The organism is Legionella lansingensis, from assembly GCF_900187355.1.
Classification (GTDB): Bacteria; Pseudomonadota; Gammaproteobacteria; order Legionellales; family Legionellaceae; genus Tatlockia; species Tatlockia lansingensis.
This window is the reverse complement of the sequence record NZ_LT906451.1, coordinates 2,635,344-2,866,029: the sequence shown is the minus strand read 5'-3', so window position 1 is coordinate 2,866,029 and position 230,686 is coordinate 2,635,344. Positions and strand designations below refer to the sequence as shown.

Here is a 230,686-nt window from a genome sequence, read left to right as displayed (position 1 = left end):
TGCGAACCGCATTTTTTTAATCCATATTGTGATTTTATGGGTTATAGTTTGATAAGGAGAGTCAAATCTAACTTCAAAGGGATAATCAACGTGAAGGGAGCAGAGCTTATCGTTCGATGTCTTGAAGCGCAGGGGGTCGAGTACATTTTTGGTCTTCCAGGAGCAAAAGTTGATGGTATTTTCGACGCACTTCTTGATTCTAAAATCAAACTCATTCTTTGTCGGCATGAACAGAATGCTGCCTTTATGGCCGCGGCTTATGGACGACTCACTCAGAAACCAGGAGTGGTATTGGTTACTTCTGGCCCTGGTGTCGCCAATCTTGCCACTGGCTTATTAACTGCCACAACAGAAGGAGATCCTGTGGTAGCCATCGGTGGTAATGTGTCACGTGCCATGCGTTTCAAAATGTCTCATCAGTCAGCAGATAATGCCAAATTGATGGAAGCAGTAACGAAATACAGTGTGGAAGTGATGAGCGTCAGTAATATCTCAGAAATTATCGCTATGGCATTTAAACAAGCGCTTATGCCGCGTGCTGGCGCTTGCTTTATTAGTTTTCCGCAGGATGTCTTGGCTGAGCAAGCTGAAGAAATGATTATTTCACCCCGCAAGGAAGTGGAGGTGGTGCTTGCTTGTGAGACAACGATTCAGAAAGCAGTTGATCTCATTGCCGAGGCAAAACGTCCCGTTTTGTTTTTAGGGGAAGAGGCAAGCCAGCCGCAAAATGCTCAAGCCATTCGGTCTTTACTCACGCAAACTAAAATAGCGACAATAAGTACTTATCAAGGTGCAGGAGTGGTTTCTCGCGAACTCTTCTCCTGTTTTGCAGGCCGTGTTGGTCTTTTTCGCAATCAACCAGGAGACGAGCTGCTCGAAAAGGCAGATGTCGTTCTCACGGTTGGCTACAATCCTGTAGAGTATGATCCGGAGGTGTGGAACCCCAAAGGGGACAAGATTATTCTTCATCTTGATGCGGTATCGCCCGAAATCCATTACACCTATCAACCGCGATTTGAGATTTTAGGGTGTATCGCAGAAAATATCTCATTGCTTAAAAAAGCACTTGCTGAACGGAAGGTTGTAGGGAATCTTCAGCACGCCGAAATCTACCATGAGGCCTTAAATGCCAAAATCGCCCAAGGGAAAACAAAAAAAGGGTTTCCAATTCATCCGCTTCGCTTTATTTATGAGTTGCGGCAGTATATTGATGATGACACGCATATCGCTTGTGACATTGGCACAGTTTATATCTGGATGGCTCGTTATTTCTTGTCATATCAACCACATCAACTTATGTTCAGTAATGGACAGCAAACGTTAGGTGTGGGTTTGCCTTGGGCCATCGCAGCAAAATTGGCTTTTCCTCACAAACAAGTGATTTCGATCTCTGGGGATGGTGGATTCCTATTTTCAGCGCAAGAGCTTGAAACGGCAGTACGGGAAAAACTCCATTTTGTACATTTTGTATGGCGCGATGGTTCTTACAACATGGTTCTTGAGCAGGAAATGATGAAGTATAAAAGAACCAGTGGTGTTTATTTTGGTAAGGTTGATTTAATCCATTATGCTCAGGCCTTTGGCGCCAAGGGTTATGAGTTAAAAAGCCCGGAAGAAATCATTCCTGTTCTTAAAGAGGCGCAAAAAGAATCTTGTCCTGTTTTAATCGATGTGCCGATTGACTACCGTGATAATCCAGAGCTCTTTGCGGTCATGAATCGCGATGTTATTCACTAGGAGAGAAAAAGATGACGGAGATAATAGCCTGGTTGGTTCTGCGGGTTGTATTTGCCGGGTTTTTCTTATATCCCATTTATGGATTTCTGCAAGATTGGCCTTCCGCAAAACAAACAGCCACTTTGATTTATCCTGCTTACCCGGCCATACAGGCGGTGCTGATGATTGTTGCTATGGTCGTTATTAGCATCTCCATATTATTTGGCATCTATGGACATATTGGTGGTTTGATCGCCTTGTTCTATTCATTACTTGGGGTGGCCGCACATTATGCCTGTGTTCATAATCTTGCTGCCTTGAAGATATCTGATGAGGCATCCAGCAAGGATCAAGCGCTTTTCTCAGAAGCAAAGGTACTTGGTGTGGTTGGACATAGCACTTCTGCACAAAAAAACTATGTCATTGCGGCTGTCTCCTTTTTCTTTATGCTTCTAGGTACAGGACCATTCAGCATTACTTCTTAAATAGGAGAACGAAATGAATCGTTATGAGAAAGGTCTGAAAGTTATGCGAGAGCATTTGGGGGCTGCTGCAGAGGAATATATCAAACAAATAGAACAAGTGGCTCCTTTATTTGCCAAGGTGAATGTTGAGTTTCCATTTGGGGATCTGTATGGCCATGAAAGTGCACTGGATCAAAAAACGCGGGAGCTTGCTACGATTGCTGCTCTGACTGTACAAGGATTTGCGATTCCCCAATTGAAGGTGCATGTGCGTGCGGGCTTAAATTGTGGGGCAACACAAGAGGAGATTGTGGAAATCATTACTCAAATGATTGCCTACTGTGGATTTCCTGCAGCTACAAATGCAATTTTGGCGGCTAAGGATGTATTTCTTGAACTGAAGAAGTGAGGGAATCTTAAAACAAGGATTGTTGAATATAGGAGCCAGTTTTTTCTTCTGATAAAAAATGAACACCTAGACCGAGTAAGCGAATGGACTTTTGGCTGTTGCTTTTAAGTTTATGAAAGAGTTCATGAAATTTACTTAATTCAGGTTGTGAGCTCTTCGTCTCAGCGGTGACAAGTTGGAAGTCATGAAATTTGAGCTTAACATATTGATTTTTGATTAATAGATTAGGTGCTGAGCTTTGGAGCCGTTGTACAAGCCTTTCATAGAGCGTATTGATGATTGGTGTTGCCTGCGCTATATCACTAATGTTCTTAGACAATGTTGTCTCAACACTTAAAGATTTGCGCTCCCGATTGGGTTCTACAGGTCGATTATCAATTCCCAGCGATTGGTAATAGAGATGCTCGCCTAATTTACCAAAATGATTTATTAATTCTTGTAAGGCCATTTTTTGAATGTCGGCTCCGGTATGCAACTGCAATTGGTGCAGTTTTTTGGCAGTAACTTTCCCTACCCCATGCAATTTAGTCACCGGCAATTGGCTGATGAAAGCAAGGGCTTGTTCGGGGCGTATCACAAATAAGCCATTTGGTTTTTTCCAGCCGGAGGCGATCTTCGCCAAAAATTTATTGGGGGCTACACCTGCCGAAGCAGTTAACCGTTCAGTCTGCCAAATCTTATTACGAATGGCCTCCGCTATCCAGGTAGCACTGCCTCGATGCATCGTGCAATCGGTGACGTCTAGAAAGGCTTCATCTAGAGATAATGGCTCAACCAATTCAGTAAATTCCTTGAAAATGGCATGAATAGCTTGCGAACTTTGACGGTATTTGGGCATATCGACTGGAAGTACAATAAGATTGGGGCAATGACGGTGAGCAAGTGCTGTTGGCATGGCAGAATGAACCCCATATTCCCTTGCAATATAGTTGCAAGTACAAAGCACGCCTCGCTTGCCACCTACGGCAACGGGTTTATCCGCCAAGGATGGATTATCGCGAATCTCAATCGCCGCATAAAAACAATCCATATCGATATGAATAATTTTTCGGGTTTGAGTCTTGGGTGGAAGTGGTTTCATATTAGTCAATGTAATTTTAATAAAATCAAATGGTTACATTCGATCTTCAAGTTTTTATTGTTTGACTTTTAGAGCATCGAATTACCGTGGCTTGACCACGGTATCCATGGTTTCTTGAAGATCGCTGGATACCATGGTCAAGCCACGGTAATTCGGTTTTTTATTTGTCAAATTAAAAACTTGAGGATCGAGTTATAATGTTTGCTTGGCAATTTCCTTGCATTTATTCATGGCATCAATTTGGCATTGTTCTTGACAATTTGTAGGTGCTCCTTGAATACATGCTGCTTCAATGCAATCCGCTATGCTCTCTTTAATACACTCTCTCATGTTGAATTCTTCAGGACCATTGGCAACATCGTCAGCATAAACAATCAGGGGAAGAAAAATAAAAAACAGCAATGCTCTTAATTTATTCCGTCGAATTTTGACCATAAACTGTCCTCGAATACACCGAGAAAAATGACCATGGATTTTGTAAAGTATAGATAAAATTTATGCTGGGTATGCATGCCAACTTAAACTGACGTAAGGACCACGAAAACCAAAACTGGTTGTTTCAAGTCCTGCAATCTTCTGCCTAACCCCTATGTCGCCTCTGATCATATCCATCGCATTAATATATTCGCTTACCTGATAGCCCGCCTCGAGTGTTAATGTAGATAGATTAGTGAAGATGTAGTGGTAATTGATACCCAGTTTACCAGTTAAGTTATTAACAATACGATCTCTCTTTGGTGATGTGAAACTAAAATCAGTGCCAAGAACTGTCACATGAGAATGAGCGTTTATTTGGCCCACAATAAGTGCGTAATCGAAATAACCAACCAAACCAAACCCTTTGCTAAGACCATATCGTCCCTCCAAGCTAAACAAAGGACCAACCCCATCATATTCACTGATAACATTTCCAGAGGTAATAAAGGTCTGATGATGATCTAAGCTGATGTAGCGTGCTCCAAGTGAGGGTCGGATATTAAAATTACCAGCAGTATCTCGGTATAAGCGGCCTACTTTTAAGTCTACTTGGTTAAGTTCATAGTGAAGTTGCGTATCACTAACCAAGATCGCGCCAGGGGTGAGTGGAATCAAAATATTTGGAAAAAAGATACTACTAAAAGAAATTGGTGCATCCTCAGTGTCATTCACTACATGGGTATTGTTATCTAAACGAAGATAGCTCATTTCGATATGATTAGCCGTCATGGGGAAATCATAACCAAGTGTTACACTTCCTTCCCATTCATGCTCCGGGTCAAAAGGTTTACTAACAGAACGCACATTGCCCCCCGGGAGAGCATATTGCCAACTATCGGTTGCTAAGCCTATGCCTGTTTCACTAGGACGCACATATAATGCCGCACCACTAATATAGAACCCTCCAGGGTTATCAAAGGCGCAAAGAGAAGAGGTACAAATCGATTCTTCTCCCGTGGTGCCGGCTGACGCGACACTCGCAATACAAAGGCTAGTGAACATCGCTGAAAGACATTTTTTCATTATCACTCCATGATAGTAAGGCAGATTTTAAGGCCTTAGAAAGTAAAGAATTTTGGAGTGCTTAGCAAGGGAATTTTAATGCGTTAACAATTCTTCTGGGTAGGTTTTATTGCTCATCATTTGTTTCATTTTTAAAAATGACAATAGCGTAAAATAACGTTTATAAATTTTTAAATAAGTACCATCTGCTTCCATGTCCATGAGCGCTTTGTTAATTTGATCAATCAGTGCTTGTGATTTTTTATTGGCCATGATGCCATAACCTACGCCAACAGGGATCTTATCCCCGACCAGTTTAAAGTCTGGAGTAGCAGTAGCTGCCCAATACTTGGCTGCTCCCGCATCCATGATTAAGATATCAACTTCATTATTGGTTAACCCTTTGAAAGCCTCATCAATGCTGGGGTACTCAATAATTTGTGCCTCATTACTAAATTGTTCTAGTACAACCATTTTAAAAAGGGTTCCTTTCTCTATACCAACTTTTTTGTTGCGAATGTCTTCAATGCTATTGAGCTCAGAACCACTATTGGTGAGAAATTGAGCGTTGCTCGTGAGATAGGGGAGGCTAAACAAAAAATCGTCTTGCCTTGATTCGGTAATGCTAATCGCAGCCATCGCTAAATCGATCTTCCCTTCCAGGAGTTCGCTAAATAGCTCTGGAACTTTTAAGGGTTTAAATTTGCACGTTATTTTAATACGAGTACAAATTTCATTCATCAACTCAATATCAAAGCCAAAAAAATCTTCTTTACTATCAGCAGCCATTGCAAAAGGAGGAGCATAAGGGAGCGTTCCTATCAGGATAGACTTTGCATGTAATGCTGGAAAAAAAAGTACAGCCATGAATAAAATAATCCATCTCATAGTTAAATCCTTTACTCTTTATATTAAAGAGTACTTTACTGAGTAGGCTTTGCCAAGTTAGAGCCTATGCGGATTTTTAAGTGATCGGAGGTGATGATGAAATTTGGTTTTTTTATTGTGCTCATGTTAGGCGCAGCTATAGTGAACGCTGACACTCCCGCACCTGCTTCCTGTAAACCGGTCGCGGTAAAAGAAGAGTCTGTTATGTTATCCGCCAAAAAACCGCTTTTAATTTTAATTCATAACTTATCAAAAAGTGATCTATGGATTACTCATCCCGTCTCAGAACCAAGTGCAAGTGCTGGATGGAGTAGTCGTCTGCAGGCAGGTCATTGGTCGGCATTGGCATTAGACAAAGAATCATTTGAAATCAGTTGCATTGAATCAAAGCCTGGTCATGAGCAGCAAGTGCCTTGTGCCGGAGTTATTTCTGTATGCCGCTGGTCTGTGACGATGCCTGCGCAAACGTCTGGAACTTTTTGGGCCGGTGAGGATATGAGTCTGCAAGCGTTGACAGAATATTTAGGTGGACGTGGATTTGAATTACCCGACTCATCGCAATAAGTGGTAGACTGACAATAATAGTAGATAATTATGTGGTGAATGTGAGTAAGAAATCAAAGGATCCTTTTTATCAAAGGGAAAAAGAAAAATATGACATGCCTATACCTAGTCGTGAGTTAATCATCCAGGTACTTAACGAATATGGTCGACCAATGTCACGTAATCAATTGATAACGAAATTGGATGTTAGTCCTGGCGCTGAGCAAGAAGCTTTGGGTTTTCGTTTGAAAGCCATGGTACGTGATGGTCAGATTATGCAGGATCGGCGCGGGCGTTTTTGTTTATTAGGGCGTATCAACTTACAACGAGGTACTGTACAAGGACATCCTGAGGGCTTCGGTTTTTTTATTCCCGAGGATGGCACAGAAGATATGGTTTTGTCTGCCAAGGAAATGCAAACGGTCATGCACGGTGATTTAGTACTTGCATACCAAACAGGATTTGATAGACGAGGAAGACCGGAAGGAAAAATTCACGAAGTTCTTGAACATGCCAATCAGACAGTTGTAGGTCGTTTCTTCACTGAGCACGGTGTAGGCTTTGTTATCCCGGATAATAAGCGCTTAACCCAAGATATTTCAGTCCCGCTTGAGTTTTCTGTTAATGCAAAAAATGGGCAGATGGTTTTAGTTGAAATCTTGGCATTCCCCACGAAACGAAATCAGGCTATCGGCAAGGTTATCCATATCTTAGGCGATCACATGGCTCCTGGGATGGAGATAGAGGTAGCTATCTTCGCCCATGCTATCCCTGCTGAATGGCCAGAAGACGTCTTGGCTGAGGTCGCTAAAATTCCACAGCGTGTTCTGGAAGAAGATTTAGTGGGTCGCACCGACCTGCGAAGCCTACCCTTTGTAACCATTGATGGTGAAGATGCCAAGGACTTTGACGATGCCGTTTATTGTTATAAAAAACCCAAGGGAGGATATCAACTGTATGTGGCAATAGCTGATGTTAGTCACTATGTAAAAGCGGATTCCGCTCTTGATAAGGAGGCAGCTAAACGAGGTAACTCCGTGTACTTTCCTGGCCAGGTTGTGCCAATGTTACCTGAGGCACTTTCCAATGGTATCTGTTCTTTAAACCCTCATGTAGACAGGCTATGCATCGTGGCAGAAATGACTATCTCTGAGGAGGGTAAAATCACCCGTTCACGATTTTATCGTGCCGTGTTCCATTCCCATGCACGTCTTACATATACTCAGGTTGCGAAATGGTTATCGCAAAGTCATATCGAAGGTGAGCATGAAGCATTGTGGCCTGCACTTGACGCACTGTATTCTCTATATAATACGCTTCTAAAAGCCCGAAAAGATCGTGGCGCTATTGATTTTGATACGACAGAAACCTGCATTGAGTTTGATGAAAATAGAAAGATAAAGCGCGTTGTACCGGTGATACGCAATGACGCCCATCGTCTCATTGAAGAATGTATGTTGGCTGCAAACGTGGCGACTGCGAGATTTTTAGAGCGTTCTAAAATTCCAACACTCTACCGCGTTCATGCGCTGCCTGATGAAGATAAGATTAATGCACTTCGGCTATTTCTTGGCGAACTGGGTTTAAGACTGGGAGGAGGTAAGAAGCCTCACCCCAAAGATTTTCAAAAAACCATGGCTGAGATAAAAGATAGAGCAGAAAGACATTTAATTGAAACAGTGATGTTGCGTTCACTAAAACAGGCACAATATATAGAAAAAAACGATGGACATTTTGGTTTAGCCTATTCAGCTTACACGCATTTTACCTCCCCTATTCGTCGTTACCCAGATCTTCTCATTCATCGTGCTGTTTGCCATTTAATTGACAATCAGGATGTGGACAATTTCTCCTATAGCGATGAAGAAATGAGTCGTCTGGGTAAACATTGCTCAGCTACTGAAAGACGAGCGGATGAAGCAACACGGGAGGTGATCTCCTGGCTTAAATGTGAATACATGCAAGATAAATTGGGCCAGATATTCCAGGGTACCATTTCGGCTGTAACTGGTTTTGGTATTTTTGTGGAGTTGGACGACATTTATGTCGAAGGTTTGGTGCATATCACCTCGCTTAGAAATGACTATTATGCTTTCGATGCAGTTAAGCATCGTTTGGTTGGTGAGCGAGGCGGACAGGTTTATCGACTGGGAGACAAGATGTCTGTTATGGTTGCTCGTGTTGATTTAGATGAACGTAAAATTGATTTTGAGCCTGCGGAAAATGGAACCCATCAATGAGTGAACAATATGTATACGGTCTCCACGCAGTCCATGCCCTGCTAAATAGTCCACATAGACCTACCAAAAAAATCTACGTTAGCCAGGATCGTTTAGATCAAAAGCTCCAAAGACTTATCGATTTAGCTCTGCAAAAAAATATTCCAATAGAGAAATTAACTCATCAAAAAATGAATCAGCGTTTCTCTGATTTCACGCATCAAGGAGTGGTGGCTTGTGCGGGTAACTTGCCTAGTTACGGTGAGGCTGATTTATTAACGTTACTCGCAGTAACAAAAAAACCAGCTCTAATTTTAATTCTTGATGGGGTAACCGACCCGCACAATTTGGGGGCTTGTTTACGTACGGCGGATGCCACTGGGGTTGACTTTGTGATTATCCCAAAAGACAGAAGTGCGAACATTACACCAGTAGTGAGTAAAGTGGCTTGCGGGGCTGCGGAATCCATTCCTCTTGTGAGAGTAACCAATCTTGTTAGGGCAATGGAAATGATTAAGCAAGAGGGTGTATGGATTTATGGTGCTGCAGGAGAAGTTAGTGACAGTCTTTATAATATGGATGCCACAATGTCACTTGCTTTGGCAATGGGAGCAGAGGGTGAAGGCTTGCGCCGCTTGACGCGCGAACATTGTGATGGCTTATTTGCTCTGCCCATGTTGGGTAGTGTGGAAAGCTTAAATGTTTCTGTCGCCACCGGGGTATGTTTGTACGAGGTGATTAGGCAGCGATCCGTGGTCAAATCTATCCCAACCCTTAATAATCTTTTAGGCTAATGAAATTAGCGGCTTGATTGATACGACGGGTTGCGCGATTAATAAAAAATTTTGTCAGGCGACCAGGTACAATTTGCATTAACTGCTTGAGTAACCAAGCAAGTAAATTACTCTTTTCTTGCGATCGCATTAATTTTGCAGCTCTAATCCCTAATTCCTGATTGACTTTAACAAGTGAGCGCATTTGTTTCTCATATTGGTCAAACGCAGTTTGATAGGCTCCTTTTGCCGCAGCTAATTCTCCTGCTAATACATAAGCCCCAATGAGCGCTAAACTGGTACCCTGTCCAGACATGGGAGAGGCGCAATAGGCAGCATCTCCCACTAAGGATACCCGTCCTTGTGACCAATGATCCATGTAAATTTGAGCTGCGGTATCAAAATAAAAATCAGGCGAATCTGGCATCATCTGGAGAAATTGAGGGACTTCCCAACCAATCCCCTGGTAAATGGTTCTGAGTACTTGTTGCTGCTGCGCTTTATTGTGTAGATCAATCAGGGTGGACGGAGCAGCAAACCCAAAACAAGCTTTCATATTAGGTTCTCCACGAGCACTCCAGACAGCAGCTACTTTGCCCAATTCAGTGTATTGCATTTCTATTCTGTCTAAGTTCAAATAATTTGGAACAGTAAAAACACATAGATAAAGACCGAGATTGTGAAGAAAGGACGTTTCGTCACCAAACGCGAGTCGCCGTACATTTGAGTGAAGCCCATCGGCACCAATGACTAAATCAAACTCACGAGATTTATTGTTTTGAAAGTCGATTTGTACTCCCTTAGAGGATGGGGATATATTTTTTACGGAATCGCCAAAAATAAATTCTACATCAGGAACTTGCTCCATCAAAATTTGACACAAGACACCGCGAATAATCTCCACGTCGTCACCTACTCGATGTCCAAATTCATCACCACTCATTTCATGAATGATTTTTCCTTCTTTATTGACGAGTAGAGCTCCTTGCATGTTAGTGCCTGATGCAACAATAGCATCATAAATACCCATACGCCGCAAAACCTGCAGAGCGGTTCCGCGCACATCAATCTTATAGCCACCTGTCAGTAGTGCAGGCGCTCGTTCTACTATTGTTGGTGTAAATCCATAGCGTTTCAGCCAATAGGCAACAGTCAGCCCCGCTATCCCTGCTCCTGAAATAAGTACCTTCATATCTGCCCCTAATTATTCCCTAAGCATGGAAATAATCACTACCTCGCTATCTGGTAAATTAAACTCTGAGACTTTTACATAGCCGTTCTTTTCATATAATGTTTGGTTTTTGCGGACTGCTGTTTCCAAATAGCAGGGAAAACCTGTCTCTGCGGCTAAATTAAATGTATGCTGTATTAACGCTGTGCCAAAACCTTTGCCTTGTTTTTCAGGGCGGGTTGCAAGACACCAACAATACCAATAAGAATTGTTGCCCATTTGTTTTTTGCGCTCTTTTTGCGTTAGATCATCGAAGAGCATTAATCGTTTAAAGGCTTCATTTCCCATCCGTTTAGGCAACGCTAAATAACCAGCGCGAAAGGCTTTCCACCAGGAAAATTTTGTATCAAAGGGTAATTTTCGTAAGGCAACAGACTCCATTTTGGAGGTACAAAAGGCTTTACCATAAAGCATGCAGTAGCGAGTAATAGCCTCAAACAAGGCCGGTGCGACCTGTGGGTAACGATCACCACAAATCCATTGCATCACAGGATCTTGCGCAAAAGCTTGTGTTAAGATTGTAGTCGCAATTACAATGTCTTCTTTGTCCAAATCACGAATCACAATCGTTTGGGTTTGTGTGCTCATTGTTTGTTGACAAATTCCATGATTGTTTTTGTAAGCCTTAAAACCAACTCATTAATTTCTTCCTCATTAATGATCAATGGAGGCAGAAGTCTAACTACGGTATCGGCAGTTACGTTAAATAAAATGCCGTTTTTAAGACCTATCATCCTGGCATCGGTAGCAGGTCTATCCAGTTCAATACCCATCATGTAACCTTTACCCCTAATAGCGCGGACGCTCGGGTGTTCTCCTAGTTCGAGCATGAGTTTTTCTTTGAGGATAACACTATTGTGGGTGACCAAGTCACATAATTTGTCACGTTCAATCACATCCATGACGGTGAGTGCTGTAGCGCAAGCGAAGGGGTTTCCTCCGAACGTAGAGCCATGATTTCCAGGTTTAAATAAATCACAGGCTTTTTCACTCATCAAGCAAACACTAATGGGAATGCCATTGCCTAAACCTTTGGCAGTTGTAATGATGTCAGGTTGGATCCCAGTGTGCATAAATGAAAAGTATTTCCCAGTGCGACCATTACCCGTTTGAATTTCATCTAAAATGAGTAGCCAATCGTGTTTTTTGCATAAATCTGCGACCGCACGCAGATAAGAATCTTCGGCAGGATAAATGCCGCCCTCCCCCTGAATGGGTTCAAGCATGACAGCTACTACGTCATCACGGTTAGCAGCAATGGTATGAATGGCATCAATATCATTAAATGGGGCACGAATAAAACCGGGTACAAAAGGTTCAAACCCAGCTTGGACTTTTCGGCTACCCGATGCTGTGAGCGTGGCCATGGTGCGACCATGAAAGGCTCGCTCCATAACGATAATGGAAGGCGTTTCAATGTCTTTTTTGTGACCAAAAAGGCGAGTGAGCTTGATGGCAGCTTCATTAGCCTCTGCACCTGAATTGGCGAAAAAAGCCTGTTTTGTGCCAGTCAGGGATGTTAGCCTTTCAGCAAGCATCTCTTGTTCGTTGATATGGTAGGCATTAGACGTATGCAGCAATTTGGCAGCTTGTTCCTGGATGGTACGAGTTACGTCTGGATGCACATGACCCAATCCGCAAACGGCAATGCCGCTCAACGCATCCAGATAAGCGTTACCTTGAGCATCGTATAACCAAACGCCTTTACCATGCGTAAAGTTAATCGGTAAAGGGTTGTAACTCGTGATTAGTGCCATAAGAACTCCTTGGTCTGTTGACATTTCTACCATCTTGGCCAAAATGGCTTGATTTTCTGTGCTCCGCTACTCACATACTGTTATGTATGCTGCGTTGCGGTGCTCGACAATCAAGCCATTTTGGCTCAAGCTGGCGAAATGTCAACAGCCCCTCTAACGCATATTACTGCTTACAAAATCCCAATTGACTAGATGCCAAAAGGCTTTAATGTAGTCGGGACGAGCGTTGCGGTAGTCAATGTAATAAGCATGCTCCCAGACATCGCAGGTTAATAATGCTTGCAAGTCCTCAGTCATAGGGGTGCCGGCATTGCCAGTGTTCGTAATTTTGAGTGCGCCTTGTTTGTCCTGAACTAGCCAAGCCCATCCGGATCCAAAGGTCGTGGCTGCTACTTGAGAAAATTCTTCTTTAAATTTATCAAATGAGCCGAAGTGTTTAGTAATCGCATCAGCAAGCTTACCTGTGGGTTCATCACCACCATTAGGACTTAAGCAATGCCAATAAAAGGTGTGGTTCCATGTTTGCGCAGCGTTATTAAACAGACCGCCAGATGACTTTTTAATGATGTCTTCCAGCCCAAGATTTTCATATTCTGTGCCTACAATGAGCTTGTTAAGATTAGTAACGTAGGCGTTATGGTGTTTCCCATAATGATATTCTAAGGTTTCTTCGGAAATATGAGGCGCCAAAGCATTCTTTGCATAAGGTAGCGGTGGTAGTGTAAATGCCATTTTATATCCTCTCAATTTGTGTGAATGCTAAGTTTAGCAGGACGGCAAACATATTCAATGTTGTTTTATTGTGTCGCGGCCAATTTTTGTACTATTTTTTATAGGAGTGGTTTTTCTTTTAATTCCATTCTTGGAATTGATCGATGCACTCGTTACAAAGCCTAACGCTAGTTGCGAATTGATCTTATTTTCGCCATAATTAAAAACTGGTTTTTATTATATTTTTTTTGACTTTTTTATAGGTGACCCAGTGGATACAATTGATAAAATCAAACAACAAATTGCTGAAAATGCAATCTTATTATACATGAAGGGTACTCCTAAAATGCCTCAATGTGGTTTTTCAGCACGAGCTGTGCAATGTATTGATGCTTGCGGTGTCAATTTTGCATATGTGGATGTTCTGGCTAATCCCGATATTCGTCAGACATTGCCCCAATATGCTGATTGGCCTACTTTCCCACAGTTGTATGTAAAAGGGGAATTAATCGGTGGTTCTGATATCATTGCTGAGCTCTATGAACAGGGTGAGTTAGAATCCTTACTGCGCGAGGCAGTTGCCCTGTAACGTTAATCATTCTGCGCATTTTACTGCGCTATCAAGGAGAAATAGATGAGTGTTTTAGTCGGACGCAAAGCCCCTGATTTTACTGTTCCTGCGGTCTTGGGCAATGGTGAAATTACTGACAAATACAATTTGCATGATTCTTTAAAGGGGAAGTATGGCGTAGTGTTTTTCTATCCTTTGGATTTTACCTTTGTATGCCCTTCAGAACTGATTGCTCTTCATCATCGCATGGGAGAGTTTAGGGATCGTGGCGTTGAAGTCGTTGCGGTGTCTATCGATTCGCAATTTACACATAATGCTTACCGCAATACGCCAGTCAAGGAAGGTGGTATTGGTCATGTTGACTTTACCATGGCCGCTGATATCAGCCATACCATTTGCCAATCTTATGGTGTGGAGCACCCTGTGGCAGGTGTTGCATTTCGTGGGGCCTTTATTATTGATAAAAACGGTATTGTTCGTTCTCAGATCGTTAATGATTTACCGATTGGTCGTAATGTTGATGAGATACTGCGTATTGTTGATGCTGTACAATTCTTCGAAGAAAAGGGTGAGGTTTGTCCTGCTGGTTGGCAAAAAGGAAAAGCTGGCATGAAAGCGTCTCCTAAAGGAGTGGCAGAATATCTTGCTACTCATTCCGAAGATTTATAAAGACCCCTCTTGAGTTTTGCGCCAAGCATTAAGCATGGCGCAAAATAGTTCTGCTGTTTTCTTTGCATCGTAGATCGCTGAATGTGCTTCGCTGCTATCGAAATCAATACCCGCAGCTTTTACTGCCTTGGAGAGCACAGTTTGACCATACATAACTCCCGCAAGCGTTGCTGTGTCAAAGCAAGTAAACGAATGAAATGGGGAGCGCAACCCAGTTCGTTTGACCGCTTCTTTAATAAAAAGTAAATCAAACCAGGCATTATGGCCAACGAGAACCGCCTTTTGACATCTTAGCTCTTTTAAGGCCTTATTTATGGGCGCAAATAGGTTTTTGAGAGCCTGTTTTTCATCAAGGGCAAACCTTAGTGGTTGATAGGGGTCGACTTGAATGAATTCTAGTGACTTAGCATCAAGCTCTGCACCTTCAAAGGGTAAGACATGTTCAAAGTATGTTGCTTGTGGTGTAAATTGACCTTGTGCATCTACCTCAAGCAGGACAATACAAATTTCCAGTAACGCGTTCTTTAGAGGATCTATGCCAGCCGTTTCTATATCAACCACAACGGGTAAAAATCCACGGAATCTATCTTTTAGTTCCTTACAAAAAATACTATCACGTGGATTCATGAATACTCCATTGTAAAGTCTCACCAGCTCCAATGGGGACAACTTGCTCATTCCCGAAGGGTAATATCGCTGGAATGCATTGCGGTTTTTTTTCTAACGTCAATTCATTTTTATTCATTGGTAATTGATAAAATTGCGCACCAAAATGACTTAAAAAAGCCTCCAATTTGCTCAACTGATTTAATTGCTCAAAGACTTGTGCATAACAAGCAACTGCATAGGGCGCTGAGAAGATACCGGCACATCCACAGGCTGATTCTTTGGTGTTTATTGCATGGGGGGCGCTATCTGTACCGGCAAAAAATTTGGGATTACCGCTGGTTGCTGCTTGCTGTAGTGCTTTTTGATCACTCTCACGCTTTAAGATGGGTAGACAATAATAATGTGGTTTAATCCCTCCAGCTAAAAGTTGGTTACGGTTATATATTAAATGATGTGGAGTGATTGTAGCTGCCACGGTATCCGGTGCTTCATTAATGAAATCAACAGCAGCTTCTGTAGAGATATGCTCCAGGACGATACGAAGTTTAGGAAAGTCATGGATTAGACGAGTTAACTCATTACGAATGAACTCCGTCTCACGATAAAAAATATCTCCATGTGTGACTTCTCCGTGAATTTGCAGGACTAAATTGTCAGTCTGCATGATTTCGAAGAAGGGGTAGAGCGCTCGTAAAGAGACAACACCTTCTTCAGAATTCGTCGTTGCACCTGCGGGATATAGCTTGGCGCCTAATATATAAGGATAGAGCTTTATTTTTTGCAAATCGGCAGTACTTACCGTGTCATTAAGATAAAATGTCATGAAGGGAGAAAATTGAGTAGCATCAGGCAAATGTGCCAATATCCGACGACGATAGTCTACAATTGCTTCTATTGTAGTTAAGGCAGGCTTGAGATTCGGCATGACAAGAGCTCGCGCAAAATGTTTAGCAGTTGCAGGCGCGGTATCTTTAAGAAATGGTTCATCGCGAAGATGCACATGCCAGTCATCTGGACGTGTAATCGTTATAGACTTCAAGATAAAAATCCAATGTAATTGCCAATATTTGAAGCATAACATGAAATGCTCAATCAAATCGTTGAAAATAAAATTAAAAAGGATTGCATCGCTTGCCCTTTATCTGTTACATTGCAAGGAAAATTTAGCCAACCTATTGATTCGAAAGATTTAATGCTATAGAAGAGCAATTTTTATAGAACTAAAAATCTTTGGTCTGAGATGCATAAGAATCTTTAAAATAAGAAGAACAATGTCTAATTAACTTTGTCGGTAAAGCAAATGGCGACAAATTAATTGAGGTGATTATAAAAGAGACATTATTGTTCATTAGACCAACTAAATTATCGAATTTATAGAGAATTTTTGTGGAAATAGTGTTGACTTTGGTAAAGTAGCGCCTGATAATCTGACCATGTACGTTCTCGGATTAGAGCGATGATTGCGTACTATAGTCAATACCATGTTGTGGTTTGACGGCTAAACGGGAAATTAATAATAAAAAAGTGGAGATTAAGCATGTTAAATCTGAAAAAAACAGCGGTAGCTGTTCTTGCTTTAGGTAGCAGTGCAGTATTTGCTGGAACCATGGGCCCTGTTTGTACTCCTGGTCCTGTTACCGTTCCTTGCGAAAGAACGGCTTGGGACTTTGGTGTCTATGCATTGTACCTTCAACCATCTTATGATGTAGATTATGGTTACCTTTTCCACACCACAGATGCTTTTGGTTTCTCACAATACCATCACGACCTTGATCCTGATTGGGAGTGGGGCTTTAAGTTAGAAGGTTCTTACCACTTCAGCACTGGTAACGATATCAACATCAACTGGTATCATTGGGAAGGTGATGACGATCATCATAATTTGAATGGTCATTTCTTTGATCCAGTTGCCTTCTTTGGACCGCTTTTTGGTGCTTTCCAATTCGAACCTGAGTGGGATGCTGTAAACTTTGAATTTGGTCAGCATGTTGACTTCGGTGAATTCAAAGATATTCGTTTCCATGCCGGTCTTCAGTATGCTCGTATCAAGCATGATATCCTGGCCTCTGGATTCGTCAGCAGTCCATTCTTCCCCTTCTCTACTCAAGTTGATAGCGAGTGGGATGGTGTTGGTCCTCGTATTGGTTTAGACATGACCTACAACTTCGGTAATGGTTTTGCCATCTACGGAAACGGTGCGACCGCTATCCTGGTTGGTGATGCTGATTTCACTACTACAACTTATGTACCTGTGGCATTCGGAAATACAATTGTTACTACCAGTGGTTCAAAAACCACTATCGTTCCCGAGTTGGAAGTTAAGTTAGGTGCTAAGTACACTTATGCTATGGCACAAGGTGACTTGAGCTTGGATGCAGGTTGGATGTTTGTTAACTACTTCAATGCTAACCATCTTATCCATGTTGCCGGTGGTGCTCGCGAATCTAACTTCGCTCTCCAAGGTCCATATGCTGGTTTGAAGTGGGTTGGTAACGTTTAATCGTCAAACCTGACATGTCTTACTAAAGCCCATCCTTGTTGATGGGCTTTTTTTTGATAGATGGAGTGATCAAATGTTGAAAAAAGCAACCTTTGCTATTCTCAGCTTGATGGCAAGTAGTTTAGTGTCAGCAGGTACTATGGGGCCTACTTGTGTTCCTGGAGATGTGACTGTGCCTTGTGAAGTGAAAAAATGGGACATCGGGGTGCAGGCGCTCTACTTAGAGCCAGTGTACGGCCTTCATCACGGCTATACATTCCACCCAATTGGAACCATAAGAGACATAGAGAATGATTGGGATTGGGGATATCGTCTAGAAGGCTCTTATCATTTTAATACAGGTAATGATATTACAATAACCTGGCTACATTACGATAATGAATTTGACAGTTCTGGTTATGCTGGATTTACACCGTTTACGGGTACGTTGCTTATACCCTTTAATATCTCTCACGATGAACGATTTGATCAAGTCAATTTAGTTATGGGGCAACATGTGGATATGGGCTTGCTGAAAAATGCTCGTTTCTATGCGGGATTACAGTATGCAAGAGTTCGTATCGATAGAGATCATGTATTTTCAATCCCAGTGCCATTCCTGGCGCCTGATGGTTTTACGATAAGCCGTGATACAGATTTTAATGGCGTAGGACCTGTAGTGGGGATTGATTACGCTTATGATCTCGCTCATGGTTTTAGCATCACTGCTAATACCGCTGGTTCTATTTTGTATGGTTCTAGTCGTCTTAATAATAATCTCATCTTCGCACCCAGCGGGTTAGTACCAATAAATATCTATGCTAGCAAAAAATCAATTGTTCCTAGTCTAGAAGCTAAATTAGGGCTCAATTATGCTCACGAATTTGCTCAAGGGGTTTTCAATATTGAAGGTGGTTATCAAGTTCTTAATTATTTTAATGTCTTGCAGGTTACGGGTTTCCCTATTAATACTCTAGAAAACGTTGACTTCGGACTCTATGGTCCTTATTTAGGTGTTAAGTGGGTTGGTTATGCTTAATAATTCTTAATCTCTATAAAGAAAAATAAAATTAGAAAGCCCTCTTATGGGCTTTTTTCATTTTAGACCCCTATTCTTCTCCAAAAACTAAACTATGTAGGAATTGTCTTGCTCCTGTATTAAAAAAGATGAGCAAACACTGGCCACTTCGTCTTTTGCAGGATATAATCCTCCCCGATAAATAACCAGGAAGCAAAAAAAACAGTCAGGAGTTCCTCTTGTGAGACAGAAAGCACTAATTATAGCCATTGCGGCAATTTCAGGACCTCTATTTGCGGCTAACACTGCAGAATTACAAAAAGAAATTAAGCAGTTACAGGAACAAACGCAAGCATTACAAGCCCAATTAAATCATCTACAAAAACAATTGGTAACTCAGTCCACTGAAAACTCGCATAAGAAATCAGTGGCTGTTGCTAAGAACATTAGCAGTAAAAAACCTGCAAAATCAAAAAGTAAGACAAAATCTACGGGAGCAAAAGAACGAGCTTTGAGGTCGCGACCGGTGACAGGACAATTTCGCAGCGCGCCAGTCCAAGTGCACACAGTCGATGGAGACCCTCATTCAACTAGCTTTTTCCCCACCGCCCTAATTGCTGATAATAAAGTAGTCACCTATATCGCAGGAACGCCAGTAGTTACTGCGCCTTATACCGGAGACAGGCCTGCATTCGATGGCTCTGATTATATTGTTAACATTTCCAGTATTAACCGCGACATTCGCTTGATGGAGCAACGACGACGCGTTTATCAAGCCTATGAACGTATCGGTTATCCAACACCTAACGTACCCATCATTGCCTTAAGCGGAAAAACAGAACCAGTCGCGGATATTAGTCGCAGCTATTTCGGCAATTCAACAGCTGATTTGACTTTAGGATCAAGTGAGCTAGATGTCGCTGCACTCATGAATGATAATGTCGAAGCTTTCATGTCTCTTGCTTATGATGAGAGTCCTCCGCCAATAGGAGGACCGCGTTTATCCAATTCCACGTTTTTCCTTAATCAGGGTTTTGTTAACGTCGGCAATTTGGACGTTACGCCTTTTTACTTTACTGCCGGACAACTTTTTGTGCCCTATGGCAGATATTCCAGTGCCATGGTTAGCTCACCTATAACTTTAGCATTAGCGAGAACTAAATCTAGGCCTGTGATTTTTGGTTATAAATCGCAGACGGAGCCTGGGCCTTTTGCCGCTGTGTATGGATATCGATCTGATACCACGCTTGGTCGTTCAGGAGTCGGCGGTGTGAATTTGGGGTACACCATAAAATCAGGTGATCTTCGCGGCGAAGTGGGTGCAAGTTACATCGGGAACATAGCAGACTCAGCGGGCATGCAAGATAACGGCTCTCCTCCAGGAACCACTTTTGGAGGCTTCGGTTCACCGACGAATGGTAATGAAGCTATACGTAAGGTGTCAGGTGCTGGTGTTCATGGCACCATCAATTTTGATCGTTATAACTTAACCGCTGAATGGGTGGGGGCTACAAGTGCGTTTCGTCCGCAAGACTTAAGTTTTAATGGACGAGGCGCTAAACCGCGAGCGGCTCAATTAGAGGCAGGTGTCACCTTTATGGCTTTCTCTAAACCGGCTTCTTTAGCTTTAGGTTATCAATGGTCGAAAGAAACGCTGGCTTTAAATTTGCCTAAGAGGCGCATTAGTGGAGTTTTCAATATCTCCTTATGGAAAGACACTGTAGAGAGTCTAGAATACCGTCATGACATTGATTTTAGCGCCAATAATTTTGCGAATGGTGCTGCTCCAGTTGGTGTTCTTAACCAAAATACGGTAGGAACCGGTAGATCGTCTGATTCATTGATTGCTCAAATAGGGGTTTATTTCTAATCTAGTACAGTGGTCACCTAATTCTGACAGGTGAAAAAGCTTCTTTTTAATCGTTCTTTAAGGAGGATTCCTCTCCTCGGGGTCTTGTCGCTGCAGGTATCCCCACCGTGCTCGAAGGCTGCGCGCGGTAGGAGCCCTCCTTCCGCGCCACCCCTCGTTTAAGATCGTCACCTGTCAGAATTAGACAGCCACTGTACTAGCTTTTGTGGCAGGAGATTCCTTACTATGGTTTCGAAATAACTCTTCTTTGGGAGAAGATAAGCGTCATTCAATTTTTACTACATAACTTCTAAAGAAATGCTGCTATGCTTATCCTAATAAGGACAATAATCAGGATGTTTTATGGGAACCTTACATGCCATAGCAGGTGTGAACGATTTTAAAAAAACTCTGGCTACTATCTGTTTTGCTCCTTTCTCTAGTGACTCTCTTAACCATTATCCGCCCATTATCGTGTGGCAAAGAATAGTATTATTCATCATTTTAAACCTCATTATGCTGCCTGCAGTGTTTGCGAGCAAAATAGTTGAATTACAAATCAAAGGAGCAATTGGACCTGCAACAGCTGATCATATTTCCAGAAGTATTGCTAATGCTCAGAATGCTAGTCTCATTCTCATTGTTATTGATACACCTGGTGGGCTTGATAAATCCACACGCTTGATTGTACAAGCAATATTATCTTCCAAAGTTCCAATAGTGACTTATGTTGCTCCGAATGGTGCTCGTGCTGCAAGTGCAGGCACTTTTTTAGTTTATGCCAGCACAGTTGCAGCAATGGCCCCAGGGACTCATCTGGGGGCTGCTAGTCCTGTAAGTTTAATGGAGGGCATGGAAAAAGAGAGTAAGAAAGAAGATAAATCCTCTATGGAAAAAAAGGTAACAAGTGATGCGGTTGCCTATATTCGCGCACTGGCACAATTGCGTGGTCGGGATGTGAAATTTGCAGAGAAAGCAATTACTGATGCAGCAACCTTAACTGCGACAGAGGCACTAAAAGCAGGAGTTATCAACATCATCGCCAAAAATCGCGAGGATCTTTTACAGCAACTTCATGGAATGATGGTTATGCAGGATGGACAAAAAATTCAACTAGATACCAAAAAATCTGCAATAGAGGAAGTGACCCCAGGTTGGCGGATGAGATTTTTACAAGTGATTACTGATCCAACGGTTGCTTATTTGCTGTTGCTCTTGGGTATATATGGTATTTTCTTTGAGTTAGTAAATCCTGGTTTTGTGCTTCCAGGTGTTATTGGTGCGATTTCTATTCTAATAGCCCTTTATGCTTTGCAATTGCTGCCTATTAGTTATGCTGGTCTTGGTTTGATTATTTTAGGTTTTATTTTCATCATTGCCGAAGCGTTTGCGCCAAGTTTTGGTGCTCTAGGTTTTGGTGGCACTGTTGCATTTATTGTTGGTTCAATTTTGCTTATCGATGCCGAACATGCCAGTTTTCAAATTGCTTGGTCAGCCATTTTGGCTATGGCAGCTGCCAATCTTCTTATTTTATTAGCTCTTGTCATAATGACCGTTAAATCCAGAAAACGAAAGCTGCAACATGGAGTAGGTACGTTACTTGGTGCGGAAGGTAGGACCTTAGGGCCCATTAATCTTCAGGGACAAGCAGTAATCAAAGGAGAAATCTGGGCGGTGCACGCCCGGCAACCTATTGCGACGAATAAGCGAATCAAGGTAGTAGCCACCAATGGTTTACAACTGGAAGTAGAAGAAACAAATAATGAAAAAAACGGAGTGGGCACTTCACAAGTTAAATAGCCGAAAGGCATATAAGGAGATAACTATGTTTTCGTTTATGGGTTTCTTTATCATTGTCCTTATCATCTTCCTAATGTCTGCGCTGCGTGTTTTAAGGGAATATGAGCGTGGGGTAATTTTTTTCCTTGGGCGATTTTGGCGGGTCAAAGGACCAGGGTTGATTGTTGTTATCCCTGTGCTCCAACAAATGGTAAGGGTTGATTTGCGGACCGTTGTTATGGATGTACCAAGCCAAGATGTTATTTCGAGAGACAACGTATCGGTTCGCGTGAATGCCGTATTATACTTCCGTGTCGTGGAACCTCAAAGTGCTATTATCCAAGTTGAGAATTATTTTGAAGCAACCAGTCAACTTGCACAAACGACCCTACGCTCTGTGCTGGGCCAGCACGAATTGGATGAAATGTTGGCTGAAAGAGAGCAATTAAATAGTGATATCCAAAAAATATTGGATGCACAAACGGATGGCTGGGGTATTAAAGTTTCAAATGTAGAAATCAAGCATGTGGATTTGGATGAGAGCATGATTCGTGCTATTGCTAAACAGGCTGAGGCAGAGCGAGATAGACGAGCTAAGGTGATTCATGCAGAGGGTGAGTTACAGGCCTCCGAAAAACTGCTACAAGCTGCTCAGGTTCTTGCGCAACAGCCGCAATCCATGCAATTGCGCTATTTGCAAACCTTGTCAACCTTAGCAACCAATAATGCTTCGACCATTATATTTCCTATGCCAATGGAACTCGGGGAATTGCTTTGCAAGTTAAAAAGCAAGTAATGGATGACGTGTTCCGATCATTTATTTCCCAAGAAACACACCAATGATAACGTCTTGCTTCGGCAAGAAGCAAGACGTATTCTCTTGATTTTTATGGAAATAAATGGAGAAGTAAATGGGACAATTTAAAGTGAGTACTTTTGGTAAATGGGAATCACAGCGTAAACAACTTGTGCAAGATCTTTTGGCCGACAAACAATTAGGCGAGCTGAATGAGAAGCAGGTCGATGATGTTTTATTAAATGATGTGAACTCGGCTATGGTGACAGCCGCCTTTGCCTATATAAAAGAAGAAAAACAAAAATCCACGTCAATACCTATGCGCGAATTGACAATAAGTAGTTATCGAGTTTCGTTGAACGTAATGCTCAATAGTTTGGCACACTCACTGAAGCTTTCTCCGACCTTATTAGCTCCTCATGTAGAAAAGTTTCGTCATGATGCAGAACAATCCCTTCCGGAAATAATTGATGACATGATGCAAATTGGTGCTATTTCGGTAAACACTAAAGCAAAAGCGATGGATGAATTGTATGGAAATGATTTTAAGACGAAATTTCCTCAATTAGCCCAACAGTTACCCTTTGAGGATAGTGAGTTAATTAAATTAGCTAGAGAAAAGATAGAAGCATTCTTCTTAACGCATGATTTTGGCAAGAATGAGACACTTATGAGAAGTCATTTAGTCTACATTACTGAGATAGCCGCACAGATGATGCCTGCCTCTGACTTTGTTAAACAATTCCAGGAGCAAACAGGACAAAGCATGGAGGAATACAAGGCTGCACATAAGATGCAAGTCAAGAATGAAGAAAAGATACTCAGTGCGGTAACCCCTTTCTGGAAAACTCCGCAACCTGAGACGAAGACGGAATCAAGCAGTAACATTTATCAACCGTAGTAGTCAGTAGTCTGGTTGCTTGCACAACCAGGCTACGAAAGAATCATGGCTCTTCGAAGTCGATTGTTAGGGGAATGGGACCATTCGTTACGAAGCCGATGTTTTCAACGCTTGGTGTAACGCTGCTTCAAAGCGTTTGGAGTTTTCACCAAATATGGGAATAGTAATATCGACTTCATTATTTGGATCGGCGTCTCTTATTGTTTCAGCAAACAGCGTTGCTGCTAATTCAGGATCCCAGCCATACACGCCAATACCCAAAGGTTGGATATAGAGTGGGCGCTGTAATTCTTTGGCATCCGCTATGGCGTCCCGAACGGCTTTTTTATATTGTCCAATGAAAGCTTGTTCTCTTTCCTTGTCGTTACTAAATTCTTTGAAAGTTAAGCCCTTTGCTCCTCTTACAGGAACAGTCCCCACCCCTCCAATGTAACCATCTTGCTCAGCTAGACGTACATAGGAAGGCATTTCTTGTTCTATTCTGTGAAATTTTGCTAATAAACCATTCAATGCATCTTCCCAGGTTCCCTTCCCATTAACGTGTTTATGTTGATTAAAATAAGTCTTAAAGACAGTGAAACCTGAGCCCATCTCACTCACATTTCGGCAAGTTACAGTGCCTGCACAAACGATGAGCGAGCGAGACTTGGCGGGGATAGTATAGCTTTGGGTTTGAACGGGCATAGTTATCCTCACTCATTTTGCGATTATCAAGAGTATAGCGAATTAAGATAAGATTAACTTTCACTATTCTTCGGTTTATGGTAGAACAATTCTTTTTGCAGAAAGGGTTAACCTATGTCGATAAGATCAGATCGTTGGATAGAAAAAATGGCTTTGGAACATGGCATGATCTCTCCTTTTCAGCGCGAGCAGGTGCGGGAGACTGGCAATGGGCGCATTATTTCTTATGGTGTCTCCAGTTATGGCTATGATGTGCGCTGCGCTAATGAGTTTAAAATTTTTACCAATATCAATTCTGCAATTGTCGATCCGAAGGCATTTGATGCAAGCAGTTTTGTTGATGTTCAATCTGATGTTTGCATTATTCCTCCAAACTCGTTTGCTTTGGCGCGCACGGTAGAATATTTTCGTATCCCTCGAAATGTCTTAACGATCTGCTTGGGTAAATCCACTTATGCACGTTGTGGCATCATTGTTAATGTGACCCCTCTTGAACCAGAGTGGGAAGGGCACGTGACTTTGGAGTTTTCTAATACGACGCCACTTCCTGCTAAGATTTATGCTAATGAAGGTGTTGCTCAAATGATATTTCTTCAATCTGAAGAAGTGTGTGCTGTTTCCTATCGCGATAGGGGTGGCAAATATCAAGGACAAAAAGGAGTAACGTTGCCGCGCACATAAAGAACTATTACTTACAATTTTGATAAGAGCAAAAAATGAAATGATGATTCATGCTAGCCCTATATGAATCTGCTCCGAAGCTTTAATCCCTGTCTTTCGCGTCTTGTTTTTGTAGCTTTACTTTGGCGCGTGAGGCATCCACCCGCTCTCTCAACTCCTTCCCCGGTTTGAAGTGAGGGCTGTATTTTGCATGGGTGACGACCTTTTCACCGGTTTTAGGGTTATGAGCATTGCGAGGCGGTCGATAATGAAGAGAAAAACTTCCAAAGCCTCTTATTTCAATGCGCTGACCATCAATGAGCGCTTGGCTCATTAAGTCTAAAATGCGATTTATGCTGTCTGTGACTTGCTTCTCAGGCAGATGTGTCATTTTGGCAGCAAGGTTTGCAATGAGTTGCGATTTAATCATACCCACCTCGGTTAGCCGCGTTTTTAGGGGCGTCATCACCAGGACACATCAGGTGCTGACCTTCTTGCTTTTAGTATAGACTCGAAAAGAAATTATTCAATGTTATCAATTAACTGTAACAACATTTTTGTCTCTAATGCAATATCATTTTGAGGTTATTGGGTATAAATATCCTCCTGATTCTTGCTTGGGGATTGACGCTCCTGAATAAAAGCCCGAACAATACCCCAGCTCATTGCAACCTCAGTGACCTTAGATATCTTAAATAAATTTGATCGCAGGGCTTTACTCGTAGAAATGACCAACGCGCCGGGATTTATTTGCTCCATATGTTGGCTTATACTTAGCCAGCTTTCGCCAAAAAAGGCTGTCGCATTGATGAAAATCAGAGATGCATCGCGAAATTGCGCTTTTAAAAGATCGCCCAGTTTAAATTCAATATGAGAGGCTTTCTCCTCATACGCTGGTAGTTTTCCTAAGCGTTGCTGTTGCATGAGTGCACACTCATGGAGAGCGGGTAAAATTTCAATGCCGCAACTTTTTTTCACATCAAACACGAGAGCGCAAGCAATAACTGCTTTACCTACACCACTACCTAGATCATAAAAAATAGTGGAGGGATTAGGATGGCATAATGCTAGTAAAGCAATAAATGATTCAAATTCGATTTCGCCATAAACATATTCCATGGAGTCATGGTTCATTCTTGCAGCACGAGATAATGTAAAACCATCAACATCTGCGTAAAGGCTTCGATATATTGCAAAGTGCTGCTCTAAATTTAGGTCTTTTTTCCAGCGCTTAATTGATCGTTGTTGCATCCATTGAATGCCAGTAAAAATGGTTAAAATGAAGAGCATTAAGTAGAGAACTAACATATCTATCAGACTTTATGTCCTCTTTGGTTATTTAAAATTTTAGCTTTTTCTTCCTGAGTTAACATGGGCCATGCTTTTAGCAGTACTTTTCCAGCTTCGCGCTCACTAATAGCATGTTGGTGGATCTCCCATGGGAGCTCATCGCTCACATAAAAACCAACTGCAAATGCAGTGATTAAGGTGGTGATCACCGTCAGGATGGCTACACGCCACTGAAATCTGCCCAGAAAGCCTTGGCTTTTTGTGACAGCATTATTGGCTGCTCTCTCCACGTGCTCACAGCTTTCGCTAGCAATGCGACGAAAATGATGCACATCATACTGAGCGAAATGCTCATCTAAGCGCTCTATAGCACGAGTAGCATACTGCTCAATCTGAATTAAGCCTTTTTCTAACAGTTTGGTTAATTCTTGTTGTTTACTATTCGCATCGTCTAACAACTGAGAACTTATTTTTTGCAAATTGTTAACGTGCTCTTCCTCTTGTTTTAGAATTTTTTCAGCTGCCAAACGAAAACGGGCCAAGCCAGCTTGTGTTAGCACCTCCTGTAAGGCATCCAGTTCATTGTGTAACGTTTGTAACTGCTGCTGTGCTTTGTTTTGTTGAATTTGGGTTTGCTGCTCGATATCTTGACGCCATTCGAGCATTTTGGTTTCGGCTAACTCAAAGTAGGCAATGAATTCACCCGTGTGACGGAGTAATTCTTTTAACTTAGCAATATCTTGATCTTGAATATGTTCCATGCCAGCCTCCTTGCTTCTTTAAGAAGATTACCTTAACCACATTGAGATGCGCAAATATTTGGCAAATAAACTGTATAATTTAACAATGGAGTCTCATTAATTCATCATGATTAAACAACTGCTGCTTATCTTTAGTATCATTTTTATCATCTGGATGGTGATACTTTATTTTTTTCAAAGAAATTTGCTGTATTTCCCAGCAAAAGAAATGCCAAGTCGTGAAGCTTTTCAAGCAGAGGATATGCAGCTTGTGCACATTAAGACCCAGGATGGTTTAACGCTATATTCTTGGTATAAAGCAGCACTACCTCATAAACCAACGTTGCTTTATTTCCATGGTAACGCCGGACATATTGGTTATCGTATGTCTCTGGTTCGCCAATTTCTTTTGGCAGGTTTTGGCGTTTTCCTATTAGAGTATCGTGGTTATGGTGGCAATGAAGGTCAACCTAGCGAATTAGGTCTTTATCAGGATGGGGAGGCGGCTTTGCGTTTTTTACAACAGCAAGGGATTCCGCCATCACGTTTGGTTCTTTACGGTGAATCTTTAGGCACAGGTGTTGTCACCCATTTGGCGACTCAATTTCGAGTTTGTGCTGTAGTCTTGCAATCCCCCTACACTTCGATGTCGAAGCTAGCACGTTATCATTATCCTTGGGTTTTTATCCCACCTTGGGATAAGTTTGATTCATTAGCACGGATATCAAAGATAAAATCACCTTTGCTGATTCTCCATGGTACTCATGATGCTATTGTGCCCCATCAACAGGCGCTTCTTTTATTTCAACGGGCCAATGACCCCAAAGAATTGATTAGTCTTCCGGGCAGAGGACACAATGATTTATGGGATGATGGGTTTTCGCAGAAGGTTGTGAAATTCATTGAAACACATTGCACTTAGCAAGATCTTACGAGTTGAAAATTAAGCATAATAGTGTAAAGTTTTAGTTAATATTTCCTTAATCTAAATTGATTAGAATGGAGATATAAATGAAATGGATAGATAACTATGCCACGTACAAGCTTTTTTAGTAAGCCTCCTACCTACGAAACGCTTAAACCGTTTCCAGGTTTTCTCTCTAAGCAAGGGACGAAGCCTACTTTTGTTGATGTAGGTGGTCATGGGGATTGTGGTTTTAGAGCGATCGCAGCAGGTATTATTAATAAGATTTTGTTTGAAAATGAAGACAGCCCGGAATTGCGGGCGGTACTAGAAAGACATTTTGAATATTTTCCAAAGCATAAGCAAGAATTGCGCAGAAACCCTCAGGGCCGATATTCTATTCCTCTTCACTTAATGCCTGAACTTGTACAAACGATGTCTTACACCATACGTCAGATGGCTGTTGATAAAATTGTTGAAGAACCAGAGCATTATCGTGGTGCGTATTTGGGTAGCAATGAGGCTATGCCTGTATCCCCAGCGCAGATGCGACTTGAATCCACCTGGATTGATGAAACAGCGATAGCAGCCGCAGCTAAGGCTATTAAGCTTCCAATTGAGGTCAAGGTTGTCACCCCTGAGAAGCCTTTGCCATTGCGTCTGCAATATGCTGGCTCAGACAGTAAGTCCACAACGCCCATCAAGCCTATTGTGATGCAACTAAAAAATAAGCATTATACTCCTAAAGTTAAAGATCCTGTTTATTTTCAAACGGCGAAATCAATGCCAGTTGCAAAAATTATGCCTCAAGAGGTCGAGAAAAAGAAAGAGCCGGAAATGGCAGAAATTCTTGCGAGAATTGAGGCAGAAGATGCCCGCATAGAGGCTAAATTCAAGGAAACCAAGAAACGCTTGGCAGCGGCTGCTGCGGCTGGTGAAGCTGGAAAAGATCTGCTTCTAGATATCTGGGTTGATCAACGAGACTATAGTGATTATATGCGGGGCTTTAGCGGTTATGTAGGTACACAGCATGGTGCTCAGAACTTCTTTAATGCCTTAGACAGACATGATTTACAGGCAGTACATGCTGAGGTTAAGAGCCACAAGCAGCAGATTACAGATGAGTTGGTGCATGCGATTGCGCGAGCAATAACCATAGGTGATCTGGATGAAAATGCGGTCTTCGATAAGATCGAGCAACAGCAAAGCAAAACCTTTGGTCCTAAGTAAAATTACTTTCAGTTAGTAAGTTCCCGATTTCTTTTATAGAAACCCTTGCTCTTTCATCCACTCATCATTGGCATACTTAGACATATAATTGCGAATGGAGTCAGGAAAAATAACCAAGCATTTTTGTCCAGCTTTAAGGGATTTGGCTGCTTGTAAAGCTGCCCACATTGCACCACCAGACGAACCTCCCACCAGTAATCCTTCCTCACGAATCAATCGTCTGGCCATCAGGAAAGAGTCTTTATCATTAATTTTGATATAATTATCGACAAGTCTATTATCAAGCACGTCAGGGAAAAAATCATAACCTATTCCCTCAACTTGGTAAGGCTTTATTTCATTCCCACCACCTAAAATGGAGCCAATTGGATCAACACCGATAATTTTTATCTGCGGATTGTGTTCTTTCAAGCGCTTGGCTATTCCTGTTATTGTGCCACCGGTTCCCACTCCAGCAACGATCATGTGCAAATCCTCGCCAAAGTCATCAATGATTTCTTGAGCAGTACCATAATAATGTGCATTGGGATTATCAGGATTGGCATACTGATCCAAAATATGGGCATTGGGAATCTCACGTTGTAATTCTTTCGCCAACGAAATGTGACTATCCGGATCGTTCCATGCAGCTTCGGTACGCGTGCGATAAATGGTTGCACCTAAGCGTTCAAGAACAGCCTGTTTTTCCTGGCTCATTTTGGCAGGCATGGTGATAATAACCTTATAACCAAGGACAGCGCCTGCTAAGGCAATACCAATACCTGTATTTCCCGACGTCGGTTCAATGAGCGTATCTCCTGGCTTAATTTTTCCCGCACGTTCGGCATTCTTAACCATAGCAAAACCAATGCGGTCCTTGACTGATCCTCCAGGATTGAGAAATTCACATTTGGCATACAGTTCACAGTCAAGTTCTTTTCCTATGCGATTTATTTTAACAACGGGTGTATGTCCTATAGCAGCAAGAATGTTTGCATAAATCATGAATAGATCCTTGTAAACAATGATGCTGCTCAGTATACGCTAAAATTAGGGATTCTCGTCAATTAAATGATTGATTTTACAAGTGAGAAGACACCAGCTAGAATGCAATTTGATGTTAAAACAATATTTTTTTCAAGGATGACGACATGAAAAAAAATTCATTGCGAGCCCGTTTAACGTATACCTTACTCCTTAGTTCACCCTTGTTGCTTTCAGCCTGTCAAGGAGTAGAGCAACTTTTTACTGACTCTCCCACTAATCGTTATAATGGCCAAGAAAGCCGTGGGAATACACAACACTCCACCATCGTTTATCAGAGTGGTTCCCAAGCAAACGCTAGATCCACATCTACACCTACAAGTAGTACCACGAGTGCGGTAACCTCAAGCCCCACTTCATCCGCTACGACTTCAACAGCTCAAGGTGCTACAACGCAAGCCACCAAGAAAGCGGCTGGTAGTGGAGTACCACTGGAAGCACCCATGGTAGGTCAATAAAAAGAGACTGCCGAATTTAGGTTTATCTCTCTTACCGCGCTTTATGCGCGGTATCTTATCTATTGATGCACCTGTTTTGTCTGTGTCTGCCCAGGACTTTTTCATGGGAGAGCACAGATCTGGTTAAAACCATTTGATGGCGTTAGAATGCAGCAGACTTCCTAAAATGGACAAAAAATGACAGCATTAAAAGAAGCGGTGGCCAAAGCAGCGTTGGCATATCTCAAAGATGAAATGATTATTGGTGTTGGTACCGGTTCTACGGTTAATTGTTTTATTGATCAATTAGCAACAATTAAGCACCGTATTGACGCATGCATAGCGAGTTCTGATGCTACGGAAACTCGGTTACGTGCGTTAGGGATCCCAGTAATAGACTTAAATGTGGCACCAGAAGTACCTATTTATATTGATGGCGCTGATGAAGTCACTGAGTATCGGCAGACGATAAAAGGGGGCGGAGGTGCTTTAACCAGGGAAAAAATTATTGCCTCAGTTGCGCGTCGCTTCCTATGTATTGTTGATGAATCAAAGGTCGTTAAGCGATTGGGCGCCTTTCCAATTGCCGTTGAAGTGATCCCCATGGCGCGTAGCTATGTTGCGCGAGAGTTAGTAAAACTTGGAGGAGATCCTGAATATCGTGAAGGATTTGTTACAGATAATGGAAATATTATCCTTGATGTCCATAATTTTGAGATGGTTAATCCCGTTGAATTAGAAGAAGCTATTAAATTAATTCCAGGTGTGGTGGAAAATGGCTTATTTGCTAAACGGTTAGCAGATACGGTTTTAGTTGCCACTGAAAATGAAATTAAAACAATGTAACGAATCCTTAAGTTTTTCTTAAGGTTTGCCCGGTATACTCCTTCTGAGAAAAGAAGGGAGTTCCCAATGCGTGTATTAATTGTTGAGGATAATGCATTTAATGCATTCTGTTTATCTCGTTTGCTTACAACCGTTGATAAGCAGCTACAGGTAGCCGTCGTAAATGACAGTCTCAGTGCCATAAATTATTTAGCAGAAAACGATGTTTCTCTGGTCATTCTCGATGGAGATTTAGGTGCTGCTGATGGTTTGCACTGTAATGGACCTGCTTTAGCTGAGCATATCTGGCAAAATGATTCCCATTTCCCTCTCATTGCTTGGTCAGATTCTGAATGCATGCGCAATGCTTTTGTCGACATCTTCAGAAAATATAATAAACCCCTAAATGATTACACTTGCTGGACTAAAGTCGTGAGCCAAGAACGTATTCGTCAATCTCTAATTTATTTTATGGCTCAAAGCTCTGAGAGATATTTTCATTATAAGCAAAACAGCAGACAGGAACACTGTTTACCCGCCGCTTAGATATCAGCAACTTGGCACCAGGCTTGTTTCGCGTTAGGATCATGATTTTTTACAGGGTATCAGAATGGATCAATTAGGTCTTGATTCGTCAACGAGCTTACAGGAGCAACTATCGCGAGTAAGCGCTTATCTCAATACGCGCATTTTAGGCCAAAAAGATTTAGTGTCGAGATTATTAATTGCTTTGCTTGCTGATGGACATTTATTAGTGGAAGGGGCTCCGGGCCTGGCAAAAACACGGGCGGTTAAAGAATTATCATCCGTAGTTGAGGGTGATTTCCATCGTATTCAATTTACTCCTGATTTATTGCCTGGTGATTTAACCGGTACAGATGTTTATCGTCCAGAAAATGGTTCTTTTGTATTCCAACCAGGCCCCATTTTTCATCATCTGATTCTTGCAGATGAGATCAATCGTGCTCCTGCGAAGGTGCAATCTGCATTGTTAGAAGCGATGGCTGAGCGCCAAGTGACGATTGGTGGGACAACTTATCCTTTGCCTGAATTATTTTTAGTGATGGCAACACAAAATCCAATTGAGCAAGAAGGAACCTATCCTCTGCCTGAGGCTCAACTTGATCGTTTTTTAATGTATGTCAAGATAAGTTATCCCAGTGCAGCAGTCGAGCATGACATTCTTGCTCTCGCCAGATCAGAAGCAGCAGGAGATTTAAATTTAGCTACAGATGCAGCGCCATTGACGAAGTTTTTATCTCAGCGGGCTCTTTTTGAGGCCAGACGACAGGTTTTGAGTGTTCATAGCAGTGAGGCTCTGGATAGTTATCTTGTAGAATTGGTAGTGGCTACTCGCAATCCTGCTGTTTATAGCGATGAACTGGCCCGTTGGCTACGGTTTGGTGCAAGTCCGCGAGCAACCATTGCGTTGGATCGTTGTGCTAAGGCCCACGCTTGGCTTGCAGGACGCAACTATGTGACACCAGAGGATATTCATGTCATTGCTCATGACGTTCTTCGTCATCGTATTTTACTGAGTTTCGAAGCAGAGGCAGAGGGCGTTACCAGTGATGATTTTATCGACACGTTATTGCGTTTAATTGCTATTCCTTAAGAGTGAGAGGTAATTATGACGGAAGGGTTAGTGGCTGAACTTGAGGAATTGATTGCTTTCAAACGCTATGCTCAGAGAGGAAATTACAAGTCTGCTGCTAAAACGATACAACAGGGAAATCATTACTCCAAGTTGCGTGGACGAGGTATGGATTTTGCTGAAGCCCGTAACTATCAAGCTGGGGATGAAATTCGTCATATGGAGTGGCGTGTGACCGCCCGCACGGGTCGGCCGCATGTAAAGCTTTATCAAGAAGAACGAGAGCGGCCAGTGGTCATGCTTTGCGACTTCAACCCCTCAATGTATTTTGGGACTCGTTTAGCATTTAAGTCAGTAACGGCAGCACGGTTGTCTGCCATGCTAGCCTGGACCGCGATTAAACAGGGAGACAGAGTGGGTGGATTGCTTTACTCTGCAACCATGCATAATGAATTTACCCCTCATAGTCGTAACCCAGGGGTGTTACCCTTTTTAGCTGCTTTAAGCCAATACACACAAGCAGTCCCCGATCATTCTCGTCAGGCGAGACGTCTAAGTGATGCCTTAATACGTTTAAGACGAGTCACCCGACCGGGCAGCACTGTGGTCATTATTAGTGATTTTTATTCCTTTGATACTGAAAGTGAACGTCATCTAGGTCGCATACGCGCTCATAATGATATACTTGTTTATCATATTTGCGATCCGATAGAACTTACACCACCGAAACCTCAGCAATATCCCATTACCAATGGTAAAGAAGAGATGGTTATTGATACGACAAGGCATGATGTAGTGAGCAACTACCGCAATTATTGTGAGTTGCGTATTGAAAAGCTGAAAGCATTGTGCAAGCGCTTGCAAATTCCTTATACCCAGGTAACGGCAGAGGCTAATATCCCACAGTTGATACGGCAGACGTTCCCCAGGAGGCTAAGTGGCTGACTCGCAATTATTAAAACAGTTGCATGATATCCACTTGCCTCATGTTGTGGGATGGTGGCCTTTGGCTCCTGGCTGGTATGTATTGCTCGTTGTAGTTGTCTTTGTAGCAGCAATGTTGACCTATTTAGGTTATCGACGTCATGCAAATTTACGCCCAAAAAAGGAAGCCTTACGCTTGCTTGCAAGCTATGAAAAAGAATACATGCAAGAAAAAAATAGTCAGTTAAGTAGTATAAAAATATCGGAATTATTGCGTAGGGTAGCTTTGGTGTATTTTCCTAGGTCTCAAGTTGCCGGGGTACAAGGGAGGCGATGGCTGGATTTCTTGAATGCAACTGCAAAAGGTGTCAATTTTGATGAGGTGAGCGACTTACTTCTAGAGTTACCTTATCAATCAGCAAGCAGGGTCGATCTAAAGCCTCTTTTTGATTTGGCTAGAGCATGGATAAAGCAACGAGGTATCCCATGTTCGAACTAGCCTTACCTTGGGCGTTAATCTTTCTGCCCTTGCCACTTTTAATTTGGTATTTCCTGCCCCGCGCACACGTCTATTTGCCCGCTGCCTTGAGGGTACCTTTTTTTGATGATCTATTAGCGACGGTTGGTGATAGAAAGGGTCGTCTATCTGCTGAAACACCAAAAAGCGTTCTATTGTTAATATGGTGCTTGCTTCTGTTTGCGGTTGCGGGACCACGATGGGTTGGTGACCCGCTGCCTTTAACAAGAGAAGGTCGTAATATCATGCTTGTTTTGGATTTATCAGGTAGCATGGAGCTTCCTGATATGACGCTTCACAATCGACCGGTTAGCCGTTTAACCGTGGTAAAAGATACAGCTGAACAATTTGTCCGAGAGCGTGTTGGTGATCGTATTGGTCTGATTTTATTTGGCACACGTGCTTATTTGCAAACGCCTCTAACCTATGATCGACAATCTGTGCTGCTGCGTCTTGAGGATGCAACCGTAGGGCTTGCAGGACAAACCACTTCCATTGGCGATGCCTTAGGTTTGGCTGTAAAGCGTCTGCAAAATGTTCCTGCTAAGGGACGGGTAATTATTTTGCTTACGGATGGTGCTAATAATTCGGGTGTCCTACCGCCATTAAAAGCAGCAGAATTAGCAAAAGAAGACAATATTAAAGTGTATACTATTGGTCTGGGTTCGGAAGGTGATCCACGCGCTTTGAACAATATGTTTTTTAATATGAATGTTTCTTCGGATTTGGATGAAGAAACGTTGCAAGAAATTGCCAAGATAACAGGAGGACGGTATTTTCGGGCCACAGACACTCAGTCTTTAAGTGCTATTTATCAAACAATCAATCAGCTAGAGACGATTACCCAGGAGCAAGCAACGATTCGCCCTCAACATGATTACTATCTTTGGCCATTGGGGTTGGCTTTTTTATTGTTTTGCTTTTGGATGGTTTATGGGGCAGGCTTGTTTTCCTGGATACAAAAAGCTAGTCGACGCGAGGTTTCTGTTCATGACTGACCTGCATTTTATCCGTCCTTGGTGGCTACTTTGTCTTTTGCCATTGCTGTTCTTAGCCTGGTATTTATGGCGACAAAAGCCGCAAGCTAACGCATGGACTGCCGTTTGCGATAAACATTTATTGGAACGATTGCTACAATTTAAAGGTCAAAATAAGCGCCATAGCGCTTTATTGATTTTATTAAGCAGTGCTTTATTCATGGTCATTGCCTTAAGTGGTCCTAGCTGGACGCGTTTGCCAGTCCCGACTTATAAACAAATCCAGCCGCGAGTGCTCATTTTAGACATGTCAGATGCGATGCTGGCTAAAGATCTATTGCCGAATAGATTGAGCCGTGCCAAATTTAAATTGCATGATCTCTTTAAACGTCGTGATGCAGGGCAATTTGCTTTAGTCGTTTACAGTGGAGAACCATTTGTCGTCTCTCCGTTAACAGATGATGCCCAAACCATTGATGCCCTTCTCCCTGCTCTTACTCCAGATATCATGCCCGTGGAAGGACAACGACTGGATGCGGCACTTGAAGAGGCTGGCCTTCTCCTCAAACAAGGTGGCTTCAATCATGGGAAAATCCTTGTCTTGACTGCTGAAACACCAAGTAATGCTGCTATTAATACAGCTGGACAACTCGCAAAGAAACAAATTTTTACCTCCGTTATGCCTGTAAAAGACAATAAAGATATGCATCCCTTGTTTCAAAAATTAGCCAAAGCAGGCCAAGGCCGACTTTTATTCATGAATGACGATAAGGATTTAGATCAATGGCTAAGGTCAGACATAAATGCGAATCAATTTCTTCGTAATCAACAAGATGATTTTCCTGCTTGGCGCGATGAAGGTCGTTGGTTTTTAATACCCGCACTCATTCTTTTGTTGCCGGCATTTAGGCGTGGGTGGTTACAGAGGTTTAAGCCATGAAGCTCGGATGGCTGCTATTATTGATGAGTCTCTCCTTGAAGGCTTTTTCCTTCAGTTGGCAAGATCTTTGGTCTACTAAAGATCAGCAAGCACAAACGCTAATGACTCAAGGAAAATTTAAAGAGGCAGAAGAAACCTTTCAACATCATGAATGGCGTGCTGCCGCGGCCTATCGTGCAGGAAATTATGAACAGGCAGCGAATGATTACCGCTCCATGCAAAATGAGCGAGGCTATTACAACGAGGGAAATGCTCTTGCTCAATTAGGACAATATCAACAAGCAATGCAAGCCTATGACAAAGCATTAGCCTTGAATCCAAATAATAAAGACGCTCAGCACAATCGCAAGATAGTCGCGGAGCTCTTAAAAAAGGAACAACAAAAGCAGAAGCCTAATAACCAGCAAAACAAAGAGGAAGAGAACAAACAAGATCAAGAGGCTAAAGACCAGCAGAACAACGATCAAAAAAATAACTCGCAACAAAGTAAAAGCCAGGAAGCCCAGGGTCAAAAGAAAAATCAACAAACGCAAGATGAACAGCAAAACCAGTCTGGCAAACAACAGCAAGATAAAGCTCAAGCGCGCCAGGATGAACAACAGGACAAAAAGCAGCAAGATGAACGTAATGTTAACAAAGAGTCAGATAAGCAAAAGCAAGAAAAAGCCGGACAAACAGGTAAACATGAAGACGCTCAGAAAGGTGAAAAAACAAACCCTGCAGGTGCAGAATCTGCTGCGGAACGTGAAAAACAGCAAGCAAAGGAACAATGGTTAAAATTAATCCCTGACGATCCGGGGGGATTATTGCGAGAGAAGTTTTTGCGAGATCATATACGAAGACAACGCGGGTGGTATCAATGAGAAAAATACTACTAAGTTTATTTTTACTGGGATGCTATGGTTTAGCAATCGCGGCTGTAACCATGCAACTTGAGACCACACAAATTTCCCTAGGTGAACCCTTTAAGCTCGTTTTAAGCTTGGATGGTGATGAGACGGATAGTATTCCCGATTTAACTCCTTTACAGGATGACTTTGAGATTATTGGCACTGAACGTAGTGTGAACTACACGGTCATTAATGGGCGAGCACACTCTGTAAGTCAGTGGATAGTGTTGTTGATGCCTAAGAAGACAGGGACATTAACCATCCCTCCTATTCAGGTAGGGCAAGAGAAGACCAATGCTAGTCAGGTTGAAGTAAAAGAAGGGATTCAGGATGTTGACAAGGTAAAACATTCCTCACAACAAGATGTCATGTTGTTGGCGGAAGTTGACCAACAAAACCCTTATATTAATCAGCAAGTGATTCTTACAGTGAAATTATACAGTAGTAGTCGTTTGCTTGATGCCGCTTATCAACCGCCAAAGGTGGAAGACGCACTTATCGTTTCATTGGGGCCAGGTCGTCGCTATCAAACGAGTGAGAATGGGCGAATATATGTGGTCGAAGAGCAGCAATATGCGATTTTCCCACAAAAAAGTGGTCGTTTGAACATTCATTCTGCTTCTTTTCACGCTTTAATTTATGATGATATTGTGCCCAAAAAAATTAATGAAGAGACTAAACCGATTGTTGTTGACGTAAAACCAATTGCTTCACAATACACTGGCAAGCACTGGTTACCAGCTAAAGAAGTTAGTCTAACGGAGAGCTATGATAATAATGCCACGACCCTGGAACAGGGTAGTACGTTGGTGCGTACTGTTACTCTACGAGCAACGGCTCTCCCTGCACAATTATTGCCTGCACTTGATTTCGCTAATAGCGATGAATTTAGTGTCTACCCGGAAAAACCCTCTGAGCGCAGTACGTTTAGCCAAGGGAATTTGATTGGGACCAGCATTACAAAAGTCACCTACCTGCTTAATAAATCAGGCCAAATGACCATTCCTGCGTTGAAATTAACCTGGTTTAATACGCTTACTGGTAAAGAAGACGTTGCGACATTACCAGAGCATACCATTCAGGTTAAACCTCTCCCTACTACGTCTCAATCAACAACGCCTCTTCCTTCTCAAGAACCAAAACAGGTTGAAACCGCTTCCACAACTAAACGAGTGCAGAATGCGGTAAAGGAATCAACTCTGCTGCCAAGTGCATTCACAAGTTTAGCTTGGTGGCTTGCTGGTGGTTTTGCCTGCGCTTGGTTATTGACATTAGGGCTTTGGTTTTGGCAAAAACGACATCGCGGCGCAAATAAAACCTCTAAAGAAATATTAAAACATCTGCAAAGAGCTTGTCTTGATAATAATCCCCATGCAGCTCGAGATGCATTGATTCAATGGGCGCAATGGCAGTGGCCACAATCCAATGTTCTCAATCTTGCCCAAATTGAGAACATGGTAAGTGATAAGACTTTGCAGCAAGCAATTAGCGGGTTATCTCACGCTTTGTATCATAGTAATCGCCAACAACAATGGGCTGGTGCTTCTTTATGGATGGCGCTGCTTTCTTTTAAACACAGCCATACTAAGACAACAATAGAAGATAGGTCGCCCTTACCACCAATGCATAAGTTATCGTAGTATCTCTCCAATCCTCGCTATTTAATTTACTCTGGGTTATAATCATATTACTTGTGGTTTTTAATTCCCTGGCTGGAAACAGTGTTCTTCGTGAAAATCCCTCCTTTTGTAGTGCAAAGTAACGAATCAGCGCAAATGGTATTATCTATTCCATGTTTCCATGTTGGTGATTTAACCCAAGTGTGTGTTTAATTTTATTTGGAAAAGCGAAATGTCTGATAAAGAAACAGGCCACGTCAAGTGGTTTAATGATGATAAAGGTTACGGCTTCATCAGTCGTGATAATGGTGAGGACGATGTGTTTGTACATTTTCGTTCGATTAACAGCGCAGCTAACCGTAAAACTTTGAAAGAAGGTCAACGCGTAGAGTTTTTAGTAACTAAAGGACCTAAAGGTTTACAAGCGGAAGATGTAACTGCCGTGTAATCTCTGCTGTTTCTCTGTATCCTCCCTCTTTGTCGATCGCTATGATGATAAAGAGGGATGATCTTAGCTAGTTCATTTAGCTCTCTGAATAATGCGGCCAGTCAACCGCTTCAAATGAGGGTTCCCTGGTTGCTTGTCTGCAATATTTCCAAAGAAGTCTACTATTTGCCGCTAAAAATATTCTTTTTGTCATCAACTTAATCGTATAATCCCTGCATCTACATTTGCTGGGACGCATAATGGTAACATGGTTTACTATTTTCCTGTCTTTTCTTCCTCTGTTCTCGTTCTCTTCAATCGTGGTGACAGGCAAGTTTGAGGCTAATAAATCTTGTCCGGTGTATGTTTCTAAGAATAAAAAAACAAACCCTGATAATCTCTTCGTCAAACCTTCAGAACGTTATGAAATTAGAGAAATTAACTGCCCAGAAAACCCAGATTGGTTGCGCATTGAGATTCCCAATATAAAACAGCCATTGCGGTGGGTAAGTGCTGAGTGTGGTGAATATAGCTATCAGGCTAAAGGGAAAACAACTTGCGAACAATTACCCGATCTTGCTGATTCTTATATTCTGGCACTCAGTTGGCAACCTGGTTTTTGCCAGACTTATGGCTCTGAGGCAGGTAAACCAGAATGTAAGACATTGTCAGCAGATTCTTATCAAGCCAACCATCTGGTGTTACATGGTTTATGGCCGAACCAGGACATTTGTGGCCAAAATTATGGCTTTTGCGGCACGGAACAAAAAAAGAATCATTGTGATTATTCACCTGTAAATTTAACTACGACGGTAGCACAGGAATTACGCCAATTTATGCCTAGTTACGCAGCTGGTAGCTGCCTTGAGCGACATGAATGGAACAAACATGGCAGTTGCCAAGCACGCTCTAGCGACGCGTATTTTTCCCTGGCAATACGCTTAAATCGCGAGGTAAATCAGACAGTCTTTGGTCAGTTTTTAAGTGAGCACGTGGGAGAGACAGTGGTGCGTGAACAATTACGAGAGATGATGGCAAAATCCTTTGGACCAGATGCTAAATATAAGGTTTATCTGGGATGTAAAAATGGCATGTTAGTTGACATTTATATTCAATTGCCTGCTTTGATTCCTCAAGATGAGCCTTTACTTTCTCTAGTGAAGAAAGCACCTGAGTTCATGCATTATGATAGTTGCCCAACGGCCATTATCATCTCGGATTTTACTCGCGAGTCTTGGTTTTAGAGCCTGTAAACCCTAATAATGCTCTTGCGCATTACCTTAACTTCCACTAATGTAGGGAAATTAAGGCAAATGGAACGTTGGTTATGTTCATGCGGTTTTTTCTATTCATTTTCATCGTCTTATCCACTGCAAGTTGCCACAAGCGTGTCGCTGCGATTCACCCTACGACATTGAAAGCCTTACAAAACCGCCAATTGACTGCTTTTAACCGAGTTACCGTCGACGGGAATATTAATGTCAATTTACATACCGGCTACTCTCGTCCACAAGTGATCTTGCGTGGTCCTACTACGGATTTATTACAAGTAAAAGTAGGAGTGCATGGCAATCATTTACTGATTTATCTGGCAAAAGGCTATCCTCGCAACGGGGTTGTTTCTGTTGACATCCGCGGGCAATATTTAAATGCTTTTACTTATCGTGGTTCAGGCTTTGTGACAGGAAATAGACTGCGTTCAGGCCTTATGGATATCTCTATCACTAACCCCGGGCCAACAACGCTTGGCGGACAAATTTCCCTGCGCAAGTTAACTGTGGCTGGTGGGGGTCAGACTCAGATTACTGGTATTTCCAGTCAGCATTTGCAACTTTCTATCGTCGATAATAGTAGGGTTCAGTTGGCTGGTGTCATGAATATTACTCACCTTGATCTTGATGAGAAGGCTTGGTTGGCAATGTATTGGGTTAAGAGTCATGCATTAACAATACGTGGCCGCGGGCAAGCGTTTGTGCAGCTGGCTGGCATTGTGGATAAACTTGATGTGGAATTATGTGATCGTGCGCATTTTAATGGTAGATATTTGCGAGCAAAAAGAGCTTTTGTAAAGACGCATGATAAAGCCGTAGCGGACATTGCAGCGGTCAACCGTCAACATACGTTAGCGACCGATGCTAGCGATATTTATTTTTATAATATTCCCACCATGAAAACGGACTTTATGGCTTATCAAGGTTCGGTTCTTGACATGCGTGACTGGGATCCCTGGGATCCTCGTGATTATGATCGCTACAATAAATAAGATTCCTTTTCATACGACCGATGATACTTTCTGTGTCTCCGTCTAAAGGGATGACATGCGCCGAATTGCTGAGCCAATGAATAGTGACGCTGGGTTGATCAGCAAAACGTTCTGCCACTCGCAAGCTTGCTACAACCTTATCATGACAGCCAAGGAAAACATCTGTTGGGCACTTGGGTAGGGCAAAGGGAAATTGCTGAATTAAGGTCAACAATTCCATAATAGAACTTAAAGGTAATTTTCGATAGGCGATTTCACAGTGCAGGTTGGTATATAAATCACCAGCAAGACCACGTATTTCTCTAAAGCCCAGCCAATTTAAAAATTTTACTAATTTCAGTAAATTCGATAATTCAGGAAGTGGTAGATTTAAGTCAAAAGCTGGCGCTAGCAAGTAAAGATAATTTAAATCAAAGCGATTGCCTAAATGACAGGCTAGTATACCTCCCAGCGACAACCCTAGAACATCAACATGCTTATATTCGCGCAGCAAACGTTCACAAGACTGCTCAGCGACCGCAAACCAGGCGGATGCTTTTGTTTTAGCAAAGGTCTCAATGCTCTCTCCATGACCAGGAAGCATCGGACAGATAATCGCATCGTAAAAAGAAAAAGAAGGTAACATGGCGCGAAAAACAGCAGGTGTCGAAGTGAAACCGTGCAATAAAAGCAGGGCATGTTCCCTCTGCCTACCTCTACGGTCGATGGGAGCTAGAATAGAAGTATCCTCTTTGTTCAGCGTAAAGACTGGGATGCCACGACGCATACCACGAAAATCGTCAATTTGCATGAAATTTTCCCTATGGTTAAAATTTTGCAAAATAAGTGTAAATAAATATTAAAAAGCCAACACCGTCAATTGTGATCTGTTATTATTCAATACAAGTCAACCATAATAATAATTATCTTAGCTTAAGATAGCTAAGCAGAATATCGTTAATTGTGCTATCTTTTAGTAATTAAATAGTGTTTTTTTAGAGGATTGTGATATGGCTGCGGAAGGTGTAGATACCTCTATGGTGCAAAAAGATTCGCCTGCGCCTCAAGGTGAGGATAAGAAAGAAAATAAACCACAGGCACCGAAACCTCAACCCAAAGAAGATAAAGCAAAACAAGACGATCCGCAAATGCAAATGCTTGAGGATCTAAAAAAGCTTGTTGAGGATACAAATCAGGCAGTAAATAAAGCACTTGGAGTTAAAAGTATTGGTGATTACGCAGAGGCTGGGCTTAACAAAATTGGGCAGGGCTTTAAAGGTCTCGGGGGCGGCAAAAAAGACGATGATGAAAAGGATGAAAAGAGCTCCAAGCAAACTGATGATAAAGATCAAAAAAGCGAGTCCAAAAGCGAGTCTAAGGGCAAGACTGGGGACTGGATGGAGGATGAAGATGATTATGGCCTTAGAGATCTTTTCAAGGAAGACGACTCTCCTATGGATACAGTTACCAGTCCTACTAGCATGGGGAATAATCAGGCTCTAAATATGGGACAAGGAGCCGGTTCTTCTGCTGACGCTAGCCAGGTTGCTAAAGTCGCTGCGGATAATCCCGAAGTAGCCGAAGTAGCAATAGCTGCAGGCTGATAGTCACTAAGCACGTACATATAAAAACCAGGTGGGCTCACCTGGTTTTTAATTACCTAACAGCTTATGTGGCAAGCTTTCAACTCTACCCGCTTGCGTTACCATCACATAATTTAATTTGCGCTGCAACTCACTAATGGTATCGGCGCCAGCATACGTCAAACCTGAGCGTAAACCGCCAACAATATCAGCGATAATATTATCCTGATCATCACGATAAGGCACTTCTGTGGTAATGCCTTCTGCGGTCTTCCATTCATGCATCTGGCCTAAGAAGTCTTCTTGCGCTTCGCGTGAAGCCATACCACGGTAGCGCTTTACTTGTTTCCCATCCTCTTTGGTAATGATTTCACCAGGTGTTGGCTCAGTACCTGCCAACATACCACCGATCATCACAAAATCAGCACCAAAAGCAAGTGCCTTGACGATATCTCCTGAGGTGCGGATACCTCCGTCGGCAACAATTGAACGATCCGCGCGTGCACAATCATGAATACAGGTAAGCATGGGGATCCCAAAACCTGTTTTAATGCGTGTGCTACAAACAGAGCCACCGCCAATACCTGCTTTAATAATATCTGCACCACAAGAAGCCAGATAATCGGCACCAGCGTAGGTGGCAACATTCCCTGCCATAATACAGCGACTACCCAGTAATTGTCTTAAGCTTTTTAATGTCTTGCCCACATATTTTGCATGAGCATGGGCAACGTCCACACAGAAGAAATCTGCTCCTGCATCCCGTAGGGCTTCTGCGCGCTCAAGTTCAGCCGCTGTACATCCTACAGACACGAAAACAGGCCCTTGACATTGTTTGAATTGATGAAGGTTATCCTCAATACTCAAAAAACGATGGAGGGCACCAATCCCCCCTTTGCTATTCATGAAATTCGCCATTTTGCTTTCGGTGATTGTATCCATATTAGAGCTAATCACCGGTAATTGAAGGTTTAGCTTTCCTAACCTATCGGTCACACTAATGTTAACCACACGTCTTGACTCATGGTGGTTGTAAGCCGGAACCAGCAAAACATCATCAAAGGTGATGGCTTGGTCATTCATGATTAATCCTCTTGGGTAGGCAAAAAATATGTACTATAGATGTTCAGCAGCATAATATGCAAGTCTTGAACGTTCACCCCTCGTTAGCGTCATGTGAGCGCTGTGTTGCCAATGTTTAAAGCGATCAACCGCAAACGTTAAGCCGGATGTTGTTTCGGTCAGGTAAGGTGTATCAATTTGCTTGATATCACCTAAGCAAATAATTTTACTACCGGGTCCGGCTCGAGTAACCAGGGTTTTGATTTGCTTTGAGGTCAGATTCTGTGCTTCATCAATAATGATAAAGCGATTTAAAAAAGTGCGCCCACGCATGAAGTTAAGTGAACGAATTTTAATCTTATTTTGCAACAGATCCTGAGTAGCTCCGCGACCAAAACTGCCACCCTCTTGTGAGCTGTGCAGTACTTCAAGGTTATCCATTAAGGCTCCCATCCACGGAGTCATTTTTTCTTCTTCTGTTCCTGGTAGAAAGCCGATGTCTTCACCTACGGGTATGGTGACCCGCGTCATTAAAATTTCACTGTAACGGCTTTGATCTAAAACTTGTGTTAAGCCTGCAGCAATCGTTAATAAGGTCTTTCCCGTACCTGCTGAACCTTGTAAGGTCACAAAATCGATTTCTGGATCCAGGAGCAGATTGAGTGCAAAATTTTGCTCACGATTACGAGCCGTAATGCCCCAAACAGCATGTTTGGCTTGAGTATAATCACGGGCAAGTTGCACGATGGTGCCAATCTCAGTAATCTCCTTCACAATGGCCTGAAATTGATTATCCTGAGTGCTGATGCAATCATTATAATTCCATTGGGCGGTAAGTGGGCCGCTGATGCGATAAAACGTTTTACCGTTGTCTTGCCAGGCTTCCATGTTTTTGGCATGACTGTTCCAGAAGTCATTCTCAAGGATATGTAAACCACTGTGAAGCAAATTCACATCATCCAGTACCTTATCGTTATAATAATCTTCAGCAGGGATACCGAGGATCCCGGCCTTGATGCGTAAATTAATGTCTTTGGAGATAATGATCACTTGCCTGTTGGGATATTTCTTCTGCAAACCCAAGGCGGTTGATAAAAGAGTATTATCTGCTTTGTGGCCGGGTAACGACGTGGGCCGTAGTTGTTCGAATTCATCCGTCTGAAAAAATAACCGGCCGTTACTTTTGACTTTTTCAGATGTTGGGAATCTGCCAAGGGGTAATCCCGCGACAATTTCTTGATGACTGGCATTGCTCATTAATTCAACCAACATGCGATTTGTTTGACGAACGTTGCGGGCAACTTCCGACAACCCTGTTTTGTGACTATCCAATTCTTCCAAGACCACCATAGGCAGATAGATATCATGTTCTTCAAAGCGATAAATGGCGGTAGGATCATGCATCATGATATTCGTATCAAGCACAAACAATTTTATCTCTTTACTATCGTTTTCCATGAGTTCACCTATCACCTTATGCCAGGAGTAATAGCGTTAAGTTAAGACTAAACACCGTCACTGTCTTTCTCCGGCTTGACCGAAGAATCCAGGAACTCCTATCTAAATATATTCATTGTGCTGAGGGGCAATAGCGCCGTCAAGGTTTATCTTTCTCAAACAATCAATTACTTAGCTTGCTTTTTACCGTTTTGTACAGCACCCAAATAATTTGCATAGAAAGAAGACGTTCCCTACTGTAGAGACTTTAGTTTCTCTATGACTTCTGCTACATGACTCCTAACATCTACTTTGCGCCATTCATGTCTTAGCACCCCTTGAGGATCAATGAGAAATGTGCTGCGCTCAATGCCACGTACTTGTTTGCCATACATGGATTTCATTTTTATCACATCGAATTGTTGGCATAAGGTTTCATCTTTATCGCTGATCAATTCAAATGGAAATTGCTCTTTGCATTTAAAGTTATCATGAGACTTCAGGCTGTCACGAGAGATGCCGAACACTTCTGCGTTTAACGCTTTCAATTGCGGATAGGCATCGCGAAAATCCTGACCTTCTGTTGTACAACCGGGAGTGGAATCTTTGGGATAAAAATAAAGAATTAACCACTTACCTCTATAGTCTTCAACACTTGCTTCCAAGTTATTTGTAGCTGCGAATTGCAACGAGCTTACTTTATCACCAATTTTCATCATTACCTCTTTATAATTTTATAATAAAAAAGAATCATTATCTTCGTGGATTATTTCACCAATACCTGTTCTTGCGTGTATAATCAAGCATTTTTAGCGTTTTAATTATTTACTTTTTCATTTTAATTCAGGTGTTTCATGGGTACCCATAAACAGCAAAGTGCTACTATCGTTGTTAATCGCAAAGCGCACTTTGAGTATTTCATAGAAGATGAATACGAGGCTGGTCTAGTTCTTGAAGGTTGGGAAGTTAAAAGCCTGCGTGCTGGGAAAATTAATCTGGTTGATGCTCATATTATTATTAAGCACGGAGAAGCTTTTTTATTAGGAGCACAAATTCAACCATTACCCACGGCAGCAACCCATCTCTTCCCGGATGCGACCCGAACGCGTAAGTTATTGCTTAATCGCAAAGAGCTTAATCAGCTTATAGGGAGTGTTGAGCGTCAAGGTTATACGTTGATTCCCTTATCTCTTTATTGGAAAAATAATCTTGTTAAAATGAAGCTGGCTCTGGCAAAAGGAAAGAAAACACACGATAAACGTGAAACCATCAAAGATCGAGATTGGGAACGTGATCGAGCGCGGTTGCTTAAAAAACATAAGTAACAAATCCCTCAGAATATTTATCTATGTGCCTGATTAGGGTCTGTTGACAATTGCTCTACAAAGCCTACGTGCCGCGGCTTGTCCGCGGCATCCATAAGTTTGAAGCTCATTACTCCTACCAAATGGATACCGCGGACAAGCCGCGGCACGTAGGCATTTTTAAAGTCAAGATGACAAACTACATCTTAAAATTATCTACTTTTCTGCTTGGCTTGTTGCCACAACTCCATCAGCAATTCAATGGGTTGGTGTTTCAGCGTTGAGAAGCCTTGAGTATTTGCTATTTCTTTCAAAGCCAGTATGCGCTTATTAAATTTCTTGGTGATTTTTGCTAATGTTTCCTCAGGTTCAAAACCGGCAAAAATGCATAAGGAGATGGCAGTATGTAGCAAATCACCAATCTCTTCTTGCAAACGCTCTCGTGACTCCTCGCCTTTAAGGGCTGCTCTGATTTCATCACACTCACTAATTGCCTGATCGATGATCATTTCCTCATTGGGCCATTCGAAGCCGAAATGACGCGCATCTTCTTCTACGGCAATAAGTGTCTTCAAGGGGTTATTTGGAGAGTTTGTCAGATTGTTGGACATGGATAATTTTGAAATTCCTAGGTCTAGATCGAAGAAAGAAATGGTATAACATAAGTAATACGAAAGCCAATGCTAACGAAGAAGGTCTTTCTTTCTGCTCATATTGACAAAAATTTAATGCAGGCTCTAATCTATTAGTTGGATTCAAGTAATCTTCCTCTTGGGGAACTCAGCAAGCGAGTCTATAAAATAGTTTAAATCTAAGGAGAGATTTATGTCATCATATTGCACTAGGATGTGCTATTGGCTGTGTCTTGTGGTGTTTTGTTTCCCTATGACACTCTCAGCTAAACCAATAAAGTCAATGGTCGTTTTCGGCGACAGCTTGTCAGATAATGGCAATACAACTCACCTATTAAAAGCGCTTAGACAGGATGAAAGCCCTGCTTATTTGGTTCGTCCTTTAAAGGTTTTTGTAATCAATAAGATGGAAGAATTTGCTAATGAATACTATGTGCCGCAAGTGGTATTGGATGCCGGTATTGAAATCGTCACTGAATTTTTTGATACTGAATTTGGCCCATTTTTAGCTAATTTAGTAGGGAAAGTGCGAAAAGTACCTGTTCTACCAGGTGACCCTTACTGGCAATCTCATTTTTCCAATGGCCGGGTTTGGAATGAATATCTTGCGCCTATGCTTGATATAGACAGAGAAGATGCCAAATTTTATAGCAATCAAGCTTTTGGCGGAAGCTGGGCAGTAACTTATGATTATCAGGTAACGACCTGGAACTTGATTCGTCATCCGTTAGCGACCTTAAAGACGTTGATTGTAGGGAAATTAATACCGCCCAGTTTGGGATTAACTGTTCAAGCCTATTTGCTGGTAAATGAAACGTTAGATGAGAATGCTATTTATTTTGTCTTTACTGGTGCCAATGACTACTTAAATGTTTTATTTTTTGAAGACAATTACAATCCTTCGGTGATGAGCTCATATATCGATAATGTGCTTGATGGATTGACATCTGGAGTGCACAAATTAATCAAGGCAGGAGCACGCCATGTCGTTATCTTTGGTTTGCCCAATATTGGCGAAACCCCTAAATACGTACATACAACAGATAAACCTGTTCTCACTGCTGCGTTACAGCAACATAACGAACGCCTACAAAAACGTGTTGAGGAATGGCGCCAGGCTTCACCTGAGGTGGATTTTCTCTATATTGATATGCAACAATACTTACAAAAAGCACTACTCGATCCGCAAAAATATGGGTTCTCAAACATTACTGATGCCTGTATTGATGTGAAATTCCCAATGTTTCATGCTTTTGCCAATTCCCCCTTTGCTCGTAACTATGTGTTGCAATATGCTCAAGTCTTGCAATATCGGGATGGACAATTTGGTCCGAATGAAAAAAATTATCACGTCTGTGATACACCAGAAAATTATTTGTTTTGGGATGAAATACATCCTTCCACGCGTGCTCACCAATATTTAGCATATGAAATTTGTGAAGCCATGAAAGCGCATGGCTATAAAGCTTCATGTCAACAACCAGCAAATATTTAGATTTTGTAGCTGAATGTGGCATACTTCGACAATTTGCAGTGATACCACCTCTGTTCTGAAACAGGGGTGGGTATCACATGATATTAAGGAGTCTCTATGTGTGGGATCATGGGTGCTACGTCACAACGTGATATCAGTAACGTTTTATTAGAAGGGCTACGTCGTCTCGAATACCGTGGTTATGATTCGGCTGGGATTGCATTAATAGATGACGCGGGAAATTTAAAACGTATAAGAATTCAAGGTAAAGTACAAAGTTTAGCGGATGCGATGCAAGGTTCAGCAATCACAGGGAACGCAGGCATTGCTCACACACGTTGGGCTACTCATGGTAAACCTTGTGAAGAAAATGCTCACCCTCATATGTCTCATGATGAGATTGCTATTGTGCACAATGGCATCATCGAAAATCATGACGTACTGCGAGAGAAATTGGTTGCTGCTGGATACCAGTTTACCTCGGAAACGGATACTGAAGTGGCGGCACATCTTATTCATTTTTATTATCAGCGTCATGAGGATTTACTGCGTTCAGTTCAGGAAGCGGCGCGCGATATGCATGGTGCTTTCGCCATAGGTGTAATTCATCAACAACGCCCAGATGAGATCGTGGCGCTACGCAAAGGTAGTCCTTTGGTTGTTGGTTTGGGAATCAAAGAGCAGTTTATCGCTTCAGATGCCTTAGCTTTACGTTCTTTTGCACAATCGGTTATCTATCTCGAGGAAGGGGATAGTGCTCGGTTAAGTGTTGATAAGGTGGTTTTGTTTAATACAAAAGGTGAAGCGGTTGAGCGAGAAGTACATGCACTTAATGCTGATAGTCAGGCTGTAAGCAAAGGTCCTTATCGCCACTTCATGTTAAAGGAAATTTTTGAACAAGCGAGGGTGCTTAACGATACTTTGGAAGGCCGTATAGCAAGCAAAGATGTTTTAAAAGCGAGTTTCGGAGAAAAGGCTTCTTCTATTTTTGACCAAGTAAAGCAAATACATATTGTTGCTTGTGGAACCAGTTATCATGCTGGATTAGTTGCTCGCTATTGGTTGGAGTCTCTGACAGGTTTACCGACCCAAGTTGAGATCGCAAGTGAGTATCGTTATCGTGATGTGGTGGTGAATGACAATACATTATTTATTACCGTATCACAATCAGGAGAAACGGCCGATACGCTGGCTGCACTGTATAAAGCTAAGAGCATGAATTATTTGGGAAGTTTAGCTATTTGTAATGTGGCGACCAGCACCCTGGTGCGAGAAGCGGATTGTGTCTTTTTAACACGAGCCGGGGTTGAAATAGGCGTAGCATCGACCAAAGCCTTTACCACGCAACTTGCTGCTTTTTTAATGCTTGCAGCAGCGCTTTGTAGAGATGAGCGTGCAGAGAACGTGTTGGCAGAATTAAGAGGGTTGCCAAGTTGTTGTGACCGTGCCTTACAGATGAACAGTGAGATCATGAGCTTGGCTACGTTATTCGTAAACAAGGCGCATACTCTGTTTTTGGGTCGAGGTGTGCAATACCCTGTTGCTTTAGAAGGTGCCTTAAAATTAAAGGAAATATCCTATATCCACGCTGAAGCGTACCCTGCAGGGGAACTTAAGCACGGTCCTCTGGCTCTGGTTGATGAAGATATGCCTGTCATTGCTGTCGCTCCCAATGATGAATTGCTCGACAAATTAAAATCCAATCTACATGAAGTGAGTGCCCGTGGTGGTCAGTTGATCGTTTTTGTCGATGACTCTCAAACCTGGGAACCAAATGGTGCGCATTTAATTCCTGTTCCTGCATGTGGTCAATGGATCGCACCGATTATTTATACCATTCCTTTGCAATTATTATCCTATCATGTCGCTGTTGCTAAAGGGACAGATGTCGATCAACCGCGAAATTTAGCCAAATCGGTGACCGTTGAGTGAAAGATTTTTGGCTTAAAATTTGGCAGGCAGATAACATTCCCTTTCATCAAGATAAAATCAATCCTGATCTCATACAGTACTGGCCTTCTTTAAACCTTTCTCCGGGGGCCAAAGTACTTGTTCCCTTGTGTGGGAAGAGCTTGGATCTTCTTTGGCTGATGCAGCAAGGTTTTCATATTATAGGCATTGAGTTAAGCGAGTTAGCCGTTCAGTGTTTCGCCTCAGAAAACAACTTACCTATGACAAAGAGACTGGATCAAGGTTTTATCTGTTATTCAGCGCCATCGATTTCTATTTGGGTAGAGGACATCTTTAATTTAAATAGGGACTTTATTGGTCAGGTCGATGCTATTTACGATCGAGCGGCATTGATTGCAATACCTGCAAAATTGCGTCCGCGCTACATAAAAACTTGCCTTCAGTGGCTGGCACCGCAAGGAAAAATCCTCTTAAAAACGTTGACTTATGAAGAGAAACAGATGGAGGGTCCTCCTTTCAGCGTTGACGATGCAGAAGTAAAAGCACTATACAGTAGTTGCCAGGAGCTACAATGTATTAAGGAAACTAGTCGTGAAGTTGACAAGAGTGATCCTCTATACGCTCGCGGGTTAAAGCAAAGCACGGACAAGGTGTGGTTGATTAGATATTGAATTATAAAATGATTGGTGTTAGCACCATAAAATTACCCTAAAGTTCGCAAAACGAAAGGCAATCAGTATATAATGTTTTGGTTTTTTCTACATGTTTTACGGGGATGTGAATGACTCAAGAGATATTGGCGGCAGCGACCATCATTGCTCAGGAGCTTAGGGTTAAGGTTTCGCAAGTAGAAACAGCTATTCGTTTGCTGGATGAAGGAGCAACCGTTCCCTTTATCGCACGTTACCGCAAAGAAGCAACTGAAGGGCTGGACGATACTCAATTGCGACAATTGGCTGAGCGATTACTCTATATTCGTGAACTGAATGAGCGCCGGGTCGTTGTTTTAGAATCAATTCGTGAACAAGGAAAATTAACCCCGGAACTGGAACAGCTTATTCTTGCTGCAGATACAAAAACCCGTCTCGAGGATTTATACCTTCCTTATAAACCTAAGCGTCGTACGAAAGCACAACTCGCCAAAGAAGCGGGTTTGGAGCCTTTAGCTTTAGCCTTGTGGCAGGATCATTCTTTAGTCCCTGAATCCTATGCAACCCAGTTTTTAAATCCCGAAGCGGGTGTTGCGGATGTCAAATCGGCTCTTGAAGGTGCTCGTCAAATCCTCATGGAAAAATTTGCTGAGGATGCTGAATTAATTAATGAGTTGCGTGAATATTTATGGCAAAACGCCGTGTTGAAATCTGTTGTGGGCAATGATAAGAAAGCAGCGGGTAGCAAATTTGCTGATTATTTCGACTACGCAGAACCCATTAAAAAAATTCCATCCCATCGTGCCTTAGCATTATTTCGTGGACGTCGCGAAAATATTTTACAACTTAGCTTGGTTCCTCCCGATGCTGAATATGGAGAGAAACGAATCGCGTCTTATTTTAATATCACGGATGCAAAAGCTCCTGCCGATGAATGGCTGTTGGATACAGTTCGGATGACCTGGAAAGTTAAATTATTTACTAAACTTGAACTAGAATTATTTACCCGTTTGCGCGAAATAGCGGATGAAGAAGCGATCAATGTTTTCGCGCGTAATCTGCGTGATTTATTGCTTGCGGCACCAGCTGGACATCAGGTGACTATTGGTCTTGATCCAGGCATTCGTACCGGAGTAAAAGTCGTTGTTGTTGATGCTACTGGTAAGCTACTTGATTATACAACTATTTTTCCTTTTGCGCCGCAAAATGAATGGCATCAGGCCATTGGTGAACTCGCCAAGCTTGTGGCAAGGTATAACGTTAGTTTAATTAGTATTGGCAATGGGACTGGTTCACGAGAAACAGAGCGTTTGGTTTCTGATATGATAAAGATGTATCCCGATCTGAAACTGATTAAAATCGTTGTGAATGAAGCTGGGGCTTCGGTTTATTCTGCTTCTGAATTGGCAGCACATGAATTCCCGGATCTTGATGTTTCATTACGTGGTGCAGTTTCCATTGCGAGACGGTTACAGGATCCTTTGGCTGAGTTAGTAAAAATTGAACCAAAATCAATTGGTGTCGGCCAATATCAGCATGATGTCAATCAAGCACGTTTGGCTCGCTCCTTGGAGGGTGTGGTTGAAGATTGTGTGAATGCTGTTGGTGTGGATGTTAATACGGCTTCAGTCCCCCTATTGACCCGCGTCTCTGGTTTAAATGAGACGCTTGCTCGTAACTTAGTGCAGTACCGTGATGAGCAAGGACCTTTCCGAAATCGTGAACAGCTGAAAAATGTTGCCCGTATGGGAGAAAAATCCTTTCAACAAGCCGCTGGCTTTTTACGTATCATGAATGGTGATAATCCCTTAGATGCTTCTTGTGTTCATCCTGAGGCTTATCCACTCGTGGAAAAAATGTTAGCGGATCAAAATGTGGATATTCGTCAAGCCATTGGCAATCACGAGTTATTACAAAGTGTCAACGCTGAACGTTATTTGGACGCAACATATGGGTTGCCCACTATCCGTGATGTTTTGCGAGAGTTGGAGAAACCAGGGCGTGATCCTCGTCCAGAATTTAAAACAGCCAATTTTAAAGAAGGTGTTGAAGATATCAGCCATTTAGAGGAAGGCATGATTCTGGAAGGGGTAGTTTCTAATGTGACCAATTTTGGTGCCTTTGTTGATATTGGTGTGCATCAAGACGGTTTAGTACATATTTCGGCCATGACCAATCGTTTTATTAGCGATCCTCATGCTATTGTTAAAGCAGGAGATATTGTTCGTGTAAAAGTAATCGAAGTGGATAAAGAGCGACGTCGTATTGGTCTTAGTATGAAATTGACTGAAGAGAAAGCGCCAGCAATACAAAAGAAAACCGCTAAACCGCAGATGGCAAAGAAGGCACAACAGCAATTGAAAAAGCAAGAATCCGTCAAAGCTAACCTGAAGAAAACGCCTGAACCGAAGAGAACTGTTTTCAATACGGCCATGGCTGATGCCCTAGCAAAATTAAAGCGTGGCTCTTAATGATGACTAAACCACGTGGGGAAATAACCATCCAAACACTAGCCATGCCTGCAGACACCAATGCAAACGGTGATATTTTTGGTGGATGGCTTGTTTCGCAAATGGATTTAGCAGCCGGGGTTTTAGCAAAAAAGATAGCCTTGGGTAGAGTGGCTACCGTTGCAATCCATAGCATGACTTTTCTAAAACCCGTTCACGTAGGGGATATTGTTAGTTGTCATGTGGAGCTGATTAAACGAGGTACAACGTCAATGACCATAGCTGTCGAAGTGTGGGCAGAACCTGCTACCACTGGTGGCCGTTTTAAAGTTACAGAGGGTACCTTCATTTTTGTTGCCCTCGATAAAGAAGGCAGACCAAGAAAGGTACCCGAATAAGCATGACCGCTGATCTTGAAAACTTAAAACAGTGGCTAGAGGATATGGCTATTTTAATCACGCAGAGCGCAGAGCCAGATCCACAGCACTACACCCCTTTTCTGCAAGAGCCAGATCTTGCATTGCGTCTTGTTGATCTGATTGATGCGCTTGATGACAGTGAAGTAGATACTGAGCGTGCTTATTATTCCGCATGTGTGCTTGCTTTAGATATTTGCGTAGCACAGTTACAAGCGGCTGTAGAGAGTGGTAATAAGTTAGCTGGAAAAACACTTAACCAGTTGATGCTCAGCATGGCTCAAGCTATCAATAAAGGTCAGCATTCCTTGAGCTTTTGGTTGCCTGTTTTGAATGCATTTTATGAAGTACATGTTGATCTGGCTCCCGAACTTAAAGACGCCTACCTCAATTTAACAGAGCAAGAAGGCGAGTTAACATCCGAGGAAGAAATCGATCATTTAAATGCTATTCGCGAGATGATTAAAGATTTATCCGATCTTACCGTCTTTGATATTGCCGAGAATTTCTTTGCTCAAAGTTATGCCATGCCTTCCGATTTCTTTGTTGACTTAATTATTGACTTATACAGTATAGAGGAAGGCCAAGATATCGCCTTATTGACTCTGTTACACCCGAAGAAAGAAGTCCGTGATGTGGTGGTTGCAACGTTTGAACGGCTAATCAAGACCATCATGCTAAGTCCGATTTCGCTTTCTCGTTTGCAAGTCATCAAAAATTGGTATCCTGAGGCTTATCATGAGCAATTTGAACATTGGATTAAAATCCAACGTATGAAAGGGGTGATTTTTAGTACAGAAGAGTTGGTCCCTAAAATAAAAATTAAGGCCAGCGAAGTAGATGGGAGCGGAGTGCAAGGCATCTTTATTCATGTAAAAAAGGACAGAAAAAATTATTTATGTGGCTTGTTATTCAAGTATGAATTTGGAATAAAGGATGCTTGGATTACGCCAGCAATCCCGGCGAATGATGTGCCAAAATACTACAATGAGGCCTTTGATGACAGCGTGAGTTTACGCGACGTGGAGCCTTCTTATTTGCTTATGATGACCGGGCATTTTTTAGCATTGATGATAGAACGAGGGGAAATGCCGGATTTACACCTACTACAAATTCAAGAATTACTAGGTTGGCACTTTTTACCGCATCTTATTGATATTCCTTATCTGCTTGAACAATTAAGTGTACAAATTACGCCCTTCACTCCGGAAGCAATGCAATCGTCGTTTAAACGCTCCAAATCATGGCCGAAAAGCAAACACTTTACCGAGTCTTGGTATGTTGAGAATCCTCGTATCGATAAATTGGTGAATCGTTGTTGTACTATTGTTGAAGGGATAAAGGTTTGCGCAATGGAGGAAGCCACTAAGCTTGTTTTTGCGCAGGAATTAGAAACTCAACGAGATAAATGGTTGTTTCATTTTTTATGGGTCGCTTTATGGGTAAAATCCAAAGCCCGTAAAAATGAAAAAATCTGGCAAGATAGTCTTTTCATCGCTTATGCCATCCATACTGGACTCCCTCTGGTGGATATTCCCATCATGCACGAAATCTGTCATCAAACCGTGGTCAATAGTATTGAAACAATGAATGAGCGACGAACATATTTGCATAAAGAATAAAAATTTTTACTTGTGGATAACTTTGCTCTCAAAATTTATATCTGCAAAAAAAGGGCGCAAAATTTCGTGTAATTTATTGATAAATAATAAAAATTCATAAAAAGTGGATGGCTGATTTAATCCACAAAATCTGTGGATAAGATTGTGGGTTCTAGCATGAATTCCTGAAAAAACTGAGGCTTATATGGCTGTACTTATTTATGCCAAAAAATAGGAGCTTAAAATACAGCCGAGAGGATTGCATTCCACTTGGTTGCTATTTATGATGACAACCTTCTTTTGATATTGCTCGAAGCTAGACTCTGAATAACCATGTTAGATAATATTGCTACCTTTTTTCTTCTTTTTAGTAAGCCTTTCATTGTTGTCCCTTTGCTGACTATAGGTTTGCTTTGGATCGATCGTGAGTTTTTTTATCAAGCTGCAACATTAGTTTTAATCAGTATTATTATTAATGTGGCTTTGAAAGTGACGTTTAAAATCCCTTTATCTCCCTCTATTGGAAAGGATTGGTATGCTTTTCCAAGTGGTCATATGCAAACGACTACCGTTTTGTATGGTTGGTTTGCTTATAAAATTCCTATTTCTGTACTAAGAGGTCTAATCGTAATTCTTCTAATTGGAGTTGGCTTCGGCTTGATCCATTTTGGCTACCATAATATTTATGATGTGTTGGGGGCACTTTTTTTTGCGGCTTTAATCATTGGCTTATACCAATATCTATATTCGCGGTTGCCCAAAGCGCTGCCTTACATTCTTGCCAGTCTGGCTATTATCCTCATGATTTACATCCAACTTACTTATCATAAGATTCCTACTCATGCCTGGGGAGCTTTTTATTCTTTGCTGGGGTTAATATTGGCAGATAAACTATTTAATAGAGGGAATATGCCGCTTTCTTTCTATCAAAAACTAGCAGGTTCAATCCTATGTTTTATCATATTCTTACTTGTTTATTTTCTTTTTCAAATAAAAACCTTAAGCAATTTACCCCCTTATCTATATCAATCACAATGGATAATACTGGCTTTTAGCATCGCAAAACTCAGCCTTGGTAAAAAGTGGAAGTGAGGGCGTTACTTATCAGGTAACGGTTCGGGCTTCTTAATGGGCTCTACATCTGGTGGTTGCTCAGGTTGTATTTCAGGTTCTTCTATGGGCTCAGTCTCTGGAAGGTCGGATGGCATAGGCTCATCAGGCGAAGGGAGCGGGGGTTCTTCAAAAGGTGGGGTTGGAATCTCTTGCGCATTGTAATGCGTTTGCTGGTTTAACATACCTATCAATTGCAATAGAGCGATTTTAATTTCTACCAACTCTTGGGCGATGCGATTTAATTCAAAACTTGCTTGTACCGTTTCCTTTGAGACTTCCATTTCTAACTCCAGTTTTGTACCGTTTAAATTTGAGAGTGGGAAAGTAGGGAATAGCCTCCATCAATTCATAGTACTTTCCAACAGAGCTTACATTTGAAAAAAATTACACACTTAATTTAAACTTAACACAGAAGGGGTAGTTGTCAATTTTGCTTTGATTAAATCATTTTGAGAAACATTAATCACATTTTTAGGTCAATAGATTAAATTTTGGAGCATATCAACTTCAGAAATACCCCACAGGACGATTCAGGGTACTTTTCTATATTTGAAATAATTTTACGCATTTAAAATATTATAAAGTCCCTATGCTCTTTAATATGACAATATAAGTATACTATCCAATTTGGAGATATTAATATGTCTTGGTCTAAGTCTAGCGGCGGATTTAAATTGCCGACACAGATGATTAAGGAAAAAGAAGAGAAAGCAAAAAAAGAAAGTCAATCTCTCTCTGACTTAAGGTTTATGCAACAACAGGTAAACGAGGACTTCCGTACTTGTATAGATGTTGTAAAGAAACTGCATGGAGCAATATCCGGAGAGCTTTGGGTATATCATTCTACTTCATCATCTCGAATTTATGAAGCTGAGCTTGATTCTACCTCAGATTACGGTATCCATGACCTGCGAGAGCCGTCTGAAAATGGCGGGATAGCTATCGTTGTTGATACGAGTAATAAAGAACTCTGTAACAAATTAGAGAAAGCAGGCTTCAAGCTGTATAAAAAAGATTGGGCTGCTGGGGAGGCAGGTAGGGCTGTATATCTTATATCTCCATGGACAAAAGATGTTAGCATGAAAAAAATTGAAGCTTTACCGGAACTTCTTCTAGGATCAGCAAAATCTATGGAACATCGATGATATGAGATTCTATGAGCGAGCCCTACTCCCTGTGGTAAGTTTGTTCATTTTTAATAAAGGGATCTCAGTTTATTTAGCAATAAAAGAGATTGTTCCTGTCGCTTCCAAATAAGCGGCTGCAATTTTTTTAGGATCATCTGTATTCATCTTGGTACGCATTTCTGTGAGGATATCTGCCTTAGTGAGGTGATATTTTTTTAATTGCGAGGTCAATATCTCCCCATCTTTAATAATTAAACGGGCCTTCCCCTTTAAAAGATAATCCAACGATCTAAAATGAAAGGTGATAATAGCAATCCACCGATGAAAAATAACTAAACTTGCTGCTGCCACCACTGTGGAGATAAAGCTGGCATTGCCATTAATACCTCGACTCAATAATCCCCCTAAGATCACCAACAATAAATAATCAAAAGCTGTGTGTAAATGATAACGACGGTTCCCAAAACGAATGAGAATAATGCTAAGAGAGAAAAGTAAAAAAGAACGAATGATTACATATATAATGTCTTGATTATTATTAATATTTGCAAAAAAATCCATTGCTTACCCAAATCAAATTAATTCCTATCTTTTCTCATCCTACAGTTGAATTATAACCAGGCCAAGCTGGTGAGTCGAGGGCAATCGCCATTATAGTTAATTATATCTATCTGCCGTCATTGCTTCACTTCGTTCGCAATGACGGCGAATTGTTTTAATTTTATTGTTATGCGTTTGCCCTGGGTGGTCAAGTTTAAGCTTGGAATTCTTAGGATTTTTTCTTTTTGGCGGTTTTATTGTCTTTTGTAGTCGCATAGGCTTTAACAGCTTTGTTCTTGATGCTTTCTTTGAGTAAGCTCATAAAATCAATAACATCATCAGATTTTTTGGTAATGATCTTGCTTTTCTTGCTGGTTGTATGTTCTTTTGCGCTGGTTTTACTTTTTATCCATTTCATTAAAGCCTCACGATATTCATCGTGATATTTTTCAGGGTTCCATTTACCTGTCATGTCATTCACAAGGGTAATGGCCAAGTCCAGCTCGCGTTCAGTAATTCGATATGATTTTAGATTACCTGTAGGCAATTGAAATTCATCAGGTTTGCGTATTTCTTGTTGAAAACGAATTAAGTTTAACACCAAAGTGTCTTCATAAGGCATGATAATGGCTAGATATTGCTTGGTGCGAATGACTACTTTTGCCACGCCTACTTTCTTTGTTTTTTTCAGGGCTTCACGTAATAGAACATAGGCTTTTTGGTTTGCGCTGTTGGGGATGGCATAATAGGGCCGTTCGAAATAGAGATGACTAATTTCCTCGATATTGACGAATTCTTCGATATCAATTGTCTTGTATGCTTCCGGGGCTGCGCGTTCAAAATCTTCATCTTTTAGGATAACGTAATTATCTTTTTTGAACTCATAGGCTTTTACCACGTCTTCCCAGGGAACTTCTTTTCCTGTTTCGGTATTAATTCGCTCATAGTGAATACGGGATTTATCACGTGAATCAAGTAAGTGAAAACGAAGTTCATTTTTCTTTTCCACGGTGTGTAAATTGATGGGAATGGCTACGAGGCCAAACGAAATATATCCTTTCCACACTGGTCTTGCCATAAGATTTCCTTATTACTCCAACGTCATATTTAATTATAGAAAATGAATGGACCTGCCGGACTTTTTTTGGTGGGGTTGTCATTTATCATCTATACTTAAAAATAGGCCATAGGCCATATGTTAAAGGACTTAATATGTGAGCCTGGTAAATATTGCTTTTATTATTATCGCAGCAGTGGCCGTTTCGGTTTGAGGTTTAAATATTTACCACTAGAAAAATTGACTCCTGTTAATCCTTCCTATAACGCTGCTGTTTTGGTAAACATTTAGTGTTTACCAGTCTAAAAGACCATTTAGAAAATGAGCCTTAATAGCTGTTCTAAATGGAGCCTCAAATGGGTTTCATTGTTTGTTACACTCGATGGAGTGAGGAATATAAGTTATGGACAGATTCATGCGATTAAAAGCCACAATAATTCTTGTGTGCAGCGGCCTCGCCTTTAGTGCATTTGCCCAAACGAATGGGTATACAAGTACAACAAGTACCCAATCAACGGCAACTGTTCCTGCGGATCAGGCCCCAGCAGACACAACCCAATTGCCTGCAAACCAAAGCGCAACTCAACCGGGTTCGACCGACGAGATGAATACAACCACAGGTCAAACCACTCAATCAAGTGACGCTACGCTTCTTTCGGCAGTGCAATCTGCTTTAGGGTCTTATGCGGATAAGATTAATGTGACTGTGAATAATGGCGTTGTTTATCTTTCAGGACAATTAGACTCTGATACTGATTATGAAAAAGTAGTTACTTTGGCACAATCAATTCAGGGAGTCGGAGATATTAATGTTGATAAACTAACTGTAAAAGATAGTCAAAGTCCTTTGAATGACACCTTTCTAACAGCAAAAATTAAAGGTGCTCTTATCCAAGCCGATCTGATGGGTAAAGATCTTCCTTCTTGGTCCTTAGGTGTTGAGACGAAAGATGGACAAGTATACTTGTCTGGTCAAGTCGCTTCTGCAGAAGAAAAACAAGCGATCTTGAATGTGGTCAAATCAGTTAAAGGCATTGGCAAAATAAACGATAAAATGGAAGTTGCTGGAGCAAATGCTGCAACAGCTGGAGATAGTAGTACTATAGCAGACTAGCTAGGCAATTTTTTTAGAGATATACTCCTTGCCTCATATACTTTATATGGCCAATTTCCGGGTGCATGAGGCAACGGGAGGGGGTATATTTTTAAGGTAAACTATGTGGCAAAAGGAACAACGTCGTTTATTAATTCTCTCAAGCTTAGGTGGCGTTTTAGAGTTCTATGATTTTATTATTTTTGCCATCTTTGCAGGTTATATCTCTAACGCTTTTTTCCCAGCAGCAAGTGAACTTTCTGGCTTATTTATTACTTTTGCAACGTTTGCAATTGGTTATTTGGTCAGACCTTTAGGTGGTGTGATTTTTGGCCATTTTGGTGATCGTGTGGGTCGTAAGGCTACCTTTACCATCTCAATTCTCATGATGGCCGTTGCTACTCTAGGTATAGGGATTATGCCAACCTATGCAGTAATTGGCATCACAGCCCCTATTTTGGTTATTATTTTGCGCATCATTCAAGGCCTATCCGTTGGTGGAGAAATTCCAGGTGCAATCACCTATGTAAGTGAAATGTTTCCTCAGCATAAGGGCTTTGCTTGTGGCATCATCTTTTGTGCTCTCACCTGCGGTATTGTGTTAGGCTCCGTCGCGAATGCTGCTATCTCAAGCCTGCTCTCGCATAGTGCAATGCAATCGTTTGGTTGGAGAATACCTTTTCTTCTTGGTGGTATTTTTGGTTTACTCAGTTATTTATTGCGTAGAGGATTGCATGAGTCCTCTCAATTCCTTGCTATTGAAAATTCCACTGAGAAATTTCCAATTATCCAGGTATTTAAGCAAGAATTTTGGGGGGTTATAGGGAGCGCTTTGATGGTGGCTCTTTGTGCGGTGATTATTACGGCCCTCTTTTTATTTACTCCAGCCTATTTCACGGAGGTCTTGCATTTACCTGCCAACAGTTATATTTGGGAATGTGCATTGGCGATTACTGCAGGTTCAGTGATGTGCATTTTTTTTGGTTATATAACGGACGTTATTAACCATAAGACATTAGTCCTCACTTTGATAGTAACGACTGCTGTACTTGCCTATCCTATTTTTATCATTTATGTCTATTATCCAAAGCTCCATATGATTTCATTTTTTGCAAGTTCACTATTAATGGGTCTGTCGGCAGGCACAATTCCCGGCTTGTTGAGTGAGGTATTCCCAACAAAAATTCGCTATTCAGGTGTTGCTGTTAGCTATAACATCGGTTTTGCTATTTTCGGTGGTTTGACGCCATTTACATCGCTATCTCTGATTTACTACAGCGGGTGGCTAACAAGCCCAGCATTGTATTTGATAATGGTTTCCTGCTTGGCAACGCTGTCATTAGGGCTGATTAGGCATAAACAAGATGCTGCCGTTACCAAGGCGATAACCACAGATATACACACGAATCTTTAATATTGATTCTTGATCACAATCGACATCCAAATCTGACTTTTCCTCCAGTCATTGCTATTTGTGCTTAAGAGATAAATCGTTAATGGAGGGTATGTGCTTACTCAACCAATTCAGCATCCAGTGTTGGGTTGATTCAGAACCAACATCGATGCTTTGCATGCATACAAATGCAATATTTCTCTTTTTAGTCACTTGCGAGAGCCTGCTTTGAATTTTATTCAAAGAATGACAAGCAGGATTTACTGTAATAGCCTGCAGATTATTGTCAAGAAGAACGTTGTTGCTGTGGATTTCTAAATGCATTGCTAGAGATATGGTCCAAAATTGCTCTAGATCCCGTAGTCGGTAAGTTACATTCTTTGACAGTAAGTTAGGATACTTAGCGAAGAAATTTTCTAACGTTTTTTTCCTAAGGAAGAATGGACAATGGGGTAAATGAAAGAAACGTTTATTATAACCAACTAATTTAGCACTTTTTTCCTGTATATGCCGGTGTTCATTCACTATGGGGCTGTGCCCATGTTGAGAAAATAAATTCTTTAATCTGTTTCGCCATTTTCTTTCAGTATGAATCTTCCATTCCCCTCGTAGAACGATTTTATTATTATGAATAAAGTCTTCTTTTCTAACAGGTGAGACAAGAAAACAATCATCATTTAAATAAATAAAATGATCGGAAAGATTTGGAATTCGCCAGATAAGTGACTCAATAGTTAAACTGTTAAATGTGGGCAAAGCCTCTTCAAAGTGCAAAAATATTGTCTTATGATCAATCACTTGGATTTTTTCAGCATAGGGAGACCCCCCTAAGTCATTGACTATGAGAGGAATTTGGTTATCAGTAACAATGTATATTGTTCTAATCCATGGCGCAAAATAAAGCAGAGAGCGCACGCAGTAATGTATTTCTCCATGTTGATTAAAACGGGTGGAGGCGATGTTTGTGTTATCTATTCCCCCTAAGTAACTTTCAAGTTTATGTCGATGAACAGGATCATAGCCATCAACCCATGTAATAACAGCATCCACCGGCTCATGCATATTAATGACCTTTCCTCTTGCTCTCAAAAAAAAGAGGATATTGCCAGAGTTTTTAGTCGTTAACTACCTGAACTTGAGGCTCAGAGGGGAAGAAGACTTTTTTAAAACGTTGGTGGGCATGGATGCCCACCATCGAGGCGCATGGATGGTTTGGCCGCTTTTAAAAAAGTCTTCTTCCCCTCTGAGCCTGGTCTCGATCTCGAAAAACATCATCTAGCCAGTAGTATATGATACTTGCCAGCCTCTGTAGTAGCTTAATACGAGGAAGATTTTCCTGCTATAGTTTAAAAAAATAACAGGAGCTTCTTCTATGTGTCGCTTTGTTGCTTATCTTGGTCATGAGGCCATATTGGCTGATGTTTTGGTGAAACCAGCAAATTCAATTGTTATGCAAAGCTTGCATGCACGTGAATCTTCCATGCCAACGAATGGTGATGGTTTTGGTTTAGGGTGGTACACGCCATCCATTAGTCCTGAGCCAGCACTCTTCACTTCTATTTCACCGGCGTGGAATGACAGAAATTTGTTGCATCTAACGGCTAAAATCAAGTCTCCTTGTTTTTTTGCGCATGTAAGAGCTGCAGGCGCTGGGGGTGTCACCAGTTATAACTGCCATCCTTTCATCCATGGTTCTTGGATGTTAATGCATAATGGTGATATAGCCGATTTTGTTCTCGTCAAACGTCATTTAAGGCATTTACTAGATGATGATATTTACTATTGGATTAAGGGGGAAACGGATTCTGAGCATTTGTTCGCCTTGTTTTTACAATTAGCTAAAGGTAAAGATTTAAGCCAATTAACGGTTGTTGCTGATATCCTAGAAGAGACTTTTGCGCAAATTCTAGAATTAGTGAAATATTTTGGTGCGCATGATGCCTCTTTCTTTAATGTTTGCTTAACGGATGGTGAGCGATTGGTTGCTAGCCGCTACACAAATCATAAAAAGGCTAAGCCTGAATCTCTGCATTACTATAGGGGGAGCTGTTTCATGACCCCTTGTCATGAGACCGCTACGCCAGAGGGTGTGCATGAATGTGTTTTAATCGCTTCTGAAAAACTGACTAATCCCAGCACCGATTGGGAAGATGTGCCTGCCAACCATCTATTGTTGGTTGATAGAGGATGGAATCTCCAATTGCGTCCGCTTGGATAATAGAGGCATGACAGAGAATAATCGCTGTGCTCTGGCCCTGGGATTATTCCGTTTCTTGGTGCATTTCATAAAATTCTTCCCACTCGAAATCAATGTAATCTTCAAGTAGTTTTTTGATTTCGTTTTGTGCCCCTTTTTTTGTCGGATATTCCGTATGAAATTTTTGTGGTGGACTGCCTCCTCTTGCTGTAGATCGTACTACGTAACCATCCGCTTTATATAATTTAGGATCCTCACTCGAGGATATAACGTTATAAGTAACTTTAAAGCCTTTATAGACATATTGAGTCATGTGACCGTCCTGTTTAAATTATAAATTTGTCCTTGGATCATAAATAAACAAAAGTCCTTTTTTAATTACTATAGCTCATATTGGCAGAATCGCTGGGCAGGAATGTCAACAGGCCCTTAATCATTTCTCCGATTTGAAAAAAAGCCCACTATTTCCTATTCTTTGTAAACTTGTCCGAAAAATAAAAGGAATAAGCGATTGGATGCGTAAAGAGAGAACCATGATTTCTATTTTCGGGGATGAAAAATGATAAAAATTAGTCGCAAGGAGTTTTTAGCATTTGCTTTGATACCGGATATATCCAATGCAAAAGAAGTAGGATGGTTTAAATCCAATGAAAAGGCTGACAAATTAGGCATTATTATCCAAATCAATTCTAATCATAAGTATGATTATCTTATTTATGAGAAGGATAATACGGCAGCCTACATTCTCTATCCTAATGAGCATGATTTTTCATCAATTGATTATGATAAAGTCTATCATGAGCTCGAACGTGAAATGGCCTAGTATTTTGTCTTTTTTAAAAAATTCTCAAACTCTTTAGAGATGAGGGGTTTGCAAAAATAAAACCCTTGAGCTTCAGTGCACTGATGATTTTCTAAAAAATCAATCTGTTCTTTCGATACCACACCCTCTGCTACGACTTCTAAATTGAGATTTTTAGCTAAAGCAATAATAGCCTGGACGAGGATCTCATCGGCTTGATTTAGACGAATATGATCAATATAAGATTGATCAATTTTAACCCTATCAATGGGGAAGGATTTAAGATGATTCAAGATAGTATAACCAGAACCAAAATCATCCAGGGCAAGATGAATTCCCATTTGTTTCAAATCGCAAAAAATTGCAGCAGCTTCTGTATTATGCAGAATAACTTTTTCGGTAACCTCTAATTCAAGATACTCAGGATCTAGATGGGTTTCTTTCAATATATTGCGAACAAATTTAGTAAAATTAGGCTGCTTCAATTGTTTTGATGCAATGTTAACTGCAACACGAATTTTAGGTAGACCGAGTTCCTGCCACTTCTTATTCTGTGAGCAAGCCTCTCTTAGTACCCATTCACCAATGGGGATGATGAGGCCTGTTTCTTCCACCAATGGCATAAAATTTATCGGAAGGATAATTCCTTTTGTGGGGTGACGCCATCGAATTAGGGCTTCAACTGAAATTAGCCTTTGTGTGGCGACATCCAGTTGAGGTTGGTAGCACAAGAAAAATTCTTGATTCTCAAAGGCTTTATACAATTCGGATTCCAACTCCATGCGCGCAGCACTCTTTTTACCAAGACTATAAGTATAAAATTGAAATTGGTTTCCTCCTTGTTCTTTGGCACGATACATTGCAATATCAGCATTACGTAATAACTCATTAATTGTTTGTCCATCATGAGGAAACGTGGCAATGCCCGCACTGGCGGTAATGAGTATCTGATGAGAGCTAACATTGAATGGCTCTGTAAACACTGCCAGCAATTTTTTTGCTATTTTCCCTGCGTGGGTTTCATCTTTTAATGACTTTAATACGGCCACAAATTCATCACCCCCGAGCCTTGCTAAGGTATCTTCTTCACGCATAACGTGACGAATGCGTTCTACAACATCTTTTAATAGTTTATCGCCAGCCGTATGGCTAAAACTGTCGTTAATTAATTTAAATCGATCGATATCTAAAAATAAAACACAAAAATTACTCTTATTACGTTTTGCATGGGAGATTAATTGAGCTAACCGGTCGGTTAACAGAACACGATTGGGTAATTCTGTAAGTGAATCATGGGTTGCTTGATATTGCAGCTGCTCCTCTAATAATGCTCGCTTGGTGATGTCACGGAAACACCAGATACGGCCACAAATTTTTTTGTTAAGCTTGTAAGGTTGTGTGTAAATATCAAGAATACGTGAGTCCTTGCACTTTAGTGTCGTCGTTTTTGTCGTATTTTTTAGATGAGTCATTTTTTCAGTTAATTTTAAAAAATGTTCTGATTTTTCTAACCTTTCCGCAATATATTCAAGAACAAGTCCGGCTTTTTGTGTATTCATAAGCCTATTTGGAACCTTAAACATATTCACAAGATTTGCATTAAAATCAATGATTTCCTCATTATTGTTCATAACTAAAATGCCATCTGCTGAGGATTCAAGTGTTCCACGGGTCACTGAAAGTGATTCTTGTAAAGATTGCGTTCGCTCTTTAACTTGTTGCTCTAGCAGCTGGGTATATTCTCGATTTTGTTGCAACAACTGCCATTTTTTGGTCAGAGCACAGGATAGTTGCCTTACAGCAATGCTATCGAAAGGTTTCTTGAGTATTAGCAAATTTTCTCTTTGCCCTAAATGTTGAATGGTTTCTTCCCAACTGTAATCAGAGTAAGCGGTGCAAATGACGATTTGAATATTAGGGTCGATTTCCCAAATTTTTTTGGCTGTCTCAATACCATCCCAACCAGGCGGCATTCTGATATCCACGAAAGCTAGAGCGTAAGGATCGTTTTCTTGTACGGCTTGTGAGATTTTCTCTACCCCTTCTTGCCCTTGTGTTGCTGTAACAAGCCTAAAAGCTGGTAGAGTAGGTTCTTGGTTTTTTTTTCCTAGCACTTTCTGTTCAAAATTGGCCAATTCTAGATCATCTGACGAGTTTTTGGTCGTCAATATTTTAATAAAATCCGAATGAATTGCAGGATTATCATCAATAATGAGGATTTTCACGTTTTTCGTAGCTGCTCTCATTAACATATCTCCGCTTAGCTTGCTTCAAAGGCAACGTCAAAATAAATTCTGCACCATAACCTCTACCTTGGCTCTTCATTTGCAAACTTCCGCCTAACTCTTTTGCTGCAAGGGCACTAGCGTGCAACCCAAAACCATGCCCAAAAGGTTTAGTAGTAAAACCAAAACTAAAAATTTGATCTCGATGTTCTTCTTTTATGCCGATGCCGTTGTCCTGAACGGTAATGGTTACGCCTTGGTTTAGAGGTTGTTCTTCAACAATGAAGCGAATCCATTTATCTTTGGAGGTTGCTTGTTGACCAGATAGAGCGTCATTTGCATTCTGAATCAAATTAATCAAGATTTGTAGTAATTTGGCTTTATCTGTAGTGATAAAGACAGGATCTTTAATCTCTAATCGAACGTTGATGTCTTTTTTATCTAAGGAGGCTTTGCACATGGTAATTGCGGTTTCAATTGCTTCGGAGAGAAGTATTTTTTCTACGACACCTGATATGCCACTCATCGTTTCCTGCATAGCGACCACATCTGCAATATGGTTAATTTGCTCTCGCAAGCAACGTACTTCCTTGGTGATGTTCTCATAGTGATGATTAATTTTTCTTATTAATGCCATAAGGTAGTCAGGTACCATTTTTCCTTTTATATCTTCAGTTAGGAAGTGAGCTAAGTTCGCTTGATGATCTTTGAGTATCGTGGAGACGGTGGTTAGATCATGGATGTAGGGTTGGTTTGTATTTTCTTTAATCATATCAAGAGAAACATTAACGCTGTTGAGTACATTACCAATATTATGAAGAATGGATGTGGCTAGATCGGCCATCCCCGCACGTCTTGCGATGCTCAGCAACTGGGAATTTAACTCACAGGTTTGTAAGTAATCTTGGTAGTGTTTGTAGGCTGCGGTAGTACGCGCGATGAGTTCCTCAGGTGTAAAAGGCTTGGCCAAGTAATCATCAGCCCCCACCTCCAAACTGCTCACAACAGCATCATCTCCTGCTTTAGCAGTGATTAAAATAATCGGAACATGAGCTGTTTCAGCCCGGTTTTTAAGGATTTTAGTTAACTCATAACCATCTATGAGTGGCATCATAATGTCAGATATGATGACATGAGGCTTATATTGTTCAATGGCCGCTAGAGCAAGTTTTCCATTCTCGGCTGTAATAACTTCAAATTTGTCTTTAAGTAGAGAAATGATATAGGCTTGCATGTCAATATTGTCATCAACAACAACAAGCCTGGGTAAACAGACTTCTTGGGTCGGCTGTTTTGGAGGTATTTTTTTTCTATGATTAAGACTCAATCCTTTCTTGAAGTATTCTCGGCTCGAACTTGGCGTGTTAGGCGTCTTGTTCTTTGCAAATGGCGTCGAAGCAAAACGTTTAGGCAAGCTGACAGTAAATGAGGTACCTTTATTGAGCTCACTTTTTACAGAAATCTCTCCTTGCATTAAATCCAGGAATTGTTTGACCACGGTCAATCCGATGCCTGTGCCCTCATAAGCCCTTGTAGTAGACGAGTCAACTTGATGAAAGCGTTGAAAGATGAGAGGGAGTTGCTCTTCGGGAATACCAGGACCTGTGTCTGAGACTCGTAATGAAATTGTATTAGGCAACTCGGTTAATTCCACTGTCACCGTCCCTTCGGCGGGGGTAAATTTTAGAGCGTTTGATAGTAAGTTAAAGATAATTTTCTCCAGCTTTTCCCCATCAAGGAGGATATTTTTTAATTTCTTAGCAGGTTTGAATTGCAGCTTGATTTTATGTTCACACGCCAAATCTTGAGTATCGTTGACTAATTGGGAAACAAGAGCATTTAAATCCAAGGGTTCTTCGTGGCGTGTAAATTTGCCTGCTTCAAGTTTAGAAAAATCAAGAATATTGTTAACCAGTATGTAAAGCCTCGCGGCATTTCTTTGCATGCGTTCTAAATTTTCTTCGACGTGCTGAGGAAGTTCATCAGCATTATTGGCTAAAATGGTTTTTAGTGGACCCAGTATAAGAGTTAAAGGCGTGCGTAGCTCATGACTGATCGTGGATATAAAATCAGACTTGAGTTGATCAAGTTCTAATAAACGAGCATTTTTCTGGCGTACTTCTAGCAAAGAGCGGCGGGCTGTATCAAGAACAAAGTTAACCAGCATGGTTAGCTTTTGCATGCTTTCATTTTGAGTATCGACCTTGATGGTAAAATCGAAATCACCCTTTACAGCTAAGCACAGTTCATCAGCCATCGCTTCAATGCTTTTTTGTATTTGAGATAGGGTTTTATAGGGCATGCCAGTTCCTCAATTTGGTCCACTGCACGTGGATTTCACACTCATCATCTCCTAATTTTAGACATTTTTTTTCTTCTATTTGGGCTTCATCGTGATAATAGTTGATTACCCAATTGGCTAATGCTTTGTATAAACTACATAATTTGTTGGGTGAGCGATAATGGGTGATTAGTTTTTTAGGCGATTTTTCCACTCTAAATTTGTCATTGATCGCTTGCCGTGTGCTGGCGTCGGCATTACTGGTTGCAAAGCAATTATGAATGACGGGTTGTATGGATAGAAACTCATAAGAATTATTGGACATCTGGAACCAGGTTGGGAACCTTTGGATTGCATCCTTGCCAAAATAATCAGCATAAGCTGTTACTACCTCTTCTTCGTTCAATTGTAATAATTCATGGGCTGCTGCATACAATCGCTGCCATTCTTCATCCGAATATACGAGATTCATCTGGAAGGATTTATCTAAAGGAATACGGGCTAACTGTTTTAATTTTTTTACACCTTCTTCTCCTTTTATGTCCTTGATCATGGCAAATAAAATTTTTTGTATAAGTCCTACCATTATTATTCCTTTTTAAATCGCTAGTCTTTTAAGTATAAGTCTATTTGCAATAATTAGTCGCTGTCGCGAAATGACTGAAATACACCTTCTTTGTAATTACGTCATCCTCCGCGAAAGCTGGGGAGCATTGGCAAGGCTCTTCTGGACCCTCCGCTTTCGCGGAGGGTGACGATAAGTGTGTCAAATTTAATTTTGCGACACGACTAATTAGATGAGCACATAATAGATGAAGTGGTAAAGTACAGGAGATATTCTTTACTTCTCTAGTAGAGAAACCTTTGATTAGGTATAGTTATATTCTTAACTTAATCAGTATCTGCTTCATATGGATTTTGCATTTAATCTGCTGATCATCATCGCTGATCAACTTATGCTTTTTTTCATTAATATGCTCGTGGCAAGGAATGCGGGTGAGACATTATTTGGTGATTTTACTGTTGCAACCAATGCTTTGTTCTTAATCGCCACAGTGATGACGTTTGGTATTGATTCGATTTTAGCTTATTACGTCCCCAAATTTTATGTTAAGAAACAATACGATGAAATTGTTGCTCTAACCGTATCCGTCAAAGATTTTCTGAAACCCATTTATCTTACTCTGCTTTTGAGTGGTATATTGTTGAGTCTGGCCATCATCGCCTTAAGTTTTGCTCTGGAAGATTTGCGGCTTTTTGAGATCAGTCACCCTTTAGCATTGTTTCTTTGGGGGGCTATAGCCATTTCTCTTTATTATATCTACCTACAGTTTTTGCGTGCTGTAGATTACATGCGAACCGCTGTCCTCTTAAGCTTAATGCAGACCATTTTTTATTTTCTATTGAGTTTGTTTGCTTATTTTTACCTCTATGCTGTGTTGTTTCATGACGATCCCGTCTATTTTCCTCATATTATGTTAATTGCCTTCATCTTAAGCTACATCATTTTGTTGCTCATAATGCTGGTTATCCAACAAAAAACAAAACTTCAGGTATATTTAAACCTAAGCGCCACTGCGATGCCAGGAAGCACTGTGGACCTGTGGAAGGAAAAAATCTATGGCTATACTTTGCAAAATTTAAATAAATATATCTTTACTGCTATCCCTCTAATGGTCATTGAATTGTTAGGGCATGGTGATCATGTGGTAGGCTTATTTTCAGCTGTGGTATCTATTATTTCTTTGGCCTTCATTGCGATTAGCCCCATTGGTATTTTAATCGGACCAGACATCTCTGCTGCTTTTGCTCAAGGTAGGGAAAAATTATTACAAACCATGAAAAAATACTTATTGATTTGCGTAGGTGTTGCTTGTTTCATTGTATTGATTATAGGTATTTTTGCTAAACAAATTCTATTATTGTACAAGTCAAATTTTATTGATGCTCTTCCGTATACCTATATCTGTCTAATCAATGTTCTAACGTTTGCTATGTCCATGCCTTTATCCAAGATGATCCAATATTCGCAACGGGGCAGTGAGGTAGGCGCCAAGTTAGCGATATCACTTTTGCTATTCCAAATTGTTGCCTGTCTTATCCTCATTCCCTGGCTAAACTTAGTGGGGGCAATCATTTGCTATGTTGGCATTAACATTGTTTATAATGCCGTGATGGTTGTCCTGGCTTTAAGAATTTATTATAGGGGCCCTTTTGAGAATAATGACGTTGTCTAGGGGCCCTAGTTGCTTTGTTCCAACAACTCTTTTGCATGTGAGCGCGTTTGTTCGGTGATTGTTAAACCCCCTAACATGCGCGCTATTTCAGTGATTTTTTCCTCAGCTCTCAAGCCAATGATACGCGAGTAAGTTTGGTAATTATCACTGTGTTTCTCGACAACAAAATGATGATGAGCGCAGGACGCAACCTGTGGTTGATGCGTAACGCAGAAAACCTGCAGGCGATTACCTAACTTACGAAGTAGCTGTCCAACAAGCGCAGCTGTCGCTCCTCCTATCCCTACATCCACTTCATCAAAAAGGAGTGTAGGAGTGGTGCCCTGCTGTGCGGTGATCATTTGAATAGCAAGACTTATTCTTGAGAGTTCACCGCCAGAGACAATTTTTATCAAACTGTCTGGTTCTAGTCCAGGGTTGGTGCAAACTTTGTATTCTATCTTGTCTAGACCATGGGGATGCATTTTTTCAAGAGCGGTGATCTCAATTTCTACACGCCCCTTCGGCATCCCGAGTTGTTGAATAATGGCTGTGATTTCCGCGGCTAATTTTGTAGCGTGTAATTGCCGAGAAGCTCGTAGTTTTTCAGCGAGTACTCCAAAGTGTTTGACCTGAATTTGATATTCTTTCTTAAGTTCCTCGATGCGATCTTCAGAATGTTTTAATTGTTCCAATTCTGCTTGCAGCTTTTCCAGGTAGGCTGGCAAAAGTTTGGCATCAACATGATATTTGCGCGCCAGTTGATGTAGCATGCTCATTCGTGCTTCAACTTCTTGCAAGCGCTCGGGGTCTAATTGCACTTGTTCTGAAAATTGTTTTACTTCATCCATGGCCTCTTCGCACTGGATAAGCGCATTGTTAATCAATTCCTTGCTATTTTTGATGCTTGCATGATCCTGGGGGAGTGCTTGTAAGCGTTGCAGAATCTGATTGAGACCGTAACAGATGTTAAATTCATCATCGTCATTTAACAGATGAGTAATTTGTTGCGCATGTTGCAAATAATCCTGGGCATGATGCAGTAATTGGTGCTCATCGTGTAGTGTTTCCACTTCACCATCTTGAAGATTCACTGCTAGTAATTCATCGATTTGGAATTGTAATAGATCAACCTTATCGGAGTGGTTCTCTTGAACATGGAACAGTTCAAGTTCCTGTTTTATCTGCTGGCATTTCCTATACTGTTGTTGAATCTCATGACGAAATTCAAAATGGCCTGCGTAGCGGTCGAGTTGCTCTCTATGTGTGGCATGTTGCATTAACGTTTGGTGTTGATGCTGACCATGAATATGGACGAGCATCTCACTTAATTCCTTAACCTTCTGCAGTGGAAAAGGGTGGCCGTTGATATAAGATTTAGAGCGTCCCTCAATGTAAAGGACACGGCGTAAGATGACATTGCCATCCTCGACGTGCAAGTCGTTGTCAAGAAGCCATTGTGCTGGTTCAGAATCTTTCTCAACTTGGAAGCCAGCACTAATATCGCATTTTTCTTCACCTGCGCGAATGACTGAAGCATCGGCTCGTTCACCTAGAGCTAGCATAAGGGCATCGATCATAATTGATTTGCCCGCCCCGGTTTCTCCTGTGAAAGCAGTCATTCCCCCGGAAAAATCAAGTTCTAAATGCTTGACGATGGCAAAATTTTCAATGCGCAAGGTAGTGAGCATGTTTATCCTTGATGTTTGGATTCCCAGCCAAGTTTAATCCGTAATGTATCATAATAATGGTAATCAATAGGATGTAATAGACGCAGTTGTTGCGTGTTTTTTTCAATAGAAACCAGTTGTCCTGGTTTAACTAGCCGTGACTCATGCCCATCACAACTGATATTTAGATCATTTTCATTACGTTCACTGATTTTCAGATCAATTTTTACCTCACCGTCAACCACGAAAGGGCGCGAACTCAAACTATGGGAGAACATAGGCACTAAAACAATGGCATTTAACTGCGGGTGCATGATTGGGCCCCCCGCAGACAATGCATAAGCTGTCGATCCGGTTGGTGTTGATAAGATCATGCCATCGGAGCGGTAACGACTGACGAAGCGCTGATTGATGAAAACATCAAATTCAATCAAATGGGTTTCATTGCCACGACTTAACACGACATCGTTAAGGGCATCGCCTTGAAAATAAATGGTTTCCCCATCATGGATGCAAGTGTGTAGTAAGAAGCGGTGCTCTTCTTCATATTTACCGGCTAAAACAGCACCGAGATGATGCTCAATATTATTCGGCGAAATATCCGTTAAAAAGCCAAGCCGGCCTCTATTGATACCAATGACAGGAACATTCACCTTGATAGCCATGCGTGCCGCCGAAAGCAAACTGCCATCGCCGCCTACCACGACAATCAAATCCTGCTTTTTACCCATGAGATTTCGTTCTAATATGGGTAGTTTTACGTCGAAATAGGTTGCTGTGTCTATGTCTAAATAGGTATCTACTTGTTCATGCTGCAGAAAATCAACCAAGCGGTGCAAGCTTTCGCTTACACCCTGATTAGCTCGATGTTGTCGTGCATACAAAATAACTCGTTTAAATTTTTGCTTCATGATGTGTGATTAGTGAGTTAACTTCGTGCTCTGCTCTCACCACCATTAAGTTAAGCGATTTCGAATCTCCGCGGTATCGACCGCGGGGGTCCATCATGTCAGTCTGGAATGGATACCGCGGTCAAGCCGCGGTAATTCGAAAAAATCCTTAACTTAGTGATAGTGTGCCCTACCCGAACCTATTCTATAACATTCTCATATGTCAATCATCGCTAATCTTCGAGGCGCGCTTCCGCTCATGCTCTTTTAACGCTTTCTTGCGTAAACGAATGGATTGTGGCGTGACCTCAACAAGCTCATCATCGTCAATGAACTCCAATGCTTGCTCCAAAGATAATTTAATCGGTGGTGTTAGCAAAATATTTTCGTCGCTGCCGGCTGCACGAATATTGGTTAATTGCTTTTCCTTGGTGACATTGACCACCAGGTCATTGTCACGAGCATGAATACCAACAATCATTCCTTCATAACAAACGGTTTGTGGTTCAATAAATAAACGACCACGTTCCTGTAAGTTAAATAAGGCAAAAGCTCGTGCTGCACCCTGACAATTGGCTATCAGAACCCCATTGTTTCTCTTGCCAATGCGACCACGAATTGCAGGACCATAATGGTCATAGACATGATACATCAAGCCAGTACCAGATGTGCTGGATAAAAATTCAGTGTGAAAACCTATCAAACCACGGGTAGGAATAACGTAGTCGAGGCGGACCCGGCCTTTACCATCAGGCAACATGTTTTGTAACTCACCACGCCGCTCACCTAATTTTTCCATAATCGTGCCCTGATGATTCTCCTCAACATCGACAGTTAACCGTTCATAGGGTTCCTGTTGTTCACCACTCTCTTCTTTTAAGATGACTTCTGGCTTGCAGATAGCAAGTTCATAGCCTTCTCGGCGCATATTTTCGATTAAAATGGATAAGTGTAATTCTCCGCGACCAGACACTCTAAACTTATCAGGATCCTCAGTGTCTTCTACGCGCAGCGCCACATTATGCAATAATTCAGTTTGTAAACGTTCGCGAACTTTTCGGCTAGTCACAAATTTTCCCTCTTGACCTGCAAAAGGGGAGTCATTGACTTGGAAAATCATGCTGATGGTCGGTTCATCCACCATTAATGGTGGTAAGCCTTCCACATGATTAGGGTCACATAAGGTATCGGAAATATTAAGTTGCTCAATGCCAGTGATGGCAATAATGTCACCGGCTCTGGCTTCTTCAACCTCTACCCGCTCTAAACCTCTAAAGCCAAGTAATTGCAATAAACGACCACTGCGAACATTGCCTTCTTTGTCAATAATCTTGACCGCAGATTTAGCTTTAATATGTCCTCTGGTGACACGACCAATGCCAATCGTCCCAACATAGGAAGAATAATCCAAAGAACTGATTTGCATTTGAAACGGACCTTCCTCATCGACAGGAGGTGGTGCCACTCTGTCAACAATGGTTTGTAATAAAGGAGCCATGTCATGTGCTTCATCGTCCAAATCAAGCTTGGCATAACCCTGTAAAGCAGATGTATACACAACAGGAAAATCAAGCTGCTCGTCTGTTGCTCCTAAATTATCAAATAAATCAAAGACTTGATCCATTACCCAATGCGCTCTAGCACCAGGTCTATCAATTTTATTGATAACAACGATAGGGTTTAGGCCGCGGGCAAAGGCTTTTTGTGTAACAAAACGGGTCTGCGGCATGGGGCCATCAACAGCATCTACCAAGAGTAGTACGCTATCGACCATGGATAAGATACGCTCAACTTCGCCACCAAAATCAGCATGCCCTGGGGTATCAACGATATTGATTTGATACCCATGCCAATGTACACAAGTGTTTTTGGCAAGAATGGTGATTCCTCGTTCTTTCTCTAGCGCGTTAGAATCCATCACGCGTTCTACTTTTGGCGCACGTTCACTTAACGTGCCAGTTTGCTGCAATAACTTATCAACTAAAGTGGTTTTACCATGATCGACATGAGCGATAATGGCAATATTACGAATTTTTTCAATCATAAAAGGACCTATCTTGGGCGTGAAGCAGGAGCTATATCGCTTCAGAGAGTGAAGTTAAATCTATGTTATGGATGCACCATTATACCTTGATTGGTGATGAATTCCTATTCAGAGCTAAGCAGAACGGGGGCCTCGGGGGTTACTGCCATTATGGTAAGGATTTTTTCTGCTCGAATTACCGCGGCTTGACCGCGGTATCCATGTCCAGACTGACATGATGGACCTCGCGGTCGATGCCGCGGGGATTCGGAATCGCGGCAGCGTGCTCTCAACTGATCACATCGTTGGTGCAATACCATAGGCCTCATGTACATGCCCCAATAAAGTTAATTCATTGTCGTTTATTTCTCTCGTATTGGTAAACGTATGATGAGGTTCGAATACTTGGCAAAGATTATCAATCATTTCAATAGAAGCGTACGTCACGAGACCTACACAAATTCCGGTAGCAACTACCCCCCCTATTGTATCTGCTGGAACTGTTGACAGTGAGAGAATCCCTGCTATAGAGCCTACCACGGCCACCCCCAGCCAAAATAAAGCAGTAAGAGCATTAAAAATACGAGTGGCAATTTCATCACAGGGCAAGTATTGGTTATCTAGGGTTATTCTTTCAATAAGATCAGAAGCATTATACTCTCGAGGATTGTCAGCGACATTTTGCAGACACTGGATAAGTTCTTCGTATTCTTTAAGCAGGCTTTCTTTGCGGAAGGAGCTACCACTATTAATTAAATACCTCCGATAATTACTAATAATGGTATCAATATCGTTTGCTGCATCACTGAAAGCCTTTGCTTGTTGCTCGTGCTCTTGTTCTCGTTGGGTTTGTGCTGCCACATTGAAGCGTTCCTTTAATGCGGCCAATTGAGGGGTCAGAGAGTCGAATTCTTTAGCAAAATCTCTTGCAAAAAACAAAGCCATAGCAATCTCCTTATTGTAATAAACCTAATGCATTGCGAGAGGTAGGCACATGAGTACTGTCATAACATAAAACACTGCCTTTTTAAATGGTTGTCGTCCCTTAATGACGATTGCCATTATCGTTAACGCAATGATCCCTGGATAGGTCAACTCAAGGATTGGGGCAATGAAAGCGGCGATGCCCTTAAAATCCAATAAAGAAATGATAAAAGATAAGCAAGTTGTAAACAATAAAACTAAATAAAATTTGTCATCTTTTATTTTTAAGGTCGAACAAAGATAGCGTGCATAAAGATTGTTCAAGGCAACAGCCGTGGTCAAGCAAGAGAGAAACATCGCGATACCTATAAAGAGTGTGGCTGAATGACCCATGGCCACTTTGGCAATGGCAGGTAGCATGAGCTCCGGTGCACGCACACTAATTAACGATGAATAATGAGAGCCAAGAAAAACAAATCCTAGATAGATGAGAGCTAACAAAGAAGCCCCAAGAACACTGGATTTTAGCGCAAAAACCAGAACTTCGCGCGGATTGGAATTGGGTAAAGACTGTTGTATTTGCGTAAAAATGAGAGCGGAAAAGAAGAAGGCGGCAAAGAGATCCATGGTTTGATAACCTGTGATAAAGCCATAGGTAAAAGCCTTATCAGTATGGGTATGTACAAGCGTATGTGGTGCTTTAATCGCTGCAATGACAATCAAAATGATAAGCGTTACAAGCAAAATAGGACTCATCCACTTACCTAAAAGCTTGATCATGACTCTATCATTCAGGCAAAAGAAAAACGTGATGGCGCAGAAAAGAGTGCTAAAGTGAATGAGCTTGATTTGGGGTAACAAATAAGCAAAGCTACCATAAGCTACAGTAATACAACGAGGAACAACACCAAAGGAGCCTAATAGAGAAAGCATAAAAAGGGGCAATAAAAACGATGCAACCTTGCCAGCCTCTCCAAAGAAAGCGCGATAATTGCCCTGATACAGTTTGATAACGAACAAACCGGTCAAAGGCAAGAATATACCTGTAAGTAAAAGACCGATAAATCCGATCAACCAGCTATCGCCAGCTGCTTTTCCAATCTGCAAAGGGAAAACTAAATTTCCTGAACCAAAAAACATCGCAAAAATAGCGAAGCCGTAAATAAAAATGGATTTGTATTGTTGCATGGTCTATTCCTGGGTCTGTAATGGTGGATTTGGAAAAATTGTGAGGTAAGAGTTAGATGGCCACGAAGGCCACATTGACCACGAAGACGCTGACAACAATAAGAATGAGACCTGAAGCTAGACGGTCAAAGCCTAGAAATAAGGAAGATGAATGTTTATTACTAGCGGCTGCTTTCATTAATCTTTTTGAGTTCTTATATTACAAACAAGATCCTTTATACACAGTCTGACTTCAATTTGCAACTGTTTAGTTGACAAGTGCCGTTATGAAAATTGGAGGTAAGTGAAAAATATTTGAAAAAAATGACACATTTATGTTAAATTTGACTTTAAAAAATCATATTGGGTTATATCATGTTTCGTCCTTTATTTGCTCCTTCAGAAAAACGAGTATCAGGTAACAGTGCCTTTTCCGAGTCCCCAGTAATTATGTTTAGAAATATTGTCACAACCCCTGAAAATATTACCGAGCTTTATCGTGGCTTTGATGAAGTTTCTGACATTCTATTTGATTTCCCAACCATTATTGTAGGGATTTTTGGAAGATGTTTCCCTGAAACGATTACAATGGAAGATGTAAGACTGCATAAAACAACGAATTATTCCAATGATTATCATCTGGTTGGTATGTCAGAAAATCAAAAAGTGGCGCAAGGAATGAGCAGCAAAGAAAGTTTCATCACCGTTGATGTTGCCTTATTTAGAGATTTCATTATTGATGTACATAAAACTTATGAGAGTAATCAGTTAACTTTTCCAGCACGAATGCAGCGTGAAGTAGAGCATGCTGCCTTGGCAATTTTACATTGTTGCATTAGAAGCATCACTGTAGCTGGTAAGGAAATAAATAATCCCTTCTATCTTCCTTTGAAGGCTGATAATCTGGAAGCAAAGGAAGAATTTAGAGAAATCTTTCTGCAATATATTTCTCTTTTACGAAGAAAATACAATAACGCAATAAATGAACAGGAAGAGAAGACTGCTTTACGCAATCATGTTAATGCCTATTTGCAATTTTATGATCGGCATGGAGGTGATAACAATCCGTTTAATAAAACCCCAGAGGAACTAGCGCAAACTCACCCTGAATTTATGACCTATTTTGTCGCGCAACAACGGGGATTGCGTGATATATCAACCATGAATCAATTTTTTGGAAAATCTAGTACTATGAGAGATCTGGCAATTTCCATAGCAGAAGATGTATTTAACATGCATTATTATACAAAAAACATGACCTTCATAAGTCCTAAACCTGAACCGATTACTTGCTATGATGATCCTTGGGCTAGGCCGATGTATGATTAAATGAGCTCCGGCGGCGATTGAAGGTGTAGGTTTTCCGGTGAAAGAGTTCTATCTTTATATGTTGATAATTTGAATGGCGTCATCGCGATCGGCTGCGAGGATCTCTGTTAAATAACGGTGCAATACTGCGGCTTCAGAGGCTAATCCAATTAAACGATCATTTGCATCCAGGACAGCTATTTCCCCGGCAGAACTTTCGCCAATTTTTTCAATATATTTCATTAATGGTTCAGTAACATAAACGCAAAATGCGGGCTTTTTAGCTAAGTTGCATAAGGCTAAGGGCATTGTGGGTGTTGCCAAGACGTCTAAAAGCTCATGATCCGTTACTAAACCAACAAAACGGCCGTTCTTCTCTTCCACTGCGATCATGTTTAAATCGGTTTCACTGGTTTTCTTTACAGCGCTAGAGATTGAGGTGTCGATCAGGACACGTGGTGGATTATTTAGAGGTAAATCATTGAAAGTGAGTTCCCTTAATCGGCCGATGTCTCTCGGGCCAAAGAGATCATTGCCGCGAATATGAAATCGCCAGGTTGAGAAAGAATAGCCAAACCAATAACGTGTCAAATGACTAGCAATAATGACAGTAATTGCTGTGGTAACCACTCCCGTTTGTAAGCCAGCGGTCTCAATGACAAGCAAAACAATCGCAATGGGCGTGCCAATGATGGATGTCGCAACACCTGCCATGCCTGCTACCACGGCGAGGTCAAATGGAATGCCTGGGCCTAAAAGTGGGACAATGAAAAGCCCATGAACAAGATAACCTAAAGCCGCTCCAAGGAGTAAGGAAGCAGAGAATAGACCTCCCCTAAATCCCGAACCAACGCAGGCGATTGAGGCGGCTATTTTAGCGAAGAGGATGATGGCGATAATTACAAATGAATTGTGGCCAGCTAGAATTTCATTAATACTATTATGCCCAGGCCCCATAACCTCTGGTACTTTCAAGGAAATTAAACCAAGAATAAGACCACCAACGATAGGCTTAGCCATGACGGAGACATGTGCATAGTTTAAAGATCGTTCAAATCGAGTGGTACCACGCATTACCATTATGCCAATTAAAGCAGCAGTTATGCCGGTGACAATGGCCAAAGGGAAATGCCAGAGGGCAGGAGGACCTATGTCAGAGGCAAGAAAAATAGGTTGATAACCGATGACCATATAAATGACATGGCTACTCATTGCACTTGCTAATAATGTTGGTAATAGTGCTCGCATAGCATACCCCCCAACCACCAACTCAAGGGCATAAAAGGTACCACCAAGAGGAGCACCAAAAATAGCGGTAAGACCAGCTCCTGTTCCACAGGCAACGAGGATCCTCAGTTCACGACGTTCAAGTTGCAAACGCTGTCCTATAAAGCTCAAGATACCTGCGCCAAGTTGGGTCATCGCTGCTTCAAAACCAACAGAACCTCCAATCGTAATAGAAACAATGGATAATCCTACCAAAATCAAACTATCCACGAGAGACATTTTACCGCCTTCTAAAGCGTTCGCCTCCACAGGGTCCACGATGGTCAGATGACCAAGTCTGCCAGCTAATTTTAAAAATAAACCGAGAATTAACCCGCCAATAAGTGTAACCAACATGATACGCCAAGTAGGGACACCTGCTGGGCTATACAAATTAACATCTCTGCCAAAAAGCAAGGTTTGCATAAAGCCTACACTTAGACGAATGCCAGCTACAGCGGCACCCATCCCCAATCCACCAATAGCGGCCAAAGCCAACATCTTCGTATTAGCAAAAGCGGGAGTAGCATCCTTAGTGAAGTCGTCCGTCGTGTGGAAACCCGTCATGCATTCATACCTTCTTGGTTTGCAATCCTTGAGATGGTCCTCAATGAATTTTGATTACTTCGTTAGACGTAATACAGGATATAACGATGAAACACTGAAGGAAAGTAGTCTGTGAGGATGTGAAGTCCCGTTATAAGCGTTGATAAAAATTTGTATCTGCTTGCGAAATTGGGAGATAATTACTCAAAAAGAGGATTAACATGAAACGATCAATTTTTAAAAAGGCTAAGCGTCGTATTTCTTTTGTGGATTACATGGAAGATGTTTTAGCAGATGCCAGGCGCATACGTGAGATTTCACCAGGACGTCAACGATATAGTGGGGCACAATTTGAGCTCGCGCTTATCTCCTTTACCGACATGGAACAATTAAAAAAAGAAATGGATCCCGATCTGGACGTTGATTTTACTGGGGTAACATTAAAGATGGATTGGTTTGCAGGTTTTGATTGGTTGGATTTGTCGGTTAGTTATAAGGACGAGGATGCAATTGCTTATTTTCATAAGCACTTAAATAACCCGGTTTTTTATCGGGCATACACGCTTTATAAAGAACACTGTCGACCAGATTGTGCGTTGCAACACCATGAAGCAAATAAGTATGGTCTTACCACATCGTAAAACAGGCGATCTATGTTTTAAGAGGATAATGAATAATGTTATGAAAGCAGGCACTATGGTCGCTTTTATTACGATAACCATGCATTTGATCAGCACCAAATCGTAGACCCTCCCCCTGACTTAGAGGTTGCCAACGCTGATTAGCGAGAACCTCCATTTTGCCCTCAGTGACAATCACATGTTCAACCACTCCTGTCTCATGCGGTGTAGATAATTGCTCGCAACCAGGGAGTAATTCAATCACAAATAGTTCACACTGTAACTCTTCATCAAAGGGAAATAAGGTCCTAATACGAATTTTTTCCTGAGTGAATAGTTCTTGGGGAGGGAGAGAACGATAAATAAGACCTTGAGAGATGACTTTGGATTCTTCCAAGAGCGAGGAAAATGAAACATGAAATCCAGTGGCAATTTTCCACAACGTAGCTACTGTAGGACTAGATTCCTGTCTTTCAATTTGACCAAGCATCGCTTTGCTGACCCCAGTTTCTTGGGCCGTTTTATCAAGACTCCAACCTCGCTGTTGGCGTAAACTTTTTAAAGTATTTGCAATATGTGTGGACATAGTATCCATTGGAACTCCAAAATAAGGTTGTGCGTTATAGCGCACGATGGTATAGTGTGCGTTATAACGCATATTAGTTGTATTAAGCTTAGCAAGATTCTTTTGATTGATAAAATAATGGCTATTTCTATGTTTAAAAACGTCTCTTTTTCGAATGTGACAGCAGGGTTTGTGGCTGTTATGGTAGGTTTTACCAGTACAGCAGTCATAGTCTTTCAAGCAGCAGCAGCTACAGGAGCTAATTCTGCCGAGGTTAGCTCCTGGTTATTGGCTCTCGGGATTGGTACGGCAGTGACTTGTATTGGGCTCTCTTGGTATTATCGCATGCCCATCTTAACCGCTTGGTCGACTCCTGGGGCTGCTCTATTGGCTACTACTAGTCACTCAGGTATTACATTAGCAGAAGCCATTGGCGCTTTTATTTTCTCTGCTTTGTTAATTCTTTTATCTGGCCTGACAGGTTGGTTTGAAAAAGTGATGAATCGAATTCCTCGCTCTCTCACTTCAGGGATCCTGGCGGGCATTCTGTTGCATTTTGGGATGAACGTGTTTGTCGCCATGCAAGATCAATTCTTTCTTGTTTGTCTGATGTTTGTTGCCTATTTATTTGGCAAGCGGTTTTTCCCTCGTTATGTTATTCTTGTTATATTGTTACTGGGAGGTTTGGTCGCGGAAGTTCAGGGTTTATTTCATTTTGAACATTTTCATTTCGCACTATCACAACCTGTTTTTACTATGCCGGTATTCTCTTGGTCTGTATTGGCAAGCATTGGCATTCCTCTATTTATTGTAACCATGACCTCGCAGAACATTCCTGGTGTGGCAGTACTCCATGCCGCAGGTTACAGACCACCTATTTCCTCGTTAATCAGTTGGACAGGTTTTGTTAACTTTATCCTTGCTCCCTGGGGTGCTTATACGCTTAATTTAGCGGCGATCTCTGCAGCAATTTGTACAGGACCTGAAGCTGATCCTGAGCCCGGTAATCGCTATCGTGCAGTGATTTTTGCTGGTATTTTTTATCTTTTTACAGGTCTTTGTGGTGCAACAGTGGTAGCCTTATTCGCTGCTTTTCCTAAAGAATTGATTTTGGCTCTGGCGGGCTTGGCATTGTTAAGCCCAATAGCGAGTAGCTTAAAGGCTGCGATCGATGACGAGAATCAACGAGAGGGGGCGTTAATTGCTTTTCTTGTCTCGGCTTCTGGCATTTCTCTTTTTGGCATTGGTGCGGCATTTTGGGGTTTAGTATCCGGTGTACTATCATTAACTTTATTGAACTATCGTAAATATCGTCTGGAAAATGCTGAAATCCCTACTAAAGCACCGCAGTAAATGTTATGCCCTAAAATCCGGAGAATCACCAACCCATTATAATTTGCATCGCTATTTACAAGAGCAGGGATGGCGTTCTTCTGCTTTTAACTGGCGAGCGGATTTTAGTGATAAAAACCTTCAATTCCATTTACCTGCAGCGCAATGTTTGGAGTTTAAGCACCTGTTGGCGCAATTGATTGAACAATATTGTCCCTCTGTCATGCCAGTTACTTATGGGATTAATGACTCGAATTGGCCGGAGGTATTAGGTCATATGGCTGATAGCTATTATCTGCAGACGGAGCAATATTTCGATAAAATCGATAATTTAGTTTGGATCCTAAAACCTGCTTTGCTTAACAATGGTCGAGAAATAAAGATTTTTGAACGTCTCAGTGATTTGGAGGCTCATTTTCTTAGCTCGCAGAGGCTGGGAGGGGAGCATGTATTGCAACAATATATTACCGAACCCCATTTGTTAAAGCCTCCGAATGGTCATAAATACAGCATTCGTATGTTTGTCATCCTGACCAACTATGGCGGTTGCTATCTTTATCCTCTCGGTTACTTCAATGTGGCTTTGCATTCTTATATGCCATGGGAATTTTCGGATCTTCGTCCTCATTTAACCAATGAGCATTTGCATGAAGAGGAAGCGAATGTGGTGCAAATACCAACAGATCGGTTTGATTTTTTTCATTTATTTTATCCACAAATCAAGACGATTCTTACATCAGTATTAAAGGCTTTACAACAACAATACTCACAGGCGTTTATCTGTGATGCACAACGCGCTATAGCCCTATTTGGTTTTGATTTTATTGTGGATAAAAATCAACGATTATGGCTGTTGGAAGCTAATCATGGCCCCTGTTTCCCTGTAGATGACGACCATCCCTTACAAAAGCATTTATATTATGACTTTTGGCAAGCCCTTATCAAAAGCTTTGTTTTACCGATTGCCAACCAAGATAGACAAGAAGAGATTGATTACGGATTGTTTGAGAAAATTTCAACAGCGTAACTGATGCAAACCCATTTTGGTATGTAGTTTGCTAAACTACAGTTACGAGGGGAAAAAAGGAAGTTGGGGGATAATATGAGGCAGTTGATTTTACATCCCACCGAAATCAGCCAATGGCACGCACTTGTTAATGAAGCTCAAGCATCTACTCGTTTACTACTCAATGAAAGCACTGAAAGTTACCTTGTCTTTTTATTGATGCGATTTTCGCAGGGACCAAGATTAATTGAATCGGTGATTGCCCTGGATTTCCTTGAATCCATGAGTAACTCAAGACGAAGGCTTGAATTGTTAAAAGATGTGGGTGATAAAAGTTTACTCTTTTGCGGTCTTTTTCCCGGAATTGCAAAAAAAAGGCATGTCAGCCTCGATTATTTTATTGATATAGGCCAGGCTGCCTATCTTACTGTCGGGGAGTTGCACGAAAATCAGACTGCGGATTTATATTTTCAGTTGAGCGAGCAATTTATCTCCTTGCAGCAAATTCTACAGGCTATGCGGGGTGAGTTCTTACAGACTTCATCTCTTGATAGTTTATTAATTTCCGATGGGAATTTATCTTTGCAATAAGGCAGAGACTGGCTTAAGGTTAGTCTCTTCCTCTGCCAAGAAGAGATAATCCTCACCGACGATTGTTTTTACCCATTGATAAGCTGGATGTTTTTTCGATGTTACGAGATGCAAATGCATTTTACTATTGCGATTTTCCATATAGGTGGGTTGATAGTTTACCTTATGAATCACCGTGACCCCATCTTGCTTTTGTAAATATAAGGACAGTAGACCACTAGCGCGATTCTTTAGGCTACCTTGGTTTGAAATAAAATTCCCCAAAGAATAGGCCACAAATACTTTTTTGCCTGTTTTGGTCGTTAGCCATGCAAAAGGCTGAATGCAATGTGGATGCGAGCCTAAGATAGCCAGAGCACCAGCTTCCGCAAATTCTTTAGCTAATTGTTGTTGACCTCGATTCGGCTTCCCTTGGTACTCAACACCCCAATGTGGTGTGACAATCACGGCATCGTATTTCTGCGAGAGTTCACTAATGAGATTAAGTACTTGCTGTTTATCACGATAGCATAGCAGAACTTGTCGATGGGTATCAGCGATACCATTGGTATCCTGAGTGCAGGCTAGCCAGGCAATTGACACATTGTTGACGGTTGTTTCGGCAAACCAGACATCCTGGCTGTTTTGGCGGCGAGTGCCTGTAAACGCAATCTGATTAGCATGAAGCGCCGCGATCGTTTTATCCACGCCCTTGCCATAGCGGTCAAGTGTGTGATTGTTTGCTGTAGAAAGTACATCAAAACCGGATAGTTTTAGCGCGCTAAGCAAAGAAGGTGGATAATTAAACATTGGATAGGAAGTGTAGGCCTGTTTGGGTTCACTGGTCTCATTACCGCGTCTGTTCAGCATTTCAGCAACAGGGCCTTCCAAATTACCATAAGTAATATCTGCCTTAGATAATTGTGGCATGACGGCTAGCCATACCGTACTGAAACCCTTTTCCAAGCCCTTCTGCTGTAGTTTGCCATGCAATAAGATATCTCCTACGGCAATAATGTGCACATTAGCGGCAAAAACTGTAGAAAAAAGCCAAAAACCAAATAAGACAATTAGTCTAGGCATAAGTATCCTGAAGACCCGTTCGGGAGTGTTTTTTAATCCAAATATTATGCCAGTTGCATAATGGATGATTGATGAAATCAATGTAGAGAACCTGGCTTTATATTCCCGTGTGATCGCTTCGCAAGATAACAGCACCATGCTCCATTTCGCATTCCTTCTGTAATGAATGAATCGCTTCTAGGTACCCTAACTTGCGCATCACGCGATAACCTAGATTCCCTATAGACACCCACTCCTTCTTTTTTTGCTTCTAACCCTTTGGTTATCCAGTTCCTGAGCTCATGAGACAGTATTTCAAATTGCTGACAGTCGAAATTTTGCGGGTTCTTATAATAGTCTACTTGCAAGCGTTGAAAGCGATCCTGATACATTTTAATGTTGCGGTGTAGTTCATCTTTTGTAAAAGGTATTGTTTCTTGAGTGGGTGTTAAAATAGATAATACCGAGCTTTTTTAGTTTTTCACGCAAAACAGGGTCAAGTTTTTGATTTTTAAAAAAATCGGGGTTTAGCTTTGGATGAGAAGTGATTACGGCGTTAATTTCCTCATCAAGCAAAACATTTTTAAGAACAGTTTCACTCACAGCAAAGGCTTGAGACGCTAGTATTTGTAAAATACCACTGAGTAAGAAGGAACTTCATAGCTCACTCCAAACGGTTATTTTAATAGACCTTTTTCGAAAGAGGCCCTAATGTGGTTTGTGAAAAAGCATAGTGACATCAATGGGATCGAAAGTATATTTCTTATTGCAAAAATCACAAGTTACTTCAATTTGTCCTCTTTCTTGCAACAATTTTTGCGCCTCTTCTTCGCCTAAAATGCCTATAACCTGTTTCATTTTTTCTTCACTACAGCGGCACTGAAAATGCGCGCTACGGCTATCGAAAAGACGGAGTTCAGCTTCATGATAAAGACGATACAGTAAGGTGTGGTTATCCAGATTCAGTAATTCTTGTTCACTAACGGTTTGTCCGAGTTGTACCGCATACTCCCAAAATTGCTCGCGCTGCAGCGTATCTTGACCAGGCATGAGTTGCAGGAGCATACCTGCAGCCCTGTCTTCGTTAACGGCTAACCAGACACGACTAGCAATTTGCTCTGACTGAGCAAAATAATTCATTAAATTTTCACTCATTGAAGTGGATTGGATAGGAACAATACTTTGGTAGGCATTGGTTTGACTATACTGATTAATGGTTAAAACCATCTGACCTTTTAAGAAGGCTTCAGCATACTCGATCACTTGCAAATCGTCCTCATATTTGGCAAATGCTCTTAAGCGCAACTGGTGATCACATTGTACAATTAATAATGGCAAGCGTTTATCACCTTGGAATTGTAAACTTAAATCCCCTTCAAATTTGATGCTCCCAGCCAAAAGCAAGCAAGAGATCAGTGCTTCACCTAATAAATTTTTTACCATGGCAGGATAGGGTCTCTGCTCCATGATTGTTTTATAAGTGTCTTGTAAATGCGCTATTTCTCCGCGAATATTGGCATGTTCAAATATAAAACGCTGTAGGGAATCGGGCTCGTTCATTTATAACCTTTACATCCATCTAAATGACTTCATTCTAGCATAAAGACAATTGCACGCCTTCCTTTCCCACGCGATAATGCGCCTTTTTTGTGCGAGAATGCGAACATGTTGAACCCACAGCAAATGGCAGCAGTAAAATATATTGATGGACCTTTGTTGGTGTTGGCAGGCGCTGGGAGTGGTAAGACACGGGTCATTACACAAAAGATAGCTTATCTTATTGAAACATGTGGCTACGCAGCATCCACAGTTTATGCGGTTACATTCACCAACAAAGCAGCAAATGAAATGCAAGGGCGTATTGCACAAGCTTTGCCCAGTTCTGCTCGACGCGGGCTGAAAGTTTCAACGTTTCATACCCTGGGTCTCAGTATTCTTAAACAGCATGCGACGTTTTGTGGATTGAAAGCGGGTTTTTCCATCTTTGATAATGAGGATTGTTTACAACTTTTGCGAAATTATTTTCCTGCCAACAAGGCGAATGATCGAGAATATCTAGCACAGGCTCAACAGCAAATTTCTTGCTGGAAAAATGAATTGCTAAGCCCTGGCGATGTGCCAGCTTTGCGTGGAAAAGCGCCTCTAAATGAAGAAATCATAAGAATTTATCCGCAATATCAGCAGGCTTTGCAAGCCTATAATGCCGTTGATTTTGATGATTTGATTCGTTTACCTGTTACTCTCTTGATGAACAATGAGGAAGTGCGGGATAGATGGCAGAATAACATTCGTCACTTGCTCGTTGATGAATATCAGGATTCCAATACGTGCCAATACTTATTGGTTAAATTGTTAACCGGGGTGCGGGCACAATTCACCGTGGTAGGAGATGATGATCAATCGATCTATGCCTGGCGTGGAGCGAGGCCGGAGAATCTGGCGCAGCTACAAAAGGATTACCCTCAGTTAAAAATCATCAAGTTGGAACAGAACTACCGTTCGACCAGGCGAATTTTACATGTTGCCAATCATCTGATTGCCAACAACTCGCATCTGTTTAACAAAAAATTATGGAGCGAATTAGGCCATGGAGAATTATTGCGCGTGTTGGTATGTAGAGATGAGAACGACGAGGCTGAACAAGTTATTGCTGATTTAATTAGCCATAAATTGCGATATGGCACACAGTATGGCGATTATGCCGTTTTATATCGAGGTAATCATCAATCACGTGTATTTGAAAAAATTCTACGGCATCACGGTATCACCTATCGGATTAGTGGGGGGCAATCCTGGTTCGCGCGAGCGGAAGTTAAAGATATTTTTGCCTATCTAAGACTGTTATGTAATCAAGCCGATGATGCTGCTTTCCTCAGAGTAATAAATACACCAAAGCGTGGGATTGGTGAGGTAAGTCTAGATGCGTTAGGTAACTATGCACAAACGAAGGAGCAAAGCCTCTATCATTGTGCCGATCATCTTGCATTGAGCGCTCACCTTGCCGATAAACCACAAGCTGCTTTGCAACATTTCAAGCATTGGTTTGAGGGTATTAGAGAACGGCTGCAACAAGAAGCGATTATTGACGTATTACGGGACATGATCGAAGAGAGTGGTTATGAAGCTTATATCTATGAGCAATGCGATTCTCCAGCAAAAGCGCAAAAACGTATGGATAATGTTTGGGAATTATTGGAGTGGATAGCTCGTCTGCTTAATAAAGATGCTAGTCAGCAGTTAGCGGATGTTGTTAATAAATTGATTCTCATTGATATTTTAGAACAAGTCGAGGAAAACGATAGCGAGACACTGCAATTAATGACATTACATGCATCCAAGGGGCTGGAATTCCCTTATGTTTATCTCATTGGTATGGAAGAAGAACTCCTCCCTCACCGTGTGAGCATCGATGCTGACCAAATTGAAGAAGAACGCCGGTTGGCCTATGTGGGCATTACCCGAGCGCAAAAAGGACTGTGTCTAACCTTAGCAAGGCAACGCCGTAAGGCTGGTGAACTGCAAGAAAGTCTGCCTAGCCGCTTCCTTGATGAATTACCACAGGATAGTCTGGAGTGGTTTGGTAAAGGTGGCGAACGTGATGAAGCGAAGTCAAAAGCGTTGGCTAAATCGCATTTGGCTGGGTTAAAAAGCTTATTGGAGTCGAATTCTTAGCCTCTCCTCAATCGTTGTCATCGTCATCCCCGCCGCTAAAGGATTATGAAGGATTTACATACGTTGTAAAGCCAGCAATGGCGGGGATGACGAAAGCCGGACAGCGGTGCGCTTGCGCAAGAATGACATTATTGCTTACATTGAGCATTACGCAGCTGGTGAAGCAATTTGTTCTGGCAATTTCTCTAGGAAATCCTCGGTGCAAGTGGGTGTTTCTTGATAACTAAAGAAACGGTGGCTGTGATAAACGGCTTTCTTTTTTTCCTCTATGAGACGACTTCCAATATCTACAACCCCTTTCCTTAAATCATTTTGTAGTGTAGTGAGTTCATAGGCTTTTTTCTGGGCGATGCCTTTATTCCAAATAACACCAGCCAAATGTTTTTCTTTGAAGCGCCCGATACGGCGGATAGCATCCTGAGTTTGCCAGTTTTGCGATGGGGTTTCTCTGCCTTTTAAACTCACAGGACGGTTTGTGGCCTGATAGCCCATTTGTTTTTCCCGAGCTTTATCATAATCAAGTACCTTACGAGAAGTACCCGCATTACTTTTACTTGCCCAAGCATCATAAGCGGCTGCAAGAACAAAAAGAGGTTTAAACAAACCCTTAAGTAAACGTGTGGGTATATCATCGGTGTTGGGGTTGTGGCCTGTGTCTTCTGAGCCTAATCGCTCCTTTAGCATGGCTTTGATAGCACGCTTATCTCTTTGATCCTTAGACTCCATTTCATAGCCTTCTTCATGATCATGGTGATGATCATGTTCTTTATGAGGAAAAAAGTAATGTGCATCCTCAAATCCTTCACTGATGAAACCAAGGAGGGCGGAGACGATCTGAGGAATACCAGGTACGCGATCAGCTGTCACGGCAATGCTAAGCAGGTGACCAAAGAATAAAATAATACGTAGTGGGGTGAACGTTAATTTTAATAAAATGCGCGCTGGGTTAACAATCTGCCACCAGTTTTCTTGCCCCCTTAGATTAGCCCAGCCGTCTGTTATGGCTTTGACCATACGTTTCAATAAACCGCTTTTTACTTTCGTGGCGTCATCAATCATCTCTAAGGATTCACTGGTGTTTTGTAAGTTAAAAACCAACGAAGACATTCCTGTAACCAAAGGATGAATAACACCCATAACAAAACGGGGCATTTTGTCCATCCATGTAAAAAGTGGACGAGTATTTTTAACGACCGTCCACCAAGTGCCAGCAGTGCAAATTGTAAGGGCAACAGTTAAAGCGAGTAACAGTACAGCAGTTGTTGCAATGAATAGAGAGCGAGCCGTTAAACCCTTAGACAAATCATTACGAATCTTTTTGTACCACTTGTTCAGAGTGTCATTGTTTATCATATCCGTGACCGCATTGTAGGTCAGAAAACCATAAGCAGCCCCTGCAACGATAGCCATTGGTACGATAAGAAAAGGTAATGTTGTAAGCGATAGTGATGCCAGGAAAGGTATGACTTCAAAAGCTTCAACTAATAAATAGCTTGTCCCCAATGCCATAAAGATGCTAGCAACGAGGCTAAAGAGCTTGACTTGATTAAATGTGCTGCGGCGTTTTGCCAACTTGGCTTGGCATTCGCTTTGACCATGCTCACGCAACCACTTCTGTAATTTTTCTTCATACGAAGTGAGGTTCTCAGAGTTAGGAGAAAAAAGCTGTATGGCAAACCATTTCTCCATACTGCGTAGCGTTTTTTCTATCTTTCTTTTTTTTGCCAGACTGACTTCGTCTAGTCGCTGGTGTTTGAATAAGTTTAGTAATTTAAGTTGTTTTTTATAATCTTGAAAAAATTGTGGACAATCTTCAGTGGGTGAATTGGATAAAAGCTCTTCGTTATTTAAATAACTTGTTAAAAGAAACTCATTAGCCAGGTAGTGTTTCAGGTATTCATGTTTAAAAAAAAGTTTATTGAGAGCTCCCTTGATATTTTGGAGATAAATTTCTCCTTCATAAGCAACAGACAGAACAAATGCGCCAAAGGCGAAAGTTAGCGTGGGCCATAGGGCAAACATTCCTCCGAAACTTAGGAAACCAAGGATGAGACTTGCTCCAATCGTTAGTAAGGTAAGGAGAAGATAATAAGGAATTTTTTTTGTTTTCATTGTTCACCAAGCAGCCATCTCAAAGGAATTGGAACTTTATAACAAATGAAAATGATTATCAATAACCTGGAGAGCAAAAAATCATCATCCGGACTCCTTAAGAAAGCGTTTGGTATAAGGACTTGATAATACTCGCAATATTTTTAATCATCATGTACTATGAATAGCGATTTCTAACGTTTTACAAGGAGTAATAATGCGTTTTTCTCAATGGATGATTGGCCTTTCAGGCTTTATTATAGCGATTAATCCTCTGTCTGCGGCAACAGCGCCAACGATGGAGCAAGTCCAGGTCCCACAATGTTTAGCAGCAAAACTATCAACAGCATATAACGTGCTTGCTGAGAATGCCGAGTTCAAGATTATTGAGGTTCCAGCCGTCGATATGGATAAGTTGGCCCTTTTTGCTGATGAGGTGCATTGTGGTCGTTTTATCAACGTGAGTCATCGTCTGAGTGTCGATGGTTTCGTTTCAAAGCAACAAGCAGCTCAACATTTGCTAAGCAAGCCTGAAATCAAATTTGCAGAAAAAACTGCGGCAAGTTATGACATTAAACATGAAGAAGAAGTCAATGCTGCTCTGACGCAGGTGGACACAAATCATATCATGGAGACTTTAACTCATTTGACGTCTTATCATAATCGTTCAGCGACGACGAAACGAGGAGCAGAGGTGGCTGAATGGTTAAAGGGCCAGTTTGAAAGCATGGCTAAGGACTATGGTCGCAATGATACAACATCCTACCTTGTAGACACGGGTTGGTATAAACAACCATCAGTGGTGACTGTCATTGGTAAAGATCTGCAAACCCCTGGTATTGTTATTGGTGCTCATATGGATACGCTTGATGGTCGCATGCCAGGTGCAGGTGATGATGGTAGTGGCTCTTCTAGTGTCATGGAAATAGCCCGGGTACTGTTAGCCTCAAAATTAACATTCAAACGTCCAATTTATATCATTTGGTACGCTGCTGAAGAGCGCGGTTTAGTGGGTTCGCAATACGTTGTTGAGCATTTCCAGGATGACTCGATTCCTGTAAAAGCGGCTATCCAATTTGATATGACAGGGTATCGCAATGATGGTAATGATCAAACCATGTGGGTTTTCCGTGACTATACGGATAAAGCACTTAGCAATTTTATTGCCGAGCTCATTCAAACCTATGTGAAAGTGCCTGTTAGCTATTCTAAATGCGGTTACGGCTGCAGTGATCACGCCTCTTGGACAGAAGTTGGGGTTCCAGCAGCATTTCCTTGTGAAACCAGCTTCGAAGATCATAATCCCTATATCCATTCATCGAGGGATACCATCGATCTGTTGTATCCAGAGCACATGACCAATTTCGCAAAATTAGGTTTGGCATTTGCTATTGAACTTGCTAGTGAGTAAATAGTCGCTGTCGCGAAATGACTGAAATACACCTTCTTTGTAGTTACGTCATCCTCCGCGAAAGCGGGGGATCCAGTATTGGCAAGGCCCTTGGACCCTCCGCTTTCGCGGAGGGTGACAATAAGTGTGTAAAATTTAATTAATTAACAAGCCCTTATGGTTTGCCATAACCACCCCCTCCAGGAGTTTCAATGACAAAAATGTCCTGCGCATTCATTTGGACACTAGCACAACTATCAAGCTCCTCAATAGTGCCATTCGCTCTTTCTACCCAATTACGTCCTACCTTACCAGGAGCTCCTCCTTGTAAACCATAAGGAGGGATTTTACGGTGACTAGAGATGATATTGGCTGTCATCGGTTGTAGAAAACGAATACGGCGAATAATGCCATCTCCTCCGCACCACTTGCCTTTACCCCCACTGTTGGAACGTACTGAGAATTCTTCTAGCAAAACCGGGAAACGCCACTCCAATACCTCAGGATCAGTGAGGTGAGTATTGGTCATATGCGTATGAACAGCGGAAGCGCCAGCAAAACCCGGTCCGGCTCCTGCACCACCACAGATGGTTTCATAATACTGGTATTCAGCATTGCCGAAAGTAAAATTATTGCACGTTCCTTGTGATGCAGAAACAGCACCTAATGCTCCTAACAACGTGTCGACAATGCACTGGGAGGTCTCAACATTTCCGGCAACAACGGCGGCAGGATAAACTGGGTTTAACAAACTGCTAGGAGGCACAATGATCTTGATAGGAACAAAGCAACCACCGTTTAAAGGAATATTTTCATAAATTAAACAACGTAGCACATATAGCGTAGCAGCTTTGGAGATAGCTAACGGTGCATTAAAATTTCCATCATGCTGTGGAGCACTGCCTGTAAAGTCGATACAAGCTTCTTTCTTTGCTTTATCAATAGTAATGCTAGCTTTAATTGCACTACCATCATCCAGATGGTAACAGAAATGTCCATCTTTAAGGCGGGTTAATAATTTTCTAACTGCCAAAGTGGCATTATCGCGCACATGCTTCATATAAGCTTGAACCACCTTCAAATCAAATTGCGCAATTAAATCCCATAGTGCATGCACTCCGCGGGCATTTGCCGCAATTTGTGCTTTTAAATCCTCTAAATTTTGTTTGGGATTGCGAGCCGGGTAACGGGCTTTGGTGAATAGCTTGAGCGTCTCTGCTTCTAAAAATCGCCCCTGGTCGACGACCTTAAAATGATTGATAAGCACACCTTCTTCCTCAATGACTTTGCTCTTTGCAGGTAAAGATCCTGGGGTGATTCCGCCAATGTCAGCATGATGGCCGCGAGAACCCAGGAAGAATAGCAATTGCTGTTTGTTCTCGGAAAAAACAGGGGTGATGACGGTGAGATCAGGCAAATGCGTTCCGCCATCATAAGGTGAATTCAAAAGATAGACATCTCCTGGACGTATTGTAGTAAAACACTGCTTGTCCCTATCTATATCGCCGACTTCCCGCGGCTTGACCGCGGGATCAATGGATCTGGCAAGTTCGCTGGATCCCGTGGTCAAGCCGCGGGAAGTCGGCAATAAGCGAGTAGTTGCGTTAAGGATACTTTTAACACTCTCACTCATGGAGCCAAGATGGACCGGAATATGAGGTGCGTTGGCCACCAGCTCTCCCTGGCTGTCAAAAATCGCACAGGAAAAATCCAGACGCTCCTTAATATTGACGGAACTTGCTGTATTCCGTAAGACTTCACCCATTTGCTCGGCAATATTCATAAAACGATTATTAAAAACCTCGAGCAAGACAGGATCAACGCTGGTTCTTGTTATCTTTTGTTTGGGTAGAGGTTGATAACGCGTTAATAGAAGGTGATTTTTTTCCGTGACATGAGCTTGCCATCCGGGTTCAATGATCGTTGTGGCATTGTTTTCACAGATGATAGCACAGCCCTGAATACAATCGCCTGGTTGTAAATCCTGACGATGGTAGATGGGTGCTTGATGGGTGCGACTATGGCTGAACAGTGATACTACCTTACTGACTGGTATTTCTTTTTGAGGGCGGTGAACCAGATCACAATCCTTTTCTACAATCATTTGCGTTGCAAGGACTGTCTCCACTGAAACAGCTTCAATGATTAAGCTTTTTTGTGCAGAAGCAAAACCAAATTGCCTGCGGTGCTCTAAAGCAAAGGCTTTGCGCATCGAAGCAATCGCACTAAATTCCACCGTTAGCATCGTATCAGAGCCATCATAGCGAAGATGAATGCGTCGGGTGTGGATCATTGTGTCGGTTTGCATCCCTTGTGCTTGCAATGCGTTTTGATTTTGCTCTTCTAGCTCTGTTAATTTAAGCTTTAGCACTGCTTCCATGGCTTGTTTGAGTGGTTGTTCAATAGGGCATTCTTTTAGGATTCTGAGCTCAGCTAAACCTACACCATAGGCGGATAGAACACCGGCTAGAGGATGAATCAAAATACGTTTTATCCCTAACCTGTCAGCAACCAGGCAAGCATGTTGACCTGCGGCAGCCCCAAAACAATTTAACAAATATTGGCTGACATCATAACCACGCTGCACGGAAATTCGTCTGATAGCGTTTGCCATGTTTTCAACAGCAATATGGAGGTAACCTTCAGCTACTTGCTCTGGTGTTTGCTGTCCTCCAGTTGCCTGGTTGATTTCGGCGGTTAATTGTGCAAATTTCTTACGAACGATGGCTACATCGATGGCTTTACCGCCTTGAGGGCCGAACACCTGGGGGAAAAAATCCGCTTGGATTTTACCGACTATTACATTACAGTCAGTAATGGTCAGTGGGCCGTCTCGACCATAGCAGCTGGGACCAGGATTTGCACCCGCTGAGTCTGGACCAACAATATAGCGACTACCATCAAAATGGAGGATGGAACCGCCACCTGCAGCAATAGTATGTATCAACATCATAGGGGTTTGTAGCCGAACGCCAGCAAATTCGCTAATGTAACTGCGCTCATACTCTCCAGCAAAATGAGAAACATCTGTCGATGTGCCTCCCATATCAAAGCCAATGACCTTCTTAAATCCGGCAAGTTGGCTTGTTTTAACCATGCCGATCACGCCAGCAGCTGGTCCTGAGAAAATACTTTCTTTCCCTCTAAAAAATCGGGCTTCAGCAAGACCCCCGTTTGATTGCATGAATAATAAGGGGAGATGTTTTAGCGTTTTTTGCAATGATTGGATATAACGTTGCAAGACCGGCGAGAGATAGGCATCAACAACAGTGGTATCACCACGGCCAACGAGTTTCATCACGGGAGCTACTTCATGACTGACAGAAATTTGCTGGAAACCGATTTGCTTAGCTATTTTTCTTAGCTGCTTTTCATGATGGTGATAGCGATATCCATGCATAAGAACAATGGCGATAGCTCGATAGCCCTTTTGATAAGCAACTTGCAATGCCTGTGTTGTTTTTTGCCCATCCAAGCGCTTTAAAATCTCGCCATGAGCTCCTACACGTTCTTCAATTTCTATGACTTTGTCATAAAGCAAAGGAGGTAACACAATATTCAAAGCAAAAAGATCAGGACGATTTTGGTAACCAATGCGCAGAGCATCACCAAATCCCTGGGTAATGGCCAATACCACTTTTTCTCCTTTCCGTTCTAATAAAGTGTTAGTCGCCAAGGTTGTTCCGATCTTGATCATCGCGATCTCTTTTCCTGAGATTGGCTCATTGGTGTTGAGATTCAGAACATCTCGAATACCTTGAATAATAGGATCGTCGTAGCGCTCTGGATGTTCGGATAATAATTTATGACTGATGATCTTTCCTTGGGGGGAGCGTGCGACAATATCGGTAAAAGTGCCTCCGCGGTCAATCCAAAATTCCCATTTTGATTTCGGCATTTTCAGACAATCCATGTTAGTTTATACAGTATATATGATTATTTGATGCAACGGATAATGTCAGGAGGATGATGGCATTGCTACCCGAATAAAGGAGGGAATGGTGACTCATGTACGCGTTATTTTACCAGGGTATAACACTAAAGCTTTAAACATGAAGATGTTAAAGCCCTACATTAGTCCTGAACTAGAGCTAAGTATTAGTTATGTGAACATTGCAGTGGATGCTGTGCGTCATGAATTGGATATGGCATTGCTTACTCCAGGGGTAATCAAACAAGCTATGATTGCAGAAGAAGAGGGAGTCGATGCGATAGTTATCGACCTCATGGCAGAGATTGGTATGCGTGCATTACGAGAAGCTGTTTCTGTTCCGGTGGTCAGCTTGCCTGAGGTGACAATGCATGTGGCAGCTATGATGGGGAATAAATTTGCTGTAATTAACACAACGGAAGAATTGACACCTATTCAAGAACATTTAATCAGGAAGTATGGCTTTTCTGATCGAGCGTGTGTACAAGGTGTACAGTTAGATCCACACGCAGATTACAGGTCTAAAAAAACCATTCATTCTCTCATGGAGCAATGTTATGAGGCGGTCACTAAAAAACATGCAGATACTCTAATTTTTGGATCAGGGCGTCTTATTGCTTATCGCGATGAGATTAGTGCAGGTTTACAGTGTAAAGGCATTCATGTTCCAATCATCGAGCCTTTACCTACGGGAATTTATTTTGCCAAATTTCTCGCGGATGCAAAAATCTCGCATAGCAAGCGTGTTTATTGTTCTCCTGATGAGAGAACGTTAAACATCTATGCTCAAATATTGTCCGCCTTTGATAAGCCGTAGCTCGGATTAGACAAAGTCTGAGAAATCCTCCATTACTCTGAACAACCGGATACCGCGATCCCTCGTTGCAGATCATAGAAATGGTCTAAACTAATTTTGTGTTGAGCTTCTCTTTCACTCATTTGGGTGCTAAGAGTTTAGTCAAGCCAAACCATCAAGAAGATTGATATGAAGAAAAATTTTGTTAATAAAACCGATTATGGGCTTGTTTTTACTGAATATTTTTTTCAATGTTGCCTACAAAAGCAGTTTGATGATCCTCACCTAATCGTGGATATTGCTGAGTATGCTCCCTCGGCCAGTGAAAGCATGGCCCATGAAATTAAAAATCCGAAGAGCGGTGATCATCCAATTGGTGTGCAGCGGTATAATCTTTCCTTTCTAAAAAATGGGGAAATTAAACATGTGGTGGTTATCGCAAAATCGAAGATTAGCGAGCAAAATTATTTGCAAATAATTACAGGGGCATTCGAAACATGTGGAATTAAAACCAGGCAACCTTTAATTAGCTATCTTTCTCAATTGGAATTTGAAAACGTCAATCGCAAAGAAATAATGATTTATGAGATGCAAAAAGACCATGCTGCATTTCAGCAATATTTGCCAAGCTCCTATGGTACTTATTTAAGCGAAGATGGGCGTGTTTGTGTTCTTATTCTGCAATATCTTAAAGAAGAGTATTTATCTTTAGATCTGTTTAATTTTGAGAAATGGGATCAAATTGCAATCGATGGATTCATTGATGCAATCAGCCAGTTACATGCCGTTTGGTATGGGAGAGAAAAAGAAGTAGCGAAGATACCTGGCTTTGAAAATGTATTGGATCTAAATAAGATGCAACAATTTATGCCTTATTGGCTCGCACTACTTGCGGCTGTAGAACAGGCAAAACCGCCATTTATGCAGGCCTCTGACTATGATTTACATCATGAGCTACTAATTGATCTAACGACATGGCGTGGTCAAATTGACGCCATGAAAAAAACATTAGTTCATAATGATTGTGTCCCTAAAAATGTTGGCATCAATTTAACTGATGGTGAGAAACAAATTTATGTTTACGATTGGGAACTTGCCACTGTTCACCTGCCACAACGAGATGTTGTGGAATTTTTGTCCTATGTTCTCCCTCGGGATTTTAGCCTGGAATTGCTTACTCATTATATTGAGCGACAGCGTATTAAATTAGCGGAAACAACAGGAGAGAATATTCATAAGCAAGAGTGGGTGCTTGGTTTTAAATACAGTATTTATGATTATTTGATTCAACGAATAATGCCACAAATTGTTTTTGAAAAATTAGAAGCACGTAATATCGAGAAGGTTTATGCTAATGCCAGGAGGATGATGGCATTGTTACCTGAATAAAGAAGAATGGTGAGCTGAAAGTCATTTGTCACCTAATAGACTATTTGCCGTAATCCGAGTTTGGTGTGCGCCATGCTGACGCACACCAAAACCTTGATTACTCTTGCTGACTATTTACCAGTGGTGTTAAGAGTGTTTTGATTTCCATCGAAATAGGATGGATATCGTTCTTTAATTTCCTCAGCGAATGCTACGTGCTTTACATTTTTAGATGCTAGCATTAACTCTATAACACTATGGATATTTTCTTTACCTTTAACTGTGAATTGAAATCGATTGTCGTTTTGAGTTGGTATTGATTGCATCATTAACTGTGGATTACGAGTTGCAAGATCCATCCACAAAGGATAAGTAAACTTATCACCGCCAACTAAATCAGTATCAAGAATAAGCATTTCATTTGCTTGAAAAACAATTGCTGCAATTGTTGAATCAGCTTGCATAAGGGATTTGTCAAAAAATTTCTTCATTTGAATCGGCCTCGTTTAAATGTTTGTAGGTTATAAACAAAGAAAACCTATTGTCTAAAAGGTTTTCTAAGGCAATCTATTCTTTAATTGAAGTACATTTTATGCTTTGCTTTGATGAATGTTGTCGTCTCTATCTCTAATAAACAGGTCATCATAACAAATTTAATGCTTTCCAATTTAAGACAAACTGCACAATCTGTTTATTTTCAGTGCGAAATGTTACTATAATAACCTTAAGATAATATTAAGCGAGTGAAGTTACCCTGGTTGGCGAATTGCCTCAAATTATCTGTTGCCGAAGGATGACGTAAATAAGTCCATAAATTGCTTCGTTGCCTCAATATGGCTGTTGCCGAGCGAGAGGAACAGAAATGGGGCAAGTGAATATGGATTTGTATCTAAAAATACAGCGTATCCGCTATCAACGAGGCAATAGAGCGTTAAAAAAACGCATTCTGGATGAATTTTGCGAGACGCATCATTATCATCGCAAAGCAGCAGCTCGTTTATTAAGACAGTTACCCATTTCTGATAAAAGTCCGAAGAAAGTTGGAAAAAAGAAGACCTATGACCCATCCATATTGCTGGAGCCTTTAAAAAAGATATGGCTTGGCACGGATCAGATGTGTGGTAAACGATTAAAGAGAGCTCTTCCCTTATGGTTACCTCATTATCAAAATCATTATGAGCCTTTAGCGGCGGAGATATCCTCTCAACTGCTAACCATGAGCGCTGCTACAATTGATCGCTTACTCAAGCCTGTTAAAACTCGCTATGGAAAAGGCTTAAGTGGAACAAAGCCTGGAAGTATTCTCAGGAATCAAATTCCAGTCAATACGAATCAGTGGAATACTAACGAAGTGGGTTTTATGGAGGCCGACAGCGGCGCATTGTGGAGCATCACTAGCCGGTGATTTTGTTTGGTCTATTACGCTGACGGATATTTTCAGTGGCTGGACAGAAATGCGGGCCACTTGGAATAAAGGAGCTCATGGTGTCTTGGGGGGTATTCAAGACATAGAAAAAAATTTACCTTTTGAAATCAAAGGGTTTGATTGTGATAACGGCTCAGAGTTTCTCAATTGGCATCTCATTCATTATTTTACTGAGCGGGACCCACAAAAAGCGGTTCAATTTACTCGCTCTCGTCCTTATAAAAAAGACGATAATGCACATGTTGAACAAAAGAACTGGACTCATGTGCGTCAACTGTTTGGTTATCATCGTTTTGGTAATCCAAAGCTCGTTGAGCTTATGAATGACTTATATTCTAACGAAGTCTCCTTGTTATTTAATTTTTTCTATCCTTGCATTAAGCTCATTGACAAAGTACGAATTCAATCCCGTGTAATCAAAAAATATGATCAACCCCAAACGCCCTATCAGCGACTGATGACGTCGAATGGTCTTACTCTCGCTCAGAAAACAAAATTACAAGAGACCTTTAATACACTCGACCCGTTTGACTTGCAAAAAAAGATTCAAAAAAAGCTAAAATTAATATTTAGATTAGTGAATATTCAACATGTAAAACAAAGAAAGGCTCTTTAATGAAAGTCTTATTCAATATTGTAAAAAGACAGGAACATAAAGCCTGTGGATATGATGGACGAGTCCTTCGGACCAGCCTGTGCCCTATGGGACGTGTGGACAAAACCATGAATAACAAAAAGACGTTATTCACAGTTATTGCCCACACTCACAGGCTTCTCGCTCACACACCCACCAGGCTCAATAGCAATTATTTTTTAATCGCAACAAAACCTCTCAAAAGCAACACCTATTCTGAGGCAACGACTCAGTATATTTTTTGTCCTTCGGCAACAGGTTCTATTGAGGCAACAGGTTGGTCAATTCGGTAACGCAAGCGTTCACGTATAAATCAACTTCTATGTTTTTATGCGTAGGCCGAGTAAATTATGCTACGGATAGGGTTCTTTGGGGTGATTTTTTGGGGGTAGAGGAGGGCAATGGTGCTCTGCTGTAATTTGTCCGGAGTTATCAATGGATTGGATAGCCACTGGAAATTTCCATAGCGTATATAAATGTTTTAACACTTCCATTGTACTGTCACCTAAAGGCACGCGGTTGTGCTGGGTGTAGCGCAGCGTGAGAGAACGATCGCCTTCCATATCGACTGAATAGACTTGGATGTCTGGTTCAAGATAGCCTAAATTGTACTGTCTCGCCAAAGCCTCTCGGATTGTTTGATATCCTTGTTCATCATGAATCGCACCAACAAGCAAGTCAGGTTGCCTATCATCATCAATCACATAAAATAACTTAAGTTCGCGGATTAACCTTGGTGATAAAAATTGGGCAATAAAACTCTCATCTTTAAAATTGCGCATAGCGGAATTAAGACTGGCAAGCCAATCGGTGTGTGCTAGATAGGGAAACCATTGCTCGTCCTCGGCAGTAGGATTTTCGCAGATGCTTTTAATATCTTGCATCATGTGATAACCCAAGGTGTAGGGATTAATGCCACTAAAATGCGGACTATCAAATGGAGGTTGCATGATGACATTGGTATGGCTTTGTAAAACTTCTATCATAAACTCATCAGTGACTAATCTCTCATCATAGAGAGCATTTAAAAGGGTATAATGCCAGAAGCAAGCCCACCCTTCGTTCATCACCTTTGTTTGGCCTTGCGGATAAAAATATTGGGCAATTTTTCTTACAATACGCACAATTTCCCGCTGCCAAGGTTTCAATAAAGGCGCATTCTTTTCGATAAAGTAGAGGATGTTCTCCTGTGGCTCCTCGGGGAAGCGTTTTTTTTGTCCGTTAGCATCAACGCGTTTAGCTTGCGGGATAGTTCGCCATAACTCATTCACTTGCGATTGCAGATACATTTCACGATTTTGCTGACGGATTTTTTCTTCTTGGATGGATAGTCCTGTTGGGTGTTTATAACGATCGACTCCATAATTCATTAGCGCATGGCACGCATCGAGAATGGCTTCCACCTCATCAATGCCGTAGCGTTCTTCACACTCACTGATATAGTTCTTGGCAAACACAAGATAGTCAATAATAGCGTCAGCTGATGTCCACATTTTGAATAAATAGTTATTCTTAAAGAAAGAATTATGACCGTAGCAGGCATGAGCAATCACCAAAGCTTGCATCGCTATGGTATTTTCTTCCATGAGGTAGGAAATACAAGGATTTGAATTGATGACCAACTCATAAGCTAATCCCATTTGTCCACGCTTATAGCTTTTTTCAACACCAACAAAATGTTTACCAAAAGACCAATGATGGTAACCAATAGGCATGCCCACGGAAGCATAGGCATCCATCATTTGTTCTGCTGAAATGACTTCGATCTGATTTGGATATGTATCCAGCTTGAAATCTTTGGCAATACGAGCAATTTCTTTATCATAGGCTTGAATAAGCTCAAAGGTCCATTCAGCCCCAGTAGATAAAGGCTTCTTCTTCATGTAGTCTTCCTTTTGAATAATTCACGGAATACAGGATAAATATCAGCAACATTGTCGATATTTTCCATAGCAAAATTAGGGTAATGTTGCCTTATTTGCTGGTATACTTCCCAAAGGCTCTGGTGATGTCGGGGCATGATTTCTATATAAGCAAAATACTGTAATAGAGGCATGATCTTTTCTTGTAATAACTCCTGACAATAAGGGGAATCCGCATTCCAGTTATCCCCATCGGACGCTTGAGCAACGTAAATATTCCAGGCTGAAGGAGGGTAACGTGCCTCAATGATTGTGAACAATAATTCCAGCGCACTGGATACTACTGTCCCGCCTGTTTCGCGGGAATAAAAGAATTCCTCTTCATTGACTTCTTTGGCTGAAGTGTGATGACGAATAAAAACCAACTCAATGCGTTCGTAATTTTTAGTGAGGAAAAGATAGAGAAGAATAAAAAAGCGTTTGGCTATGTCTTTTTTGGCCTCATCCATTGAACCTGAAACATCCATAACACAGAACATTACTGCTTGTGTCGATGGCACTGGTACGCGAATACGATTGTTATAGCGCAAATCAATGGTGTCAATAAAAGGCACTGCCTTTATTTTCTTTTTAAAAAACTCAATATCTCGTTTTAAGCGCAAGATATCTATTTTCTGCGTATTCGGATTTTGCTCTAAGTGTTCTAATTCTGCCTGCGCCAAGCGTAATTGGCGTTTGTACGGTGAAGCCAGTGCCATACGTCGACCTGCGGCTTGGCGCATTGAACGTATTACGTTAATGTTAGTGGGAGTCCCACTCGTTGTTACTCCAGCGCGGATGGTTTTGTATGTCGTCATCCTTGCTAATTCTTTTTTGACTAGGTCAGGCAGCTCCAGATCTTCAAAGTACAAATCGAGAAACTCTTCTCTCGATAATTGAAAAACAAACTCATCTTCCCCTTCACCAGAATCGCTCGCTTGGCCGCCGCCTCCACTCCCTGAACTTCCAGACGGGCGTTTGATGCGATCGCCAGTCATAAACTCGTCATTACCCGGGAGTATACGCTCCTCACGTCCCCCGTGGCCACGATAGAAGTGAGGTTCAGAAATATCTTTTGCCGGTATACTGATTTCTTCACCCTGATCAATCTCAGTGATGCTTCGTTTGCCCACAGCATCAGAAACGGCACGTTTAATTTGATTTTTATAGCGGCGAAGAAAACGCTGGCGGTTTACTGTGCTTTTTTTTCCAGCATTCAGCCGTCTATCAATTATTTGCGACATAACTACAATCCTTATCCATCGCTTATCTTAAAATTAAGCTCAAAGGTAAAGGCAATTTCAAGACAAGCTAAGTATTAGTTATTGTGACTTGCGTACTCGCAAATACCATTCACACAGTAACCTGACTTGCTTGCGCGTATAGCCTTTATCTACCATACGAGCGATAAATTCTTCATGTTTTTTCTTATCATCTTCCGAAGCTTTCGCGTTGAAGGAAATAACAGGTAATAAATCTTCCGTGTTGGTAAACATCTTTTTCTCGATCACTGTTTTTAGTTTTTCATAACTATTCCAAACTGGATTTTTACCGTGATTATTAGCCCGTGCTCGCAAAACAAAATTGACTACCTCGTTACGAAAATCTTTGGGATTAGAGATACCCGCAGGTTTTTCTATCTTCTCCAATTCCAGGTTCAATGAACTACGATCAAAAATTTCTCCTGTATCCGGATCACGATAATCTTGATCTTGGATCCAGAAGTCTGCATAGGTAATGTATCTATCGAAAATATTCTGACCATACTCAGAATAAGACTCCAGATAAGCTGTTTGAATTTCTTTGCCAATAAATTCAACATACTTGGGTGTCAAAAATTCTTTGATAAATGTTAAATATTTTTCATGTAATTCTTGTGAGAATTGCTCCTGTTCGATCTGACGTTCAACGACATATAAAAGATGGACAGGGTTTGCGGCAATTTCAGAGTGATCAAAATTAAACACTTTTGACAAAATCTTAAAGGCGAAACGCGTTGAAATCCCGCTCATTCCTTCATCCACGCCAGCGAAATCGCGATACTCTTGATAGGATTTGGCCTTAGGATCCGTATCTTTCAAGCTTTCGCCATTGTAAACGCGCATTTTGGAGTAAATACTTGAATTTTGTGGTTCTTTCAAACGTGTTAGGACTGAAAACTGGGCTAACATCTCTAAGGTGCCTGGGGCGCAAGGGGACTCTTTAAGAGAACTATGATTCACCAGTTTCTTGTATATCTTGACCTCCTCGGAGACCCGTAAACAATAAGGTACTTTTACAATATTGATACGATCAATAAAGGCTTCATTGTTTTTATTATTACGGAACGTTTGCCATTCAGCTTCATTAGAGTGAGCCAGGATAATCCCTTCAAAGGGAATAGCAGATAAACCCTCGGTAGCATTGTAATTGCCTTCTTGTGTTGCAGTAAGCAACGGGTGGAGTACTTTGATTGGTGCTTTAAACATCTCCACAAATTCCAATAATCCGCGGTTAGCACGACATAATCCCCCAGAGTAACTGTAGGCATCTGGATCGTCTTGTGAAAATTCTTCCAGCTTCCGAATATCTACTTTACCCACCAGAGACGAAATATCTTGGTTGTTTTCATCACCAGGTTCAGTTTTGGCAATGGCGATTTGCTTCATGCGGGAAGGCATGATTTTAACGATTTTAAACTGACTAATGTCACCATTGTACTCATGCAAGCGTTTAACGGCCCATGGAGACATGACATAGCGTAAATGCCGTGATGGGATACCAAAGCGCTCGTAAAGCAGCTCACCATCTTCAGCTGGATCAAATAGTGACAGAGGGGAATCAAAAACAGGGGAACCTTTAATGGCATAAAAAGGAACTTTCTGCATTAAATCTTTTAATTTTTCGGCGAGAGAGGATTTACCTCCTCCAACAGGGCCTAGAAGATAAAGAACCTGTTTGGTTTCTTCCAGGCCTTGAGCGGCATGGCGTAAAAAACCAACGATTTGTTCAATGGGCTCTTCCATCCCAAAAAACTCTTTAAAAACATCATATTGATGTATAACTTTATTTGAAAACAGACGTGACAAAACAGGGTCGTGACGAGTATCAATCTTTTCTGGTTCGCCGATGGCCATCAACAGGCGTTCAGCAGGATTGGCGTAGGCAGAGGGGTCAGTACGACACAACTCCAGGTATTCATTCAGGGTTAACTCTTCCTCTTTGCTGTCAACAAAGCGTTGGGTATAGCCCGCTAAAAAATCTTGTGTATTCATAAAGTCATCCCCTTTACTAAATTCCCTGCCCAATGGGAAAAAACAACGTCTTTTCCTTTAAATCAAACTTTGCATTTCGCCTGTAAAAGCGAGACACTATCTAAATTTTATTATAGTGTAAGAACAAAAATTTAATAAAAAATTCAATCTATTATTTTATTATTTTTTAACTGTTATCAAGAGCGGAGCAAACTCCATGCCAGACACTACTGTTTATCTGAAAAATTACCAACCTCCTGTTTTTGAGGTAAAAAATGTGGCGCTCAATTTTGACTTATATGATGATCACGCACGGATTACCAGTCAGCTTGCATTAGAACGCAAATATAAAGGCCCTCTTCGTCTGTATGGCGATGAGCTGGAATTGATCAGTATACATCTTAATGGGCAACAACTTAAAGAAGGCAGTTATCGACGCGAAGGGGATGATTTGATCATTGATAACTGCCCGGATGATTCGAAATTGACCATCGTTACTCGAGTACGCCCACAAGAGAATACTAAATTATCTGGGCTTTACCGTTCAAATCATCTTTTTTGTACTCAATGTGAGGCTGAGGGATTTAGACGAATGACTTTCTTTCCTGACAGACCTGATATATTGGCTCCTTTTACCACGAGGATTACTGCTGACAAACATACGTATCCGGTTTTGCTGTCTAACGGCAATTTAATTGATGCAGGTGATTTAGAAGAAGGGCGTCATTGGGTTCAATGGCAGGATCCATTCAAAAAACCCTCTTATCTGTTTGCTTTAGTTGCTGGTAATTTGGCTTGTGTGCGCGATAAATTTTTTACCCGCTCTGGAAAAGAGGTTGATTTACGCATTTATGTCGAGCATGGGAATGAAGATAAATGCTCGCATGCGATGGAGTCATTGAAAAAAGCAATGCGTTGGGATGAAGAGGTTTATGGACGAGAGTATGATCTTTCTATTTTTATGATCGTTGCTGTAAGTGATTTCAACATGGGAGCTATGGAAAACAAAGGTTTAAATATTTTTAATTCAAAATATATTCTTGCCCGTCCAGATACTGCAACTGATCAAGACTTTGCTGATGTCGAAGGTGTTGTAGGGCACGAATATTTCCATAATTGGACAGGGAATCGGGTGACTTGTCGAGACTGGTTCCAATTAAGTTTGAAAGAAGGCTTAACTGTTTTTCGCGATCAAGAGTTTTCTCGCGACATGAATTCTCGTGATGTCAACCGAATTCTTGATGTAAAGGTTTTGCGTAATACACAGTTTCCTGAGGATGCAGGGACGATGGCTCATCCGGTTAGACCTGATTCCTATCAGGAGATTAATAATTTTTATACTGCCACCGTTTACAACAAAGGTGCAGAAGTGATTCGTATGCAACATACGTTATTAGGAAAAGAAGGCTTCCGCCGAGGCATGGATTTATATTTTGAGCGTCATGATGGTCAAGCAGTAACTATTGATGATTTCGTTGCAGCTATGGAGGATGCTAATCAGGTTGATTTAACACAATTTAAGCGTTGGTACAGTCAAGCAGGAACACCTGAGGTGAGGGTCGTTAAGCATTTTAGTGGTGATACTCTCACTCTAACCATGACACAATCTTGTTCTTCTACCCCAGAGTGCAAGGATAAGAAGCCATTTCATATTCCCATTCGTGTGGCATTATTTGATAAAACAGGAAAGGCATTGCCTATCAAAAAAGAGGTTCTTGAATTGCGCAAAACCAAAGAAACCTTCGATTTTACGGGTTTAAAAGAAGAACCGATCGTTTCTTTGTTGCGTGATTTTTCTGCTCCGATCAAACTGCACGCGCAAACTAGCCAGGACGCCTTGCTTGCTCTTTTACGCTTTGAGAATGACGGTTTTGCCAAATGGGATGCCGCTCAAAGCTTAGCATTATCTTGTATCAAAGGTTATTTGAATGGTTCTTCTAAAGAATGGGATATTCCAACACCCTTAATTGCGGCCTATCAACATGTATTGCTAGATGACAGTTTGGATCCTGCTTTACGTGCTGAAATTTTAACGCCCCCTGCTTTTGAAGATGTGGCCGGAGAATTGACTACAGTAGATGTTGATGCTGTGGAGGCTGCGAGAGATTTTTTCCGTGCAACGCTGGGGAGACATTTGTTTGCAAAGGCTCATTCAATGTATCAGGCTCTCTGGCAAATTGAAGATCATGCCATGAACGCAAAGGCTTTTGGACGAAGGAAATTACGAAATGTCTGCTTATGGTTGATGATGAAAGCTGATGAAAATAAGAGTCTTGAGCTATGTGAACAGCAGTTTATGAAATCGCATACCATGACTGATCAACTGGCCAGTTTTGCCTTGCTAAACAACTCCTCTCAAAATATTGCAAGAGAGAAAGCCATTGATAGTTTTTATAGGCAGTGGTCTCAAGACGAACTTGTGTTGGATAAATGGTTTGCAATCCAGGCAAGCAGTGAGCAACCAGATACGTTGGCACGCGTTAAAATTTTGCTTCAGCACCCAGCGTTTAACATCAAAAATCCTAATAAAGTCAGGGCATTAGTAGGTGCTTTTTCGCAAGCAAATCCACGAAATTTCCATGCAAAAGATGGTAGTGGTTATGCCTTTTTAATGGATATGCTCGTCAAATTGGATAAGATAAATCCACAAATCACGGCAAGATTAGCTACTCCTTTTACACGATGGCACCGTTATGATACAAAAAGACAAGAACTGATGAAGAAAGAACTAAATAAGTTAGCGGCATTGGATCTGTCTCGTGATTTGCGTGAAATCGTTACCAAAAGTTTGGCTGTTTAAATCTAAGGCGGTCTCCACGCCTACGTGCCGCGGCACGTAGGCCAACTGTCAACGCGCTTTAGTATATAATGAGCCTTAGCTAAATTTATAAGTTTTAACAGCGATGACTCCTCTAATCAAAAGTATTGAAATTAATGATAATACGCAACAAAGTACCGTGCCTTACACGGTATTACCGGATTTGTATGTCGTGCTTGGTTTTCAATATTCAGGTTCACTGTTATTAATTAATAATAATCAAAACATTCAGTTAAGTCGTTGTGGATTCAGTGGGCTGCAAACTCGTCCCAAAAAATATCAGTGTACCAGTGCTGACACAAAAACTCTTTTGATAAAATTTTATCCTTGGGCAATACCTTGTTTAATGAGAGAGTCTTCACAAACCCTTACCAATAATGCAGTTAGCTTTGGTGATATTTTGAGTGTCTTTGAACAAGAAAGGTTTGAAGAACTTTTATTTACCGCGCCTACACCCTGTGAGCTCTCTACCCGTTTGGAAGAGTTCTTTAATCATTTGAGAATCGGAAATATTGATAAAAAGGTAGATAATCATTTCATAGGGCTGATTAAGCAGACAATGAATAATTCCTGTTATCAAGTTAAGCAATTAGAGGAAATTTCAGGATATACTACCAGAACAATAGAACGCCGTTTCAAAGAATTAGTTGGTTTTTCGCCTAAAAAATTTTTATTGCTCAAACGATTCCAACTTACACTTAAATACCTTCAAGCTGGTTTAAGTTGGGAAGATATCATGGAAAAATGTGCTTACTACGACCAGTCGCATTTAATAAATAGCTTTAAAGAATTTTCTGGTGCTCCCCCTTCTCTAGCGATATAAATTGCTGCCGTGTCGTATTTTTCCAATACGTCGTGATTAATCATTTTTAGAATTCAGTTTTCAGCAAAAACAGGAGAATGAAGTGATTGATGCAATTAATACGATAAAAGCGTCATTAAAAAAATGCTATGAAAATGACTCTGATTTTCTCGAGCATGTCAATAAAATAGCAGCTGTAGGTGTTAAGGCTTATAAGGTCAATCTAAGAAATAAAAGTATAACTTATTATTTTACTGATGACTCCATTCATCAGGAAGAACTTCTAATGCCCATGGCCTTCAGATTTGGAGAATTTGATCAACAAAAATTAGCCAATGCACTTGAAGAGGTGCAAAAGAAAATAATTACATATCCTGAATTTCTTGAACGGATAACTATCGCTGGCATTAATCGATACGGAGTTTTTATTGATGAGGCCAAAGTCATTTATTATGGTGAAAGGGGTTCAGTCACCGAATACTTCCCTCTTTCCAGAAAGCATGGGTAATTAATGCTGCCTTCCACGACATGTAACATTCGCTAATGAGACTTACTCTACTTAAAACAAATAAAAGTTTGCGAACCTATGCGCTTAGACCTAAATTTTTGATGAGAACAAATTAAAAGGAAGACACGGCTTTAGTTAACGTCCACATCGTTTAAATTCCTATTAGTTTTACTTTAATATTCTTTGTTTTTGCATTTAGTATAAAATTTTGAATGACCTCTTTGATATCATGATCAATCATTTTGGATTTAGAGCCGTCAATTATTACATCTGTATCCTCAGGTATATTCTTTAATTCATTAATAATACTTCCTTTATTCAGGAAGGAAACTTCTTCTGCGAGTTTTAGAAGATACTGATTTTTGGTTCTAGCTTTGATTTTAATAAGGTCATGTGAATTAAGAAAATGATGACGTAAAATGATGAAAATAGCGACTGAAAATCCTAGGGTAATTCCAAAAAGTAGGTGATTAAAAACAATGCCAACGATTGTGACAATAAATGGAACAAATTGCTCCCAACCCATTTTATACATTTGTTTAAATAAACCGGGTTTAGCAAGTTTATAGCCTATTATAATTAAAATACTAGCGAGCGAAGCCAGGGGAATTTTATTGAGTATTTCTGGTATGCTTACGACACAAATAAAAAGAAAAAACCCATGCAAAATGGTGGACAGTTTAGTTTTCGCACCAAAAGCGACATTGGCGCTGCTTCTCACGATAACTTGCGTAATAGGGAGACCACCAATAAAACAAGATATTATATTACCTAATCCTTGAGCTTTTAATTCGCGGTCTGTAGGCGTGATGCGTTTGTGGGGGTCAAGTTTGTCCACTGCTTCCACACAGAGTAACGTTTCTAAGCTTGCGATTAGAGCGATAACAATTGCTACTTTGTATATCGCGAAGTTAGTAATTAGTGAAAAGTCAGGTAAGGTTAGGTATTGAAATAATTCAGATATTTTGGAAAATTTGGGAAGCTGGACCAATGCTGATCGTTCCAGGGCGAATTCCATTAATCGGTGTTCGTAAAACCAGTTTAGAGTGATCCCCAGAATGACAACAACGAGGGGGGCTTGAATGATTTCGAAAAATTTATGCTTTTTTGTTAGTACTTTTTCCCAAAGAAAAAAAATTAAAAGAGAGAGAATACTGATAAGAACAATACCAGGATTAACGTAATCCAATGCTTCTCTGATGCCACTGATGCCTAGCTCTCCATTTGATGTAAGAAGAGGGGTAACGTCGTGTCCTAATAAATGCGGGATTTGCTCTAAAATAATTATGATTCCAATTCCTGTAAGCATGCCTTTGATGACTGCTGAAGGAAAGTAGTAAGCAATAATACCACCCCGTAGAAAACCTGCAATTAATTGCAATACGCCGGCAATTACTCCAGCTAGCAAAAAAGCTTCCCAGCTACCCAAGCTCTCAACTGAACTGATGACAATTGCTACAAGTCCTGCGGCTGGGCCACTGACTCCTAGCGCTGAACCGCTTGCTAACCCAACGACGATTCCACCGATGATCCCAGCAATAATTCCAGCAAATAAAGGAGTATTTGATGCTAATGCAATTCCTAAACATAAAGGTAAGGCAACAAAAAAAACCACAATAGAGGATGGTAGATCATTTTTAAGATGAATAAATAAGCGCTGTTTCATAATGCCCTCTATTCAATTATTCATTAAGATTTATTGCGAATCTATTATTTTTGCTTTCAGGGGACTTTGAACTACATAATCTCAATATTCTCTCTGCTTTTAGAATAAAAATTAAAACAAAACAACCCATTAAACAAGAAATTTCATAATGAATCTACTGAGGTTGAATATATTAACGTTCCATTTTTCATTTGATGTCATTCTCGATGTAGCTGAAAATGACGTACTTTAATAATTATGCGATGCTGTTGCTAATTCTGTAAAAATAAAAATACATGTTAAGTTGTAATCCAACACCCGTACAAGTTTGCGAACCTATGTGCTTAGACCTAAACTTTTAATGAGAACAAATTAAAAGGGATACACTGTCAGAAAGTTAAGGATGTTTATTGCTTAACTTAAGGCGTGTTGAGGGGAGGGTTTTATGAATCAGCGCTATTTAGAGCAATGGACGGAAATAGCAAAGCATATACAAAGACCTTTTCAAGCCATGCTGGAACTTAACGTAGACACGATGAGAAATTTCCAGTTCTTGAAGGCAGAAGATTTAGTTGATATAAGGAGTCCTGAAGAATTTTTGGAAAAACAAGTCAATTTGGCAATAGAAAACGGTCATCATGCCTTGAACTATTTTCAAAAGTCATTCTCTATTTTTGAGCAGGTACTGCAACCACTAACGGACACGGTTAAGAAATCGACCAAATCAACCATGGACACGGCAAAGTCTTTTAAAACGCTATGGGATCCAACAAAATTAGCCATGGGCCCTACAAAAGCAGCCATTGATATAACTAAACCTTTATTGGATCCAACGTTTTCTGCTATGGATCCTAGAACAGTGGTAATGGAGGTCGCAAGTTCCTTCCTGACACCTATGAAATCAGGGAAGACTAAATCATCTTCACAAAAACTGCCACTAGGAAAGGAAGGTCGTGGCAAACACAGGCATTGAGGTAAGAGTTAAAGTCGATTGCCTATATCACTGAGCTGGTGAAGTTCTATTCTAACGGAAAGGAGGCAACCTCCTTCACGATTTGTCCTTGTGTGTCCGCAAGTCCGACAGCAATGATCGTGGCTTTGGTGTTAACTTCGAGTGACTCTTGCTTGCTGAACTGTGCGATTAGCCCTTCTAGTACAGCTTGTAAATGATGGTTTTGTTCTTCTGAGGAGCCATCAGCCTTAAACAGTGAAAAGTGGGGTGAAAAATGTTCAAATACCGTTGGGCTGCCAAATCGTAGAAATGCTTTTTTTCTTTTGGGATCATTTCTAGCCCAAGCAGGAATCGCTGCATATCGGTCACGCAGGCCCATTAAACGTATAACGGCTCTGTTACTCAGTTTCTGGAGATGGGTGTTTTTTTTAATTAATAATAGCGTATACATACTCGGTGTGGCCTCGATTTTTTCTGTTTGTAGATTTAAGGCCTTGCTGTGTTTGGCAATGATGGCAACCCGCTGGATAATTTTTGGCAACTGGTTTTGATGATACCGTGCTAAATACAACGTAAGATGTAACGGATGATGATCAAGAAAGGGGGTTATGTGATATTGTTGCAAAATCTGATTTGTGTCTAGAAATGCATTAAATCGTTTAACCAACTCCATGATTGGGTTGCTGGGTTGTAGCTTGAGGTAGACATTTACAGAAATAGACTTCCTTCGAAACCCTACTGCAGTGGAGAGTTGCGTCTGCGATACGGTGCTCGAATCCTCATGTACTGACGTGTACACTGCGGTTCCGCGCTCCGTTTCTCCTCGCACTTCTCTCACTACAGCGAGTTTCGAAAGAAGTCTAATAGAGGCTGCTTTAGTAGCTAAGGTGCTATTGCTGACGCCAATTAAAATAATTAGGAAAGATGAGAAGAAAACATGCCGAATCGTTTTGCTGTAATGGGTAATCCCGTAGCGCATAGCCTGTCTCCTTATATTCACCACCGCTTTGCGGAGCAAACCGGTAAAAAACTTGATTATGAAAAGATATGTGTTGATGAGGCAAGCTTTGAGACAAAAGTAACCGATTTTTTTGCTGAGGGAGGTAAGGGATTAAATATAACGTTGCCTTTCAAACAAAGAGCCTTCGCCATGGCGACGGTGAATACTGCACGTTGTTTAGAGGCCAAAGCAGCGAATACGTTATGGATGCAGGGAGGGCAATTGCATGCCGATAATACAGATGGCATAGGCCTGTTAAGGGATTTAGCGCATTATCTGGATTTAAACAATAAACACGTCCTTTTGTTAGGTGCGGGAGGAGCTGCCAGAGGAGTCATTGGCCCGTTATTGAAGGCTGGAATTGCTGATTTGACCCTGGCTAATCGTACTCTGGCAAAAGCACAAGCTCTCCAGCAAGATTTTGAAGGAATACAATGCTGTAGTTTCACTGATCTAACACAGCGTTTTGATTTAGTCATTAACGCAACGTCTGCGAGTTTAGGTGAGGAAAAACTTGCTTTACCAGCTGCAATTCTAAAACCCGCAACATATTGCTATGACTTGGCGTACAGGTCTCATGGCTCGACATCCTTTGTTCGTTGGGCAAAAGAGCATGGTTGCAACGCAACTGATGGGCTTGGAATGTTAGTTGAACAAGCAGCAGAAGCCTTTTTTATTTGGCATGGGGTTAAACCAGAGACCAACATTGTATTAGCCGAGTTACAACAAAGGGGGCTGTAAAGGCACTTAAGCAAAGAATTTTTGTACATCATCGGCAACAGAAAGCGTATCTTGGTAGCCTAATTCAATGAGCTCACGTGTAAATTCTTTCTCAAATAACAAAAAGCTTAATAAATCTCCAGAACGATCTTTTGCTCCGAGCACATTTAATAAAAAGCGCAACAAAGCTGGCATGTTATTATACTGTGATTGTGCTATTTGGGAGACATCAACGCTAGGCCTTAAATGTAAAGTATCAATTGGGCGCCAGGGAGAGCGACGTTTTTTCCACATGGATAATAAACGCGCAATATCATTCATGCGGTTAACCATTTCAATGTCTCGATCGAGATTGTCTAGAAATAAGCCATTTAGCATGCCACCAAGTATGCGGGCAAAACCAATGTCACCATTTTTTAGATGTTGAGGATTGCTAAAGACGGGTAATTGCCTTGTTCCCAAAATTAATATCTTTTCCACCTGAAAACGTATGGACCCTCTAAGTGGTGAAACCAAGCCCATGCTACCATCACCATAATGAAACCCATCAAGGCGTACAGTCGGAAAGAAAAGAGGCAGTGCACTCGAGGCGAGAATATGCTCCATATGTAAGCTAGCTCGTTGGCTAATATGGCGTGGATAATGCCAGTCAGCAACCTCAGCTTCATTGTAGTGTTGGTAAAAAGAAATGGTTTGTTGGGTTTCATAGCACTGGCTTATAACTTCCATCCCTTCTATGTGCCTGCTTGCAATATTTACCCTTATCAATTCAAAGTCGATATTCTCAATAATGAACTCTTTTAGAGGGGTTGTGTCAAGTAAGTGACCAGATTGCCGCTGTTTTATAACTAAATGACTCAAATTACGCAATACAGATTTACCTAGCTCGTAATTACTGGCATTGAAAATTTGTTGGCAGGAGATTTCTCCCCAGATCGCCTCAAGCTTCTCAACAGCGGCAGGAAAATTATGAGCATTTTCTGCTAGCACAGCGGCATTGATACTCCCAACACTGACACCGCTAATGATCTCAAAGGGCAGTGTTTTAACCTGTAAAATATGATGAATGGCTTTTAATACACCTGCTTGATAGGCCCCACGTGCCCCGCCGCCAGCTAAATATACACCTTTTTTTGCCATAACTACTTATTTTTTTTGAAGATATAAAAATATAGTTGACGATAGCCTATTCTGGCAAGCATAGCATTTCCCCACAGCAAGTACTGAATTTTTTTCAGAGCGAGAATTGTTGCTGCCAAAGCGATGACAATGAGGTCAAATTTTGCAAAATTGATCAATGATTGACTAGATTAAATTTTTTGCTAATGATTAACTGATATCCATAAGGACGTTCCAAGCAGCAAGGATGAGCATGGGAGAGGACACTAAAAAATCGTTCCAATCGCAAGAGAGTGGGTTGGCTTCAGATGAGGAAGAAGATTTAAGTGCAAGAGAACTGTTTTTAACAAGACTGCAGTGCTTACAAGAAACAGTCAATTTCAGCTCTCCTGCTTTGTCTGAAAAAGCAGTGATTATTTTACTACTAAAAAGGCTCCCTCTTATAACCGGCTTTTTAAATAGTATTGATGGGATGGGAGGCGCATTAAGTAGGCTAGCTATTATCCAAGGGTATGCTGTTCGTACCGCTGAAATCGCTGGAAGAGGTTTCCAGTGGGGTGGTCTTGCCTTGGCATTCATTGATTTCTTTCGCATTCCACTTATTTATCTTGCTGCAGTCTTATTAGGTCAGGAACCACCGATCTCCTTAGCTAAAAATGCTAGATGGCTCTATGCAACGGTGTCACTAGCGCTAGCAATTATTCCCCTAATCGTACCAATAACATTACCGCCAATTGCCATGCTCACAGCAATCATTAGTTTAAGTGTGAGTATATTTTTACTTGCGCGACATCTAATTCGCTATCGTCAGATAAAAAGACGATCTGAAGATATTATTTTGGAAATTAAAGCAAAAAATGAAGAAATTCAGGACATCCAGCAATGGGCTGCGATGATGCAGTTTAAGTTAGAAGATAATAGTGAAGAACTTAATTTGTTTGACATTGAGGACAGGCTTGCACAGCTAGAACACTCTTTTTTCCTGGTAAAAGAAGAAACTCAAGATCTTTATGATGAGCAGTTTCGGTTACAACAAAAACTTAAAAAAATGGATGTAATGGCTGTCGTGGATAGGGCTATTGCGATTGCTTTATCTGCCCTTGTGGTTATCGGCTTAGCTCTAACTCTTCTTTCTCCTGTCATGGGCTTCTCTTTGGTTGCAGTCAGTGCCGCCTTTGCTGGTATGTATATTATTGCTCGTATTGGTTTCCCTTCGTTGCAATATTTAACCAAATGGCTTCTTGCTAAATTCTCTAACGATGGAGAGCTTTTCACAGAGATCTTAGCGATTGCTCCACAGTCCCAACATGCCACCCCAGAATTAACAGAGACTGCAATAACTGAAAAATCGGTAAGCTTGGAATTAGAGTCCACAAGCATGACGATGTTGAAGTTATTTGGCGAAGATGAAGCCGTTCATGTACTACATGAGCAGACTTTGTCTAGTCAAAAGATGGAACATGTTGATTCGAGATCGCAAGATCCGAACAATAATTTGACGCAATGTCGAATTAAAAAGACAGAGACATCTAGACATCTGGGTCTTTTTCATGAGGAGGATGATGAAAGCAGGGAAGGACAAGAGACTAAAAGACGGTTTATAGCGACTACCTCGACCTGCACAGGTGTCTGATAGTTTCTCATTGCATTTATCATTAAAGTATTATAGCGTTTTTCTTATGTCCCCCACCTGGAACTAAGCAAACATGCTCGCATTATTTCATGCACAACCGCGTGCCTTTTATATGATTTTTATGTTAGAAATTTGGGAGCGGTTTGGGTTCTATACAGTTCAGGGTGTCTTAACCTTATATTTCATTCGATTCTTGGGATTCAGTGATACAGCTGCTTATTATACATTTGGTGCTTTTTCTGCTCTTGTCTATGGCATGGTGTCTTTGGGGGGCTATCTCGGTGATAAAGTGCTGGGTACTAAACGCACGATTGTCTTGGGTCTTATCATTCTTGCACTTGGATATTTCTCTTTAGCAATAACCGATAAGGAGCACGTCTTCTGGGCCTTAGGCTTAGTGTGTGTCGGTAACGGATTGTTTAAAGCCAATCCTTCAAGCTTATTAGCTAAATGCTATGAAGAAAATGATCCTCGTCTTTATGCCGGGTTTACCTTGTATTATATGGCAATCAATTTAGGCTCAACTGTCGCTTTATTTGTTGGGCCATCGCTTTCGAGTAGCTACGGGTATTCCTATGCTTACTTCTTAAGCTTTATTGGCCTTGTCTTAGGCTTGACAAATTATTGGTTCCAACGGAAACATGTCGCGTACATCAATACCCCGGCTGATCGTAAAATCATCATGCTTTGGCAATGGGGTTTAGTGATTGTTGGTATTGCCATTGTGACAGGAATTTCGGCTTATCTATTACAAGATGTTATGCTTGCCAGGAATCTTGTTTGGGTGATTACTGTCGTAGTTGTCCTTATTTATTTCTTTTATATGAGGAATGAAAATAAAATTTCCTTCATGAGAATGCTGGTCGCTTTTATTTTGATGCTCGAAGCCGTTATTTTCTTTACCCTTTACCAACAAATGCCAACCTCCTTGAATTTATTTGCTGTCCATAATGTGACTCCAACATTATTTGGTATTCATATTGACCCCCAGAGTTTTCAAGCCTTAAATCCCATTTGGATTATTATAATGAGTCCTATATTGGCTACGCTTTATAGTAAATTACATCAAGGTGGTATCTCTTTCCCCATTCCTTATAAATTTGCCTTGGGTATGTTGGCTTGTGGACTTAGCTTCTCTTTACTTTATTTTGCTAGGTTTTTACATGATGGCTCAGGAATGGTTTCATCTTGGTGGTTGGTTGCTAGTTATTTTTTCCAAAGCACCGGTGAATTGTTAGTGTCGGCCTTAGGCGTGGCGATGATTGCTGAGTTAGTGCCGGATAGAATAGCTGGTTTTGTCATGGGGATGTGGTTTTTGACTTCCGCGATGGCAGGATTTATTGGTGCCTCCGTTGCTTCTTTTACAGCTTTGCCTGAAAATCTCCAGCCTGGTGTAGAATCTCTGAGGATTTATACACAAGTATTTGCTTACATAGGCTTGATTACTTTGGGTATCGGTCTACTCATGTGGCTTACCTCTGCTCGCCTAAGTCGCTACATCAGGCGTGAACCTGTGCTTGTTAACGATGAGGCGCGTGAGGGTAGAAGAGAGAAGGATTTATTTTGTATAATATTTCGACGTTTATTCACCATCCCTTTTCTGATGAGGTTGTGGAAAAATTAATCCTGTACAATATCTCAATGTTTGAATACCAAGATCCTAGAGCTCGCCCCTAAGCTTTATGTGTGGGGTCGCGGGACATTGGTGACTAAGCGATAAGTATAAGCCGGATTCTGAATATCCTTCCGTTATAATTCAACCTTAATCGTGAGGGCTAATATTTGGTTAATAAATCGGCAGTAATTATGTGCAACTACGCCCATAAAGGAAAGGGCTAATTATTTGTATTTATGGGGTGAACGAAATGGCCATCAGCCTTAAAGAAAGCCAAGAATTAATCTCCCAGTTGTGTAAAAAAAATCCGTCTATAGTGAAGTTATTGACGCAATCAACAGCAAATGGGCTCCAGAGCCTACAAGTGCTCGAGCCAGCTGACTTAATTAATTGGTTTGAAAGCCTCCCCAGAAATAGCGTAGATGTTGATACAGATTTTTTGATTGCGAGGTTAAATGTCTCACTTTTAAAAGATCTGGCTACTTCAAAAACCCAAGCAGCCCCCGAGGAAAAAAAAGTTCCCAAATGGACAGCGAAGGCAACACTCGTATTATTAGCCATTGCTGGAACCATTTATTCTGCTTGTGACGGCTTTGATGGCATTACTGCCCTCCTTGGAATTTTTCCTGTCTCTACCTATGTTTTGCTTGCCGTAGGGGTTCTCTTTTCAATTTTATCCATCATTTTCTTTTACAGTTTTGATCTCGTTGAGATTTCAAAAAACTTGGGCGTAGAATTTTCCTATACACCGAGAATGCTCGATGTATTGCTTGATGAATACAAGCAAATCAAGATCATTCGCCTTATTCTTGCCGATCCAGTTGGCAAGGATGTAGCGGAAATAAAAGAAAATATATTTTTAGCTAAAATGTTGTTAAAAAGACATCAGGCATTGAATGTAGAAAGAAATAAGTTTCTAGCCGCATTCAATAACCCCTATTTGAAAAAAGCACAAAAGTTCACAGCAGGGGTTGCAGGTATCATCTTTTTTAGTGCTGGTTTCTTTTCTGGACAAACAGTGGCCATGTTCTTTGCGAATTTATTTTTAGCTTCGGTAGCTACCACTTTATGGCCAATTGTTGTTGCCAGTGTTGGGGTTGGCTTGGCTGCATTTGGCGTTTATTGGCTTGCTATGCGACCTGGAATGGAAAATCTTATTAGTCGTTGGATGCATCTGGATAAAGATAAGGTCGATGCTCTATGTGACACCAAGGAGGTAGAGGGAGAGACTGGTAACCTTAAACAATTGATTGCTGTTCTTAAAGAAAATAAAAAAATTAAAAAGCAGCATGTTAAGGATGAAATAGAAAAGAAAGCGCTAAAGGAAGAGAATAGCAACTTGCATAAAGAGGTTGACACTCTGCAGGGTAGACTACAAGCAGCCAGGCAATACCTTGAAGCTCACAACGGCTTTGGCTTATTTGATAAACGATCGCGATCGTCTGGTGATCTGCCCTCTCTGGAGTCTGTTCCTCTTTATAGTGAAGCGATAGCAAATATGTGATTGCTGCGTGAATAAACTGCGAATCCACCCAATCTTCAAGTGTTTTAATTTGACAAATCAAAAAAAACCGAATTACCGTGGCTTGACCACGGTACCCATGGTTCATTGAAGATCGCTGGATACTGTGGTCAAGCCACGGTAATTCGATGTTCTCAGATGTTCTAAGAAGTTCAAATGTTTAAAACCGCCTTAACAAAGGGAATGGTGATTTTTCGTTGTGCAGCGAGAGAAGCATCATCCAATCGATCAAGCAACACATGTAAATCATGCATGTTGCGAGCACAGCGCTTTATCAAAAATTGACCGACACTCATGGATAGTTGGAAGCCACGCTTTCTGGCATGTTGTTGTAGGGTTTTAATTTTGCATTCATCGTCTAACTCATGGAGCTGCATAACGAGACTCCAGCCTAAACGGGAGCGCAAATCGGCTAAAGCTATTTTGGTAGCATTCGGAGGCTGCTTGCAACTGATAATCAAAATCACATCGTCTTTTGCACGTGCTTTATTATAAAGATGAAACAACGCTTCCTCCCATTGCGAATGGCCAGCAATGGCATCGATATCATCAATGGCAATAAGATGGTGATCCTCCAAACCATCAATACTTTCTGGTCCCCATTCCTTTAAAATTTGCAATGGAAGATAAATGCTCGCTCTGTTGGCACTGACTGCTTGACAACAGGCTTGTAGGAGGTGAGACTTTCCGCTACCTGTGTTTCCCCACAGGGTGAGAAACCGTTCGCTTGTCCCAGCTAAGGTCTTGATCACCTGCTGTTCTAATAAATCATTGCCGTGCCAACAAAAGTCACCTAAGGTGGCTTCGTCGTTGAGTTGGATGGCCAAAGCAAGTTGCCGATTCATTTCTCTATGGAATTCCCTGTATAGGCCTTTTTACTCCAAGTCCAAACATAATCTACATAACTTGCTGCGGTGGTGAGTGCAGTGCAAATGATAAGCAGCTCTTTTAAATAAGGTGCAAATGTAAAAAAAGCCAGCTCGAATAGAGAAAGAATAACCAGGGCTAGTTGTAAAGACGTATTCAGTTTACTCACCCGTGTGGGCTCAAACTCAAGTTGCCGCTGGATAAACCAGTACCAGGCTATCACCCCTATAGAAATCGTTAAGTCACGCAAAAACACTAAAATAACCAACCACCAAGGCAATTCTCCTATAAGGGCTAAAGAGATAAAACTTGAAGCGACCAATAATTTATCAGCTAAGGGATCAATAAAAGAACCCAAAGTGCTTTGCCATTGAAAATGCCTGGCCAGCCAACCATCTAAACCATCAGTCAGGCCTGCCACAAGAAATAGATAAAAGGCCTTTACGTATTCCTTTTCATAAAGAAAGACCAAAAAAGGTACTATCAAAACGAAACGAAATAAGCTAAGTGCGTTAGGTATATATCTCAGTGATAATTTAAACATACCTCATCTAACTCAGAATGATGCGTTTACAATGCATGGAGAATGATGTGTCAAGTGTATACAATCCTTTCTTCACTGTCACGTTGTGATCGCAGCAATTCCCGTCCGTCGGGCAATGAGGACTTTCCAACTGACAAGACTCAAGAAACCAATTAGAGCAATGATTGCAACAAATGGTGTTACCGTTTGGATGGCTATTAGACTGCTTATAAGGCTGAACACGGCTGAAAAGTTAAATTGAAAAAAGAGTGATAATCCCATAGCCGTGGCCATTTGTTTTGGAAAGGGCCTGACAGCAGCTGCAGCAGCAGAGGCAACGATAAAACCTGTACCAAAATAATAAATCATCATAGGAAAAACCAAGCTTAGGTAAATATCATGCGTGACAAGACTAAAGAACAGCATGAGGCCAGCAGCCAGTGCGAATAGAAAAACGCCGATACCAACTAAGGAGGCACTAATAAAATAGCGGATAAACAATCCGCAACCTGCTGTGCCTAATAAATGCATTAAAGCCAGAAGCGTTTTAATTTTTCCATAGGCGACGAGAGTAAAGTTAGCGTTCTTAATCAAAATAAAAGGGGCACTCGTGTTAAAGGCTGATTCACCCGCCATCATGAGCGCAGAAATGGTTAAGTAACCAACAAATATTGGGTTCTTAAATACCAAAGAAAAGCTTTTAGATAATGGTAAGGGGGTATTTTTGCTACTTTTTGTTTCACGAAAGCTACCAAAAGCCAGTAAAAATAAACTATAGGTTCCTGCAATAAAGAAAGAGGCTCGCCAACCAAATTGGGCATTGATAATGGCTCCGACCCAAGGTAGAAAACAGATGATCACACCAGCCAAGGTGAATAACCAGGCAAATTGACGGGTTGCTGCCTGTTCATTTTGTTTATCATTGATCATGCATCGTCCCATCAATAAAGTGGCTCCCACTGCAAAACCTTGCAACAAACGGCTAATTAACAAGACATGAATGTTAAAACTTGCGGCAGCCAAGAAGTTACTGAGGCTATAGAGAAACAGACCGAAAATAAAGACAGGCTTTCTACCCATTCGTTCGGATAGATTGCACCATAGAAGCATACTTATGGCTTTCCCCAACAAAAAAAAGCTAATAACAAGTTGGATTGTTCTGGGACTACTAGGGAAAACTGTGGCTAATTCGGGTAACCCGGGTGTGATGAAATAGATACTTAAATTGCCTAAAAACCAAGTTAATAAAATAAGCGCTAAAGGGAGCTGTTCGCCTCTATCTGTATCGACGACTTCCCGCGGCTTGACCGCGGGATCCAAGGATTTGGCAAGTTTACTGGATCCCGCGGTCAAGCCTAGGTGCGTCGATAGTGAGTGAGTAGTTACAGATAAAGTAGGTTTTCTCATTTGTAACTCGATGTTGGTACATCGGTTTTGAGGAAAGCAGCATCATTAAGTGTTTTCAACGACAAGACGATGATAAACATGAGAAAGTAAACCGCTGCTATGATTAAAAAGACATAGTGCAAGGGCATCAAACCGGATACCCATCCCCCTAAAAGGAGTCCTGATAAATTGCCGAGTTTGGCAAATGAATTGGCGATGCCTAAAGCATGGCCTTGCTCCTCGGAGCAATCGCTCACTAAAGTAAATAATGCTGGCAGTAAAGCGGCGAGCACGATTCCCCATAATAAACGTATCACAGCCAGTAACAGTGGTTGTTGAACAAAACCATGTGCAAACATCAAGACCATAGCCAACGTCAGATAATAGAAAAAGTAATGATTAATCCTGGCTTTCCCTCGTCGACACTGGTCAAAGTGCTGGCCACACCATTTTGTGCTTAATAAAGTACCTATAGCAGGAAGTGAATACATAAGCCCAATGACCCAAGGTTGTCCATGAAGAACCCTCATCATATAGAGCGAAAAGCCAGGATCTGGCAAAAATTTTGCCATTTGCGTCATGGTGATCAATGCAATAAATGCGATTACAAAATGAGAAAATTGAGTCGGATAATCATGAGAGCGCGCGGTTATTTTTCTTGGTTCTTGTGCAGGTAAGCAGGCGTGCATAATGACCGTAGTGACAAGACACAGCAAGCTGGTCAATAGAAATAGCCCACGAAAATGAATAAAGCTCAATAGAAAACCACCGCTTGCTCCTGCGCAACTGGTTGCAATTGCCTTAGACGATTGCAGGCTGCTTAAATGACAGCTTTTTTCATTCCAATCACAAATAGAAATGACATAGGTTTGCATAGCAGTAATAAACCCGGCAAAGGCACCTTGGAGAACACGAATAACAAGAATAGCGCCAACACTAGAAGCACAAGCCATTAACCCTTGCGTCAACGTTAAAGCCCAAGCTGCTCGCATTAGCATCGACTTATAACCAATCCGATCAGCCATTTTCCCCCAAATTGGCCCCATAAGCATGCTAGCCAACATCGGTAATGCGAGCGCGAGTGCATTTAATAAGGCTGCTGATTGGGCTGCCATCTCGTTTTGGCTGGCAATGAATAAGGGCAAAAAAGGATTTCCCATTTCCATGGCCAATAACATGCTAAATTGACAAACTAATATTAGATTGCGCAGCGACTTATTCATGACAATGACTTAATGGATTGGTGACGGCGACAGATAAACCGTCGTACCTTTCCTTATGAAGACGCATGGTTAATAGGGCTTTGTGTTGCCAGGACTTAGAAAGCAGATGGTGTCGTTGCAATTCAAATAGTTGTGGATCAATGTCAGGGGCAATTGTTGTCAATATTTTTTGTATTTCCCAACGAACCAATTGCCATAGGTCATGGGAATTTAAACCATAGTGTTGACACAAGCATTTGATCCAATAAGCAAAGTTACTTCTAAGATTACCATGCACAAATTTGTCACAGAGCTCAGTGACATTGTTCGTGACAATGGCTGAATCAGGGTGAAAATCGGGTTTTAAGTCGTGTTTATAACACTCATGCATACAAACACAGATATTCCCAAAATCGCGTATGACCACCGCGGAAGGTTGATTGTCAGTGAATATCAATAAGGTATTTTGTTGATGCGCTTCAAAAGCAACACCATAGCGCAGCATTAAATGCAATTGCCCTGAGAGAACACAGACACAATATCGTCTAAAATAATCGCTCGGCAAAAGCCCACTGGCTCCAATGATTTCGGTTAGCAATGGCAAATTAGATAAAGGTGAAAGAGCAAACAGGGCTCCCAGAGGCACAATTTGTTGCCCTTTGTTTATTATTTCAAGAGGATTTTGACGTAGGATGACAGCTAAATGTTTGTATTGATCGTAATGGCTATCTTCATGCTCAAATCTCAAGCCAGCCAAATCAGCAGCGATAAATAAGCTTTGGTGGTAATGCTGATGCTTGGCCAATAATGCATTCAACCATGAAGATACTGCTGGACCATTATCGATTGATGCCGGAGAAATGGTACGCATCGCAGATGTTGTATGCACGGCTGTAGCCAGCTTTAAATGACAGCTAGTACCTCCCATAGGCATCATCGTACGAAAAGACATCGAAGGTTTGGTCAATTGATGATGTGGGAGCAAAATGATTTCCTTCTTGTCAATGAATGAGGAAAATTGCGTTTGAATTTGATTTCGCCATTGCCAGGGATGCAAAGGAAGAGGGAGATAATCGTTTGGATCTTGGTGTTTGAACGATAATTGCTTCTCCCAGTTGAAATATTCCTGTGGAAATTGTTTTTTAATCAAAGAATTATAATTTTTTGCTTGTGGTGAAAGATAAGCGTAGCGGTGGTGAATGGCACACCAGTGCAGACTAACACAAGCGTTAAATTCTGGGGAATACTGGAGTACCTCTCGTCTACTAAAACCAATTTTTGCGCGAAAATTAGGATGATCGGGGTGTCCAAGGCATCCCCACTGTTCAAGTAATTGCAATTGTTCATAAGGTTGCAGTTTTTGTGAAAGCCAATCCCAGAAACGCGTAAATCCCCGGGCTTGGTTTTTCAATTCCTGCTGCCAACACTGTCGATAAGCTTGCGCCATTGCTTCATTAGCAATGGTTTCATCCAATTCTAGCCGCAAAGCCCGCCAATTTAAAAAAATGGAAGCAGGATCGTTATGTTTCAATTGCGATTGCAGTTGATCAAGAAAATCGTGGATGTGATGACTGATAATTGTATTTTGTACCAAGCCTTCAATGGTTGCAGCACGTTGGAGTCGATATAGACACTGACGGTGAGCTTCAGTGATAAAATATTCAATAGCATGCTGGCGCAGGCCAATGCCAATCTCAAATAGTAAGAAACGTAATTGGTGACTCAATCCGTGAAAATCGCCGTAGGCTAAGGCCATAATTCTCTCCAAAACGCAATCCCGCATTTGATCTGAATTTTTAAGATCAGGAAGATGAAAATAGTAGGTAGGATTTACTATAAATGATAATCATTCTCATTTGCAACAAAATTATGACAATTTAATTATTGTCTTTTCTTGGAGGTGACGGAGGCTAACAATAGAAAAAACACCGCAGCGAGTAACACTAAGACAAAGCGCATCCAGATGAGTAGGTAATTGCCCATATAAACATGATTAGGATTATGGGGATGATAGAGAATATAGACTTTATCCCCCACTTTATATTTATGGGGGTTGAATCCCCATTGGCTGGTAAATGTGAACGGTTCTTTCGTTTGGGTTTCGAAATGAATAACCGGATAGTTCAGCATTTCTGCCCGCGTCACATTATTTTGTGAGGGTTTGACAACAAAACCGATGATTTCCCCTTTCGTCTGTACACTACTATAGCTGAAACGCCAACCTTCAATAAAATAATAACCGGCCAAAAGGAAGGTCACGACGCTAGCCATAATAAAAAGGGCGGTTAGCTGTTTCATAATATATAAATTATGATTACATTGATTAAATATATAGCATAATTGGTGGCTAAAAATAGAATGCAAATTATTAATTTTATTGTCTATCATTAAATAAAAAATGATTGTTTATATGGCCACTATAAAAATAATTGATAGCTCTTGATTTAGCTTATGTTGGTTTCTTTAGGCGGATTATGAAACATTTCAAGAAGATAAACTTAAATCTATTGACGCATTTACATGCGTTGTTGACGGAAAAAAATGTAAGTGCAGCTGCTGAAAAAGCATTTGTCAGCCAACCAGCAATGAGCGCATCGTTAAAGCAACTTCGAGCGATATTTGACGATCCATTATTGGTTGCAGCAAAAGGTCAGATGGTCCTTTCTACTAAAGCGCAGGAATTACAGCCGCATTTACAACAAATCATGTCTCAGGTGCAAAACCTATTACAACCGCAAGAGGAATTCGACCCAATGGTTGCAAAAAGAACATTTAAAATTGCTCTGCCTGATTATGTAGAGCTCATTCTTCTGCCATCCTTGTTAAAATCGCTAGAGAAATTTCCCCACATTGTTATCGAAACAAGGATTACAGGGATAGTCGATCGCCCATCATTGTTTCTTGATAAAACTACAGACATTGCTATTGGTGCGCTTGAAAAAGAGAATGTTCCGTCACAATTGATCGCAAGAAAATTATATGAAGAGAAGATCATTTGTTTTGCCAGCAAAAAAAACCCTTTACTAAAGCAACCTATCTCATTAAAAAATTACTTGGCGAGCAAACATATCGCGTTTAGTTTTGATGAAAAACGCTTTAGTCATTCTGCTGATTTTTTAAGTAAAAGAAAATTAAAGCGCAATGATATTTTATTTGTTAATAATATCTTGCCAGCCCTTTTTGCAGTTGCTGATTCAAGTTCAGTCATTGCAACTGCGCCAAGTTTTTTAATTAATATGTTTGCTGGGGAGTTTGGATTGGTACAGCAGCCACTGCCCTTTGATTTAGAGCCAACCCCGATCTACCTGGTTATTCATCAAAAGGATCATTCTGATAAAGGAATACAGTGGTTGTCGCAATTACTGAGCGAAAGTATAGGGCAACTCGAGGCTGATTTTTCATAGGTTTATTGACATTCTCCCCCACAAGGGTGAGAGACTTTTTCCCTCTCCCCTTGTGGGAGAGGGTAGGGTGAGGGGTAATCTCTCCTCATTCTTTCGATAAATAATGGCGATATTGCCAATAGCTTGTACCAGTTCAGCTCTGACTTGTGCACAAAGATCATTGGCGATTAAATGACGCTCTGCCTTTTCGACTCCACTGATCTTGACTTTGACTAACTCATGAGCCAAAAGTGCTGCGTTCGTTTCTTCTACTACGGCTGCAGTTAAGCCTTTTGCACCTACGTATACAACAGGTTTTAAATGATGTGCTTTCGCTTTTAAAGATTGTCTGAATGTGGCGTCCATATAGGGGCATACTGAATTAAAATGACAAATTATTGCACGTTTTGCTGGGAAAAGGTAGTGAATTTGAGTATCATGAAATAATCTTTCAATGAGAAATGGCTATGCCTCGTTCCAAAAGTAGTAAGCGCTGGTTGCAGGAACATTTTGATGATGTTTATGTCAAAAAGGCGCAGGCAGAGGGTTATCGAAGCCGAGCTGTCTATAAGTTAAAAGAGATTGACGACAAAGAACAACTATTAAAGCCTGGGATCACTGTTGTTGATTTAGGTGCCGCACCTGGTGGCTGGACACAGTATGTTTCTGAAAAACTAGAAGGCCGCGGCATGATTATTGCACTTGATATCTTGCCCATGGATAGTATAGCTGGAGTCACCTTTATACAGGGTGATTTTCGCGAAGATGATGTTTTGCAGAAATTAATAAATAGGGTTCCTGAACATGGTGTAGACTTGCTTTTGTCAGATATGGCCCCAAATATAAGTGGTACGGCAGCAATAGATATTCCACGGGCGATGTATTTAGCGGAATTGGCATTTGATTTTGGTGCTAAAATGTTGAAACCAGGTGGTGCCTTACTTATGAAAGTGTTTCATGGTGCGGGCTTTGATGATTTGATTAAACAAGCCCGTCTTAAATTTAATAAGGTAGCGATACGTAAGCCCGCGGCTTCGCGCTCTCGCTCAAGAGAAGCCTATTTGCTGGCGAAGGACTATAATTTATAGTAACGTATCGTTCGTAGAATACGTTCAATCGAGGTTAATGCTTTGAATGACATGGTAAAAAATTTATTTTTGTGGCTGATCATCGCAATTGTACTGGTTTCAGTATTCAGTAATTTCGGCCCCCGCCACACATCTGCTGAAAAAATCTCTTACAGCAATTTCTTGAAAGAAGTTGATCAAGGCATGATTAGTTCGGTAACTATTGAAGACAACAAAGTCATTAAAGGATTAACGAAAAATAATCATCGATTCGTCACTTATATGCCAATGCAAGATGAAGCTTTGCTTGGGGAATTACTAAAAAATCAAGTCGATATCAGTGGTCAAGAAAAACAGCAAGAAAGTTTCTTACTCCATCTATTCATCAACTGGTTTCCAATGCTGCTGCTTATTGGCGTTTGGGTATTCTTTATGCGGCAAATGCAGGGTGGTGGTGGACGCGGGGCGATGTCTTTCGGGCGATCGCGTGCACGTTTGCTTGGAGAGGATCAGGTAAAAATTACTTTTGCCGATGTCGCTGGTGTTGATGAAGCCAAAGAAGAAGTGAAGGAACTTGTGGATTTTTTACGTGATCCTTCCAAATTCCAAAATTTGGGTGGACGTATTCCGCGAGGGGTCTTACTGGTTGGTCCTCCTGGAACAGGTAAAACATTGTTAGCCAAGGCCGTTGCTGGCGAAGCCAAAGTGCCCTTCTTTACAATTTCAGGTTCGGACTTCGTCGAAATGTTCGTCGGTGTGGGTGCCTCTCGGGTCCGAGATATGTTTGAACAGGCCAAAAAGCACGCTCCTTGTATTATTTTTATTGATGAGATTGACGCTGTAGGTAGACATCGTGGTGCTGGTTTAGGTGGAGGTCATGATGAGCGTGAACAAACCTTAAACCAATTGCTCGTAGAAATGGATGGTTTCGAAGGTAATGAAGGGGTTATTGTTGTTTCTGCTACCAACCGCCCAGATGTGCTTGATCCAGCCCTATTACGCCCTGGTCGCTTTGACCGCCAAGTTGTTGTGCCGTTACCTGATATTCGTGGTCGTGAGCAAATCTTAAAAGTGCATTTGAAGAAAGTGCCTATTGATAAAGATGTTGAGGTATTGTCTATAGCACGCGGAACCCCAGGTTTCTCAGGCGCTGATTTGGCAAACCTGGTCAATGAAGCTGCTCTCTTTGCTGCGCGGGCGAATAAACGCAAAGTGGGAATGATCGAGCTTGATAAAGCTAAAGATAAAATCATGATGGGCGCGGAACGACGCTCCATGGTAATGGATGAAAATGAAAAGAAATTGACTGCCTATCATGAGGCTGGTCATGCCATTGTAGGTCTTTCAGTTCCAGAGCATGATCCTGTCTATAAAGTGACGATTATTCCTCGTGGTCGAGCTCTAGGTGTCACAATGTTCTTACCCGAACAAGATCGTTACAGTCATAGTAAACGTCGTCTCGACAGTCAATTATCCAGCTTATTTGGTGGCCGTATTGCCGAAGAGTTAATCTTTGGTGTAGAGAGTGTTACTACTGGAGCCTCAAATGATATTACGCGTGCTACAGAAATTGCACGCAAAATGGTTACCACTTGGGGGTTGTCTTCACTTGGCCCACTTACTTTTGGGGAAGAGCAAGGCGAAGTATTCCTGGGAAGAACAGTCAGTCAACATAAGGAAATCTCAGATAATACTGCGCAGCAGATTGATGAAGAAGTGAGAAAAATTATTGACAGAAATTATCAAAGAGCTAAGGAAATTCTCCTTGCCAATATGGATAAGCTTCATTTAATGGCTGAAGGTCTCATTAAATATGAGACGATTGATTCGAAGCAAATTCAAGAAATTATGTCTGGTCAGGAACCTTCTCCTCCGGAAGACTGGGAAGCGGCCAAACTTATTGATAAGGATACAAAAGGAGGAGACCGGCCCTCAACCACTATAGATGGTAAGGCTGTTGATAGCCCCGCTGGTGGTAATTAACGTGAAGACATAAAAGGCATTAATGCCTTGTATGTCGCTAAACGAACGTTATCCCGTAAAATGTACAGCATTTATACGGGATCCAGTTTCAAAATAGACTTCTTTCCACTTTTGATGATTTCCCATGAATAACGAAGAGTTTAAGCAATGGTGTAGGCGTTATAATCCCAGTGATATGAATGCTAGTCCCATCATTATGGGAATATTAAATATTACCCCAGACTCTTTTTCAGATGGTGGGAAATATCTACAAAGAGACAGGGCTGTAGAGCATGCCCAGCAAATGATTGCGCAAGGTGCTGATATTATCGATGTAGGTGGTGAATCCTCTAGACCGGGTGCTGAGTCAGTTAGTTACGAAGAAGAGATCTCACGAGTCATTCCTGTGATCGAAAAATTACGCAATGAGACAGATGTCGCCATTTCAATTGACACAACAAAAGCGTCAGTGATGGCTGAGGCTGTGGCTGCTGGTGCTATTTTGATTAATGATATCACTGCCCTTGCTGCTAAAGATTCGTTGCAACTTGCAGCCAAACTGGATGTCCCAGTTTGCCTCATGCATATGCAAGGTAAACCAAATACGATGCAGCATAATCCTTGCTATGCGGATGATGTTCTTGATGAGATTAATTGTTTTTTTGAGCAAAAAATCAAAACATGTCTTTCTGCAGGGATAAGGCGTGAGCATTTGATTTTAGACCCTGGTTTTGGTTTCGGGAAGTTGCCGCAGCATAATCTACGTATCGTGCATCAGTTGGAAAAATTGAAACAGCATAACTTGCCTTTGATGCTAGGAGCATCCCGTAAAACGACTCTAGGCGTTGTATTGCAACGCCCTGTGGATGATCGAATAGCGGGCGGGTTGACCATTGCAATCGTGGCAGCATTGCAAGGGGTAGCTATTCTTAGAACGCATGATGTTGATGCTACACGACAAGCATTAATCATGCTACAAGCCATTATCCACGAATCAGTCCTGTCAAATTAAAAGAGCTATCTTCTTCTCAGAGTAGTTGTGATAGGATATCCGTTTTGTCACGTTTGGGTATTAGGGGGCAGCAGAGTGATTGTGATTGCTTATTTAAGATGTAATGCTTCCCTGAATACTAGGATTAAAAAAGATAAGTAGAGGGGCATAAAGGATGCATCAGAGGAAATATTTTGGTACTGATGGTATTCGTGGTCAAGTTGGTTTATCCAATATAAATCCCGAGTTTATTCTGAAACTGGGATGGGCATTGGGAAGAGTGATTGGTAATGGCGAGAAAAGACGAGTAGTTATTGGTAAAGATACCAGAGTATCAGGTTACATGCTGGAATCAGCGCTTGAGGCTGGTCTTTCTGCTGCTGGGGTCAATGTCAGTTTATTAGGGCCTATGCCAACACCAGGTATAGCCTATCTTACGCAAACATTACGAGCAAATGCAGGTATAGTCATCAGCGCTTCTCATAACCCATTTGAAGATAATGGTATCAAATTCTTTTCGGCTGATGGCAGTAAATTTCCTGATGAATTGGAATTGGCTATAGAAGCTGAGATGGACATGCCATTAGCAATAGTGCCCTCTGCTAAATTAGGGAAGGCTTCACGTATCAATGACGCATCTGGTCGTTACATTGAGTTTTGCAAAGCAACAATTCCCTCTTTGACTCGTTTGGCAGGTCTTAAAATCGTTGTTGATTGTGCCAATGGTGCGACTTACCACATAGCTCCTAATGTATTCAGTGAACTAGGAGCAGAGGTATTGGCAATAGGTAATAAACCCGATGGATTTAATATTAATGAGAAATGTGGTTCAACAGCACCGGAGGTTTTACGGGAACAGGTTATACAAAGAGGTGCTGACATTGGTATTGCGTTGGATGGTGATGGTGACAGACTGATTCTTGTTGACGCAAAAGGAAACATTGTTGATGGTGATCAAATCATTTATATCATTGCCAAAGACAGACTGCAAAAGGGTATATTACAAGGCGGTGTTGTTGGTACCTTAATGAGCAATTATGGTTTGGAGAAAGCGCTCATGCAAATGGGGGTTCCCTTCCTGCGTACAAAAGTCGGCGATCGTTATGTGTTGGAAACCTTAAAGAAGGAAGATTGGAAAATAGGTGGGGAACCCTCAGGCCATATCGTTTGTTTGGATAAAACAACTACAGGAGACGGTATTGTTGCTGCATTACAGGTTCTAACCTGTATGATAAAACAAGAAAAAAGCTTACAAGAACTCGCAGAAGGGATCCACTTGTTGCCGCAAGCATTGATTAATATCAAAACCAAGCATGCCAGACAGCTGGCGGAAAATATCCAAGTTCTTGAAAGAGTAGCTAGCCTGAGCAATGAATTAGAAGGCGAAGGCCGAGTTTTATTACGACCCTCTGGAACTGAACCCGTACTCAGAGTGATGGTGGAAGGGAGAGATAGCACTAAAGTACAATCCCAAGCCAAACAATTAAGCGAAGACATCCGCCATATCGAAAAACAATATTTTAACGTAGAAATTAGGGGCTGATGACATTTCTACGAGATAGTAGGAAATGTCATCAGCCCCTAACCAGCAATAGGGTTAACAAGCTGAGATGTAGCCTCTTCCAATAGTTTGGATGTTTGTGTTCGCTGGAAGAAGAAAAATTGGCGATAGTTGATATCTTGTCGTTTTGTTATTGACTCTAGAATATAAGCACATAATTGCGCTAACCATTGCCAAACCTTGCCAAAACCACGATGGTTTTGCAAGCTTTCATAGCGGGGATCATGCAAAAGATTTAAATTTTTTGGCAAGACATTTTGCGAACTGCTTTCGATTGATAGGGCTGCTTGATGAATTTGGTGGATGGCTTGATGTAATAATTCTGCTTCTCTTGGGTATTCCTCTGCAAGGATTTTCTGCTGTTGATAAAGCTCTTCTAATTTGCTCCATAAGATAGGATTACGTGGATTGGGTAACTTATTATTACTGGAGTAAAAAGGCGGTTTAAGGTTGAGTAGAACTTGCCATGAATGATGTGGATTTGGGCAAAGCTTCTGGTAAGCCGCTAGTACAGGGAATTTTTCTGGTTCAGCAGGGTATTGAATTTCGAAGAGAACATCGTGCAAAAGATGGCTCGCTTGATAGTAACTGGTTTCGTCACGGACATGCGCTTGCAAGGCAATGAATAATTCTTGATACCATTCCTTTAACTCTTTAGGAAGCAACGTATTCGCGTTGCTAATCAATCGATTCCATGAAGTCAAGGTATTTTGATAAGTGATAAGAAGGTTGAATTTCGTCGGGATTTCGTCGGAGATATCCCGGGTTTCTTCTTGTGGACTGGTTATATCATTTAAAATTTCATTCAAGCTAGCGATCTGTAAGCGAATGAGTTGCTGTGCTTGCTCTCTCTTTGATTCATAGTTATTACGATCTGGATTTTTTGCTAGTAGCTTTTTTCGATGTTGCAGTGTAGCTGTTAAGTGTATTTTTTTCTTCTCCCCTTCCTTGAGTTGGATACTGTAATCGCTAATGGAATCCATGTTTATAAGGCATTTTTCGCAAGACTTAATTTTTTCATCCAAGTTGAGCAGTTCTTTTTGGCGTTCGCCATCTGAGTCTCGAAGTTTTTTAAGTTCCTCCGTTGTTGGTATGAGTTCATCGATATCATCCAATAATGCGTAGCGGGTGCGTAACTCCAAAACGTCCTCGTCTATGGCAATCGCCTCAAGCAGCAGCCTCAGAGCCGTATCAAACTCATCTATTTTTTTGCTCAAAGGCCCTATTCTATCAACAACATCAGAAAGCAAATCAACGCTATTTTGGGAAATGGGTTTATATCTAAAATCATATTGGGTGAGTAATTGAATGGCGCGTTCATTAAGCTTGCTATGATCAGTATCAGATTTTAAACTAGGGGATATGATAAAACCTTGGTTACGCTTTAACTGCTGATTAAGGTTGTTATGCTCTAAAATCTTTTCTTCTTTTTGATGCAATAATCTTACATAATGTTCTTCGGCTTGGAGTTGCTCCAATTTCACCTTAAATTCTGTGTTAGTACCCCACTCATACCATGCACGAGGGTTAATTAAAGAGCCATGCCAAAACACAACGTTTTCGCGATCGACAACAAACTTCGCTTTGTTGGTGGCTTTAAGATACTCATTTTTAAGCTTCTCTTTAATGTCACTGGTTAAAGAACTCTCGGTTAATTTACGCTCGAGACTAAGCAATTCTGCTTCAATCCTTCTAAGCACTTGTGTTTTATTTCTTATATTCTCTTGGACCTCATTGAGTGAAATACTCTCAGCTAATTCCTGTTGTATTTTTTCCAATTCAACTTTAAGTTGAGCCAGGGTCTCACGATTTCTCTTCAATACTTCATAGATTTTATATGAGCTCGAATTTTCAGTGACAATAACATTTAATAATTTTAGTTGGGCAACGATCCTCTTGCGTGCGATTAAGGCTTCAGCAAGCTTTAATGAAATATTTTTTAGGTCTAAAGCCTTATACTGGTTTTTGAGAACCTCAAGATAGGCGAGAATCAAGTTTTTCTGCTGGCGAAGGTTGGAAGGTGTACTTACTGCTATTGTTGGTTCTTTATCTAGCAAATAACGATGGTATGTCTGAAGCAATGGAGGGTAAACCTCATTGACTTGGCGCTGCTGCTCAGAAATGAAGCTTTTGTGAAGTTCCATTTGCTCGGCAAGAAATAACAAGTCTTTATTCAAACGAATAATGTCAGCCTCTAAATCGACTATTTCTTGCTGTTGTGTCTCTATTCTTTTCCACTCTAAGACTTGTGTGCGAATATTGCGCAGAGCATGCCATAGGGGAGCTAAGCTTTCAGGAGGTTTTATGTCTTCAAGAAAAATGTCATTGCATCCATCGAAGAGAAGAATGAGGTTTTCCAAGGCATAGGGTTGAGATAAACCTGACAATTTATTCATTAAGCTTATCATCTTGTCCTTCATCGCAGCACCTCCTTGCGCTTGTCTATTGATTCTAACTGAACTAATTAGATTGACAAGAGTCAATTAGATCTAAAATTTATCATTCTGAATGAGGACAGAGAATTACGAAAATAAGGAAGCACCTATAGGATTTCATGAAACTTTACGGTATAGTCTCGCACCGTAATTGGGTGGAGGGTAAATGAGGAAAAAAATAGTTGCTGGTAATTGGAAGATGAATGGCAGGATTGGCCAAGTTAAAATCTTGCTGCAACAATTACTAGAATTGATGAATGAGCCTGTGGCTGATTGCATCATCTTTCCTCCTGCTATCTATTTGCCCTTGGCTGAGCAGCAACTTGCTGGGAGCAAAATCAAGTGGGGAGCACAAAATGTATATCCAAAGGATACCGGCGCCTACACTGGAGAACTCTCGGGGCCGATGCTCAAAGATTACAATTGCCAGTATGTGTTAGTTGGACATTCTGAGCGTCGGCACTTGTTTAAAGAGGATGAAAAATTTATTGCTGAAAAATTCCACCATGTAAAAGAACATGGTATGATACCGATTCTTTGTGTTGGTGAAACGCTGGAAGAACGAAAGCAAGGATTGACTGAGCAAGTGTTAACTAAACAATTGCTTGCAGTGACTGGTCATAAGGAGCATTGCTTTAAAAATTGTATTGTGGCTTATGAGCCGGTATGGGCGATAGGAACAGGGCAAACTGCCTTGCCAGAGCAAGTGCAGGAAGTACATTCTTCAATAAGAGCCCTGGTAGCTGAATTTGACTTGGATGATGCCAATCAGCTGTCCATACTGTATGGTGGCAGTGTAAATGAGAAAAATGCCAGCTCATTATTCGCCATGTCAGATGTTGATGGTGGTTTGGTCGGTGGTGCATCTCTTAATGCGCGACAATTTGTGGATATTGTGAAATGTATCAATTGATTCTAATGATTCACGTGCTGATTGCCATAGTGTTAATCGGCTTAGTGCTAATTCAGCATGGTAAGGGTGCCGATATAGGCGCCGCCTTTGGTTCTGGAGCATCGAGTACGGTCTTCGGTAGTCAAGGGACAGGAAGCTTTCTGTTCAAATTGACCGGCGGTTTGGCTTTGACTTTTTTTGTCACGAGCTTGTCTTTGTCATATTTGGTATCCTCTCAATACCAGAAAGCGACACAGCAAGCCATACCTCAACAAACTATTATACCGGAAAATAAAATTCCTGTGCCGGTTGATAGCAGTAAGAGCGGAAAACAATAACTAACATGCCGAAGTGGTGGAATTGGTAGACACGCCGTCTTGAGGGGGCGGTGGCGCAAGCTGTGCCGGTTCGAGTCCGGCCTTCGGCACCATTAATCCGAGCGATGGAATTATGCTATCACAATACTTACCTGTACTTGTTTTTATTGTAATTGGGTTGGTAATCGGCCTAGTGATGTTGGGCGCTGGCTCACTGCTTGGCAAGCACAACCCCGACTCAGCTAAAAATGCACCCTATGAGTGTGGTTTCGACGTCTTTGAAAGCGCACATATTCCTTTTGATGTTAGATTCTATTTAGTTGCTATACTTTTTATTATTTTTGATTTAGAAACGGCTTTTTTCGTTCCTTGGGCTTTAGCTCTTCGTAAGATTGGTTGGTTCGGATTGACTGCAATGATGATCTTCCTGACCTTATTGGTGATTGGTTTTATTTATGAATGGAAACGGGGTGCTCTTGAATGGGAGTGAAGGACCATAATGGATGCCCCAATATTGTGTTATACCCAAGTATTATAGAGGCTTGCTATGGCTACTGAATTGCAGAAAACTGGCTTTGTTACAACCTCAGTAGAGAAACTTATCGGTTGGGCACGAAGTGGCTCAATGTGGCCCATGACTTTCGGTTTGGCATGTTGTGCTGTAGAAATGATGCATGTAGGGGCTGCTCGCTACGATTTAGATCGATTTGGCGTTATTTTTAGACCTAGCCCACGCCAATCCGATGTTATGATTGTTGCTGGTACCTTATGCAATAAAATGGCTCCTCCTCTGCGTCGAGTCTATGACCAGATGCCTGAACCAAGATGGGTGATTTCCATGGGCTCTTGTGCCAATGGCGGAGGTTATTACCATTATTCTTATTCAGTAGTGCGTGGCTGTGATCGTATTGTGCCAGTTGATATCTATGTGCCGGGGTGTCCTCCTACGGCAGAAGCCCTTCTTTATGGGATCATTCAATTGCAAAATAAAATTAGACGTAAGCAGATAATCGAAGCTTAGAGCTTAAGCAGGTGCCATAGATGACAAAACTAACAAATTTGGTTGAAAAGTTAACGACGGAACTTGATGGGCTAATTGCTTCAGTTCATTTAGCCTATGATGAAATTACTCTGGAAGCAGAAGTTGGTTATGTAAAAGCGGCCCTGTTGCAACTTCGCGATCATGAAGCATTTGCTTTTGACCAGCTCATGGATCTTTGTGCTGTCGATTATCTGCTTTATGGCGAATATGATTGGGAAACCGAAGCCGCTACTGAGCATGGTTTTTCACGAGGGGTTGAGCGCCAAGAAGCTAGGGCTTATGCGCTTTCTAAACCAAGATTTTGTGTGGTTTATCATTTACTATCTACCAAACACAATCACCGTGTACGTGTTAAGGTGTTTGTGGATGAATCCCATCTAGTGGTTCCTTCAGTACAAGAGCTGTGGAAATCCGCTAACTGGTTTGAGCGAGAAGCTTATGATTTGTTCGGCATTTTATTTGACGGCCACCCAGACTTACGTCGGATTTTAACCGATTATGGATTTATAGGGCATCCGTTTCGCAAAGACTTTCCTCTTAGCGGGTATGTGGAAATGCGTTATGACGCGCGTTTGCAAAAAGTGATTTATGAACCTGTGGATATTGAACCTAGAGTTCTCGTACCCAAAGTAATACGCAATGATAATCGCTATCTAGACTCTAAAAAGCCAGGGGGCGAGCAATGATCGAATTAAAACATTATACCCTCAATTTTGGCCCACAACATCCAGCCGCTCATGGCGTATTGCGTCTTGTAATGGAATTGGAAGGCGAAACAATCGTCCGTGCCGATCCTCATATCGGTTTATTGCATCGAGCTACAGAAAAACTTGCCGAAACCAAGCCATATTTGCAAAGCATTGGCTATATGGATCGGTTGGATTATGTTTCCATGATGTGTAATGAGCATGCCTATGTTATGGCTATAGAAAAACTACTGGGTGTAGAAATCCCCATTCGTGCTCAATATATTCGTACAATGTTTGATGAAGTAACTCGTATATTAAATCACTTGCTCTGGCTCGGCGCCACGGCCTTAGACATTGGAGCAATGACGGTTTTCCTTTATTGTTTCCGTGAACGAGAGGATTTGTTTGATTGCTATGAGGCTGTCTCTGGTGCACGAATGCATGCCAAATATTACCGTCCAGGAGGCGTTGCTCGCGATTTGCCAACAAAGATGCCACAATATAAACCTTCACGCTGGCATAACGAGCGCGAAATTGAAAAAATGAATGCTAATCGCCAGGGAGGTTTACTGGATTTCTTATGGGCATTTACTGAACGGTTTCCTAAATGCGTCGATGAATATGAAACCTTATTAACGGATAATCGTATTTGGAAACAGCGAACGGTTGATATTGGGGTTGTATCGCCGGAAGAAGCGCTTCAGTGGGGTTTTAGTGGCCCCATGCTTAGAGGCTCTGGTATTGCTTGGGATTTGCGTAAGAAGCAACCCTATGCCGTTTATGATAAAGTGGATTTTGATATTCCTGTCGGCAAGACAGGGGATTGTTATGATCGCTACCTAGTGCGCGTTGCAGAATTGCGCCAGTCAAATCGCATCATCAGACAATGCATAGAATGGCTGCGACAAAACCCTGGTCCTGTCAGAGCTGATGATCATAAGATCACCCCTCCAACTCGTGAACAAATGAAACACGATATGGAGTCACTGATTCACCATTTTAAACTGTTTACTGAAGGTTTTACTCTGCCCCAAGGAGAAGTGTATTCCGCTGTGGAAGCACCTAAAGGTGAATTTGGCATATATCTCGTTTCTGATGGTGCTAATAAGCCTTATCGTATAAAAATTCGTGCTCCAGGTTTTGCTCATTTGTCGGCTTATGATGCAATGGTTCGGGGACACATGTTAGCCGATGGTGTGGCCATTCTGGCAAGCCAGGATATTGTTTTTGGTGAAATTGATCGCTAGGAGGGTCTGTTGACATTTCTACTATCTTGGCCAAAATGGTTTGATTTTCTGTGCTCCGCTACTCACATACTCTTATGTATGCTGCGTTGCGATGCTCAAAAATCAAACCATTTTGCCTCAAGCTAGCGAAATGTCAACAGACCCTAGATTAAGTAAAAGGTTAGAAAGAATGTCTGAGAACTCAGCTAAATTGCTCCATCAATTCGTCTCACCGGCCGGTATAGATGAAATCGATCATTGGATCGCAAAATATCCCCCGGATGAGAAACAATCAGCGGTCTTAAGGGCATTAATGGTTGTGCAGGAGGAGAACGGCTACTTGACGCCTGAGACAATGGATGCAGTTGCCGATTATCTGGATATGCCGCCAATCGCTGTTTACGAAGTATCCACTTTTTATAACATGTATGAACACAAGCCAATTGGACGGCATTTAATAAATGTGTGTACTAATATTTCATGTAAACTTCGCGGCTCCTCCGAAGTAGTCAATCATTTGCAGAAAAGATTGGATGTTAAGCTTGGCGAAACAACGTCTGATGGGAAGTATACTTTAAGATCAGTGGAATGTTTGGGTGCCTGTGTCAATGCACCCATGATGCAAGTAGATAAAGATTATCACGAAAACTTGACCCCTGAAAAAATTGACCAAGTGTTGGAACAATACCAATGAACGATAGAGGTGGGTTGTCATGGTTGAATTAAATCAAGTTTGTTATCGAACATTTCATTTGGATAAGCCCTGGACGTTAGCTGCCTATCAAAGCATTGGAGGTTATAGCGCTTGGCAGAGAATTTTGAAAGAACAAACTCCGCCACAGCAAATCATTGAAGAAGTAAAGACTTCAGCTCTTCGTGGACGTGGCGGCGCAGGCTTCCCAACAGGGTTAAAATGGAGCTTTATGAATCGGAATGCTCCTGTTCAAAAATATGTTGTTTGCAACTCGGATGAAGGTGAACCGGGCACTTGCAAAGATCGGGAAATTTTAAGTCGCAATCCGCATCAGCTTATTGAGGGAATGGCGATCGCTGGCTATACGATGGGCGCTACCGTGGGCTACAACTATATTCGTGGTGAATTTTGGTTACCTTATGAGCGTATGGAGTCAGCATTGCGAGAAGCTTATGCTGCAGGCTTTTTAGGGAAGAATATTTTAGGAAGCGGTGTTGATTTTGATTTATATAATCACCTGGGGGCAGGAGCCTATATCTGTGGTGAGGAAACGTCATTGCTCAATTCGCTTGAGGGCAAGAAAGGATTACCTCGGTTTAAGCCTCCATTCCCTGCAAATTATGGCTTATATGGCAAGCCCACAACCATTAATAATACAGAAACATTTGCCTCTATTCCCGTCATTATGGAAAACGGAGGAGAATGGTTTTTAAAACTGGGTAAACCAAACAATGGTGGGGCTAAATGTTTTAGCGTGAGTGGTCACGTGAACAAGCCGGGTAATTTTGAAATCCCTTTAGGTACTCCATTTAAGACGCTTTTAGAGTTGGCAGGAGGTGTACGTGAGGGACGAAAAATCAAAGCAGTAATTCCTGGAGGTACTTCCATGAAAGTCTTGCCAGGAGATGTCATGATGAACTTAGACATGGATTTTGACAGCATCCAAAAGGCTGGTTCAGGTTTAGGATCCGGGGCAGTCATTATTATGGATGAGACGACTTGTATGGTTGATGCTCTCTATCGCATTGCAGAATTCTATATGGATGAGTCTTGCGGACAATGTACCCCTTGTCGTGAAGGTACTGGGTGGATGGTTCGTTTACTTCATAGGATAAAAGATGGGCATGGAGAACCCGGGGATATTGAAAAGCTGGTAAACGTTGCAGATAAAATTGAAGGTCGCACAATCTGTGCCTTAGGAGAAGCTGCTGCATGGCCTGTGCAGAGTTTCGTAAAGCATTTCTATCATGAATTTGAGTATTTTATTAAGCATAAACGTTCGATCGTTACATCATAATTGAGAAGGTAAGCAATGGCCACCATTGAAATCGACGGTAAAACATTTGAAGTTGAAAACGGCAAGATGATTATTGAGGTTGCTGATGAAGCAGGGATTTATATTCCTCGCTTTTGCTACCATAAAAAATTATCGGTAGCCGCAAATTGTCGTATGTGCTTGGTTCAGGTTGAGAATAGTCGCAAACCGGTTCCCGCATGTGCTACGCCGATAACGAATGGTATGAAGGTGTTTACAAGATCTGAAGAAACACTTCATTCCCAAGAAGCGGTCATGGAATTTCTTTTAATCAATCATCCTCTGGATTGTCCCATATGCGACCAAGGGGGTGAATGTGAATTGCAAGATATTTCAATGGGGTTTGGCTACGATTCATCTGAATATCAAGAAAGTAAGCGCTCAGTAGCAGATGATGATCTTGGACCACTCATTGAGACGGATATGACTCGGTGCATTCATTGTACTCGATGCGTTCGCTTTGGTGAGGAAATAGCCGGTTTGCGTGAATTGGGAGCCACTGGGCGTGGCGAGGATATGCAAATTGGTACCTATGTAAAACACAGTATTGTTTCTGAAGTTTCAGGAAACGTCATCGATTTGTGTCCTGTAGGTGCTTTAACTTCAAAACCCTTTCGATTTAAAGCCAGGGCCTGGGAACTTATCCAGCATGATAGCGTAGCACCTCATGACTGCTTAGGCTCGAATGTTCATATACATGTACGACGCGACGAATTAATGCGTGTTGTTCCCAGAGAGAACGAAGCGATTAATGAAACCTGGCTCTCAGATCGAGATAGATTCAGTTATTTAGGCTTGAACAGTGAGGCTCGTGCTGGACAACCGATGATAAAACGTAATGGTCAATGGGAAACGGTGGATTGGACCACAGCACTTAAATTTACAGCAGAGGGTATAAGTCGAGTTATTAAACAACATGGCCCTGAGCAATTTGCTGCATTTGCCTCAGCATCATCAACACTAGAGGAATTGTATTTATTACAGAAGTTGATGAGAGAGTTAGGAGTAAACAATCTTGATCATCGCATACAGCAAATTGATTTTCGTGATCAAGAAAACCAGGCAACTATACCCTGTAGCTCAATAAATTACGCTGATTTAGAAAATCAGAATACAGTTCTTTTGTTAGGTTGCAATATTCATAGAGAGGTACCTTTAGCAGGAGTGCGGGTTCGTAAGGCATATAGAAATGGTGCTAGCATTTTCACCATTAATCCTGTCGACTATGACTATCATTTTGCACTCAGTGGTAAAGTGATTGTTTCTCCACAGGAATTACCAATGCAAGTGGCTAAATTAGTATTGGCAATGACCGATAACGTTACTGACTTACCAGAAGAGGCACAAAAATTATTGTTGGGCTTGCAGCCAGATGACACAACAATAGCAATCGCAAAAGCTTTACGTGAACCAAATGCAACGATTATTACTGGTGCACTTTGTGAAAATCATCCTGATGCTTCTTTGTTGCGCACCTTGGTGCATTTGATTGAGAAGCATGGTGTTCGAATCTTAAGATTAACCACAGGTGCAAACAGTGCTGGTGCATGGTTAGCAGGCATGCTGCCTCATCGAACAGTGGGTGGAAAAATAGTCGATACCCCAGGTATGGATGTGCAAGCCGCCTTAAATGCAAAGTTGAAGGGATATTTTTTACTCGCTGTTGAGCCTGGTTACGATTTTGCCAATCCTTACCATGCTCGCCAGTCTATGTTAGGGGCTGAGTTCGTGGTATTGCTGTCAGCTTTCCACCATGAATCAATGCAAGATTATGCTGATGTGATTCTACCGATTGCCCCCTATGCTGAGACCTCTGGTACATATATTAATGTGGATAAGGTATGGCAAACAGTAAAAGGTGTAAAGAATCCTCATGCTGAATCTCGCCCTGCGTGGAAGATTTTAAGAGTCCTAGGTAATCTGCTTCATTGCCAACATTTTGAGTACACTTCTTCAGAAGACGTGCTAAACGAAATTAAATCCCTTGCAAATCAGACGTCTGAAATGCAATACCAGCCGACTTATCCTGAGTCTCTGCCTTTGAATAATCAGCCTCTCGTGCGTGTGGGGGAGTGGCCACTTTATCGCTCTGACATGATTGTACGGCATGCTGCTGCATTGCAGACTTGTGCTGCGGCAGAAAGTGCATGTGTTAGGATTAATCCAGTGACAGCTGAGAAGTTGAAATTAGATGAGGTTGCTACTGTATCTCAGGGTGATATTGAGATAACATTGCCGCTAAAACGTGATGAGCGTGTAGCACCCGATGTTGTCTGGGTGGCAAACGCAATGCCAGAGACAATAGACTTGGGGCACTCTTTTGCTGCCATAACAATAAAGCGCTAAGGTAAACATATGCTACAAGATATCGGCATTTTGCTATGGGTCATTATCAAAATTTTGGTTATTGTCATACCGCTTCTGCTAGCGGTTGCGTATTTAACCTATGCTGAAAGAAAAGTCATTGGTTACATTCAAGTGCGCATTGGCCCCAACCGGGTTGGTTGGCGAGGATTGTTCCAGCCTTTTGCCGATTTGTTTAAGTTGATTACTAAAGAAATCATTGTTCCCACAAGATCAAACAAATATTTGTTTGTGATCGCTCCTTTATTTGCACTCGTACCCGCTTTAGCCGGTTGGGCAGTTATACCTTTCTCAGAGGGTGTTGTCCTCGCCAATATTAATGCTGGAGTCTTATATTTATTTGCTATGAGTTCGTTGGGAGTCTACGGTGTACTGATTGCAGGATGGGCATCAAACTCCAAATATGCCATGTTTGGTGCTTTGCGAAGTGCTGCACAAACGGTTTCTTATGAAATTGCAATGGGCTTTTCTCTGGTTGGAGTGCTCATTGCGGCAGGCAGTATGAATTTGACAGAAATTGTTTTATCGCAACGTGGTGGTATCTGGCATTGGTGGTTTTTACCTTTGCTGCCCCTTTTTGTAGCCTTTTGGATTTCAGGTATTGCCGAAACCAATCGTGCTCCCTTTGATTTGGCAGAGGGGGAATCAGAAATTGTTGCGGGCTTTCATGTGGAATATTCAGGTATAGGTTTCGCTCTCTTTTTCCTGTCAGAATATGCCAGTATGATTTTGATTTCTACTGTCATCACCTTATTATTTCTAGGTGGTTGGCTATCACCATTTGAGGGTATTCCTGTTCTTGATGATATTTTCTTTGTTGTTCCTGGCTTTGTTTGGTTACTTCTGAAGATAAGCTTATTTCTTTTTATTTATTTGTGGATACGTGCAACTTTCCCACGTTATCGCTACGATCAACTAATGCGTTTAGGATGGAAAATATTGATCCCGGTAACCATCGTTTGGGTAGTTGTTACAGCCTTTATGGTTGTGGCACACCTAGGACCTTGGTTTTAACCTGTCAAATTGAGCAAAGCTAATGAAAAAAGCATATCGATACATCATACATTACATACGCAGCTTTCTGCTTTGGGAGCTATTTACCGGTTTAAGATTGACTGGTAAGTACTTTTTCAAGAAAAAAGTGACTGTGCAGTTCCCTGAAGAGCAGACTCCTTTATCCCCTCGATTTCGAGGCATGTTGGCATTAAGACGCTATCCAAATGGCGAAGAACGTTGCATTGCTTGCAAATTATGTGAAGCTGTCTGCCCAGCTCTGGCGATAACTATTGAATCAGAGCCGCGTAAAGATGGCTCGCGTCGCACTACACGCTATGACATTGACATGTTTAAATGCATAAACTGTGGTTTATGCGAGGAATCTTGCCCTGTTGATTCGATTGTTGTGACACCGATCCATCATTATCATATCAGCGAGCGAGGGCAAAATATTATGACGAAAGAGAAGTTGCTTGCTGTAGGTGATTTGATGGAGAAAAGATTGGCCGCGGACAGAGAAGCCGATAAGAAATGGCGCTAATGGGGTGAAAGATGCATGAGTTATTTATACAAATAGTCTTCTATATATTTGCCGGAGTAGCCTTGCTGTCCGCTCTAATGGTTATCACGCAGAATAATCCTGTCCGTTGTGTGTTGTTTCTTGTGGTAACGTTCTTTGCAATGGCGGTGTTATGGATAATTGCCGAAGCTGAATTCCTGGCACTGATTCTGGTATTGGTTTATGTGGGTGCTGTCATGACACTATTTCTATTTGTGGTCATGATGCTTAATATTGATGTAGAGTCAATGAGAGCTCATTTCGTGCGCTATCTTCCATTTGGTTTGATTCTAGTTGCTCTACTCACAGGTCTGTTGCTTATAGCAATGCCTGATAATATTTTCAACAAGGCGGTGGAAACGGCTTCTTCCCAGGTTGTGGTAACTCCAAATGTGGAGGATGATAACTATGTGGCCCCACTAAATCCTGTCTCCAATACAGAGAAAATTGGCCTTGTTCTTTACACTGACTACGTTTTGGCCTTTGAAATCGCATCTGCACTACTTCTTGTTGCAATCATTGCGGCGATTACTCTTGCTCATCGTGGAGTAATTCGATCAAAGCGCCAAGATATATTGAAGCAGATCATGACACGTCGAGAAGACAGGATTGAACTTATTAAGATGAAATCAGAAAAAGAAAACCAGGAACAACGATGATACCAGTAAATAATTACCTGATATTAGCTGCAATTTTATTTGGCTTAAGCCTTGTAGGCATCATGCTAAATCGCAAAAACGTGATACTTTTATTGGTTTGCATTGAGCTCATGTTATTGTCGGTGAACACCAACTTTATTGCCTTCTCTCACTTCTATGGTGGAGTTGCAGGCGAAGTTTTCGTTTTCTTTATATTAACCGTGGCTGCAGCGGAAGCGGCGATAGGTTTAGCTATTGTCGTATTGCTATACCGGAATCGGGGCAATATTGATGTTGATAAGATGAATCATTTAAAAGGTTGATAAACGTGAGTATACAACAACTATGTCTCATAATTGTTCTCGCACCCCTGGTTGGTACAGTAGTCGCGGGGTTGTTTCGTAATCAAGTAGGACGTGTAGGAGCACATTCAGTAACTATTGCTGGTGTGGGTTTATCTTTCTTATTATCAGTATATGTTGCGATACTCATTCTTAGTGGAGCATCTGACACGGTTAACGTTAATATTTTTACCTGGGCTAGCGGCGGAAATTTGTTTCCCTATGCTTTTCACGTTGGTTTCTTGATCGATCCTTTAACTGTTGTCATGTTAGTTATTGTTACTTTTGTGTCTTTCTTGGTGCATATTTATAGCATCGGATACATGGCTGATGATGATGGTTACCAAAGGTTTTTCAGCTATATTTCACTATTTACCTTCATGATGTTAATGCTGGTCTCGGCAAACAATTTTTTGCAATTGTTCTTCGGCTGGGAAGGAGTGGGGCTAGTTTCTTATTTATTAATCAGTTTTTGGTATAACAAAGAGTCAGCGATCGCAGGTGGATTAAAGGCGTTTATTGTAAATCGTGTGGGCGATTTTGGCTTTGTTTTAGGGATAGGATTGATTTTAGCCTACACGGGAAGCCTTGATTATGAAACCGTCTTCCACAGTGCAAAAGCCTTGGCTGGTCAAACAATAGAGCTATATTCTGGCTATGCGTGGTCTTTGATTACCGTTATTTGTCTTTTACTCTTTTTAGGTGCCATGGGGAAGTCGGCGCAAGTTCCTCTACATGTCTGGTTACCTGAGTCTATGGAAGGTCCTACACCCATTTCCGCTTTGATCCATGCAGCAACCATGGTTACTGCTGGAGTATTTATGATTGCAAGAATTTCACCACTCGTGGAATTCTCAACCGTCGCACTAAGTACCATCTTGGTCATTGGTGCGACTGGGGCTTTGTTTACTGGCATACTTGCCATAGTAATGAACGATATTAAACGAGTGGTGGCTTATTCAACCTTATCACAATTAGGCTATATGATGGTCGCGATGGGAGCTTCAGCTTATAGTGCCGGAATTTTTCATCTATTAACACATGCTTGCTTTAAAGCCCTGCTCTTCTTGGGTGCAGGTTCAGTTATTATCGGTCTGCACCATGAGCAGGATATGCGTAAGATGGGTGGACTATGGAATAAGATGCCCATTACCTATGTTACATTTGTGATTGGCAGTTTAGCACTTTGTGCGATTCCGCCATTTGCTGGTTTCTATTCTAAGGATACAATTATTGAAGCCGCAAAACTGTCTGATATTCCTGGCAGCGGCTATGCTTATTTTTGTGTGGCTGCTGGAGCGATGGTAACTGCTCTTTATACTTTCCGTGCCTTGTTCATGACCTTCCATGGCAAGCCAAGAATGGATGAGCATACATTATCACATGTTCATGAATCGCCTTGGGTCGTATGGCTGCCTTTAGTGGTATTAGCCATTCCTTCAGTCATCATTGGTTATATCCTTTATATGCCAATGCTTTTTGATACTCCTACGTTGATAGGCAAGTCATTGTTTGTTTTACCACAGCATAATGTGCTAGGCGAGCTTGCTAGAGAAGTTTTTTCGCCTTGGCAGGAAGCATTACACGCGGTTACAACAATGGTTTTTTGGATCACAATAGCCGGTATTTTCATTGCCTGGATTTGCTACATTGCCATACCATCAATTCCCGCCACCCTTGCTCGAAGGTTCTCTTGGCCTTACCGTATTCTTGTTAATAAATATGGCTTTGACGCCTTTAATGAGCGTGTCATCGTTCCTGGTACAAAAGCACTTGGCCGTTTCTTTTATGACACCGGTGATCAAAGGCTTATTGATGGAATAGTCGTTAACGGAACTGGTCGCACGGTAAGATGGTTTGCTCAAAGAGGGCGTGCCATTCAAAGTGGATATTTATACCACTATGCAACGGTTATGATTATCGGTCTTTTTGTTTTCTTATGCTGGTTGTTATTAGGCTGATTTATAAGGTGAAGGTATGCAACATTTGCTCAATTTATTGATCTGGTTACCTATTATTGGTGGAGTGTTTGTATTTCTCACCGGCGATGATGATAACCCCAATGTATCGCGTTATTTATCGCTATTTACGGTGTTATTAACGCTGATAATGTGTGTTCCTTTGATAACAGGCTTTGATTTAAACACACAGGTCATGCAATTTGTAAGTGAATATTCATGGATGCCAGCGCTGGGGATAAACTACAGTCTTGGCATAGACGGATTATCTTTGCTGCTCATTGTTCTAACGGTATTTACTACTCTCATCGTCATTCTGGCCACTTGGGACAGCATTCATAAACGCGTGGCTCAATATATGGCTGCCTTCCTCATTATGCAAGGCTTGCTAGTAGGTGTGTTTGCGGCACTTGATGCCATCGTTTTCTATATCTTTTGGGAAGCGACTTTGATCCCCATGTATTTGATTATTGGTATATGGGGTCATGAAAATCGTGTCTATGCTGCCATTAAATTTTTCTTATATACTTTCTTGGGTTCAGTTTTAATGTTGGCGGCCTTCCTTTATATGGGGTATGTAGGAGGGTCGTTTAAAATTGAAACCTTTTATGCACTCAAGCTAGGCATGACAGCACAGACGTTAATATTCATTGCATTTTTCCTGGGATTTGCCATAAAGATACCCATGTTCCCAGTACATACCTGGTTACCAGATGCTCACACAGAGGCACCTGCTGGGGGCTCAATTGTTCTGGCTGCAATTCTTCTGAAGCTAGGCGCATACGGTTTTATTCGTTTTTCTCTGCCCATTGTGCCAGATGCTTGTAGCAAATATGCCATGGTAATGATAACGCTATCTTTAATTGCGGTGGTTTATATTGGTCTGGTGGCTATTATTCAAAAAGACATGAAGCGCCTGATTGCTTATTCTTCCATTTCTCACATGGGTTTTGTGACATTAGGTTGTTTCGCCATCTATGCAATCGCTCATCAGTCAGGTCTAAGCAATGCGGCTCTGATTCTCGAAGGCGCCATTATTGTCATCATTTCACATGCCTTTATTTCCAGTGCGATGTTTGCTGGCGTAGGCTTCATTATGGATCGCATGCACACACGACAAATAAAGGATTTCGGCGGCATTGTGCATACCATGCCAGTCTTTGCCTCTTTTTTCATGCTTTTTGCCATGGCCAACGCGGGTTTGCCAGGTACCTCAGGATTTGTTGGTGAATTTATGGTTATCTTAGGTAGCGTCAAAGCGAGCTTCTGGATGGCTTTTTGGGCTGCTATTACTTTGATTGTTGGTGCTGCTTATACTTTGTGGATGTATAAGCGCGTTATATTTGGCCCCATTGCCAATGATAAGGTAGCTGCGTTACGCGACTTATCTGGCTTTGAAACAAGCGCTTATGTTCTTCTAGCCATTATGGTCGTAGGAATGGGTGTTTATCCAAAACCGGTGCTTGACTATGTTCATCAATCAGTAAGCCATACTTTGGCTTTAGCGGATAAATCAAAATTATAATTAGCAAGGTTAATAGACATGACAGCATTACTTGAGAATCTACATATTGCTTTGCCTGAAATGATTATGCTAGTTACAACATGTATTGCCTTGCTGGCTGATCTTTTTTTCCGGCACCGCTATCCTTCAATGGCGTTCATTTGTGCCGAGATCGGCCTTGCTTTGGCTGCCTGTGTTAGTTTTCTCTTTTTGGGTAGCTATAAGGTAACAATTCTAGGCGGGTTATTTATCAGTGATGATGTGGCTCAATTGATGAAGTTATTTATCTATATGAGTGTTTTTTTATCCTTTCTTTATTCAAGGCATTATATAGATGAACGCCAAATACCATCAGGTGATTACTACATTTTAGGGTTATTTTCTACTTTAGGCATGATGGTATTGGTTTCTGCACATTCATTATTAACCATTTATCTTGGTCTAGAGCTACTTTCCTTACCTCTTTACGCCATGACAGCAATTCGACGAAGTAACAGTGATGCAACAGAAGCTGCCATGAAATATTTCGTTATGGGAGCTATTGCCTCTGGCATGTTGTTGTATGGCTTGTCATTATTATATGGGTCAACAGGCAAACTGGATCTACTTGATATTGCCAATGCCGTGGCTGCTAACTGGCAAGAACAAAATACCCTTTTGTCCTTTGCTCTGGTATTCATCCTGGCTGGTGTTGGTTTCAAATTAGCGGCAATGCCTTTTCATATGTGGGCGCCTGATGTTTACCAAGGAGCACCAACTTCCGTCACCCTTTTTCTAAGTGCTGGTCCTAAAATTGCTGCAATCGGAATGGCGTTGAGACTATTAACCCTCGGCTTGCCTGATGCAGCAGTGCAATGGCAACACTTGCTGGTGGTTATGGCTTTGCTTTCTACTGGACTTGGAAATTTGCTTGCAATTACTCAATCCAATATCAAAAGGCTTCTGGCTTATTCGGCGATTGCGCATATGGGTTATGCTCTGTTTGGGGTTCTGGCAGCGAATCCAGCAGGTTATGCAGCAGCCCTTTACTATATTGTCGTTTATGCAATTATGACTGTGGCTGCTTTTGGTCTAGTTGTGTTGTTATCTAAGAATGGTGTCGAAGTGGAAGCTATAGATGATCTGAAAGGGCTTAACAAGCGCAACCCTTGGCTCGCTTTTATGATGCTCATCGTTATGTTTTCTATGGCTGGAGTTCCACCTACGGTTGGCTTTTTTACAAAATTACTTGTCCTCAAAGCGTTGGTTGACGTGCATTTAACTTGGGTAGCAGTATTAGGCCTGATTTTTGCTGTTGTCGGAGCTTACTATTATGTTCGTATTGTTAAAGTAATGTATTTTGATGAAGCAATTGATAGTACTCAGATCCGATTTTCAGGTGCAATGAATCTAATATTCTCCGCAAACTGTCTGTCATTGCTATTCTTAGGTATATTTCCGTCCGCATTAATTTCAGCTTGTGTTGCTGCTTTTTCTGGGTAGCCCTTAGAACATCGAATTACCGTGGTTAAGCCATGGTAATTCGATTTTTAGCAAGAAATCCCTTTCATACTTGAAAAATAGTGTTCTATCTTCTATTTTTAAAATTTAAAATTGATGGTGGCTATCTGGCTCATAATAAAGCAATAAAAAAAGCTTGATAACTAGAATAAGGGTGAGTATACTTGCCCTCAGTTGATGCGGGGTGGAGCAGCCTGGTAGCTCGTCGGGCTCATAACCCGAAGGTCGTAGGTTCAAATCCTGCCCCCGCTACCACTATTCTGAACCCCATTTATGGGGTTTTTTATTATGTTTAAATGGTAAATGGTCGATTAGGCTTCTTTTGAGACTCGCTGTAGCGTTTTGAAAGAAGCCTATTGAAAGCTTCAGTCGGACGATGTTACACAACCTACTTCTCTGAAAGATACCTTCAAAGGTGCTAAAAAGAAGTAATGATAGGCACGCCAGATTCATCACGATGACTCAGATGATAATCATTTCGAAATAGCTGCCTACTGAGACTAGTAGGACGGGTACATATGATAAAAAACGAGATTGAGCAGTTATTAAAACCTCTTATTGAGGATTTAGGATATGAGCTTTGGGGTTGTGAGTACTTGCCACAAGGAAAACATTCTTTGCTTCGTATTTATATTGATAAAGAAGATGGTATTCATATCGAAGACTGTGAGAGAGTTAGCAGGCAGGTTAGTGCTCTTCTAGATGTTGAAGATCCGATCCCGGGAAACTATAGTTTGGAGGTGTCTTCCCCTGGGATTCCTCGCCCACTCTTCAATAAAGAACAATATAGGCGATATATAGGACAAGATATTCGGCTTAAATTATTTAAACCTATCAATGGTAGCCGTAATTTATCTGGCACTATTGTATCGGTTAACGATGATATTTTGATATTGAAAATTGGTGACGAGCAGCTAGAAGTGCAATTTACCCAAATAGTAAAAGCAAATTTGACAGGCGAGTGAGGCGAACAATGAGTAAAGAATTGTTATTAGTTGCTGAAGCATTATCTAATGAAAAAGGTGTTAGCAAGGATGTTGTATTACAAGCAATCCAAACGGCCCTTGAATCCGCTACTCGTAAGCTAACAGATAAAGATATTGGTGTGAGGGTAAAATTGGACCCTCGAACCGGTGAATACGAAACATTTCGTTATTGGGATGTCGTTCCTGATGAAGAGTTGGAGTTCCCAGAAAGACAACTGACACTTGCACAAGCAAAAGAACGTTCACCTTCAATAACGGTCGGTGGTCGAATTGAAGAACCTATGCCTTCTGTTGAATTTGGTAGGATAGCTGCACAAACGGCTCGTCAAGTGATTATGCAAAAAGTTCGTGAAGCTGAAAGACAACAAGTTGTTGATCAGTTTAAAAATAAACTGGGACAGCTGATCTATGGTACTGTCAAGAAGGTAACTCGCGATAACATCATTATTGACTTAGGCGGTAAAGCAGAAGCGTTTATGCCGAGAGCTGAAATGTTGCCGAATGAAATGTTCAGGCCAAATGATCGAGTACGCGCTTATTTATATGATATTGTTTCTCAGGCACGCGGGCCTCAACTATTTGTTAGCAGGATCCGCAATGAAATGCTCATAGAATTATTCCGGATAGAAGTCCCAGAAATTGGGGAAAATATTATCGAAATTAAGGCTGCTGCACGAGAGCCAGGAAATCGAGCCAAAATTGCTGTCAAAACCAACGATGGTCGCATCGATCCTGTGGGAGCTTGTGTAGGTATGCGAGGAGCTCGTGTACAAGCTGTGTCTAGCGAACTTGGTGGGGAGCGTGTTGATATTATTTTATGGGATGATAACCCTGCACAATTAGTCATTAATGCAATGGCACCAGCGGATATTACGTCTATTGTAGTAGACGAAGATAGCCATACGATGGATCTGGCAGTGCAAAAAGACCAATTATCTCAAGCCATTGGGCGTAATGGCCAGAATGTTCGGTTAGCTAGTCAATTGACTGGGTGGACCCTAAATGTTATGACAATTGAGGAATTTAACAGCAAGAGTCAAGAAGAATCCGGTAAAATTATTAACTTGTTTACTTCTACCTTGGAAGTGGATGAAGAAATCGCCAGTCTTTTGGTGGCAAATGGGTTTTCTTCGCTTGAAGAAATTGCTTATGTCCCCAAAGAAGAATTGTTGGCAATTAAGGAATTTGACGAGGAAATCGTTGATGAATTAAGAAATCGTGCTAATGACATCTTATTAACACAAGCATTAACTTCAGGCCAAGGGCTAGCCGGTACTCCATCTGATTCTTTATTAACTATGGAAGGTATGACGGATGCTTTAGCGAATCGTTTAGCCGCTAAAGGTATAACTACAATGGAAGAATTAGCGGAACAATCAGTGGATGAATTAATAGATATTGAAGGCATGACAGAAGAGAAAGCCGCTAAGCTGATTATGAAAGCACGGGAACCGTGGTTCCAATAGAGCCAAACGGCAGGTTTATTGTTGACCTAACTTGTTTAAGGCTAGCGGAAAACTAAAGCATAAGTGTTGCAGTTAAGCTGTGATACTTATCAAGCTTGTAAGCATTAGAATTTTAGAGAGTAGTTTCTTTTGGAGACTGCTGAAAGGGGGTTAAATTATGGCGGATGTGACGGTTAAACAATTGGCTCAAGTCGTTGGTATCCCTGCTAAACGCCTATTAGACCAGTTACAGGAAGCGGGATTAGCTTTTACTGACGATAATCAAACGGTAAATGAAGATCAAAAACGGATCTTGTTAAATTATTTAAAAGGTAGTGCAAGTCGAGAAAATCGTTCTTCTCCCGAGCGAATCACTTTGAAACGCAAAAGTCTCACACAGGTTACTGTCGGCCATGACATGCATAGTGGTAAAACTGTTAATGTTGAAGTTCGTAAAAAGCGGACTTATGTCAAGCGAAGTAGTTTGCTTGAACAACAACATGAAGCGGAGCCGGAAGTTGAAGTGAATCATGCGGCCACGGCTGAGCAGGCAGTGGAAACGGTAGAAACAGAAGTTAGCACTGCCGATGCCTTGGTTGAGGAAAGTGCTGTAACATCGCAAGAAACACAATCTCAACAAGTAGAACAAATTGAGCAGCCTGTGGAGGCTATGGAAAAGCCCAGTGAAACGGAGAAATTCACAGAAGAGCTAGCGGTTGTTGAAGTGGCACCCAAAGAAAAGCCCATAGAGGTTATAGAAGATAAAGTTGAAAAGGTTAGCAAGAAGAAGCACGTCGATAAGAAAGACGCTGATTCAGATTCCGACTTCAAACGAGGAAAGAAAAGAAATAGGTATATGGCTCCGGAACATGACGAGGATGAACACATGCAAGTTCGTCAGAAACGTCATAAGCCCAAAAAACGTAAGGGTGAGAAATCTGAAAAATACAGAGAAGCTGAAGAAGCATTAACGCATGGTTTTGCCATGCCAACAGCACCGGTCGTGCATGAAGTCATGATTCCTGAAACGATCACTGTTGCTGAACTCGCCAAGCGAATGTCTGTGAAAGCGGCTGAAGTGATCAAGGCCATGATGGGACTGGGCGCTATGGCCACCATTAACCAAGTGATTGATCAAGACACAGCTGTGATTGTTGTCGAAGAGATGGGACACAAGCCACGAGCACTGAAGGAAAATGCGATTGAGGATACTTTAGGCGATGTCATTAGCAAGGGAAGTCATACCGAGTCGCGTGCCCCCGTTGTGACGATCATGGGACATGTGGATCATGGTAAAACGTCTTTGCTTGACTATATTCGACGTACAAAAGTGGCTGCTGGTGAGGCAGGTGGTATAACGCAACACATAGGTGCCTATCATGTGAGCACACCGAAAGGAGAAATTACTTTCCTTGATACGCCAGGTCATGCCGCGTTTACCGCGATGCGGGCGCGTGGAGCGCAGGCAACTGATATCGTCATCCTTATTGTTGCTGCAGATGATGGTGTGAAGCCACAAACAATTGAAGCAATACAGCATGCGAAGGCCGCTAACGTTCCTATCATTGTGGCCGTCAATAAAATGGATAAACCCGATGCTGATCCTGATCGTGTGATGAATGAATTGTCTAATTATGAGGTAATCCCTGAGGCTTGGGGTGGTGACACGATGTTTGTGCAGATTTCAGCTAAAACCGGGTTAGGTATTGACGAACTCTTAGATGCTGTCTTACTACAATCTGAAGTTTTGGAGTTGAAAGCAACTACTGATGGTGCTGCAAAAGGTGTGGTCATTGAATCTCGTCTTGATAAAGGTCGTGGTCCAGTAGCAACAGTATTGGTTCAGAGTGGAACATTGCAAAGGGGAGATATTCTTCTGGCCGGTTTGCAATATGGACGTGTTCGCGCGTTGGTTAGTGACAGTGGTAATCAAGTGGATAGTGCTGGCCCCTCTATACCTGTTGAGGTGTTAGGTTTGTCAGCAGTCCCTCATGCTGGAGATGAGGCTATTGTTGTACCGGATGAGAAAAGAGCGCGTGAGGTGGCTTTATTCCGTCAAGGTAAATTCCGTGATGTGAAGTTGGCAAGAAAGCAAAAAACGTCCTTGGAAGGAATTTTCGAAAACATGGCCTCTGCGGAAACGAAGATTCTCAATGTGGTTCTTAAAGCCGACGTACAAGGCTCTGCAGAAGCCATTGCTGATGCCTTGGTTAAGCTATCAACTGATGAAGTTAAAGTGGAGATTATCGCCAGCGGTGTCGGTGGTATCACTGAATCAGATGTCCATTTGGCTATTGCTTCCAATGCGATTTTGATTGGCTTTAATGTTCGCGCAGACGCGGGAGCTAAGCGACTGGCTGAGCAAGAATCTGTTCCATTGCATTATTACAGCGTGATTTATGACATTGTCGATCAGGTAAAAAATGCCTTGTCAGGTATGTTAGCACCTCAGTTTAAAGAAGAAATTGTTGGTATTGCTGAAGTACGTGACGTCTTCCGCTCGCCGAAACTAGGAGCAATTGCTGGTTGTATGGTAATAGAAGGTGTGGTGAAGCGAAATAATCCTATTCGTGTACTTCGAAACAATGTTGTTATTTATGAAGGTACCCTAGAATCTCTCAGGCGCTTCAAAGATGATGTGCTTGAAGTCCGTCAAGGCTTTGAGTGTGGAATTGGGGTGAAGAACTACAATGATGTAAAACCTGGTGACTTAATAGAAGTTTTTGAAACAATTGAAATAAAGCGGGGTTTATGAGGACTGATTTTAAGCGAACAGACCGCGTTGCTGAAATGATGCAACGCAAACTTTCGCAAATAATCCAGCAGGAGATAAAAGATCCACGACTGCCTGCCTTTGTCACTATCTCAGGAGTAAAGGTATCCGCAGATTTAGGGCATGCCAAAGTTTATTTTACGGTCTTAAGCGGTGATATTGATTTAACTGCCTCCATCCTTAATGCGGCGGCAAGTTATCTACGTACTGCGCTGGCTAGAACGGTTAAGCTAAGAACGGTTCCTCAACTTCATTTTGTTTATGATGAATCAATAGAGTACGGCAAACGATTGAGCCGATTAATCGACGAGGCCAATCCGCCTAACAACGATGATGAAGAGTAACAGAGTTGAGTGCGATCAGTCAGTAAACGGAATTTTGCTGTTAAATAAACCACAAGGTCTGTCCTCAAATGCGGTATTGCAACAAGTAAAACGCTTATACCGAGCAAAAAAAGCTGGACATACGGGTAGTCTCGACCCGCTGGCTACAGGCATGTTACCTATTTGTTTTGGCGAAGCAACGAAGTTTAGCCAGTATCTTTTAGATGCTGATAAAATCTATGAAGCAAGTGCTTTACTCGGTATTAAAACCAACACTGGGGATGCTCTGGGTGAGATAATAGAGCAAAATGTAGACTTTAATGTCTCAGAGGCTGAATTGCTTGCAGTTATGGCAGGATACATAGGAACGATTCAGCAGACACCATCAATGTTTTCTGCCCTTAAACATAAAGGGGTTCCGCTGTATAAATATGCAAGAAAAGGAATCACGTTACAAAGACCAGCGCGAGAGGTGAATATCTTCAAACTGGAATTAAAACATTTTGATGGTAAGCAGTTCGATATCATGGTTTCCTGCAGTAAGGGTACATATATTCGCAATTTGGTGGAGGATATAGGTAATTCTCTTGGCATAGGAGCTCACGTAACCAGACTCCATCGTTTGTATACAGCAGGCTTCGATGATGAAAGGATGTTTAGTTTAAACGAATTAGAACATAAACCTTCTCATGAGTTGCTCCACTACCTGTTGCCCACAGATCGGGCTGTACGCCATTTGTCTGCGATTACCTTAACTGATAGCGAAGTAATAGTACTACGCCAAGGGCGCGTGCTACAAAGTAGAGAACACTATTCTGTGGAAGGTTATCTTCGTCTTTATGACGAAACAGGGAACTTCATAGGGCTTGGGGAAGTTCTTCCCTCAAAGACCCTGATAGTCAAGCGATTGCTGACAGATCCAGCATCAAAAGACTAGTCTGCAGTAGTTGGTTATTCCTGGCGAATTACCGGCGAAAGCCGGTATCCAGATGATTTTTAAAATATTTATGGATGCCGACCTTCGTCGGCAATGCGGAAAAGATCAAGGCCAGCAAAAAATAGGCAACTTCAATAAAATTGCACAAATTATTAGCTAATACTTGTGTCAACGAATCTGCCTTGGTAGAATGCTTCCCTTTGAAAGAACACTTGGCTATCTAGGAGTGCATATGTCGCTAACTAGCGCACAAAAAACAGAAATTATCAATGAATTTAAACGAGGTGATAAGGATACTGGTTCACCTGAAGTTCAAGTTTCTTTGATGACAGGTCGTATTAAATATTTAACTGAACATTTTAAAGATCACAAAAAAGATTTTCATTCTCGACGTGGCTTGCAAGAGCTGGTAAATAAACGTCGCAAGCTGCTCAAATATTTGAAAAAAACTGATCAAACTCGTTATCAGGCTTTGATTCAAAATTTAGGTTTACGAGATTCTTATTAATAGGTGTGTTGACGATTCATTTATTTAATTCCTCGAAAATTCTTACGGTACAACTCCCGGACTCGACCCGGGAGTGTCACGTAGGCGTTTTAGAGCTTAGTGTCAACCGATCAGATTTTCTTGTCAGAATGAAAGGCGCAGTTTTCTGCGCCTTTTTATTATAACGAATTTTAAGGGGTGACTTACGTGGCTAAAATCACTAAAGAGGTACGGTTTGGCGAGCATATGCTGGTATTAGAAACCGGTGAAATAGCAAGACAGGCTGATGGAGCTGTTTTTGCTAGTATGAATGGCACGCAAGTGTTAGTAACAGTGGTTGGGAACAAAGATGTGGCTTCAGGCAGCGATTTTTTCCCTTTGACCGTCAACTATCAAGAAAAGGCATTTGCAGCAGGAAAGATTCCAGGAGGATTTAACAAACGGGAAGGACGTCCAAGTGAACATGAAACATTGGTTTCTCGGTTAATGGATAGACCCTTAAGACCGCTGTTTCCCGAGAATTTTTATAATGAAGTGCAAATTATTGCAACTGTTTTCTCGCTTAATCCAGAGGTTCCTGCGGATATTATTTCCATGGTTGCTGCCTCAGCTGCCTTGGCAATTTCAGGGATCCCGTTCCATGGCCCAATTGGTGCTGCTCGCGTGGGTTATAAGGATGGTATTTATTTATTAAATCCAGGCTATAAAGCCATAGGTGAGTCTGATCTGGATTTGGTTGTTGCAGGTACCGCAGACGCTATCTTGATGGTCGAATCAGAAGCGCGTGAATTAAGCGAAGAAGTCATGCTTGGTGCTGTTTTATTTGGCCATGAAATGATGAAAGGCGTCATTCAGGCGATAAATGAATTAGCAAAAGAAGCTGGTAAGCCGGCGTGGGATTGGGCTCCTGTGCAAGTTGATAGCAACTTACAATCACGCATTGCTGAATTAGCGACTGCTCCAATTGCTGATGCCTATTTAATCAAGGACAAACTGCAACGTCGTCAGCGTTTGCTTGAGGTTAAACAACAAGTTGTTGAGAGCTTGTTGGTTGAGCAACCGGAACTTAATTGTGCAGTTGCTGCTGATATGCTAGCCAAGCTGGAGGAAAACATCGTTCGCAAACGTATTCTTGACGGCGAACCACGTATTGATGGTCGGGATCAAAAAACAGTACGCCCCATCAATATCCGTACCAAAATATTGGAAAGAACGCACGGTTCTGCTTTGTTTACTCGCGGCGAAACCCAGGCTATTGTGGTAGCAACGCTAGGAAATGAACGTGATGCGCAAATACTCGATTATTTAACAGGGGAAACAAAAGACAGATTTATGCTGCACTATAATTTCCCTCCATATTCTGTGGGTGAAACAGGAATGGTCGGCAGTCCAAAACGTCGTGAAATTGGTCATGGTCGTTTGGCTAAACGTAGTTTAATGGCTGTATTACCCTCAGCTGCTGAATTCCCCTATGTTTTACGTGTGGTTTCAGAGATCACCGAATCAAATGGTTCAAGCTCAATGGCAACCGTTTGTGGCACGAGTTTAGCACTTATGGATGCTGGCGTTCCTATTAAGGCTCCTGTAGCTGGTGTAGCTATGGGCTTGATTAAAGAAGGCAATCGTTTTGCTGTACTAACAGATATTCTCGGTGATGAAGACCATTTAGGTGATATGGACTTTAAGGTAGCTGGTACAGAGAAGGGGATCACTGCTTTGCAGATGGACATTAAAATTACCGGTATTACAAAAGAGATTATGTCACAAGCCTTGGATCAAGCTTTAGCAGGACGAATTCATATTCTGGGTGTGATGAATAATTCATTATCTGAACATCGAGAAGAATTATCTAAACATGCTCCAAGGATCGTTACGATGAAAGTAGCTGAAGATAAGATCCGTACTATTATAGGTAAGGGTGGGGCAACTATCAAAGGACTGAGTGAAAGTACCGGGGTTTCCATCGATATCGATGACAGTGGGGTAGTGCAGTTATTCTCTCCTGATGCAGCAGCTTTAGAGGAAGCACAATGTCAAATAAAAGCATTAATAGCGGAAATTGAAGTTGGCCAAACTTATAAAGGTAAAGTGAGCAAAATTGTAGACTTCGGTGCCTTTATTAATTTACTGCCTGGTAAAGATGGGCTTTTGCATATTTCGCAGATTTGCAGCGACCGTTCTGGAAAAGTTGAAGATGTTTTAACTGAAGGACAAGAAATAGAGGTTTTTGTTGCTGGAATAGATAAGCAGGGCCGCGTGAAATTGGAATGGAAAGACAAGCCTCAGCCAGCTGCAAAGAAGGAAGTGAGTGAAGAAGCTTCTGATACCCCCAAATCAGAGAAAGTTGAGGAAGAATCCGAAATAACAAATGATGTTGAACGTGATTCTCAGGAAGAAGAATAGTGGCGTGATGCGTGTCTTTTAAAAACGCTACATATCACCTGTTCACTCTGCTCGAATTACCGCGGCTTGACCGCGGTATCCATGTCCAAACTGATATGATGGAACCCGCGGTCGATGCCGCGGGGATTCGAAATCGCTTAACGGCAGTGCGGCATACCGTCCCCACATACATCGTGGGGCAAGCATGTTCGCGGGATCCAGGCGCGCGCCAGATACTTCAGGTTTTAATCGTAATTATTTCAGCATATCTTTCTGGTGTTGTTTTCTCATCTAAGCCTAAGTCTTCTTTCGAACGAGGAGGATTAGGAGCGGCTGCAAAAAATGAGGAAATACTGTTAGAAAAATATTGGCGAGGCAAGTAAGGTTTACCTAAATGTGAGTAAGCTGGCTTGCCTTCCAATACAGCTTGATTCAGCAGCGCACCCGGGACGGCTTGTGCTATTCTGGAAGCCGCAGACGCAGCCTCAGAACCAGTCACATTAACCCTTAAGAATGCATTCTGAAACATGGGGGCATTGATGGTTAATTCAGGTTGTTTAACGCGACTGACCAAGTTATCCGGTAGAATAATTTTAAATTGCTCGACGACGTCAGGATGTTTTTTATAAATAGCTAAAATCTCAGCCAAATAAACGTCCATATTTTGGATTCCCGGGTGAAGACCAAGACGGACTTCCATGTTTGGATGGTGTTTTAGTTCCGTTAATAAACAATCTAAAAATCCTGCATCAATTTCGACAGGCTGAGTAGTGCTACTTACAAAGGCCAATGATTTACCCGTTGGAACGTTTAAAATGTCTTTGATCTCTTCAGGTTTTCTTGTGCTGGATGGGCTTATCGCATAAGCATTATCAATACTTAAATGACCCGTTATGTGTATTTTGCTTTTGTCGTCAATTTGAAAATCCTCATGAGCATCAGCCAGTGGAAGTGCCCATTGCACGTTGGATTTTTGCTGCAAAATAGGTACGTGCTTCCATAAGCAATGGGTTTCTGGTTTGAACATGAATTCATAAGCCATTAAGACGGGTATATTGAGACGTTCTGCCAATTGAAATGGAATTTCATTGCTTATAGAGGGTACACCAAAATAAGCATAATCAATCTGTTGACTGTGTATATAAAGTTCTACTTTTTCTAACTGATTTTCTGTACAAACCCCTTCGGGAAATAGGTCTTTATCCGATTGAAGGATTTCAGGGAGTGTTGTTTTGATTACGGTTGAGGGTGATTGGAAAACTTCCACGCGTTGTTGTGCAGTTTTAGTCAGCGAAATAATAAATGTCTCATGATTATCACCTTTATGTTCTAGAGATTTAATTGTTTTTAATGCTAAATCACTATCACCCACGCTACTGATAAAAAATGCAATTCTCACAGCATCTCCAATATTCTATAGGTTAAAAACATGCCATCCTAGCAAAAAATTTGCTTGCTTGTCATTATAACCGCTGAACCTAGAGAATATACTCAATCAATCAAGCGCAAAAACTCACTGCGGCTGGAAGCATTAGCCCTCATCTCACCGAGCATCACGGAAGTAGTCATGGTTGAGTTTTGTTTTTCAACACCACGCATCATCATGCAAAGATGTTTCGCTTCTATGACCACTGCTACGCCGCGTGCCCCGGTAATTGATTCTATGCAATTAGCAATTTCTGTTGTTAATCGTTCCTGGATTTGTAATCGGCGAGCATAATAATCAACAATCCGTGCTACCTTGGATAGACCTAATACTTTTCCATTAGGAATATAACCGACATGACATTTACCAAGAAAAGGAAGTAAATGATGTTCGCACAGCGAGTACATCTCAATGTCTTTGACGATAACCATCTCTTCCATGTCAGACTCAAACAGCGCGTCATTAATTATTTCTTCCAGCCGCTCATGATAGCCTTTTGTTAGATACTGAAGAGCACTTGCTGCTCGTTCTGGAGTATCAAGGAGCCCTTCTCGCTCAGGGTCTTCACCAATTCTTTTTAAGATTTGCTTATATAATTCCTGCATTATATGAATCCTAGCCCGGGGGCCAAGTCATCTGTCGACCGCCCAGTAGATGTAAATGAATGTGGTAAACTTCCTGCCCGCCACCTGAATTAACATTAAAAACTAAGCGATATCCTTGCTCGCTGAGTTGCTCGATTTTTGCCATATTTTTTGCTGTTAGTATCATGCGACCTAATAACTGCTCATCTTGGCTATCTGCATCATTGATCGTGGCAATATGCTTTTTAGGGATCAGCAATAAATGTGTCGGTGCTCGCGGCCTTATATCGCGAATAACCATGATTTCTGGGGTTTCAAATATGACATCCGCTTTAATTTCCCCAGACACAATCTCACAAAATAAGCAACTCATAATCATCCTGATGGTTTTGACTTAACCTGAGATTATACCTCGACTTAATCAAGATAAAAACTACTCCAATCTTTAAGGTTTATTCTCAATAATTCTCGACGTCCCGCGGCTTGACCGCGGGATCCAGTGATCTTGAAGATTCATGGACCCCGCGGACAAGCCGCGGGGCGTCGGCCAAGAAAACCGCACTTTAATCGCCCATCCTTTAGAAAAGGAGTTGTTATCTAGGGAACATCCCTAAATTTATTCTAGCTGATTACGCGCTTATTTTTGCCTTTTAAAATGGTTTTGCGCTACTATTGCGTCGTTTAATTTAGACCGGGTGAAATAATGAGCTTAAAGGATATTAACAGTGGTCGTGATATACCGAAAGAAATCAATGTTATCATTGAAATTCCTATGCATGGCGAACCAGTGAAGTATGAAGTGGATAAAAAAACAGGGGCTTTGTTTGTCGATCGTTTTATGACCACAGCAATGTATTATCCTGCCAATTATGGCTATGTTCCCAATACCTTATCTGAAGATGGTGATCCTGTCGACGTTCTGGTCGTCACGCCGGTACCATTGATCCATGGTGCGGTAATTCCGTGCCGTGCTATTGGTATGCTTAAGATGACTGATGAAGCTGGCGTTGATACGAAATTAGTGGCTGTGCCAACCACCAAACTAACCAAGATGTATGAATCTGTGAAAACGTATAGTGATCTACCTCGTCCTTTTCTGCTAACGTTAGAGCATTTTTTCCAACATTACAAAGATTTAGAAGAAGGCAAGTGGGTAAAGCTTGATGGTTGGGAAGGACCAGAATCTGCTTGGCAAGAAATAAACGCCAGCGTTGCTCGTTTTAAGGAAAAAGCATAAAGTCTTAGAAGAAGTATGGCGTTGAGTTAATGTATTTTCTATTCTCGAATTACCGCGGTTTGACCGCGGTATCCATGTCCAGACATGGACCCCCGCGGTCGATGCCGCGGGGATTCGAGAACGCTTGACATAACGCTATTGATATCAGTTTGGCAGCACTCTTTCCAGTAAGACTATTCTAACAAAGCTCATTGAGAGCGCTGATCATCCTGAAGAATCTTTTCCAACTCCCCAGTTGCTTGGCGTGAAAAACTAATTAATTCGTGCTCCTGTTCGAAAAATGCAAATGATTGGCGCAACGCTGTTTCATCATGCTCAGCAAATGACTGCGCATTTTTTTCTACCACTTTCTCACTGTAACCTAGGAATTTCATAATTTCTTTTACCATGCTTAATGAGGAGTCGAATGTTTCACGTTTGAAATAATCTACTCCGGCTTTGTCTAATTCATAGGCATGACGACGATTGCGTGCTCGCGAATATATCTTTAATTGTGGGAATTCCTCTTTGGCCAATTTGACGATCTCAAGGCTAGTTTCTGGGTCATCTACTGCCACGATCAAGAGCTTAGCCTGGGCTGCTCCAGCGCTCCTAAGTAAGTCAAGGCGTGAGGCATCACCAAAATAGCCTTTAAAGCCGAATTTCCTGAGCAAGCTGACCTGATCGGCATCCTTTTCCAAAATGGTGATATCAATGCCTTGAGCATTCAAAAAACGTCCGATAATTTGTCCAAAACGACCATAACCAGCAAGAATAATCGGTTGTTGTTTATCAATTGAATCAAATTGATGTGTCGGTAATATGGTTAGAAAGCGAGGGACAATGAGGTGCTGAAATATAAGCATGAGGATGGGAGTCGTGGCCATGGAGAGGGCAACAACCAAAGTGAAGAAACTGGCCTGGTCACTTCCTATAACATGTGTTGTTCTGGCAAATTGCAATAAGACAAATGCGAACTCACTTCCCTGGGAAAGAAGTAATGCAAAGCCAATGGTTTGTAACTGAGTTAACCCAAAATAGTGACCCAGAATTAGAAGTACTAAAGTCTTCATTGTAAGCAAGATCAAAACTGTAGTTAAGAGTTGAATGGGCTGATAAGACAACAGCTCAAAGTTCATACTCATCCCTACGGAAATGAAAAACAAGCCGAGGAGTAAGCCCTTAAATGGCTCAATGTCTGTTCCCAAGGTATGCTTGTATTCAGAGTTCGCTAATACGACACCTGCAACAAACGCTCCAAGTCCTGGTGAGACACCCACGACTTGCATCACTAAGGTAACCCCAACAATTAATGCCAAAGAAGATGCAGTAAAGACTTCACGGACATTTGCTTTTGCAATCATGTAAAAAAAATAGCGAGAGAGGTAATGACCAATTAAAATGACTGCGACCATAATACCTGCTACCAAACCTGCGTGTGCCCAACCGCTTAAAGCGGTAGAGCTATGGGTTGTTACCTTAATCATGTCACCTGGCAACGCCAGCATAGGCATAAGGATAAGAATGGGAATGACAGCAATATCTTGAAACAGCAGAACTGCAAAGGACGTTTCACCGGTTGCTGTGCGCATTAGATTCTTTTCCTGCAAGATTTGTAAAACCAGCGCTGTAGAGGACAAAGCTAAAGATAGGCTAACGGCTAAACTGACTCGCCAGGCAAAGCCTGCCAGAATTCCAAGACTCATAAGTATGCACGTGGTAAAAATGACTTGCAGCCCACCTAATCCAACAACGGCCTTACGAAGCTGCCATAGCCTTGTAGGCTCTAATTCTAACCCTATAATAAATAGCATCATGACGACACCAAATTCTGCGAAATGCATGATTTGCTCAGCATTACCAATCAGACTAAAGCCGAAAGGACCTATTGTTATACCGATGATGAGGTATCCTAATACTGAACCAAGTTTGAAGCGATTTGCTAGCGGGACAACAATACAAGCCGCCGCAAGAAAAATAAAAATATGAAAGAGGAGGTGATTGGTCATTATTATTTTTTTTGAAGTTATGAATGGAGAGTATACTCCAAGGTCGATCGCTGTTAATCTTTTTGTTGCAAGTTCGTTTCGTAATGTCTAATGTTTTCGAGTTAGGAATATGGATAATTAATAACCGGAGAAAAAAATGCCGTTTCAGATACCCTCAATGCCCGCTTTATTGGAGGCTGCTACAAAACTAGATCAAGCTTATGCAAAAAATAGAACGATCAACGATAAAAATCGGTGGTTTAACAGTTTGCGCCCAGCTACCCACAATACGGATAGATTGCAAGATATTCAGTTTATAAAAAACCTGTCCAAGTATATCAGTGAAAATAAATTTCTCTATGAGAAGATAGATCCAGCATTTAAAGGAAAAAGCTATCCTTGGGTGATTGCCCCTTTTTTAAAGGAAGCGCTTTCTGGAGCGATGCTATTGGATTTAAGTAAAATCACTGTTAGTTATGGTGATGAGAAAGCTACTAAAAAGAATAGTGCGCTTGCGAAAGTCATATTAGATGTTTTTACTATTAATGGACTCAGTGAAGTACCAATCAATAAACGGAAAACGTGTTTAGAGTCGCTTAAGCAGTGCATCGAAGCCATTGATACATTTACCAAGGAAAACGGCCAAGAAAAAATTCAATGGCACCCAGGTAAAAGCAATAAAATTGTTCTTACTGAAATAACTCACGAACTGGAGGCGCTTACCAAGAAAATAGAGAGTGAGGAGGGGCATGGTCAGGCTGCAACACTAGCTTTCTAAGAAGCCCCTCTTGTGTCATTCCCGCGCAGACGAATCCATCCCTGGGTGGTACGAGACATGGATACCGCGGCCAAGCTGCGGTAATTCGAGAATAGAAAAAATCCATTAACTTAATGGCAGTGCCTACTCGGGGATGCCACAGTTCGATAAATGCTCTTGAATATTTTCCCCCTATACCATTATTCCGATTTACAAAACGATCAGAGTGTCGTAGAGTAAGGCACTATTTGTCTAGTTTTTACACGATTATTAAGGTTATCTTAAGCTTGTCCCGTTACAATGACCTTTTGGACCCTTTTGCAAATTGGAACAGCAGAGAAGGAATGCAATGAGCAATAAAAAGCATGCGTTAACCATTTTCAGTCTAACTATGATTACTGTTGGTTCTGTCGACAGCATTCGTAACTTACCAGCGACAGCTTTGTTTGGTAGTCAGCTGATTTCTTTTTTTATCTTAGGCGCTTTATTTTTCTTGATTCCTACGGCGCTAGTCTCTGCCGAATTGGCATCTGGATGGGCAAAACAAGGTGGGATTTACATTTGGGTGAAAGAAGCTTTTGGTAAAAAAACGGGCTTTCTTGCGATCTGGCTGCAATGGATTGAAAACGTCATTTGGTATCCAACGATCTTATCTTTTGTGGCCGGGACCATTGGTTATCTCATCAATCCTTCCATGGCGAGTAATCCTTATTTTCTTTGGTTAGTCATCATCGCTTCTTTTTGGGGAGCAACGTTTGTAAATTTACGCGGTATGCGTTCCTCAGCTCTGTTTAGCAATATTTGCACGCTTTCAGGTTTACTGCTACCTATGGCGTTGATTATCGGCTTAGGTGCTGCGTGGGTGACAGGAGGGAATCCTCTGCAAGTGAACTTCGATTCGCAAAGTATTAGTCCTCATTGGCAAGATAAATCAATGTGGGTATCGCTTACCGCGATTATGCTGTCTTTTTGTGGCATTGAAATCGCAACGGTGCACGCTAATGATGTTCATAATCCACAAAGGGCTTTCCCGCGTGCTTTGACTTATTCTGTTCTCATTATTCTAAGCACTTTAATTCTCGGCTCATTAGCTATTGCCGTTGTTTTACCCCAGCATGAGATCAATTTGGTTGCGGGTATCATGCAAGCTTTTGATGCCTTTTTTTCTAAATATCACCTGAGTTGGTTTATGCCAATCGTTGCTTTGATGCTCGTTATGGGTGGACTAGGCGGAGTTAGTAACTGGATCATTGCGCCCACTAAAGGTTTATTGGTTGCTGCTGAAGATGGGAATTTGCCAGAATTCTTCCAGAAAGCGAATCGACATGGGGCGCCGGTGATCATGTTGGTTACCCAAGCGGTGATTGTGACCATTCTTTCCTTTCTATTTCTCTTTATGCCTTCGGTGAATGGCTCTTATTGGCTGCTAACAGCCCTGGCTGCGCAACTCTATATGCTAATGTACTTGTTAATGTTTGTTGCGGCTATAAAGCTGCGCTTTAGTGCTCCTGAGCACCCACGTGCTTTCCGTATTCCAGGAGGTATCATGGGCATGGTTTTCATAGGAGGAATTGGCATCATCGGTTGCTTAACCACGTTGGTGGTTAGTTTTATGCCTCCAGAGGGAATCAACGTTGGCTCAATAGGTCGCTATGAATTAACCTTGGCCTTGGGTCTAATTTTTATGTGTTTGCCTCCTTTTGTCAGTTCCTGGGTGCGAAGCCGTGCCGCTTATCAGCAACTAGAAACTGACGTTGCCCTTACCTAAAGTCTAAGACGCGATGAGTGTCGCTGAATTACTTAGACAATTGGAAGCTCGCTTACCTGAGTTAGAGTGGAAGATGGGTAAGCTCGGTCAAGCTCTTCCGACAAACCATTTGCCTAAAGGACTATTTCGTTTACCTGCAGAAGCTAGCCCGTCAGCTTTTATTTTAGAAATCAAAGCTGACCTAAAAAAACTGACCAGGTATCAAAGCGAACGTAGTGGTTATTACCTTGCACAGAAAATTCAGCAAAAAATAACTGTTTTGGTCAGTTTATGTCGTCTTCATATTAGCGAACCAGCATCAGAGAAACGTCACTATGTCGATATGATATGTACCCGGCAGAGGTTTTTGCAGGATCTAGAAGCAGAAATGCATACTTTATCAGCACAATATGAAGCTATCAGCGCGCAACTAAATCAAAGTAATCATAATCCTGAAGTGGTCTTGGCTTTAAAAGGCGAACTTGGTGAAATCGAGAAGCGGTTAACGCTTGCCAAGGAAGCGTTTTCTAGAGCTACAAAGTGGTGAGATCCTATTATTTCGCTATTTTTTCAAATCGGTAATTCTTGTTTTCCTCTAATATTTTAGCGAAGGTTTTTGCAGGCATTGGATAGCCGTAAAAAAAGCCTTGACCCTCATCACAGTTACAAAATTTTAAAAATTCTAACTGTTCAGAGGTTTCGATACCTTCTGCGAGGACGCGCAATTTTAAGCTATGACCCATGGCAATAATGGCTTGGATGATGGAGGCATCGTTATGATCAGTGATGCAATCCTGGGTAAACGATTGATCGATTTTAAGTTTATCAACTGGGAACTCTTTCAAGTAATTTAAACTGGAATATCCTGTGCCAAAGTCATCGATAGTTAAACTAACACCCAGCTCCTTAAGTTGTTTAAGCTTATGTAAGTTTTGTTTTTTATCATCCATAACAATACTTTCAGTTAATTCTATTTCAATGCATTGTGGCGGCAGTTGTGTTTCTGCCAAGGTAAACTCAATAAAATCGACGAAATTATCACGCGCTAGTTGTACGCCTGACACGTTTATTGCCATGCGGATCGGTCTAAGCCCATCCTTCTGCCACGTTCGGTTTTGTAAACAGGCTTGGGTAAATATCCATTCACCTAAGGGTATGATGATACTTGATTCTTCCGCCGCATGAATAAAATTAATAGGAAGGAGGATTCCTTTTGCCGGATGCCGCCAACGCACCAATGCCTCCACACCTACGAGTTCTCCAGTCTTTAGGTTAATGGTTGGTTGATAAAGTAAGAAAAACTCCCCAGCGATAAGCGCGTTGCGCAAGTCAATTTGCAGTTCGAGACTCTGCCTTGTTTGTTCATCGAGGGTTTTATCAAAAATTTTGAAATTGTTACGGGCTTTTTTAGCCAAGTACATCGCCATATCTGCATTTTTAAGGAGGGTGGCTGGGTCTTTGCCATGTTTTGGAAAAATACTGGCGCCAATGCTGGCTGTAACAACGATTTCACGATTGAGGACTTGCAAAGGCTTGGCTATCTTACCGAGAATTCTTTGTGAGAGCTGTGAAATATTCTCTTGTCCTTTGAGAGGAAACAAGATAACAAATTCATCTCCACCAAAGCGAGCAACAGTATCGCTTTCGCGTGTGCATGAGATTAGGCGTTTTGCAATTTTTTTTAAGAGGAGATCTCCTGAACTATGGCCAAGATTGTCGTTAATGAGTTTAAAGTTATCGATATCAAGAAACATTAAAACCAGTTCGGTTTGATAGCGTTTAGCATAAGCAATTGCCTGGTTGATACGGTCATAAAGTAGTGTTCTATTGGGCAAATCCGTGAGTAAATCATGGTTTGCTTGATAGGCCAGCTGCTTTTCCATTTGTTTTCTGACAGTGATATCGCGAAAGCTCCATACATAACCTACAATCACATGACGAAGCTTATGGGGTTTGGAATGCCATTCGAAGATATTACCGTTTTTGAGAAGAATGTCCTGGTAACCTTCTTGTTCAGGGTTTTCTTTTAATTCATCTACTTTTGCTATGAATTCATTTGCATATTTTAGTTGCGACAACATTTCTTCCATAAGAAGAAAGAGATCGGCTTTGTTTATGAAATCCAGTGACATTTCCCACATATTCATAAACTTCTGGTTGTAATATTCAATATTTCCTTTTAAATCAGTAACCAATAATCCATCAGCCGTTGATTCTAGCGTTGATTTGGTGATAGCCAGAGACTTCTCTAATTCGCTTGTACGCTTGGCTACTCTACGCTCGAGTAATTGGTTAAGTGTGCCAAGGTTTATATTTTTATACTGTAATGAAAGAAAATTAATGAGGAATTTATTGGAGTAATAACAGCTGATGAAAATAATGGGCATGTAGATTAATCCACAAAACCCTAAAAGAACATAAATTCCGCCTTGCGAAAATAACCAGATGGTAAACGGAATAAATGCCGGAAAAAGAAAAAATGCATAAGTTGAAATAACGGGCGAAAAAAAAGGGAGTGAGCCTGCCGTTATCCCAAAAATGAGGATAACGACAAAGCTTTGATAGATGAGATTTTCTGTAGGCATTAAAATTGAACTTGCAAATCCCCACGCACAGCCGGAAAGAAAGGTAAATAGCGTAAAAAATTTTAACCAGGCTTTGGGAGCGTAAAGAGTTTCTTTAACCTTATAAGCAATAGCGATACTGAACCAACAACCAGAAACCACAAGCAGATAGATAAGCCAACCAATCAGTTTCTCTTGAGCGGCCACTGGCCAGATAGCAATGACAAGAAACATAGCTGCCAAGCACTGAGCTATAATTCCAAATGGATTTTGTTCATAAAGTAAATGAATTTGATCATCTAAAATTCTATTGGATGGTATTGTGTGCAGACGTTTGATTTCCTGCAGGATGTCTGCCTTTTTGCTGTTCTTTAATCTCATTGATTAATCAGCCTCCTGCCGCATCCGATTATGTATTAAGCTTCATTTAGATGGTTAAGTTAATCTTAGATTAATTATAGTCTTAAACCCTACGAGTAACACCTCGATAACATTCGCAATATTACTTGCTGAGGGTATACTACAAAGATAACGACTTTATGGGGCACAGGGATGTTTAAGAGAATTCTTGTGAGTAATCGAGGGGAAATTGCTCTTCGTATCGTGCGTGCGTGCAAAGAAATGGGAATTGAACCCGTCACCATTCATAGTGTGGCCGACAGGTATGCGCTGCATGTAAAACGAGGCACCCAGTCGCATTGTCTTAGTAAGAAACCATTAGAAGCTTACTTAAATGGCCATCGTATCATTGAATGTGCCAAAGCAGCCGGATGCGAAGCCATCCATCCGGGTTATGGTTTTTTATCGGAAAATCCTGAATTTGCTGCTGCTTGCGAAAAGGCCGGCATCATTTTTATCGGACCTACCGCTGATGTTATTGCCACCATGGGTTCAAAGATCGCGGCAAGAAAGGCTATGCAAAAAGCTGGCATTCCCGTGATTCCAGGGAGCGATGGTAATTTGACAAATAGTGATGAAGCAGTTGCTTGTGCGAAAAAACTAGGTTATCCGGTTATGCTCAAGGCGACTTTTGGTGGTGGCGGCCGGGGCATTCGCCTGTGTTATACCGACGATGAGATTCACCAACAATACCCTCGCGTTCAATCAGAAGCAAGCAAGTCCTTTGGTGATGCGGATATTTTCATGGAGAAGTTCATTGCTAATCCTCGCCATATCGAAGTGCAGATTCTTGGTGATCACCATGGCAATATTGTTCATTTGTTTGAAAGAGATTGTTCAATACAGCGTCGTCATCAAAAATTAATAGAGATAGCCCCTTGCGTGCAATTATCGGATACAACCCGGCAAATGTTGTATGACTTCGCGATTAGAGCGGCGTCTACCGTTGGATATACCAATGCGGGAACGGTGGAATTCATCGTTGACAATGAAGAACGTCCTTATTTTTTAGAAATGAATACCCGTTTGCAGGTTGAACATCCCGTTACCGAACAAATTACGGGTATTGATTTAGTGCAAGAACAAATTCAGATAGCAGCTGGTCAGCCACTGTCCATGACACAGGAACAAGTCACACGCCGAGGATTTGCAATTGAATTTCGTATTAATGCAGAAGATCCTCAAAATGATTTTCTTCCAAGCTTTGGACGGATTACCCGCTATTATGCGTCTGGTGGGCCCGGGGTGCGCACTGACAGCGCAATTTATACAGGTTACACGATTCCACCTGACTACGATTCCTTATGCGCCAAACTTACCGTTTGGGGCCTTGATTGGAACGCGGTTTTACGCCGCTCAAGACGAGCTCTTGAGGAAATGCGCGTGTTTGGTGTGAAAACAACCATTCCCTACTACCTGGAGATGTTAAAGTCAGAAGAATTTCAGCAGGGATTACTCACTACCGATCTAGTGGACACTCATCCAGAGTGGTTGCGTTATTCGAATAAATCGCTACCTCATCATAAGGCGGCAGTAATTGCCGCTGCCTTAGCCAGTTATCATAAAAAATTACATTCAGGACTTAAATAATACTACTACAGTATCTATTTTAATTCGGCAGACCATTAAGTTAAGCGCTCTCGAGTCCCCGCTAAGTTAAGCGAATCCCCGCGGCATCGACCGCGGGGCCCATCACTCTCAGTCTACGGCCTATAAAAGCTTTATTTCCTGTTGCCTCAATAGAACCTGTTGCCGAAGGACAAAAAATATACTGAGTCGTTGCCTCAGAATAGGTGTTGCTTTTGAGAGGTTTTGTTGCGATTAAAAAATAATTGCTATTGAGCCTGGTGGGTGTGTGGGCGAGAAGCCTGTGAGTGTGGGCAATAACTGTGAATAACGTCTTTTTGTTATTCATGGTTTTGTCCACACGTCCCATAGGGCACAGGCTGGTCCGAAGGACTCGTCCATCATATCCACAGGCTTTATGTTCCTGTCTTTTTACAATATTGAATAAGACTTTCATTAAAGAGCCTTTCTTTGTTTTACATGTTGAATATTCACTAATCTAAATATTAATTTTAGCTTTTTTTGAATCTTTTTTTGCAAGTCAAACGGGTCGAGTGTATTAAAGGTCTCTTGTAATTTTGTTTTCTGAGCGAGAGTAAGACCATTCGACGTCATCAGTCGCTGATAGGGCGTTTGGGGTTGATCATATTTTTTGATTACACGGGATTGAATTCGTACTTTGTCAATGAGCTTAATGCAAGGATAGAAAAAATTAAATAACAAGGAGACTTCGTTAGAATATAAGTCATTCATAAGCTCAACGAGCTTTGGATTACCAAAACGATGATAACCAAACAGTTGACGCACATGAGTCCAGTTCTTTTGTTCAACATGTGCATTATCGTCTTTTTTATAAGGACGAGAGCGAGTAAATTGAACCGCTTTTTGTGGGTCCCGCTCAGTAAAATAATGAATGAGATGCCAATTGAGAAACTCTGAGCCGTTATCACAATCAAACCCTTTGATTTCAAAAGGTAAATTTTTTTCTATGTCTTGAATACCCCCCAAGACACCATGAGCTCCTTTATTCCAAGTGGCCCGCATTTCTGTCCAGCCACTGAAAATATCCGTCAGCGTAATAGACCAAACAAAATCACCGGCTAGTGATGCTCCACAATGCGCCGCTGTCGGCCTCCATAAAACCCACTTCGTTAGTATTCCACTGATTCGTATTGACTGGAATTTGATTCCTGAGAATACTTCCAGGCTTTGTTCCACTTAAGCCTTTTCCATAGCGAGTTTTAACAGGCTTGAGTAAGCGATCAATTGTAGCAGCGCTCATGGTTAGCAGTTGAGAGGATATCTCCGCCGCTAAAGGCTCATAATGATTTTGATAATGAGGTAACCATAAGGGAAGAGCTCTCTTTAATCGTTTACCACACATCTGATCCGTGCCAAGCCATATCTTTTTTAAAGGCTCCAGCAATATGGATGGGTCATAGGTCTTCTTTTTTCCAACTTTCTTCGGACTTTTATCAGAAATGGGTAACTGTCTTAATAAACGAGCTGCTGCTTTGCGATGATAATGATGCGTCTCGCAAAATTCATCCAGAATGCGTTTTTTTAACGCTCTATTGCCTCGTTGATAGCGGATACGCTGTATTTTTAGATACAAATCCATATTCACTTGCCCCATTTCTGTTCCTCTCGCTCGGCAACAGCCATATTGAGGCAACGAAGCAATTTATGGACTTATTTACGTCATCCTTCGGCAACAGATAATTTGAGGCAATTCGTTTAAGTTTCACCTAAGAAAGCCTTAAGCCCCCCTTAATATTTATGTTGTATCATATTATTTACACAGTATGGCTGTTTTTAATGTGTATTGGTCTTTATGAATTCGTTTTGACCTGCATTTAGCCGAAAACGAGAGAGATATTATATTATGAAACGTGAAGAATTATTAAACAAGGCAAATGGGCTCAAGGAACGATTAAATTCTGAAAAATTAAAGATTAATGAACCAACTAAGAGAGACGAGTTGGTGGTTGATAGCAAAGGTCTCGCAACGAGAATCCACGCTATTATAGATAAAATTACTGCTCTGCCAGAGGGCGATATAACCGATTTGCAAGGATACTACGAACGTCTGGAACAAATGCTAAACGCCTTTGAAGATCTTGTTGAAACCAAAGAAAAGTATTGTGCATTTCGTAATAGAGTCTCAAGCCCCAAGGCTAGAAAGAGTAAGGATCCAGAGCTCGACGCAATTAATGCTTATTTACCTCCAGTTATAACAGAGATTAAACAAAAGGTTTATCCTGAAGAGGGCCCCCTACTAAAAGACAAAGCGTTTAAAGCAGCTTACATGAAGCTCCAACAAACACAAAAAGCATTTATAGAGCAAAAAGATAAAATAATTGCTCTTGAGGGGCTAGAGCAATCTAAAAAGTTTGAGCAATTATACGTCATCGGAGAAATCTATCTGAACGATTACCGTAAGCTTAGAGAACAAGCTGAAAAAAGACGTGATGAGATCTATGCACAAATCCCTGAATTGGCACAAGTTATTGACGAGAACAAGACGCTTCTCTTAAGTCTTGAGAAAGCCATCAACCAACTAAGTGAAAAAGAAATAAATGCCGAGCAATATACTGCCTTATATGAATTAATAAAGAATAAAAAGTATCTCTCTCAAAAAGAGAATACTGATCTCGTGAATGATTATAAAGAAGCCATTGAGGCATGCCGAACGGATAATAAGGAAATAAAAACAACCATAGAAAAAATTCAATCTGAAATTAAAGCTTTTGATGAATGGGATAAACGTTTGCGCGCATTGGAGGAAGAACAGAAGTCAGCACAAGAGTGGCTGAAATTATCCGAAGAAGTGTTACTTGATGCAGAACTTAAAAAAGCACGGGATGCTTTACAAAAAACGTGTGAGACTTATGGAAATCGCGTAGAGCAAATGCAGAAGATACTGTGGGCATCATTTGCTCCTAAAGGTAAGATTGAAGAACGTGAAATTGTTCTAGCGATGTATAATGAATATGCTGAAGAATATAAAACTAACGGAGTAACACTTCAGGAAAGAGTAAACAAGCTAAAAGAACCTTACACCGAATTTCACAACCAAGAAAAGAAACGAAATGCATTGTTTGAGGAATTCAACCAGTTAAAAGAGGAATTTCGCAAGCTGGGATGGAGCTCTTTTAAGGAGATACCTCTCCATGGTCCTAAAGATTATCTTGAGACTGCAAGAAAAGGCTCTGTTGATCTTGTTACGATATATCAAGACGCCAAGAAAGAATGCGAGAAAGATACTGAACAATTAAGCAAGGATATAGAAACACTTCAAGCAGAAATTGAATTGATCAAAAAGCAGAAAGTGGAACAAGCAAAAGCATTCGAGGTATTAAAGCATCCTCGTGAGCACTTATCCGCAGAAACGTGTTTAGACAAAATTGCAGCCAATCATGAAGCCTATTTAAAGAAAAACATGGTAACTCACCTTGAGCTCCTGGCTGCATCTGATCAAGTTAAAACCGTTCAAGAATACACAGGAGAAATGGGAGCGTACCATAAACAAAAAGAAGCCTATCTCAAGTCCGCTATTCAACCTGTTTCCTTGGCTTCCAAGCTGGGGTTTGGTGCCTTAGCGGCTCTATTAGGCGCTGGTGCAGCCGGTCTCTCAGTTTTTGCAGCCAAGAAAAGCTCCGTTCTTGACAAGATAAATCCACTTTCAGGCATTAAAGATGCAACCACAGGGGTATTTGGTGCTCTTGTAGGAGCAGGTGTTGGTTATGCTGCTTATCAAGCATGGCTAGCTGCAACCAAAAACAAAGCGGATGATACTTCGTACGCGCTTTTCCAAAAAGAAATGGAAAAAGCTGGGTTCACGGATGCCAAATATAAAGAACTATCTGATGAAATTGTGAAGTTGTTCCATTTCAGAGAGTGTGTGTTGCTCGGTATAAAAGATAGCGCGGGCACCAACATGCGCGATGAATTTAAGCGGAAACTTGGTGGAAACGTTGATGACGCGACACTTAACACAGCGATTGAGGTTTATTTTCTTGATCAATTATCTCAATCCTTTAATAGAATATTTGGTGAAATTTATACGATTCATGATCAAGAAATCAAAAAAGCCCAAGCGGAACAAGGAACCATCTTAGGATGGATTAAAGGATATTTTGAGAAAGCAGAAGACCGTCAACGTTTCACTCAGCAAATGCAGGTTGCATTTATGGAGAACTGCTTATTATATCTCTCCGCGCAGATGAACGAGCCTGGTTTTCTAGCAAAATATCCTGCTGTAACCGCCAGCGTCGGTGGATTAATAGCCGGTGTAATCGCGGGAGGTGTCGCGGTGGCTATTATTGGAGGACCGGTAACCCTTAGTATCGTTGCCATTGCTTTAGTGTTTACTGCGATTACTGCTGTTACCACTTATCTTATTGTTACCAATATTGATTATTTATCATTAAAACGTGGTAAAGATAATCGTGAGGCAATCCAGGAAGCCATTGACTTGGTGTGTGATGAGAAGCAGCGTCTGGAGTTTCTCATCGAGAGTGTTACGGAAACAACGGATGAGGATGTCAAGCAGTTAGAAAAATTTGGCAAAGAAGGTGACACTCCTTTTGCAGCCTATCTGGGTTGGGGTGAGGAGAAATCGATAGCCCTTGGTACAGGCATGGGTTGGATAAGAGAGCATGCTTCTCGCTATCGCCATAGCAAATTAGTGAAGGTTGGGTTAGAAGGCCAACACAAGGATTTGGTTGAAAAAGCCGATAAGCAAACTCAGAAATTGCAAGCGATATTGGTAAGTAACATGGCTTGGAGTGTTACGCACCCTGAGCTTAAGAAGTTTATTCAAGATACAAGAGAGTATTTGAATAACAGGGATAATCAAACGTTTATTGACAATTTTGATTTAAAGAAAAAAATTAAAGAACAAATTTTGCAAATTGTATCTGCTGTGCCACTAACCAGTGATCGCAAGCTTCCTAAAGAGTTGGTTGATTTTTATATCAAAGACCTGGGGGGCTCATTGCAGGATCTAGAGGATATCAGGAAATTTGCTCCTGTCGTTGCAGGCGATAAATTAGCACAAAGTCTTACGCTAAAGACAATTACAGACGCTGCTATTTCCTTGGATAACAAACTGTCTACAACAAATGCTAAAAGAGCACAGATTTTACGTGGCGATAACACGTATCGAGACATGTTAGGTTTACCTAAATCCTCTGAAGCTGAAAGCGACGAAGCAAAAATAAATCAGCAAAATATTGATCGTTATTTAAATAACTCTTATGAATTTTTGATAAGACTTTTAAATGATAAACAAGATGGAACAGGGCTTGAAGCAGAGTTTAGGCATTCCGATGAGTTTATGATTTATTCAACGTTGTTGATTAAGCAATTAGCTCACTTGGCAGACCCTAATAATCATCATGTAAACCCTGTCGTTCGTCGAAAGATTCGGGAGTTTACTAAGAATACTTTAGGCGTTGATCCTGATGTGGTCTTTAATAATGTGTTAGCCCATAGCCTAATGCAGGAAGAAGCGAGTGAGGAGACGATTGAAGTGGCTAACGGAAGACGTTGCCATGTTAACCATCTCTACCATATTGCTGATGCAATTGCTGTTGGGATAGCTCACAACTTTAAGAAAATGACGCCAATGTCTTTGATAGAACGAGAACTATTCTCCTTTGCCAGAGAACACAAGGGTGAAACCAAACTGTTTTATGGAGAGTCTCTGAAAGAATTGCAACCCAACTTGCAAGATGACTACCATGTGACAGTAGAAAATGCTCTTAACCTGACTAAGGAACTCATGGCGCAGATAGGAACTCAACCTCTTTTAATAAACGCTGGTGTAGGAAGAATTTACATTCAGGGTTGTATTGAAGAAATTAGCACCCTTGTGCGTCAGATCGATGCCTTCAAGGAGTCAAATAAAGGAAAAAATATCTCTTCTCTTGAAGATGCTCAGCGCAAATTAGTTGCGTTCCAGAAAGGACTTGAAAGTGCTCTCCGTTCTGAAATAGAACTCAGTTCTGAAAGAGGGTTTGTTATTACTGAGGAGGATGAAACCCTTGAAACGCCTTTGGAGCTCTTCATAGAAGCGGTGAAAGAACATAAATCCGATTTGGATAAAAGACGATCACAATGGGGTAATAGGTTTAACTGGAATAAACATGATCTTGCAGTAACGACTGCTCTGCTGCGAGCGCTTGAGGATTTAAACGAGGGCCACCCTGCGACCTTTAATGAGAAAATAACTAAAAGTAGTCATCTAGGTAAACTCGTCAATCAGTATCTGCCCGTTTTGGGAGTTAAATCCTTGGATGAGTTATTTCATCCTCCATCTAAGGAATACAACATTGCTGAAGTTAAATAAATGCAAATACCCGATAGAAATATCGGGTATTTTTACCCTTCTTGAATACAGTAAGTAGGTTGGTTCATTAGAGCATCATACGATTAATATTGGGCTAACTTAACTAATGCTAATTAAGTCTAAATTTTAATAATCCACTGTCGTGTGCATCCTGTTGCCTCAATAGAACCTGTTGCCGAAGGACAAAAAATATACTGAGTCGTTGCCTCAGAATAGGTGTTGCTTTTGAGAGGTTTTGTTGCGATTAAAAAATAATTGCTATTGAGCCTGGTGGGTGTGTGGGCGAGAAGCCTGTGAGTGTGGGCAATAACTGTGAATAACGTCTTTTTGTTATTCATGGTTTTGTCCACACGTCCCATAGGGCACAGGCTGGTCCGAAGGACTCGTCCATCATATCCACAGGCTTTATGTTCCTGTCTTTTTACAATATTGAATAAGACTTTCATTAAAGAGCCTTTCTTTGTTTTACATGTTGAATATTCACTAATCTAAATATTAATTTTAGCTTTTTTTGAATCTTTTTTTGCAAGTCAAACGGGTCGAGTGTATTAAAGGTCTCTTGTAATTTTGTTTTCTGAGCGAGAGTAAGACCATTCGACGTCATCAGTCGCTGATAGGGCGTTTGGGGTTGATCATATTTTTTGATTACACGGGATTGAATTCGTACTTTGTCAATGAGCTTAATGCAAGGATAGAAAAAATTAAATAACAAGGAGACTTCGTTAGAATATAAGTCATTCATAAGCTCAACGAGCTTTGGATTACCAAAACGATGATAACCAAACAGTTGACGCACATGAGTCCAGTTCTTTTGTTCAACATGTGCATTATCGTCTTTTTTATAAGGACGAGAGCGAGTAAATTGAACCGCTTTTTGTGGGTCCCGCTCAGTAAAATAATGAATGAGATGCCAATTGAGAAACTCTGAGCCGTTATCACAATCAAACCCTTTGATTTCAAAAGGTAAATTTTTTTCTATGTCTTGAATACCCCCCAAGACACCATGAGCTCCTTTATTCCAAGTGGCCCGCATTTCTGTCCAGCCACTGAAAATATCCGTCAGCGTAATAGACCAAACAAAATCACCGGCTAGTGATGCTCCACAATGCGCCGCTGTCGGCCTCCATAAAACCCACTTCGTTAGTATTCCACTGATTCGTATTGACTGGAATTTGATTCCTGAGAATACTTCCAGGCTTTGTTCCACTTAAGCCTTTTCCATAGCGAGTTTTAACAGGCTTGAGTAAGCGATCAATTGTAGCAGCGCTCATGGTTAGCAGTTGAGAGGATATCTCCGCCGCTAAAGGCTCATAATGATTTTGATAATGAGGTAACCATAAGGGAAGAGCTCTCTTTAATCGTTTACCACACATCTGATCCGTGCCAAGCCATATCTTTTTTAAAGGCTCCAGCAATATGGATGGGTCATAGGTCTTCTTTTTTCCAACTTTCTTCGGACTTTTATCAGAAATGGGTAACTGTCTTAATAAACGAGCTGCTGCTTTGCGATGATAATGATGCGTCTCGCAAAATTCATCCAGAATGCGTTTTTTTAACGCTCTATTGCCTCGTTGATAGCGGATACGCTGTATTTTTAGATACAAATCCATATTCACTTGCCCCATTTCTGTTCCTCTCGCTCGGCAACAGCCATATTGAGGCAACGAAGCAATTTATGGACTTATTTACGTCATCCTTCGGCAACAGATAATTTGAGGCAATTCGCATTATATAGACACATAGTTCAATTAATTTTAACTTAATCTTGTTGTAGTAAAATAGTACATATTACTGAAATTTATGTTGTATTATGGTGGGTTGTAAAAAATTTCTCGAGGGTATTAAGACAATTAATTTTTCTGAAGAATCAGTAGTTGTTAGAAACACTTTAATTGCTTTAGCCTACCAGGAACTGAAAAAAGAACAGAATAAGAAAGAACAAAAAGAAACGAATGATGCGATTGTCAGACAAATGACAGCCCTTCGCACTGAGACTGACATTGATTTAGATGCCCCAATATCCATAGCTGAGCCAGCTAATTTTGTTAGGACTTTTGCTAAGCATTTCTCTAATCTTGGGCAGTTGGCTGATATTCTCTCTGATGCGCCTGCTGCAATTAAGCAATTGCAAACTCAATTATATATCGAGGTGATGGCGCAACTTGGAGATGAAGAGCAAGAAGCGCAATTAAAGACGTTGTCGTTTGCTAATATCATCGACTTGATCGAGCAAGCAATTTTAGCGTATGAAGTCACTCCTACTGCCCCACTACATCATCAATGCCTTGAACTTATTCGTCGTGCTTGTGAAATAGCAAACACATCTCATCCTGATCACTATAACGAGTATCTGGATTTTCTCTTTTCCTTAACATCCAAATTTCCTACCTCGAGCATTATCGATAAGATCATAAGTAAGGATATCGAGGAGATACTGATTGATGTACATAAACAGGCGACCAAAAAAAATCCTCAAGCCCAAAGAAAATTAACAACTGCAGAACAAGATGTTTTGTTTGCTGAAATGTTAAAAGATGTGGAGCAGGAAATACCTAATTCAATGCAGGAATATGAGGCTGGTAAAAAGCAACAGACTCAAACTGCGTCACATAGCCATACCGGTAGTTCTTCAGTCCAAACAGAGGATTCTCCAGCTCCTGTTCAGCCTAATGTTGCGGACGGGGAGGAATTTGAATACCAGGTTGTTAGAGCCTTGGTCGATTTGAAACCTTTAAAGGAACCAACTCTTTTTGAAGATGATCATATCATCAGAGAGGAGATGAAAAGGCATAGTGACGAACTCTTATCCTCATTCAGCGAGAAGAGCGATCATGAAGTAGAAAGTGTTGTTAGTACGGAAAAAACATCTTCTTCGAATCAGACCACTTCTGAGTTAGATGAATGGCTTAATAGTTTGGTTGATGAGACAGTCGAACCAGAGGTAACTGATTTTGATAACACTGATTTAGACGATCCGTTTACTATTGAAGAGCGACAGGCAAGCGATACCGAGTTTGAAGTTCTTAGAGAATTCTTGGCTGTATTTGATCTTCAAATAGAAGATCTTGTTAATGATGAGACTGGTAAATTGTTAGGTTACTTACAGGAAATATTATCCTTACTAAGTAAACAGGAGGATTCGGAAGTTGCAACTTATCCAAGCTGGATGCTTGATGAATTAGAGGAATTTGATGAGCCACAGATATTAGACCACGTTGTTAGTATTGATGAACTGGATGTGCTTAATAGTCTGACTGATGAAGAAAGGGAAATACTATTTCCACAGGGCCAATTTGATGACCTCTTTGACAAATTGCTTCTTGATAAGCCTGATCTAGAAATTAATTTAAAGAATGTTGATCAAGAGAATGTCAAAAAATTGCTTCAGTTTTTTGATTCCCAGGAAAATCTGGGTATTAGAGTATGGAAAAAAGATCAAGTCTATACCTTTGATGATGGGACTAAATTCACCTTTAAAAATGATGTATTTCAACGCGACAGAAAAGACGGTCACGAGGGTGTTCGTTATGAAGCAATCAGTAATAAAGCACCACTTGGCGAGGGTGCTTTTGGTCAAGTAAAGAGAATTAAAGGGACTATTACCTTAGATCTAGAACAAGAAGTGATTAAATTTAAAAAGCAAAAAAAGATGGCAAAAGGCGCGTAGTCAAAATTCAAGAACATGACGATTTGGGTAATAATCCGTTACACAGTTTTAGAAAAGGGTTTGAACTTGCAAAACGAGCCGATCATCTTGCTCTCAAAGAACCAACTGTTGAAGATAAATCTCTATTTTCTCAAACCAGTTATACCGTTATGGACGAGATTACTGGACCAGAATTATTCGATATTATCGCGGATGATGAGGATGGAACGTATATATTATCCACTGAGCAACGTATTGATTTAACTCTCGCACTCCTCTTGGCATTAGAGGAACAGGTCACAAAGAAAGGTCTTATTCACAGGGATATTAAACCAGAAAATATTAAGGTTGTTCATTTAGGACCGCCAGCTGTTGTTAAGATTCTCGATTATGACTTAAGCACAGAGAATCCCGATGGAGAGGTAGTAGGTACTCCGCGTTATTATGCTCCAGAAATCATATCCGATCCGATGAGGACTAGTGTTAAGTCAGACGTCTATTCGATGGGTCGTATCATTGCTTTAATTTGGCGTGTTGACTATACAACGTACGCTGATCCTTATACCCCCTGGGACTATACACCTGAGCAAATACTATCAGGCATTTTCACTGATATTAATGACTTAATAGATGAAGAAAAAACCATTATCCAAAACACTTTGCTTGGTATGTTGGAAAATGATCCAGATGACCGTTTTTCAATTGAAGACGCCATTGATACCTTTTCTCCTATTTTCGGAGATCAGGGAGTAGAAGTAGCCGATGAAGCCGATAATAGAGATCCGGTAAAAGAAGAGGCATACGACTTGTTTTTAACGGCATTAGCAGCCATGTCAATTAAAACCAATGATCTGATGGAGAAGGCAGAAAAGAATAAGCGTTATAAACCAGCTGAGGAAGCAGCTAAGAAGCTATTCCTCGATTTGATATCGACAGGTAACGCATTTTTTGCTGATAGAGAAGGCGCACAAACGATTACCCCGGAAGAGTTTAAAGAGCGATGTGAAGAAGCTATTAAAAATGCGCGCCCGGAGTTAGCTCAACATGCCGATTTCTCTGATGTGTTTGCTGATATAGCATTTGTTACCGTGTCGGTATGCACTGTGGGTGTTGCCAATGTGGTGAGCAAGATAACTACTGGCAGTTTCCGTTTTTTCCAACCTAAGAAAACTGATTCTGAAGAGCAGCTGGATGTATTGGCCGAAAATCTAAAGTCAATTAAGTTAAAATAGAATGATTATTAGCTAGCCAAGCTATAATAATTCGCGTCCAGAGAATGGGCAGCAAATACTACAACGCCAGTTTTAACAACTGATCTAACCTCGATCATATCTCCGAGCCCCTTCAATAATATCATTATGAAACAATTCTTTACTTTAAAAAAACAGTCCTCTTAATCATATCTTAATAAAAAAACGCTATGATTATCTTATCTACAAAGAAATAAATAAATGTACAGGTTTTCATAATGGTTTATTGTAAGAAATTCATTGCCGGTATTAACGCAATCAATTTTTCCCCTGAATCAGCGAAACTTATTAAAGGTTCCTTGGTTTCCTTTGCTTTGAACGAACTAGAACAGACAATGGAGACTTTAAAAGGAGAGCTAAGGGATCTACCTAAAAAAATCAATGATAATCCCATCGTCAATGAGCAACTAAAAAAATACAGGCAAAAGCAAGAAGAAAATCTCCGACAAATTGATGGGCAAATTGATGCGCTTAAACGGCAGGCTTCAGAGGAAGATTTGCGCGTGGAGGCAGTTGAACTTGATGAAACGTTTCTTCGTGAGTTTGCTGAAAATTTCCGTAATCTTCGTCATTTAGCCGACACACTCTCTGATGCCCCTACCCTTATCAAAGAACAACAAACACGCTTATACACAGAAATCCTTTTTAAACTCGACCCGGCTGAGCAGGAAAACCAATTACAGTCCTTATCGCTTAGTAATATCCAAGATATGATCAAGCAAGCGATAGTCATCTATGATACGCAAAAGGATATTCAACTTCGTAATCAAGCCCAAAAGCTCGTGCAAATGGGTATGTATGAAATTGTTCGTCGTGAATGTCTAAGCGTGAGTGAAGCTCCATCTGCCGACTATGTGGGTTATCAGGAGATGCTTCGTTCTCTGGGGTCAAAGCTTCCTAGTGTAGGCAATTCATCTGTCATCGATGATTTGAGTCAATATAGGTCAGCAGCCGATAAAAAATCGATTGCTGATTTATTACTTGATGTTGAGAACAAATTAAAAATTAATGTGGATGCTGATTGGAGAAATCAGTCTCGGATTGATGCTTTTATAGAAAGAAAGGCTCTTTTCCATCATTTGAGATTTGGTCAAGAAGACCGTCGGGAGTATGCGAAGAAAACGCAAAACAATATAGCACGAGATTTATTTTGGGGAAGGAACATTCGTGATATTGAGCTTTTTACTAAAGGCGGTGTGTCTGATGACGTTTTCGCAGGCCTTTGTCAAAAGCTATTTTTGGGAAAGCCATCCACATTTTCCGATATAGTAGATGCAAAGTTAGATAGCTTTGATCCCGAGGTAAAGCGTTTAGGCATCGTAATGGCTGAGGCTAAGGTTAAATTTAAAGACTCTAAGAATAAAAAACCCCTAAAACAATTGGTCAAGGAAATATTTGAAGAAAAATTTTTAAAGCCCAGCGTAAGTATTAATAAAGATGGCACCATTGTTGTAAACTTCTATTATTTCGCTGATGAAGAAAGTATTATATCGAGAATTGGTGAAACGGCCCTTAGGTGGGAGCCGTCGAGTCTACTGGGTATATGGGTTAAACAAAGTCAAGGCAAAATTAAGGATCTTCATGGACTTCAGCTTACTGGAAAATCTCTAGCTGATATTGAAAAACAGCTTACGAGGCTCAAAATCTCAGAAGATCTGCCTAAAGAGGCTCGTGAAGCTTATATATCCCAACTAAACAACATTAAGGATACTTTCGGATCAGACGCTGAAGTACAATCAATAAGCGATCTTAAATTAGATAATAACGATGAAATTTTATTACGCAAATTACTCGAATTACGCTACATAGCTCCAGTCACAAGGGTAACCGATAATCTGACGATCCGCGAGGCCTTGCGAAAATTGAGCACGGGGGATTTTGAGGGAGCTTTAAAGGTTACTGATTTAGAAAAAGCAGTCAATGATGCCTATATCAATTTAGCAAAAGTTGATCAAAGTACCGTCAAGCCCCATGTGCGACCTATTATTCAAAAATCAAGAACCTTAACCTCATCCTTCCTTGAAAGAAAAGCAAAATTGCTTGCCTTAGATCACGCTTTCCAGGCTCAAAGCAGCGAGGAAAAAATTGCAGCAATCACCGAAATCTTTTTGGAAGAGTATTTTGGGATGGCTTCTACGCTTGGATTCTCCGAAAGAGAGATTCGTCCTCGTTTAGAGAGTGATATCCGCGGTATGGCAACAGAAGTTGTCCGCTTGCTTGATCGCACTCAAAAGGGCGACCCCGCATTAACTAAAGAAGAACAAGCTGCTTATTTTTCCGCTCTTAAGCAGATTGCCGAGCAGATACATCCTCTTAAAATAAGTGAAGTGCAATTTAAGATCCCCTATTCTCATGAACCTGGGCAAGAGATCCTTGTTACTGACAATAAAGGAAATACATATAAAGTTGCCTTGAAAGAAGGTAGTTTTCCTTATTCGCTAATCAAACCACCTGGAGAAAGTGAGGTCGTGTTTTCTTATGGTGGTAGTCGCGGAGTTATCGCCCCTTTCGAGGGTTTTGATGAGGCTTATCTTCGCGGAAGTGCGAAAAAACGTCGCTTTTTTACCCATTCTCGTTTATTGGGGGTAGGGCAATATGGCTCAGTCAGGGAAGTGGAGAGTTTATTATCCGGTTTAAACCAGGTAATAAAAAAAGGCTACGTCCCCGATACCGAACCAACTTTTACAGAAGCAAGCCGAAGCGATCTGAGAACGCGACCAATCACTGCTCGTGATGATCCTTTATACCGTATTGAAAGTGATATTTTGCAAAATCTTTCACGAGCCACAAAAGCAAATGAAGGTACTCTCACTGGCAGTACGCAATATTGGATTCAAGACGATAAACCAAGGCGTAAAGGGGCTCTGTTTGCAAAAGATAGTACGCCCAAGCAATATCAAATTCTAACGGAACGGGCTAAGGGTGAAACCTTTGCCGATGCAGCCAATAACACTTTAAATCAATACACCAAAGGCGAGGAAGCCTATCACAATCCTGCCAAACGATTAAAAAAAGAGGGAGAGGGAAAGAAAGAGTTTGATATTACTCCTTTGAAAAATATGGTTGCTTTATCAGAAGCGATTACTACGGGGGCGGAAAAGTTTGCACAATTAGGTTTTGCTCACAATGATCTTAAGCCGGAGAATTTTTTATTCAAACAAAACCCCGATGGCAGTTACCAGGTTAGATTTATTGACTGGGCAACGGGTGGTTTTGAAGCAGTACTTCCGGATAGTGATAAAGCATTGTCAATAATCTTTGGTGAGTTATTCGGTAAGGATCTTAAATTTGAAGAAAAAGGGAATATTTGTTTCGACAATAATGGTCGCTTTGTAAAAAAAGAGAAAGGACAAATCATTTATGGTGTAAACCCTTCTCTACAAATTCTTCACGGTGCACGCAACGGTACGTTGCCTTATATAAGTCCCAAGGTTTTAGAAAAAGGGTCCTCTGTAGCAGCTGGTATTACTGATCCGAGTTTAGATACGAAGCTTGAGAGCAAGCAAGACTATATGGATAATTGGGCACTTACTGCCATGACCTTTGGTATTTGTAACCGTCGGGCTTATTTCGCTCTCGTTAAAGGAAGAGCGGTTTCTGATTATATTGTTCCCGGTATTCTCGTCGACGATGGAAAGACGCCTTTAGGCTTAAAAATTGTTAATGCTCAGTTATTTAATGACTATTTTGCCTGTCGTGATCGGCTCACTGAGAGCTCTTTACAAACGGATGAGCCTTATACTAAGCCCAATGCAGTAATGTTTATTCCTGGTAATCAACGCGAAGGGGAACCATTACACCTTTATCGTCGTCTGGAAGCATTAAAACAGGAATTAAGCGAGAAGCTCCCAGAAGATAAGAGTAGTCTTGAGTATCAAATCATCCGGGACATTGATACCATCCTGGATACTGTTTATGAAGCTGTTTCTTCTGGCAAAGGGCTTACAAAGAAACAGCTAAGAGAGCAGTTGGATGCTGCTTCGCGCTGCATTAAAAATTACGAGAAACTACGCGATAAAGATTACCAAGAAGCCCTGGCAAAACGTGATAGCCTGCAAACTATTCTTAACCAGCATCTGATAGGTGGAATCAAATTCACGGCTAATGATTTGCTAAAAAGAAGTAGTGCTGGTGGTAGCGATTTGGAAGTCTTGTGTACTTATCCCGCCAATAAAGAACAAAAAGAACAGGCCATTGCTATTTTAGATCAAGCCTTCGACGAAGGGGAGTTGGAAGATAAATTCATTAGAGAAAAATCTCCTGGTCGCCGTCTTTTTATGGCATGTATTGCGAACAAGCAATCAGAGATCCTCATCAAACTCTTAGGAAAAATAAGCGCGAAGAATGATGAGTTTGTTAATCTCGTAGAAAAACAAGGATTATTGCATTATGCAGCTCAAGAGGGCATGTCTGATGTTTTTGATGTTCTGGTTAGTGCTTTACAAAAAGCTGGAGCAAGTAATACAAAAATTTTCAAATTAATGATCTCCACGTATGGCCCAGAAAACAAAGAGCGCGAAGAAGCTGCCAATATCAAATGGGCAACCACTTGTTTCCATATCGCCATTCGCAACAACAATAAACAGCAATTAAATACTATTCTGCACTTTCTACCAGAAGGATCAGATAATGATGAAGTGATTAAGCAGGCATTGCACCTCTGTGCGGTGTTCGGTAATAAGGAGTTATTTAACAGTATTGTTAAGCGCTACGATGAACTTAATCCTCGGAACAAATTGACCGCGGAAAAAATCATGACCATGGTTTTTCCCCCAGATGATCTTTCTCCTTATCATCTCTTTATTCGCGATGAAGCGACAGTAGATGTAATCGCCTGGAAGGAACTAAAGGAAAACAAAGAGCTTGCAAAACAATTCTTAGGATTCCCTGGCGTATCTCCTGCTCTCATTGCCGCTGAAAGGGGAAATTTTAAAGCAATTGATCTCTTGGTTAAGTTAGGAAAAGACGCTCTTGCTGAAGAGGAGTGGTATCAATTCTTTACACAAACGGATGGCAAGGGCAAGAACATACTTAACCATATCCTTGAGCAGGGACAACTCGATTATCTGCATGATTTTATTGAAATGGTCAAGGAGCAAGGCCCAGATAAAGGTGCGGATATATTGGTGAGTTTGTTGGGGAACCCACGTCCGCTAAATCCTCTAAATAATTTTTTACGCAAAGAAACCAATATTACCCAACAATTTGCGGTGGCCAAAGAGCTACTTGATGCAATTTGTCCTAAGTTTTCTTCTAATAATCCCAAACCACAGCAAGCACGATTAGTAGCTCTGCTGCTTAACAAGGACTGGCTAATCGCACAAGCCGCAATCCCCACTAATCATGAAGCCCTACGTCTGCTGTTACAAAACGAAGCTTTATCCATCCCCTACAAAAAAGTCCTTTTCGAGAGATTGCATGAGGCGTCCAAAATATCTGAGGAGGCCACAGAATTCTATAAAGATCTACTCGCAGAAGTGGCTCCTGCGGCTCCTGCTAAAAAGGAAATGGATAGCAAGACAAGACTTGAGATCGCTGGTGTATTGAAAGAAGTTGCACGTCAGAGCAGTGATCTGAATGCGTTTTTCAAGGAATTAATAAGTCAACATGAAGCTGAGAAAGAGCTTGGTGAGCAAGTTTCATCACTACGGGATGAGGTTAGCCGTTATAGGAAAGAGGCTGAAGAAGTCACCCTCAAATTGTCAGAGCAACAAGACATTGTTAGGAAGGTTACATCTGAATTGCAAGGGACGAGCAAGAAATTAGAGGTTGCGGAGAACGATTCGCAACGTCTGAAAGAAGAGATTGAAAAGATTAACTCCTCTTATGAAATCAAGTTAAAGGAGCTTCAATCAAAAGCAGATGAGAACGTAGAAAAGGTAGAGCGATTAGAAGAAGAGTATCGCTTAGGCAAACAAGAGCTGCAAAAGAAGCTGTTAGAAAAAGAGGAGGAGGCACTGGGATTGTCTAAGGAATTAGACAAGCAAAAAGCACTGTTAAGTGAAGGGACGAAGGTAGCTAGGGAATTAGGAGAAGAGCTTAAGCAGTTGAGGCTAAAGAATGATGATTTAAGTCAAAAACTTAAAGAAGAGACGACATTAAGGAAAGAAGAGAGGGCGCGTCTTGAGGAAGGTCTAAGGGAAGAGAGCGCTAAAACGAGTGATGCTGTAAAACATGTTGAGCAGTTATCGCTGCAACTAAAGAATGTTTCAGAAGAGCATGATGAACTTAAGAAGAAAGCAACGATTCTTGAGAGCACGAATGCGGAGTTGTTAGAGAAAGTTTCGTCACTAGAGGATGAGGTTAGCCGTTATAGGAAAGAGGCTGAAGAAGTCACTCTCAAATTGTCAGAGCAACAAGACATTGTTAGGAAGGTTACATCTGAATTGCAAGGGACGAGCAAGAAATTAGAGGTTGCGGAGAACGATTCGCAACGTCTGAAAGAAGAGATTGAAAAGATTAACTCCTCTTATGAAATCAAGTTAAAGGAGCTTCAATCAAAAGCAGATGAGAACGTAGAAAAGGTAGAGCGATTAGAAGAAGAGTATCGCTTAGGCAAACAAGAGCTGCAAAAGAAGCTGTTAGAAAAAGAGGAGGAGGCACTGGGATTGTCTAAGGAATTAGACAAGCAAAAAGCACTGTTAAGTGAAGGGACGAAGGTAGCTAGGGAATTAGGAGAAGAGCTTAAGCAGTTGAGGCTAAAGAATGATGATTTAAGTCAAAAACTTAAAGAAGAGACGACATTAAGGAAAGAAGAGAGAGCGCGTCTTGAGGAAGGTCTAAGGGAAGAGAGCGCTAAAACGAGTGATGCTGTAAAACATGTTGAGCAGTTATCGCTGCAACTAAAGAATGTTTCAGAAGAGCATGATGAACTTAAGAAGAAAGCAACGATTCTTGAGAGCACGAATGCGGAGTTGTTAGAGAAAGTTTCGTCACTAGAGGATGAGGTTAGCCGTTATAGGAAAGAGGCTGAAGAAGTCACCCTCAAATTGTCAGAGCAACAAGACATTGTTAGGAAGGTTACATCTGAATTGCAAGGGACGAGCAAGAAATTAGAGGTTGCGGAGAACGATTCGCAACGTCTGAAAGAAGAGATTGAAAAGATTAACTCCTCTTATGAAATCAAGTTAAAGGAGCTTCAATCAAAAGCAGATGAGAACGTAGAAAAGGTAGAGCGATTAGAAGAAGAGTATCGCTTAGGCAAACAAGAGCTGCAAAAGAAGCTGTTAGAAAAAGAGGAGGAGGCACTGGGATTGTCTAAGGAATTAGACAAGCAAAAAGCACTGTTAAGTGAAGGGACGAAGGTAGCTAGGGAATTAGGAGAAGAGCTTAAGCAGTTGAGGCTAAAGAATGATGATTTAAGTCAAAAACTTAAAGAAGAGACGACATTAAGGAAAGAAGAGAGGGCGCGTCTTGAGGAAGGTCTAAGGGAAGAGAGCGCTAAAACGAGTGATGCTGTAAAACATGTTGAGCAGTTATCGCTGCAACTAAAGAATGTTTCAGAAGAGCATGATGAACTTAAGAAGAAAGCAACGATTCTTGAGAGCACGAATGCGGAGTTGTTAGAGAAAGTTTCGTCACTAGAGGATGAGGTTAGCCGTTATAGGAAAGAGGCTGAAGAAGTCACTCTCAAATTGTCAGAGCAACAAGACATTGTTAGGAAGGTTACATCTGAATTGCAAGGGACGAGCAAGAAATTAGAGGTTGCGGAGAACGATTCGCAACGTCTGAAAGAAGAGATTGAAAAGATTAACTCCTCTTATGAAATCAAGTTAAAGGAGCTTCAATCAAAAGCAGATGAGAACGTAGAAAAGGTAGAGCGATTAGAAGAAGAGTATCGCTTAGGCAAACAAGAGCTGCAAAAGAAGCTGTTAGAAAAAGAGGAGGAGGCACTGGGATTGTCTAAGGAATTAGACAAGCAAAAAGCACTGTTAAGTGAAGGGACGAAGGTAGCTAGGGAATTAGGAGAAGAGCTTAAGCAGTTGAGGCTAAAGAATGATGATTTAAGTCAAAAACTTAAAGAAGAGACGACATTAAGGAAAGAAGAGAGGGCGCGTCTTGAGGAAGGTCTAAGGGAAGAGAGCGCTAAAACGAGTGATGCTGTAAAACATGTTGAGCAGTTATCGCTGCAACTAAAGAATGTTTCAGAAGAGCATGATGAACTTAAGAAGAAAGCAACGATTCTTGAGAGCACGAATGCGGAGTTGTTAGAGAAAGTTTCGTCACTAGAGGATGAGGTTAGCCGTTATAGGAAAGAGGCTGAAGAAGTCACTCTCAAATTGTCAGAGCAACAAGACATTGTTAGGAAGGTTACATCTGAATTGCAAGGGACGAGCAAGAAATTAGAGGTTGCGGAGAACGATTCGCAACGTCTGAAAGAAGAGATTGAAAAGATTAACTCCTCTTATGAAATCAAGTTAAAGGAGCTTCAATCAAAAGCAGATGAGAACGTAGAAAAGGTAGAGCGATTAGAAGAAGAGTATCGCTTAGGCAAACAAGAGCTGCAAAAGAAGCTGTTAGAAAAAGAGGAGGAGGCACTGGGATTGTCTAAGGAATTAGACAAGCAAAAAGCACTGTTAAGTGAAGGGACGAAGGTAGCTAGGGAATTAGGAGAAGAGCTTAAGCAGTTGAGGCTAAAGAATGATGATTTAAGTCAAAAACTTAAAGAAGAGACGACATTAAGGAAAGAAGAGAGGGCGCGTCTTGAGGAAGGTCTAAGGGAAGAGAGCGCTAAAACGAGTGATGCTGTAAAACATGTTGAGCAGTTATCGCTGCAACTAAAGAATGTTTCAGAAGAGCATGATGAACTTAAGAAGAAAGCAACGATTCTTGAGAGCACGAATGCGGAGTTGTTAGAGAAAGTTTCGTCACTAGAGGATGAGGTTAGCCGTTATAGGAAAGAGGCTGAAGAAGTCACTCTCAAATTGTCAGAGCAACAAGACATTGTTAGGAAGGTTACATCTGAATTGCAAGGGACGAGCAAGAAATTAGAGGTTGCGGAGAACGATTCGCAACGTCTGAAAGAAGAGATTGAAAAGATTAACTCCTCTTATGAAATCAAGTTAAAGGAGCTTCAATCAAAAGCAGATGAGAACGTAGAAAAGGTAGAGCGATTAGAAGAAGAGTATCGCTTAGGCAAACAAGAGCTGCAAAAGAAGCTGTTAGAAAAAGAGGAGGAGGCACTGGGATTGTCTAAGGAATTAGACAAGCAAAAAGCACTGTTAAGTGAAGGGACGAAGGTAGCTAGGGAATTAGGAGAAGAGCTTAAGCAGTTGAGGCTAAAGAATGATGATTTAAGTCAAAAACTTAAAGAAGAGACGACATTAAGGAAAGAAGAGAGGGCGCGTCTTGAGGAAGGTCTAAGGGAAGAGAGCGCTAAAACGAGTGATGCTGTAAAACATGTTGAGCAGTTATCGCTGCAACTAAAGAATGTTTCAGAAGAGCATGATGAACTTAAGAAGAAAGCAACGATTCTTGAGAGCACGAATGCGGAGTTGTTAGAGAAAGTTTCATCACTAGAGGATGAGGTTAGCCGTTATAGGAAAGAGGCTGAAGAAGTCACCCTCAAATTGTCAGAGCAACAAGACATTGTTAGGAAGGTTACATCTGAATTGCAAGGGACGAGCAAGAAATTAGAGGTTGCGGAGAACGATTCGCAACGTCTGAAAGAAGAGATTGAAAAGATTAACTCCTCTTATGAAATCAAGTTAAAGGAGCTTCAATCAAAAGCAGATGAGAACGTAGAAAAGGTAGAGCGATTAGAAGAAGAGTATCGCTTAGGCAAACAAGAGCTGCAAAAGAAGCTGTTAGAAAAAGAGGAGGAGGCACTGGGATTGTCTAAGGAATTAGACAAGCAAAAAGCACTGTTAAGTGAAGGGACGAAGGTAGCTAGGGAATTAGGAGAAGAGCTTAAGCAGTTGAGGCTAAAGAATGATGATTTAAGTCAAAAACTTAAAGAAGAGACGACATTAAGGAAAGAAGAGAGGGCGCGTCTTGAGGAAGGTCTAAGGGAAGAGAGCGCTAAAACGAGTGATGCTGTAAAACATGTTGAGCAGTTATCGCTGCAACTAAAGAATGTTTCAGAAGAGCATGATGAACTTAAGAAGAAAGCAACGATTCTTGAGAGCACGAATGCGGAGTTGTTAGAGAAAGTTTCATCACTAGAGGATGAGGTTAGCCGTTATAGGAAAGAGGCTGAAGAAGTCACCCTCAAATTGTCAGAGCAACAAGACATTGTTAGGAAGGTTACATCTGAATTGCAAGGGACGAGCAAGAAATTAGAGGTTGCGGAGAACGATTCGCAACGTCTGAAAGAAGAGATTGAAAAGATTAACTCCTCTTATGAAATCAAGTTAAAGGAGCTTCAATCAAAAGCAGATGAGAACGTAGAAAAGGTAGAGCGATTAGAAGAAGAGTATCGCTTAGGCAAACAAGAGCTGCAAAAGAAGCTGTTAGAAAAAGAGGACGAGGCACTGGGATTGTCTAAGGAATTAGACAAGCAAAAAGCACTGTTAAGTGAAGGGACGAAGGTAGCTAGGGAATTAGGAGAAGAGCTTAAGCAGTTGAGGCTAAAGAATGATGATTTAAGTCAAAAACTTAAAGAAGAGACGACATTAAGGAAAGAAGAGAGGGCGCGTCTTGAGGAAGGTCTAAGGGAAGAGAGCGCTAAAACGAGTGATGCTGTAAAACATGTTGAGCAGTTATCGCTGCAACTAAAGAATGTTTCAGAAGAGCATGATGAACTTAAGAAGAAAGCAACGATTCTTGAGAGCACGAATGCGGAGTTGTTAGAACAAGTTTCATCACTACGGGATGAAGTAAAGCAATACAAAGTTAAGCTTGAGCAGACAACCAGAGAGCTGGAGGAACAACGCCAAGTAGCGAGAGAAGCCTCAAAAAAAGAAAAAGAAACTGGTGCAGAATTAGAAGATGCGAAATTGCTTATAGAGCGTATGCGCCAGGAGATGGAAGAGCTACGGAAGCAAATGGAGCTGCGAGAGGTTAAACACAAAGAAGATCTTGCACATCAAAAAGATGAGCTGTTACAAGAAAAGCGAGAGGCTTTAAGAGAACAAAAAGAAGATCTAGACCGGGTACGCGAAGAATCATTAATTCGCCAGAAAGATGATTTGTTACGACAACAGAAAGAAGCCTTGGAAAATCAAAAAGAAGATCTGGATAGAAGGCATGAGGAAGAACAAAGAGAGGCCCTAGAAAGACAAAGAGAAGAACTACAAAGACAGCATATTGAGGAATTGCGTGAAACTAGAGAGCAAGTAGCCACCCTTACTGAGGAGCTAGATACTGCTAGACGAGAACTACGTGAGGTCAGAGAGGAACTAGATGAAACTCAACAAGAACTGGAACGAGTTCAACAAAGACATACTGTGGAAATGGAGGAGCTTGGAAATGAAAGAGATGAGCTCGAAGAAGAACGAGACAGGCTGCAGGAGCAATTGCGTATTCGCGCAGAACAAGCCGAGCTTCTTGAGGATCCACAGCTATTGGCTCAGCGACAAGCATTGGTGATGCTAAATGCCCAGATTAAGATTAGCAAGGATATCGAATGCTTGACGGGAATAAGAGATGCCAGAAGCAATGCTGACCTTCAACAAGCAGGGGTAGATGCTAAATTAGTTGCTGCTTTGGCAGCAAATGCCTTTACCTCACTCGGTATGGCTGCACAGAATCGGTTAGCTGAGTTGGGACGAATAGAAGGGCGTAAAAGAATCGATCTTTTAAATCCTAATAGATATAAAACTACTTTAGCAAGGGATCTCAATGACTTGAAATCAATCTATCAGAACTTGAATGGTATCACTTCCCTTAGCGAGGAAATTCGAGATGAACTGCGATTTTTAGCTAATGTTTCGCCTCTTCACTGGTTGAATCCCGGCTTTCAAGCAGCAGCTAAAAAGCACTCGAATGAGATGGCTCCTCACTTCCAAAAATTAGCGGATGGTTGTGATGTGATCCTTGGTTATTTAAAACCACTGCGCAATGAATTAGAACACCAATTGCGTTGCATTCCTGCTGATTTAAGCGGTGTCGTTGATCAAGCTCAAGTAAACGCGATTGAAAGACGCCGTGCAGTTTTGACCCGTTACTTACGAAGAGTGGAAGGCCAAATAGCGCTTTACGAACCATTACATAAGCGGTTGTATGGTGATCCCGGTGCTACAAATCAATTAATGAAAGAAGGTATTCTCCATACTATTAAGAATGCTGATAAATATGATGTTCAGTTCCTCTCGTTTACAAGTAACTACGAAGATCATCCTTTAGCTGAACGAGAGGGTCATTTTCAACCTGGCTATGTATCCACTATAGCAGCACCAGCAGCACCACCAACAGGAGCAGCAGTCCATGGTGCTACTCACGCAACCTACCAAATCGTTGAAAGGGTCAAGCCAGGTGAGTATCGTGAACATCTGATTAATGTGGGTGACCCATTGAGTGGCTCATTTATTGAAGAACGAGCTACCACGTTTCAGCCTGATCCGGATCAGGAAGACCCTTTGCAAGGATATAGGCCGGATCTGCAGCTTACAGTAACTCAGTTTCCTGTGTCAGCCACTCCTAATGATCCTCTGCTAGTTCCTGCACGTGTAAAATGGGCACTTGCTTTCGCTACCCAGCTATTAGCTGATTTGGAAAAAGCACCGACTAAGAAAGAGCCAGTGCTTTTGTATGGTCAGAATGAGGAAGTGCTCAGGTATTTATGGACGGCATTGGTTGTCATTGGCAAAAAAACACCCAACATGACTTTTGATCATACTGCTGTTAAAGTGGTGTCCACGGCTTTCAATCCTCAAAATGAACTTGAACGTGTATTCGGCTTTACGGGCTGGAGATATCAGTTTGCGCCGAATTCCTGCTATGAAACCTGCTTTAAGAACCAAGCTGCACTGGTTAATCTATTGGAAGGTATCAGGGAAGCAAGCGAAAATAAATTAGGACATCAACAAGAACAGGCACAGATCAAAACTTCAGTAGCGCATGTGACTCGGATGTTTGCTCCTCCTGCCGCTCCTAGCAAAGCCAAAACAGCAGGGGAAACGATTGTTGAGAAGTTAAGACAGGAAACTCAGCGCAAAGGACCGAGGGGTGAGGGTTAAATAGCCAGGCTATAGGTGTTTCCGCTTATTTAGTTTCCGAGTGAGTAGCAAGCGCACATCAAAAACCTTGATTACGCTTACGCTTCATCAAGGCTACATACTTGGGCTGATTTCTTAGAGCCAATGTAGTCAACGTAGCCTTGATGCAGCGCAGCGTAATCAAGGTTTTCATTCTCCATATAAATTAAGTAGTAAATCATTAGTGAAACTTTCAGCCCAATTTGCTGGCAAAATATTCGATTTTACATAATGATGAAAAGATGAAAAAGGCCAATCTTCCAACTGATTAACAAAGTGATGTTTGATAGGGTTGTAATGAATGTAATTGACATGGTTTTCGAAATCTTGTTGATCTCTTATAGTGTGTTCCCAAAATCTTCTTTGCCATAAGTCATACTCATTATGCTTTGATTTACTCAAAATATAACCTGATTTTCTAACTCTTTTTGAAAAGAGCGTTTTAATTTTCTTCCATCTTAAAGAATAATCCTGATCATTCGTGGGTAATTGCCATATAGTATGTAAATGATCAGGTAGAATCACATAAGCTTTGATAGCAAATGGGTGTTCATTTTTGACAGAGTGTATTGCGTTTCTTAACAAATCAATCTTTTCGATCAGGAGTGGTGATTTTCTATTCCGTAGGGTCACAGTAAAAAAATAAGTAGCTCCTGGAATAAAATTCCTTCTGTACAAAACCTTGATGCATTTGAGTGGACTATTGCTAAGATTAAATAATATGTTTAAAGAACCTGCTTGTAAATTCTTAGACTCTTGATTCTTTCGAGGAGATTGAAAACCTTGATTTCGCTGCGCTGCATCAAGGGGTCCATGTTAATTTTAGAGTGAGTAATTATCTATTAGGCGAATATCCCCAATCAGAACCGCGATGAAACGTCTGTTTTGGTATTCCTCAATATACTCTACAGTAATACCATTCTCGCGCAATTCCTCTAATAATGACTCGCAGGATTTGTGTTGATGAAAAATTTGCGCAAATTTATCAGCCTTTAGACGTTGCTCGGGGTTGAGTCGATTGTTACGGGAACTAAATGCCAGTTTGCTTTTCTCACGAATCGTCGGACAAGCGATCACCTCAAGATCCATGAAAAACGCTTTTGTCATCTCGTTTATTAACAAATATTGCTGGTAATCCTTTTCACCAAAATAGGCGCGATGAGGTTTGACAAGATTGAGTAATTTCATGACGATCGTAAGGACCCCGGTAAAATGACCCGGCCGATGTTTGCCTTCCATCAACTGACAAAGCTCGGTTTCTTGGATTTGAAAGCGATAATTGTCTTTATAGATCGCTTGTTCAGTCGGTATCAAACAATAATCCACACCTAAATTTCTCAGCAGATCCAGGTCTTCCTCTAATGTTCGTGGATAATGGATAAAGTCCTCAGAGCGATTAAATTGAGTTGGATTAATAAAAATACTTGCTACTGTTACGTCATTTTCTTCCTTGCTTTTGCTATACAAGGATGCATGTCCTGCATGTAAATTCCCCATTGTGGGTATAAAACCTAGCGATAAATGAGTGGGTAGAGAGCGACGAATAGCTAGCCATTCATCTAGATCGTGAAAAATTTGCATTGAATACTCCGGATGACAAAAAACCGAATTACCGTGGTCAAGCCACGGTAATTCGATGTTCTAAAAGTCAATCAACAAAACTCGAAGATCGAGTTAACTTAAAAATGCCTTGTTATAGAGCCCTGACTCAAAATGCATGCTCCGGAGCAGGAAATTGAGCTTGCTGTACTTGCAATGCATAATTATTGATTGCTTCCAGTATTATTTCTTTACCTTGCGCATAATGTTTCAAGAATTTAGGCTTAAATTCAGTCTGTAACCCTAAAAGATCATGCCAGACCAATACTTGTCCATCTGTTCCTCCTCCGGCGCCAATGCCGATGGTAGGGATGCTTAATGCTTGTGTGATCTCCGTTGCTAGCTGCTGCGGAACACATTCGATGACTAAGGCAAAGCATCCTGCGGCCTCTAAAGCAGCTGCTTGTTGCTTTAACAATGCCGCTTGATCTTGGTTTTTCCCCTGAACTTTATAGCCTCCTAACAGATGAATCGATTGAGGCGTTAAACCGATATGACCAATAATCGGAATGCCAGCGGTAACAAGGTAATGGATTGATTCGCAAGTATCGGGGTCAGCGCCTTCAATTTTTACAGCATGGGCGCCCGCTTGTAATAACTGACGTACATTGGCAACGGTTTCTCCTTTTGACACACGATGCCCCAAAAAAGGCAAATCACTGATCAAAAATTGCTGTCCTAGAGCCCGCGCAACGGCTTTTGTGTGTAAAACCATCATTTCCATGGTTGCCATGACGGTTGTATCATGGCCATGAACGGCCATTGCAACGGAGTCTCCAACTAAAATACAATCAATATGCGATTCGGCAACGATACGGGCTGAAGGGTAATCATAGCAAGTGATCATGCTGATCTTGGATTTTTCTTGCTTTTTGCGTTTAAAATCATGAATTTTCATGCTACTACCCCCTTTAAAACGAGGGTGATGGTCGCAATAAAAGCATGTGGGAACAAAACGGGTACCTGTCTCATGGATCAAGTCCTCCAATAGTTGATTTTATAGTGTTAATGTCACCGCAAAAAGTCGGCGCAAGAATATCTTAAAGAACGCGCATGAAATTGCAAGATAGGCTATTATTTGCATGTTTAAAATTATTTAAGTTGTTTTATGTCTCTAACTGAAAAACTATATGGCCCTGGCGAGCATCCTTTTGTTTTCACTGGTGCTGAAGGCTCACTCGAAGGTCTATTAACTGTCCCGGATGCGGTGAATCACCATTTTGTTGCCCTCTTAGGCCATCCTCATTCATTGCAAGGTGGTACCATGAATAATAAAGTAGTGACTACCATGGCTCGGGCTTTTAAGGAGCTTAAAATCCCAAGCTTGCGTTTTAACTTTCGTGGGGTTGGACAATCCAGTGGTTCCTATGATGATGGCCGCGGTGAAAGTGAAGACATGTTGCTTTTGTTACAAGATTGGCAAAAAGAAAAAAAGGATGTACGCGTTTTATTTGCCGGTTTTTCTTTTGGTTCCTATGTTGCTTATCGAGCAGCGGCTCAACATCCTCATGAATTGCTAATTACCATCGCCCCGCCTGTGCATCATTATGATTATCGTGGATTTCAACCCGCTCCTCATCCCTGGGTCATTGTCCAGGGTGACGAGGACGAGGTTGTGTCACCTTCGGCTGTATTTGATTTTGCAAAGGAATCAACACCTACACTGCCAGTGATTTGTTTTGAGAATACAGGTCACTTTTTCCATGGAAAATTACTTGAGCTTAAGGCAAAGCTTATGGATGCGATTCGTACAAAGGTGCCTGAGTTATGATATTGCTAAAGCGATATGAGGAGGCCATCGCTCAGGGAGAGATAGAGGATGATGCTCTACAGAGGCAAGTTTTAACCTCCATGCAAAGACTGGCTGACGAGTTACAGTTACCGCGCCGTTCTTGGTTAAATTGGCTACAAAAAATACCTGCGCCTATAGGACTTTATATCCATGGGCCTGTGGGAGTAGGTAAAACATACCTCATGGATTTATTTTATGCAGAGATCGATGAACAGCAAAAAGCACGAATTCACTTTCATCACTTCATGCAGCAAGTGGATGGCCAGCTAAGACGCTTGCAAGGGAAAAAAGATCCACTACGTTACATTGCAGCTGATTTTGCCAAGACCATTCGCTTATTATGTTTTGATGAATTTATTGTTAATGATGTCGCTCACGCTATGATCTTGGCGGAGTTGCTGCAGGCCTTGTTTGCAGAAGGGATCATTTTAGTTGCAACGTCAAATACACCTCCCGATGACTTGTATTTAAATGGCATACAAAGGGCTCGCTTTTTACCTGCAATCGCACTCATCAAAACCCACTGTGAGGTTATTTACTTAAGTGAAAAGCGGGATTATCGCCTTGGTCGAGAACCTTTGCATACAGCCTATATCTTTCCTTTAGGGCCAGCAGCTGACAAGATGCTTGAAGAGCAATTCTCGGCTATTTCGCAACACAGCCAGAATGCTGGTCACTTAAATGTGCAAAATCGCATGATTCCTTTTATAAAATGCAGTGAAAAAGCCGTTTGGTTTGATTTTAATGTCATCTGTAATTTACCCCGAAGCCAACTTGACTATTTAGAAATTGCTGATCGGTTTGATACCGTGTTTATTTCTAATATCCCAATCTTGAGTGAAAATGATACTGTACGTGTGATTTTGTTAATTCACTTTATTGATGTAATGTATGACCGGGGTATTCGCGTTGTCATGTCAGCTGCAAGTCCACTCGCAGAGTTGTATACACAAGGAGAAATGAGTGAGACATTTAAACGCACGCTTAGTCGCCTGCAAGAAATGCAATCAGTTGACTACTTAAAAAGACACCCACGAAGATTAACGCAAGATTTGGTTTAAGCAACTTCATTTATTTTAAAAGGAGATCATATGGCTATTGAAAGTATTGATGCTGCAACATTGAAAGAGTGGTTGGATAGGCAAAATGCTGTTCTTATTGATGTGCGTGATCCTGAAGAGCATGCGGCTGAGAATATTCCTGGGGCTATCTCTATGCCGCTGACAACCATCTCAAAAAATACTTTGCCCAACCCAGGAAACAAGCGACTTGTTTTTCATTGTAAGGCTGGTAAGCGAAGCCTAAATGCTTGTGAGAAACTGATCGCAGAAGATCCATCTCTTCATCTTTTTTCGCTTACAGGTGGAATTAGTGCCTGGGAAGAAGCCGGCTATGTGGTTAATAAACCATAAAACTCGATCTTCAAGTTTTTATTGTTTGACTTTTAGGACATCGAATCGAATTACCGTGGCTTGACCACGGTATCCATAGTCATTGAGGATCGCTGGATCCCGTGGTCAAGCCACGGGAATTCGTAAAAATTTCATAAAATCGAGACCAAGAATGCTTATTTTTTCTCTAAAATGAGAATGATTATCGATATCATTTATGTTAGACTATCATTTTAATTGGATTTAAAAATTACAAAAGATGCGCATTAACGAGCTTGTAAAGGGTGACCACGTCCGGTTAGTTGATTTTGGCCAAACAAGTGTATTGTACCGTAGGAGATTGTTATCTCTAGGGATTACACGAGGTGTGGAAATCTCAGTGATTCGGATAGCGCCCTTAGGTTGTCCTGTGCAAGTAGAAGTACGTGGTATTTCTTTGACGTTGCGTAAAGAAGAGGCTGCTGAGTTAATTTGGGAGCCTGTATGACGCATGTTCTTTTGGTGGGTAATCCCAATTGTGGTAAAACCACATTATTCAATGCCTTAACGGGTTCTAACCAACGCGTCGGTAACTGGCCTGGTGTAACTGTCGAAAAGAAAACAGGTTCTTATTTCCTGGGCAATCAAACCATTGATGTCACTGATTTGCCAGGGATTTATTCTTTAAGCTCGTCAACAGCTGCAAGTCAAGATGAACGAATTGCCGCAACTGCCTTGGTTACTTTAGATACTGATATGATTATCAATGTGGTTGATGCTTGTCACCTGGAGCGTCATTTATATTTAACAAGTCAACTCTTGGAATTAGGGAAGCCTGTCGTTGTTGTTTTAAATATGATGGATATTGCCAATCAACGCGGTATTGCCATTGATAACCAAGCCTTGGCGCAAGCGTTAGGTTGTCCTGTTCTGCCCTTGCAAGCACATAAGAAAATAGGTATTGATGCTTTGAATGAAGCTTTGGGCAAAAAACATGCTCCCCCGAAGCCACTTGCACTGGAATTCCCTGCAAAAGTTAAAGAAACCCTCGTTGAATTAAGACAACAGCTGTTAAAGCAAAAGATTGCTCCATTGTTGGTAGATTATTATGCGAGACGAATTGTAGAGGGAGACAGTATGCTCCTATCTATATCGCCGACTTCCCGCCCCCACGATTTATTCGCGGGGTTGACCGCGGGATCCATAGATCTTGCAAGTTCGCTGGATCCCGCGGTCAACAAGCTGCGGGAAGTCGACAAAGAAGACTTTGATATCATCTGCGCTGACGCACGCTATACAAAAATCCATGAGCTCGTGCTAGCAGTGCAAAAGAAATGCAGTGATGCCAGTGAACATTTCACAGCGAAGTTGGATCGTATCGTGTTGCATCGTTACTTGGCCTTGCCTATTTTCTTGGGACTCATGTATTTGATGTTCTTGTTTGCTATCAATATTGGCGGCGCCTTTCAAGATTTTTTTGATATAACCACAGACACTATCTTTGTTCAAGGTACAGCCTGGCTGTTACAACAACTTCATACCCCGCATTGGTTAATTGCTTTGCTTGCAAATGGTCTCGGTAAAGGGATCAATACGACCTTGACTTTTATTCCCGTTATCGCCGCCATGTTTTTCTTTTTATCCTTGCTGGAAGCTTCCGGTTATATGGCTCGTGCTGCCTTTGTTGTTGATAAAATCATGCGAGCCTTGGGTTTACCAGGTAAGTCGTTTGTACCAATGATTGTGGGCTTTGGTTGTAATGTTCCTGCGATTATGGCTGCGCGAACACTTGATTCAGAACGCGATAGATTACTAACAGTGATGATGAGCCCGTTCATGTCTTGTAGTGCTCGTCTGGCCATTTATGCCGTGTTTGTCGCAGCATTTTTCCCTACCGGTGGACAAAACATCGTTTTTTCTTTGTACCTCCTAGGTATCGTTATGGCAGTGTTCACTGGTTTTATTTTGCGTAATACGATACTACGCGGACAGGCTTCACCGCTGATCTTGGAATTGCCAGCCTACCATAAGCCAACGTTAAAACGCCTTTTTCGGGAAACATTTTTACGTCTACGCCATTTTGTTATTCGTGCTGGTCGCTTAATTATTCCTGTTTGTGTCATTTTAGGTGGATTAAATTCAATAACCTTACAGGGTGGTATGAGTACTGGTGAAGCAAGTACGCAATCGTTATTGTCATTGCTGGGACAATGGCTAACGCCTGTTTTTGCGCCCATGGGTCTGCACCAGGACAACTGGCCAGCAACTGTCGGTCTATTGACGGGAATGCTTGCTAAAGAAGTCGTGGTGGGCTCTTTAAATTCACTCTACGCCCAGGTAGGACATCTAGCGCAGGTAACAGCCGCTAATTTTGATTTTTGGGGTTCTCTACAGTCGGCTTTTTGGTCTATCCCACAAAATCTTAGCGAGCTGGGGCAAGCCTTGGTAAATCCGCTCGTAGCTAGTGCCCCAGATGGTGCGCTTTCGCAATCCGTTTATGGCATGATGGTTGAGCGTTTTGATGGCAAAGCAGGTGCTTATGCCTACTTGGTCTTTATTTTGCTCTATATACCTTGTGTCTCAACCATGGCGGTAATCAGACAAGAAGCTAGCAAAAAAATGATGTGGTTTTCCATTATTTGGTCTTTTATTGTTGCTTATACCACTGCAGTTTTAATTTATCAGTTAGCAACGGTTGCTTCTCATCCGCTGCAATCCATAACCCTGGTTGTCATCATGATAGTTGGTGTTACTGGCTTAATTGTATCTTTAAAGCGACGCTCAAGTGGGGGGATTTATGTTGCTGCAAATTCGTGATTACTTGCGCCGCAAGCAAATCGCTAGTGATCAACAAATGGCACGGGAATTTCAAGTTGACGTTCAAGCATTGCAACCGATGCTGAATATATGGCTTCGTAAAAAAGTGATTGAGTGTTGTCAGGGGAATTCGGCTTGCCAGAGTCGGTGCTTTAAGTGTGCCTCAAAGCCTCCGGTCTATTATCAGTATTGTTTTACCGAAAAATAACGTTTATTTTACAGTTTCTTTTGTCTTTTAGCGGTGCTCGTTAAGCTATTTTGGGCTAAGATAATTGTATTAAATGCTATATAGGTGTTGAAATGCCCGAAGATTTTTCCACAGAAGAATATGTCGCGCTAGCAGAAGAAGGCCGGAAGAGAATATTAGCTGATGAGCCTGTTGACCCTGTGGCGCTTATCGAGCAAGTTTGGCAGATGTGGTGGCGTTGGTCTAATTTTGAAATTTTTATTATCAGTCCAACGATTGATGTCATCTCCCCGCCACTTATTATCGAACCCGAGCTTTTACCTGGAACTGACGAGCGAGAATTCGTTTACCCAATCCACGATTATGGTTTTAGATTAACTGCATCCAAAGCTTCGGAGATGTTTAGTGTCGGCATGTCGAATTGTAAATTATTTTATACCATCGAGAAGATGATTTATCTCCTGGTGGAACGTTTAAAAAGCGGCGGCGTGAGCGCGGAAACAGAAGTACAAGTGGCTTTTGGTGGGCATGAGTTGGCACAACGTAAAGCGTTCGAGTCTATTATTAACTTGAGTTATAACGTCGTAGTAACCAATTTTAATCCCGATGTTTGGGGTGAACGCTATCTGCAAAACGTGAAACGCCTTGCTGATAAAGGTTATGGCTATCCTCCAGAAGCACCTCGGGAAACATTCCGTCAATCTCGTGGCACTGAGCCAACTTTATCGCGCTAGAGGTAAATCAGCATTGTTGCAGATTTCGCCACAAGTCTTTGTCAAGCGCTCTCGAATCCCCGCGGCATCGCCCGGGTCCACATGTTAGTTTGGACATGGATACCGCGGTCAAGCCGCGGTAATTCGGGTTTTTCTGGTACATGCTCATAGAGCAGGACGTTCCTGCTCTACTTTCACCTAAAGATAATAGGTTGAATCAGGCTTCGAGGACGTTGAGGTCGACCCGAGATCATGCAATTCGATCTCTTGTGGGATGACGACAATTTTTTCTGGTTCTTCCTCAATGATATGGCTTATATTCGTTTTGTCTCTCAGGGTATTGTCATTATATCCTAGCAGTGTTTCTACGGTGGCAAGAGACATTTCGTTGATGGCCTCCCCTAACCTATCTTGCAGTTCTTTAGGAAGCTTGAAAGCCTGAAAACGTTTTATTAGCTCAAAACGTTCTTCGTGGCCTTCACTGACCTCTTCGTTGATTTCATCGATTTCTTCTTTGGATGATCGAATTGTTTCCCATTTGTTTGGTAGTTCGACCAAAGTTCCTGTTACGCTCTGATAGTATTTGTTTATAACAGATTTCTTTTCTTGTAGCTTTTCGCATGGGATCTCAACAGCCGTAATGACGTTAAGTCGTGGGGTCTCTTCCAATTCAAAAATTTGTTGTATCTGCTTTGCTTGTTCCTCTGTTTTTAATATTAAATGTAAGGATAAGCTTGAATCCGGTAGCCAAAGAAAACTGATCTCTGCTTTTTGGGGCTCTGATTTTTCATGATTAAGCAAGTCTCGCAAATAAAGTAAGGTTTCGGTGGGATAAGTCTCTTTTAAACGAGGCAGCGTTTCTAGCCGATACATCGCCTTAGCTAGAAGAGTTTGTTTTTTCATCTCATAATATCGATTAACGTCGATCATCAGTTTTGCCAATTCCTTTTGTGTAAGATTGAAACTTAAACCCTCTTCTGTCACCTTGCAGTTTAAACCAAATAGATCCTTTAGCTGTGCCTGCACGGTTTCATTTGAGGTTGTCAACGTATAAGTACCGTCTTTTTGATTTGTTAATTGAAAAGGAATGCGATCCTGAGGTCGGGTAATGCGTAGATGATTCAGAATAGCTTCATGAGAGACGATAGACGTTGGAGAAAAAACTTTCTCCATTTTATCTAGAAAGTTTACTTCCTCCTTTGTCAATGACAAACGTTGAGCAAACACCTCAAGAATTTGTTGGTTATTAACCGCGGCTTTTTTCGTCCACCCATCAAGAAGCGTCATGTAGCCGTTGAGTTCTTTAAAATTCATGTCAGTTTCTAGGGCTTGTTTTATCAAGTCTATTTTGATTTCGGCAAAATAGCGCTCAAATGGTGATAATTTACTCGTACTAATTTGCACAGAGAGGTTATCGATCAGCTGTTGATATTGTCCTCCCTCTTTGCACAAGGCTCTAATCAGACCTAAGCGATTTAACAGCGTTTCTGTGGTGGGTGTGCGTTCTTGGATACGATATAATTCTTGCCTTAAGCCAGGATAGCTTTTAAGAATTTCTTCGCTAGGATTTTCGCCGGTTATCATTTTTTTCAAAATATGGACGCCTTCCATGCGATCAGAATATTGTGTATCGTTAAAGATGCTGTAGTTGCGGTACATGATATGGCGATATAGACCAATTTTACTTTCACCTCTAAGCATTTCAGGCGCGCCAGACCCAGGATTATAAAAGCTAAAATCATCTTTTAAAGAGCCGCATACGCTCTCGCCATCATAGGTCTTACCATAGTCAAAACCATAAAAGGCTTTCCCTGCAAAGCCTTTATTTTGCGCTTCCTTGCCTACACCATCTCGATCGCCGATGGCGAGGCCAAAAATCAAATTTTTACCCAAACCGGGTATATGTTTAGAGGTTTTAATCTTGGCTTTGGGATCGTCAACTAAGACCCCCTCCCAATCGGGTGCTCCACCTCCATGGAGAAACTCTTTTAGTTCCCTCAAGTCATTTTTCCAGCCGCATGCTAATAAAGCATGAGGACCTGAGGGGCCACTCATCCACAGAATCTCTTGTTTTTGATTTTTGTCACTAAAAATTCCAGCCAAACGTGTACCCACAAACTCCCTGAGAGCTTCCACGTTTGCTTTAATACGACCCTTCTTTGCTCCACTTTCTGCATAATCGAGCTTGTACAGCCAGGCACTTAAGTGGTTGTTGTTTTTGACGGCTGTCTTAATTTGCTCGCAGAGGGCTGTAATCGTTGGGTGAAGCTCTCCTTTCGCATGCGGTTTCGCTACATGAGCATTAATAAATGTAGCGAAAGCGATTTGTTTTAATTTTAAGTTGTCTGTTGCCTTAATTGTTGCCAATAAGCTTTTATATGTTTCTGCAACTGGGCCTGTTTCACTTTCAGGAAGCGTGATGGTTGCTAACTGTTCAAAAAAAGCCTCGTCTAAATCAATAGCTCTAAAACCAGGTTCGACGCCGCCTACTTTTTCGCCATAGCAAAATTGGGTTGGTCCAAACATCGTACCTACGCGGCTTAATTCTTGTTTCTTCAATAGGCTAATTTGACCAGGCTCGGATTTTGAACTTACCCTGCTTACCGAAAAACTGGTCTTGGGCATTTCTATTTTTGGTGTTCCCAAGACGGGTGTACTGATGGACGTTTTCGTTGATTCTGACACAATGGGTTTAGGAGGTGGAAGTAAACTGTCTTTACCACCTTTTTTCTCTACTTTTTCACCTATTTCAGTCACCATCTTCAACAGTAGTCCACCTTTTTTGAATTGATAACTGGGACCTTTACTAAGAATAACTCCGAACTCTTTATCGCAAAATTGTTTAATAGACTTGCCAAGCTTACTTCCTTCTCCGCCCATGGTTCCTAAAATAGCATTATATTCATTGGCAAGCACATCAAGGAGAGCAAAAATTTTTGCATCCGAAGAAAGACTATCGTCCTTAGCGACGTCATTTACTTTTTTCTTCAGTTGATCTAATGCTGGTTTGCGATCAGTTTTGAACTTGATCTCTTGAAATGCAGCGATAATGGCTTTGTATTCGGTTTCGTAATCGTTAGAAGTGATGGTTTTGGGTTTGTGTTCCGAGAGTAAGTCCAAGTAATGGTCGGTAAATCCTTTATCTAGTCCATACGTTTTAGGATCTTCCAGATGCTTAAATGCTTCTTTATCCAGTTGCATTGCAGCGAAAAATTCTTCATTAATCTGCAAATCATCAAGCAGAAGTCGATACATAGCATTGCGCAATGGTATTGAAGCGTACTCACAATTCACAATGGTTGTCCAAGGGGCGGCATGAATATTGATCCCCGCTGTTGGAAAGTTTGGGTGACTTAACAAATTGTGCAAAGCACGATAGCCACAACTCCAAGTGTCATCTTGAGAATCATCGGAGACAACGGTTATTTCAATGTCCTCTTCATCGATATTAGGAAAGGCACTATATTGCTTAATGACACCATTGACATTGGAGGTTTCCTCATAACGAATGGCCTCGTTGATGATGTGCTGAATATTCTCCGCATCCGTTTGCATGGAGTCTCGATAATTAACAGTAATGCTAGGTCCTGTTGGATCAACGGTGATTAATGCTTCAGTCCAATGAGACCCTTGACTGCGCAAAGAGCCACTTGAACCACAATTAATGAGCAGAGGGATAGTATAGGGTGCCTCACCGTCACCATGCTTTACACGCTCAAAGTGTAAAATCATGCCAATATCTTCGGGGTTTAAGCGTGTGATGTGTACGCGGTCTTTAACGCCTAGTTTGGTCAAGGCTCTTTCTAGATCGACGTCGCTAAGCCATTCTGATTCACCAAGTTCTGCATTGAGTAATTTCTCGGCAACACCAAGGTTACTGCTTTGCGCGTGTAAATCCCGCAAAGATAATGCTCCACCTTCCTGTTTAATCGCAATTGCTTTGAGGACGGCTTCTTTTTCATTAAAGGCAAGAGCGACTGGTGGCGTCTCTTTTGAAAATTCAACAATGGAATCCAATAGGACCGTCAGTTTTTCAAAATGCTTCTTATAGTCCCGCCTAGTGACTTCATTCTCGCTGCCTATGGCAGTCAGAGACAATTTGTCATCTTCAAGGTTGTAGAGGAAGTTAAGCGCCTTGGCTAATTCGCGATAATTGTCAGGGGTATCTAGCCAGGTTGGTTGAAAAGTATCTCTAAATTTCTCCCTAAGATAGAGTTCAATTATACGGTTTTTCTTATCTTCTTGGAGGGTTTTTTGCATCTCGCTTGTAGTTTTCATATCATTCCCTTATCAATGTCGTAGCGGGAATCAAATTCATTCTCGACTTCCCGACTGTTAACTTGCCATACAAATACTGTAAACTACCCACATTAAGCAAAAATTAACCTACATGTAAAAAAAATGTAAACAAAAGCGGCCGCTTGTTATTTAGAGCTTATCGACAGGAACGCAAATTTTTAAAGGTTTCTACAAAGCGATGAGGTATGATATTTTGATTAATAATACGCAAAAAAAATAAAATTATTAGCTCACAATTTAAACGTCTGGTGTTGTAAACCCAAGACGCGTTAGAATTTATGCGAGCGGACATTAGCTAAAACAGATAAAGTGGATGCAGAAATCAATGCCCTCTTTGCCAGTAAAATGCAGCCACCCCCTATATTATTTATAATGAACAGCAAGAAACTGGTGCCAATAATGCCTGTCGAAAACAATTACTTGATATGATGATTGCCGAAAAAAATCGTTTGGGTAAGCGACACCTGAGCAAAGGGAATCAATCCAACGAGTATTGGGCGTTTTAGAAAAGGAGTTGGCATGCATTCAAGTCACTCAAGAACAATATTAAATTAAGATTAATCCTTGTCTAAAAGTATCAAAGGTATTGGTCAAATTACTGCAACCGCCATACTGTGAATTTCCGGAATTAGGAACGTTAACATCTAAGCAAATTGCTGTTTAACCGTGATAGGGGTACTTTCAAAGGGAAACGAAATAGGGTGGTAGATCTGCTGTTAGTATGGCTCTTTATGTCCACGCTCGTTGCCATAAAACAACCTCAAATTAAAGCTTTCTATCGTTTATGTGAGGCTGGAAAGACTAAAATGACCACATGGTTCGCATGAGAAAATTGCTCATTAAAAACCTAATTTCGCGAGTATTCTTAAAAGCCCTTTCATGCACGTACCTGAATGTACTCCCAATTCGTAGTAATAATAATTTTTTAGATTAAGTTTATTTTAAATAAATAATGTGTACTATAATTGAGCAATTGGTTGTCTTTTTTATCCATGAGTTTTATGTCTACGTCAGAAGTTTATATTAAGTTACTGAATGAAATAAAATTAGGTGAGATTAGACTTGAAGAAGTCGATAGTGCGTATCGAGATAGGCAAATGTGTCTTGAGGCGGTGAAACAAGATGGGTTGTCGTTAGAGGATGTACCAGCGGATTTGAAACAAGACAAAGAAATATGCTTGGAAGCAGTGAAGCAAAATGGATTGGCTCTGGATTATGTACCACAGAACTTGAGGGATAGGGAAATTTGCCTTGCAGCGATAAAGCAAGCTAAGTTAGCTTCACTCTATGTGCCGGATGATTTGAAAAAGCAAGATAGAGAATTTTGCCTTGAATTAGTGAAAATAGATGGGCTTGCTCTAAAGGATGCTTCGCTAGAAATACAAAACGACGAAGAAGTTTGTTTGGCAGCACTAGAACAAAATTATAAGGCATTTAAATGGGTTGGGGAGAAGTTACAAGAAAAAATTCTTCAAGAAGATAGCAATTTAGCTCAATTAATAAAAAGCCTGTATATTCCATCTTTTTATTTAAATCTTCATGAAAACAAAGAATCTTTGCCCTATATTGAAGACATTTATAAAAAAGCGCTCCATACATGCACGACGATTATATTACAGCCTGATCAAAAAGATGATGAGCTAGAAGACATCCAACAGGTATATGCCTCTAAACAAGGCTTAATTAATACGATATTAGTGAGAAATAGAGCAGAGCTTGCCACCTTGTTGAAAGATTTAGCATTATTAGATAATAAGGCAATCAATTTCGCACTGATTGATCATACACATTTAGGGGACAAGAAAATAGCTGATATATCACCTAATGATATAGCTTCTCTCGCTAATCAATATCCAATAATTAAAAAAATTACTTTATTGAGTTGTAGAAGTGCGGGAGGTGATGAGAGTCTGTTGGCAGAAGAACAGAATGCAACAGATTTTGCTAACCTGAAAACCATATTAGAAGAAGAAGTAAAAAAAACCTACCCTAGTATCTTTGGCGGTGAAAAGGAGCAGGCTACTAAAAAAAGATTAAAAGCATTAGTTAATGACTTGCTTTGGCAAAATGGAGAACGCCTTTGTGGCATTAGAGTTATGCTGAAATCTGATGAAAATATAATATCATCGCTAATGGAGAGCGGATTAGATCAGTCGTTAGATGCAGCGTATGTTCTTGTTAGGAAGAAAGAGACGGATGACATTGCTGTCTATTACTTAGAAAGAAATATTGAAAAAGTTAATTGTGTGCTTATTTCGGATAAGCTTCAAGATGAACAGCTGAAACAACTTCGGGAAATTTCAACATTAACAACGTGGGTTGATGGTAACAGAAAGAATAAAAAGCATTTACTTTCTGCATCTAAGAGCATAGAAGGGTGGTGCTTGAACAAAAGAGGTAAAATTACTTTATTAAATGAATCTTCAATTTTAGATTTACTTACAACAATTTTAAACCATAAACGAGATAGTCATTATAGTAGTTTACCTCCATTAGCAGGTCAAAAGCGTTCCTTTAAACGAAGTGTAGAAATGAGTGCTGAGGATAAGGATTTTGAAAAGATTGCAAAATCCTTGACTGGGCAAGTTGTTCAAGCAATACAAAAGCAATCAAAAGGCAAAAAACCCTTTGTTGAATTGGTCAAAGGGTATCGAGAATTTCTCTTCCCAGATCAAAAGGGATTAATCACAATTGGTCATCCAAGACCATTCATTAACGAATCTTATACTCAATCTTTTTTTGGAAAATCAAATATTAAGCCTAGTATAAAAATTCATCTTATTAAAAGTACCGAAAAAGGCACAGTAAAAAGTGTAAAGGTAAAACCTTGAGGTTCAGGTTATGTAGCAAGTCAACTGTCTTAAATAGTAAGACAGAGCTATTTATTTGCCTACTTAAGTTCTCTCGCTCCAATATTGATTTTTTTTAATCAATGCATTCATAGTAATTAATAACTTACGCATGCAAGCGATGAGAGCAGTCATTTTAGATTTACCGGCATTACATAAGCGCTAATAGAAAGTTCTAATCAAATTGTATTTTATTGCCACTAGTGTAGTCATATAGAGTGCTTTTCTTACGGCTGTCCTGCCTCCCAAGTTGTTCTTTGCCTTTTAAGGTACCGCTATCCCGACTAAACGGAGCGAGGCCTGCAAGAGCGGCAATCTGTTAGATTGAAGGTGACCTAGCTCAGGAAGTTCAGAAAGAATGCTAGTTGCAGTAATAGCCCCAATTCCTTTGATGCTGCTTAGTATTTTTTCCGGTTAAAAAGTCAGTATTCTAACACAACTTACAAGTCAACTTGAAATCAAAATGCTATTAGAAAGAAAGTAAATGGATGATTTTTGTTCAAATGTTCACTATAATCTTGGCCTTGGAACATATCTTGTAAGGTATTTTTCATGGTAGAGGTGACAGGAACTAAAGAAGTAGCTCTAATTCTCTTTCCAGTAAAACAACGGGATGGAAAAATTATTTATTACTGCAGTGATTTTTCGGAAGATTTGGGTAGCGGAAATGCGGGGGATGTTTACAAAGGATATCGTTGTGATTTAAAGGGACCAAACGGTTTTTTGCAACCTTGCGAAATTAATAAAAGCGCGATTGTCATTGCTGAAAACGCACCTTCCGTGGCTATAAAAGTATACAAAAATGGCCAAATACCTTCTCTTTATCGACTCACCAGAGGTACTGCTCTTTTCACCATTGATGATAGGGCTGTATTAATTATGCCTTTGATTGATGGTTTCGATATCAAGCCAGATATTGAAGAAAACCCCCAGATTAAAAACATGACGTTTTTTCAAGCTGTCGATGTGGTATGGCAATTAGTTATTGGCTTGAATCAATTACACTACCGCAACAGCAGTGGACCTCCGGTTGTGCATGGGGACATCAATGGCGCCAATGTCAAAATACGAATGGTTAATGAGAAATTTGAAGTTTTTTATCTGGATGATGATTATTACAAACCGATATTGCCCATCCCACAAATTCCCCAAGGGACGCTTGAACATCTAGCTTTGGAAGTCCTGGACGGTTATTACTCAGAGGCAAGTGATTTTTATGCGCTAACACCGTTATTGTACAGTCTTTTCGGTGCTCGCAATCCGTTCACCAAAATTTTTAAATTTAGAGATGATCATCCTTTAATGGATAAAGAGGATTTGGTCAGGCACTTTACTGCCATTGGCTTTTGTTCTGAAGGCTTATTTCAACATTTTAAAATAAAGCCCAATGACGCGATCTGTGATTTGTTAGAACAATTCCTAAAACGCATGAGCGCGAGAGAAAAAGAGCAACGCGCTTCTTCAGGGGCAATATTGGAGTTTTTTACAGCGCTGAGGCAGTGGTGTTTGCATGAGAATCCTAAGGAGGCGGAGTATTATCATTTGCGATTAGCGATCGCTGCGAACGACACCAGCTGGTTAACTAACCATGAGCAAAGAAATCTATTTTTTAGTTTGGAGGACAATATTCAAGAGAGATTAATCCACTTAATGAATTTTCAGGTTCGTATGCAACTTTTTCATCAAATCACGCAATTATCTCTTTCATTAAAATCCGTTTCATATCAGCAGTTGCTCAAAACGCTTCTTTTAGATATAGCAAGGCAGAGGCAAGCCAACCCTCCTTCGTGTTTTTCATCCATTTTTAAGTCTAAGGTTACAGGGAAGGAATTAACATGGTTGCTCTACTGTTTTGAACACGATAGTGCCGAATTTTTTTCTCCGCATGCTGCCAAATTCAGAAAAACCCTTCAAGCGTGCAATGATAAAGAGATTGGCTCTTTAATTTTTGGTGTCATTGAAACAATGCAAAAAAATGCGTTGGAGAGTCAGAAGGTAACATCTGCTCTTTCATAATCATCTAATATGGCCACTGTACTATTCGCGTTTTGGTCCATTTATGTAGTATTTGTTGTGGATTTTGCCAACTCATTAAACTTAAGAAAAGCGCAGGAATAAAAAGAACCATTCTTTTTACTATCTGCTGCCAACGAAGAAAATCTGTTTCTGTTGTGAGTCGTAAACGCCAGGCACGCATCCCAATGGTTTGACCACCATGCAGTGTGGAACTTAAGTAGTAACCGATGCCAATAGCAACTAAGCTACATTGATACCATCGGGTAGCCGGGGGGATGGCTATTCCATGGGTGGCTAGGAGACAAAGAGCAGTAAAGGCAAAAAATAACGCTATAAGAATACAACCGTCATAGAGTTGTGCGGAGATATATTTCAGCAGGAATGATAGTTTACTCATTGTTTTAAAGATCGAGAGCTTTGACAATCAATATACACTTACGATTCCTGTTGCGTATAGATCCCCGCTTGCTGTGTCCGTAGATTCTTCATAATTTTTTAATTTATACGTGAACGTTTGCGTTACCGTCTGCGTTGCCCGATTTTAAACATTATTTTCATGGGTAACTCATGGTTAGTTCGGTAACGCAAACGTTCACGTATAAATCAACATGTTTTCATGCGTAGGGTCAGTTAAACTTTGCGTGGTAAATACAGAGTGATATACTGCGAAAGTTCTCCGCCTGATAAGGATCAAATGTCAAGCTCAGACTTACGACATCCTTTTAGATGATTTTGGCTGTGACTGATAAAGACCTATTATGCTATATTTATAGCATTTTCTTTTTTAGGAAGATTCTAACAGTGAACAAAAAAAGACCAATAAATCTTGATTTAAGAACAATGAAATTTCCACCGATGGCGATTGCTTCAATTTTACATCGGATTTCTGGACTTGTTCTTTTTCTATTAACGCCTGCAATACTTTATTTTTTGGACGTGTCTCTCCGCGGTCCTCAGTCTTATGCAGAGCTTCATACCATAATACTTGACAGTCCTGTTCACAAATTGGTGCTATGGGCTTTTTGCGCTGCCTTCATTTATCATTTACTCGCGGGAATTCGTCATTTGATTATGGATGCAGGTTATGGTGAACAGCTGAGCTCTGGACGCCGTAGTGCAATATTCGTTATCGTCCTGGCAATCATTCTCACTCTTCTTCTAGGAATCTGGATATGGTAACCAATGTCACAAGTTTAACGGGTAATGGTTTAAAAGATTGGTTAATTCAACGAGTCACCTCCGTGTATTTCGGAGTGTATTCGTTGTTTGTCCTCGGTTATCTGCTTCTCCATCCTCAATTAAATTATGTTGAATGGCATCGCCTTTTTCATCATATGGGTTTTAAAATTGCTAGCCTCCTTGCCTTATTTGCGCTTTCTTTGCATGCCTGGGTTGGTGTTTGGACCATAACGACAGATTATATCAAAGGTGTAGCAGCGAGGTTGGCTGTGCAGATGTTGGTTGTCTTATGGCTACTCGTCCAGTTTGTTTGGGGCTTAATGATTTTGTGGGGACAATAAACATGGGAATTGCACGTAACAAATTTGATGCCGTTATTATTGGTGCAGGTGGAGCTGGAATGCGTGCAGCCCTGCAGCTAGCTAATTCAGGATTGAGGGTAGCCTTATTATCAAAAGTTTTTCCGACCCGCTCGCATACTGTTTCGGCGCAAGGAGGTATTACTGCTGCTCTTGGTAATGCTCACGAAGATGATTGGCGTTGGCATATGTATGACACGGTAAAGGGAGCCGATTATATCGGTGACCAAGACTGCATCGAATACATGTGTAAAACAGGTCCTGAAGCGGTATATGAGCTTGAACATATGGGGTTACCATTTTCTCGCATGGATAGCGGCAGGATTTATCAGCGCCAATTTGGAGGACAATCCAGAAATTTTGGAGGGGAGCAGGCGGCGCGAACGTGTGCTGCAGCAGATAGAACAGGACACGCTTTATTGCATACCCTTTATCAGCAAAATCTCCGAGCTAAAACACACGTTTTCAGTGAATGGTATGCTCTTGATTTTGTAAAAGATGCGCATGGCAGAATTGCCGGTGTTACTGCACTATGTATTGAAACAGGCGAAATTGTTTTTTATCAAACCAGAGTTTGTATTCTAGCCACTGGCGGTGCTGGCCGTATTTATCAATCGACCACTAACGCACATATAAACACTGGAGACGGTTTTGGAATGGCTTTGCGCGCGGGTATACCTCTGCAAGATATGGAGATGTGGCAATTCCATCCTACTGGTATTGCTGGTGCCGGTGTTTTAGTCACTGAAGGTTGCCGTGGAGAAGGTGGTTATTTAATTAATAAGGATGGGGAACGCTTTATGGAGCGCTATGCTCCACGAGTAAAAGATTTGGCTTCCCGGGATGTTGTTGCACGCGCTATGGCACTTGAAATTCGCGCAGGCAAGGGTTTTGATCCAAAAGGGGTTGACCATGTGAAGCTAAAACTTGATCATTTGGGTGCTGAGCAAATCAAGTTACGGTTACCTGGTATCCGGGAGTTATCATTAAAATTTGCTGGTGTGGACCCAATTGTTGAGCCTATTCCGGTTGTGCCAACGTGTCACTACACGATGGGTGGTATCCCAACCAATATGCATGGACAAGTCCTTACCAAAAAGGATGATTCAGAGCATATTGTTGAAGGTCTCTATGCTGTAGGTGAATGTGCTTGTGTTTCTGTACACGGTGCTAATCGGTTGGGTGGCAACTCTCTACTCGATTTAGTCGTCTTTGGTCGTGCTGCGGGCTTACACGTAGAAGAATTATGGCAATCAAATCAACTGCCAGAGATGCCTTATGTAAGCGATGATGATATTGACGCTTCTTTGGTGCGTTATTATCGTTGGGAAAATTCCACTGAAGGCGACAGCCCAACTGCTCTTCGTAATGAAATGCAACGTGTAATGCAAGAAGATTTTGGTGTGTTTCGTACAGGTGAAGTGATGGAGAATGGACTTCATCGATTACAGGCTCTGCGTGAGCGATTGGCACATGCCATGCTTGGGGATAAAAGCAAGGTGTTTAACACCGAGAGAATTACCGCTTTGGAGCTTGATAATTTAATGGCAACTGCCTATGCATCGGCCAAGTCTGCACTGACACGTACTGAAAGCCGTGGGGCACATAGTCGAGAAGATTATCCAAAACGTGATGATGCCAATTGGATTAAGCATACGTTGTATTTTGAAGCAGGTGATAGCATTGATTTTCGCCCCGTAAATACGTCACCTAAATATGTGAAGACTTTTGAGCCTAAAGAACGCGTTTATTAGAGAGGATATACCGTGGCTGATACAAGAAATCTGAGCCTATCCATTTATCGTTATAATCCTGAGGCAAATACTGAGCCTTATATGCAGGATTTCGAGATAGCTATTCCTGTTAAAAGTGATCCAATGTTGTTGACTTTACTTGAGCGTTTGAAGGCTGAGCAAGATGTTACTTTGGCTTTCAGACGGTCATGTCGAGAGGGGGTGTGTGGTTCCGATGCTATGAACATCAATGGCACCAATGGCTTAGCCTGTGTAATCCCTCTTTCTCAATTAAAGACAGACAAGATTGTCGTTCGTCCATTGCCGGGTTTCCCTGTTATACGTGATTTGGTGGTGGATTTGACGCAGTTTTATCAACAATATGAACGCATCGAACCTTACTTGCAAAATGATGATGTAGTGCCCGCTCGCGAGCGTCTGCAATCACCAGCAGAACGAGCCAAGCTCGATGGCTTATATGAATGTATTTTATGTGCTTGCTGTACGAGTTCATGTCCCTCATTCTGGTGGAACCCAGATAAATTTGTTGGGCCAGCTGGACTTTTACAAGCTCGTCGATTTTTGGTAGACAGCCGAGACACAGCTACACAGCACCGTTTGGAGAAGTTACAAGATCCTTTCAGTGTGTTTCGTTGTCGCTCAATTATGAATTGTACGAATGTTTGCCCGAAGGGACTCAATCCGACACAAGCAATTGCTGAGATACGCAAGCAAATGTTGGCTCAGGAAACTTAATAGCTATTTCTTGTTGCTCTGGCAAGCCCAGAGCACAGCCCTTTGGAGAGAAAAAGTATGAGCGGTAGTGACCTGCAAAATCAATGGGCTTCTTCCTATTTGTCAGGTGGAAGCATGGCCTATGTAGATGGGCTTTATGAGGACTATTTGGCTGATCCTAACTCTGTCTCTGCAGACTGGCGTGCAGTCTTTGATGCGTTGCCCAAAATGGATGGCCAAGTGAAAGATATCCCTCATCGTGATATCCGTGATCATTTTTTGCAGAGAGCCAATAAAAAGCCTACCTCCGTTATTGCGGTAGAAGACAGTAAACAACATCAGGTTGCTCATCTCATTAATGATTATCGCTCCTATGGGCATCATGCTGCCAAACTTGATCCGTTAGGAATGGCTGAACGTGTAGCGGTTCCTAGTCTTGAGCTTAGTTATCATCATCTCTCTGAGCAAGACATGGATCGCCAATTTTTTGCCGGCGAATATTTCAATGGCAAGCAAATGTCACTGCGGGAAATATTTCAGGCGCTTCGTGATACATATTGTGGCAGCATTGGCATTGAATACATGCATATCTCCGATATCAAAGAAACGGAATGGTTACAACAAAAAATAGAGCCTGTACGGGGACGTCCTGTTTTCGATGCTAATAAAAAGCGTGAGATTCTTAAGGATTTGGTTGCCGCTGATGGTCTTGAGCGTTATCTGGGTACGCGCTATGTGGGTCAAAAACGCTTCTCTCTTGAAGGAGGAGATTCTTTGATTCCCATGATGAAAGAATTGATTGGCATGGCGGGCAGGAATGCGGTTAATGAGATCGTGATAGGAATGGCCCACCGAGGCCGTTTGAATGTTCTGGTTAATGTTCTCGGTAAAGAACCAAACCAGCTTTTTCAGGAATTTGAAGGAAAGATTAAATCAGAACGCACTGGCGATGTGAAATATCACTTGGGTTTTTCTTCAGATTTAAGGACGGAAAATGACGCAATCGTCCATGTGGCTTTGGCATTCAATCCTTCGCACTTGGAAATCATTGGACCTGTTGTTGAAGGGTCTGCCCGTTCACGCTTGCGCCGACGTAATAATTTGGATAAAAAAGATAAAGTCGTACCCGTGGTGATTCATGGGGATGCTGCTTTTGCTGGCCAAGGTGTGGTCATGGAAACGTTTAATTTTTCCCAAGCACGTGGTTATTCGACAGGCGGAACAATTCATATTGTAATCAATAACCAAATTGGTTTTACAACCAGTAATCCGCTGGATGCCCGGTCAACACTTTACTGTACCGATGTCGCTAAAATGGTGCAGGCACCTGTTCTCCATGTTAATGGGGATGACCCTGAGGCCGTCGTCTTTGTCACACAAATTGCTTTTGAATTCAGAATGAAATTCAAACGGGATGTGGTGATTGATCTCGTTTGTTATCGACGTCATGGCCATAATGAAGCTGATGAGCCGTCCGTTACCCAACCTGCGATGTATAAAAAAATTAAATCGATGCGACCTCTACGTGAAATATACGGTGAAAAATTAATTGCTCAGGACTTAATGACCCAACAAGAAATCGATAAGCTTAGTGAAGACTATCGCGATAAACTCGACAAAGGGCAAGCCGTGGTTGATGTCGTCCTTGGGAATTACGAAGGAAAAATTTCGATTGACTGGACGCCCTATCTAAACGCGAAATGGACTGACAAAGCAGATACCGCGATAACGCTTAAGACGATCAAAGAATTATCCAAAAAACTGCATACGCTCCCCGAGGGTTTTTTACTTCACCCAGTTGTTAAGCGTCTTTTGGCTGAACGTGAAAAAATGACTGCTGGTGAATTGCCTATGAATTGGGGTTACGCAGAAACCATGGCCTATGCCAGTCTTCTAAATGAAGGTTATGGTGTGCGTTTATCTGGTCAGGATTCAGGTCGTGGAACGTTTGCTCATCGCCATGCTGTTCTGCATGACGTGGAAACAGGAGAAACCTATGTTCCATTGGAAAAAACGGTAAGCAATCCCAATAAACCTGTGGCTATCATTGATTCAGTGTTATCAGAAGAGGCTGTATTGGCTTTTGAGTATGGTTTTGCCTCTTCCGAGCCTGCTTCATTGGTCATATGGGAAGCTCAATTTGGTGATTTTGCCAATGGTGCACAAGTGGTGATTGATCAGTTTATCAGTTCTGGAGAGCAAAAATGGGGTCGTTTATGTGGCTTGGTGATGCTCCTTCCGCATGGTTATGAGGGACAGGGGCCTGAGCACTCTTCGGCTCGTCTTGAGCGTTACATGCAGCTATGTGCTCAGCATAATATACAAGTTTGTACGCCGACCACGCCTGCGCAGATGTTTCATATGCTGCGTCGTCAAATGTTACGAAAGTTTCGTAAACCTTTGATTGTCATGACGCCGAAAAGTTTGTTACGTCATAAATTAGCGGTTTCATCGCTGGAAGAACTTACTAAAGGTAAGTTTTATACAGTATTGCCAGAAACTGATGCTCTGGATGCGAAAAAAGTGACTCGGATTGTGTTATGTTGCGGCAAAGTTTATTACGATCTTTTGCAAAAGCGACGCGATGAAAATTTGAACCATGTAGCCATTGTGCGCATTGAGCAACTCTATCCTTTTCCGAAAAAGGCACTTATCCAAGAACTGAATAAATTTCCGCATGCAAAAGAAATCATTTGGTGCCAAGAGGAGCCTCAAAATCAGGGCGTATGGTTCTCTTCACAACATAACATCAAAGATTGTCTAAACAGTAAACAATCGCTAAGCTATGCTGGAAGAGAATTTGCTGCATCTCCTGCGGTAGGAAGCCCTATATTACATGCGCAACAGCAACAAGAATTAGTTGAACAAGCTTTATTGAAATAATTGATTAAAATTAGAAGAAGGTATAATTATGTCTACTGAAGTCAAAGTACCTGCCCTGCCTGAGTCGGTGGCAGATGCCACCATTGCCGCTTGGCACAAGAAAATCGGCGATAAGGTTACTCGGGATGAAAACCTCCTCGATTTGGAAACGGATAAAGTTGTCCTTGAAGTGCCCGCGCCTACGGATGGTATTTTGAAAGAAATCCTTTTTAAGGAGGGAGATACTGTCGAAGCGAGTCAAATATTGGCTCGTATAGAGGATGTCAATGGAGGCGCAGCTACTGGTGAACAGCCTGCCAAGCAAGAAAAACCTGTAGCGAAAGAACCAGGCCCGACACAAGAGAAGAAAAAAGAAGAGGAAAAAGCTGCCGGTCCAGCAGTAAGAAGAATGTTGGCAGAGCATGATTTGCAACCCGGTCAAATTTCAGGTTCAGGTAAAGATGGCAGGATTACTAAGGAAGATGTAATCGCCTATATTGAGACCAATCGCGAGAAAACAGCAAAATCCACCCCGGAAAAGCGACCACAAATGCCTATGGGTGAACGTGAAGAGCGCCGAGTTCCAATGACGAGATTAAGGGCTAAAATTGCCGAGCGCTTGGTACAAGCTCAGCATAATGCTGCTATGTTGACAACGTTCAATGAAGTCAACCTAAAAGCAGTCATGGACTTACGAAATCAATACAAGGACAGTTTTGAGAAAAAACACAACGTGAAGTTAGGTTTCATGTCGTTTTTCACCAAAGCCGTTGTAGAGTCGTTAAAACGTTTTCCTGCGGTCAATGCGTCAATTGACGGTCAGGATATTGTCTATCATGGTTTTTATGACATTGGCATTGCAGTATCTACTGATCGTGGTTTAGTTGTTCCTGTGCTCAGGGATGCTGATCAAATGAGCATGGCAGATATTGAAAAGACCATCGGTGACGCTGCAACTCGGGCCAGAGAAGGAAAACTAGCACTCGAAGAAATGCAAGGTGGAACCTTTACTATCACTAATGGTGGTGTTTTTGGCTCGCTATTAGCGACTCCAATCATCAATCCACCACAGACAGGTATTCTGGGGATGCATAAAATTGAGGAACGTCCCATTGTAGAGAAGGGACAAATAGTCATCCGTCCCATGATGTATGTGGCGTTGTCTTATGACCATCGTCTAATCGATGGCCGTGAATCAGTACAATTCTTAGTCAGCGTAAAAGAATTGCTCGAGGATCCTGCAAGATTATTGCTGAACGTTTGATTAAACGATGTTTAACCGCAAGGCCCGCGTTGACGGGTTTTGCTTTTTAAGGGTACTAACGATGAATTTACATGAATACCAAGCCAAGCAATTGTTTGCGAGTTATGGCTTACCAATTCCCCATGGTCAAGTTGCTTATAGCGTGGATGATGCGATCAAAGTAGTTACGCAATTAGCAACACCAAAATGGGTTGTAAAGGCACAAGTGCATGCTGGTGGTCGAGGAAAGGCTGGGGGTGTGAAGATTGTGTCTACGAAAGATGAATTAGCGGCAGTAACCAAGTCATTGCTTGGTACACGTCTCGTAACTTATCAAACCGATGCCAATGGCCAACCTGTTAATGCTGTACTGATCGAAGAAACGTGTGATATAGAGCGCGAGTTATATCTTGGTGCTGTGGTAGACAGATCGACTCGTCGTGTGGTCATCATGGCTTCTACTGAAGGTGGGGTAGAAATTGAAAAAGTAGCGCATGAAACACCCGAGAAGATTTTCAGAGTGGTGGTTGATCCACTCGTTGGTGTTATGCCTTTTCAGTGCCGCGAAGTTGGTTTCAAATTGGGATTAACTGATGAGCAAATTAAAGCATTTACCCAACTCATGATTGCTTTGGGGAAAATGTTTATGGAATGCGATCTCAGTCTTCTCGAAATTAATCCTTTGGTCGTTACAAAGAACGGCCACTTGCTTTGTCTGGACGGCAAAATTAATGTAGATGCCAATGCCTTATATCGTCAACCGAAATTAAAAAGTATGCGTGATACAACCCAAGAGGATGATCGTGAAAACAAGGCGACTGATTGGGAATTAAATTATATCCCGCTCGATGGCAAGATTGGTTGTATGGTCAATGGGGCTGGGCTTGCCATGGCTACAATGGATGTAATTAAACTGCATGGTGGAGAACCGGCTAATTTCCTTGATGTCGGTGGTGGCGCTACGAAAGAGCGAGTAAGTGAAGCATTCAAAATTATTCTTTCTGATAAAAATGTAAAGGGTATTCTGGTAAATATCTTTGGTGGAATAGTGCGCTGTGATTTAATCGCAGACGGTATTATTGCTGCTGTGAAAGAAGTTGACGTAAAAGTTCCCGTTGTCGTGCGTCTCGAAGGGAATAATGCTCAATTAGGTGCTGAAATTCTAAACAAGAGTGCTCTAAATGTGATTGCAGCAAACAGTTTGACAGATGCTGCGAAGAAAATTGTGGCGGCGGTTGCCTAATGATTAGTTGGGAAGCTTTCAAATAAGCACTTTATATACAAAATTCGAGGCTAGCAATGAGTGTATTAGTAAATAAACAAACAAAAGTAATTTGCCAAGGTTTTACTGGCAAGCAAGGCACGTTCCATTCTGAGCAGGCCATTGCTTATGGAACTCGCATGGTGGGTGGGGTGACTCCTGGAAAGGGTGGACAAAAACATCTTGGTCTTCCAGTGTTTAACACCGTTCGTGATGCCGTAAGAGAAACAGGAGCAGATGCGAGTGTTATTTATGTTCCGGCGCCGTTCTGCAAAGATTCCATTCTTGAAGCAGCTGACGCGGGTATTAAGCTTATTGTTTGCATCACGGAAGGCATTCCTGTTCTTGATATGTTACAGGTTAAAGTGTACTTGGAAAACAATACTCAAGCTCGGTTAATCGGTCCCAATTGCCCAGGAATCATTACCCCAGGTGAATGCAAAATTGGTATTATGCCTGGATCGATTCATCTTCCCGGGAAAGTAGGCATTGTTTCTCGCTCTGGTACGCTAACCTATGAGGCCGTCAAGCAAACAACAGACAAGGGTTTTGGTCAAAGTACATGTATTGGTATCGGTGGAGATCCCATTCCAGGTACCAGTTTCATTGATGCGCTAGCTTTGTTTGAAAAAGATCCGCAAACGGAGGCCATTATTATGGTGGGAGAAATTGGCGGTTCCGCAGAAGAAGAAGCGGCCGAATTTATCAAATCGAATGTAAGCAAACCCGTTGTTTCTTACATCGCCGGCGTTACAGCTCCTCCGGGTAAGCGTATGGGACATGCCGGTGCAATTATTGCTGGTGGAAAAGGGACTGCGGCAGAAAAGTTTGCGGCTCTTGAAGCGGCAGGCGTAAAGACGGTTCGTTCTCCTGCTGATTTGGGGGATGCTATTGCAGAGGTGACTGGTTGGTAAGACAATATAAGTTCCTTCTGAATCTTATTTGCATCTCGCTATCTCTTTGAAAGCAAAAAAAACCGAATTACCGTGGCTTGACCACGGTATCCATAGTTCATTGAAGATTGCTGGATACCGTGGTCCAGCCACGGTAATTCGGTTGCGCGTTCTCTCTCATTTCTTCAACTTTTTTTTGACTACCTCATCAAACACCGCTCTCTGACTCTCAGTTAATTCATTACGACGCATGGCCATCATCTCTTCGACGCTGCCTTGGACACAATCGGATGTGAGACGATCGGTAATTAAAATGCCTTTAAGATGATCAATTTCATGTTGCAGGACTCTGGCATAAAATCCGCTTTCTATTGTTTGATGCTTTTTGCCGTGTTCATCATAAAAATTCAAAACAATTTGTTGATAACGCGGCACTTTGCCTGCTTTGCTGCTTACAGAATAGCAGGCTTCATAATCAGCTACTTTAGAGGTACTTTCAACGCTTTCATAAGAGGGATTGATTAGAATATGCATTGGATAAGGGTGAACATTATTTCTGAGCAGGGCGGCTTCCTCAGGAATGAAAACAGCGATAATCTGTTTATTATGATTGACTTGCGGCGCGGCGAGCCCGACGCCACCGAGTTCAAATAATTTTTTCTTCATATTCTCAATCAACGCTAAATCTTCCGCGCTTAAAGGAAAAGCAACCGTCTTGGTGGGGGTAGTCAGAATTTGCTTATGCTTATTATCTTCAAGAGTAACAATTTCTAATGCGTACGTAGAGGGCATGATCAGTCCTAGTAAAAAAATTAAGATGAAATATTGTTTATATATCATTCTATACGCTAGAGAGGCCAACAGGATGTGGATCTTCGTGATCTGAGTCAGGAAGAATAGGAGGAGGTAATTCATACGTACGAGCGTCATCATTTCTTCGACTAAACCAACCAAAGCGATATAGGCCCAGAGAGCTTGGGTTCTCTACTGCTCGCTGCAGGCGTTCAGTCAGAGCTTTATCTTTAGGGGTGTAGATCCCCAATGTGGATAGCAAAGAGACGATGCATTGGGCTAACCAGGCAAAAGTCAAGGTATCATAATGCTGATGTGCAAGCATATCAACCTGGAAGGACACTTCATTAATTTTTGTTTTTGTTGTAATCGCTGTTTTAATCGCTTCTATGCGATCGTCTACGGATTTATCACTGCCGGCTATCCTTTTTAATTCAGTAATGATATCAATCTTTTTTAATAAGGTCGTTTTATTTTCAAAGAACGCTTCCCCTTTATTGACAAGGGGTTGCACATCAGTGAAATAGGTGTCAAATTGGCTTAGACAGGCGCGGATAGCTTCCAGCTGTTGATATTTTGCAAAATTGGCCCGATCAAACCGTTTTGTTGCTGCTTCTAATAGCATGACAACAGCCTTATCGATATCCTGAGCATCTTGGGCTTGTCGCAGTATCATATCAGTTTCAGCTTTCAGATAAGTTTTTAGGGCTTGATTATACTCATCTCTCATATGCAAGAGACCGATATATCTTGAAGTTAATGCCTTAAATTGTTTTTCATAGGCTTTTTTAGTGTACTCGGCAATAAATTTTTTGCTTGCTTCTTGCTGTTTAATCTTTAGCTTTTCCAGGTAGGCTATTCTTTCCTCGGTTGTATCTATTTCAAACTGGGTGGAATGTTGTAAACCTTTGTAATGAAGTAGGACTGCATTCACCAATTTTACAATACTGGTTGTAGAATCTTTTGCTTCTTGTGGAGTATTTCCTGTCGTCGCAGAAGGTTCAGATGAAGTTGGGTCTGATTTTTCTCCTGATCGGGGTGCAATGTTTACGAAGGTGACTATGGCCGGATCCTGCTCCGGTTGAATGGTTCTATCAGCGATACTTTGCTTGAGACTGTCGCGCAGAAACGTTTCAATGGTTTTGTCTTTTTTATCTACCGGCTCAGGTGCTAATCTCAGTTCTTTATATGCTTCATTCAAAATGGGTGCTGCTGCTTTATAGAGCTTGGCAAGACGTTTTTCTACGACGCTTATCGCTAACGGTGAGAGAGAAGAATGGCCATGCACGATATCATTATATTTGTTGATGGCATCAAACAGGTTCTTGATTAAAACATACCTATCTCGCAGAGACACGTTGGGTAAGTTGTAATTTCTCGTATCGAGTTCATGAGTTAGCACTTTGACATGGGCCAATTCGGGTGGCAGCAATCGTCGTTGCGCCGCTTTTTGCCGGGCAAGCGCTGCTTCAATTCGATGGCAGATAGGGACAAGGGTGCTTATAAAGTAAATGTGGTCTTGAGATCCTAACTTAAGAGGGTCCAATAACCCTTTATAGAACTCATCCAAAAGCGCTTTCAAGGGGCCAGCCAACAGTCCTGGTGTTAATCCTAATTTGTCTTCCCATTGATCCGCTTCTATGAGCATGCGCACAAACAAATCTGTGTTTAACTCTTCCAAATGCGAGAGCACCGCTGTACGAGAGGTGGTAGTAAAATCGTTAAGTTTTTGCTGCAATTCCTTGTAAAGGCTATACATCGTAGGGCTGTCGAGGAATAGCTTAAAATAAGAATTTGAATCCTCAATGATGCGTTCGATATTGATTGTAATCTGCTTGGTGCGGGTATTGACTCTCAATTTGCTTTCTGCCGAAAGCGGTTGGTTATGCAAGGTGGCTTCAATATGCTCAGGCACAAGCATAAATGTATGCAGTGTATGCCAAAGACTACCATATTTTATCTTTTTACCTTCGTATTGTGGTTCCGGTAGGTGCACTTCTTCGCTATCTACAGCATACGTTTCCTTTTGCTCCATGAAGGTCTTGTATACCATCAACGCCTTGTCTTTTAACTCCGTAGCTAAGAGGGAGAAGTGTGGGTCAGTTGCTAATTCTTTAGCTAATTCAAGTAACTCTTGTGCATGTCCTTTGACCAGAAGGAGATGACGAAGGTAAACGAGCTTTATACTATGGTCATCTAATTTTTCAAGTTCAAGACAAACGTTTTCAAGATGATAAAGACTATTAAAAATTCGTTTTATCCCGATGACTTGTTTTGGTTCAATTAGAGCTGTTTTCTGGTCCATCAATTCAGGAAAAGGAATGCCTGTAGCAGCGGGTATGCATCTTTCTTTAAAGGTTTTACCGAAAACATCTAGCAATCGGGTGTGTGCTTTTTTTAATGTACTGTAAATTTCATCTTTAGGTGAAATGAAGACGGTTTGACCCTCTTTCC

General features: G+C 41.4%; 190 protein-coding genes, 2 tRNA genes and 4 pseudogenes (1 of these 196 running past the window's edge). 122 read left to right on the top strand and 74 right to left on the bottom strand.

The features are described from left to right. The first annotated feature begins 90 nt into the window (after nucleotides 1-90). From alsS to CKV79_RS13060, 3 genes are read left to right on the top strand one after another with little or no spacing between them, the layout of a single operon-like run. The gene (gene alsS / locus CKV79_RS13070; RefSeq protein WP_211248357.1) at nucleotides 91-1,737 is read left to right on the top strand and encodes an acetolactate synthase AlsS; all 1,647 of its coding nucleotides are present in this window, start codon (nucleotides 91-93) and stop codon (nucleotides 1,735-1,737) included. A gap of 11 nt (nucleotides 1,738-1,748) precedes the next feature. Then, entirely contained in the window at nucleotides 1,749-2,201 is a 453-nt protein-coding gene (locus CKV79_RS13065; RefSeq protein ID WP_028372839.1) for a hypothetical protein, read from the top strand. 13 nt (nucleotides 2,202-2,214) lie between these two features. Next, on the top strand, nucleotides 2,215-2,589 hold the full coding sequence (locus CKV79_RS13060) for a carboxymuconolactone decarboxylase family protein (RefSeq protein WP_028372838.1): 375 nt from the start codon (nucleotides 2,215-2,217) through the stop codon (nucleotides 2,587-2,589). A 7-nt stretch (nucleotides 2,590-2,596) separates the two neighbouring features. On the opposite strand, the gene dinB is transcribed toward CKV79_RS13060, so the two are convergent. From dinB to CKV79_RS13040, 4 genes are all read right to left on the bottom strand, one after another. Then, the gene (gene dinB / locus CKV79_RS13055) at nucleotides 2,597-3,670 is read right to left on the bottom strand and encodes a DNA polymerase IV (RefSeq protein WP_028372837.1); all 1,074 of its coding nucleotides are present in this window, start codon (nucleotides 3,668-3,670) and stop codon (nucleotides 2,597-2,599) included. Between the two features lie 192 nt (nucleotides 3,671-3,862). Beyond that, nucleotides 3,863-4,105: a hypothetical protein gene (locus CKV79_RS13050; RefSeq protein WP_028372836.1), complete on the bottom strand. Its 243-nt coding sequence runs from the start codon at nucleotides 4,103-4,105 to the stop codon at nucleotides 3,863-3,865. A 60-nt stretch (nucleotides 4,106-4,165) separates the two neighbouring features. Further along, nucleotides 4,166-5,170, bottom strand: a complete 1,005-nt coding sequence (locus CKV79_RS13045; protein WP_035915190.1) for an Lpg1974 family pore-forming outer membrane protein — start codon at nucleotides 5,168-5,170, stop codon at nucleotides 4,166-4,168. A gap of 75 nt (nucleotides 5,171-5,245) precedes the next feature. Beyond that, nucleotides 5,246-6,037: a transporter substrate-binding domain-containing protein gene (locus CKV79_RS13040; protein ID WP_051546114.1), complete on the bottom strand. Its 792-nt coding sequence runs from the start codon at nucleotides 6,035-6,037 to the stop codon at nucleotides 5,246-5,248. Nucleotides 6,038-6,133: 96 nt separating this feature from the next. On the opposite strand from CKV79_RS13040, the gene CKV79_RS13035 reads away from it, so the two are divergent. The 3 genes from CKV79_RS13035 to rlmB are packed head-to-tail and all read left to right on the top strand — an operon-like array spanning nucleotide 6,134 to nucleotide 9,593. Beyond that, on the top strand, nucleotides 6,134-6,601 hold the full coding sequence (locus tag CKV79_RS13035) for a hypothetical protein (RefSeq protein WP_028372834.1): 468 nt from the start codon (nucleotides 6,134-6,136) through the stop codon (nucleotides 6,599-6,601). A 41-nt stretch (nucleotides 6,602-6,642) separates the two neighbouring features. Further along, nucleotides 6,643-8,820, top strand: a complete 2,178-nt coding sequence (gene rnr / locus CKV79_RS13030; RefSeq protein WP_028372833.1) for a ribonuclease R — start codon at nucleotides 6,643-6,645, stop codon at nucleotides 8,818-8,820. Then, nucleotides 8,817-9,593 carry a 23S rRNA (guanosine(2251)-2'-O)-methyltransferase RlmB gene (gene rlmB / locus CKV79_RS13025; protein ID WP_035915187.1) on the top strand — a complete coding sequence of 259 codons (777 nt, stop codon included), beginning with the start codon at nucleotides 8,817-8,819 and terminating at the stop codon, nucleotides 9,591-9,593. The genes rnr and rlmB overlap by 4 nt, the downstream gene beginning before the upstream one ends. On the opposite strand, the gene CKV79_RS13020 is transcribed toward rlmB, so the two are convergent. The 4 genes from CKV79_RS13020 to CKV79_RS13005 all read right to left on the bottom strand — a co-directional run bounded on the left by CKV79_RS13020 (nucleotide 9,574) and on the right by CKV79_RS13005 (nucleotide 13,292). Further along, nucleotides 9,574-10,764: an FAD-dependent monooxygenase gene (locus CKV79_RS13020; protein ID WP_028372832.1), complete on the bottom strand. Its 1,191-nt coding sequence runs from the start codon at nucleotides 10,762-10,764 to the stop codon at nucleotides 9,574-9,576. The genes rlmB and CKV79_RS13020 overlap by 20 nt on opposite strands. A 12-nt stretch (nucleotides 10,765-10,776) precedes the next feature. Continuing rightward, the gene (locus CKV79_RS13015) at nucleotides 10,777-11,391 is read right to left on the bottom strand and encodes a GNAT family N-acetyltransferase (RefSeq protein ID WP_028372831.1); all 615 of its coding nucleotides are present in this window, start codon (nucleotides 11,389-11,391) and stop codon (nucleotides 10,777-10,779) included. Next, on the bottom strand, nucleotides 11,388-12,560 hold the full coding sequence (locus CKV79_RS13010; RefSeq protein ID WP_028372830.1) for an aspartate aminotransferase family protein: 1,173 nt from the start codon (nucleotides 12,558-12,560) through the stop codon (nucleotides 11,388-11,390). Before CKV79_RS13010 ends, CKV79_RS13015 begins: the two co-directional genes overlap by 4 nt. A 153-nt stretch (nucleotides 12,561-12,713) precedes the next feature. After that, nucleotides 12,714-13,292: a superoxide dismutase gene (locus tag CKV79_RS13005; RefSeq protein ID WP_028372829.1), complete on the bottom strand. Its 579-nt coding sequence runs from the start codon at nucleotides 13,290-13,292 to the stop codon at nucleotides 12,714-12,716. 250 nt (nucleotides 13,293-13,542) lie between these two features. On the opposite strand from CKV79_RS13005, the gene grxD reads away from it, so the two are divergent. After that, nucleotides 13,543-13,860, top strand: coding sequence for a Grx4 family monothiol glutaredoxin (gene grxD / locus CKV79_RS13000; protein WP_028372828.1), 318 nt, complete (start codon nucleotides 13,543-13,545; stop codon nucleotides 13,858-13,860). A 45-nt stretch (nucleotides 13,861-13,905) separates the two neighbouring features. Then, nucleotides 13,906-14,511 carry a peroxiredoxin gene (locus CKV79_RS12995; protein ID WP_028372827.1) on the top strand — a complete coding sequence of 202 codons (606 nt, stop codon included), beginning with the start codon at nucleotides 13,906-13,908 and terminating at the stop codon, nucleotides 14,509-14,511. Here the strand turns inward: CKV79_RS12995 and rnt are convergent. Together rnt and pyrC are read right to left on the bottom strand one after the other, a co-directional pair. Beyond that, nucleotides 14,506-15,138 carry a ribonuclease T gene (rnt, locus tag CKV79_RS12990; protein ID WP_028372826.1) on the bottom strand — a complete coding sequence of 211 codons (633 nt, stop codon included), beginning with the start codon at nucleotides 15,136-15,138 and terminating at the stop codon, nucleotides 14,506-14,508. The two genes, CKV79_RS12995 and rnt, sit on opposite strands and share 6 nt — an antisense overlap. After that, nucleotides 15,125-16,159 carry a dihydroorotase gene (gene pyrC, locus CKV79_RS12985; RefSeq protein WP_028372825.1) on the bottom strand — a complete coding sequence of 345 codons (1,035 nt, stop codon included), beginning with the start codon at nucleotides 16,157-16,159 and terminating at the stop codon, nucleotides 15,125-15,127. Before pyrC ends, rnt begins: the two co-directional genes overlap by 14 nt. Nucleotides 16,160-16,657: 498 nt before the next feature. On the opposite strand from pyrC, the gene CKV79_RS12980 reads away from it, so the two are divergent. From CKV79_RS12980 to CKV79_RS12955, 6 genes are all read left to right on the top strand, one after another. Continuing rightward, complete coding sequence (locus tag CKV79_RS12980; protein WP_028372824.1) at nucleotides 16,658-17,620, top strand: Lpg1974 family pore-forming outer membrane protein; 963 nt, start codon at nucleotides 16,658-16,660, stop codon at nucleotides 17,618-17,620. A gap of 73 nt (nucleotides 17,621-17,693) precedes the next feature. Continuing rightward, a complete protein-coding gene (locus CKV79_RS12975; protein WP_028372823.1) occupies nucleotides 17,694-18,638 on the top strand; it encodes an Lpg1974 family pore-forming outer membrane protein in 945 nt (314 codons plus the stop codon). 220 nt (nucleotides 18,639-18,858) lie between these two features. Then, a complete protein-coding gene (locus tag CKV79_RS12970; protein ID WP_028372822.1) occupies nucleotides 18,859-20,487 on the top strand; it encodes a FlxA-like family protein in 1,629 nt (542 codons plus the stop codon). A 495-nt stretch (nucleotides 20,488-20,982) separates the two neighbouring features. Continuing rightward, nucleotides 20,983-22,266 carry an NfeD family protein gene (locus CKV79_RS12965; protein ID WP_035915211.1) on the top strand — a complete coding sequence of 428 codons (1,284 nt, stop codon included), beginning with the start codon at nucleotides 20,983-20,985 and terminating at the stop codon, nucleotides 22,264-22,266. Nucleotides 22,267-22,291: 25 nt separating this feature from the next. After that, the gene (locus CKV79_RS12960; RefSeq protein WP_408606908.1) at nucleotides 22,292-23,041 is read left to right on the top strand and encodes a slipin family protein; all 750 of its coding nucleotides are present in this window, start codon (nucleotides 22,292-22,294) and stop codon (nucleotides 23,039-23,041) included. Nucleotides 23,042-23,156: 115 nt separating this feature from the next. After that, nucleotides 23,157-23,942, top strand: a complete 786-nt coding sequence (locus tag CKV79_RS12955) for a hypothetical protein (RefSeq protein ID WP_028372819.1) — start codon at nucleotides 23,157-23,159, stop codon at nucleotides 23,940-23,942. Between the two features lie 87 nt (nucleotides 23,943-24,029). Here the strand turns inward: CKV79_RS12955 and CKV79_RS12950 are convergent, their stop codons facing one another. Continuing rightward, nucleotides 24,030-24,626, bottom strand: coding sequence for a macro domain-containing protein (locus CKV79_RS12950; protein WP_028372818.1), 597 nt, complete (start codon nucleotides 24,624-24,626; stop codon nucleotides 24,030-24,032). A gap of 114 nt (nucleotides 24,627-24,740) precedes the next feature. Here CKV79_RS12950 and dcd point away from each other — a divergent pair, with 114 nt between their 5' ends. After that, nucleotides 24,741-25,307, top strand: coding sequence for a dCTP deaminase (dcd, locus tag CKV79_RS12945; RefSeq protein ID WP_028372817.1), 567 nt, complete (start codon nucleotides 24,741-24,743; stop codon nucleotides 25,305-25,307). 82 nt (nucleotides 25,308-25,389) lie between these two features. Here the strand turns inward: dcd and CKV79_RS12940 are convergent, their stop codons facing one another. The 3 genes from CKV79_RS12940 to CKV79_RS12930 all read right to left on the bottom strand — a co-directional run bounded on the left by CKV79_RS12940 (nucleotide 25,390) and on the right by CKV79_RS12930 (nucleotide 27,337). Continuing rightward, the gene (locus CKV79_RS12940) at nucleotides 25,390-25,716 is read right to left on the bottom strand and encodes an integration host factor subunit beta (RefSeq protein WP_028372816.1); all 327 of its coding nucleotides are present in this window, start codon (nucleotides 25,714-25,716) and stop codon (nucleotides 25,390-25,392) included. 155 nt (nucleotides 25,717-25,871) lie between these two features. Further along, nucleotides 25,872-26,594 carry a class I SAM-dependent methyltransferase gene (locus tag CKV79_RS12935; protein ID WP_051546112.1) on the bottom strand — a complete coding sequence of 241 codons (723 nt, stop codon included), beginning with the start codon at nucleotides 26,592-26,594 and terminating at the stop codon, nucleotides 25,872-25,874. Nucleotides 26,595-26,599: 5 nt separating this feature from the next. Continuing rightward, nucleotides 26,600-27,337 carry a hypothetical protein gene (locus CKV79_RS12930; RefSeq protein WP_028372815.1) on the bottom strand — a complete coding sequence of 246 codons (738 nt, stop codon included), beginning with the start codon at nucleotides 27,335-27,337 and terminating at the stop codon, nucleotides 26,600-26,602. Nucleotides 27,338-27,443: 106 nt separating this feature from the next. Here CKV79_RS12930 and CKV79_RS12925 point away from each other — a divergent pair, with 106 nt between their 5' ends. Both CKV79_RS12925 and CKV79_RS12920 read left to right on the top strand, forming a co-directional pair. Further along, entirely contained in the window at nucleotides 27,444-28,238 is a 795-nt protein-coding gene (locus CKV79_RS12925) for an alpha/beta hydrolase (RefSeq protein ID WP_028372814.1), read from the top strand. Nucleotides 28,239-28,346: 108 nt separating this feature from the next. Continuing rightward, complete coding sequence (locus CKV79_RS12920; protein ID WP_028372813.1) at nucleotides 28,347-29,450, top strand: hypothetical protein; 1,104 nt, start codon at nucleotides 28,347-28,349, stop codon at nucleotides 29,448-29,450. A 33-nt stretch (nucleotides 29,451-29,483) separates the two neighbouring features. Here CKV79_RS12920 and CKV79_RS12915 read toward each other — a convergent pair whose 3' ends face one another. Next, complete coding sequence (locus CKV79_RS12915) at nucleotides 29,484-30,434, bottom strand: pyridoxal-phosphate dependent enzyme (protein WP_028372812.1); 951 nt, start codon at nucleotides 30,432-30,434, stop codon at nucleotides 29,484-29,486. A 146-nt stretch (nucleotides 30,435-30,580) separates the two neighbouring features. On the opposite strand from CKV79_RS12915, the gene CKV79_RS12910 reads away from it, so the two are divergent. The 13 genes from CKV79_RS12910 (at nucleotide 30,581) to CKV79_RS12850 (ending at nucleotide 41,886) form a co-directional block, all read left to right on the top strand. Continuing rightward, nucleotides 30,581-30,931: a hypothetical protein gene (locus CKV79_RS12910; RefSeq protein WP_028372811.1), complete on the top strand. Its 351-nt coding sequence runs from the start codon at nucleotides 30,581-30,583 to the stop codon at nucleotides 30,929-30,931. Between the two features lie 177 nt (nucleotides 30,932-31,108). Next, a complete protein-coding gene (gene rpiA / locus CKV79_RS12905; protein WP_028372810.1) occupies nucleotides 31,109-31,756 on the top strand; it encodes a ribose-5-phosphate isomerase RpiA in 648 nt (215 codons plus the stop codon). A 66-nt stretch (nucleotides 31,757-31,822) separates the two neighbouring features. Next, nucleotides 31,823-32,281 carry a response regulator gene (locus CKV79_RS12900; RefSeq protein WP_051546111.1) on the top strand — a complete coding sequence of 153 codons (459 nt, stop codon included), beginning with the start codon at nucleotides 31,823-31,825 and terminating at the stop codon, nucleotides 32,279-32,281. A gap of 64 nt (nucleotides 32,282-32,345) precedes the next feature. Then, nucleotides 32,346-33,350 (top strand): AAA family ATPase, encoded by a 1,005-nt coding sequence (locus CKV79_RS12895; protein ID WP_028372809.1) that lies wholly within the window; start codon nucleotides 32,346-32,348, stop codon nucleotides 33,348-33,350. Nucleotides 33,351-33,365: 15 nt separating this feature from the next. Next, nucleotides 33,366-34,274, top strand: coding sequence for a DUF58 domain-containing protein (locus CKV79_RS12890; RefSeq protein WP_028372808.1), 909 nt, complete (start codon nucleotides 33,366-33,368; stop codon nucleotides 34,272-34,274). Then, nucleotides 34,267-34,752 (top strand): DUF4381 domain-containing protein, encoded by a 486-nt coding sequence (locus CKV79_RS12885; protein WP_028372807.1) that lies wholly within the window; start codon nucleotides 34,267-34,269, stop codon nucleotides 34,750-34,752. Before CKV79_RS12890 ends, CKV79_RS12885 begins: the two co-directional genes overlap by 8 nt. Continuing rightward, nucleotides 34,740-35,768 (top strand): vWA domain-containing protein, encoded by a 1,029-nt coding sequence (locus CKV79_RS12880; RefSeq protein WP_028372806.1) that lies wholly within the window; start codon nucleotides 34,740-34,742, stop codon nucleotides 35,766-35,768. Before CKV79_RS12885 ends, CKV79_RS12880 begins: the two co-directional genes overlap by 13 nt. Continuing rightward, nucleotides 35,761-36,687, top strand: a complete 927-nt coding sequence (locus CKV79_RS12875; RefSeq protein ID WP_035915180.1) for a vWA domain-containing protein — start codon at nucleotides 35,761-35,763, stop codon at nucleotides 36,685-36,687. The genes CKV79_RS12880 and CKV79_RS12875 overlap by 8 nt, the downstream gene beginning before the upstream one ends. Then, complete coding sequence (locus CKV79_RS12870; RefSeq protein ID WP_028372804.1) at nucleotides 36,684-37,550, top strand: tetratricopeptide repeat protein; 867 nt, start codon at nucleotides 36,684-36,686, stop codon at nucleotides 37,548-37,550. The genes CKV79_RS12875 and CKV79_RS12870 overlap by 4 nt, the downstream gene beginning before the upstream one ends. Continuing rightward, a complete protein-coding gene (locus tag CKV79_RS12865) occupies nucleotides 37,547-39,217 on the top strand; it encodes a BatD family protein (protein ID WP_028372803.1) in 1,671 nt (556 codons plus the stop codon). The genes CKV79_RS12870 and CKV79_RS12865 overlap by 4 nt, the downstream gene beginning before the upstream one ends. Before the next feature lie 211 nt (nucleotides 39,218-39,428). Next, on the top strand, nucleotides 39,429-39,644 hold the full coding sequence (locus CKV79_RS12860; RefSeq protein ID WP_028372802.1) for a cold-shock protein: 216 nt from the start codon (nucleotides 39,429-39,431) through the stop codon (nucleotides 39,642-39,644). Nucleotides 39,645-39,883: 239 nt separating this feature from the next. After that, a complete protein-coding gene (locus CKV79_RS12855) occupies nucleotides 39,884-40,867 on the top strand; it encodes a ribonuclease T2 family protein (RefSeq protein WP_028372801.1) in 984 nt (327 codons plus the stop codon). Nucleotides 40,868-40,950: 83 nt separating this feature from the next. Beyond that, entirely contained in the window at nucleotides 40,951-41,886 is a 936-nt protein-coding gene (locus CKV79_RS12850) for a GIN domain-containing protein (RefSeq protein WP_028372800.1), read from the top strand. Here CKV79_RS12850 and CKV79_RS12845 read toward each other — a convergent pair. Continuing rightward, nucleotides 41,804-42,676, bottom strand: a complete 873-nt coding sequence (locus CKV79_RS12845) for an alpha/beta hydrolase (protein WP_028372799.1) — start codon at nucleotides 42,674-42,676, stop codon at nucleotides 41,804-41,806. The two genes, CKV79_RS12850 and CKV79_RS12845, sit on opposite strands and share 83 nt — an antisense overlap. A 199-nt stretch (nucleotides 42,677-42,875) precedes the next feature. Between CKV79_RS12845 and CKV79_RS12840 the strand changes: the two genes are divergently transcribed. Beyond that, the gene (locus tag CKV79_RS12840; protein WP_028372798.1) at nucleotides 42,876-43,469 is read left to right on the top strand and encodes a hypothetical protein; all 594 of its coding nucleotides are present in this window, start codon (nucleotides 42,876-42,878) and stop codon (nucleotides 43,467-43,469) included. 48 nt (nucleotides 43,470-43,517) lie between these two features. On the opposite strand, the gene CKV79_RS12835 is transcribed toward CKV79_RS12840, so the two are convergent. From CKV79_RS12835 to CKV79_RS12825, 3 genes are all read right to left on the bottom strand, one after another. Beyond that, a complete protein-coding gene (locus CKV79_RS12835) occupies nucleotides 43,518-44,531 on the bottom strand; it encodes a guanosine monophosphate reductase (protein ID WP_028372797.1) in 1,014 nt (337 codons plus the stop codon). A gap of 33 nt (nucleotides 44,532-44,564) precedes the next feature. Beyond that, nucleotides 44,565-45,968 carry a PhoH family protein gene (locus CKV79_RS12830; RefSeq protein ID WP_028372796.1) on the bottom strand — a complete coding sequence of 468 codons (1,404 nt, stop codon included), beginning with the start codon at nucleotides 45,966-45,968 and terminating at the stop codon, nucleotides 44,565-44,567. A gap of 233 nt (nucleotides 45,969-46,201) precedes the next feature. Continuing rightward, the gene (locus CKV79_RS12825; RefSeq protein WP_028372795.1) at nucleotides 46,202-46,663 is read right to left on the bottom strand and encodes a peroxiredoxin; all 462 of its coding nucleotides are present in this window, start codon (nucleotides 46,661-46,663) and stop codon (nucleotides 46,202-46,204) included. Between the two features lie 138 nt (nucleotides 46,664-46,801). Here CKV79_RS12825 and smpB point away from each other — a divergent pair, with 138 nt between their 5' ends. Continuing rightward, nucleotides 46,802-47,272 (top strand): SsrA-binding protein SmpB, encoded by a 471-nt coding sequence (smpB, locus tag CKV79_RS12820; RefSeq protein WP_028372794.1) that lies wholly within the window; start codon nucleotides 46,802-46,804, stop codon nucleotides 47,270-47,272. Nucleotides 47,273-47,463: 191 nt separating this feature from the next. Here smpB and CKV79_RS12815 read toward each other — a convergent pair whose 3' ends face one another. Continuing rightward, nucleotides 47,464-47,862 (bottom strand): MazG nucleotide pyrophosphohydrolase domain-containing protein, encoded by a 399-nt coding sequence (locus CKV79_RS12815; RefSeq protein WP_035915176.1) that lies wholly within the window; start codon nucleotides 47,860-47,862, stop codon nucleotides 47,464-47,466. 214 nt (nucleotides 47,863-48,076) lie between these two features. Here CKV79_RS12815 and plaC point away from each other — a divergent pair, with 214 nt between their 5' ends. The 7 genes from plaC (at nucleotide 48,077) to CKV79_RS12780 (ending at nucleotide 57,477) form a co-directional block, all read left to right on the top strand. Then, on the top strand, nucleotides 48,077-49,378 hold the full coding sequence (plaC, locus tag CKV79_RS12810; protein WP_028372792.1) for a lysophospholipase/glycerophospholipid:cholesterol acyltransferase PlaC: 1,302 nt from the start codon (nucleotides 48,077-48,079) through the stop codon (nucleotides 49,376-49,378). A 96-nt stretch (nucleotides 49,379-49,474) separates the two neighbouring features. Next, entirely contained in the window at nucleotides 49,475-51,289 is a 1,815-nt protein-coding gene (gene glmS, locus CKV79_RS12805; RefSeq protein ID WP_028372791.1) for a glutamine--fructose-6-phosphate transaminase (isomerizing), read from the top strand. Continuing rightward, nucleotides 51,286-51,939: a thiopurine S-methyltransferase gene (locus CKV79_RS12800; RefSeq protein ID WP_028372790.1), complete on the top strand. Its 654-nt coding sequence runs from the start codon at nucleotides 51,286-51,288 to the stop codon at nucleotides 51,937-51,939. Before glmS ends, CKV79_RS12800 begins: the two co-directional genes overlap by 4 nt. 110 nt (nucleotides 51,940-52,049) lie before the next feature. Further along, nucleotides 52,050-54,389, top strand: coding sequence for a Tex family protein (locus CKV79_RS12795; RefSeq protein ID WP_028372789.1), 2,340 nt, complete (start codon nucleotides 52,050-52,052; stop codon nucleotides 54,387-54,389). 2 nt (nucleotides 54,390-54,391) lie between these two features. Beyond that, a complete protein-coding gene (yciA, locus tag CKV79_RS12790) occupies nucleotides 54,392-54,766 on the top strand; it encodes an acyl-CoA thioester hydrolase YciA (protein ID WP_028372788.1) in 375 nt (124 codons plus the stop codon). 2 nt (nucleotides 54,767-54,768) lie between these two features. Then, on the top strand, nucleotides 54,769-56,406 hold the full coding sequence (locus tag CKV79_RS12785) for a hypothetical protein (protein ID WP_028372787.1): 1,638 nt from the start codon (nucleotides 54,769-54,771) through the stop codon (nucleotides 56,404-56,406). A gap of 312 nt (nucleotides 56,407-56,718) precedes the next feature. Further along, complete coding sequence (locus tag CKV79_RS12780) at nucleotides 56,719-57,477, top strand: phosphatase PAP2 family protein (RefSeq protein ID WP_028372786.1); 759 nt, start codon at nucleotides 56,719-56,721, stop codon at nucleotides 57,475-57,477. 5 nt (nucleotides 57,478-57,482) lie between these two features. On the opposite strand, the gene CKV79_RS12775 is transcribed toward CKV79_RS12780, so the two are convergent. Then, complete coding sequence (locus tag CKV79_RS12775) at nucleotides 57,483-57,779, bottom strand: hypothetical protein (protein ID WP_028372785.1); 297 nt, start codon at nucleotides 57,777-57,779, stop codon at nucleotides 57,483-57,485. A 360-nt stretch (nucleotides 57,780-58,139) separates the two neighbouring features. On the opposite strand from CKV79_RS12775, the gene CKV79_RS12770 reads away from it, so the two are divergent. After that, nucleotides 58,140-58,643, top strand: a complete 504-nt coding sequence (locus CKV79_RS12770) for a hypothetical protein (RefSeq protein ID WP_028372784.1) — start codon at nucleotides 58,140-58,142, stop codon at nucleotides 58,641-58,643. 69 nt (nucleotides 58,644-58,712) lie between these two features. On the opposite strand, the gene CKV79_RS12765 is transcribed toward CKV79_RS12770, so the two are convergent. Beyond that, nucleotides 58,713-59,186, bottom strand: coding sequence for a DUF421 domain-containing protein (locus tag CKV79_RS12765; RefSeq protein ID WP_035915169.1), 474 nt, complete (start codon nucleotides 59,184-59,186; stop codon nucleotides 58,713-58,715). A gap of 208 nt (nucleotides 59,187-59,394) precedes the next feature. Continuing rightward, the gene (gene ku, locus CKV79_RS12760) at nucleotides 59,395-60,243 is read right to left on the bottom strand and encodes a non-homologous end joining protein Ku (RefSeq protein WP_051546109.1); all 849 of its coding nucleotides are present in this window, start codon (nucleotides 60,241-60,243) and stop codon (nucleotides 59,395-59,397) included. Between the two features lie 382 nt (nucleotides 60,244-60,625). On the opposite strand from ku, the gene CKV79_RS12755 reads away from it, so the two are divergent. Both CKV79_RS12755 and CKV79_RS12750 read left to right on the top strand, forming a co-directional pair. Then, nucleotides 60,626-61,336 carry a BON domain-containing protein gene (locus CKV79_RS12755; protein ID WP_081778043.1) on the top strand — a complete coding sequence of 237 codons (711 nt, stop codon included), beginning with the start codon at nucleotides 60,626-60,628 and terminating at the stop codon, nucleotides 61,334-61,336. 103 nt (nucleotides 61,337-61,439) lie between these two features. After that, nucleotides 61,440-62,729, top strand: coding sequence for an MFS transporter (locus CKV79_RS12750; protein ID WP_051546108.1), 1,290 nt, complete (start codon nucleotides 61,440-61,442; stop codon nucleotides 62,727-62,729). A 54-nt stretch (nucleotides 62,730-62,783) separates the two neighbouring features. Here the strand turns inward: CKV79_RS12750 and CKV79_RS12745 are convergent, their stop codons facing one another. Beyond that, nucleotides 62,784-63,770, bottom strand: coding sequence for a stealth family protein (locus CKV79_RS12745; RefSeq protein ID WP_035915166.1), 987 nt, complete (start codon nucleotides 63,768-63,770; stop codon nucleotides 62,784-62,786). Nucleotides 63,771-64,080: 310 nt separating this feature from the next. Between CKV79_RS12745 and CKV79_RS12735 the strand changes: the two genes are divergently transcribed. After that, complete coding sequence (locus tag CKV79_RS12735; RefSeq protein ID WP_028372780.1) at nucleotides 64,081-64,926, top strand: class II glutamine amidotransferase; 846 nt, start codon at nucleotides 64,081-64,083, stop codon at nucleotides 64,924-64,926. Nucleotides 64,927-64,969: 43 nt separating this feature from the next. Here CKV79_RS12735 and CKV79_RS12730 read toward each other — a convergent pair whose 3' ends face one another. Next, nucleotides 64,970-65,218, bottom strand: coding sequence for a hypothetical protein (locus CKV79_RS12730; RefSeq protein ID WP_028372779.1), 249 nt, complete (start codon nucleotides 65,216-65,218; stop codon nucleotides 64,970-64,972). Between the two features lie 246 nt (nucleotides 65,219-65,464). Between CKV79_RS12730 and CKV79_RS12725 the strand changes: the two genes are divergently transcribed. Further along, a complete protein-coding gene (locus tag CKV79_RS12725) occupies nucleotides 65,465-65,728 on the top strand; it encodes a hypothetical protein (RefSeq protein ID WP_028372778.1) in 264 nt (87 codons plus the stop codon). Here the strand turns inward: CKV79_RS12725 and CKV79_RS12720 are convergent. Genes CKV79_RS12720 through CKV79_RS12710 form a run of 3 tightly spaced genes read right to left on the bottom strand, consistent with a single transcriptional unit; the run spans nucleotide 65,725 to nucleotide 70,799 of the window. Continuing rightward, nucleotides 65,725-67,953, bottom strand: a complete 2,229-nt coding sequence (locus CKV79_RS12720) for an EAL domain-containing protein (RefSeq protein ID WP_035915160.1) — start codon at nucleotides 67,951-67,953, stop codon at nucleotides 65,725-65,727. The genes CKV79_RS12725 and CKV79_RS12720 overlap by 4 nt on opposite strands. Further along, nucleotides 67,913-70,234 carry an ATP-binding protein gene (locus CKV79_RS12715; RefSeq protein ID WP_051546107.1) on the bottom strand — a complete coding sequence of 774 codons (2,322 nt, stop codon included), beginning with the start codon at nucleotides 70,232-70,234 and terminating at the stop codon, nucleotides 67,913-67,915. The genes CKV79_RS12720 and CKV79_RS12715 overlap by 41 nt, the downstream gene beginning before the upstream one ends. Beyond that, a complete protein-coding gene (locus CKV79_RS12710; RefSeq protein ID WP_028372776.1) occupies nucleotides 70,224-70,799 on the bottom strand; it encodes a heme NO-binding domain-containing protein in 576 nt (191 codons plus the stop codon). Before CKV79_RS12710 ends, CKV79_RS12715 begins: the two co-directional genes overlap by 11 nt. A 325-nt stretch (nucleotides 70,800-71,124) precedes the next feature. Between CKV79_RS12710 and CKV79_RS12705 the strand changes: the two genes are divergently transcribed. Beyond that, nucleotides 71,125-72,450 carry a lipopolysaccharide biosynthesis protein gene (locus CKV79_RS12705; RefSeq protein WP_028372775.1) on the top strand — a complete coding sequence of 442 codons (1,326 nt, stop codon included), beginning with the start codon at nucleotides 71,125-71,127 and terminating at the stop codon, nucleotides 72,448-72,450. 5 nt (nucleotides 72,451-72,455) lie between these two features. Here CKV79_RS12705 and recN read toward each other — a convergent pair whose 3' ends face one another. The 5 genes from recN to CKV79_RS12680 all read right to left on the bottom strand — a co-directional run bounded on the left by recN (nucleotide 72,456) and on the right by CKV79_RS12680 (nucleotide 79,124). Continuing rightward, the gene (gene recN / locus CKV79_RS12700; protein WP_028372774.1) at nucleotides 72,456-74,120 is read right to left on the bottom strand and encodes a DNA repair protein RecN; all 1,665 of its coding nucleotides are present in this window, start codon (nucleotides 74,118-74,120) and stop codon (nucleotides 72,456-72,458) included. Nucleotides 74,121-74,122: 2 nt separating this feature from the next. Continuing rightward, nucleotides 74,123-75,010, bottom strand: a complete 888-nt coding sequence (locus CKV79_RS12695) for an NAD(+) kinase (RefSeq protein ID WP_028372773.1) — start codon at nucleotides 75,008-75,010, stop codon at nucleotides 74,123-74,125. Between the two features lie 202 nt (nucleotides 75,011-75,212). Then, nucleotides 75,213-77,033, bottom strand: coding sequence for a translational GTPase TypA (gene typA, locus CKV79_RS12690; protein WP_028372772.1), 1,821 nt, complete (start codon nucleotides 77,031-77,033; stop codon nucleotides 75,213-75,215). Between the two features lie 276 nt (nucleotides 77,034-77,309). Further along, entirely contained in the window at nucleotides 77,310-77,957 is a 648-nt protein-coding gene (locus CKV79_RS12685) for a hypothetical protein (RefSeq protein ID WP_028372771.1), read from the bottom strand. Between the two features lie 24 nt (nucleotides 77,958-77,981). After that, nucleotides 77,982-79,124 carry a branched-chain amino acid transport system II carrier protein gene (locus CKV79_RS12680; RefSeq protein ID WP_051546106.1) on the bottom strand — a complete coding sequence of 381 codons (1,143 nt, stop codon included), beginning with the start codon at nucleotides 79,122-79,124 and terminating at the stop codon, nucleotides 77,982-77,984. Nucleotides 79,125-79,478: 354 nt separating this feature from the next. On the opposite strand from CKV79_RS12680, the gene CKV79_RS12675 reads away from it, so the two are divergent. After that, a complete protein-coding gene (locus CKV79_RS12675) occupies nucleotides 79,479-80,432 on the top strand; it encodes a hypothetical protein (RefSeq protein WP_028372770.1) in 954 nt (317 codons plus the stop codon). Nucleotides 80,433-80,486: 54 nt separating this feature from the next. On the opposite strand, the gene CKV79_RS12670 is transcribed toward CKV79_RS12675, so the two are convergent. Beyond that, a complete protein-coding gene (locus CKV79_RS12670) occupies nucleotides 80,487-82,244 on the bottom strand; it encodes a chloride channel protein (RefSeq protein ID WP_081778042.1) in 1,758 nt (585 codons plus the stop codon). A 200-nt stretch (nucleotides 82,245-82,444) separates the two neighbouring features. On the opposite strand from CKV79_RS12670, the gene CKV79_RS12665 reads away from it, so the two are divergent. After that, nucleotides 82,445-82,864 carry a hypothetical protein gene (locus CKV79_RS12665; RefSeq protein WP_028372769.1) on the top strand — a complete coding sequence of 140 codons (420 nt, stop codon included), beginning with the start codon at nucleotides 82,445-82,447 and terminating at the stop codon, nucleotides 82,862-82,864. A gap of 10 nt (nucleotides 82,865-82,874) precedes the next feature. Here CKV79_RS12665 and CKV79_RS12660 read toward each other — a convergent pair whose 3' ends face one another. Continuing rightward, the gene (locus tag CKV79_RS12660; protein WP_028372768.1) at nucleotides 82,875-83,438 is read right to left on the bottom strand and encodes a helix-turn-helix domain-containing protein; all 564 of its coding nucleotides are present in this window, start codon (nucleotides 83,436-83,438) and stop codon (nucleotides 82,875-82,877) included. Nucleotides 83,439-83,546: 108 nt separating this feature from the next. Here CKV79_RS12660 and CKV79_RS12655 point away from each other — a divergent pair, with 108 nt between their 5' ends. The 3 genes from CKV79_RS12655 to CKV79_RS12645 all read left to right on the top strand — a co-directional run bounded on the left by CKV79_RS12655 (nucleotide 83,547) and on the right by CKV79_RS12645 (nucleotide 86,337). Beyond that, nucleotides 83,547-84,761, top strand: a complete 1,215-nt coding sequence (locus CKV79_RS12655; RefSeq protein WP_231950136.1) for a benzoate/H(+) symporter BenE family transporter — start codon at nucleotides 83,547-83,549, stop codon at nucleotides 84,759-84,761. Next, a complete protein-coding gene (locus CKV79_RS12650) occupies nucleotides 84,730-85,767 on the top strand; it encodes a YheC/YheD family protein (protein WP_051546104.1) in 1,038 nt (345 codons plus the stop codon). The genes CKV79_RS12655 and CKV79_RS12650 overlap by 32 nt, the downstream gene beginning before the upstream one ends. A 75-nt stretch (nucleotides 85,768-85,842) precedes the next feature. Next, nucleotides 85,843-86,337 (top strand): hypothetical protein, encoded by a 495-nt coding sequence (locus CKV79_RS12645; RefSeq protein ID WP_028372766.1) that lies wholly within the window; start codon nucleotides 85,843-85,845, stop codon nucleotides 86,335-86,337. On the opposite strand, the gene CKV79_RS12640 is transcribed toward CKV79_RS12645, so the two are convergent. From CKV79_RS12640 to hslO, 3 genes are all read right to left on the bottom strand, one after another. Next, nucleotides 86,323-87,399 carry a CapA family protein gene (locus CKV79_RS12640; protein ID WP_051546103.1) on the bottom strand — a complete coding sequence of 359 codons (1,077 nt, stop codon included), beginning with the start codon at nucleotides 87,397-87,399 and terminating at the stop codon, nucleotides 86,323-86,325. The genes CKV79_RS12645 and CKV79_RS12640 overlap by 15 nt on opposite strands. Nucleotides 87,400-87,789: 390 nt before the next feature. After that, a complete protein-coding gene (locus tag CKV79_RS12635) occupies nucleotides 87,790-87,981 on the bottom strand; it encodes a hypothetical protein (RefSeq protein ID WP_028372764.1) in 192 nt (63 codons plus the stop codon). A gap of 105 nt (nucleotides 87,982-88,086) precedes the next feature. Beyond that, nucleotides 88,087-88,938 (bottom strand): Hsp33 family molecular chaperone HslO, encoded by an 852-nt coding sequence (hslO, locus tag CKV79_RS12630; protein WP_028372763.1) that lies wholly within the window; start codon nucleotides 88,936-88,938, stop codon nucleotides 88,087-88,089. A 105-nt stretch (nucleotides 88,939-89,043) separates the two neighbouring features. Here hslO and CKV79_RS12625 point away from each other — a divergent pair, with 105 nt between their 5' ends. Then, the gene (locus CKV79_RS12625) at nucleotides 89,044-91,050 is read left to right on the top strand and encodes a UvrD-helicase domain-containing protein (RefSeq protein WP_028372762.1); all 2,007 of its coding nucleotides are present in this window, start codon (nucleotides 89,044-89,046) and stop codon (nucleotides 91,048-91,050) included. Nucleotides 91,051-91,197: 147 nt separating this feature from the next. Here CKV79_RS12625 and CKV79_RS12620 read toward each other — a convergent pair whose 3' ends face one another. After that, nucleotides 91,198-93,162 (bottom strand): hypothetical protein, encoded by a 1,965-nt coding sequence (locus tag CKV79_RS12620; RefSeq protein ID WP_028372761.1) that lies wholly within the window; start codon nucleotides 93,160-93,162, stop codon nucleotides 91,198-91,200. 196 nt (nucleotides 93,163-93,358) lie between these two features. Between CKV79_RS12620 and lapA the strand changes: the two genes are divergently transcribed. Then, a complete protein-coding gene (gene lapA / locus CKV79_RS12615; protein WP_028372760.1) occupies nucleotides 93,359-94,552 on the top strand; it encodes an aminopeptidase LapA in 1,194 nt (397 codons plus the stop codon). A gap of 154 nt (nucleotides 94,553-94,706) precedes the next feature. On the opposite strand, the gene CKV79_RS12610 is transcribed toward lapA, so the two are convergent. Beyond that, nucleotides 94,707-98,429, bottom strand: coding sequence for a hydantoinase B/oxoprolinase family protein (locus CKV79_RS12610; protein WP_035915156.1), 3,723 nt, complete (start codon nucleotides 98,427-98,429; stop codon nucleotides 94,707-94,709). A 100-nt stretch (nucleotides 98,430-98,529) separates the two neighbouring features. Here CKV79_RS12610 and CKV79_RS12605 point away from each other — a divergent pair, with 100 nt between their 5' ends. After that, nucleotides 98,530-99,279 (top strand): aspartate/glutamate racemase family protein, encoded by a 750-nt coding sequence (locus tag CKV79_RS12605; RefSeq protein WP_231950127.1) that lies wholly within the window; start codon nucleotides 98,530-98,532, stop codon nucleotides 99,277-99,279. 168 nt (nucleotides 99,280-99,447) lie between these two features. Continuing rightward, nucleotides 99,448-100,647 (top strand): phosphotransferase, encoded by a 1,200-nt coding sequence (locus CKV79_RS12600; RefSeq protein WP_028372757.1) that lies wholly within the window; start codon nucleotides 99,448-99,450, stop codon nucleotides 100,645-100,647. 110 nt (nucleotides 100,648-100,757) lie between these two features. On the opposite strand, the gene CKV79_RS12595 is transcribed toward CKV79_RS12600, so the two are convergent. Further along, nucleotides 100,758-101,117: a hypothetical protein gene (locus CKV79_RS12595; RefSeq protein ID WP_028372756.1), complete on the bottom strand. Its 360-nt coding sequence runs from the start codon at nucleotides 101,115-101,117 to the stop codon at nucleotides 100,758-100,760. A gap of 371 nt (nucleotides 101,118-101,488) precedes the next feature. Here CKV79_RS12595 and CKV79_RS13960 point away from each other — a divergent pair, with 371 nt between their 5' ends. From CKV79_RS13960 to CKV79_RS12575, 3 genes are read left to right on the top strand one after another with little or no spacing between them, the layout of a single operon-like run. Then, complete coding sequence (locus tag CKV79_RS13960; protein WP_197697230.1) at nucleotides 101,489-102,031, top strand: hypothetical protein; 543 nt, start codon at nucleotides 101,489-101,491, stop codon at nucleotides 102,029-102,031. Between the two features lie 49 nt (nucleotides 102,032-102,080). Further along, a complete protein-coding gene (locus CKV79_RS12580) occupies nucleotides 102,081-102,668 on the top strand; it encodes a hypothetical protein (RefSeq protein ID WP_095141825.1) in 588 nt (195 codons plus the stop codon). Further along, nucleotides 102,668-102,979: a hypothetical protein gene (locus CKV79_RS12575; protein ID WP_095141828.1), complete on the top strand. Its 312-nt coding sequence runs from the start codon at nucleotides 102,668-102,670 to the stop codon at nucleotides 102,977-102,979. Before CKV79_RS12580 ends, CKV79_RS12575 begins: the two co-directional genes overlap by 1 nt. Before the next feature lie 60 nt (nucleotides 102,980-103,039). Here the strand turns inward: CKV79_RS12575 and CKV79_RS12570 are convergent, their stop codons facing one another. From CKV79_RS12570 to CKV79_RS12560, 3 genes are all read right to left on the bottom strand, one after another. Then, on the bottom strand, nucleotides 103,040-104,569 hold the full coding sequence (locus CKV79_RS12570) for a SpoVR family protein (RefSeq protein ID WP_028373274.1): 1,530 nt from the start codon (nucleotides 104,567-104,569) through the stop codon (nucleotides 103,040-103,042). Further along, entirely contained in the window at nucleotides 104,566-105,831 is a 1,266-nt protein-coding gene (locus CKV79_RS12565) for a YeaH/YhbH family protein (RefSeq protein WP_028373273.1), read from the bottom strand. Before CKV79_RS12565 ends, CKV79_RS12570 begins: the two co-directional genes overlap by 4 nt. A gap of 78 nt (nucleotides 105,832-105,909) precedes the next feature. Further along, complete coding sequence (locus CKV79_RS12560) at nucleotides 105,910-107,841, bottom strand: PrkA family serine protein kinase (protein ID WP_028373272.1); 1,932 nt, start codon at nucleotides 107,839-107,841, stop codon at nucleotides 105,910-105,912. 196 nt (nucleotides 107,842-108,037) lie between these two features. On the opposite strand from CKV79_RS12560, the gene pepN reads away from it, so the two are divergent. From pepN to CKV79_RS12545, 3 genes are all read left to right on the top strand, one after another. Continuing rightward, on the top strand, nucleotides 108,038-110,620 hold the full coding sequence (pepN, locus tag CKV79_RS12555; RefSeq protein WP_028373271.1) for an aminopeptidase N: 2,583 nt from the start codon (nucleotides 108,038-108,040) through the stop codon (nucleotides 110,618-110,620). A 103-nt stretch (nucleotides 110,621-110,723) separates the two neighbouring features. Then, complete coding sequence (locus tag CKV79_RS12550) at nucleotides 110,724-111,461, top strand: helix-turn-helix domain-containing protein (RefSeq protein WP_028373270.1); 738 nt, start codon at nucleotides 110,724-110,726, stop codon at nucleotides 111,459-111,461. A gap of 82 nt (nucleotides 111,462-111,543) precedes the next feature. Beyond that, complete coding sequence (locus CKV79_RS12545; RefSeq protein ID WP_028373269.1) at nucleotides 111,544-111,948, top strand: DUF1398 family protein; 405 nt, start codon at nucleotides 111,544-111,546, stop codon at nucleotides 111,946-111,948. A 151-nt stretch (nucleotides 111,949-112,099) separates the two neighbouring features. Here CKV79_RS12545 and CKV79_RS12540 read toward each other — a convergent pair whose 3' ends face one another. Beyond that, complete coding sequence (locus tag CKV79_RS12540) at nucleotides 112,100-113,614, bottom strand: SulP family inorganic anion transporter (RefSeq protein ID WP_028373268.1); 1,515 nt, start codon at nucleotides 113,612-113,614, stop codon at nucleotides 112,100-112,102. Between the two features lie 424 nt (nucleotides 113,615-114,038). Here CKV79_RS12540 and CKV79_RS14080 point away from each other — a divergent pair, with 424 nt between their 5' ends. Further along, nucleotides 114,039-114,566: a phasin family protein gene (locus tag CKV79_RS14080; RefSeq protein WP_065236353.1), complete on the top strand. Its 528-nt coding sequence runs from the start codon at nucleotides 114,039-114,041 to the stop codon at nucleotides 114,564-114,566. 46 nt (nucleotides 114,567-114,612) lie between these two features. Here CKV79_RS14080 and CKV79_RS12530 read toward each other — a convergent pair whose 3' ends face one another. Beyond that, nucleotides 114,613-115,524, bottom strand: a complete 912-nt coding sequence (locus tag CKV79_RS12530) for a DUF1045 domain-containing protein (protein WP_081778073.1) — start codon at nucleotides 115,522-115,524, stop codon at nucleotides 114,613-114,615. On the opposite strand from CKV79_RS12530, the gene aroE reads away from it, so the two are divergent. Next, complete coding sequence (gene aroE / locus CKV79_RS12525; protein WP_028373266.1) at nucleotides 115,483-116,286, top strand: shikimate dehydrogenase; 804 nt, start codon at nucleotides 115,483-115,485, stop codon at nucleotides 116,284-116,286. The two genes, CKV79_RS12530 and aroE, sit on opposite strands and share 42 nt — an antisense overlap. A 6-nt stretch (nucleotides 116,287-116,292) precedes the next feature. Here aroE and CKV79_RS12520 read toward each other — a convergent pair whose 3' ends face one another. Continuing rightward, nucleotides 116,293-117,405 (bottom strand): patatin-like phospholipase family protein, encoded by a 1,113-nt coding sequence (locus tag CKV79_RS12520; protein WP_028373265.1) that lies wholly within the window; start codon nucleotides 117,403-117,405, stop codon nucleotides 116,293-116,295. 232 nt (nucleotides 117,406-117,637) lie between these two features. Between CKV79_RS12520 and CKV79_RS12515 the strand changes: the two genes are divergently transcribed. The 3 genes from CKV79_RS12515 (at nucleotide 117,638) to CKV79_RS12505 (ending at nucleotide 122,136) form a co-directional block, all read left to right on the top strand. After that, complete coding sequence (locus CKV79_RS12515) at nucleotides 117,638-119,017, top strand: hypothetical protein (protein WP_028373264.1); 1,380 nt, start codon at nucleotides 117,638-117,640, stop codon at nucleotides 119,015-119,017. 73 nt (nucleotides 119,018-119,090) lie between these two features. Next, the gene (locus CKV79_RS12510; RefSeq protein ID WP_081778072.1) at nucleotides 119,091-120,641 is read left to right on the top strand and encodes an oligopeptide:H+ symporter; all 1,551 of its coding nucleotides are present in this window, start codon (nucleotides 119,091-119,093) and stop codon (nucleotides 120,639-120,641) included. Nucleotides 120,642-120,882: 241 nt separating this feature from the next. Beyond that, complete coding sequence (locus tag CKV79_RS12505) at nucleotides 120,883-122,136, top strand: hypothetical protein (RefSeq protein WP_051546156.1); 1,254 nt, start codon at nucleotides 120,883-120,885, stop codon at nucleotides 122,134-122,136. A gap of 170 nt (nucleotides 122,137-122,306) precedes the next feature. On the opposite strand, the gene hda is transcribed toward CKV79_RS12505, so the two are convergent. The 6 genes from hda to CKV79_RS12475 form a co-directional block, all read right to left on the bottom strand. Continuing rightward, nucleotides 122,307-122,999 carry a DnaA regulatory inactivator Hda gene (hda, locus tag CKV79_RS12500; protein WP_028373263.1) on the bottom strand — a complete coding sequence of 231 codons (693 nt, stop codon included), beginning with the start codon at nucleotides 122,997-122,999 and terminating at the stop codon, nucleotides 122,307-122,309. After that, complete coding sequence (locus tag CKV79_RS12495) at nucleotides 122,996-123,565, bottom strand: CDP-alcohol phosphatidyltransferase family protein (RefSeq protein WP_028373262.1); 570 nt, start codon at nucleotides 123,563-123,565, stop codon at nucleotides 122,996-122,998. The genes hda and CKV79_RS12495 overlap by 4 nt, the downstream gene beginning before the upstream one ends. A 78-nt stretch (nucleotides 123,566-123,643) precedes the next feature. After that, a complete protein-coding gene (locus tag CKV79_RS12490) occupies nucleotides 123,644-124,951 on the bottom strand; it encodes an MFS transporter (protein WP_081778071.1) in 1,308 nt (435 codons plus the stop codon). Next, entirely contained in the window at nucleotides 124,948-126,153 is a 1,206-nt protein-coding gene (locus CKV79_RS12485) for an MFS transporter (RefSeq protein WP_065236354.1), read from the bottom strand. Before CKV79_RS12485 ends, CKV79_RS12490 begins: the two co-directional genes overlap by 4 nt. Next, entirely contained in the window at nucleotides 126,146-127,888 is a 1,743-nt protein-coding gene (locus CKV79_RS12480; RefSeq protein WP_028373260.1) for an IucA/IucC family protein, read from the bottom strand. Before CKV79_RS12480 ends, CKV79_RS12485 begins: the two co-directional genes overlap by 8 nt. 125 nt (nucleotides 127,889-128,013) lie before the next feature. Continuing rightward, the gene (locus CKV79_RS12475) at nucleotides 128,014-128,430 is read right to left on the bottom strand and encodes a DUF3592 domain-containing protein (protein ID WP_157737144.1); all 417 of its coding nucleotides are present in this window, start codon (nucleotides 128,428-128,430) and stop codon (nucleotides 128,014-128,016) included. 176 nt (nucleotides 128,431-128,606) lie between these two features. On the opposite strand from CKV79_RS12475, the gene lelA reads away from it, so the two are divergent. After that, nucleotides 128,607-129,536, top strand: coding sequence for a LysR family transcriptional regulator LelA (gene lelA / locus CKV79_RS12470; protein WP_028373258.1), 930 nt, complete (start codon nucleotides 128,607-128,609; stop codon nucleotides 129,534-129,536). 81 nt (nucleotides 129,537-129,617) lie between these two features. On the opposite strand, the pseudogene CKV79_RS12465 reads toward lelA, so the two are convergent. Beyond that, nucleotides 129,618-129,881: pseudogene (locus CKV79_RS12465) on the bottom strand (YhbY family RNA-binding protein); the annotation flags it as partial. A gap of 101 nt (nucleotides 129,882-129,982) precedes the next feature. On the opposite strand from CKV79_RS12465, the gene rlmE reads away from it, so the two are divergent. The 4 genes from rlmE to glmM all read left to right on the top strand — a co-directional run bounded on the left by rlmE (nucleotide 129,983) and on the right by glmM (nucleotide 135,078). Next, the gene (rlmE, locus tag CKV79_RS12460) at nucleotides 129,983-130,603 is read left to right on the top strand and encodes a 23S rRNA (uridine(2552)-2'-O)-methyltransferase RlmE (RefSeq protein WP_028373257.1); all 621 of its coding nucleotides are present in this window, start codon (nucleotides 129,983-129,985) and stop codon (nucleotides 130,601-130,603) included. Nucleotides 130,604-130,654: 51 nt separating this feature from the next. Beyond that, on the top strand, nucleotides 130,655-132,565 hold the full coding sequence (ftsH, locus tag CKV79_RS12455; protein WP_035915501.1) for an ATP-dependent zinc metalloprotease FtsH: 1,911 nt from the start codon (nucleotides 130,655-130,657) through the stop codon (nucleotides 132,563-132,565). A 124-nt stretch (nucleotides 132,566-132,689) separates the two neighbouring features. Continuing rightward, entirely contained in the window at nucleotides 132,690-133,556 is an 867-nt protein-coding gene (gene folP / locus CKV79_RS12450) for a dihydropteroate synthase (protein ID WP_028373255.1), read from the top strand. 154 nt (nucleotides 133,557-133,710) lie between these two features. Then, complete coding sequence (gene glmM, locus CKV79_RS12445; protein ID WP_028373254.1) at nucleotides 133,711-135,078, top strand: phosphoglucosamine mutase; 1,368 nt, start codon at nucleotides 133,711-133,713, stop codon at nucleotides 135,076-135,078. 38 nt (nucleotides 135,079-135,116) lie between these two features. On the opposite strand, the gene CKV79_RS12440 is transcribed toward glmM, so the two are convergent. Further along, a complete protein-coding gene (locus tag CKV79_RS12440; RefSeq protein ID WP_028373253.1) occupies nucleotides 135,117-137,516 on the bottom strand; it encodes a coiled-coil domain-containing protein in 2,400 nt (799 codons plus the stop codon). A 181-nt stretch (nucleotides 137,517-137,697) separates the two neighbouring features. Between CKV79_RS12440 and tpiA the strand changes: the two genes are divergently transcribed. The 26 genes and pseudogenes from tpiA (at nucleotide 137,698) to pnp (ending at nucleotide 162,920) form a co-directional block, all read left to right on the top strand. Continuing rightward, the gene (gene tpiA, locus CKV79_RS12435; RefSeq protein ID WP_028373252.1) at nucleotides 137,698-138,444 is read left to right on the top strand and encodes a triose-phosphate isomerase; all 747 of its coding nucleotides are present in this window, start codon (nucleotides 137,698-137,700) and stop codon (nucleotides 138,442-138,444) included. Beyond that, complete coding sequence (secG, locus tag CKV79_RS12430) at nucleotides 138,432-138,761, top strand: preprotein translocase subunit SecG (RefSeq protein ID WP_028373251.1); 330 nt, start codon at nucleotides 138,432-138,434, stop codon at nucleotides 138,759-138,761. Before tpiA ends, secG begins: the two co-directional genes overlap by 13 nt. A 7-nt stretch (nucleotides 138,762-138,768) precedes the next feature. Next, nucleotides 138,769-138,853: transfer RNA gene (locus CKV79_RS12425), tRNA-Leu, on the top strand. Nucleotides 138,854-138,873: 20 nt separating this feature from the next. After that, the gene (locus CKV79_RS12420) at nucleotides 138,874-139,230 is read left to right on the top strand and encodes an NADH-quinone oxidoreductase subunit A (protein ID WP_028373250.1); all 357 of its coding nucleotides are present in this window, start codon (nucleotides 138,874-138,876) and stop codon (nucleotides 139,228-139,230) included. Nucleotides 139,231-139,287: 57 nt separating this feature from the next. Further along, a complete protein-coding gene (locus CKV79_RS12415; protein ID WP_028373249.1) occupies nucleotides 139,288-139,761 on the top strand; it encodes a NuoB/complex I 20 kDa subunit family protein in 474 nt (157 codons plus the stop codon). A 20-nt stretch (nucleotides 139,762-139,781) separates the two neighbouring features. Then, the gene (locus tag CKV79_RS12410) at nucleotides 139,782-140,468 is read left to right on the top strand and encodes an NADH-quinone oxidoreductase subunit C (RefSeq protein ID WP_028373248.1); all 687 of its coding nucleotides are present in this window, start codon (nucleotides 139,782-139,784) and stop codon (nucleotides 140,466-140,468) included. Then, the gene (locus tag CKV79_RS12405) at nucleotides 140,465-141,718 is read left to right on the top strand and encodes an NADH-quinone oxidoreductase subunit D (protein WP_028373247.1); all 1,254 of its coding nucleotides are present in this window, start codon (nucleotides 140,465-140,467) and stop codon (nucleotides 141,716-141,718) included. The genes CKV79_RS12410 and CKV79_RS12405 overlap by 4 nt, the downstream gene beginning before the upstream one ends. A 169-nt stretch (nucleotides 141,719-141,887) precedes the next feature. Continuing rightward, complete coding sequence (gene nuoE, locus CKV79_RS12400) at nucleotides 141,888-142,391, top strand: NADH-quinone oxidoreductase subunit NuoE (protein WP_028373246.1); 504 nt, start codon at nucleotides 141,888-141,890, stop codon at nucleotides 142,389-142,391. Nucleotides 142,392-142,410: 19 nt separating this feature from the next. Continuing rightward, nucleotides 142,411-143,688 (top strand): NADH-quinone oxidoreductase subunit NuoF, encoded by a 1,278-nt coding sequence (gene nuoF, locus CKV79_RS12395; protein ID WP_028373245.1) that lies wholly within the window; start codon nucleotides 142,411-142,413, stop codon nucleotides 143,686-143,688. Nucleotides 143,689-143,703: 15 nt separating this feature from the next. Next, complete coding sequence (gene nuoG, locus CKV79_RS12390) at nucleotides 143,704-146,052, top strand: NADH-quinone oxidoreductase subunit NuoG (protein WP_028373244.1); 2,349 nt, start codon at nucleotides 143,704-143,706, stop codon at nucleotides 146,050-146,052. 9 nt (nucleotides 146,053-146,061) lie between these two features. Continuing rightward, a complete protein-coding gene (nuoH, locus tag CKV79_RS12385) occupies nucleotides 146,062-147,084 on the top strand; it encodes an NADH-quinone oxidoreductase subunit NuoH (protein ID WP_028373243.1) in 1,023 nt (340 codons plus the stop codon). 22 nt (nucleotides 147,085-147,106) lie between these two features. Further along, complete coding sequence (gene nuoI / locus CKV79_RS12380) at nucleotides 147,107-147,607, top strand: NADH-quinone oxidoreductase subunit NuoI (protein WP_028373242.1); 501 nt, start codon at nucleotides 147,107-147,109, stop codon at nucleotides 147,605-147,607. An 11-nt stretch (nucleotides 147,608-147,618) separates the two neighbouring features. After that, nucleotides 147,619-148,284, top strand: a complete 666-nt coding sequence (locus tag CKV79_RS12375) for an NADH-quinone oxidoreductase subunit J (protein WP_028373241.1) — start codon at nucleotides 147,619-147,621, stop codon at nucleotides 148,282-148,284. After that, entirely contained in the window at nucleotides 148,281-148,586 is a 306-nt protein-coding gene (gene nuoK / locus CKV79_RS12370) for an NADH-quinone oxidoreductase subunit NuoK (RefSeq protein ID WP_028373240.1), read from the top strand. Before CKV79_RS12375 ends, nuoK begins: the two co-directional genes overlap by 4 nt. 5 nt (nucleotides 148,587-148,591) lie before the next feature. After that, entirely contained in the window at nucleotides 148,592-150,565 is a 1,974-nt protein-coding gene (gene nuoL, locus CKV79_RS12365) for an NADH-quinone oxidoreductase subunit L (RefSeq protein ID WP_028373239.1), read from the top strand. Between the two features lie 16 nt (nucleotides 150,566-150,581). After that, entirely contained in the window at nucleotides 150,582-152,087 is a 1,506-nt protein-coding gene (locus CKV79_RS12360; protein WP_028373238.1) for a complex I subunit 4 family protein, read from the top strand. An 18-nt stretch (nucleotides 152,088-152,105) separates the two neighbouring features. Further along, nucleotides 152,106-153,548, top strand: coding sequence for an NADH-quinone oxidoreductase subunit NuoN (nuoN, locus tag CKV79_RS12355; RefSeq protein WP_028373237.1), 1,443 nt, complete (start codon nucleotides 152,106-152,108; stop codon nucleotides 153,546-153,548). 196 nt (nucleotides 153,549-153,744) lie between these two features. After that, a tRNA-Met gene (locus CKV79_RS12350) sits at nucleotides 153,745-153,821 on the top strand. A gap of 263 nt (nucleotides 153,822-154,084) precedes the next feature. After that, nucleotides 154,085-154,531, top strand: coding sequence for a ribosome maturation factor RimP (gene rimP / locus CKV79_RS12345; RefSeq protein ID WP_028373236.1), 447 nt, complete (start codon nucleotides 154,085-154,087; stop codon nucleotides 154,529-154,531). A gap of 8 nt (nucleotides 154,532-154,539) precedes the next feature. Then, nucleotides 154,540-156,018: a transcription termination factor NusA gene (nusA, locus tag CKV79_RS12340; protein ID WP_028373235.1), complete on the top strand. Its 1,479-nt coding sequence runs from the start codon at nucleotides 154,540-154,542 to the stop codon at nucleotides 156,016-156,018. 157 nt (nucleotides 156,019-156,175) lie between these two features. Next, a pseudogene (locus CKV79_RS14205) lies at nucleotides 156,176-156,494 on the top strand (translation initiation factor IF-2 associated domain-containing protein); the annotation flags it as partial. Between the two features lie 266 nt (nucleotides 156,495-156,760). Continuing rightward, nucleotides 156,761-158,752: pseudogene (infB, locus tag CKV79_RS12335) on the top strand (translation initiation factor IF-2); the annotation flags it as partial. Continuing rightward, nucleotides 158,749-159,114 (top strand): 30S ribosome-binding factor RbfA, encoded by a 366-nt coding sequence (gene rbfA / locus CKV79_RS12330; protein ID WP_028373233.1) that lies wholly within the window; start codon nucleotides 158,749-158,751, stop codon nucleotides 159,112-159,114. The pseudogene infB and the gene rbfA, both read left to right, overlap by 4 nt. Continuing rightward, on the top strand, nucleotides 159,104-160,030 hold the full coding sequence (truB, locus tag CKV79_RS12325) for a tRNA pseudouridine(55) synthase TruB (protein ID WP_028373232.1): 927 nt from the start codon (nucleotides 159,104-159,106) through the stop codon (nucleotides 160,028-160,030). The genes rbfA and truB overlap by 11 nt, the downstream gene beginning before the upstream one ends. A gap of 232 nt (nucleotides 160,031-160,262) precedes the next feature. Then, on the top strand, nucleotides 160,263-160,538 hold the full coding sequence (gene rpsO / locus CKV79_RS12320; RefSeq protein WP_028373231.1) for a 30S ribosomal protein S15: 276 nt from the start codon (nucleotides 160,263-160,265) through the stop codon (nucleotides 160,536-160,538). Nucleotides 160,539-160,724: 186 nt separating this feature from the next. Continuing rightward, a complete protein-coding gene (gene pnp / locus CKV79_RS12315) occupies nucleotides 160,725-162,920 on the top strand; it encodes a polyribonucleotide nucleotidyltransferase (RefSeq protein WP_028373230.1) in 2,196 nt (731 codons plus the stop codon). Between the two features lie 217 nt (nucleotides 162,921-163,137). Here pnp and CKV79_RS12310 read toward each other — a convergent pair whose 3' ends face one another. From CKV79_RS12310 to CKV79_RS12300, 3 genes are all read right to left on the bottom strand, one after another. Beyond that, nucleotides 163,138-164,298, bottom strand: coding sequence for a hypothetical protein (locus CKV79_RS12310; RefSeq protein ID WP_028373229.1), 1,161 nt, complete (start codon nucleotides 164,296-164,298; stop codon nucleotides 163,138-163,140). A gap of 92 nt (nucleotides 164,299-164,390) precedes the next feature. Further along, nucleotides 164,391-164,930 (bottom strand): GTP cyclohydrolase I FolE, encoded by a 540-nt coding sequence (folE, locus tag CKV79_RS12305; protein WP_028373228.1) that lies wholly within the window; start codon nucleotides 164,928-164,930, stop codon nucleotides 164,391-164,393. Between the two features lie 10 nt (nucleotides 164,931-164,940). Next, complete coding sequence (locus CKV79_RS12300) at nucleotides 164,941-165,282, bottom strand: histidine triad nucleotide-binding protein (protein ID WP_028373227.1); 342 nt, start codon at nucleotides 165,280-165,282, stop codon at nucleotides 164,941-164,943. A gap of 330 nt (nucleotides 165,283-165,612) precedes the next feature. Here CKV79_RS12300 and ppa point away from each other — a divergent pair, with 330 nt between their 5' ends. After that, on the top strand, nucleotides 165,613-166,146 hold the full coding sequence (ppa, locus tag CKV79_RS12295) for an inorganic diphosphatase (protein ID WP_028373226.1): 534 nt from the start codon (nucleotides 165,613-165,615) through the stop codon (nucleotides 166,144-166,146). A gap of 188 nt (nucleotides 166,147-166,334) precedes the next feature. Here ppa and CKV79_RS12290 read toward each other — a convergent pair whose 3' ends face one another. Then, a complete protein-coding gene (locus tag CKV79_RS12290; RefSeq protein WP_028373225.1) occupies nucleotides 166,335-168,134 on the bottom strand; it encodes a monovalent cation:proton antiporter-2 (CPA2) family protein in 1,800 nt (599 codons plus the stop codon). Nucleotides 168,135-168,270: 136 nt separating this feature from the next. Between CKV79_RS12290 and CKV79_RS12285 the strand changes: the two genes are divergently transcribed. The 3 genes from CKV79_RS12285 (at nucleotide 168,271) to CKV79_RS12275 (ending at nucleotide 171,164) form a co-directional block, all read left to right on the top strand. After that, nucleotides 168,271-168,891: a hypothetical protein gene (locus tag CKV79_RS12285; protein WP_028373224.1), complete on the top strand. Its 621-nt coding sequence runs from the start codon at nucleotides 168,271-168,273 to the stop codon at nucleotides 168,889-168,891. Between the two features lie 328 nt (nucleotides 168,892-169,219). Further along, nucleotides 169,220-170,638 (top strand): APC family permease, encoded by a 1,419-nt coding sequence (locus tag CKV79_RS12280; protein WP_028373223.1) that lies wholly within the window; start codon nucleotides 169,220-169,222, stop codon nucleotides 170,636-170,638. A gap of 13 nt (nucleotides 170,639-170,651) precedes the next feature. Continuing rightward, complete coding sequence (locus tag CKV79_RS12275) at nucleotides 170,652-171,164, top strand: hypothetical protein (RefSeq protein ID WP_028373222.1); 513 nt, start codon at nucleotides 170,652-170,654, stop codon at nucleotides 171,162-171,164. Between the two features lie 7 nt (nucleotides 171,165-171,171). On the opposite strand, the gene CKV79_RS12270 is transcribed toward CKV79_RS12275, so the two are convergent. Next, nucleotides 171,172-173,562: an EAL domain-containing protein gene (locus CKV79_RS12270; RefSeq protein ID WP_231950124.1), complete on the bottom strand. Its 2,391-nt coding sequence runs from the start codon at nucleotides 173,560-173,562 to the stop codon at nucleotides 171,172-171,174. A gap of 171 nt (nucleotides 173,563-173,733) precedes the next feature. On the opposite strand from CKV79_RS12270, the gene CKV79_RS12265 reads away from it, so the two are divergent. Beyond that, nucleotides 173,734-175,170, top strand: a complete 1,437-nt coding sequence (locus CKV79_RS12265; protein WP_028373220.1) for an acetyl-CoA carboxylase biotin carboxylase subunit — start codon at nucleotides 173,734-173,736, stop codon at nucleotides 175,168-175,170. Nucleotides 175,171-175,231: 61 nt separating this feature from the next. Here CKV79_RS12265 and CKV79_RS12260 read toward each other — a convergent pair whose 3' ends face one another. Genes CKV79_RS12260 through CKV79_RS13955 form a run of 3 tightly spaced genes read right to left on the bottom strand, consistent with a single transcriptional unit; the run spans nucleotide 175,232 to nucleotide 176,782 of the window. Further along, nucleotides 175,232-175,603 carry a hypothetical protein gene (locus CKV79_RS12260; RefSeq protein WP_095141826.1) on the bottom strand — a complete coding sequence of 124 codons (372 nt, stop codon included), beginning with the start codon at nucleotides 175,601-175,603 and terminating at the stop codon, nucleotides 175,232-175,234. Beyond that, on the bottom strand, nucleotides 175,603-176,190 hold the full coding sequence (locus CKV79_RS12255) for a hypothetical protein (protein WP_095141825.1): 588 nt from the start codon (nucleotides 176,188-176,190) through the stop codon (nucleotides 175,603-175,605). The genes CKV79_RS12260 and CKV79_RS12255 overlap by 1 nt, the downstream gene beginning before the upstream one ends. Before the next feature lie 49 nt (nucleotides 176,191-176,239). Continuing rightward, on the bottom strand, nucleotides 176,240-176,782 hold the full coding sequence (locus CKV79_RS13955) for a hypothetical protein (RefSeq protein WP_197697230.1): 543 nt from the start codon (nucleotides 176,780-176,782) through the stop codon (nucleotides 176,240-176,242). Between the two features lie 249 nt (nucleotides 176,783-177,031). Here CKV79_RS13955 and CKV79_RS12240 point away from each other — a divergent pair, with 249 nt between their 5' ends. Further along, complete coding sequence (locus CKV79_RS12240; RefSeq protein WP_028374242.1) at nucleotides 177,032-181,501, top strand: coiled-coil domain-containing protein; 4,470 nt, start codon at nucleotides 177,032-177,034, stop codon at nucleotides 181,499-181,501. A gap of 119 nt (nucleotides 181,502-181,620) precedes the next feature. Here the strand turns inward: CKV79_RS12240 and CKV79_RS12235 are convergent, their stop codons facing one another. Genes CKV79_RS12235 through CKV79_RS13950 form a run of 3 tightly spaced genes read right to left on the bottom strand, consistent with a single transcriptional unit; the run spans nucleotide 181,621 to nucleotide 183,126 of the window. Beyond that, a complete protein-coding gene (locus tag CKV79_RS12235; protein ID WP_028374243.1) occupies nucleotides 181,621-181,947 on the bottom strand; it encodes a hypothetical protein in 327 nt (108 codons plus the stop codon). Further along, complete coding sequence (locus CKV79_RS12230; protein WP_095141825.1) at nucleotides 181,947-182,534, bottom strand: hypothetical protein; 588 nt, start codon at nucleotides 182,532-182,534, stop codon at nucleotides 181,947-181,949. Before CKV79_RS12230 ends, CKV79_RS12235 begins: the two co-directional genes overlap by 1 nt. A 49-nt stretch (nucleotides 182,535-182,583) precedes the next feature. After that, nucleotides 182,584-183,126: a hypothetical protein gene (locus CKV79_RS13950; protein ID WP_197697230.1), complete on the bottom strand. Its 543-nt coding sequence runs from the start codon at nucleotides 183,124-183,126 to the stop codon at nucleotides 182,584-182,586. Nucleotides 183,127-183,311: 185 nt separating this feature from the next. Between CKV79_RS13950 and CKV79_RS12215 the strand changes: the two genes are divergently transcribed. From CKV79_RS12215 to CKV79_RS12205, 3 genes are all read left to right on the top strand, one after another. Then, nucleotides 183,312-185,168, top strand: coding sequence for a hypothetical protein (locus tag CKV79_RS12215; RefSeq protein ID WP_028374227.1), 1,857 nt, complete (start codon nucleotides 183,312-183,314; stop codon nucleotides 185,166-185,168). A gap of 23 nt (nucleotides 185,169-185,191) precedes the next feature. Beyond that, the gene (locus CKV79_RS12210) at nucleotides 185,192-186,379 is read left to right on the top strand and encodes a protein kinase domain-containing protein (protein WP_028374226.1); all 1,188 of its coding nucleotides are present in this window, start codon (nucleotides 185,192-185,194) and stop codon (nucleotides 186,377-186,379) included. A 236-nt stretch (nucleotides 186,380-186,615) separates the two neighbouring features. After that, nucleotides 186,616-199,515, top strand: coding sequence for a hypothetical protein (locus tag CKV79_RS12205; protein WP_095141821.1), 12,900 nt, complete (start codon nucleotides 186,616-186,618; stop codon nucleotides 199,513-199,515). Between the two features lie 168 nt (nucleotides 199,516-199,683). Here CKV79_RS12205 and CKV79_RS12200 read toward each other — a convergent pair whose 3' ends face one another. The 3 genes from CKV79_RS12200 to panB form a co-directional block, all read right to left on the bottom strand. After that, nucleotides 199,684-200,211 (bottom strand): REP-associated tyrosine transposase, encoded by a 528-nt coding sequence (locus CKV79_RS12200; protein WP_231950122.1) that lies wholly within the window; start codon nucleotides 200,209-200,211, stop codon nucleotides 199,684-199,686. A 144-nt stretch (nucleotides 200,212-200,355) separates the two neighbouring features. After that, nucleotides 200,356-201,114: a pantoate--beta-alanine ligase gene (panC, locus tag CKV79_RS12195; RefSeq protein ID WP_028372652.1), complete on the bottom strand. Its 759-nt coding sequence runs from the start codon at nucleotides 201,112-201,114 to the stop codon at nucleotides 200,356-200,358. Nucleotides 201,115-201,241: 127 nt separating this feature from the next. Further along, complete coding sequence (gene panB, locus CKV79_RS12190; RefSeq protein WP_028372651.1) at nucleotides 201,242-202,030, bottom strand: 3-methyl-2-oxobutanoate hydroxymethyltransferase; 789 nt, start codon at nucleotides 202,028-202,030, stop codon at nucleotides 201,242-201,244. A gap of 210 nt (nucleotides 202,031-202,240) precedes the next feature. On the opposite strand from panB, the gene CKV79_RS12185 reads away from it, so the two are divergent. The 7 genes from CKV79_RS12185 to CKV79_RS12155 all read left to right on the top strand — a co-directional run bounded on the left by CKV79_RS12185 (nucleotide 202,241) and on the right by CKV79_RS12155 (nucleotide 208,032). Further along, complete coding sequence (locus CKV79_RS12185; protein ID WP_028372650.1) at nucleotides 202,241-202,903, top strand: alpha/beta hydrolase; 663 nt, start codon at nucleotides 202,241-202,243, stop codon at nucleotides 202,901-202,903. Then, nucleotides 202,900-203,985, top strand: a complete 1,086-nt coding sequence (zapE, locus tag CKV79_RS12180) for a cell division protein ZapE (RefSeq protein WP_028372649.1) — start codon at nucleotides 202,900-202,902, stop codon at nucleotides 203,983-203,985. The genes CKV79_RS12185 and zapE overlap by 4 nt, the downstream gene beginning before the upstream one ends. 30 nt (nucleotides 203,986-204,015) lie before the next feature. Next, complete coding sequence (locus tag CKV79_RS12175; RefSeq protein WP_028372648.1) at nucleotides 204,016-204,336, top strand: rhodanese-like domain-containing protein; 321 nt, start codon at nucleotides 204,016-204,018, stop codon at nucleotides 204,334-204,336. A gap of 238 nt (nucleotides 204,337-204,574) precedes the next feature. Further along, nucleotides 204,575-204,802 carry a FeoA family protein gene (locus CKV79_RS12170; RefSeq protein ID WP_028372647.1) on the top strand — a complete coding sequence of 76 codons (228 nt, stop codon included), beginning with the start codon at nucleotides 204,575-204,577 and terminating at the stop codon, nucleotides 204,800-204,802. After that, nucleotides 204,799-207,111, top strand: a complete 2,313-nt coding sequence (gene feoB, locus CKV79_RS12165) for a Fe(2+) transporter permease subunit FeoB (RefSeq protein WP_028372646.1) — start codon at nucleotides 204,799-204,801, stop codon at nucleotides 207,109-207,111. Before CKV79_RS12170 ends, feoB begins: the two co-directional genes overlap by 4 nt. Beyond that, on the top strand, nucleotides 207,092-207,319 hold the full coding sequence (locus tag CKV79_RS12160; protein WP_028372645.1) for a FeoC-like transcriptional regulator: 228 nt from the start codon (nucleotides 207,092-207,094) through the stop codon (nucleotides 207,317-207,319). Before feoB ends, CKV79_RS12160 begins: the two co-directional genes overlap by 20 nt. 92 nt (nucleotides 207,320-207,411) lie before the next feature. Beyond that, entirely contained in the window at nucleotides 207,412-208,032 is a 621-nt protein-coding gene (locus CKV79_RS12155; RefSeq protein WP_028372644.1) for a hypothetical protein, read from the top strand. 177 nt (nucleotides 208,033-208,209) lie between these two features. On the opposite strand, the gene CKV79_RS12150 is transcribed toward CKV79_RS12155, so the two are convergent. Then, on the bottom strand, nucleotides 208,210-212,289 hold the full coding sequence (locus CKV79_RS12150) for a hypothetical protein (protein WP_028372643.1): 4,080 nt from the start codon (nucleotides 212,287-212,289) through the stop codon (nucleotides 208,210-208,212). Nucleotides 212,290-213,311: 1,022 nt separating this feature from the next. On the opposite strand from CKV79_RS12150, the gene CKV79_RS12145 reads away from it, so the two are divergent. Next, on the top strand, nucleotides 213,312-215,141 hold the full coding sequence (locus CKV79_RS12145) for a DUF4116 domain-containing protein (protein WP_028372642.1): 1,830 nt from the start codon (nucleotides 213,312-213,314) through the stop codon (nucleotides 215,139-215,141). A 63-nt stretch (nucleotides 215,142-215,204) separates the two neighbouring features. Here the strand turns inward: CKV79_RS12145 and CKV79_RS14235 are convergent. After that, nucleotides 215,205-215,570, bottom strand: a pseudogene (locus CKV79_RS14235) (transposase); the annotation flags it as partial. A 141-nt stretch (nucleotides 215,571-215,711) separates the two neighbouring features. On the opposite strand from CKV79_RS14235, the gene CKV79_RS12140 reads away from it, so the two are divergent. Continuing rightward, nucleotides 215,712-217,175: a protein kinase domain-containing protein gene (locus CKV79_RS12140; protein WP_028372641.1), complete on the top strand. Its 1,464-nt coding sequence runs from the start codon at nucleotides 215,712-215,714 to the stop codon at nucleotides 217,173-217,175. A 4-nt stretch (nucleotides 217,176-217,179) separates the two neighbouring features. Here the strand turns inward: CKV79_RS12140 and CKV79_RS12135 are convergent, their stop codons facing one another. After that, the gene (locus CKV79_RS12135) at nucleotides 217,180-217,572 is read right to left on the bottom strand and encodes an RDD family protein (RefSeq protein ID WP_035915057.1); all 393 of its coding nucleotides are present in this window, start codon (nucleotides 217,570-217,572) and stop codon (nucleotides 217,180-217,182) included. A gap of 404 nt (nucleotides 217,573-217,976) precedes the next feature. Here CKV79_RS12135 and sdhC point away from each other — a divergent pair, with 404 nt between their 5' ends. The 8 genes from sdhC (at nucleotide 217,977) to sucD (ending at nucleotide 227,461) form a co-directional block, all read left to right on the top strand. Next, the gene (sdhC, locus tag CKV79_RS12130) at nucleotides 217,977-218,354 is read left to right on the top strand and encodes a succinate dehydrogenase, cytochrome b556 subunit (protein ID WP_028372639.1); all 378 of its coding nucleotides are present in this window, start codon (nucleotides 217,977-217,979) and stop codon (nucleotides 218,352-218,354) included. Beyond that, nucleotides 218,348-218,695 (top strand): succinate dehydrogenase, hydrophobic membrane anchor protein, encoded by a 348-nt coding sequence (gene sdhD, locus CKV79_RS12125; protein WP_028372638.1) that lies wholly within the window; start codon nucleotides 218,348-218,350, stop codon nucleotides 218,693-218,695. The genes sdhC and sdhD overlap by 7 nt, the downstream gene beginning before the upstream one ends. 2 nt (nucleotides 218,696-218,697) lie before the next feature. Beyond that, complete coding sequence (sdhA, locus tag CKV79_RS12120) at nucleotides 218,698-220,467, top strand: succinate dehydrogenase flavoprotein subunit (protein WP_028372637.1); 1,770 nt, start codon at nucleotides 218,698-218,700, stop codon at nucleotides 220,465-220,467. A 12-nt stretch (nucleotides 220,468-220,479) separates the two neighbouring features. Continuing rightward, nucleotides 220,480-221,202, top strand: a complete 723-nt coding sequence (locus CKV79_RS12115; RefSeq protein WP_028372636.1) for a succinate dehydrogenase iron-sulfur subunit — start codon at nucleotides 220,480-220,482, stop codon at nucleotides 221,200-221,202. Nucleotides 221,203-221,259: 57 nt separating this feature from the next. After that, entirely contained in the window at nucleotides 221,260-224,064 is a 2,805-nt protein-coding gene (locus CKV79_RS12110) for a 2-oxoglutarate dehydrogenase E1 component (RefSeq protein WP_028372635.1), read from the top strand. Nucleotides 224,065-224,092: 28 nt separating this feature from the next. Further along, nucleotides 224,093-225,307, top strand: a complete 1,215-nt coding sequence (gene odhB / locus CKV79_RS12105; protein ID WP_028372634.1) for a 2-oxoglutarate dehydrogenase complex dihydrolipoyllysine-residue succinyltransferase — start codon at nucleotides 224,093-224,095, stop codon at nucleotides 225,305-225,307. Nucleotides 225,308-225,368: 61 nt separating this feature from the next. After that, nucleotides 225,369-226,529, top strand: a complete 1,161-nt coding sequence (gene sucC / locus CKV79_RS12100) for an ADP-forming succinate--CoA ligase subunit beta (protein ID WP_028372633.1) — start codon at nucleotides 225,369-225,371, stop codon at nucleotides 226,527-226,529. 56 nt (nucleotides 226,530-226,585) lie between these two features. Further along, entirely contained in the window at nucleotides 226,586-227,461 is an 876-nt protein-coding gene (sucD, locus tag CKV79_RS12095) for a succinate--CoA ligase subunit alpha (protein WP_028372632.1), read from the top strand. A gap of 156 nt (nucleotides 227,462-227,617) precedes the next feature. Here the strand turns inward: sucD and CKV79_RS12090 are convergent, their stop codons facing one another. Continuing rightward, nucleotides 227,618-228,232, bottom strand: a complete 615-nt coding sequence (locus CKV79_RS12090) for a peptide deformylase (RefSeq protein ID WP_035915055.1) — start codon at nucleotides 228,230-228,232, stop codon at nucleotides 227,618-227,620. Nucleotides 228,233-228,281: 49 nt separating this feature from the next. After that, nucleotides 228,282-230,686, bottom strand: the 3' end of a protein-coding gene (locus tag CKV79_RS12085) for a hypothetical protein (protein ID WP_028372630.1). Its footprint extends 2,551 nt past the window's final position; 2,405 of the gene's 4,956 nt are visible here — the last part of the coding sequence; its start codon lies beyond the right edge, outside the window; its stop codon occupies nucleotides 228,282-228,284.

Excerpts from the sequence above, each read along its gene's own strand:
- CKV79_RS13065 (WP_028372839.1), top strand. The coding sequence starts at position 1,749 with ATGACGGAGATAATAGCCTGGTTGGTTCTGCGGGTTGTATTTGCCGGG.
- CKV79_RS13060 (WP_028372838.1), top strand. The coding sequence starts at position 2,215 with ATGAATCGTTATGAGAAAGGTCTGAAAGTTATGCGAGAGCATTTGGGG.
- dinB (WP_028372837.1), bottom strand. The coding sequence starts at position 3,670 with ATGAAACCACTTCCACCCAAGACTCAAACCCGAAAAATTATTCATATC.
- CKV79_RS13050 (WP_028372836.1), bottom strand. The coding sequence starts at position 4,105 with ATGGTCAAAATTCGACGGAATAAATTAAGAGCATTGCTGTTTTTTATT.
- CKV79_RS13045 (WP_035915190.1), bottom strand. The coding sequence starts at position 5,170 with ATGAAAAAATGTCTTTCAGCGATGTTCACTAGCCTTTGTATTGCGAGT.
- CKV79_RS13040 (WP_051546114.1), bottom strand. The coding sequence starts at position 6,037 with ATGAGATGGATTATTTTATTCATGGCTGTACTTTTTTTTCCAGCATTA.
- CKV79_RS13035 (WP_028372834.1), top strand. The coding sequence starts at position 6,134 with ATGAAATTTGGTTTTTTTATTGTGCTCATGTTAGGCGCAGCTATAGTG.
- rlmB (WP_035915187.1), top strand. The coding sequence starts at position 8,817 with ATGAGTGAACAATATGTATACGGTCTCCACGCAGTCCATGCCCTGCTA.
- CKV79_RS13020 (WP_028372832.1), bottom strand. The coding sequence starts at position 10,764 with ATGAAGGTACTTATTTCAGGAGCAGGGATAGCGGGGCTGACTGTTGCC.
- CKV79_RS13015 (WP_028372831.1), bottom strand. The coding sequence starts at position 11,391 with ATGAGCACACAAACCCAAACGATTGTGATTCGTGATTTGGACAAAGAA.
- CKV79_RS13010 (WP_028372830.1), bottom strand. The coding sequence starts at position 12,560 with ATGGCACTAATCACGAGTTACAACCCTTTACCGATTAACTTTACGCAT.
- CKV79_RS13005 (WP_028372829.1), bottom strand. The coding sequence starts at position 13,292 with ATGGCATTTACACTACCACCGCTACCTTATGCAAAGAATGCTTTGGCG.
- CKV79_RS12995 (WP_028372827.1), top strand. The coding sequence starts at position 13,906 with ATGAGTGTTTTAGTCGGACGCAAAGCCCCTGATTTTACTGTTCCTGCG.
- rnt (WP_028372826.1), bottom strand. The coding sequence starts at position 15,138 with ATGAATCCACGTGATAGTATTTTTTGTAAGGAACTAAAAGATAGATTC.
- CKV79_RS12980 (WP_028372824.1), top strand. The coding sequence starts at position 16,658 with ATGTTAAATCTGAAAAAAACAGCGGTAGCTGTTCTTGCTTTAGGTAGC.
- CKV79_RS12975 (WP_028372823.1), top strand. The coding sequence starts at position 17,694 with ATGTTGAAAAAAGCAACCTTTGCTATTCTCAGCTTGATGGCAAGTAGT.
- CKV79_RS12965 (WP_035915211.1), top strand. The coding sequence starts at position 20,983 with ATGCTGCCTGCAGTGTTTGCGAGCAAAATAGTTGAATTACAAATCAAA.
- CKV79_RS12960 (WP_408606908.1), top strand. The coding sequence starts at position 22,292 with ATGTTTTCGTTTATGGGTTTCTTTATCATTGTCCTTATCATCTTCCTA.
- CKV79_RS12955 (WP_028372819.1), top strand. The coding sequence starts at position 23,157 with ATGGGACAATTTAAAGTGAGTACTTTTGGTAAATGGGAATCACAGCGT.
- CKV79_RS12950 (WP_028372818.1), bottom strand. The coding sequence starts at position 24,626 with ATGCCCGTTCAAACCCAAAGCTATACTATCCCCGCCAAGTCTCGCTCG.
- dcd (WP_028372817.1), top strand. The coding sequence starts at position 24,741 with ATGTCGATAAGATCAGATCGTTGGATAGAAAAAATGGCTTTGGAACAT.
- CKV79_RS12940 (WP_028372816.1), bottom strand. The coding sequence starts at position 25,716 with ATGATTAAATCGCAACTCATTGCAAACCTTGCTGCCAAAATGACACAT.
- CKV79_RS12935 (WP_051546112.1), bottom strand. The coding sequence starts at position 26,594 with ATGTTAGTTCTCTACTTAATGCTCTTCATTTTAACCATTTTTACTGGC.
- CKV79_RS12930 (WP_028372815.1), bottom strand. The coding sequence starts at position 27,337 with ATGGAACATATTCAAGATCAAGATATTGCTAAGTTAAAAGAATTACTC.
- CKV79_RS12925 (WP_028372814.1), top strand. The coding sequence starts at position 27,444 with ATGATTAAACAACTGCTGCTTATCTTTAGTATCATTTTTATCATCTGG.
- CKV79_RS12920 (WP_028372813.1), top strand. The coding sequence starts at position 28,347 with ATGCCACGTACAAGCTTTTTTAGTAAGCCTCCTACCTACGAAACGCTT.
- CKV79_RS12915 (WP_028372812.1), bottom strand. The coding sequence starts at position 30,434 with ATGATTTATGCAAACATTCTTGCTGCTATAGGACATACACCCGTTGTT.
- CKV79_RS12910 (WP_028372811.1), top strand. The coding sequence starts at position 30,581 with ATGAAAAAAAATTCATTGCGAGCCCGTTTAACGTATACCTTACTCCTT.
- rpiA (WP_028372810.1), top strand. The coding sequence starts at position 31,109 with ATGACAGCATTAAAAGAAGCGGTGGCCAAAGCAGCGTTGGCATATCTC.
- CKV79_RS12900 (WP_051546111.1), top strand. The coding sequence starts at position 31,823 with ATGCGTGTATTAATTGTTGAGGATAATGCATTTAATGCATTCTGTTTA.
- CKV79_RS12895 (WP_028372809.1), top strand. The coding sequence starts at position 32,346 with ATGGATCAATTAGGTCTTGATTCGTCAACGAGCTTACAGGAGCAACTA.
- CKV79_RS12890 (WP_028372808.1), top strand. The coding sequence starts at position 33,366 with ATGACGGAAGGGTTAGTGGCTGAACTTGAGGAATTGATTGCTTTCAAA.
- CKV79_RS12880 (WP_028372806.1), top strand. The coding sequence starts at position 34,740 with ATGTTCGAACTAGCCTTACCTTGGGCGTTAATCTTTCTGCCCTTGCCA.
- CKV79_RS12875 (WP_035915180.1), top strand. The coding sequence starts at position 35,761 with ATGACTGACCTGCATTTTATCCGTCCTTGGTGGCTACTTTGTCTTTTG.
- CKV79_RS12870 (WP_028372804.1), top strand. The coding sequence starts at position 36,684 with ATGAAGCTCGGATGGCTGCTATTATTGATGAGTCTCTCCTTGAAGGCT.
- CKV79_RS12865 (WP_028372803.1), top strand. The coding sequence starts at position 37,547 with ATGAGAAAAATACTACTAAGTTTATTTTTACTGGGATGCTATGGTTTA.
- CKV79_RS12860 (WP_028372802.1), top strand. The coding sequence starts at position 39,429 with ATGTCTGATAAAGAAACAGGCCACGTCAAGTGGTTTAATGATGATAAA.
- CKV79_RS12855 (WP_028372801.1), top strand. The coding sequence starts at position 39,884 with ATGGTAACATGGTTTACTATTTTCCTGTCTTTTCTTCCTCTGTTCTCG.
- CKV79_RS12850 (WP_028372800.1), top strand. The coding sequence starts at position 40,951 with ATGTTCATGCGGTTTTTTCTATTCATTTTCATCGTCTTATCCACTGCA.
- CKV79_RS12845 (WP_028372799.1), bottom strand. The coding sequence starts at position 42,676 with ATGCAAATTGACGATTTTCGTGGTATGCGTCGTGGCATCCCAGTCTTT.
- CKV79_RS12840 (WP_028372798.1), top strand. The coding sequence starts at position 42,876 with ATGGCTGCGGAAGGTGTAGATACCTCTATGGTGCAAAAAGATTCGCCT.
- CKV79_RS12835 (WP_028372797.1), bottom strand. The coding sequence starts at position 44,531 with ATGAATGACCAAGCCATCACCTTTGATGATGTTTTGCTGGTTCCGGCT.
- CKV79_RS12830 (WP_028372796.1), bottom strand. The coding sequence starts at position 45,968 with ATGGAAAACGATAGTAAAGAGATAAAATTGTTTGTGCTTGATACGAAT.
- CKV79_RS12825 (WP_028372795.1), bottom strand. The coding sequence starts at position 46,663 with ATGAAAATTGGTGATAAAGTAAGCTCGTTGCAATTCGCAGCTACAAAT.
- smpB (WP_028372794.1), top strand. The coding sequence starts at position 46,802 with ATGGGTACCCATAAACAGCAAAGTGCTACTATCGTTGTTAATCGCAAA.
- CKV79_RS12815 (WP_035915176.1), bottom strand. The coding sequence starts at position 47,862 with ATGTCCAACAATCTGACAAACTCTCCAAATAACCCCTTGAAGACACTT.
- plaC (WP_028372792.1), top strand. The coding sequence starts at position 48,077 with ATGTCATCATATTGCACTAGGATGTGCTATTGGCTGTGTCTTGTGGTG.
- glmS (WP_028372791.1), top strand. The coding sequence starts at position 49,475 with ATGTGTGGGATCATGGGTGCTACGTCACAACGTGATATCAGTAACGTT.
- CKV79_RS12795 (WP_028372789.1), top strand. The coding sequence starts at position 52,050 with ATGACTCAAGAGATATTGGCGGCAGCGACCATCATTGCTCAGGAGCTT.
- yciA (WP_028372788.1), top strand. The coding sequence starts at position 54,392 with ATGACTAAACCACGTGGGGAAATAACCATCCAAACACTAGCCATGCCT.
- CKV79_RS12785 (WP_028372787.1), top strand. The coding sequence starts at position 54,769 with ATGACCGCTGATCTTGAAAACTTAAAACAGTGGCTAGAGGATATGGCT.
- CKV79_RS12780 (WP_028372786.1), top strand. The coding sequence starts at position 56,719 with ATGTTAGATAATATTGCTACCTTTTTTCTTCTTTTTAGTAAGCCTTTC.
- CKV79_RS12775 (WP_028372785.1), bottom strand. The coding sequence starts at position 57,779 with ATGGAAGTCTCAAAGGAAACGGTACAAGCAAGTTTTGAATTAAATCGC.
- CKV79_RS12770 (WP_028372784.1), top strand. The coding sequence starts at position 58,140 with ATGTCTTGGTCTAAGTCTAGCGGCGGATTTAAATTGCCGACACAGATG.
- CKV79_RS12765 (WP_035915169.1), bottom strand. The coding sequence starts at position 59,186 with ATGGATTTTTTTGCAAATATTAATAATAATCAAGACATTATATATGTA.
- ku (WP_051546109.1), bottom strand. The coding sequence starts at position 60,243 with ATGGCAAGACCAGTGTGGAAAGGATATATTTCGTTTGGCCTCGTAGCC.
- CKV79_RS12755 (WP_081778043.1), top strand. The coding sequence starts at position 60,626 with ATGGACAGATTCATGCGATTAAAAGCCACAATAATTCTTGTGTGCAGC.
- CKV79_RS12750 (WP_051546108.1), top strand. The coding sequence starts at position 61,440 with ATGTGGCAAAAGGAACAACGTCGTTTATTAATTCTCTCAAGCTTAGGT.
- CKV79_RS12745 (WP_035915166.1), bottom strand. The coding sequence starts at position 63,770 with ATGCATGAGCCGGTGGATGCTGTTATTACATGGGTTGATGGCTATGAT.
- CKV79_RS12735 (WP_028372780.1), top strand. The coding sequence starts at position 64,081 with ATGTGTCGCTTTGTTGCTTATCTTGGTCATGAGGCCATATTGGCTGAT.
- CKV79_RS12730 (WP_028372779.1), bottom strand. The coding sequence starts at position 65,218 with ATGACTCAATATGTCTATAAAGGCTTTAAAGTTACTTATAACGTTATA.
- CKV79_RS12725 (WP_028372778.1), top strand. The coding sequence starts at position 65,465 with ATGATAAAAATTAGTCGCAAGGAGTTTTTAGCATTTGCTTTGATACCG.
- CKV79_RS12720 (WP_035915160.1), bottom strand. The coding sequence starts at position 67,953 with ATGAGAGCAGCTACGAAAAACGTGAAAATCCTCATTATTGATGATAAT.
- CKV79_RS12715 (WP_051546107.1), bottom strand. The coding sequence starts at position 70,234 with ATGCCCTATAAAACCCTATCTCAAATACAAAAAAGCATTGAAGCGATG.
- CKV79_RS12710 (WP_028372776.1), bottom strand. The coding sequence starts at position 70,799 with ATGGTAGGACTTATACAAAAAATTTTATTTGCCATGATCAAGGACATA.
- CKV79_RS12705 (WP_028372775.1), top strand. The coding sequence starts at position 71,125 with ATGGATTTTGCATTTAATCTGCTGATCATCATCGCTGATCAACTTATG.
- recN (WP_028372774.1), bottom strand. The coding sequence starts at position 74,120 with ATGCTCACTACCTTGCGCATTGAAAATTTTGCCATCGTCAAGCATTTA.
- CKV79_RS12695 (WP_028372773.1), bottom strand. The coding sequence starts at position 75,010 with ATGAAGCAAAAATTTAAACGAGTTATTTTGTATGCACGACAACATCGA.
- typA (WP_028372772.1), bottom strand. The coding sequence starts at position 77,033 with ATGATTGAAAAAATTCGTAATATTGCCATTATCGCTCATGTCGATCAT.
- CKV79_RS12685 (WP_028372771.1), bottom strand. The coding sequence starts at position 77,957 with ATGGCTTTGTTTTTTGCAAGAGATTTTGCTAAAGAATTCGACTCTCTG.
- CKV79_RS12680 (WP_051546106.1), bottom strand. The coding sequence starts at position 79,124 with ATGCAACAATACAAATCCATTTTTATTTACGGCTTCGCTATTTTTGCG.
- CKV79_RS12675 (WP_028372770.1), top strand. The coding sequence starts at position 79,479 with ATGTTTCGTCCTTTATTTGCTCCTTCAGAAAAACGAGTATCAGGTAAC.
- CKV79_RS12670 (WP_081778042.1), bottom strand. The coding sequence starts at position 82,244 with ATGACGGGTTTCCACACGACGGACGACTTCACTAAGGATGCTACTCCC.
- CKV79_RS12665 (WP_028372769.1), top strand. The coding sequence starts at position 82,445 with ATGAAACGATCAATTTTTAAAAAGGCTAAGCGTCGTATTTCTTTTGTG.
- CKV79_RS12660 (WP_028372768.1), bottom strand. The coding sequence starts at position 83,438 with ATGGATACTATGTCCACACATATTGCAAATACTTTAAAAAGTTTACGC.
- CKV79_RS12655 (WP_231950136.1), top strand. The coding sequence starts at position 83,547 with ATGGCTATTTCTATGTTTAAAAACGTCTCTTTTTCGAATGTGACAGCA.
- CKV79_RS12650 (WP_051546104.1), top strand. The coding sequence starts at position 84,730 with ATGCTGAAATCCCTACTAAAGCACCGCAGTAAATGTTATGCCCTAAAA.
- CKV79_RS12645 (WP_028372766.1), top strand. The coding sequence starts at position 85,843 with ATGAGGCAGTTGATTTTACATCCCACCGAAATCAGCCAATGGCACGCA.
- CKV79_RS12640 (WP_051546103.1), bottom strand. The coding sequence starts at position 87,399 with ATGCCTAGACTAATTGTCTTATTTGGTTTTTGGCTTTTTTCTACAGTT.
- hslO (WP_028372763.1), bottom strand. The coding sequence starts at position 88,938 with ATGAACGAGCCCGATTCCCTACAGCGTTTTATATTTGAACATGCCAAT.
- CKV79_RS12625 (WP_028372762.1), top strand. The coding sequence starts at position 89,044 with ATGTTGAACCCACAGCAAATGGCAGCAGTAAAATATATTGATGGACCT.
- CKV79_RS12620 (WP_028372761.1), bottom strand. The coding sequence starts at position 93,162 with ATGAAAACAAAAAAAATTCCTTATTATCTTCTCCTTACCTTACTAACG.
- lapA (WP_028372760.1), top strand. The coding sequence starts at position 93,359 with ATGCGTTTTTCTCAATGGATGATTGGCCTTTCAGGCTTTATTATAGCG.
- CKV79_RS12610 (WP_035915156.1), bottom strand. The coding sequence starts at position 98,429 with ATGCCGAAATCAAAATGGGAATTTTGGATTGACCGCGGAGGCACTTTT.
- CKV79_RS12605 (WP_231950127.1), top strand. The coding sequence starts at position 98,530 with ATGGTGACTCATGTACGCGTTATTTTACCAGGGTATAACACTAAAGCT.
- CKV79_RS12600 (WP_028372757.1), top strand. The coding sequence starts at position 99,448 with ATGAAGAAAAATTTTGTTAATAAAACCGATTATGGGCTTGTTTTTACT.
- CKV79_RS12595 (WP_028372756.1), bottom strand. The coding sequence starts at position 101,117 with ATGAAGAAATTTTTTGACAAATCCCTTATGCAAGCTGATTCAACAATT.
- CKV79_RS13960 (WP_197697230.1), top strand. The coding sequence starts at position 101,489 with ATGGGGCAAGTGAATATGGATTTGTATCTAAAAATACAGCGTATCCGC.
- CKV79_RS12580 (WP_095141825.1), top strand. The coding sequence starts at position 102,081 with ATGCGGGCCACTTGGAATAAAGGAGCTCATGGTGTCTTGGGGGGTATT.
- CKV79_RS12575 (WP_095141828.1), top strand. The coding sequence starts at position 102,668 with ATGAAAGTCTTATTCAATATTGTAAAAAGACAGGAACATAAAGCCTGT.
- CKV79_RS12570 (WP_028373274.1), bottom strand. The coding sequence starts at position 104,569 with ATGAAGAAGAAGCCTTTATCTACTGGGGCTGAATGGACCTTTGAGCTT.
- CKV79_RS12565 (WP_028373273.1), bottom strand. The coding sequence starts at position 105,831 with ATGTCGCAAATAATTGATAGACGGCTGAATGCTGGAAAAAAAAGCACA.
- CKV79_RS12560 (WP_028373272.1), bottom strand. The coding sequence starts at position 107,841 with ATGAATACACAAGATTTTTTAGCGGGCTATACCCAACGCTTTGTTGAC.
- pepN (WP_028373271.1), top strand. The coding sequence starts at position 108,038 with ATGCCAGACACTACTGTTTATCTGAAAAATTACCAACCTCCTGTTTTT.
- CKV79_RS12550 (WP_028373270.1), top strand. The coding sequence starts at position 110,724 with ATGACTCCTCTAATCAAAAGTATTGAAATTAATGATAATACGCAACAA.
- CKV79_RS12540 (WP_028373268.1), bottom strand. The coding sequence starts at position 113,614 with ATGAAACAGCGCTTATTTATTCATCTTAAAAATGATCTACCATCCTCT.
- CKV79_RS14080 (WP_065236353.1), top strand. The coding sequence starts at position 114,039 with ATGAATCAGCGCTATTTAGAGCAATGGACGGAAATAGCAAAGCATATA.
- aroE (WP_028373266.1), top strand. The coding sequence starts at position 115,483 with ATGCCGAATCGTTTTGCTGTAATGGGTAATCCCGTAGCGCATAGCCTG.
- CKV79_RS12530 (WP_081778073.1), bottom strand. The coding sequence starts at position 115,524 with ATGCGCTACGGGATTACCCATTACAGCAAAACGATTCGGCATGTTTTC.
- CKV79_RS12520 (WP_028373265.1), bottom strand. The coding sequence starts at position 117,405 with ATGGCAAAAAAAGGTGTATATTTAGCTGGCGGCGGGGCACGTGGGGCC.
- CKV79_RS12515 (WP_028373264.1), top strand. The coding sequence starts at position 117,638 with ATGGGAGAGGACACTAAAAAATCGTTCCAATCGCAAGAGAGTGGGTTG.
- CKV79_RS12510 (WP_081778072.1), top strand. The coding sequence starts at position 119,091 with ATGCTCGCATTATTTCATGCACAACCGCGTGCCTTTTATATGATTTTT.
- CKV79_RS12505 (WP_051546156.1), top strand. The coding sequence starts at position 120,883 with ATGGCCATCAGCCTTAAAGAAAGCCAAGAATTAATCTCCCAGTTGTGT.
- hda (WP_028373263.1), bottom strand. The coding sequence starts at position 122,999 with ATGAATCGGCAACTTGCTTTGGCCATCCAACTCAACGACGAAGCCACC.
- CKV79_RS12495 (WP_028373262.1), bottom strand. The coding sequence starts at position 123,565 with ATGTTTAAATTATCACTGAGATATATACCTAACGCACTTAGCTTATTT.
- CKV79_RS12490 (WP_081778071.1), bottom strand. The coding sequence starts at position 124,951 with ATGAGAAAACCTACTTTATCTGTAACTACTCACTCACTATCGACGCAC.
- CKV79_RS12485 (WP_065236354.1), bottom strand. The coding sequence starts at position 126,153 with ATGAATAAGTCGCTGCGCAATCTAATATTAGTTTGTCAATTTAGCATG.
- CKV79_RS12480 (WP_028373260.1), bottom strand. The coding sequence starts at position 127,888 with ATGGCCTTAGCCTACGGCGATTTTCACGGATTGAGTCACCAATTACGT.
- CKV79_RS12475 (WP_157737144.1), bottom strand. The coding sequence starts at position 128,430 with ATGAAACAGCTAACCGCCCTTTTTATTATGGCTAGCGTCGTGACCTTC.
- lelA (WP_028373258.1), top strand. The coding sequence starts at position 128,607 with ATGAAACATTTCAAGAAGATAAACTTAAATCTATTGACGCATTTACAT.
- rlmE (WP_028373257.1), top strand. The coding sequence starts at position 129,983 with ATGCCTCGTTCCAAAAGTAGTAAGCGCTGGTTGCAGGAACATTTTGAT.
- ftsH (WP_035915501.1), top strand. The coding sequence starts at position 130,655 with ATGGTAAAAAATTTATTTTTGTGGCTGATCATCGCAATTGTACTGGTT.
- folP (WP_028373255.1), top strand. The coding sequence starts at position 132,690 with ATGAATAACGAAGAGTTTAAGCAATGGTGTAGGCGTTATAATCCCAGT.
- glmM (WP_028373254.1), top strand. The coding sequence starts at position 133,711 with ATGCATCAGAGGAAATATTTTGGTACTGATGGTATTCGTGGTCAAGTT.
- CKV79_RS12440 (WP_028373253.1), bottom strand. The coding sequence starts at position 137,516 with ATGAAGGACAAGATGATAAGCTTAATGAATAAATTGTCAGGTTTATCT.
- tpiA (WP_028373252.1), top strand. The coding sequence starts at position 137,698 with ATGAGGAAAAAAATAGTTGCTGGTAATTGGAAGATGAATGGCAGGATT.
- secG (WP_028373251.1), top strand. The coding sequence starts at position 138,432 with ATGTATCAATTGATTCTAATGATTCACGTGCTGATTGCCATAGTGTTA.
- CKV79_RS12420 (WP_028373250.1), top strand. The coding sequence starts at position 138,874 with ATGCTATCACAATACTTACCTGTACTTGTTTTTATTGTAATTGGGTTG.
- CKV79_RS12415 (WP_028373249.1), top strand. The coding sequence starts at position 139,288 with ATGGCTACTGAATTGCAGAAAACTGGCTTTGTTACAACCTCAGTAGAG.
- CKV79_RS12410 (WP_028373248.1), top strand. The coding sequence starts at position 139,782 with ATGACAAAACTAACAAATTTGGTTGAAAAGTTAACGACGGAACTTGAT.
- CKV79_RS12405 (WP_028373247.1), top strand. The coding sequence starts at position 140,465 with ATGATCGAATTAAAACATTATACCCTCAATTTTGGCCCACAACATCCA.
- nuoE (WP_028373246.1), top strand. The coding sequence starts at position 141,888 with ATGTCTGAGAACTCAGCTAAATTGCTCCATCAATTCGTCTCACCGGCC.
- nuoF (WP_028373245.1), top strand. The coding sequence starts at position 142,411 with ATGGTTGAATTAAATCAAGTTTGTTATCGAACATTTCATTTGGATAAG.
- nuoG (WP_028373244.1), top strand. The coding sequence starts at position 143,704 with ATGGCCACCATTGAAATCGACGGTAAAACATTTGAAGTTGAAAACGGC.
- nuoH (WP_028373243.1), top strand. The coding sequence starts at position 146,062 with ATGCTACAAGATATCGGCATTTTGCTATGGGTCATTATCAAAATTTTG.
- nuoI (WP_028373242.1), top strand. The coding sequence starts at position 147,107 with ATGAAAAAAGCATATCGATACATCATACATTACATACGCAGCTTTCTG.
- CKV79_RS12375 (WP_028373241.1), top strand. The coding sequence starts at position 147,619 with ATGCATGAGTTATTTATACAAATAGTCTTCTATATATTTGCCGGAGTA.
- nuoK (WP_028373240.1), top strand. The coding sequence starts at position 148,281 with ATGATACCAGTAAATAATTACCTGATATTAGCTGCAATTTTATTTGGC.
- CKV79_RS12360 (WP_028373238.1), top strand. The coding sequence starts at position 150,582 with ATGCAACATTTGCTCAATTTATTGATCTGGTTACCTATTATTGGTGGA.
- nuoN (WP_028373237.1), top strand. The coding sequence starts at position 152,106 with ATGACAGCATTACTTGAGAATCTACATATTGCTTTGCCTGAAATGATT.
- rimP (WP_028373236.1), top strand. The coding sequence starts at position 154,085 with ATGATAAAAAACGAGATTGAGCAGTTATTAAAACCTCTTATTGAGGAT.
- nusA (WP_028373235.1), top strand. The coding sequence starts at position 154,540 with ATGAGTAAAGAATTGTTATTAGTTGCTGAAGCATTATCTAATGAAAAA.
- rbfA (WP_028373233.1), top strand. The coding sequence starts at position 158,749 with ATGAGGACTGATTTTAAGCGAACAGACCGCGTTGCTGAAATGATGCAA.
- truB (WP_028373232.1), top strand. The coding sequence starts at position 159,104 with ATGAAGAGTAACAGAGTTGAGTGCGATCAGTCAGTAAACGGAATTTTG.
- rpsO (WP_028373231.1), top strand. The coding sequence starts at position 160,263 with ATGTCGCTAACTAGCGCACAAAAAACAGAAATTATCAATGAATTTAAA.
- folE (WP_028373228.1), bottom strand. The coding sequence starts at position 164,930 with ATGCAGGAATTATATAAGCAAATCTTAAAAAGAATTGGTGAAGACCCT.
- CKV79_RS12300 (WP_028373227.1), bottom strand. The coding sequence starts at position 165,282 with ATGAGTTGCTTATTTTGTGAGATTGTGTCTGGGGAAATTAAAGCGGAT.
- ppa (WP_028373226.1), top strand. The coding sequence starts at position 165,613 with ATGAGCTTAAAGGATATTAACAGTGGTCGTGATATACCGAAAGAAATC.
- CKV79_RS12290 (WP_028373225.1), bottom strand. The coding sequence starts at position 168,134 with ATGACCAATCACCTCCTCTTTCATATTTTTATTTTTCTTGCGGCGGCT.
- CKV79_RS12285 (WP_028373224.1), top strand. The coding sequence starts at position 168,271 with ATGCCGTTTCAGATACCCTCAATGCCCGCTTTATTGGAGGCTGCTACA.
- CKV79_RS12280 (WP_028373223.1), top strand. The coding sequence starts at position 169,220 with ATGAGCAATAAAAAGCATGCGTTAACCATTTTCAGTCTAACTATGATT.
- CKV79_RS12275 (WP_028373222.1), top strand. The coding sequence starts at position 170,652 with ATGAGTGTCGCTGAATTACTTAGACAATTGGAAGCTCGCTTACCTGAG.
- CKV79_RS12270 (WP_231950124.1), bottom strand. The coding sequence starts at position 173,562 with ATGAGATTAAAGAACAGCAAAAAGGCAGACATCCTGCAGGAAATCAAA.
- CKV79_RS12265 (WP_028373220.1), top strand. The coding sequence starts at position 173,734 with ATGTTTAAGAGAATTCTTGTGAGTAATCGAGGGGAAATTGCTCTTCGT.
- CKV79_RS12260 (WP_095141826.1), bottom strand. The coding sequence starts at position 175,603 with ATGAAAGTCTTATTCAATATTGTAAAAAGACAGGAACATAAAGCCTGT.
- CKV79_RS12255 (WP_095141825.1), bottom strand. The coding sequence starts at position 176,190 with ATGCGGGCCACTTGGAATAAAGGAGCTCATGGTGTCTTGGGGGGTATT.
- CKV79_RS13955 (WP_197697230.1), bottom strand. The coding sequence starts at position 176,782 with ATGGGGCAAGTGAATATGGATTTGTATCTAAAAATACAGCGTATCCGC.
- CKV79_RS12240 (WP_028374242.1), top strand. The coding sequence starts at position 177,032 with ATGAAACGTGAAGAATTATTAAACAAGGCAAATGGGCTCAAGGAACGA.
- CKV79_RS12235 (WP_028374243.1), bottom strand. The coding sequence starts at position 181,947 with ATGAAAGTCTTATTCAATATTGTAAAAAGACAGGAACATAAAGCCTGT.
- CKV79_RS12230 (WP_095141825.1), bottom strand. The coding sequence starts at position 182,534 with ATGCGGGCCACTTGGAATAAAGGAGCTCATGGTGTCTTGGGGGGTATT.
- CKV79_RS13950 (WP_197697230.1), bottom strand. The coding sequence starts at position 183,126 with ATGGGGCAAGTGAATATGGATTTGTATCTAAAAATACAGCGTATCCGC.
- CKV79_RS12215 (WP_028374227.1), top strand. The coding sequence starts at position 183,312 with ATGGTGGGTTGTAAAAAATTTCTCGAGGGTATTAAGACAATTAATTTT.
- CKV79_RS12205 (WP_095141821.1), top strand. The coding sequence starts at position 186,616 with ATGGTTTATTGTAAGAAATTCATTGCCGGTATTAACGCAATCAATTTT.
- panC (WP_028372652.1), bottom strand. The coding sequence starts at position 201,114 with ATGCAAATTTTTCACGATCTAGATGAATGGCTAGCTATTCGTCGCTCT.
- panB (WP_028372651.1), bottom strand. The coding sequence starts at position 202,030 with ATGAAAATTCATGATTTTAAACGCAAAAAGCAAGAAAAATCCAAGATC.
- CKV79_RS12185 (WP_028372650.1), top strand. The coding sequence starts at position 202,241 with ATGTCTCTAACTGAAAAACTATATGGCCCTGGCGAGCATCCTTTTGTT.
- zapE (WP_028372649.1), top strand. The coding sequence starts at position 202,900 with ATGATATTGCTAAAGCGATATGAGGAGGCCATCGCTCAGGGAGAGATA.
- CKV79_RS12175 (WP_028372648.1), top strand. The coding sequence starts at position 204,016 with ATGGCTATTGAAAGTATTGATGCTGCAACATTGAAAGAGTGGTTGGAT.
- CKV79_RS12170 (WP_028372647.1), top strand. The coding sequence starts at position 204,575 with ATGCGCATTAACGAGCTTGTAAAGGGTGACCACGTCCGGTTAGTTGAT.
- feoB (WP_028372646.1), top strand. The coding sequence starts at position 204,799 with ATGACGCATGTTCTTTTGGTGGGTAATCCCAATTGTGGTAAAACCACA.
- CKV79_RS12160 (WP_028372645.1), top strand. The coding sequence starts at position 207,092 with ATGTTGCTGCAAATTCGTGATTACTTGCGCCGCAAGCAAATCGCTAGT.
- CKV79_RS12155 (WP_028372644.1), top strand. The coding sequence starts at position 207,412 with ATGCCCGAAGATTTTTCCACAGAAGAATATGTCGCGCTAGCAGAAGAA.
- CKV79_RS12150 (WP_028372643.1), bottom strand. The coding sequence starts at position 212,289 with ATGAAAACTACAAGCGAGATGCAAAAAACCCTCCAAGAAGATAAGAAA.
- CKV79_RS12145 (WP_028372642.1), top strand. The coding sequence starts at position 213,312 with ATGTCTACGTCAGAAGTTTATATTAAGTTACTGAATGAAATAAAATTA.
- CKV79_RS12140 (WP_028372641.1), top strand. The coding sequence starts at position 215,712 with ATGGTAGAGGTGACAGGAACTAAAGAAGTAGCTCTAATTCTCTTTCCA.
- CKV79_RS12135 (WP_035915057.1), bottom strand. The coding sequence starts at position 217,572 with ATGAGTAAACTATCATTCCTGCTGAAATATATCTCCGCACAACTCTAT.
- sdhD (WP_028372638.1), top strand. The coding sequence starts at position 218,348 with ATGGTAACCAATGTCACAAGTTTAACGGGTAATGGTTTAAAAGATTGG.
- sdhA (WP_028372637.1), top strand. The coding sequence starts at position 218,698 with ATGGGAATTGCACGTAACAAATTTGATGCCGTTATTATTGGTGCAGGT.
- CKV79_RS12110 (WP_028372635.1), top strand. The coding sequence starts at position 221,260 with ATGAGCGGTAGTGACCTGCAAAATCAATGGGCTTCTTCCTATTTGTCA.
- odhB (WP_028372634.1), top strand. The coding sequence starts at position 224,093 with ATGTCTACTGAAGTCAAAGTACCTGCCCTGCCTGAGTCGGTGGCAGAT.
- sucC (WP_028372633.1), top strand. The coding sequence starts at position 225,369 with ATGAATTTACATGAATACCAAGCCAAGCAATTGTTTGCGAGTTATGGC.
- sucD (WP_028372632.1), top strand. The coding sequence starts at position 226,586 with ATGAGTGTATTAGTAAATAAACAAACAAAAGTAATTTGCCAAGGTTTT.
- CKV79_RS12090 (WP_035915055.1), bottom strand. The coding sequence starts at position 228,232 with ATGCCCTCTACGTACGCATTAGAAATTGTTACTCTTGAAGATAATAAG.